The organism is Kitasatospora sp. Ki12, assembly GCF_054601375.1.
This window is the reverse complement of record NZ_BAAIHT010000005.1, coordinates 1-192,196: the sequence shown is the minus strand read 5'-3', so window position 1 is coordinate 192,196 and position 192,196 is coordinate 1. Positions and strand designations below refer to the sequence as shown.

Sequence of the window (192,196 nt, the reverse complement as noted above, 5' to 3'; positions counted from 1 at the left end):
CCCGCACGGCCGGCTCGGAGACCGCCGCCGCCTGGGCGTGCAGCTGGATCAGCATCAGGTCGTTGTCGCTGATCAGCCGGGCATAGGACTCCCCCATCGCGTGCAGCACCACCTCGGCGGAGCTGCCGGTCGCCTCGGCGGCGGCCCGCTCAGGCTGGCCCGCACCTGGACGAGCAGTGCTCGACGACGGCGACGAAGAGCGACTCCTTGCTCGGGAAGAGCCGGTAGACGTACGCCTGGGAGATCCCGGCCGCCTTGGCGACCTCGGTGGTGGTGGTCCCGAAGTAGCCGCGGGCGGCGAAGGCCCCGATCGCGGTGCGCAGCACCGTCTCCCGCGCTCCTCGGCGGTGGACAACTGTCGGCGGCGTTCCGTCTGCATGTGAGTACTCAACCACTCACACTTACGGACCGTCAGACCCCGCCGACGCGGGGGTCAGACGGGCCCGGACGACCGGGCGGGCGCGGGCATCAGAGTCGGACGTCAGAACTGGACGTCGGTGCAGGAGTAGAAGGCGTTGCCGGTGTCGGCGATCTCCCAGACGGCGACGATCACCTGGTGGCCGGTGCGCCGGTGGGCAGGGTCGCGGTGTGGGTGGTGGTCGCGGCGGGCTGGCGGCCGTTGTAGGGGACGGTCAGGAAGGGGGTCAGGTCCAGGGCGGCCCGGGTGATCGGCTGGCTCGCGTTGTAGCCGGGCTTGGTCAGGTAGTACTTGAAGTTGGTGGTGGAGTGGCGGCCTCGATCTCCCAGGTGAAGGTGAGCTGCTGGCCCGCCGTCACCTTGGTGGTGGGCCAGGCGCCGCCGCGCGGGTTGTCCAGCGGGGCCCAGCGTCCGTCCCCGCCGGCGCAGATGGTGCCGTCGGCCGGGCCGCGGCCCGGGAAGCCCTTGGGGCCCTCGACGCTCTGGGGCTCCCACTGGATGTCGCCGCAGTCCCACGGGACGGCGTCGGCGCCGCAGAGCGCGGAGCGGCTGGGGGGCTGGTTGACGAAGCCGTGCGACTGGGCCGGCAGGGCCAGCGCGATCGGCAGGACGATCGCGGCCGCGCGGGCCCCGATCAGGTGGCGTTTGCGCATGGTGCTCCTCCGTGGGGGTGGATGGAGTGTGCGCCCGGCGCGGGGCGTGCGGACGGGCGTGCGCGTGGGGGTGCGCACGGGGCCCGGCCGACGACTGGCGTGCTCGCGCCAGGCCGGTTGCCCGACACGTAGGAGCCGCCTTCCGGGCGTCAATGGTCTGAACCATTGCGGCGGCCCCCGCCCCCGCGGTGCCATCTGATGTGCCATCCGGCCCGCGAGAAAGCCCTAAGTAATTGCATGAGCGCTATACAGGCTCTAGCCGATATTTCAATCCATGGCTTATCCTGGCTGGAGCACACCCGCATCCGGAAGGAGGCCAGGCCCCATGACCGCCACGGACCCCGCGCTCACCGCCCTCGCCAGCGGTTGGGGCGCACTGTCCCTCCTGCACGGCAGGATCGAGTCGCACATCGAGCGCGCCTGCAGTCCAAGCACGACCTGAGCGTGCGGGAGTACTCGCTGCTCGACGTCCTCAGCCGCCAGCACGACGGCGAGGGGGCACCTGCAGATGAAGCAGGTCGCCGACGCCGTCGTGCTCAGCCAGAGCGCCACCACCCGCCTGGTCACCCGCCTGGAGGACCGCGGCCTGCTGGCGCGCTACCTGTGCCCGACCGACCGCCGCGGGATCTACACCAACGTGAGCGAGGACGGCCTGAAGCTCCTGGAGGAGGCCCGGCCGACCAACGACGCCGCCCTGCGGGAGGCGCTCGACGAGGCCGCCCGGAACCCCGAGCTGGTCTCGCTGGTCAAGGCGGTCGAGGCCGTGGACGCCGCCGCACCCCGCCCCTGACCCCGGGCGGCCCGCCGGCCGCTCCCCCGCCACCCCACCGGGCCCGACCCGTCCCCGCCGCCCCGCGGCACCGGACGGATCGGGCCCGTCGGCGTTTCCGGACGGCCCCGCGCCGCCCCTCCCACCACATCCTCCTGCACACGCCTCCTGTCTGCGCTTGCACTTATCACGCGTCTGCAACTATTGTGAAAGCACGCTAGACGCCCACTCAAGCACTCACGGAAGGGTTCGGGCCCATGCCCCTCGCACTCCTCGCCCTGGCCATCGGCGCGTTCGGGATCGGGACCACCGAGTTCGTGATCATGGGCCTGCTGCCCCAGATCGCCGGCGACTACGGCGTCTCCATCCCCGACGCGGGCCTGCTGGTCACCGGCTACGCCCTCGGCGTCGTCATCGGCGCCCCGCTGATGACCGCCCTCGGCACCCGGATCAGCCGCAAGACGATGCTGATGCTGCTGATGGGCCTGTTCGTGGTCGGCAACCTGCTCTCCGCGGTCGCCCCGAACTTCCCGCTGATGCTGGCCGGCCGCATCGTGACCTCACTGGCCCACGGCGCCTTCTTCGGCATCGGCTCCGTCGTCGCCGCCGAACTGGTCGCCCCCGAGAAGAAGGCCGGCGCCATCGCCACCATGTTCACCGGGCTGACCGTCGCCAACATCGTCGGCGTGCCGGCCGGCACCTTCATCGGCCAGGCCGTCGGCTGGCGCACCACCTTCGGCATCGTCGCCGTGCTCGGCGTGGCCGGCCTGCTCGGCATCGCCAGGCTGGTGCCCGCCACGCCGCGCCCGAGGGCGCCCACCTGCGCCGCGAGCTGACCGCCTTCCGCAACCCTCAGGTGCTGCTGGCGATGGCGATGACCGTCCTCGGCTTCGGCGGCGTCTTCGCCGCGATCACCTACATCGCGCCGATGATGACCAACGTCGCCGGCTACTCCGAGGGCGCGGTCACCTGGCTGCTGGTGCTGTTCGGCGTCGGGATGTTCCTCGGCAACCTGCTCGGCGGCAAGTTCGCCGACCGCAAGCTGATGCCGATGCTCTACACCACCCTCGGCGGCCTCGCGGTCGTCCTGGCGGTGTTCACCCTCACCGCGCACAGCAAGGTCCTCGCCGCCGTCACCATCCTGCTCGTCGGCGCCCTCGGCTTCGCCACCGTGCCGCCGCTGCAGAAGCGGGTGCTGGACCAGGCCCACGGCGCGCCCACCCTGGCATCGGCCGTCAACATCGGGGCGTTCAACCTCGGCAACGCGCTGGCCGCCTGGCTCGGCGGGATCGTCATCGCCGGCGGCCTCGGCTACACCGCCCCGAACTGGGTCGGCGCCGCCCTCGCCGCCGCCGCGCTCCTGCTCGCCCTCTGGTCCGCCGCCCTGGAGCGCCGCGCCCCGCGGCCTCGGCCGCCGCCGCCCCCGCACCGGCCGCCGTCCCCGTCCACCACTGACCGACCGCTCCCGCCTTCCCCCTCCCCCTTCACCCCTGGAGAAGCACCACCATGAGCACCACCACCGCCGTCGCCCCGCTGACCACCGCCGACGCCGAGACCCTCGTCTCCGCCGCCCGCGCCGCCGCCGAGGCGGCCGGGGCCACGGTCAGCGTCACCGTCCTGGACGCGGGCGGGCACCTGCTCGCCTTCCGCCGCGACGACCGCGCCGTGCTGATCTCCGGCGAGACCAGCACCCGCAAGGCCTACACCGCCCTCCAGCTGAATGCCCCGACCGCCGAGCTGGTCGACCTCGTCAAGCCGGACGGCCCGTTCCACTCCCTGCCCACCGCGCTGGACCGCCCCCTGCTGTTCATCGCCGGCGGCATCCCCGTCCACCGCGACGGCCGCCTGATCGGCGCCATCGGCATCGGCGGCGGCGCCCCCGAGCAGGACCACTCCTTCGCCACCACCGCCCTGGAGCAGCTCGCCTGACGGAGCGGCCCGCCTGACAGCGACCCCGCCCGCTCCGCCCGACGGCGGCCCCGCCCGTGACGGGCGGGGCCGCCGTTCCCCTACGCCCGGACGGAGCGAGGGCGAGGCCCGGGCCGCCTCAGGGGCGGGTGGCGGTGACCAGCCAGGCGGAGGTGCGCAGCCGTACGCCGTCGGGTCGGGCGTGGGGGGCGAGGGCGGTGGTGAGGGCGGCGCGGACGCGGTCGGCGCCGGTGGGGGTGCCGGCGGGGGCCGGGTGGGTGTGGTCGAGCAGGTCGGCCAGGTGGCGGGCGGGGCCGGAGCCGAGGAGGTGGCCGGCGGCGTCGGCGGCGTCGCGGCCGAAGTGTCCGTGGGCCTCGGCGGGTTCGGTGCGGACGTCGGTGAGGGCGGCGGCGTCGAGGACGCGGTGGATCTCGGCGGGGTCGGCGAGGGAGAACATGCCGGGTCCGGTGGGCGGGGCGGCGGCCCGCGGCGGGAGCGGGAGTGCGGCGCGCGCCTGCTCGAAGACCCGGACCCATTCGGTGCGGGCCGGGTCGGCCATGCAGACGAAGGCGAGGCGGCCGCCGGGGCGCAGGGCGCGGGCGATGTTGGCGAAGGCGGCGGCGGGGTCCTCGAAGAACATGATCCCGAAGCGGCTGATCGCGACGTCGAAGGCGGCGGTGGGCAGGGGGTGGATCTGGGCGTCGCCCTGCTCGAAGACGACGCGGTCCCGTTCGGCGGTCAGGGCGCGGGCCCGTTCCAGCATCGGGGCGGAGAGGTCGAGGCCGAGGACGGAGCCGCGGGTGGCGGCTTCGGCGGCGCGGCGGGTGGTGTGTCCGGCGCCGCAGCCGATGTCGAGGACGCGGTCGTCGGGGGTGATCGCGGCGGCGGCGAGGAGCAGCGGGTCGAAGCCTTCGTTGACGGCGTCCCAGCGGTCGTGGTGGTCGCTCCAGTGTCGGCCTTCGTCGCCGTTCCAGGCGTGGTTCTGGGCGGTGTTGACGGGTGTGCGCATGGGTTCGCTCCTGTCGGACCACTAGTATGGGCGAGTGCCCATAGCAAGGTATGGGCCAGTGCCCATACTGTGCAAGACCCTTTCCGGAGGACCTGGATGTCACCACGCGGCGTAGCGATCCCCGACGCGCGGGAGCGGCTGTTCGCGGCGGCCGAGCGCGTGCTCGCCCGGGAGGGGCCGGCCGGGCTGACCAACCGGTCCGTCACCGAGGAGGCGGACTGCGCGAAGGGGCTGCTGTACAACCACTTCGCCGACCTGGACGACTTCGTGGCCCAGCTCGTCCTGGACCGCTTCGAGCGGATCGCCGCCGAGGTCGCCCCGCTGCCGGAGCGGGCGGGCAGCGGGGACGTACGGGAGAACCTGGCCGGCGCCGCGCTCGTCCTGCTCGGCACCACCGGGCCGGTGATCGCGGCGGCGGCGGTCTCCCGGCAGGGCGCCGCGCAGCGGGTGCGGCTGGCCTGGGAGGCCGGCGCGCCGGGGCCGGACGCGGTCGAGGTCGCGCTCGCCCGCTACCTGGAGGCCGAGCAGCGGCTGGGCCGGGTCGGCGCGGACGCCGACTGCGCGATGCTGGCGCTCGCCCTCGCGGGCTCGGTCCACCACCTGCTGATGTACGGGGACCGGGCGGCCGACGGCCCCGCGCTGGTCCGGCGGCTGGTCGCCGCGCTGCTCCCCGGGGTGTGAGCCGGAAACCGGTACGGCGCCCTGAACGGTCAGGCCGTCAGGCGCAGTTCGACGGCGGCCTGGACGATGTTGGCCTGGTGCTCCGCCTGGCGGGCCACCGGGAGCCAGACGGGGCGGAAGCGGTGCTGGTAGCGGGCGCACCAGTCGTGCAGGAGGGCGTCCAGCCGGGCGGCCTCCGGGGCGGTGCGGGCCCCGGCGGGCTCGATGGCGCGGCGCAGCAGGGCGGCGGCGCGCACGGGGACGCGGTGGGCCCACAGGTCGATGCCGGCGAGTTTGGCCCTGGTCATCAGGCCCGGTCGCAGCAGGCCGCGGCCGAGGGCGCCGGGGTCCCATTCGTCGGCGAGCTGTCCGGAGGCGGTCAGCGGGCTGCGGACGGCGCGCAGCAGGGCGGTGTCGTCGGCGGGCAGGTGGGGCAGGGCGGTGTCGAGCAGTTCGGTGAGCAGGGCGCCGCGGGTGCGCAGCCGGTCGGCGGCGGCGCTCAGGCCCCGGGGGGCGTCGTCGGCGGGGCGGGTGTCGCCGAGGCGGTCGCTGGTCCAGGCGGGCACTTCGACGATGACGGTCTCGCCGCCGTGGCGCTGCGGGGCGAACCAGGTGGAGGCGCGGACGCCGCCGGTGTCGCCGGGCCGGGCGGAGGGGTGCGGGGCGAGCATGCCGGTGCTGCTCTCCTGCCGGTCGATGTGGTGGGGTTCCATCAGGAAGACGCCGGGCCGGATTCGCGCAGCCAGAAGGTGTCGTAGGTGCCGGTCTCGACGGGGATGCCGAGGGCGGCGGCGGAGGTGGCGAAGGGGGCGGCGAGGTCGGCCGGGTCGCGGGTGGCCTGGAGGAAGGTGCCGCCGACGTCCATGCTGTGCAGGGTGAACTGGAGGGCGGGGCGCAGTTCGTCGATGAGGTCGAGCAGGGCGCGGCTCTCGGGGAGCGGGGCGCCGATCGCCGGGGCCCATTCGGGCTGTTCCTCGGCGGCGGGGCGGAAGTAGCCGGCGAAGTACTCGGGCAGGGTGCGGGCGGTGACGGCGCGTCGGGCGAGGTGGGCGCCGTCGGGGTCGAGGCAGAGCAGGAAGTTCCAGGTCGCCGCGGTGCGCAGGGCGGGGCGGGCGAGGACCCGGTGGGCGAGTTCGACGGTGCTGGCGCGGCCGGCGAACTCGTCGGCGTGGGCGCCGGCCACGACCAGGACGTTGCGTTCGGCGCGGCCGACCGTCAGCAGGGTGAGGGGGCGGCCGGCGCGGGAGGTGCCGACGGTGCGCACCCGGCACAGGTCGGGCCGGGCGGCGGCCAGCCGGTGGGCGGTGTCGGCGAGTTCGGCGAGCGTGGGACAGCGGTCGTGGAGCAGGACCGCCTGGCCCGCGCCGGTCGAGGTGTCGGTGAGCATCCGGATTTCCCCCTGTGGTCGTCTCCCCCGGGCTGGGAGCGTACGACGGGCGGGGGCGTGGCGGGAGCGTCCCACACCGCCTTTGATCTGACGTATCATCCGATGATCTTGAAGGCTAGGAACGGGGATTTCGACATGGTCACGCGGATCGGCGCCGGCGCACGGGGGCTGGGCATCGGTATGGCGGCGATCGTCCTGGGAGGGGCGCTGAGCGCCTGCGGCTCCAGCGCGGTCTCGGGTGAACTGGCCGCCGGGGCACAGAAATGGGCGGACTTCACGACCGTGCTCTCCGACAAGGACGCGCTGAAGCACACCGTGCCCGACCGGGCGGCGCTGCCCGCCTGGGAGATCCAGAAGAGCGACGTCAAGGCGAAGGACGACGACGAGGACTGCCAGGGCTGCAAGCTGGAGGCCACCGCCGAGTTCGAGGACGGCAAGGTCACCGCCACTTTCGACGTCACCACCTTCGCCACCAAGGAACAGGCCGGCGCCTACCTCGCGAAGACGGCGACGTCGTTCGAGAAGAAGGCCCAGTCGCCGGCCAAGCTGGCGATGCCGACCATCGGCAACGAGACCGTGGCCTACGGCGCCACCTTCCGCAAGGGGCCGCGCAACGTCGTGCTGATGCGGGTGGGCACCACCGTCGCGGGCGTCATGCTCCAGGAGTCCTCGGACGTCAAGCAGTTGGAGAAGCTGGCGACGATGCTGGCCCGGCGCGTCGAGCAGACGGCCGCCGGTCAGACCCCCGACGCCGCCCTGGACGCCCGCTGAGCGGGCACTGAACGGGCACTGAGCGGCCCCGCCGGTCGCGGGGCACTGAGCGGGCGCTGAGCGGCCCCGCCGGTCGCGGGGGACGACCGGCGGGGCCGCGGGACCGGCGGGCGTGGCGGGGCCGGTCCCGGGACCGGTCAGGATTGGAGAAGCGCCGGGCGCCGTGCGGCCCCTAGCGTGATGGTCATGGCAACCACCGCTTCCACCGCAGCCCCCGCCTCCCTCGCGTCCGTCACCCTCGAGGTGGCCGACCCCGAGGCCGCCCGCCGCTTCTACCGCGCCTTCGGCGTGGACGCGTACGTACGCCTGCGGGCGTCCGGGGCGCACTCCGCCGGATTCCGCGGCTTCACCCTGGCGCTCACGGTGGCCGGGCCGGCCACCGTCGACGGCTTCGTCGGCGCCGCCGTGGACGCCGGCGCCACGGTGCTGAAGCCCGCCGCGAAGTCGCTGTGGGGCTACGGCGGCGTCGTCCAGGCCCCGGACGGGACGATCTGGAAGATCGCGACCTCGGCGAAGAAGGACACCGGCCCCGCCACCCGCGAGATCGACGAGGTCGTCCTGCTGATCGGCGTCGAGGACGTGAAGGCCACCAGGCAGTTCTACGTCGGCCGGGGCCTGACCGTGGCCAAGAGCTTCGGCGGCAAGTACACCGAGTTCGCCCCGGCCAGGCCGGCCCCGGTCGGCCCGGCCCCGTCAAGCTGGCGCTGTACAAGCGCCGCGCCCTCGCCAAGGACCTCGGCGTCCCCGCCGACGGCACCGGTTCGCACCGCGTCGTCCTCGGCGGCACCGCCGACGCCTTCGCCGACCCGGACGGCTTCGCCTGGGAGGCCGCCGCGCCGCCCGCCCCGGTGCCGTCCTGACGGCCGGCCCGGCCGGGCCCGACCTCAGCGTCCGGTCGGCGGTTCAGGCGCGGCGGGTCAGGTGCGACGGTTCAGGCGCGGCGGGTCAGGTGCGGGTGAGGCGGGCGGCGTCGAACTCGGCCCAGATCGTCTTGCCCCGGCCGTGCGGCTCGGCGCCCCAGCGGTCGGCCAGCCGCTCCACGATGACCAGGCCGTGGCCGCCGGGCAGGGCCGGCTCGTGCGGCAGCCGCGGGGCGGGCAGGGCCGGGCTGCGGTCGCTGACGCCGACCCGCAGCCGGGCCCCGGTGGCGTCCAGGAGCAGTTCCAGCGGGCCGTCGCCGTGCAGCATGGCGTTGGCGACGAGTTCCGCCACCAGCAGGAGGACGTCCGCGGCCACGCCCTCGCCGGTGCACGCGTACCAGTCGGCCAGGGCGCCGGCGGTGAAGGTCCGGGCGTGGGCGACCGGCTTGGGGAGCCCGGCAAGGGTCAGCCGTCTGCGCTGGCCGCCGGCGGGCAGCGTACGCCCGGCTCGGTGCGGATCACCGTCGAGGGTTCCCCGGCTCATCGTCATACGAGGGCACCCTTCGGCTCGACGGCGGTTGTCGCATGGTCGGTTTCCCGGCGCTTTCGGGATTATGCACCGCCGCGGCCCGGCCCGCGGCCCGGACGGCACACCCCGTCGACACCCGGCCACCACCCGGCCGACACGCGACCGGCACCCGACCGGCACTCCGGTCACCACCCCGACGGCACTCCGGCCGACACCCCGTCGGCGCTCCGGCCGGCACTCCGGCCGCCGCCCGTGGACGGGCGGGCCCGACCGCGCCCCGCTCAGCCCGCCAGGGCCTCCTCGACCGAGGCGTGCAGGGAGAACACCGCCTGCGCGCCGGTCAGTTCGAGGACCCGCATGACGGTGGCCGACACGGCGGCCAGGTGCAGGGCGACGCCCTCCTCCCCCGCCGCGAGCCGCGTCTTGAGCAGCAGGTTCAGGCCGGAGGAGTCGCAGAAGCCGACCCCCGAGAGGTCGATCACCACCGCGCGGGGGCGCCGCGCGACCAGGGCGGCGAGCGCCTCCGCGGCCGGCCCCAGCGTCTCGATGTCGAGGTCGCCCGCCAGGACGCACACCGCCGCGCCGCCCGTCCCGGGACGGACCTCCACCGCCCGCTCCGCCCGGGCCCGCGCGGCCGCCGGGGCGGTCTGCCGCCGGTCGTCGTCGGATGGCGTCATCGTCGTCCCCTCGATAGCCCTGCCCTCCGACCTTACGGAGGTCGCGCCCGCGGGCCAAGCAGGGGTCACGGACCGGACGGTGCCCCGCGGCACGGTCAGGCGTCCTCCAGGCCTTCGCGCAGGCGCCGCAGGGTGCGGCCGAGCAGCCGGGAGACGTGCATCTGGGACAGCCCGAGGCGCTCCCCGATCTGGGACTGCGTCAGGTCCTCGCAGAACCGCATCGACAGGATCAGCCGGTCCCGCTCGGGCAGGGCGGCGACCAGCGGCTTGAGCGCTACCAGGTCCTCCACGAGGGAGAGGTCCGGGTCGTCCTCGCCGAGGCGCTCGGCCAGCGGGCCGGGGCCGTCGTCGTCCTCCGTGCCGAGGTCCAGGGAGCCGGCGGTGTGCCCGTTCGCGGCGGTCAGGCCCTCGATCACCTCCTCGGCGGAGAGGTCGAGGTGCTCGGCGAGTTCGGCGACCGTGGGGGCGCGGTCCAGCCGCTGCGCCAGGCCCTCCTGGGCGCGGGCCAGCACGATCCGCAGCTCCTGGAGGCGGCGCGGCACGTGGACGGCCCAGGTGGTGTCCCGGAAGTGCCGGCGGATCTCGCCGAGGACGGTCGGCAGGGCGAAGGTGGTGAACTCGACGCCGAGGCCGGGGTCGAAGCGGTCGATGGCCTTGATCAGGCCGACCGCGCCGACCTGCAGCAGGTCCTCCTGCGGCTCGCGGTGCGCGGTGAAGCGGCGGATCGCGAACCGCACCAGCGACAGGTTCATCTCCACCAGGGTCGCCCGGACGTAGGAGTACTCCCGCGTCCCCTCCTCCAGCGCGGAGAGGCGCCGCAGCAGCACCCGGGTCAGCTCCCGCGCGTCGGCCGGGGCGATCTCCCGCGGGTCGTCGACGGCGGCCAGCCGCGACGGGAGCAGGTCCCGCAGCCCCCCGTCGGGCACGGCCGACGGGGACGACGGCCCACCCGTCGACGGATCGGCGGAAACGGGCAGTTCACCAGTGGGCGTGACCATCGGATTCCCTTCCTCCTGCGTCGGCGCGGTCGAAGGCCCCGGCTACCCGGTGAGGGCCGATCGATGCGCCCACCCGGGGTGGAGGTTTGGTGAAACCCGGCGACTGCCCCGGAGGCGACGGCGAAACCTCCGGACGACGGCTGACCCCAACCCATCTGTACCTACTAGTATGTACGGCACGGTGTCGAGCCCGGCACCGGCCCGGCACCCGGCCCCGGAGGGGGAGTCGCCATGCCTTTCGTCCGCATCGACGCGTCCGGAGCCGACCCCGGCCGGCTCGACGCCCTCGGACGCGCCGTCCACCAGGCCCTGACGGAGACCCTCGGCATCCCGCCCGACGACCACTTCCAGGTGCTGACCGGACACGACGGCGTCAGCAGCGCGCTGCGCTACGGCGGCTACCTCGGCGTGCACCGGGACGAGGGCATCGTCTACGTGTCCATCACGCTGCGCGCCGGGCGCCCGGACGAGCGCAAGCGCGCCCTGTACCGCAGGATCACCGAACTCGCCCACGCCCACGCGGGGACGGAGCCGCGCAACGTGTTCGTCGTCCTCACCGAGAACGCGCCGGTCGACTGGTCGCTCGGCCACGGCGAGGCCCAGTACGCCCCGGCGCCGCAGGAGGACCCCGCGCCGCAGGAGTGCCCCCCGGAGTGACCTGCGGGGGGCGAGCCGCGAAGCCGGCTAGCGCTGGTGGAGCTTGCGGGCCGCGGTGCGGATGGCGCGGGTGTAGGGGGCGTCCAGGGCGCGGGTGGGGGCGTCGAGTTCGGCGAAGGGCACCAGGGCCCGGTGGGTGTCGTCGGTGGCCTGGGTCCAGGCGGTCCAGGCGTTGTGGACGTCCTCGTCGGTGACCGCCTCGCCCTTGGCCTGGAGCAGGACGGCGTAGATGCGGAAGAGGTCGTCGGAGCCCGCGGGGGGTCTGGCCTCCGTGGGCAGGCAGTCGCGGATGAGTTCGGCGATGGGGTCGAGGTGGCTCATACGGCCAGTGTGCCGGTGACGAGGGTGCCGGTGAGCAGGATCAGGTGGGCTGCCGCGAAGACCACCGGCACGGCCCGCTCGCTGGTGCCGAGTTCGGTGTAGTGCTTGTGCCAGCGGCCCCGGCGGGAGGCGCTCCTGAGGGTGTCCCACTCGTCGGTGTAGATCCGCGCGGCGAGGTCCGCCTCCAGGGCGTTGATGACCTTGAACTTGGCGGCGTTGAGGTCGCGGTAGCTGCGCAGCTGCATCCACCAGGCGACGGAGAGGGTGATGCCGGCCAGCGCGACGGCGGTCGCCACCCACCACGGGGACTCGGAGAGCCTGGGTATGCCGAATCCGATGAGGGTGACCAGGGCGGTCTGCACGGACAGGAAGAAGGTGTTGGCGGTGCCCCGGCGGGCCGAGACGCGGTCGGCCATCTCCACGGCGAGTTTGTAGAGCTCCAGCAGTTCGTTCTGGCGGGTCGGCTCCGGCGGGACGGTCATCGCTGCTCCCTCGGGCGGGCGGGCGGCGGGGACGAACCGTTCGGGCACGGTGGCGCCCCCGCCTGCGCTGATGGAGCGTCATGTTCCCGGTGGGGGCGTGGTTCTACCGGCCGGGTGCGGAGGCGCTCGCCGTGGCGCCCGCCGAGGCCGTCGCCGTCGCGGTCGGGAGGCCCTGCAGCGCGGCCAGGGCCGCCAGGGCGCCCGCCTCGCCGTCCTCGTACTGGTGGGCGCGGGCGGTGCGCACGGCGGCGTCGAGGTGGCGGGCGGCCTCCTCCGGGTGGCCGGTGGCGGCGAGGGCGCGGCCGTAGAGGGTCTGCAGCAGGACCCGGCGGGCGGCGGGGAAGGCGGTTCGGCCAGCGCCAGGCCGCGGGCGGCGTGGTGGGCGGCCTCCTCGGGCATGCCGTCGGCGAGGCAGGCGTGGGCGAGGTGCTGGCGGGCGAGGGCGGCCAGGTCGGCGCGGTCGGCCCGCTCCGCGAGGGAGAGGGCGCGCACCAGCAGGCCGCGTACCCGCGCGTTGCGGCCGTAGCGGCCGAGGGCGACGGCCAGGTTCATCAGGCGACGGCCTGCGCGGCGCCGTCCCCGGCCCGGGCGGCGAGGTCGGGGGCGCGTTCCAGGTGGACGAGGGCCTGTTCGTGGCGGCCCTCCTCCAGCAGGACCCAGCCGAGCAGGGCGCGGGCGCGGGACTGGGCGGCGGGGTCGTGGTCGGCCTCGGCGGCGGCCAGGCCGTGTTCGAGCAGCGGCACCCAGCCGTCCCTGACCTGCCAGACGATCAGCGGCCACTGCAGCAGGACCAGGCGCCAGGCGCGGTCGTGCAGCCCGGCCGCGACCGCCGCGTCCACCGCGCCGCGCAGGGTGTCCCGTTCGGCGGCGTACCAGGCGAGGGCGCTCGCCCGGTCCGGGAAGGGGCGGACGTCGGCGGGCCGGGTGCGGGCGGCAGGGCGCAGCAGGGTTCGCTGCCGGGTTCGGCGGCGTCGCAGGCGGCGACGAGGGTGTTCAGCAGGTGGTCGAGCAGGCGCGGCAGCACCTGGTCGTCGATGTCGCCGGGCAGGCTGCGGGCGTAGAGGCGGACGAGGTCGTGCAGGGTGTAGGCGTCGCGGCCGATCTCGACGAGCAGGTGGGCGGTGGCGAGCTGGCCGAGCGCCGTGGCGGCCTCGGCGGGGCGGCAGTCGGCGAGCGCGGCGGCGGTGCGGCTGTCGAGGGTGGTGCCGGTGTGGGCGCGAGGCGGTGGAACATCCGGCGGGCGGGTTCGGACAGGTGCTGGACGGTGAGGGCGAGGGTGGCGGCGACGCTGGTGTCCTCGATCTCCAGGAGGTCCAGCCGGCTCTGTTCGTCGGCGAGTTCGTCGGCGAGCAGGGCGAGGTCGCGGGCCGGTCCGGTGGCGACCCGGGCGGCGGCCAGGCGCAGGGCGAGCGGCAGCCCGTCGCACAGGCAGGCCAGCCGGGCGGCGGCCTCGGGTTCGGCGGCGACCAGGTCGGCGCCGAGGGTGGCGGCGAGCAGGGTGACGGCCTGCGGGGGCGAGAGTTCGGCGAGCGGGACGGGGCGGGCGGCGTCGGAGGCGACCAGGCCGCCGAGCCGGTCGCGGCTGGTGACCAGGGTGACGCAGTCCTCGCCGTCGGGCAGCAGCGGGCGGACCTGGTCGGAGCGGCGGGCGTTGTCCAGGACGATGAGCATCCGGCGGTCGGCGGTCAGTTCCCGGTAGCGGGCGGCCAGCGCCTCGGGGGTGGCGGGCATCTGCTCGGCGGGCAGGCCCAGGCCGAGCAGCAGTTCGCGCAGCACGGCGGGGGTGGAACGTTCCGGCAGCGGGCTGTGGCCGCACAGGTCGACGAAGAGTCGGCCGTCGGGGAAGTCGTCCTGGCGGCGGTGGGCCCAGTACAGGGCGAGGGTGGTCTTGCCGATCCCGGCGCCGCCGGTGACCACGGCGATCGCGCCGGGTCCGGCGGCGGCGCGGTCGAGCGCGGCCAGTTCGTCCTCGCGGCCGGAGAAGCCGCGCGGGCGCCGGGGAAGGGCCAGGGCGCGGTGCGCGGCGGGCGGGCGGGCGGTACGGGTGTGGGCGGCGCGACCGGTGCGCCGGCGGCCCCAGGGACGGGGGCCGCTCCGGACGCGGGGTGCGAGTCGGGGACGGAGGACAGCCCGCCGACGGTGGCCACCCGCGGCGGCGGGACCCGGTCGGAGCGGCGCGGCGGCGCGGCGGGGGTGTGCAGCAGGAAGTCGTAGGCCTCGACGAGGTCGGGGCCCGGGTCGATGCCCAGTTCCTCGGCCAGGGCCCGGCGGGTGCGGTGGAACCAGTCCAGCGCCTCCGAGCGCCGCCCGGCCCGGCCGAGCGCCAGGACGAGCGCGGCCACCAGCGGCTCGCGCAGCGGGTTCATGGTGGCCTCGGTGGACAGCACGCCGGCCGCGGCGCCGTGGTCGCCGAGCCGGCCGTGGGCGCGGGCCAGCTCCTCCACGGCGGCGAGCCGCAGCTCCTCCAGGGCGTGCGCGGCGCACTGCAGCGGGACGCTGGGCGCGGTGCCGGCCAGCGCGGGGCCGCGCCACAGCGCGAGCGCCTCCTGGAGCGCCGTGACGGCCTCGGCGGCGTCGGGCGTCGTCCGGCGGAGCGCAGCAGGCGTTCGAAGCGGTCGGTGTCCACGGCGAGGTCGGGCACCCGCAGCAGGTAGGCGCCGCCGTCGGTGACCAGTTCGACGCCGCCGTCGGGCGCGCCGTGGGCGGCGAGCAGGGCGCGCAGGCCGGAGACGTGGTTGTGGATGACGGTGCGCGAGTGCCGGGGCGGTTCCTCGTCCCACAGGGTCTCGGTGAGCCGGTCGACGGTGACGGGTGCGCCGGGGTTGAGCAGCAGCATGGCCAGCAGGCTGCGCCGTTTGGCGGACCCTACCGGGAGTTCCCGGCCGTCCGCGGCCACCGCGGCCACCGATCCCAGCAGTCGGAAATCCAAGACCCGCCCTCATTCAACGTGACAAGCATATGACAGTAGGCGACTCGGCGATCACGGGATGTCGCCCGGGTGACGCCAAGGTGGCCACCGGATGACGGCCGGGTACCACGGCTTCGCCCACCGCACCGCCGACCGGTCCGCGGCCCTTGGCCCAGAGCTTGCGCCGTGGACCGTACCGGCCGCCAGGGATCACCGGCGATCCGGAACGGTGGAACGCCCGAGCAGGCCCTGACCAGGGCGGATGCCGGACACCTGGAACGCGCCGCCGAAACGCGGACGGATTCGGCGGAACCCGCGGCGGCCACCAGAATGGTGCGGACCGATCTTCGGAAGTACAGAAAGCAGACCCCATCATGGATCTCGGCGTGCGCTGGAAGCTGCACGGTGACGGGCGCACGCCCGAACCGGGGGCGGTCGTCCGCCCCGACGAACGGCTCTCCTGGCCCCGCACCGTAGGACTCGGCGCCCAGCACGTGGTGGCGATGTTCGGGGCGAGCTTCGTCGCGCCCGTGCTGATGGGGCTCGACCCCAACCTCGCGATCATGATGTCCGGCGTCGCCACCGTGATCTTCCTGCTGGCCACCCGCGGCCGGGTGCCCAGCTACCTGGGATGCTCGCTGTCCTTCGTGGGCGTCGCCGCGGTGATCCGGGCGCAGGGCGGCACCAGCGCCACCGTCACCGGCGCGGTGCTCGTGGTGGGCGTGGCGCTGTTCCTGGTGGGCGTCGCCGTCCAGCGGTTCGGGGCGCGGATCATCCACGCGGCGATGCCGCCGATCGTCACCGGCGCGGTCGTCATGCTGATCGGCTTCAACCTGGCCCCGGTCACCGCCTCGACGTACTGGCCGCAGGACCAGTGGACGGCGCTGCTCGTGATGTTCTTCACCGGGCTGGCCGTGGTCGGCCTGCGCGGCTTCTGGTCGCGGGTGGCGATTTTCCTGGGGCTGGTCTTCGGGTACGGGATCTCCTGGCTGTTCGACCGGGTCTTCGGGAAGATCCACTCGGTGGACGCGAGCGGGCACCTGACCGACCACTGGCGGCTGGACCTGTCCGGCGTCGGCAAGGCCGACTGGGTCGGCCTGCCCACCCTGCACGGCCCGTCCTTCCAGTGGTCCGCGATCCTGGTCGCGCTGCCCGTGGTGATCGCGCTGGTCGCCGAGAACGCCGGGCACGTCAAGGCCGTCGGCGAGATGACCGGCGCCGACCTGGACGACAAGCTCGGCACCGCGATCTCCGCGGACGGCGTCGCCTCCATCCTCTCCACCGCCGTCGGCGGCCCGCCGAACACCACGTACTCGGAGAACATCGGCGTCATGGCCGCCACCCGGGTCTACTCCACCGCCGCGTACTGGGCCGCCGCCGGCTTCGCCCTGCTCTTCGGCCTCTGCCCCAAGTTCGGCGCCATCGTGGCCGCCATCCCCGGCGGGGTGCTCGGCGGCATCACCGTCATCCTGTACGGCATGATCGGCCTGCTCGGCGCGCAGATCTGGACCAAGTCCGGGGTCGACCTGCGCAACCCGCTCAACCTGGTGCCGGCCGCGGCGGGCATCATCATCGGCATCGGCAACGTGACGCTCAAGTTCACCGACACCTTCAGCCTCAGCGGCATCGCGCTGGGCACCCTCGTCGTCATCACCGGCTACCACGCGCTGCGGGCACTGGCCCCGGCCCACCTCAAGACCCAGGAGCCGCTGCTGGACGAGGGCACCTCCTCGTACGACGAGCAGGCCGGGACCGGCACCGGGAGCTGACGGGGGCACCGGCGGAAGTGGTCGCAGGATTACTTCCGCCGGTGTTTCCGCCTGGTTTGAAAGCCCGACGGATGGTCGAATCGCTGCGTAAGCCCACGTCGCAGCCCATTTCGACCTCGGGAGAGGCATGTCCCTGCTGTCCGACCGCCGCAAGCTCACCTACGGGGGCGTGGCCACCGCCGTACTCGCCCTCTCCTGGGCCTCCGTGACCCCCAGCAGCGCGGCGGGCCAGGTCCTGTGGACCCCGAGCACGAGCAAGGGCCCGTCCTCCTTCCCCTCCGTGCAGTGCGCCTCGGGCAACTTCAAGGTCGTCAACGACGCGGCCAAGGGCAAGGTGTGGCGGGCGTACCAGGCGGCCGGCGAGGAGCGCTGCGAGACGGTCGGCCCCGACCTGAAGAACGGCGACACGTTCTACCTGGGGTGGTCGTCCAAGGTCGACATCAAGGACGACAACAGCCGGTACGTCTTCCAGCTGAAGTGCTCGCCGAGCACCGACACGGCCAACCACCCGATCGAGATCGACGCCACCAACGGCCGCATCCGGCTGCAGGAGTGGGACACCGAGCACGTGTCGCACACCCTGTGGACCGCGCCGACGACGAACGGCCAGTGGCACTCGTACGCGCTGAAGATCCGCCTGGGCCGGACCGACGGAACGATCGACTTCTGGTTCGACGGCAAGAAGCAGACCTTCACCACCGGCTCCGGCACCTTCAAGGGCACCACCTGGGACGGCGACCGGAACTACCTCAAGTGGGGCTCGTACCACGAGTCCACGGCGGACGCGACGAACACCTTCACCAGCCCGGTGATGGCGACGACCCTTGAGGCGGCCACCGCCGGCTCGTAGGCCCCCGCACCACCTCAGGCTCGGACCGCTTGTGGGGGCGGTCCGGGCCTGAGGCTTTTTCAGAGGTCGCGCCCGGGTCCTCACCCCTGCCGATAGGCCTGGACGAGCAACGTGTCGGCCGAGCGTGAACCCGAAGTAGTGGAGGGGAGCCGGTCGATACTGATCTCCGTGAACCCAGCCTCGTCCAGCAGCTTCGTCCAGACGTGCTCTTGGAGGACCCAGCGGCGCATCGTTGTCGGAGTGCCGTCCGAGGTACGGGCCGGGATGTCGGCGTGCCGGACGTCCGGCTCGGCGGGCGCTCCACCGACGTAGCACCCCAGGGTGGAGGCGACGAGAAGTCCGCCGGGACGCAGGGAACGGGCGGCGACGGAAAGCAGCCGGTGGGGGTCGGCAAAGCAGAGGCTGCCGAACACCGAGTAGAGGACGTCGTACTCGTCCGGATACGCGTCCAGGTGCTCGATCGCGTCGGCGTGCAGTGGGCGCAGGCGCGGCGCGAGACAGCCGTAGAGGCTGCATGCCATCGCGTGCTGGGCGGAGGAGGCATCGATGGCGTCGACCCGGGCCGGGGCCTGGTGGGCGACGAGGTGGGCGGCGTGTCGGGCTGCGCCCGCGCCGAGGTCGGCCACGACGAGATCGGTGAGGTCACCCAGTACCTCGGCCCCCGGTCCGCCGTCCTGGGCCCAGACCCAGGAGAAGGAGTCGGGGACGGTCCGGTCGGTGTCGGCGCGGGTGCGGCCGTAGTGGTGCCAGAGGTCTGGCTCGGCGCCTTGGGCGGGGGAGGTGGTCTTCACCCGGGCCATCCTGGTGCCCGGTGCACCCGGGCGTAGGGATTCGGGTGAACCGCACCCGTCCGTGTTGCGGTGGTCCCGGCCCAGCCGGGACCACCGCAACTAGCCGATCAGTGCGAGTCGTTGCCGGGGTGGCAGGGGCTGCAGTTGGCGGCGTCGGCCCACAGCGGAAGGTCCACGTCCCAGCCGTCGGCGGCGATGAGCCGGGCGGTGCGCAGGACGGTGCCGTCGTTCTTGAACTCGACGGCCGGCACGTGGTGCAGGAAGTGGCCCTCGTTGTGGGTCCGGCACAGCTCGGCGTAGGCGACGGTGTCCAGGATGATCGTGTGGACGCCGATGTCCACCAGCGAGCTGGGGCCGAGGCTCAGGTGTTCGCCGCGATGGGCCATCGCGGTCAGCAGGTAGGCGTAGCCCTGGCCGAGGACGCGGGTGGCCATGACGGAGTCGTAGGGGTAGTCGCGCATCAGCAGGTTGACCTGCTTGTCCCACAGATCGGTGGGGATGTGGTCGCGAACGTTCCGGAGCGGGCCGACGATCGGGTCGGTGGGTGCAACTGCGGTTGCCATGGTTCCTCCGACTGCTGTTGGGGCACCTGGTGGTGCCGGGCACTGCCCGGCGCCACTGTGAAAAACTACGGACCAACCCCTTTGCGCATCAAGGAAGTTGCGAAGAATTGCGGGCCCTTCACCCCAGCGCTTCGATCGCTGCGGTGATCAGTGCGCGAGCGGCGCCGCCGTGCACGGCCAGCTCGGCGAAACGGGCGAACGTCCGTGCGTAGAGGGCCAGATCGCTGGGCGCGGTCACGGTGACCTGGGCCGACAACAGCTCCACCCCGGCCTGCCGGTCGTCGAAGAGGTTGAAGGTCTCGGTCGGCCACATGGTGCGGGCAGCCGTGAACGGGATGACGCCCAGCGACACCGACGGCATCGACATGACCCCGAGCAGATGGCCGAGCTGCCCGGCCATCACCTCGTCGTCGCCGATCCGGTACCGCAGGACGGACTCCTCGATGACCGCGACGAACCGGCGCCCTCCTCCGAAGACGACGCCGGAACGGGCGAGCCGGGCCTCGACGGCGGCTTCCACATCGTCCGGGGTCTGGCGGACGTCGGCCACAATGCGCAGCAGGGCGCCGGCGTACTCCCTGGTCTGCAGGGCACCGGGGACTACGCGGGAAGAGTAGGCGCGGAAGTGGCGGGTTCGGGTGTAGAGCGGTACCCGGGCTTCCTGTGCCCGGCGCAGGCCCGTGCGAGTGATCCGCCGCCACTCGACGTACAGGGAGTCCGCGGCCCTGTTCGAGGCGACCAGGTCGGCCGCCTGGTCGTCGGCTCCACAGGCTCGACACCAGGCTCGGACGTCGGAGTCCGACGGGGCGACCTTGGCGTTGAGGATTCGGGAGGTCTTGGCCGGATGCCAGCCGCAGCGGGCCGACAGTTCCCCGCCCTTCAGGCCGGCGTCGCGCATCAGCTCGCCGAGGCGCGCGGCGAGGGCCAGACGGGCAGCCTGGGCGCCGGAGGACGGGGAGATCGACATCGATGCTGTTGGCCAGTGCCTACGTAATCAGACGGCGTACTTCTCGTGCGGCACGGCCCGCTCCCAGGCCGTCTCGAACGCGGTGGCGCACAGGCCGGCGACTGCGGGGTCGTCGCTGAAGGACGGCCCGGCGGACTCCCCGTCACCTGTGAAGTGGTTGAACCGCACCAACTCGCCGTCGAACAACCAGAAGTCGTTACCCGGCAAGGCGATGTCCGACGCCTGCCTCCGGGGCAGCCACCGGATCCGCTCGCCCGCGGCGATGTTGGTGAAGGTGCCGGAGTGCTCGAACCGGATGTACTCCGACACCGGCTCGGACACGATCCGGACGCGCCTGATCTCGACGCCCCGGGTGACGGTCTCCTCGATCAGTGTCAGCCACGGCCGCCACCAGGACACCCGGTCGTCAGGGTCGTGGCGGAAGCCGTCCCGCCACGCCGCGAATGCCCCGATCTCCTTGGCCACGCTGTAGGAGTCGCGCATCTCCAAATGGACTGCGCTGGATCGGGCGGCGGCCAGCTGCTCAGCGAACCTCGGCACCTTCTGCGGCATCGCACGCCTTCCTCAAGATCGGCACCATCCGCGCCGGCAGCCGGACCACATCCTCCGTGCTGGGGATGCTGCCGGTCTCCAGGCACTTGGCGCGCAGGTTCTCGGCGGCCTTCCAGCCCTGCACGACGATCTCGTCAGCTTCGTCGTCGTACCAGACGGTCGGGCACTCGTCGTCCCCCGTGTTGGGGTCTATCCCGATCAACCGTAGTGCCATGCCGACTCCCTCTCGCAAGCTGATTGCGCGGATTTGCCAGACGTTCCACGACTGAGCGACCACCGTCAAGACCCCCCATCACGGCATATCCGGCTGCAGAAGTGGGACACCGAGCACGTGTCGCACACGCTGTGGGCACGCCGACGACGAACACCTTCACCGGCCCGGTGATGGCCACCACCCTGGAAGCCGCCACCGCCGGCTCATAGGCCCCCGCACCAGCCGCAGGCCCGGACCGCATGTGGGGGCGGTCCGGGCCTGCGGCATGTCTGGGTTCAGATGTCGCCGAACTCGCCACCGCGGGCAGCCGCGACGAACGACTCCCAGGCTGCAGAGGGGAAGAGGAGAGCCGGGCCCTGGGGGTCCTTGGAGTCACGGACCGGCGCCAGACCGGGGAAGTCTGCGGTTACCTCGATGCAGTCACCACCGTTGTTGCTGTAGCTACTCCTGAACCACGCAGCGCTGGCCAGGTCCACACGATCCGCCATGACGCTCCTCTCAGACCTCGCCGAACTCGCCGCCACGGACAGCAGCGACAAACGACGCCCACTCTTCGATCGGGAAGACGAGGGCAGGCCCCTGAGGGTCCTTCGAGTCACGGACGGGGGCCAGGCCGGCGAAGTCGGCGGTGACCTCGACGCAAGTACCGCCGTTGTTGCTGTAGGAGGACTTGAACCACTGGGCGTCGGCCAGGTCTACACGGGGAATCATGACGTTCCTCTCACGCCTTGCTTGCGGATCTTCTCCAGTGACGCGGCCTTCGACAGCGCTTCCACCTGGAGCTGACGGAAGTCCCGCTCCCAAGCCTGAGCAGTCTCGGCGTCTCGCGCGAGGAAGCCACGCAACTGGCACTCCGAGTATGCCAGGAGTGTTCGATCCGTCATGGTCAACAGCGTGACAACCATGGTGAACGGCAGTTCCTCTGCCAGCGAGAACGGCGCCACCTGGATGGTGATGTTCGGACGGCTCGCAAGGTCTTCAAGATGCGCCAACTGCCGCGCCATGACCTTGGGCCCTCCCACCTTTCGCAGGAGGGCCCCCTCGTCCAGGACGAAGTGCAGGCGCGGCGCCGACTTCTGGCCAAGAAGCTTCTGGCGTGTGGCCAGGAAGTCGAGTCGATCCGCCGCCTGCTCCTCGGTGATGCTGCCGCGTCGTACGGCCGCGTGTGCAAAGGCGGCGGCGTACTCCATCGTCTGCATCAGGCCAGGCACGATGCCCAGCTCGAAGTGGGAGATCCCCTGAGCTCGTGCCTCTTGCTGCGCATACTCGGGAAACCCTTCCAGCAAGGACGAGCCGCTGAGACTCCAGTACGTCAGTTCCAGCGATCCACTGGCATCCAGGGCCCCGTCAGCGACACGGACCCAGTCGAGTGTGGGATTGCGCGTCCCTCTTTCGAGGTTCGAAATCTGACTATCACTCAGCACCGTCCGCTTGCCGAGTTGGGTCTGCGTCAGGCCCGCCGCCTTGCGCAACCTGCGCAGTTGGGCCCCAAACGCCTTGAGGGGCGAAGCCGATGGATCCAGCTGAGACTCACGCATCGTCAGGCCTCCGACGCCAAGCGAATACCACAACGGGAAACTGTCAAGTGGGAACGCCTTCCGATAGTAGGGGCAACCACGCCACCATGGCTACACCCGGTAATTCACCGGAAGCACAGTGCTACCCGTGGAGCCCCCATGCCTGACGCGCAGGACCCCTCCTTCTTCCAACTCCACGAGGTGGTACGGGACTTCAGCCGCCACGAGAGCGTCTTCGTCGACGTCGAGTTCGGCAAGGCGGTTCTCCGGCCGCTGGGGGCGAGCGGCCCCCTGCGGCGGGTCGAGCTCTCCTCGATCCGGCCGCTGGAGCCCCGGGAGTTCGCACCGGGGACCTGCGGGACGTCGCGTCGCCGGCCGTTCGACGGGTGGCCTTTGCCCTCCGACAGCAATTCCTCACATCTGGAGCAGAGTTGAGCAAGGCCCTCTTCAGCAGCAAGCCCCCCGGCCGGCGGTCGGGCCAGCAGGCCCTCGTCCTGCGAGAGGACCCCGGAGGGTCGGGCGACTTCTTCGTCCTCCTGGTCGATTCCGTCCACCACGACGGGCTGACCCTGCCCGGCGGCAGCGCCGAGCAGAACGAGCTCCCCCACCTCGCCGCCCGGCGTCACCTCGAAACGCAGACCGGGCTCGTCCTGCCCCTCCGAACCATCCTCACGGTCGACTACTCCCCCGCCGCCGAACTCCCCGAGAGCCTGGACTTCGTGTACGCCGGCGGGGTGGTCACCTCTCGGCAGGCCGGAGCCGTCCGACCGCACCAACCACCCCAGGACGTCCGCGCCCTGCACTGGGCGCCCCAGGCCAAGCTGCGCCGGGTCATGACGGACGACCAGTACCGCCGCGTCGAGGACGCCTGGGACGCCTGGGAGCACGGCGCCGGCGTCCCCCTCCTCGTCCGGGGCGTCCCGGTCCCGGTCGGCTGACCGGGACCTCAACCGGCGACGACGCCCGCGAGCCCGGACCGCGAACGGTCCGGGCCTTCAGGTCGGGCTCCGGCTCAGACTCCGCCGAACTCGCCGCTGCCCGGCCGTCGTTGCCCCGGTAGAGCTGGGTCCCGGCGACGACGATCTGTCGGGTCGGGTCGGGGTTGGCGTCGAGTTCGTCCGCGCTGCGGTAGCCGAGGACCGCGCCGGTGCGGGTTCTCACGCCGGTGTTCGGGCCGACGGTGTGGAAGACGCAGGCGTCGAAGAGCAGCACCCCGCCGACGGGGACGGGAACGGGGAGGGCCTGGTCGACGAGGTCGGCCAGTTCGGGGTGCTCGTCCATCCAGGTGCCGCCGCCACCGGGCTGTGGGACGCCGACATAGGGGGCGCGGTGGGAGCCGGGGACGATCCAGGTGCAGCCGGTCTCCACGCCGGCGTCCTCGAAGTACACGACGGCGGTGAGTAGACCGCGGGTGGGTTGGAGGATGTCGCGGTGCAGTCGGACCTCCTGGGCACCGGGGGCGTTCAGCGAGCCCTGGTTGTGGCGGTTGAGGACGTAGACCACGTTCGGGCCGAGCAGCGCGGTCAGCGGTGCGGTGAGGGCGGGGTGGGCGACGAGGCGGTGCAGCAGGGCCCGGTCGTGCTGGTAGAGCCGGTAGACCTTGGTCTGCCCGGCGGGCAGGCGGGCAGCACGGGTACGGATGACCTCGGCGACAGCGGCCAGGAGACCGCGAGGCAGGCCGGGGTCGGGCAGCCGCAGGTAGCCGAGGTCGCGGAAGTGGCGGGCCTGCTGTTCGGTCAGCGCGGGCCGGCAGGTGATGGACACAGTGGCCGGTCTCCTTCAGGCGGTGCGGCCGAACGCGGCCAGCCGGTCGGGGGTACCGAGGTCGGGGGCTGCGGTGCGGATGTCGTGGGCGCTGACGGGGTGCCCCTGGCTGATGACCCAGGGCATGAACTGCCGGTACAGGTCCGCCTCGTCCGGCTGAGTCTGGCGCTGGACGTATTCCTCGAACAGAGCCCGGAACGGGCCGGGGGTGAGGATGACGGCACCGGTACTGGTGGCCTGTCGCAAGCCCTGTCGGCTGCCGGTGGGCAGCGTGACGTCCACACCCTCCAGCGCGTGGACGACGAACCGGCAGCCGGGGTCGAGGAAGAGCCGGCCCGCGTTCTGCGCGCAGCGGCCGGGCGCGGTGGTGACGGTCCAGGTCACCACCGCCTGGCGGGAGCGGTGCGTGGCGACGGCGGCGGGCAGCAGGGCGGTGGGAAAGAGCGTGTCGGCGGGCAGGACCACAGCAATCGAGGTGTCGGGCAGGTGGGCCAGCGCGGCGTAGGCGGCTCCGGCGGTGCCGAGCGGGTGGTCCTCGCGGTGGATGGTCAGCTCCGCCTGCCGGGCCGAGTGGGTGAGGGCGTAGGTCTCGACGTCCTGGGCTCCGCTGGCGGGGTCGGTACTGGTGAGCACCGCGATGTGGCGGAAGCCCACGGCGGTGAGCTGGGTGAGGGCGTGGCCGAGCATGGGAGTGCGGCCGGTGGGGGTGTCGATCGGCACCAGGACCTTCGGGGTGCGGTGCAGCTCGGGGTCGTCGCAGGCGCGCAGGCGGCTGCCCTTGCCACCGGCCAGGACCAGGGCGACGGCCCGGGCGGGCAGGGAGACGAGGGTGCTGGTGTACCAGTCGGCGGGGCGGGTGTCGGTGGTGCTCCGTTCGGCCATGGCGTCCTCCCGGGTGGGTGAGCGTGGGGTGTCGGGCCCGGCCCGCCCGCCGTCTCCCGGGCTACAGGAGGTTCAGCATGTCCAGGGCGCGGTAGGCCGCGGCGGTGTCGGTCAGCTCGCCCCGGCGGAGCACGCGGGTGCGGAACTCGTCCAGGGTGAGGGTGACGACATCGATGAACTCGGTGCGTTCCGGCTGCGGTTCGGCGACCTCGACGCAGTCGGTGGCGAGGAATGCGAAGCGCAGGGCGTTGGAGTAGGCGTCGTGCCAGTACGGTCCGGCGGGGTGGATCCGGCCCTGGTAGCCGGTCTCTTCCAGCAGTTCCCGGGCGATGGCGTCCGCCGCCTCTTCGCCGGGTTCGAGGAAGCCGCCCGGCAGTTCGTACAGCACGCGGTCGGGGCCCGGCCGGTACTGGCGGGCGAGGATGACGCGTCGGTCGGGGGTGAGCGCGAGCACCGCGCCGGCCGGACGCTCACGCTTGAGGTAGAACTCCTCCTTCCGTCCGTCGGGCAACTCGAAGTCGACCCGGTCGACGGACCGGCCGAACTTGCTGAAGACGGTGGCGCGTTCGATCTCGCGCCACGGCGCGGTGGTGTCGGTCATGGCCAGACTGTACGGCCCTGGCCCGGCCGGTAGTTTCTGCGCCGGAGCCGGTGCCCGTCGGCAGGCGGGGCGCATCCAGGAGACCACCTGATCGGGTGATGGGGACAGGGCAGATCGGTGGGCAGTTCGCAGACCGCTCGATACGCTGGATTCTCTCCCTGCACCGAGAGTTGGGGGTGGGGTTTCATGGCGAACGCGCTGTTCAGGCACGCGCGGCTTGCGCTGGGCCTGACACAGGGCCAGGTCGCCGAACAGGTCCGGGGGCTGGTCGAGACGGTGGCCGGGCGGGAATCGCCGTTTGACGCCGGCTATGTCTCCCGCATAGAACGTGGCCTCATCACTTGGCCGCACGGGCACTACCGGCAGGCCCTCTGCCTGGTCCTGAAGGCGGGAACGGCAGCCGAACTGGGTCTGGTTCCCAAGCAGGTCCACCACCACGATCACCCCGATGAGGTGAGTCCCTCGAACCGCCGAGACGCCCTCGCCGCCGCGCTGGCCGGCCTGTTGCCGCCGGCCAGACCGCTCTCCCGCCTGCGCAGGGCAGACGTCACCACGATCGCCGAGCGCATCGGCGTGCTGGAGCGCTGGGATCGCCGATCCGGTGGGCGGGCCGTGCGCGACTTCGCACTGCGAGAGCTGCGCGCCGCCATCGACCTCACCTCGGCGTCGACCACCCCCGCCGTGCGCACCGCACTGCTCGGCGCGATCACCCGCCTGGCCAACCTGACTGCCTGGTCGAGCTTCGACGCCGGTCTGCACGACGAAGCCCGCCCACTGTTCCGGCTCGGTCTGACCGCCGGCCGTGAGCACGGCGACACCGGCCTGCTGTGACCAAGCCCTGCTCCTGGCCGGGCAGGTGGACGGTCGCCTGCCCGCCGCGGCCCGGGCGATGCTCGCCGCCGTCCGCGCCCAGGCCCACGCTCTGGGTGGGGACGAGCGGCAGGCGGCCCGGCACCTGCTGGCCGCCGAACGCGCCTACGAGCGCGTCACCGATCTCGCCTCGGGTCCACCATGGACGACCACCATCACCGTCGCCAAGCTCGGCAGCGACACCGGCTTCGCCCTCTACCTGCTCTCCGCCGCCACCGGCCGCGACAACCCCCAGGTCGTCGCCGACCTGCGTCGGGCCGCCGAGGCCGACACCTCCCAGGCCCGGGTGCGGGCGATGGCCACCACGCGCCTGGCAACTGTGCTCTATCGGCAAGGCGATCGCGCCGAAGCCGACCACCACGCCGCCCAGGCGGCCGCGCTCGCGGCCACCGTCGGCTCCACCCGGCTGGCCTCCGCTCTCGCCGACATGCGTCACGCCGCCGGTGCGCTGACGGCCCGGTGACGAATCACCGAACACGGTCAGGCCGGAAGGTTCGCGCCCTGCACTGGGCGCCGCAGGCCAAGCTGCGCACGGTCATGACGGACCACCAGTACCGCCGCGTCGAGGACGCCTGGGACGCCTGGGAGCACGGCGCCGGCGTCCCCCTCCTCGTGCGCGGGGTCCCGGTCCCGGTCGGCTGACCGGGACCAGCAAGAGCACCTACAGCCTGCTCGGGGCCGTCGTCAGGAAGTCCAGGACGAGGGGCCCGGCCTGGGCGCGGAACTCCTCGAAGTACGCGTGCCGGGCTCCGGGGATCAGGTGCAGCCGGGCGCCGGGGATGCGGTCGGCGAGCAGGGGCGCGTTGGCGGCGGGGTTGAGCAGGTCGTCGCCTCCGTGGACGACCAGGGTGGGCGCGCCGATCTGCGGCAGGAGGTCCCAGGCGTCGTGCCGGTTGCTGGCCACGAGGTGGTGGCGCCGGGCGTGGGCGGGCATGTCGGGGTCGCCGAGGGTGTGGTGCGGGCCAGGGTGGGCGTCGAGCCATCCCGGGGTGTACATCAGGTCCAGCAGGGCCTGCCGGGCGGCGCCGGGCTGGGATTGCGCCAGGGCCCGGCGGACGTCGTTGCCGCGTTCGACACCGTGCGGGCCACCGGGTGAGGTGCAGCCGAGGACCAGGGCGCCGACCCGGTGCGGGTGGCGGGCCGCGAGGTGCTGGGCGACCCGTCCGCCCATGGACGTGCCGTAGACGTCGGCCCGGTCGATGCCGAGGTCGTCGAGGACGGCGATGACGTCCTCGGCGAAGAGTCCGGTGCTGTGGGGGGTGTCGGGCTTGTCGCTGTCGCCGGTGCCGCGGTAGTCGAGCGTGAGGGTGCTGCGGGCGGGGTGGAAGTCGGCGCGGACCGCGTCCCACCAGTGGTGGTTGTTGGCCTGGCCGGCCAGCAGGACCAGCGGCGCCCCCTGGCCGTGGTGGAACTGGTAGGCGATGCGGACGCCGTCCGGTGTGATCGCGTGCGTCATGACTGCTCCGGCACCCGGTAGTCCGGCCCCGCGGCTTCGGCGTACGCGAGCCAGGCCGCCCCCGCGGAGTGGACGTGCAGGTCGACGGCGACCTCCTCGCCCTCCCAGCGGCCGCCGTCCGAGATCGCGAGGCCGATCAGCGCCAGGTTGCCGGCGTGGTCCCGCACCTCGTACTGCTCACGGGTCTCCTCGCCGAGCTCGCCGTCCGAGTCGTCCCGCTCCCAGGCGTCCACCGCGGCCTGGGCCACCGCCCGGGGCAGCCGCACCGTGACCTTCCCGACCTGGGCGTGGACGTGGTCCCCGATCTCCGCCAGTACCTTCGCTTCTTCCCGGTACAGGGCGTACCGCTCATGTTCCGTCACGGGGCGAGGCTACTGGGAGCGCCGGACCCGTCTCGACCGAATTGATCCGCGAACCTGGTCGCCGGCCGGAGATCGTCATCGGATCCAGCGCAGAACGGCGGCGGCGCCCGAAGGGGTCGCCGCCGAACATCGCCGAACGTCACTGACGGCACGCCACGGCGTTCCGGCCGTGGGTGACGCCCCATGGCACATGGACTGCCGGCAGACGACGGGCGTGGGACATCGGGCCCGGACCGCGAACGGTCCGGGCCCGCGGTGATGGGTGCCCTCGCCGGGCTCACGGGAGCCGGTGCACCGGGGTGACCTCGCGGATGTGGATGAGGACGTCGAAGGCGTCGGCCAGGGAGGCGACGGCCAGGTGTTCGGCGGCGTCGCGGTCCGGGGTGTAGACGCCGCTGATGACGCGGGCCTTCGCCGGGCCGTCCCACTGGCCGCGGACGTCGTCGTGGCGCAGGTCCAGCCAGTGGGCGGGCAGGCCGGCTTCGCCGAGCCTGGCGTCGACCAGGTCCGCGCCCGGGGCCGGGAGGACGGCGACGCCGAGGTCGCCGTGGTGGAAGCCGATCGCGGCGGAGACGTACTGCGTGCCGTAGCGCTTGCGCAGCAGGGTGCCGGCGGTGGTCTGCGGGCCGCGTTCGGGGGCCAGGCCCAGCACCGTCTCGGTCGCCGAGGTGTGGGCGATGCCGTCCCAGTACACGGTGCGCAGGCCGGTCGTGTGCTGGAAGTCTCCGACGATGTCGGCGCCCACCTCGGCGTCGCCCGCGAAGCTGCCGCGCCCGGCGACGCTGTGCTCGTGGAAGTCGACGATCAGGCGCATCCTCGCGACCACGTCCTCGGCGCCGGGACCCGCCAGGGACTCGACCAACGCGAGTGCGTCGCGGGCGTGTTCGGCGAACGGCCGTCCCGGGTGGACTCCCCGCGCCCGCTGCACGTGCTCGTCGATCTGGTGGGCGGTGCGGATGGGGTCCAGGTGGGCCGCCAGCTGCGCGAGCCGCTCCGGTGCCGACGCGCGGACGTGGGCCAGGACGGCGTCGTAGTCGTCGGGCGCGGCCTGGGCCGGCTTCACGCCGAAGATCCGGACGGGGTCGTCCGCGTGGTCGCGGTTGAACGCCCGGATCCACTCCAGGGCGCCGGCCATCTCCTCGGTGCGCCACGGCCGCCAGGCGCCGTCCAGCGCGGACGCGGCGGAGCCCCCGTCACCGCCCACGTACGCGTCGAGGGCCGCGGCGGCGCCCGCGCTGTCCTGGACGGCCAGCGCGCGGAAGCCGTGGTCGCGGACCAGCCGGCGGAACAGCTGGTCCCGTACCCCGAAGGTCTCCCGGGAGAAGCGCGTGGACTCCCCGAGGCCGATCACCGTCGCCCCGGCGGCCAGGTGTGCGGCGATCTGGTCGAGCACGGTGTCGGACAGCGGGAGGGCCAGGGTGTGGTCAGTGTTCGAAGGGGCGGGGTGGTGCAGGGGTGCGGTGTCGTTCGGCATGCCGCTCAGTCTTGTACCTCAAGCTGACTTGAGGTCAAGCGGCAACGATCGCCGGCTACTCCTGCACCCGGTAGGCCGTCCCCGCGGCTTCGGCGTAACTGAGCCAGGCCGCCCCCGCGGAGGCGACATGCAGGTCGACGACGACCTCGTCGCCCTCCCAGCGGCCGTCATCCGAGATCGCCAGGCCGATCAGCGCCAGGTTTCCGGCCTGGTCCCGTGCCTCGTACTGCTCGCGGGTCTCCTCGCCGAGTTCGCCGTCCGAGTCGTCCCGCTCCCAGGCGTCCATCGCGGCCTGGGCCACCGCCCTGGGCAGTCGCACCGTGACACGGCCGACCTGGGCGTGGACGTGATCCCCGATCTGCGCCAGCAGCTTCGCGTCTTCCCGGTACAGGGCGTACCGCTCATGTTCCGTCTGTTCCGTCTGTTCCGTCTGTTCCGTCTGTTCCGTCACAGGGCGAGGCTACTGGGGCCGCCGGCCCCGTCTCGACCGAATTGATCCGGGCCCGGCGGAACCCGTGCGGTCAGCGCGAGTCACCGCGGGTGGGTGAGGTAGCGGCCGAACGCCTCCTGCCCGTCCGGGACGAAGCGCCACCGCCGCACGGCCTCCCGCAGCTCCGCCTCCGTCAGCCAGCCGTGCCAGGCGACCTCCCCCGGGTCGGGCGTCACCTCGCCCGTGATCACGGCCTCGTGCACGCCGAGCCAGTACGGGGCGATCACACCCCGGCACAGGAACGTGAACAGGAGGCGCACCGGCACCCGGACGCCCAGCTCCTCGGTCAACTCCCGGGCCGCCGCCTGCTCATAGGACTCGCCCACGCCCACGGCCCCGCCGAACATCACCTCGTGCTGGCCGGGGAACCGGGACAGGTTCTCGGGCCGCCGGTGGACCAGCACCCGCCCCTGCCGGTCGCGGCAGACCGTCGTCGCCACCCGGTGCAGCCAGCCCCGACGGATGGCCTCGCCCCGGTCCACCACCCCCAGCACCCGGTCCTGATCGTCCACTCGCTCCACGAGTTCACCCACGGCACCAACGATCGCACGACCCGCCAGCGTTCTCGCCTCCGCCGCCGCACCGGCTTTCTGGACTTGTGGGTCCAATTTCGGCTGCCTACCGTGCTGTTCGTTCCCTCCCGAACGAGCCCGCACAGGAAGGCGGTCACCCCATGTACGCGATCCGGATCGAGGAGCACGGCGGCCCCGAGGTCATGCGGTGGACCGAGCTGCCGGACCCGGTGCCCGGCCCCGGCGAGGCGCTGGTGCGCCTGGGCGCCGCCGGGGTGAACTACATGGACGTCGGCGCCCGTTCGCAGGGCACGGGCGGTTGGGCGGCGCCGACGGTCCTGGGCGCCGAGGGGATGGGGTACGTCACCGCCCTGGGGCCGGGGGTGTGGGACCTGGCGGTCGGCGACCGGGTCGCCTGGTTCTACCACCCGGGCAGCTACGCCGAGTTGCTCGCCGTCCCGGCCGCCTCGCTGGTCAAGGTGGACGACGACGTGCCGGACGAGGTCGCGGGCGGCCTGCTGATGCAGGGCCTGACGGCGAATCACCTGAGCACCGAGACCTACCCGGTCGGCCCGGGCGACACGGCCGTGGTGCACGCGGCGGCGGGCGGGGTGGGGCTGCTGCTCACCCAGCTGGTCAAGGCCCGCGGCGGGAACGTGATCGGCCTGGTCTCCCGCCCGGAGAAGGCCGACGCCGCCCGCCGGGCCGGTGCCGACCACGTACTGGTGCACTCCGGCGCCGGTTTCGAGGAACCGGTACGGGAGTTGACCGGCGGCCGCGGGGCCGACGTCGTCTACGACGGCGGCGGCGCCGACACCTTCGCCTCCTCGCAGCTGGCCCTGCGCCCGCACGGGGTCCACGCCTACTACGGGCCGTTCATGGGCGTGCCGACCCTGCGGCCCACCGACCTGCCCAACAGCATCCTGCTCACCTACCCGGTGGTGCACCACCACGTCGCCACCCGCGAGGCCCTGGTGCGGCGCGCCGGCGAGGTGTTCGGCCTGGTCCGGGACGGGCGGCTGACCCCCCTGATCACCGGCCGCTACCCGCTCGCCGAGGCGGCCCGGGCGCACGCCGACCTGGAGTCCCGCCGTACCACCGGCAAGCTGCTCCTCCTCCCGTGACCGGACGGGGCGCAGTGCGCGAGGATCGGACCCGACCACCAGCACCGGGAGGGCACGTGCCGCTGACCCGCAAGGGCGCCGCAACCAGGCGGCGCATCGTCGAGGGCGCCGCCGGGCAGATCCACGAGGAGGGCGTGTTCGGGCTGCGCCTGGAGGACGTCATGGCCCGCACCGCGACCAGCAAGAGCCAGCTGTTCCACTACTTCCCCGGTGGCAAGGACGAACTGCTGCTGGCCGTGGCCCGCCACGAGGCGGACCGGGTCCTCGACGAGCAGCAGCCCGAACTCGGCTCCCTCACCTCCTGGGACGCCTGGCAGCGGTGGCGCGACAAGGTCGTCGCCCGCTACCGCGCGCAGGGCTCGGACTGCCCGCTGCACGTGGCCCTGTCCGAGCTGGGCTCGGCCACCGGCGCGGCCCGGACGGTGGCCGGCGAACTGCTGGCCCGCTGGCAGGACCAGCTCGCCGCCGGCATCCGCCACCTCCAGGACGCCGGCGAGGTCTCCCCCGCCCTGGACGCCGAGCAGGAGGCCGCGGCGCTGCTGGCCGGGGTCCAGGGCGGGGTGCTGATCCTGATGACCACCGGCTCGATCGCGCACCTGGAGGCCGCCCTGGACGTCTCCCTCGCCCGGCTGCGCGCGGCCCGGCCCGGGTCGGCCCGACGAGGGTCGGATCTGACGGCGAACGGCTGACGATGTGGCACGGGCCACACATAAAGGCCGGTTGAGGCCCCCGAAGTGACCAGGGTCACGCCCCCCGCGCGATCGGGCGCCCGGACGGCGACGGGCCCCGGCAGGACTGGACAAGCCGTTGATCGGCACAGGCCAAGGGCCCGTCCGCTTCGGGACCAAGGTCATGAATCCGGTCGACCTTCGGCCCGGTGGTGACGGTGGCGGACCCGGGCAACCGTGGACGGTCGCCCGGTGTGATCGGGCGGTGGCGCCGCCCGAGGTGGGCGGCGTCGTACCCCCGCCGTCTACCCGGCGCACGGGGGCGGGCCCCGCCCGCCGCCGTACGCTCCGGAGGACCCCAAGCACATGTCCCAAACGATCGACAACGCCCCGTATACCGCCTTCCACCGCAGGCTGGCCCTCGCCTGCTCGGGCGGGCCGCTGCTGGACGGCTACATCCTCAGCATCGTCGGCGTCGCCCTGATCGGGATGCGTCCCGACCTCGGGCTGTCCACCGCCGAGGTCAGCCTGATCGGCGCCGCCGCCCTGGTCGGCATGTTCGTCGGCGGCGCGCTCTTCGGCGTGCTGACCGACAGGATCGGCCGGGAGGTGATGTACACCGCCGACCTGCTGGTGATGGTCGCCTGCTCGGTGCTCTCCTTCTGGGTCGACGCGGTGTGGGCGATCACCCTGCTGCGCTTCGTGCTCGGCATGGCCGTGGCCGCCGACTACCCCATCGCCACCTCCCTGCTCGCCGAGTGGCTGCCCGCCAAGCAGCGCGGCCGCCTGCTCGGCCAGCAGATCGTGGCCTGGTACGCCGGCTCCGTGCTCGCCTACGTGGTGGGCTACCTGTTCCTGGAACTGGCCGGGCCGGGCAGCTGGCGGTGGATGCTGGCGAGCTCCACGGTGCTGTGCGCGGTCTTCCTGGTGATCCGCCGCGGCTCGCCGGAGTCGCCGCGCTGGCTCGCCGCCAACGGGCGGGTCGGCGACGCGGTGCGCGTGGTCGAGAAGCACCTCGGGGTACGGGTCGACGGCCGCGAGCTGATGCCCGACCCGGCCGAACGCGGCCGCCCCGCCGGACTGCGCCTGCTGATGACCCAGCCCTACCGGCGCCGCACCCTGTTCTGCGGCCTGTTCTTCCTCTGCCAGGTCGGCCCGCTGTTCGCGATGCTCACCTTCGGCCCGCAGATCCTCTCCTCCTTCGGCATGCCGGGCGGCACCGTGATGGAGACCCTCGGCACCGGCCTGATCAGCCTCGTCTTCCTGCTCGGCTGCTACCCGGCGCTGCGCCTGATCGACAGCCGCGGCCGGCGCCCCGTCATCATCTGGTCCTTCGCCCTGATGACCGTGCCGCTGGCCCTGCTCGGCGTGTGGCCCACCGCCCCCGCCGCGGTCGCCCTGCTGGCGCTGTGCGCGTACGCCTTCCTGTGCGGCGGGCCCAACGTCCTCGACTGGACCTACCCCAACGAGCTGTTCCCCACCGAGATCCGGGCCACCGCCGTGGGCGTGGCCACCTCGGTCAGCCGGATCGGCGCGGCCGTCGGCACCTACCTGCTGCCGCTGTCGCTGACCGGGCTCGGCACCGGCCCGACCATGCTGATCGCCGCCGGCACCACGGCCCTGGGCCTGCTGGTGTGCGTGCTGTGGGCGGAGGAGACCCGCGGCACCGCCCTGGGCGCCGCCCCGGCCGCCTCCGCCCGGACCCACACCCCCGCCGTCCCCGCCCAGCGCCTCCCCCAGCCGGTGCGCTGACGGCCACCGCATAACGCCTCGACGGCGCCGCCCGGACCTCCCGGGCGGCGCCGTGCTGACAGGTCGGTGTGGTTCCAGGGTTGCGTGATCCACTCCGTGGGCACGACGAAGAAGTCTCGGCCGCTTCACGGCTGGATATCGGGACTCGATCAAAGAGAGAAGCAGATGGCGAAGATAAAGGGCCAGGTCAAGTGGTTCAACGAGAGCAAGGGGTTCGGCTTCATCACCCCCGCGGACGGCAGTAAGGACGTGTTCGTCCACTTCTCGGCGATCCAGGGCAACGGTTTCAAGACCCTCGCCGAGGGCCAGAACGTCGAGTTCGAGATTCAAGACGGACAAAAGGGCCCGGCCGCCGTCAATGTCACCGCCGTCTGACCGGAACCGCGCCGTCCCGGCCTGAGCAGGCGGTCGCGGAAGCGGGCGGCCGGGGAGCCGACGGGTTTTCCGCCGGCCCCCGGCCGGGGAGCCGACGGGGTCAGGGGTGGAGCAGGGCCGCGGCGTTGGTACGGACGTGGTCCTGCCAGGCCGGGCGGACGTCGGGGATGCGGGACAGGGCGTGGAAGAAGAGGCTGTGGCAGACCATCACCGGGCGCCAGGGGTGGGGCGGCAGCGGGTCGTCGCGTTCGACGCCCGGGGGCAGGCGGCCGATGGCGGGGCGGGCGGGGTGCTCCCGGTGGAAGGCGAGCTGGCGCCAGAACCCGAGGTCCAGCGGGGCGGCGGCCACACCGGGGGGTACGGGCCAGGGCTCGCCGGTCTGCGGGTGGCGCGGGACCACGGCGATGTCCGGCAGGGGCTCGGGCAGGGGCAGTCCGGGCCCGGCCAGGACGGCGCGCTTGGCCGAGCGCGTCTGCGGGAGGGCGGCGAGGAACTGGCGGAAGGCGTCGGCGAGGAGCCGGTCGACGGTGACGGGCGAGCCGTCCGCGGCGGCGACCAGGTGGGCCAGCGTCACGGAGACCTCCGACTCCCAGCGCGGGTCCCACGCCCCCGTCAGGTCCAGCAGCGGGGTGCCGCACCGGTCCTCGGCGAGCTCGGCCCAGTCGGCGACCGGACGGGCGGGGCCCACGGCGACGAGGCGCACCGCGGCGGGCTCCAGCCAGGTGGCCTGCCAGAGCGAGCAGTCGTCGACCCGGGTGGCCACCTTGCGGCCGCAGCCCGCGCAGGTGACGTTGGGGCCGTTGCGGCCGTCGATGCCGCAGCAGGCGCCGTACTCGCGGCGCTGGACCAGGGCGGTGCCGTGGGCGTCACCGGGGGCGATCACGATCGAGTGGGCCTGCCAGGCGGCCGGGTCCTCGTCGACGGCGTAGGTGCCCGCCTCCATGAGCACGGGCATGGGGTGGCCGTTGCCGTAGGAGAAGCCCGCGTAGAGCGGGAAGGCGACCCGGGACAGCGGCGCGGTGAGCGCGGCGCCGCACCCCTCGCACGTGAAGACGTCCAAACCGCGTGTTCCCCCTTGTGACCCCGTCCGGTACCGGCTGGTACCGGCTGGCGAGTATCGCGGGCCGGGCGGCCGGGGGCCAACGGGTTTTCGGCCGGCCGGGGGCCGACGGACCCAAGGCCGGCCGCTCCCTCATGGGACGGGGTTCCCGCAGGTGGCGGCCGGTCGTCCGTACCCGAGGGGCGGCCGTCCACCGGAAGCACCGGACGGCTTTGTCAAGCCCGTACCGGAGCACGGGCCCGCCGCAGTACCGTCGTCCTCTCAACGACCGTTCCGACACGGTGAATTGGAGGCACAGGTGGCCGAGGCGAAGCCCGGGGACGGCAACGGGAACGGCGGGGCCGGCTCGGGAGGCGGCGGGCCGCTGCACGAGCGGGAGGCCGAGATCCGTTCGGCGGGCCGGGCGATCGAGGCGCTCACCGGGCCGGTGGGCACCGAGGTCGGCGAGCTGCTGCTGTACACGGGCGCGGCCGGGCTGGGCAAGACCGCGGTGCTGACCGAGGTGCGGCGGGCGGCGCGGCGGGCGGGCTGCACGGTGCTGTTCGCCCGGGGCGGGCAGCGGCAGTGCCACGAACCGTTCCATGTGGTGCGCCAGTTGGTGCGTCCGGTGCTGGCGGCCCTGTCGGCCGAGGAGCGGGCCCGGGTCTTCGGGCCGTGGGAGGACGTCGTCGGCCCGGCGGCCGGGCTGCTGCCGCCGGGCGGGCAGATCGATCCCCAAGGGGTGCGCGACGGGCTGGACTTCGTCCTCACCCGCCTCGTGCAGCTGCGTTCCCCGGTGGCGGTGATCGTCGACGACCTGCACTGGGCGGACCCGGAGTCGCTCGGCTGGCTGGCGGGCTTCGCGCTGCGCGTACGGGAGTTGCCGGCCCTGCTGGTGCTCGCCTGCCGCGACGAGTTCCCCGACGACGCCCTGGCGTTGCAGCGCGGCCTCGCCGAGCGGGCCGACCGCCGGCACGAACTGCGCCCGCTGCAGCCCGCCTCGGTCGCCCGGCTGGTCCGCGCGGCCCTGGGCACCGCGGCCGAGGACGCCTTCTGCCGCCACGTGTGGGCGGTCACCGGCGGGAACCCGTACGAGACCGCCGCCCTGCTGCGCGAGGTCGCCGACCAGCGGCTCGACCCGGTCGAGGAGAGCACCGGTCAGTTGCGCGAACTGGCCGCCACCGCACGGGGGATGACGCTGCGTCACTGGCTGGACCGGGTCGGCCCCACCGCGCTGTGCTTCGCCTGGGCGGCGTCCGTGCTGGACACCGACATCCGCCCCGACCTCGCCGCCGCCATCTGCGCCCAGGGCCCGGAGACCGCCGCCCGGTCGGTGCGGGAACTGCGCCACCACCGGGTGCTGACCGGCACCTCGGCGGGCCGGCTGGAGTTCGTCCACCCGCTGGTCGCCACCTCGGTGTACCAGTCGATGCCGCCCGCGGCCCGCACCGGGATGCACGGGGTCGCCGCCGTCGAGCTGGAGAACGCCGGCCTCGGCCTGCTCGCGGCCTCCCGCCACCTGCTGGAGATCCTGCCCGACGGGGACGGCGAGATCGTCGACAAGCTGCGCCGGGCGGCCCGCGAGCACCTGGCCATCGGCGCGCCCGAGGCGGCGCAGCGCTGCCTGCGGCGGGCCATCAGCGAGCCGCCGGCGGACGAGGACCGGGCGACGGTGCTGTACGAGCTGGGCTGTTCGGCGCTGCTCACCGACCCGGCGACCACGGTCAACCAGCTGCGGCTGGCGCTGGCCGACCCGTACGGGCTGGGCCCCGAGCTGCGGGTGGACGCGACGTTCCGGCTGGCGCAGGCGCTCGCGCACGGCAACCGGGTCGGTGAGGCGGCGGCGCTGTGCGCCGAGGAGGCGGCGCGGACCGGGCCGGGGCCGGGGCGGCTGCGGCTGGAGGTCGCGCACTTCATGTTCGGGGCGTTCCAGTTCGAGGACGCGGACGGGCCCGGGCGTTCGCGGCGGCTGGCGGAGTTCGACCGGATGCTGGGGACGGTCGGGCTGGCCTTCAGCGACGCCGACACCGAGGCGGGCGGAGGCACCCCGGGCGGGACGGTGTTCGAACGCGACGGCCTGGCGCACGCGGTGGCGGTACTGCGCTGCTGGGACCTGACGCTGCGCGGCGTCGACCGGGCGGAGGCGATCGCGCTGGGCGAGTCCGCGCTGCCGGGCGGGCGGCTGCCCCGCAGCCTGGGCTGGACCAACACCACCTGGGGCTTCGAGCTGCCCGGGATCCTGGGCATCAGCTACCTGTACGCCGACCGGGTCGACCGGGCGGAGGAGCTGTTCGGGGAGGCGGTGCGGGCCTACGAGGTCGCCGGGTGGAGCGGCGGTCACCTCGGTTTCGCCTATCTGCTGACCGGCATGCTGCGCTTCCGCTGCGGCGACCTCGCCGCGGCGGAGGACTACCTGCGCCGGGCGCTGCGGATCGCCGGGCGGATCGGCCGGGACATCCCGCTGCACTGGGACGCGGTCGGGGCGCTGGCGGAGACCCTGGCCGCGCGCGGGCGGCTGGCGGAGGCCCTGGAGCTGACGCGCGAGCACGCGTTCGGCCCGCCGTACCCGACGGTGATGGTGCTGCCCGACGCCCAGACGCTGTACGGGCGGCTGCTGCTGGCGCGGGGCGACGCGGCGGGGGCGGCCGCGGCGCTGGCCGCCGCCGGGAGGTGCTGGACGCGCGGGGTGGCGCAACACGGTGTGGGCGCCGTGGCTGGGCCACCTGGCCCGGGCGGTGGCCGCCGAGCAGCCGGAGCGGGCCCGGGAGCTGGCGGCGGAGGCGGTGCGCCGGGCCCGGGTGTCGGGGACGGAGTCGGCGGTCGGCAGCGCGCTGCGGCTGAGCGCGGCGGTGCACGGGCGGCCCCGGGCGGTCGGGCTGCTGGTGGAGGCGGTCGGCCTGCTGGAGCGGTCGCCGGCCCGGTACGAGCACGCGCTCGCGCTGGTGGACCTGGGTGAGGCGCTGGGCGGCGGGGCGGTGGATCCGGGGACGGCGGACGGCAGGGCGGCGCTCACCCGGGGGCTGGAGCTGGCCGTCCGGTGCGGGGCGGACGGGCTGGCGGCCCGGGCCCGGGGGCTGCTGGGAGCGGGCGGGGCAGGCTGAGACCGGGGCAGGGCCGGATGCAGACCCTTGCAGATACCTGCGCGCGCAACTATCTTTAGGTTCATAAGTTGCAGCTGCAATCAGTTGCGGGCATGCACGCCACGCGTCCTGGCGCCGCCGACCCACCGGGAGTCCGACCATGAGCACCACCCTCTTCACCCCGTACACCCTGCGGGAGCTGACCGTCCCCAACCGGATCTGGATGGCCGCGATGTGCCAGTACAGCGCGCAGCCGGACGGGGACGCGGCCGGGGTGCCGACGGACTGGCACTTCACCCACCTCGCGGCGCGCGCCGCCGGCGGCACCGGACTGATCGTCACGGAGGCCACCGCGGTCAGCCCCGAGGGCCGCATCAGCCCGTACGACCTCGGGATCTGGAACGACGAGCAGGCCGCGGCCTTCCGCCGGATCACCGGCTTCCTGAAGTCCCAGGGCACCGTCGCCGCGATCCAGCTCGCCCACGCCGGGCGCAAGGCCTCCACCGAGCGGACCTGGGTCGACCGCGGCCGCCCCCTCGGCGCCGACGAGGAGCACGGCTGGGCGCCGGTCGGCCCCGGCGCCGAGGCCTTCTCCCCCGCCCACACCGCGCCGCACGAACTGACCGGGGAGCAGATCGCCGAGATCGTCGGCCAGTTCGCCGACGCCGCCCGGCGCGCGCTCGACGCCGGCTTCCAGGTCGCCGAGATCCACGGCGCCCACGGCTACCTCGTCCACCAGTTCCTCTCCCCGCACACCAACCGCCGCACCGACGGCTACGGCGGCTCCTTCGAGGGCCGCATCCGCTTCGCGCTGGAGGTCGTCGACGCGGTGCGCTCGGTGTGGCCCGAGGAGCTGCCGGTCTTCTTCCGCGTCTCCGCCACCGACTGGCTCACCGAGAACCCCGAGGACGGCCGCGAGGGCTGGACCTCCCAGGACACCGTCCGCCTCGCCAAGGAACTGCAGGCCCACGGCGTGGACCTGCTGGACGTCTCCACCGGCGGCCTCGTCCCCGACGCCCGGATCGAGGCCGCGCCCGGCTTCCAGGTGCCCTTCGCCGAGGCCGTGCGCACCGGGACCGGCCTGCCGGTGGCCGCCGTCGGCCTGATCACCGACCCCGCCCAGGCCCAGGCCGTCCTCACCGAGGGCCGCGCCGACGCCGTCCTGCTCGGCCGCGAGCTGCTGCGCAACCCGTACTGGGCCCGCCACGCCGCCGCCGAACTCGGCGGCGAGGTCCCCACCCCGCTCCAGTACCACCGCGCCTGACGCCCCGGCACCGCTCCGGCACCGCCCCGTGTCGGACTTGAGTTGGAGTGCACTCCAAGTCCTACGGTTCTGCCGTAAGTCCGACCCGCCGACCCCGGCGGGCCGGACGAAACGGTACGGGACGTGGGCCGCCGCCCGGGCGGCCGGGAGACAGGAGCACCACGATGAGCACGAGCGCGAACGACGCACAGGCCCGCCAGGAGCGCTTCGAGCGCGGGATGGAGGTGCTGGAGCGCATCGACGGGGAGGTCGGGCGGCGGGTCGTGGAGTCGCTGGACGACATCAGCCCCGAACTCGGGCACCAGATCGTCGCCTGGGGCTTCGGGGAGATCTACAGCCGCCCCCGACTCGTGCCGCGCGACCGCCAGTTGGTCACCCTGGGCATGCTCACCGCGCTCGGCGGGTGCGAGCCGCAGCTGGAGGTCCACGTCAACGCCGCCCTGAACGTGGGCCTCACCCCCGAGGAGATCGTCGAGGCCCTGCTGCACTCCGCCGGCTACTGCGGCTTCCCCCGGGCACTGAACGCCACCTTCGTCGCCAAGAAGGTGTTCGCCGAGCGCGGCCTGCTCCCGGTCGCGGCCGACTGACACGCCGCCGCGGACAGGTCCTGACCACCGCCGACTTCCTGGACGCGTACGTACTCGAGTGGACGCTGCACCACCTCGACCTCGTCGCGCACCTGCCGCACCTGTCGGCCCCGCCGCAGGGGGGCGCGGGCTCCCCCGCCGGGGAGAGCGGGGGTGACGGCCCGGCGGGTCTGCTCCTTCTCCTATCCCCGGTCCCCGCGCCGATGGGAGTCGAACGGGTGGAAGCTGGTGTCACGGCAGTCGCCGACCGGGGGGCACAGGGACAGGGCGAGGTCCTGGTCCCCCTCGGGGATCCGGATGCCGTAGGAGACGAAGGTGACGAGCTCGCCGCTGCCGAGGTCGACGGTGCGGGTGCGGACGGGGCCGAGGACGTGGTCGGTGTCGCCGGTGACCGTCAGGTTCTCGACCCGGCCGTGGAAGGCGGTGACCGTGTACCAGTCCCCTCCCGCCCCCGAGTCGAAGGGCAGGAGACGGTCGGTGGTCAGGCCGTCGATGGAGCCGAACCCGACGCTCCGGGCGCCGTTCGCGCTGATGACCGCCCAGCAGACGTCCACGCTGTCGACCAGCCAGAAGGCCTCCGCCCGGCCCTGTCCGTCGGAGTCGAGCACGGCCAGGGTCGCCAGGGTCGGCGCCGGGCACTGCTTTGGCCTCGCGTCCGCCGGGGTCACCGTGTCCACGATCCACTGGGCCGACGCCGGGGCAGGCTCGGGCAGCACCACCCTGTGGCGGTGGGGCCCGCCACTCCCGGTCTGCGCCGCCCAGACGGCCACGACCGCGACCCCCAGCAGCGCCGCCCAGCACAGAGCCCCTTGCCCGCGGTTCATCGCCTGCCCCCCGTGGAGACCGTTGTCTCCAGGCCAGGCTCCGCCCCGACGGGACGGCCGACAAGGCCTCGGGGTGTCCCGGATTCGTCGCAAGTCACCACGGGGGCAGGACGGTTCGGCGCGTGGGAAGTCGGACGGGCCGACTTCCCACGCGCGCGGCCGTCGCCGAGGGGTCAGGCCAGGAGGTCGGACTGGAGGGTGACGACCTGGCGGAAGGGGGCGGTGGGGATGCCGTCGGGGTTGGTCATCGTGATGACGGCCAGGATGTCGGCGGCGGAGAGGTAGGCGACACGGGCGGTGGGGTTGCCCTTGGGGCCGTTCCCGGTGGACTCCAGGGTGGTCAGGTCGACGCCGTTGACGGTGTCCCAGTCCTCGTGGGAGGTGGACTTCGTGTCGGGGGCGGCCTTCGGGCGCTCTTGGCGCGCAGCGAGTTGTAGGTGCCCCAGGACTCGCCGGTGGAGCCGAAGCGCAGCAGCCGGATCTGGGTGCGGGTGCCGTCGGAGGCGGTCCACTCCCGGACGGTGGCCGCGCGGCAGGCGTTCGTCAGGAGGAGTTCGCGCAGCTTGGCCGGGTCCTGCTGCTCGGCGAGGATCGCGTCGCAGGGCACCCAGTCGGCCACGGCGGCGGGGCCGGGACTCGCTGCGGCCGTCGGCGAGGCCGTCGGGGACGCGGTCGGCGACGCCGTCGGGGAGCCGGAGGCGGCGGGGCTCGCGGTCGGGGCCGGGAAGGTCGGCGCGGTCAGCGCGCCGCCGGCCTCCTTGGGGACGGGCAGCAGCAGGTGGCGCAGGTCCGCGTAGTGGAGGGCCTTGCCCTTGCCGTCCGGCGCGGCCTTGCCGGAGGGCAGCGGCGGCAGGGCCAGCGGCGGGAAGGTGTAGCGGCCGTCGCTCGCGGTGGCCAGGCCCGGGATGTCGGTGCGCTCGGGGGCGGTGACGGCCAGCGCGGTGCCGGTGCCGGCGAGGGCGAACACCAGGGCGGCGCAGCTCCAGCGCACCGCGGCCTTGCGGCGCCGGGCCCGGCGGGCCTCCTGCGCGGCGATCGCCTCGGCGCTCTGCGCGGGATCGGTGAACTCCAGTGCCCCGATGGCCGGTCCGGCCACCGGCGGGGCGGCCATCGGCGGCACCGGCGGGGCGGCCGGAGCCGGGACCGGCGGAGCGGCCGGGGCCTCCGGGGCCGCGGCCGGGACCGGCGGGAGCGGGTCCGAGGCGGGCGGCGGCGGGGTGACGTGGTCGGTCATGCGGTCGCTCCCGGGCGGGCGAGGCGGTCGAGCTGCAGGGTGAAGAGGGCGACGATCTTGTCCTTGGGCAGCGGTGCCACGCCCTCGGCGTTCATGACGACCAGGAGGTCGCCCTCGGCGGCCGAGCACTCCAGGTAGTCGATCGGCGCGGACGGCGGCGCCGGCATCAGGTAGCAGTGCGCCTCGGGGTGGCCCGGGATCGTGGGGCCGATCCGGAACAGGCCGGTGTCGCCGGTGAAGACCGCCGTGTACTCGTTGATCCGCTGCACTTCCTGCTGGTTGAACTGGCGCAGCTTCAGGCCGATCAGCAGGTCGTCGCCGGAGGCCAGGTAGGTGCGCACGCCGGTGCCCTTGACGTGCAGGCCCTCCCAGTAGGAGCGGAGCTTGTCGCGCTTCTCCTTGGGGATCTGCTGGAGTTCGGCGTCCAGCTCGGCGGCCAGCTGCCCGCCGCTCAGCTCGGTGTCGTTGCCGTAGACGCCGTCGTCGGGGCCGAGTTCGTACCCGGCCGGGACGGGCACCAGCAGGTCGCGCAGCGCGCCGAAGTGGCTGCCGTTGGACTTGGCGCCGTACGGGGTGGCGGTCGCGGTCGGGGTGGGCGCGGCGGACGGGGCCGCGGCGGTGGCCGGGGCCGGGTCGTCGTACTGGGTCTTGATGATGCCGATGCCGATGGCCACGCCGACCAGCGCGGCCGCGACCGTCGCGGCCCCCGCCCGCAGCAGCAGCCGGGACCCGGGCACCGGGGCGGCGGGGTTCGGGACAGCGGCCTCGGGCGCGGCGGCGGTCTCGGCCGCGGGCGTCGGCTCGGAGGCCGTCTCGGGCGTCGGCTCGGGCGCGGCCGGGTGCTCGGTCACGGTGTCGTCGTTCATACGAGGCGCTCCCACTGCCGCTTGGCGAGGTCCTTGAGGACGTCGGCGCTCACCAGCTGGGTGCCGAACACCTCGATCGTCATCTGCAGCGAGCCGCGCTTGGCGACGGCTTCGCCGTAGTAGTACTGGTCGGTGCTCTCGGCCCAGCGCCGGGGGGCGGTCTCCACCTTGTAGCCGCCGGTGGCGCCGTCGGCGAACGGCAGCCAGCTGACGGACTTGGCCTGGTCGGCGCGGTCCGGGGCGAACTGGATCAGGGAGACGCGGTAGCGGACGTCGTCCTTCTTCCAGTCCACCTCGGCGGCGCGCCGGAAGCCGCGCGAGGCGAGGTCGCGGAAGGTGTAGGACGCGTTGCCGCTGTGCTCGGCGATCTCGCCGATCGAGGCCCAGGCGGGCTTGTCCGGGTAGTCGCCCCAGGGGGTGCTGCCCTCGGGGGCGGTGATCAGCAGCTTGGTCAGGTCGCCCTCGATGGCCAGCGGCGCGGGCTGCTCGGCGGCGAGGGCGGCCGGGTCGAGGACCTCGGCCGGGTAGGACGGGCGCGCCGCCTGCAACGGCGGCAGCGGCGTGGGCGGGCGCTGGGCCTGCACGGCGTAGCCGACGCCGCCGCCGGTCAGGGCGCCCAGCACCAGGGCGCAGGTGGCCAGCAGGACCGGGCGGGGGCGGCGCGGGGCACGCGGGGCCTGCTCGGGGCCGGCCTCCAGCAGCTCGCCCGGCGCGACGGTGAACGGATCGGCGGCGTACGGGTTGGCGGCGTACGGGCCGGGGGCGGGCGGCGCGGTGGGCGGTATCGCGGGCGGCGGTACGGCGGGCGCGGGCGGCGCGGTGGGCGCGGGTACCGGCTCCGGGGGTTCGGTGGTCACGGAAGTGGCTCCAGAGGAGGAAGGAAGGGGTGGCGTCGGTGGACGGACGACGGCGGCGGCGCGCACGGGCACGCGCGCGCGGGCTCAGCCGCCCGAGGCGAGCCAGTCGCGCTGGCGCTTCATCAGCTCGCCCAGCAGCGCCGGGTCCGGCGTGCCCTTCACGTCGACGTCGATCGTGTACTGGACGTCGCCCTGGCTGGCGATGCCGGTCATCGAGCCGGTGTACGCCTGCTGCTTGGGCTTCTTGAGGTAGCCGCGGGCGTCGGGGAGGCCGGGGACGTCGACCGGGTCCAGCGACTTGATCTTGTAGCCCTTGACGAACTCGGTGGCCATCGAGGCGGAGCCGAAGTGCAGGAGGGTGACGGTCACCTCGGCCTTGCCGTCGGCCGTCCGGTACATCCGGGTCGCGCCCTCCTTGTAGCCGTAGGAGGCGAGGATGTCCTTGATGCCGTCCTGCTTGCCGAAGATGGCGGCGACGTCCTCGTCGCCCATGATCATCCCGTCCGCGGGCCCGTAGGACTCGCCGCCGGCCGGGATCGGGAGCAGGAAGAAGCGCAGGTCGCCCTCGTGCTTGCCGCCGCTGACGGTGCCCTTGACGGTGCTGGCCGGGGCGGGCTCGGTCGGGACGGCGGTCGGCACCGGGACGGGCTCGGGCGTCGGCGAGGCGCTCGCGGTGGCGCTCGCGCTCGCCGTCGGGGCGGCGGTCACGGCGGGGGCGGCGGCCGGCCGGGCGTCGGGCTTGCCGACGGCGACGGTCACCGCGGCGCTGGCCGCCGTGACGGCGAGCAGGCCGGCGGTGGCCAGCGCGACGCCGACGGCGCGCGGCAGCCGGCGCGCGGACGGCGCCTGCGCGGGCTGCGGCTCCGACTGCGACTCGGGCGCGAACGGCTGCGGCTGCGGCTGCGGCTGCGACTCAGGCTCTGGCGCAACCGACTGCGACTGCGACTCGAACGGCTGGGCCGGTGCCGGCGGTTCGGCGGCGGCGCTCTCGTTCTCGGGCTCGGGCAAGGGACTCCCCCAGGGAAAGAATGCGGATTCCCACACGTGGGGCCCTCGCGGGACCCACTCCCCCAGCGGGTTCCCCGGACCGTCCGTCACGCGTGTCAGCAGGCATTATGAGAGTCCGTCGACAGCCCTGCCAACAAATTCAATCACCGCACACTCACCCATTGCTTGATGAACCGGACACGCCCGTGATGCAACCGCAATGACTCCCCGCCGGGCCCGCGCGGCCCGGGGCCGACGTCCGCCGTCACCGCTTCGCCAGGGCGTGTCAGCCACGCCCCAGCCCCCTCAGGGCCGACTCCGCCGCGTGGAAGCCGGCCATCCCGTGCACCCCGCGCCCGGCGGGGTGGCGGCGGAGCACAGGTAGGCACCGGGCACCCCGGTCGCGTACGGGTCCACCGCGAGGCGGGGGCGCAGCAGGAGCTGACGCACCGTGTTGGCTCCCCCGACGATGTCGCCGCCGACGTGGTTGGCGTTGTCCGACCGCATCCGCGCCACCGTGCGGACGGACCGGGCGCGTACCCGCGTCCGGAAGCCGGGGGCGAACCGCTCGATCTGGTCCAGGACCTGCTCGGTCGCGTCGCCCCGGTAGCCGTGCGGGACGTGGGCGTACGCGTAGACCGGGTGGAGGTCCCCGGCCGAGCGGGACGGGTCGGCCAGGTACTGCTGGCCGACGAGCACGAAGGGCCGGCGGGGCATCCTGCCGCGGTAGGTCGCCTCCTCGGCGGCGGCGACCTCCTCGAAGGTTCCGCCGAGGTGGACGGCGCCCGCGGTGCGGCAGTGCTCGCTGACCCATGGGATGCCGCCCTCGACCGCCAGGTCCACCTTGAAGGCCGCGGGGCCGTACCGGTAGCGCCGGTAGGCGCGGGCGGTCCGGTGCGGCAGGCGGTCGCCCAGGATCCGGGCGGCGGCGTGCGGGCCGGTGTCCAGCAGGACGAGGTCGGGCCGGTCGAGCTGGTCGAGTGCGAGGACCTCCACCCCGGTCTCGACGGTGCCGCCGAGCCGCTCCAGCAGCCGCGCCATCGCGGTGGTGACCGCCTGTGAGCCGCCCTCCGCCACCGGCCACCCGTGGGCGTGGCCGACGGCGATCAGCATCAGCCCGATGGCGCTGCTGAACGGGGTGCGCAGCGAGCTGAAGGCGTGGGCCGCCGCCCCGCCGAACAGGGCCCGGGCCTGCTCGCCGCTCCACCTCCTGGACGTCCACGAGGCGGGCGGCAGGGCCTGGGCGCCGAACCCGGCGAGGGCGAGCGGCGAACGGGGCAGGTGCGGTACGGGTCGGAGGACGTCGTCCGCGAGCCGGTCGAAGCGGCGCGACAGCCCGCCGAACACGCGCCGCCACGTCCTGCCGTCCGCCGCCGGCAGGTGCTCGGCCGTCCGGTCCAGGTCGCGCCACAGCACTCCCGCGGCTCCCGAGTCCAGGGGGTGGGCCAGCTCCGCCGGGGCCCGGAGCCAGCGCAGCCCGTACTCCTCCAGGCCCAGCGACCGCAGGAACGGCGAGGCGACGCCGGTGGGGTGGAAGGCGGAGCAGTCGTCGTGGATCAGCCCGGGCAGCGTCCGCTCTCCGGACCGGGTGCCGCCGCCGATCGTCTCCCGGGCCTCCAGCACCCGGACCCTGACGCCTTCCTGTGCGAGGCGGATCGCGGCGGCGAGCCCGTTCGGCCCGCTGCCGACCACCACGGCCGTCGTCATGTCGTCAGATCCACCTCTCGCCGGGTCACCGGGTCACCGGGCGGCGTACGGGCCGGCCCACCCGGCACGCGGGGCCGGCCCGGCCTCGGTCCTCCGTGGAAGGCACAGGCGGCCGGTGAGCCCGATGGCCGACGCGGACGGTCGGGTACCGGTCATGATCGCTCCCCGGACCGGGCCGTGCTGCGGTGCCGCGCGGCGGCGAGCCGGCGCGACGCCTCCGGCCGTGACCGCAGCCGTACCAGCGTCAGGTGGCCGTGCTCCGGCCGGGGCGAGCAGTTCGGGCAGCAGGTGCCGGTTGCGCTCCCGCGCCCCGGGGTCGAGGTCGAGGATGACCGGGGCGCGGCCGGGAGGAGCGGCACACCCGGCGGCGTGCGCGTCGTCGACAGTCCTCATGCCTCGTCCCTCCGGGAGACGGCAGCCGGATCACGATCCACGGATCAAGCTGTCAACCGCCGCCGAAGGTGCGGCGGTAGGCGCCCGGGGTGGTGCCGACGGCGGTGCGGAAGCGGCGGCGCAGGTTGACGGCGGAGGCGAGGCCGACGCGGGTGGCGACGGCCTCCACGGGCAGGTCGGTGCGCTCCAGCAGGGCGCGGGCGGCGTCGATGCGCCGGGCCAGCAGCCACTGGCCGGGGCTGGTGCCCAGTTGCTCGGTGAAGCGGCGGGCCAGGGTGCGCCCGGACACCCCGGCGCGGGCGGCCAGCTCGTCCACTGTCAGGCGTTCCCCCAGACGCTGTCCGGCCCATTCCAGCAGCGGGGCCAGTGACTCGTCCGCCCGGGCCGGCTCCGGGGTGGCGGCGTACTGCAGCTGGCTGCCCTCGCGGTGCGGGGGCAGCACCATGTGCCGGGCGACCTGGGCGGCGTAGGCGGCGCCGTGGTCGTGGCGCAGCAGGTGCAGGCACAGGTCGATGCCGGCGCCGGATCCGGCGCTGGTGGCGACGTCGCCGTGGTCGACGTAGAGGACGTCCCGGTCGACCCGCAACGCGGGGTATTCGGCGGCGAGTTGGGCGGTGCGGCCCCAGTGGGTGGTGGCGCTGCGGCCGTCGAGGAGTCCGGCTCGGGCGAGGACGAAGGCGCCGGTGCAGATGGAGACGATCCGGGCGCCGCGGGCGTGGGCGGCGCGCAGCGCGGCGAGGACGTCGGCCGGGACGGGGGAGCCGGGCGGCTGCCAGCCGGGGACGACGACGGTGTCGGCTTCCTCGAGTGCCGTCAGGCCGTCCTCGACCAGCAGGGGGACGCCGAGGGTGGTGGGTACCGGGCCGGGGGTGCGGGTGCACAGCCGGAAGTCGTAGTGGGCGGTGAGTCCGGGCCGTTCGGTGCCGAAGACCTCGGCGGCGCAGGCGAGTTCGAAGGGCGACTGGGGCGCGCCGAGCAGGGCCACCACCCGATGGCGGCGCGCGGCGGGCGTACGGACAAGGGCGGTTCCGGTGCTCTCCGGGGCTGCGACGCTCATGTCAGGAATGTACCCGAGGATGTCTTTTAGGACTCTGGGGCGGTGGGTGCGGGGGCGGCCACAGTGGGGGCATGGACGACAACGAGATGGAACTGAAGACGTCGCTGCTGGTGGACGAGGTGGAGCCGGTGGAGGTCGCGCCGGGGATCGTGCGGCGCCGGCTGACGGCCACCGGGTACGCGCGCGGCTGGCTGATCGACTTCGCGCCGGGCAGCCGGTGGCCGGAGGTCGACGTGCACGACGCCGAGGAGCGGTACTTCGTGCTGAGCGGGGAGGTGATCGAGGGCGAGGAGCGTCACCCGGCGGGCAGCTACGTGGTGTTCGCGCCGGGCAGCAGCCACCGGCCGCGCACGGAGACGGGCGCGCGGATGCTCGGGGTCACCGTGACGAAGGCCTGAACACCCGACCACCCCGGCACCGGGCGGCCCGTGACGATGTCGCGGCCCCGTCACCGCTCGGCACGGATCCCGGCCCTGGGGTGTGGGCGGGCCCCCGGGCGGTAGGAGGATCGGCGGGAGGGCCGGACGACGGGGGAAGGACGGCGACGTGGGCGACCTGACGTACGGGCGGCGGGGGCGGGGGTGGACGGCGCCGGCCGCGGTGGCGCTGGCGGTGCTGGCCGTCGCGGGCGGGTCGGCGGTGTGGGCGTGGTCGCAGGACCGGCCGGTGGGCGGGGCGCGGCTGTGGGTGTGCGCCGTGGCGCTGGCGGTGGCCGTCGCCGCCGGCGTCCCGCTGAGCCGCCGGGCGGCGGGCCGCGGTTTCGCGCCGGTCGCCTCCTTCGCGGTGCTGCTCCTGCTGGCGCTGTGGGGTACGGCGTTCGCGGCGGCCCAGGCCGCCGACACCGTCCGCACCCGGGTGCACGAGCCGCCGAGCGTGTGGGCGGTGGTGACGCACTGCCGGGTGACCGGCCAGGTGGCGGTGGAGGGCGGCGGGCTGGGCGACCGGACGTACGGCTGCACCTACCGGTGGAGCGTGGACGGTCGGCAGTTCAGCGAGGAGCGCCCGGTCGACAAGCCCTACCCGGACAACCACGAGGTCAAGGTCTGGTTGGAGGACGGCGGGCGGATGACCACCGGGCGGCCGAGCCTGCTGGCGATCCCGTTCTGGATCGTGCTGGCCCTGGCCTGCCTGGCCGCCGCGGTGGCCTCGGCCGTCCGGCTGGGCGGGTGGGCCGAGGACGCGGGCCTGCGCGGACCTTGACGGGCGGTCAGTCCCAATGGGCAGTCAGTCGACATATGCCGTTGGCCTGCCTATTGTGGTCGGTGCGGTGGCCGTCGTGCCGCCGCGCCCCTGACCCCTGCGCGAGAGGACCGCCGTGCCCCGACTCCCCCGTGCCACCCGCACATTCACCCTCGGCGCCACCGCCGTCGTGACGCTGGCGCTGGCCGTGCCGCCCGCCCTGGCCCTGCCGGCGGCGGGCGCCCCCGCGCCGGACGCGGACCCGGTGCCCGCCCTGGTGGCCGGCACCGACACCGCCGCCCCGCGACTGGTGACCGGCCTGTCCGACCCCGCCCCCGGCGACCCGGCGCCCGCCGCGCTCGCCCACCTCGCGGCCCATCCCGACCGCTACCGCGTCGACACCGGCGAGCTGGCCGAACTCGGCTCCACCCAGGGCCCCGACGGCCGGCGCACCGTCAGGTTCGAGCAGCGCCACGGCGGGATCCCCGTGCTCGGCGGCCAGTACCTGGTGCACCTGACCGGCCAGGGCGCCGGGCAGAAGGTGCAGTCGGCGGGCGGGCGCTACTTCACCGGGCTCACCGCCCCCACCACCCCCGCCGTCCCGGCCGGGACGCTGCGGCAGGCGGCGCTCGCCGAACTCCCCGACCCGCGCTCCCGCGACTCGGCCACCGCCGAGGACCTCGGAGCGGTGATCCTGCCCGGCGGCGGCGGCCGCCTGACCGAGCACTTCACCGTGCGCGACAAGGCCGCCGCCACCGCCCGGGAGGTGTACGTCGACGCCACCACCGGCACCGTCGCCCTCGCCCACGACGCCCGCGCACCCCGGCCCGCGACCGCCGCGACGACCACCGCCGCTCCCGCCGTGCCCGCCGACGGCCTCCAGCCCGCCACCGGCACCGCCCCCGACGTCCACGGACGCACCACCGCCGTGCACATCGCCAAACGGGCCGACGGCACCTACCAGTTCACCGACCTCACCCGCCCCGCCCCCATCACCACCTACGACGCCGACGGCCGCGACGCGGGCGACTTCGACCACGTGCCCGTCCCCGCCGACGCCGTCCCCGCCTCCTCCCCCACCCCCGCCTTCCCCGCCGCCACCGGCGAGCACGGCGCCACCGACGCCCACGTCAACGCCGGTATCGTGTACGACTTCTACCGCGACCGGCTGGGCCGCGACGGCCTGGACGGCAAGGGCGGGGCGATCGTCTCCGTGGTGAACGCGAGCGACGGCGGCAAGCCGTTCCCGAACGCGTTCTGGGACGGCTCCAAGATGGTCTACGGCTCCGGCGGCCCCGACTACTACCCGTTCTCCGTCGCCCTGGACGTGGCCGGGCACGAGATGACCCACGGCGTCGTCGAGCACACCGCCAACCTGTTCGCCCTCGGCCAGCCCGGCGCCATGAACGAGGGGATCTCCGACTACTTCGGCAACGCCATCGAGGCCACCGCCCGCGGCCTGTCCATGGACGACCCCGCCGCCGCACTGCTCGGCGAGGGCCTGTGCCGCGGCGGCACCCCGCAGGCCTGCGCCCAGCGCCGCCTGGACGACCACCGCACCACGGTGGCCGACTACCTGGGCACCCGCTACGAGATCGACCAGGGCGGAGCGCACTACAACTCCACCATCTTCAGCGGGGCGCTGTGGGACATCCGGCGCACCCTCGACCCGCTCACCGCCGACCGGGTCGTCTACCACGCGCTCGCCGACTACCTCACCCCGCTGGACGACTTCACCGCCGGCCGCGACGCGGTCCTCTCGGCCGGCCGCGACCTGGGCCTGACCAAGCGTCAACTGCGCTCCGTCGCCGCCGCGTTCGACGCGCACGGGATCACCCCCGGCTGGCAGAAGCGGCTCGGCACCGACAGCCGCACCCTGCTGCCGAACATCTCCAACGGCATGGCCACCCCGGCCGTCGCCCGCGGCCACTGGCTGATCCTCGGCGACGGTCCCGCCGGCACCGGCCTGTACACCGGCACCGTCGACGGGCACGGCACCCCGGTACGCCTCAGCCCCGAGGACGGCCGCATCCACAGCTGGGCCACCACCGACGGCACCAACGCCGTCTGGGCGGCCATGGGCGGCCCCCAGGGCGCGGGCCAGGAAGTGCTGACCGCCCCGCTCAGCGGCGCCGGCCCCGTACGCAGCGTCTTCCGCTCCACCGGCACCGCCCAGCAGCTCGGCAACGCCCGGATCTCCGGCACCGACATCGCCTTCACCCTCACCGAGAACGGCCACACCCGGCCCTACCTGAGCCACGACGGCGGCGCGCCGGTCGCCCTCCCGCTGCCCGAGGGGCACGACGCGTCCGGACTCGCCCTCAAGGACGGCACCCTCGCCTGGAACGAGACCTGGCGCGACGGCGACGGCCGGCTGGTGACCGTACCGACGCTCTACTCCGTCGCCGCCGGGAAGATCACCGCCCGCTACCCCGAACACGCCCCGGCCGGAACCGGGCCCGGCAGCGCCGCCTCCCTCACCCTGGCGGGCGGACGCCTGCTGTGGCTGGACTTCCCCGCCGACCAAACCCGGCACGCCACCATCCGCTCCGCGGCCCTGGACGGCTCGGGCATCGCCGACCTGCTGAGCGGCGACTCCCCGAACGCCCCGCGCTCCACCGTCCTCACCGCCTCCGACCAGGCCGTCACCTACCGGGTCGACAGCGACAAGCCCGCCGGCGGCTGGACCAACGCCGCCCTGCCCAAGCTGTGGCAGGTCCCGCTCACCGGCGGCACCCCGCAGCGCCTCTCCTGCGACCGCGGCGGCCAGTACGAGGCCGCCGCCGACCAGGGCACCCGGGTGATCTGGCTCGACGCCACCACCGGCCGCACCGACCTCGTCGTCCGCGACCGCCCGGCCGGCACCTGCTGACCGAAGGTCACCGGCACGACGGCGCGGCCGCGGGGCAGTTCGCCCCGCGGCCGCGCCGCCCCAATCCCCGTGGGCGCGCGGGCAACGCCCCTCTCCGCGCCCACCCCCGAACCCGCCCCTTCCGTGGGCGCGCGGGCAACGCCCCGCGCGCCCACCACCTACCCCCACACCCCACCAGGCGAGAGGGACGCGCTGCGGGAGGGGGCGGTGGAGGGGGTGGGCGCGGAGAGGGGCGTGGCGGGTGATTTTCAGACTGCCAACGGCGCCCGACCCCCCACCCTCAGAGTCGGCAGTCTGAAAATCATCCAGCCCCTCGGAGCGCCCACCCCCGGAACCGCCCCCGCACCCACCCTCCCGAGAGCCCCCCGAACACCAACACACCCCCGCCTCACAACCACCCCCGCCGAGCGGCCTGAACCCCGGCCTGGAACCGGGTGGTCGCGCCCAGGTGGGCGAGGAGGGTGGAGACGCGGCGCACCACGGTCCGCCGGCCCACGCCCAGCCGGCGGGCGATGGCGTCGTCGGTGGAACCGCCCGCCATCAGGGTGAGGATGCGCCGGTCGCGTTCGTCGATGCGCAGGTCGACGCCGACGACGGTGGCGGGCACCGCCAGGCGCCACAGGGTCTCGAAGACGGCGGTCAGGGCGTTCAGCAGGCCGGAGGGGCGGATCAGCAGGGAGACGACGCCGGGGCGGTCGTCGGCGGGCAGGGTGACGATGGCGAGGTCGTCGTCGCCGATGGCGAGCTTGAGCGGCGGCTCGTCCAGGGTGCGGGCCTGCTCCCCCGCCTCGACCATGCGCGCCATGTTCGGCCCGGCCACCGGGTCCTCGAACGCGCAGCCCTGGTAGATCGCCCGGTAGACGACGCCGGCGGCCATCCGTCGGCGCTGCAGCACTTCCTGGTCGGCGTAGTGGGCGTGGCTGCCGGAGTACGGCGGCACGTCGATGACCCGTACCTGGTGGCGGGCCGCCAGTTGCAGGCGGCGGCTGGCGGCGAGCACCTCGGCGGGGTCCTCGACCACCTCCAGCGCGCCGTAGCTGCCGGCGTCGCGCCGGGCGAAGCGGTAGAGGCGTTCGAGTTCGTCGCCGGCCCGGCGGGCGGTGGCCTGGCGCAGCGCGTCGCGTTGCAGCACCGTCTCGACGACCCGGCCCGGTGGCAGCGCCTCCCAGGCGTGGTCGCGGTCGTCGGCGCTGCCGGCGGTGTCGAAGGCGACCGCGACGCCCTCGTCGGCGAGGTCGCGCAGGACGGCCAGCACGGTGTCCTCGTCCAGGCCGGCGCCGTGCGCCAGGTCGGCGACCCGGGCCCGCGGCCGGGCGACCAGGCCGCGGTAGACGCGGCCGCGTTCGGAGTCCGGATCCAGTACGTCGTGCACGACATCCCCCCGGTCATCGTGGACTGCGCCCGGGTGTGTCGGGCGGCCGCAGGAGCCTACCCGGGCGGGTGGCCCACATGCGCCAGTGGCCCAGGTGGGCCGCCGCGGGCTCTGGCGCCGGGGCGGTCGATGTGACGAAAGTTGTCGATGTTCAGACACGCAGTGTGAGACGGTTCGTCAGGACGCCCCGTCAGCACGCCCTGTCGGAACGCGAGCCCGCCACCACCGGGCCCCCGGACCCACCGACCGTCGAAGGCCGAGGACGACCATGACCCCAGCCCGGCTCCTGCCCGCCCGGCCGCGGCGTGCCCGGACGGCCGTCGCCGCCCTGGCCGCCGGCCTGCTCCTGCTCGCCGCGCCCGCGGCCGCCGCCGTCCCCGCGCCCGCGCCCGCCGCCACCGCCCGAAACGCCGAGCCCGCGCCCGGCCCGCCGCCGCTGGCCGACGGCTTCGGGCTGACCCAGGTCGGCACCGCCACCGGCACCGCCACCAACTTCGTCATCACCGTCACCACGCCGAAGGTCGCCGGGCAGCACACCATCCGGATCCTGCTGCCCGCCGACTACGCGCAGCAGCCGGACAAGCGCTACCCCGTGCTGTACTTCCTGCACGGCGCCTCGGACAACCCGAGCGACCCGGCGCTCGCCTACCCCGCCCTGACCGCCGCCCAGTCGATGATCACCGTCATCCCGGACGGCGGCCTGCGCGGCTGGTACACCGACTGGCTCGACCAGGGCACCGCCGCCGGCGCGCAGAACTGGGAGACCTTCCACCTCACCCAGGTCCTCCCGTTCGTCGACGCCAACCTGCGCACCCGCACCGACCGCGCCCACCGGGCCGTCGGCGGCCTGTCCATGGGCGGCTTCGGCGCCCTGCACTACGCCCAGGACCGCCCCGACCTGTTCGGCCAGGTCCTCACCATGTCCGGCGCCAACGACCTGTCCGCCGACCAGATGGTCCTGCGCGGCGCGATCGTCGCCATGCTGACCAACGCCGGCACCGTGCTGTGCGGCCCCAGCGACGGCCGCCCCTGCGGCTTCGACTACGGGCCCACCGTCTCCAGCGACGCGCTCTTCGGCACCCCGTACCCGGTGTTCAACGCCGACTGGCGCTGGAACGCCGCCGACCCGGTCTCCCGGGCGGCCGCGCTCGCCCACACCGGCATCGCCGTCTACACCGGCAACGGCAAGGGCAACCCCGCCGACATGGAGTTCTGGGCCGAGGGCACCGCCAAGCGCCTCAAGGACCGCCTGGACGCCCTCCAACTGCCGTACCACTACGTCGACTACGGCGACGGCACCGGCTGGGGCGCCGACTGCCAGGGCGGCCACACCGCGGGCTGCTGGGCGCAGGACCTCGTGGACTACGTCCCGCGCCTGGAAGCGGCCTTCGCCGCCGCGCCCTGACGTCCTTCTCCTCTCCCTTCCCGCCTCCCGCTGAAAGGACACCCTCCTTGCCCACCACCACGACCTCCGGCCGTACGGCGCCCTGGCTGCGCCTGCTCGCGGCCTTCCTGGTGACCTGTTGCGCCGCCCTGGGCCTGGCCGCCGCGCCCGCCCACGCCGCCCCGGCCCCGGCGCCCGCCGCCGCTCCGGCCGCCGCGTGCGCGACCCCGCAGCAGTGCCTGACCATCAAGTCGCTCGGCAACGGCCGCCAGCTCGACGTCCAGAACGGCAACACCGGCGACGGCGTCTACGTCGTCACCAACTCCGCGCCCGGCTACCACCAGTCCTGGCGGCTGAACGTCGACACCTCCGACTACACCTTCACCATCGTCAACAACGACACCGGCAAGTGCATCGACCTGGCCTCCTGGTTCGTCCCGGTCCTGCGCCAGCAGACCTGCGCCGGGCAGGCCAGCCAGCGCTGGTTCCTGCAGCCCGCCCCCAGCGGCGGCGACGCGTTCTTCATCCGCCACGCGGGCGACAACACCTGCCTGGACCTCCTCAACGGCGCCCAGTACGACGACGCCTGGACCGACCAGTACGCCTGCAACGGCACCGCCAACCAGCAGTGGGCCACCGGCTTCCCGCAGGCCGCCCGCACCCTGGCCGTCGACCACGCCGCCAAGCAGTGCCAGAAGGACGCCTCCACCTGCTCCTGGGCCGTCCAGAGCGAGGGCCCGGCCGCACCGCTGCCCCGGATCTGCACCTCCGCGGTCTGGTTCAACAACACCAGCGGGACCGTCCAGCAGAACTTCGCGGTGACCGACATGAGCGGCTGGTCGAGCACCCTCGGCAGCACGCTGGGCAGCGACATCTCCGCCGGCACCCCGAACGTGTTCGGAGTGAAGGTCGGTACCTCCATCACCTTCACCAACGTCTGGAACGGCTCGCGCACCGTCAACAACGCCGTCACCGTCACCGTCCCGCCGCAGCAGTACGGCTGGGTGACGCTCGCCGAGGTCGCCCGCAAGGTGACCGGCTCCTGGACGTTCGACGCCCACGGCATCCCGTGGACCGCCGACGACACCATCACCATCCCGGTGACCTCCGACCCCAACGCCGGGCCGACCCTCTACATCGCCAACACCAGCCCGACGTTCACCAGCTGCAGCTGACGCATCCTGCTCTCCACGGCCGCCGCCCGCGCTACGGGCGGCGGCCGTCCGCTATCGCGTGACGCCGTCCTCCCGGGCCAGGGCCTCGCGCGCCAGGGCCTCGCGCGCCAGGGCCTCGCGCGCGGCCAGCCGTCCGGCCACCCGGAAGGAGTGCTCGCGCGAGTCGATCTCGTGCACGACGGTGAAGTGCACCACCACCGCCAGCGCCACCGCCCGTCCCGGCGCCCGCTCGGCCAGCTCCTCGCGCACCCCCTCGGCCAGCGCCGCGTGGAACAGCGCCAGGTAGTGCGGATCGGAGTCGCCGCGCACCGTGGCGTCCGGCGCCACCTCCAGGTGCACGCCCTCCTCCCACGGCTCGAAGTCCACGGTGACGATCGCCACGTCGCAGGGGCAGCCGCTCTGGCGGACGTAGCGGGCCTGCACCCCGCGGATCGGGTGCTGCGGGAAGCTCTGCGCCGGGTCGGGGGTCATCGCGATCAGGACCAGGTGATCTCGACGGACTCGACCACCACGTCCGTCACCGGGCGGTCGTCCTCGGTGGGGGCGGTGGCGATCGCGTCCACCACGGCCTTGGAGGCCGCGTCGGCGACCTGGCCGAAGATGGTGTGCTTGCGGTTGAGGTGCGCGGGCGTGCCCACCGTGACGAAGAACTGCGAACCGTTGGTGCCCGGGCCGGAGTTGGCCATCGCGAGCAGGTACGGCTTGGTGAAGAACAGCTCCGGGTGGAACTCGTCCGCGAAGGCGTAGCCCGGCCCGCCGGTGCCGGCGCCGGTCGGGTCGCCGCCCTGGATCATGAAGCCCTTGATCACCCGGTGGAAGAGCGTGCCGTCGTAGTACGGGCCGCTGCCCGGCTCACCGGTGCGCGGGTCGGTGTACTCCCGGGTGCCCTCGGCGAGTTCGACGAAGTTGCGGACCGTCTTCGGCGCGTGGAACGGGAACAGCTCCAGGCGGATCGGGCCCGCCGTGGTGTGCAGGGTGGCGAACCGGGCAGTGGCCACGGGTGACTCCTCGGGTGCGGCTGGTGCGGTGACCAGGAAGATCGGCTACGGCATCCTGGCACAGACCCGGGGTTCGCGGCCGAACCGGGTGGAAGGATCCCCACGTGGAACCTGACGTACGGACGAAGGGCGGGTGACCGCGGTGATCGGCGCGGTGCTGATCGGATTGCTGGCGCTGGTCGTCGCCGGGTGCGCCTGCGTGGTGTGGGCCGACCGGGGCGGACCGGCCTGGACCCGGGTGGTCGCGGCCCTCACGGTCCGCAGCGGCGAGGCCCTGCGCAGGTACCGGCGCGACCGTCGCAAGAACTCGGGCGACAGCGGCGGCGGTGACTGAGACATGTGGGAACCGAAGGATCCGGAACAGCTGCGGGCCGTCTTCGAGTCGGTGCTGGCCGGCACCCTGGCCGGGCGGGGCGTGCCGAGCTGCCTGGGCCTGGACACGGACACCGACGAGGCGCTGTGGGCCATCGAGATGGCCCGCCCCGACGTGCCGCCGGCCCTGGTCGAGGCGGCCCGGCGCGCCTTCGCCGGGCAGCTGGACGGCAGTAACGCGGCCCGGTGGCGCGAGCGGATGGAGCGCCGGTTCGCCGACCCCGGCGACTGACACGCCGCGTCCCCGGCCGCCGCCCGTGGTGGCGGGCGGCGGCCGGGGACGCGCGGGGAACGACTTTCCCGGCGTCAGCTCTCGGTGGCGCGGCGGCGGGAGACGGCGACCAGCGCCGCGCCCGCGGCCAGGGCCGCGGCGGCGCCGCCGGCCTCCCAGCCGATCCCGTCGGCACCGGTGGCCGCGAGCGAGCCGGAGCCGGAGCCGGAGCCGGTTCCGGTGCCCACGGTGGTGATCCCGCCGCCGGTGCCGGTGCCCGAGGTGGTCCTGGCGCCCGTGGCGGTCCCGGTGAGGCCGGCGGGCTGGACGGCCTGCGCCTGCCCGCCGCCCTGGGCAGTGGCGCCGGTGCTGGAGCCGTTCCCGGAGCCGTTGCCGTTCCCGTTGCCGGACGCCGCCGCGGCGGCCTCGTCCACGGCGCGGGCCTTGGCCCAGCCGTCCGTGAGGAAGGCCAGGACGGCCGCGTCGCCGCCGTCCAGCGCCTTGCCGGCGGCCTCGCGCACGGCCGGGCCGCCGGTGGCCATGATCTGGGAGACCTTGACCCGGTTGTCGTCGCCGCGCTGCTTGGCCAGGTCGACCTCCAGGAAGTGCCGCAGGTCGGCGGCGGTGCCCTTGAGCGCCTTCTCCGCCGCCTCGCGCACACCGGGCCCGCTGTCCTTGTCGGCGAGGATGCGCTCGACCTCGGCCCGGTCCTGGTCCTCGACCCGGGCCACGTACTGACCGGTCTTCAGGAACTCGGCCACGTCCTCGTCGGTGCCGAGGAGGGCGGCCTTGGCGGCCTTCTGCACGGCCGGGCCGCCCGTGCCGAGGATCTGGAAGACCTTCACCCGGTTGTCGGTCTTGCGCTGCTGGCCGAGCTCGACCTCCAGGAAGTGCCGCAGGTCGGCGGCGGTGCCCTTGAGCGCCTTCTCCGCCGCCTCGCGCACACCGGGCCCGCTGTCCTTGTCGGCGAGGATGCGCTCGACCTCGGCCCGGTCCTGGTCCTCGACCCGGGCCACGTACTGACCGGTCTTCAGGAAGTCGAGGATGTCCTGGTAGGTGCCGCGCAGTGCCTTGTCGGCGGCCTTGCGCACCGCCGGGCCGCCGCGGTCCGAGATCTGGACGACCAGCAGCCGGTTGTCGGTCTGGCGGGCGGCCTCGAGTCCGGTCTCCAGATAGGTCCGCAGCTCGGCGGCGGTGCCCTTGAGCGCCTTCTCGGCGGTCTCGCGCACCTTGGGCCCGCTGGCCGGGTCGGCGAGGAGGCGCTCGATCTCGGCGCGGTCCTTCTTCTCCTGGTCGGTCGGCTGACCGGCGTCCTTCGGCGTGTCCTTGCCGGCGTCCTTCGCCGTCTCCTTCACGGTGTCCGACGCCGTGTCGGGTGCCGAGCCCGAGGCGGTGTCAGGACCCGAGACGCCGGCCGGCTGCGGGGCGTCGGCGGCGGAGGCCGTCGAGGGGAAGAGGACGGCGGGGGCCAGGACGGCGGCCGCGACGACGGCGGACACCCGGGGCAGCTTCAATGCGGCGGACCTTACTTCGCGTGAGGATCATGAACCCCGACAGCATAGATCGTCTTTTACGCTTCCCATACCGAATAATCACATGCCCCCACCGCCACCCCACCACCGCCGCGTTGCCCCGCCCACGGCCTGGATAGGGTGGGGCCGGTGAGCTTCCATCTCGTCGTCGGACACGGGCCCGCCGGGGCCGCCACCGCCCGCCTGCTGGCCGAACAGGGCCACGAGGTACGGGTCGTCACCCGCACCGGAGGTCCCGCCGGACAGCAGAGCGTCGAAGGCGTCGACCACCTCGCCCTCGACGCGAGCGACCCCGCCGCGCTCTCCCGGGCCGCCCAGGGCGCCGCCGCCATCCACGGCTGCGCCGCACCGCCGCTGCCCCAGTGGGCCGACCGCTGGCCGGCCCTGGCCTCCGCCCTGTGCGCGGCCGCCGAGGACAGCGGCGCCGTCCTGGTCATGCTCGGCAACCTGTACGGCTACGGGCCGCAGGCCGACCCCAGCCGCCCGCTGACCGAGGACCTGCCGCTCGCCGCGACCGGCCCCAAGGGCCGCGTCCGCGCGGCGGCCTGGGAGCAGGCCCTGGCCCTGCACGAGGCCGGGCGGATCCGGGCCGTGGAGGTACGCGCCTCCGACTTCTTCGGCCCGGGCGTCACCGACAGCGGCCACCTGTCCGCCCGCGTCATGCCCAACCTGCTCAAGGGCCGCCCCGTCGCCACCCTCGGCGACCCGGACGCCCCGCACAGCTGGACCTACCTGCCGGACGTGGCACGGGCGTTGGCCGAGGTCGCGGGCGACGAACGCGCCTGGGGCCGGGCCTGGCACGTGCCCACCGCCCCCGCCGCCTCGGTGCGGGCGATGGTCGGCCACCTCGCCGCCGAAGCCGGCACCACCCCGGTGACGGTGCGCCGCCTGTCCCCCGTCCTCCTCGGCGCGGCCGGCCTGTTCTCCCCCCTGCTGCGCGAACTGCGCGAAACCCGCTACCAGTTCGACCACCCGTTCGTCGTGGACGCCACCGCGTACGAGAGCGCGTTCACGGCCCGGGCCACGCCACTGGAGGAGCAGGTGAAGGCCACGGTGGCCTGGTGGCGCGAACGGCTGGGCGCCTGACAGGCCTCAGTGCTTGAGCGCGTCCGCCCCGCGGTAGCCGTCACCCGGCACACCGTCGATCAGGATGATGTCGGCGACCATGTGCCGGGTGCGCAGCGGCAGGATCTCCCGGTACGCGGGCGAGTCCCACCAGGCCCGGGCCCGCTCGAAGTCGGGGAACGCGATGACGATCGTCCCGCCCGTGCCCCAACGCCCCTCGACGGTCTCGTACGCACCACCGTGGACGATGAAGCGCCCGCCGAACGGGTCGAGCGTGGCGTCGATCCGCTCCAGGTACTCGACGATGTCGGGGCCGAACTCCACCGAGTGGACCTGGGCGATGGCGTAGGCGGTCATGGCTGCTGCTCCTGGGGGGGTCGTCGCGGGCTTTTCCTGCTGACGTCCCGACAGTAGGACGGAGACGGTGGCAGCCGAATCCGTCACGCATAGGTAGGCCCTACGTACGAGACCGCAGGTGCCCCGCACGGCCACAGCCCGTGCGGGGCGACCTCGTGCGCCTCAGCCGACGGGAAACTCCCCGCCCTTGACCCCCGCGAGGAACGAGGACCACGCATCGGCAGGGAACAGCAGCACAGGACCATGCGGGTCCTTCGAGCCCCGCACCGGCACGACACCGGTCGCGCCACTGGCCATCTCCACGCATTCGCTCTGCGCACCGGAGTGGGACGACTTGCGCCAATCAAGCCCGGCGCCATGGACATGCATGAGGTCGGCCACCTCAACACAGTTGCTCTGCGCACCCGAGCGGGAGGACTTCCGCCAGTTGATCCCCGGGCCGGGGACCGGCACACAGCCGGCGATCTCGACGCAATTACCGCCCTGACCGCTGTAACTGCTCCTGTGCCACAGAACGTCGCCGAAGTCCGATGCGAGCATGCCCACCCTCCGATAGCCGACGGCGGCACAGCTACCGCCGCACCCGAACGTTCCCCGCCGAGACCCGTCTACCCGTCCGAGAGCTCGCCGGCCTTCACGCCGCCGACGAAGGCAGCCCAGGCCTCTGCGGTGAACCGAAGGGTCGGACCGCTCGGATCCTTCGAGTCCCGGACAGCCATTCCACCCGGCACCGACCGGCCGGTCTCCACACAATCGTTCGCCTGAGCGCTGTAGCTGCTCTTCTGCCACTCATCGCCAGCGACCGCCGACGGAAGCTCTGCCGCTTCGATGCAATCGCCGCCCTGCCCGCTGTAGCTGCTCTTGCGCCACAGGACGTTGCCGAAATCTGATGCGAGCATCTCCTACCCCTCTACGCGCTTAGCGGCACAGCTCGTGCCGCTCCCGAGCGATCATGTCGAGACTGTCAGCCGGGCGCCCTGCCCAGAGGTAGCAGGCAGAAGCCCCGCACAGCCAGAGCCCGTGCGGGGCAACTCTCCGTGCGCTTCAGCCCGCCGGAAACTCCCCGCCCTTGAGCCCCGCGAGGAACGAGGACCACGCATTGGCGGGGAACAGCAGAGCAGGCCCGTTCGGGTCCTTCGAATCCCGGACGGCCATCCCGCTCAACACCGACTGCCGGGCCTCTACGCACTCGTTCGCCTGGGCACTGTAGCTACTCTTGTACCAACCCCGAGCGCCACTCTCCGGCACAGTCACGTGGTCACACCTCTTCTGTTCTCATCGTCATGTCGCCGCAGCGATGGCCGCGATCATATCCAGCGACTCCTTGGGGTTCAGAGCAGCTGATCGCAAGTACTCGAAGACCAACCCATAGCCATCCAGTTCACCCTGCTGCTCCAGGTAGTGGCTGCTTGTCAGTGTCTCCAGGAACACCGCTCCGGCGGTGGGCGAGTCGGAGAAGCCGTACATCACGAAGGCGCCACACGCACCGGCAGTCGCACCCACGTCCAACGGCACCACTTGCAAGGTGACGTTGGGAAGCTGCGCCATCTCCGACAAGTGCTCCAACTGCTCCCTGTGAACCTCCGCCCCTCCCACCGGGCACCTGAGTACAGGCTCCCAGATGATCGCCCAGAACCGGGCCGGATCCGGCTTCGCGAGGACCTCCTTGCGCTCCATCCGAATCTCGACCAACTGATCGATGCGCTCCGGTCGCACCGCAGCCGGATTGGCTTCCAGGAGCGCCCTGGCGTAGCCCTTCGTCTGCAACAAGCCGGGGACGACCATGGTCTGCCACATGCGGATGTACCGGGCATCGTCTTCCAGCCCGAGAACATCGACATAGGCCGAGGGGATCGTGTCGCCGTAGTCGTGCCACCATCCGCGCTTCTTGCTGTCTCTCGCCAGCCCCTCAAGAGCATCGCGCTCCTTGCCGACCACCCCGTACAGGTCCAGCAGGATCCCGAGGTCCAGTCGGCGAACGCCGGACGCGCCGGTCTCTATGCGGCTGATCTTGGCGCGGGAACAGGCAAGGGCCTGCGCCGCATCCTCCGTCCCCTTGTTCACGGCTTCGCGGAGGCGGCGAAGCTCCGATCCGAGTCGGCGGGCACGGACGGTCGGCTTCGGTTCATCGGCCATGCGCAAGTCCTCTCACCTGACGAACCCCAGTCTGCCTTGTGACGATTCGTCAATCCAGCGTAGCCATACATGCATCGTTGCAGAAGTCCCACTTGCAGGTTGCACCAACACAGGTGCATGCTACCTGGAGTAGTGAGTACTGCCACACAGCGTGATCATGGCGGGCTCATCACCCGGGCATCCCCATGCCCTCCTCGGCCGTCTTCACCCCGCACACTCCGGAGGTGGCTCCGCCATGTCTGAAACCGACTCCCCCTCCCCCGCCCCCACCGAATCGACCTGCCGGCTGCCCCGTAGCCGAACCTCCCCCAGCCTCGCCCGGCAGCGGCTCCGCGACTTCCTCTCCCCCTTCCCCATCGGCGAACTCATCCTCCCGACCGGCGAGTTGCTCGTCAGCGAGCTGGTCACCAACGCCGTCCAGCACGCCCGATTCCCGCGCGACCGGCTGATCCACGTCCGCTTCCACCTCGCCCCGGACGGCACCCTCCGCATCGAGGTGCACGACGCCGACAGCGAGAAGCCCGTGCTCCGCGACGCGCCCGTCTGCGCCGAGACCGGCCGGGGCCTGCTCCTCGTCCACGAGTTGGCCCGCAGCTGGGGCTGCTGCCCGCGCGAGGGCGGGATCGGCAAGTTCGTCTGGTGCCACGTCAGCCCCGAGGAGAGCGCCGCGTGACCACCGTCGTCCGGGCCGAGATCACAGGCATCATGGCGCCCGCCCTCTTCCCCGGCCTCGACCACGCCCTGCCCGTCCTGTGGGAGCGGGTGCGGGAACTCCCCGTCCGGGAGGCCCACCGGGACTACATCCGGATCTGCATCGGCCCCGGCGGCGGCCAGGGCGTCGCCCGCTGCCTCGCCCGGGGCGGCAGCTGGAGCACCACCCTCTACGTCGGCGGCATGACCGACTGGACCGCCCACCCGATCACCATCACCACCCACCACCCCTGAACCCCCCGTCCCCGCCCGGCGCGAACGCCGGGCGGGGACGGAAAACCCCACCGGCGGCCGGGCGCTGGGCACCCGGCCGCCGGACGAGACGGCGTGCGTCAGCTCCTGGGCCCGCCGGTCAGGGGTCGCCAGTCGGCCCGTGCCCGCCCGGCACCGGGTCGGCCGGCTCAGTCGGACGTCCGGCCGACGTGCGCCAGGAGGCGCGCGAGATAGTCCGCACGGTCGGACAGCACCGTGATGCTGACGAGGATCCGCTCTTCGTCGAGCGGGAGGAAGACCGGGCCGGCGACAGGCAACGCGGTCACCCGCAGCCGGAATCCGCCCATTCGGACGCCGCTGGCCCGCTCATGCTCGCGCAGGGCGTCCCGCAGACGGGGAACAGCGTGAGTGGGTCGGGTGACGCGAGCGACCTCGCGTTTGCGCGCGCCACTCCAGTGGTGAAGGGCGGCGAAGTTCTCCTCGACGACCCGGCCGAGCAGGCCCTCCGGCAGCGCCGGAGCGCCCGCCTCCTCACGCCGGGTGGCGTCGAGCGCGCGGCTCCACCAGCGCTGCCAGAGCTCTTCGGAGCCGCCGTCGGCCAGCACGGCCGAGTCGACGGCCAGGGCCTGCGGCGGATCGAGCGCCGGCAGGCCCTGCGGATCGGTGATGCCGAGCGCGTCGCGGACCGCCAGCGCGAAGGCCACGTCGTGCGAGTAGTCCAAGGCCACCGACCACGGCGCGCCCGACATCGTCACCATCCGGTCATTCTCCCGTCAGAAGATCCACTCGGTGTCGCTGGGCCCACCGCTGGAACAGATCTCACCGTCCCACAGCAGCGCGTCACTGGACGGAACGACGCCTGCGGTCTCCCAGGTCGCCCCGCCGCTGCGCACGTCCCACTCACCGTGCCAGGACGTGTCCACTCCCAGGCCGCCGCCCCACGAGTGGGAGTCGGAGCCCCACGTGTCGGACCTGTTGACCTGCCAGTGGTAGGCGACCGCGCCCATGTTGAGGTCGAAGCCGGTCTCGATCTCCGAGACGTAACCGCCCACGGCGTGGACCCACAGGTAGGAGTCGCCGCAGTTGCCCTCGACCACGTTGTCGGGGCTGAACGTCGTCGTCGCCTTGGCCGTCGTCGCCTTGTACGGACTGCCGTCCGGGTTGGTGGCCGCAGCGGTCGGGACCACGTGCTGGGTGCCGTCCGGGCCGGTCACCACCTTGAAACCGTGCGATTCCGCGACCTGCCGGTCGACGCCGCGGACCGTCATCTTGGCGACCTTCGCACCGGCGGGCGGTACGTGCTTCGACGGCTGGGCCACGGAGGCGGTCCGGCCGGGCGACGGATCCGCCTGAGCGGTGCCGACGCAGACCGTGGCGAGCGCGCAGGCCGCCACCCCCATGGTGATCGCCTGGCTGAAACGTGAAAGCCTCACAGTTTCTCCCCCCTCGACTGCCACAGCTTCCCCCAGGCCCCGTGCCCGGGCCGTGTGACAGACGGAAGCGACGGTAGCCAGGGGAGTCCCACGGGTCGCCGGTGACTCGGGTTGTTGGCCCGATCGCGCCGTGGAATGACCGGGGCCGCTCCTTGCCGGAGTACGCAAGGAACGCAATTCCGCTATGTCGGGCGGCAGTTCGTCGGCCTCGTCGATCTTGGTCGACACGGTTCCGGCACCACCTCACCGGCACCGGGTGGGCCGACAGCAGCCGAGCGCCCCGCCCCCGGTGTGGTGGGGGCGGGGCGCTCTGGTGTGCTGGTGTTACTCGGCGCTCCAGTGGACGAAGCGGGGCGGCTGTTCGCCCCAGGTGACGACGGCGCCGATAGGGCTCGGGCTGATCTCGCCGGAGAGCACCCCGTGGAGGAACTCGGCCATCCCCATGTCGAAGATCAGGGGCGCGCCGCCGTTGCGGCCGAGGACCAGGACCGGCCAGGCGTCGGGGTCGTCGCCGACGGCCAGCCAGCCGAGGGTGTCGGCGGTGCAGGAGCCGCCCCAGGCGATGATCTGCTCGGCGGAGCGGACCTCGTCGGTGGGTTCGCCGTCCTCCTCGAAGAGCCAGCGCGCCTCCTCGGTCATGCCGCGCACGCCGGTCCCGGGGGCGTCCGGGGGCAGCAGCTCCTCGGGGGCGAAGACGGTGAGGGAGCGGTCGATCTCCCCCTTCCCGTACCGGGTGATGACCTCGGTGTAGTCGCGCGGGAACCGCAGTCCCCACGCCGACTCGGCCGCCGCCCAGTCACCGGATTCGCCGGCTCCGTCCGGCGGGGGCATGAGCTCCAGGAGCCTGTTGATGTCGAATTCGTGTGCCACTGATCGCTCTCATTGAAGCCCGGGGTTGTACCAGGCCTTGGATTCTGGTCCATAGAGCGAGTTCGGAACGACCTCGGCCTTCTGCAACACGGGAGCTCCGGCGGCGTCGAGGTCGCCGTATCCGATGCACGTGTAGCGGTTCCGGCCGACCCCCTGGGCCAGGCCGGGGACGCTGACAGGGATGCGGCCGGGACTGCTTCCGTCCGGCTCTACTTGGCCTTCGCCCAGGGTGCCGGGGCGCCGCAGTAGGCGGTCCACTGTTCGGCGGGGATGTTGCCGCACCACAGCAGCGGGTAGGTGTTCTCGGCCGGGCGGCCCAGGTCGTGCGGGGCGGTGCAGGTGCCGGCGGCGGCGTACGGGGAGCAGGTGCCGTCGGTGCGCTGGAGGTGGTGGGCGCGCCAGGCGTCCAGGCCCATGTTCTGGTGGGTGGGGTCGCTGGGCTGGTAGCGGTTGGCCGACCAGGAGGCGCCCACGGCGGCGAACAGGGCGGCGGCGCACAGGGATCCGGCCGCGAGGCGGCGGCCGAGCGTCGGTGACGGCGTCGGGAACGTGCGGGCCGTCAGGGCGCGGGCGGTGCGGGTGGCGAGCATCGCGGCGAGGACGGTGAGGGCGATCAGCGCGTAGAGGATCTGCCAGGTGGTGCGGGGGTAGAGCATCACCGCCTGGTCGCGTTCCATCTGCCCGGCGAACCAGAACCGCAGCAGCCACGCGCTGACCAGGCAGGACAGGGCCGCGATCACCGCCGGCCGGCGCAGGCCGAGGGCGAGCGCCACGGCCGCTCCGGCGAGCAGCAGGAGGGTGAAGGTGCCCTGGCCGGCGAGTTCGCCGGTCGGCTGCCAGGGCAGTTCGGTGAGCCGGCCGGGCCGGTCCTGGTGCCAGCCGAGGACGTAGGCGGGGTCGGTGTAGACGTCGAAGTACGCGTAGCGGTCGACCGTGCCCGAGGCGTTCTGCAGCATCCGCAGCAGCAGGGGCGATCCGACCGCGCAGAACGCGGCGGCCGCGGCGGCCAGCAGGGCCCCGGCGCGCAGCACCGCCGCCCGGCCGCCGCGCCACGGGAAGAGGGCCGCCACCGCGACCAATGCGCCGGGGCCGGTCCAGACGAACCAGCCGCAGTAGGTGAGGAAGAGCAGCCCCAGCGCCCCGCCGAGGAGTGCCCCGCGCAGTGCCGCCGAGCGCGGCGGGCGGCCGGGCGCGCGGGTGAGTTCGGTCAGCAGCCGGGCGAGGACCGGCAGGAGGACCACCATCACCAGGTGGCTGTAGGGCCGGATCGGGTCCAGGAAGACGATGGCGGCGGGCAGGGCCACGGCCAGGGCCCATCCGGGGCGCAGCAGGGTGCGCCAGGCGAGGTAGCAGGCGGGGCCGAGGAGGGCGCTGAGGAGGAGCTGGAGGTCCTGGAGGGCGTAGCCGACCTGGCCGTGGCGCAGGTACCTGGTCCATTCGGCGAGCAGCACGATGAAGCCGGGCGGGTAGATGCCGGGCAGTCCCTCGCCGCGCAGGAAGGACACGGCGTAGCCCTGGAGGCCGGCCGGGTCGCCGTCCTGGCCGCCGAGGTCCCAGGGGGTGCCGTGCAGGGCGACGGTGATGCCGCCGGCGACGATGCCGGTGCCGAGTCCGGCGACGACGGCGCAGCCGAACCGCAGGGCGTGCTGGAAGTGGCGCCGGGAGGCGCGGTGTGCGGCGTAGAGGACGGCGGCCAGGACGGGCAGGGCGATCAGGGCGGCCCGGAACTGCAGGGTGGCGAGGCCGCTGACCTGGCCGATCCGGATGAGCGGGTCGACGTCGACGGTGCGGGCCCAGAGGGTGAAGCCGAGGGCGACACCGGTGGAGACGGCGGCCTCGCCGGCGACGGCGAGGGCCCTGCGGCGGGAACGGGCGGGTAGGCGGGAACGGGTGGGCCGGCGCGGGCCTTGCGGCTGCCGCTCTTCCGGCCGCCCGTCCTCCGGCTCGGCGGGTGCCACGGCGTCGGGGGGCAGCGTCTCGGGGGCCGTCGTCGCCACGTCCGCCATGGTGTTCCGTTCCTGTCCTGTCCGGGAGTTCGGGTCCGGGGAGTTCGGGCCGCCGCCGGTCCGGGCGGGAGGGCCCTCGGGTACCTCGTGGGCGTTAACGACGTGCCGCCGGACGGGGCAACGGCCGCCGCCGGACGGGTCGTTCGGATCACCCGGTCGGAGCAAGGACGCGGCCGTGCTGACACGCCGGCGGCGGCCGGACGCGCGGTCGCGTTCCTCGCTAGGCTCGGCGGGGAACGGGGTCTGCCGGCGGGACGTCTGAAGGTGGGGAGTGGGCATGCTCGGGTACGACGCGGACGGGTTCGTACGGGACGGGGTGGCGCACCGGGTGGTGGCCGGCGCGGTGCACTACTTCCGCATCCACCCCGACCTGTGGGAGGACCGGCTGCGCCGGGTGCGGGCGCTGGGGGTGAACACGGTGGACACCTACGTGCCGTGGAACTTCCACGAACTGCCCGACGGCCGTACCGACTTCACCGGCTGGCGGGACGTGGCCCGGTTCGTGCGGCTGGCCGGCGGCCTGGGGCTGGACGTGATCCTGCGCCCCGGCCCGTACATCTGCGCCGAGTGGGAGTTCGGCGGGCTGCCGGCCCGGCTGCTGGCGGTGGACGGGCTGCGGCTGCGCTGCGCGGACCCGGCGTACCTGGCCGAGGTGGACGGCTGGTTCGACGCCGTGGTACCGCAGCTGCTGCCGCTGCTGGCGAGCCGGGGCGGGCCGGTGGTGGCGGTGCAGGTGGAGAACGAGTACGGCAGTTACGGGAACGACGGCGCCTATCTGCGCCACCTGCGCGACGGTCTGGTGCGGCGCGGCGTGGACTGCCTGCTGTTCACCACCGACGGCGCCCACGACACCAACCAGCAGGGCGGCGCCCTGCCCGGGCACCTGGCCACCGCGACCTTCGGCTCGCGCGCGCCCGAGCGGCTGGCGGTGCTGCGCCGCCACCAGGGCGAAGGGCCGCTGACGGCCATGGAGTTCTGGATCGGCTGGTTCGACCAGTGGGGCCTGCCCCACCACGTGCGCGACGCCAAGGAGACCGCCGCCTCGCTGGACGAACTGCTCGCCACCGGCGCCTCCGTCAGCCTCTACATGGCCCACGGCGGCACCAGTTTCGGCCTGTGGGCCGGCGCCAACCACTCCGGCGCCCACCCGCTGGACGCCGGGTACGAGCCGACCGTCACCAGCTACGACTACGACGCGCCGATCGGCGAGGCCGGCGAGCTGACCGAGAAGTTCCACGCGCTGCGCGAGGTCATCGGCCGCTACCTGCCGCTGCTGCAGGAGGAGTTGCCGACCGACCCGCCCCGGGTGGCGCCGCAGCGGCTGGAGCGGGCGGACGGGCGGGCGGCGCTGCCGGCGAACCTGGACGCGCTGTCGCAGCCGGTGGAGCGGGCCGCGCCGCTGCCCATGGAGCAGCTCGGGCAGTCCCTGGGCCTGATCCACTACCGCACCCGGGTGCCCGGGCCGCGCCCCGAACTGCCGCTGCGCATCGACGGGTTGGCCGACCGGGCGCAGGTGTTCGCGGACGGGCGCCCGCTGGGCACCCTCGACCGCAACTCCCCCGGCGCGACGCTGGCGCTGGCCACCGGGGAGGACGGGGTCACCCTGGACATCCTGGTCGAGGCGCTGGGGCGGGTGAACTACGGCCCGAACATGGACGACCGCAAGGGCATCACCCGCGGCGTCTCGCACGGCGGCCAGCGGCTGTTCGACTGGCAGATCCGGCCGCTGCCGCTCACCGACCTGTCGGGGCTGCGCTTCACCGACGACGCACAGATCCTCGACGGCGAGCCGGTGTTCCATCGCTTCACGACCGAACTGCCCTCCCCCGCCGACGCGTTCGTGGCCCTGCCCGGCTGGGGGCGCGGACTGCTGTGGGTCAACGGCTTCCTGCTCGGCCGCTACTGCGCCGCCGGACCCCAGCGCACCCTCTACGCCCCGGCGCCGCTGTGGCGGCCGGGCGGCAACGAGCTGGTCGTGCTGGAGCTGGAACGGCACGGAACGGCACTGGAGTTGCGGGACGAGCCGGACCTCGGGCCGACCACGGCGGCGCCGAGCTCCGAGTACTGAGCCGGACGAGCGGACGGGCCAGGCCAGGCCGGGTCAGGCCAGGCCAGGCCGGGTCGGGTCGGGTCAGTCCCACCAGAAGGACCACTGGTGGGCGCCCACCAGCCCCTCGGCGTACTCGGCGAGACTGCCGGTGCCCTGGAAGACCAGGTCCGGGCAGAGGGAGGTGTGCTCGGCGGCCAGCGGGAGCGCCTCGGCGAGCGTGGCGGGCGGCACGGGGACGCTCAACTCCAGGGTGTCGAAGCCGACTTCGACCACCTGGGCGCCGAAGCGGCGTTCCCAGTCGGCGAGCACGGCGGCAACCTTGGCGATGTCGTCCTCGTGGTTCGCCGGCCCGCTCCAGCCGCACACCGCCAGCGCCTCGGCGCCGCTGTCGGCCCGTACCAGGCCCAGGCGCACCTCCTTGACGGATTGCAGCACGTCCGCCAGCCCGCGGGCCTCGACGCCGGCCGCGCCCGCGGGCACGTCGACGGCGGGCGCCGGGCCGGGCCAGGTCAGGCCGTAGGGGGCGAGGGACTCGGCAAGCTCCTCGTCGTCCCCGCGGTCGTCCCCGTCCTCGCCGCCCGTCTCCCACCAGGTGCGCAGCAGCGCGGCCGGGTCGTACAGCCCGACGGCGCCGGCGTCGCTCGGGTACAGCTCACCGGACAGCCAGGGCCGGAAGTCGGGGCCGCCGCGGTCCAGCGGGCTGAGCAGCAGCGGCCAAAGCCCGCTGTCCGGGTGTGCGCGGTGCAGCCGCGCCCACAGCCCGCCGGGGGCGGGCGCGTCGCTGACCCACAGCAGCGGCTCGCGCCCGTCCTCGCCGCCGACGAGGCGGCCGGGCGGCAGGGCGACGGGCAGTGCGGCGAGGGCGCCGGCCAGGTCCAGGGGCTGCGTCATGCCGCCCACCGTAGGAGGCGGCACCGACAGACGGGCCGCCCAGGGCCGCCGCTCAGGCCGCCGCTCAGGCCCAGGGCAGCTGTGAGCGGGTGTGCCAGTACGCCTCCGACGGCTCGGCCATGGTGTCGAGGGTGGCCAGGTCCTGCGGGGTCAGGTGGGTGTCGGCCGCCGTCAGGTTGGAGGCGAGCTGGTCGAGGGTGGCGGCGCCGGACAGGACGATGTCGGCCCAGGGCTGGGCGGCGGCCGCGGCCAGGGCGAGGGCGTCGGGGGTGGTGCCGGTGCGGTCGGCCAGGGCGCGCAGGGGGGCGGTGTCGGGGCCGGTGGCGTTGCGTCCGGCCAGGCGGCCGTTGGCCATGCCCTCCTTGACGACGACCAGCCAGCCGGCCGCGTGTGCTTCGGCGAGGGCGGGGGCGGCGGAGGTCTCCAGCGGGTTCCAGGTGGACTGGACGGCGGTGAACAGCGGGCGGCCGGCCACGGTGACGGCCAGCGCCTCGCGGATGGTCTCGCCCTGGGCGGGGCCGCTGGTGGACAGGCCCACCCGTACGCCCTCGGCGGCGAGCGCGGCCAGCCGCTCGTGCAGGGCGGGGTCGGTGAGGGCGGGGCTGCCGGGGACGACGGAGTGCACGAGGTAGACGTCCAGGCGGTCGCCGAGCAGGGCCCGGGTCTCGCGGACCTGGCGGTCGAACACGGCCGTGGAGTGCTCCTTGACCTCGTGCGCGTCCACCCCGTCGGCCCGCCAGCCGGCCGTGTAGGTGTAGCCCCACTTGCTGCCGACCGTCACCTCGGCGGCGGCTTCGGGGTGTGCGTCCAGCCACTGGGCGAGGAACTCCTCGGCGCGGCCGTAGGAGCGGGCGGTGTCGAGGTAGCGCACCCCGGCGGCGTACGCGGCGTCCAGCAGGGTGTGGGTGCGCTCGCGCAGCGCCTCGACGGTGCGGTCGGCGGGCAGGTCCGCGTCGCGCCCGAGGGTGATGTAGCCGGGCCGGCCGACGGCCGCGGTGCCCAGCCCGAGGCGGGCGGGCTCCGACGTGGTGTCTGCTGCGGCGGGGGCGGTCGGCATGGCGTGGTCTCCTCGGGCGCGACGGTTCTCACCTGGGACTTTAGCCGGGCTTCCGCAGCCGTCGGCGATCACGGTCGCCCACTGGGCGCCGATCACGATCACTGACTCGACGCCGATGACGGTCGCTCACCCGGCGCCGATCAGGCTCGCTCACCCGGCGCCGATCACGGTCCGGATCCAGGGCGCGTACGCGGGCACGTCGCTGTACAGGCCCGGGCCGTCGGAGCAGGCCACGCCCGGGGCGCCGGGGCCGGAGGTGGCGCCGACCAGCTCCCACCGCCCGCCGCGCCCGCGCTGGACCTGCGGGCCGCCGGAGTCGCCGAAGCAGGCCATCGCCTTGGGGACCTGACTGACCGTGCACAGCCGGGTGGGCCCGGACCAGCCGGGCGCGCACTCGTCCTGGGCGCCGATCCGGGTGGGCAGTTCCTGGAGGCGGTCGGGGAAGACCATGTCGGGGTAGCTGTGGGTGTCCTTGACGGTGCCGAAGCCGAGCAGCCGGGTCGGGGTGCCGGCCGGGCCCGCGTGCTCGGCGATGCGGATGGGCCGCTGGGCGACCGGGCGGTCCAGGCGGATCAGGGCGAGGTCGTCGACGTTGGGCCGGGTGGCGCCGTCACCGAAGGCGAACCCGGGGTGGACCACGACCCGCGCGATGGTGCGCACGGTGCCGCCGCTGTCCCGGTGGGCGCTGCCGACGCGCACGGTGCCCTTGAGCTTCAGGCCGCTCTCCTCGTCCCCGACGACGCAGTGGGCGGCGGTCAGCACCCACTGCGGGTCGATCAGCGAGGCACCGCAGGAGCCGTCGGCCAGCTGCGCGGCGCTCAGCGGGACGGTCGCCATGAACGGGTAACGCTCGGTCGAGTCACGGCCGTTGACGATGGCCGAGGCGCTGCCGCTCATCGCGGTGGCGCCCAGGGCCCCGGCCAGCGCGGCGACGGCGGCGGCCTTGGCGACACGGCGGGAGGTCGTGCGGGTGGTCGTGCGGTCAGGGGTCGTACGAGTAGTGGTCGTGCTGACGGTCTTGCGGAAGTGCACGGTTGACGGCCTTTCGGGTCGGTCGGTGCGTGTGCCTCCAGCCAACCCGGGGCCGGCCCGCCGCGACACCCGGCCAGCGGGCCGCCCTGACCTGGGGTTGTCCCCCGTACGCCCCGGCGGGCTACCAGGTGGCCCGCCGCCCGCCCTGCCCCGGCACGACGGCGGGAACGGCCGGGACGGCGGCGGGAACGGCCGGAACGGCGTCGCCCGGCCACCCCGAGGAGGAGGTGCGCACGGCCTGGACGGGCGCGGCGACGGGCACCCCGGTCACCCGGGCGGCGCGCAGCTGGGTGGGGGCCGGGGCGAGGGCCTGGTCCAGGCGCAGCACGAAGTTGACGTAGTCGAGCGGTTTGCCCGGCCAGTGGCAGTCGTTGCTGGTGAGCAACTGGCTGCGGATGCCGTCGCGTTCGGTGACCGGCCCGGGTGTGGTGCGCAGGTTGGGCTGCCAGCTGCGCCCCCACAGGTGGTGTTCCAGGGAGAGCGTCCAGCTCTCCTCGTCGATCTCGAGCGCGGCGCCGACCCGTCCGGCGAGCACCCGGGAGCCGTACGGGCCGCGCACGACCGCCCGCTGGTCGAAGTCGGCGCTGCGTCCGACCACCGTGATCCGCCACGCGCCGTGGTACCTGAGCATGCCCGCCTCCTGCCGCCCTGGCGCCCGCTCCGGCAGAGGGCGCCCCTCCCCGTCTACGGCCCGGCCGCCTCCGCCGGCTCACCCCGGCGGTGCCCGTGCCCGCGCACGGCGGGATGGCGGCGGCCCGCATCACGCCGTGCGGGCCGTCGCCCGTGCACGACCTCGTCCGAGCCCGCGCGAACGGCTACCGCTTCAGAAACAGGGTCGGCGTCGCGCAGGGTCGGCGTCGCGCAGGACGTCCGGGCCGCCGAATCCGTCCGTGTCGATGGCTTCATGTCCTGGGGCAACCGGCCCGCCGGGCCCGGCGCCCCCCGATACTTACTGTTCGTCAGTTCCCTTACGGGGACGGTCTGCTGCCAGGGCGCGGAGCTGGACGTGGACGGCGGCGGGCTCGGTGCCGATGAGGGCGGCGATGTCGGCGGCGGACAGGTGGAGAACGAGGTGCAGCAGCAGGACGTCCTGCTGGGTGGCGGTGAGGTGGGCGACCGGGCCGAAGGGCCGTGGTCCGGCCAGGGCGCGGACGCGGCGGCGTACCGCCTGCCAGGCGCAGGCGGCCGGGCTGGTGGTGGCGAGGGCGTCGAGCCAGTGGCGGCTGAGGTCCTCGAAGGCGTCGCGGACGGCCAGGGGCGCGTCGGCGGGCGGCAGGAGCAGGGCGGCGTAGTCCAGGTAGTGGCGCAGGTGGAGGTCGTGCAGCGCCCGCAGGCCCAGGGCCGGGCCGGGGGCGGCCGGTTCGCGGCGTGGACGTGGCGTGGGTGACGGTGTTGTCGACGGCATCGGTGGTGTCGGCATCGGTGGTTGTCCCGGGGTGGCGCGGGTGGTTGCTGGTCCGCGGGCGGGGCGCGGCCGGCGCGCTCCGCCCGCGGACCCGGTCACACGGGCACCGACGGGTGTCGTCGGTGCCTTCGGCCCGTTCGGCGGCGAGGCTGTTGCGCAGCGCTTTCCACACCTTGAAGAGCTTCTCCGTGGAGATTCCGTTGGCCGACGCTTCCAACGCACGGCCCAACTCGCCCTGGCGGGTGCGCAAGGGACCCGATTGTTGGCGGCATAGGTTACTCGTCCGGTCCCAGGCCGCCGCCCATAGCTCGCGGCGGCCCCGAGTGACTCCGCAGGCCTCCATGTAGGTGAGGAACACCGGCTTGTGCAGCGGAGCTTCGCCCTTGAGCACCTGCGCCAGGGTGCTGGCGGGCAGGCGTCCGCCGTTGTCGCGGGCCCGGCGGTCCAGTTCCTTCAGGGAGGGCCAGTCGGCTTTACGCCGCATCTCGTGCATCGCCCGGCGCAGGTCGGCGAAGGAGTCGACCTGCTCGGGCTCGACGCGGCGGGGCGCGCGGCGGCGGTGGTCCTCCAAGGGGCGGGGGACGTGGGCCCAGTAGTTGGCCTGGGCCCACTTGCGCCGGGCCGTCCTGAGATCGCCGCCGCATTCACGGGCGATGGCCTCGACGACCTTCCAGTTCGGCACGGAACGACCGCTGGCGGCCCGCTGCAAAGTGGTGGCGTGGTAGTTGGTCCGATCAGCGAGCTGACGGTACGTCAGTCCGGACAGTTCGCGCTGCTCACGCAGCCAAACGGTCAACCGTGCCAAAGCGGGCTCGGTCGCTGCGATCGGATTCTCTCGACGCCCCATCGCTGGCAGGCATCCCCCCGGCTAGGCGTGCCCGTGTCGGCGCTTCGACCCCAGGAGCCCGATTCCCATCACCAGTTCCAGTGCTGCGCTGGTCGAGAGGCCGGCTGCCACCAAGGCGGCCGCTACGACGACCACCACGATCACGACAAGCACCTCACCCAAACCGGGCAGCACGGCTCCGCCCGGGTTCAGCGGCACACCTCCGGTGGCGCATCGGGCAGGGTTGCACTTCTTACGCTTCCTCGTCATCTGAGGAGACCTCCAAGGGACGCTGAACACTCCAACAGGCCACGGAGCTCGAGTGGTTGGCGTCACTCAGAGCCTCGCTGAGGACACTCTGCCAGGCGGTGCGGGAGATTCTGAAATCGAGTCAGAAGTTCATCGGCGAGGCCTGCATGATCTTTCATCAATTTTCTCCCACTAGCTGCTGACCTGCGTGGATCCCGTCCATGGCGCACTGAGGTGAGCTTCGGCGCCGGACGTGGGCGCATCAATCTTTTGTGGTCGACACCGCTGGATGTGACGATGGAGGCGGCGTCACCAGGACCCGCGGGTCCGGAACCCGGGGGGCGCTGTTCACTCCGACAATCTCGGGAACATCGGCAGCGGGCCGTGTTGGCGCATGGGCCCGCCCGGACAGCAGAGACCGCCCGGCCCTGGTGGCCGAGGGCGGTCTCTCTGCGTTCGGGGGCGCCGCACGGGACGTCGGCGCGGCCGACGTCCGGTGCGCGGGCGGCACCCGGTGCGGCCCGCCCCGACTTCCGGTGCGCCACCGGCCGGCGTGCGGCGCCCGCGCCGCGCCCCTCGGGCGGGGAATCCGGTGGCCCCGCGCGGCCGGGTGGCGGCAGAGTGGGTGGCGTGACGACTGGTACGGGCCCTGGTGCTGCGTTCGTGTCCGGGCTGGAGCCGGCCCGGGTGCTGTTCGAGGAGGCGGTGCACGGGGCGGGCGGGCGCGGCCGCCGATGGGGGTTCCGTCGGCGACCGCGCGGTCAGCCGTTCAGTCTCTGCCGCTCAGCCGTTCAGCACTGGGGGCGACGGCCGTGGTTGGCTCCGCGCTTGGCCCTGGCCTTCTTCTTGCGGCGGCGCTTCGACGACATGGCCACTCCTCTCGTAACCGGTCCACCCCCGGTCTTCCACCGTTCCACACCTGGCGCGCCCCGGCCCGTCGAGCGGGTGCCGGGGCGGGGAGCCGGGGAAGAGCCGGGAGCTCAGGCGCGGCTCTCCAGGGCGGCGCGCCAGGCGGGGCTGTCGACGTAGTGGTTGTCGAAGCGCTCGGAGGAGGCGGCGATCGCGGCCGGCGCGGTCTCGCCGCGCATGACGCTGCCGAGCAGGCGCAGGTAGTCGAAGCGGTCCATGCCGGGGGTGAACATGAACAGCACGTCGGCCTCGGAGCCCTTGGCGGCGGCGAAGGCGTGCGGGGTGTGCGGGGGCATGGCCAGGAAGTCGCCTTCGCCCAGGACGGTGACCTCCTCGCCGACCAGCACCTCCAGCGAGCCGCTGATCACGAAGAACAGTTCCCAGGCCCGGGTGTGGAAGTGCGAGGGGGCTCCGGCGGCGCCCTCGGCGAAGGTGGAGCGGTAGACGGTGAAGCCGCCCTGGCCCGGGTCGGTCTCGGCGAGCAGGGTCATGGTGGAGCTCGGGTCGGCGCAGGTCTCGGCCTCGGCGCGGCGGGTCAGGATGGGGGCCTGGGCGAGAGTCTGGGTGGCGGCGGTGGGGGCGGCGTTGGTGTTCTTCGTCGTCGTCATGTGATCAATCTACAGTCGGATAGACCCATGATCATGTGGCAATTCTCGGCCATTTTCATGGGTCAATTTCCTCCTCCATCCGAGCCCCCCGACATGACGAAGGAGGCCCTGAACACGGGGTTCAGGGCCTCCTCCACCGGACCGACGACCGCCCGCGATCAGCCCGGGAGGTCCCCGTTGCCGCCCAGGTTGGCCACCATGCGGCGCAGCACGTTGACGGTGGTCACGAAGTCCTCGGGGTCGATGCCCTCGTGGGTGCGCTCGTGGACGCGCAGGTTGCGCTCGCGGGCCCGCAGGCGGCCGGCCTCGCCCTCCTCGGTGAGGGTGAACCCGCCGTCGGCGTCCTCGGTCAGCCAGCCGCGGGCGATCAGGTCGTCGAAGACGGCGTCGAAGGCGGTGTCCTGGTCGTCGTACGGGGTCAGCCGCTCGGTCAGGGTGGCCCGGTTCCAGCCGCCCGGCCTGCCGGCGGTGTGGTTGAGCGTCCACCAGTGCGGCTGGGTGAGGCCTTCCACCGCCAGTTGCTCGCGCAGGCCCCCCACCACCCGGCGGTACGCCTCGCCGCTCCACGCCCCGATGGGCTGCGCGGCTATGACCTCCGGTGCGTACGTCTTGATCGTCATGTCCCGTACTCCTTCGCTTGGCCGACGACCGATCACCCGACCGTCCGGTCGCCCGACCGACTGACCGTCTGGACGCGATCGACCGTAGGACTTCAAGTCGACTTGAGGTCAAGCGATCGCCCGTCCGCCCCGACACCCCGGCCCGGGATCCGCTTCCGGAACATTCGTCAACTGCCTTCTAACCTGGGCCACATGAAGCCGATACCAGCCATCGCCGCCGCCCTCGCCCTGTCCGCGACCGCCGTCCTCACCACCGTCTCCCCCGCAGCTGCCGACCCGCTGGAGCGCTACCGCCGCCAGCCGCTCGCCTGGACCGCCTGCCAGGACCCGGAACTGGCCGCCGCCGGCGCCCGGTGCGCGACCCTGACCGTCCCGCTGGACTACCGCGAACCCGGCGGCCGCACCCTCCCCCTCGCCGTCTCCCGGATCAAGGCCGCCGACCCGGCCAAGCGCCACGGCATCCTGCAGACCAACCCCGGCGGCCCCGGCACCCGCGGACTGGCCATGCCCGCCGCGGTCCGGGCCGTGATGGCGCCCGCGACGGCCGCCGCCTTCGACATCGTCGGCATGGACACCCGCGGGGTCGGCGCCAGCGGCGGCCTCGACTGCGGTCTCACCAGGGGCAGTTGGCTGCGGTCGGTGGGCACCGACCGGGCCGGCTTCGAGCAGGCCTGGACCCTGGCCGAGGCCGACGCCGACGCCTGCTGGACCAGGTACCCCGACCTGCTGCCGCACCTGACCACCCGCAACATCGCCCGCGACACCGACCTGCTGCGCGCCGCCCTCGGCGAGCAGCGGACCTCCTTCCTCGGGCAGTCCTACGGCGCGATGCTGGGCGCGGTGTACGCGCAGCTGTACCCGGAGCGGGTCGACCGCCTCGTCCTCGACAGCGCCCCCGACCCGGCCCGCTACGGCATCCGGCTCTTCCAGGACATGGGCGTCGCCAACGAGCGCGCCCTGGACGACTTCGCCGCCTGGGCCGCCCCCCGCCACTCGCGTACGGCCTGGGCGCGACGCCCGCGGCCGTCCGGGCCACCGTCGAGGGACTGGTCCGCCGGCGGGGACGGCACCGATCGCCATCGACGGCTTCCAGCTGGACGACCGCCTGCTGCCGTTCCTGCTCGCCGTCTGCCAGGGCGACGACCGCGACAGCGCCGACTACGCCGACGTACTGCGCCGGCTCCTCGACGCCGCCGACGGAAAGCCGGTCCAGGCGGGCCCGCTCCTGCACGAGCTGCTGACCACCGTCCTCGCCCCGAGCCCCGAGGGCGGCGCCGACCTCGCCGCCGCGATCGGCATCCTGTGCGACGACGTCACCATGCCGCGCTCACCGCGCTGGTACCGCGCCGCCGTCGACCGCGCCCGCCCCACCCAGCCCGTCTTCGGCCCGGTCTACAACTCCCCCACCCCGTGCGCCTCCTGGCGCCGAACCCCACTGGAACCCCCCGTCGAGGTCCGCACCGCCGTCCCCGCCCTGCAACTCCACTCCACCGGCGACACCCACGCCCCCTACCAGGGCGCCCTCGCCCTCCACACCCGCCTCCCCGCCTCCCGCCTGCTCACCGTCCCCGGCCGCACCCACACCCTCTACCTCAACGGCTACCGCCCCTGCGCCCAACAGGCGGTCGACACCTACCTGTTGACGGGCGTGCTCCCGGCGGCGGACACCACCTGCTGAACGGCGTCCAGCTCCTTCCTGAAATGCTCCGTCCAGGAATCGCCACTGCCCTCCGGAACCACCCGAGGCTGCTTGACCACGGCCTCGCGAAGGTCACGCCCAAGGGTCGAACTTCCGTTCTCCGCACGGGCCTTGTGGATCCCGAAAAGATGCTCGACAGGAGCCGCACTCCCCCCTACCCTCCCGCCCCCGCCGCCTTCCGCAGGAAGCCCTCGAAGGCCACCACCGCCGGGGCACCCGCTGCCCCCGCCTCGTCGCGGTCCACACGCGCCGCACCGGGGTGTCGTCGGGGTGGAGGGGGATGAGGGCGAGGTCGGCGCGGGCGGCGCGGGCGGCCAGGGCGGGGATGAGGGTGGGGCCCAGGCCGGCGGCCACCAGGCCGAGTTTGGCGGTCCAGGCGGCGACGGCGTACTCGATGCGGGGCTGGAAGCCGCTGCGCAGGCAGGCGGCGAGGAGGGTGGATTCGGCGTGGTGGCGGGCGGCGATCCAGGGTTCGTCGGCGAGTTCGGCCAGGCGCAGGCGTCGTCGTCCGGCGAGGCGGTGGGTGTGTGGCAGGGCGACCAGGACGGGGTCGTCGAGCAGGGGCCGCAGGTCGAACTGGTCGCGGTCGTAGGCGTCTTCCTCGTACGAGGCGACCAGTGCGAGGTCGATCGCGCCGTCGGCCAGCAGGTCGAGCAGGTGGGCCGCGAGGCCTTCGGTGAGGCTGATGGCGACCTGCGGGTGCGCGGCGCGGAAGGCGGCGAGCGCGCCGGGGACCAGGGCCGCGTTGGCGCTGTCGAAGGCGCCCACCCGTAGGCGTCCGGCGGTGAGTTCGGTGAGCGAGGCGAGGTCGCGCCGGGTGGTGTCGAGGCGTTCCAGCATCGCCTCGGCGTGCGGCAGCAGCGCGCGGCCGTGTTCGGTCAGCCGGACGCCGCGGGCCAGGCGGTCGAACAGCGGGGTGCCCAACTCGGCTTCCAGGGTGGCGATCTGGCGGGAGATCGCGGACTGGGTGTAGCCCAGCCGTTCACCGGCGGCGGTGAAGGAGCCGAGGTGTGCGACGGTGCGGAAGACGTCCAGCCAAGCCATGTCCATTCCGCATGGCTACCATGCCGGACATTCGTTTGTCGCCTGACTCGCGGCTGCCTAGCGTGGTGGCCATGGAGAAGATCGCTTTTCTGGGACTGGGCCGGATGGGCCTGCCGATGGCCCGTCGCCTCGCCGACGCCGGCCACCCGTTGACCGTCTGGAACCGCTCCCCCGGCCGCGCCGACGGCCTGACCGAGGCCGCCCCCGGCGGAGGCCGTGCGGGGTGCGGCCGTCGTCGTCACCATGCTGTCCGGCCCTGAGGCCGTCACCGAGGTGGCCGGGCGGTTCGCGGCCGAGCTGGCGCCGGGCACGCTGTGGATCGACATGTCCTCGATCGGCCCGGCCGCGACCGCCGGGCTGCGCGCCGGGCTCCCGGACGGCGTGGCCCTGGTGGACGCCCCGGTGATGGGCAGCGTCGGCCCGGCGGCCACCGGTGGCCTGGTGGTCTTCGCGGGCGGCGAGGACGCCGACCTGGACCGCGCGCAGCCGGTCCTGGAGCGGCTGGGCCGGGTGCGGCGCTGCGGCGGCCCGGGGTCGGGGGCGGCGTTGAAGGTGGTGGTGATCGGCGCGATCGTGGCCTCGGTCACGGTGGTCGGTGAAGTGCTGGCGGTGGCCGAGGAGTTGGGCGTGCCGCAGGAGCTGGCACGGGAGGTGCTGGCGGCCGGGCCACTCGCGGGGGTGGTGGCCCGGGCGCACAGCGCGGACTCGGACTTCCCGGTCCGGCTGGCCGCCAAGGACCTCGCCCTGGCGGGCGGCGGCCGGGTCCTGTCGGCGGCCCGCGAGGTGTTGCTGGCGGACCCGTCGATCGCCGAGGAGGACCTGTCGGCGGTGGTGGGCTCCCTGCGACAGCGGTGAACGGACTCCGGTGGACGGGCTCCGGTGGGACGGACGCCTGGCCGTCAACCCGTCCGCCGCGAACTCGCCCGACCGGGGCCCGGGTTCGCGGCGCACCCCCGCCGCGACGTAGCGTCGTTCCGCGAGCGGGCGGGCCGTGGCCGGCGGCCGGCGGCCGGCGGACCCTGGAGAGAGGGGGCGCACATGCGCGGTGGACGGGTGTCGGCGGCGGTGGCGGCCGTGGTGGCACTGGTGGTGTCGTCGGGGTGCGGGGCCGGCCCGGCGGGCGGGGGCGGGAAGCCGGCGCCGGAGGACGACCGGCCGCTGGCGCTGGTATACCGGGGCCCGGCGGCCTGCGAGGGGTGTCCGGAGGCGGCGGGGCGCTGCTGGCGGGCGACGGGTTCAGGGTGCGCTACGTGGGGCCGCGGGAGCGGGTGCGGTTCGGCCCGAACGTGATGACCGGGGTGGCCGTGTACGTGCAGCCGGGCGGCACCAACGGCCAGGAGGTGGGCACCGCGTGGGACCTGCTGGGGCACGAACCCGGCTTCTCCCCGGAGCTGGTGCGGGCCTACGTGCGCCGCGGCGGGCATACCTGGGGCTGTGCATGGGCGGCTACCTGGCCGGCGACCCGGGCTTCGACCTCCTGCCGGGCGACTCCGGGCCGTACGTCCGCACCCCGGGGGCCACCGTCGCCGACGAGCGGGACACGCTCGTGGACGTGGTGTGGCGGGGCCGCCCGCAGCGGATGTACTTCCAGGACGGCCCGTACTTCGACGTCGACGGCCCGGCCGCGGAGGTCCTCGCCCGCTACTCCGACGGCCGCCCGGCCGCCGTGGTCGCCGCGTACGGCGCGGGCCGGGTCGCGGTCAGCGGCCCGCACCCGGAAGCGCCGGCCGCCTGGTACCGCGACTACGAGCTGCCCGACGAGTCGCAGACCGGCACGGCCCTGGGCCAGGACCTGCTGCACACCCTGACGGGCACCCCGGGCAGCGGAACCCCGGGCGGCGGAACCCCGGGCAGCGGGACGCCGACGCTCTAGCCACCCCGCCCGGAGTCGCCCCACCCGGAGTCGCCCCACCCGGAGTCGCCCCGCCCGGAGCCACCGCCATCGTGCCGCACTAGTGCACCCGCCGTCGCCCTCGACGCCCCCGCCACGGCCTCCCCGCTGCGGAAAAGCCGCCACCGTACGCCGCACACGGGCCCGGATCGGCCCCGAAGCGCCCTACCGTACTAGTGCACTACCGTCAAATTCCCCCAGCACAGGGCTTGTTGAGCGCAATGCGTACGGCGTACATTCATCGGTGTCGAGCACCCCGGCAGACACACCGACAGGACGGGCCCATGAACACCACCGACATCCTCATCTCCGGCGCCGGCATCGCCGGCCCCGCCCTCGCCCACTGGCTGCGCCGCCACGGCTTCCGCCCCACCGTCGTCGAACGCGCCCCCGGCCCGCGCCCCGGCGGGCAGGCCGTCGACCTGCGCGGCGCCGGCCGCACCGTGGTCGAGCGGATGGGCCTGATGGAGCGGGCCCGCGCGCTCTGCGTCGAGCAGGACGGCATGGCCCTGGTCGACCAGCGCGGGCGGGTGAGCGCCCGGATGCCCGTCGAGCTGTTCGAGGGCCAGGGCATCGTCTCCGAGATCGAGATCCTGCGCGGCGACCTCGCCGAGCTGCTCCAGGAGGCCACCGACGGCGTCGAGTACCTCTGGGACGACACCGTCACCGCGCTCGACGAGGACGCCGACGGCGTCACCGTCACCTTCGAGAACGCCCCCGCCCGCCGCTTCGCCCTGGTCATCGGCGCCGACGGCCTGCACTCCACCGTGCGCCGCCTCGCCTTCGAGACCCCCGGCCGCAGCGGCCGCAGCGACGGCGGTGACAGCCACTACCACCCCCTGGGCGGCTACCACGCCTGGTTCACCGTCCACGACACCGCGCTCGCCCGCGAGCTCGACGGCTGGTTCCTGATGTACAACGCCCCCGGCGGCCTGGTCGCCGGCGCCCGCCCCGGCCGGCTGCCCGGCGAGGTCAAGGCCTCCCTCGGCTTCCGCTCCGCGCCCCTGGCCTACGACCGCCGCGACACCGCCGCCCTCAAGCGCCTGCTCGGCGAACGCTTCGCCGGCGCCGGCTGGCAGGTGGACCGGCTGCTCGCCGGGATGCGCGGCGCCGAGGACTTCGCCTTCGACTCCTTCGGCCAGATCCGCCTCGACCGCTACAGCCGCGGCCGCGTCGCCCTGCTCGGCGACGCCGGCTACAGCCCCAGTCCGCTCACCGGCCTCGGCACCAGCCTCGCCCTCGTCGGCGCCTACCTGCTCGCCGGTGAACTCGCCGCCGCCCGGGGCGACTTCACCACCGCCTTCGCCCGCTACGAGGAGCTGATGCGCCCCTACGTCACCCAGGCCCAGGAACTCCCGCCCGGCGGGCTGCACGGCTACGCCCCCGACAGCGCCCTGATGATCCGCCTGCGCGCCGCCTCCATGCGCTGGATGGGCCGCTGGCCGCTGCGCAACCTGCTGGCCGGCCAGTTCGCCAAGGCCGACGCCATCGACCTGCCCGACTACCCGCTGCCCGTCCACTCCCTCTGACCCGTCCGCCCGGAACCGGGACCGCCCCCCGACTTGCACCTCACGCGACGTCAGGAGGAATGCTCGTGCCATGCCCACCGAACAGACCTGGAAGGTCGGCCCGCTCGCCGAGACGAGCGGGCTGACCGTACGCACCCTGCACCACTGGGACCAGATCGGCCTGCTCAGCCCCTCCCGGCGCACCGCCTCCGGCCACCGCGCCTACACCGAGCAGGACGTCGTCCGCCTCTACCAGATCCTCGCCCTGCGCCGCCTGGGCCTGGGCCTGGACACCATCGCCACCTGCCTGGACGCCGGCATCGACCCGGTCCGGCTGGTGCGCGAGCACCTCGCCGCCACCGAGGCCTCCCTCGCCGCCCTGCAGGCGCTGCGCGACCGCCTCGCCCACGTGCACACCGAACTCTCCGCCGAACGCGCCCCCGGCACCGCCGACCTGCTGCGCCTGCTGCGGGCCGTCAGCGCCACCGGCCCGACCGCCCCCGCCGCCCGGGAGGCCCTGCACCGCCACCTCGACGAGGACCGGATCCACGCCCTCGCCGACCACGCCGCCGCCCTGGGGCCCGCCGCCCACTACCTGCTGGACGTCGAATGGCCCCAGCTGTACCGCGGCGCCGAGGCCCTGCGCACCGCCGGCGTGGCCCCCACCGACCCCCGGGTGCGCCGCATCGCCGACCGCCTCGACGAGCTCAGCCGCCTCTTCAGCGGCGGCGACACCAGCCTGTCGGCGGCCGTCCGCACCGCCTGGCGCGAGGAGCCCGCCGCGATGTCCGGCGTCCCCGACGCCCCCGCCGACGAATGGGCCGACCTGCGCACCTACCTCGACCGGGCCCGGGAGGACTCGTGACCACCACCAACCCCGCCTCCGACCCCGCCTCCGACCCCGCCTCCGACCCCGCCTCCGGCCCCGCCGCCCCCGGCCCCGGCCCCGAAGGCCCCGCAGTCCCCGCCGACCTCACGAAGCCGGGGCGCCCCCGCCCGCCCCTCGGCCTGGCCAGCGCGCTGCCCGTCCTCGGCCCGGCCGGCATCGCCGCCACCGTCGGCGTGCTGCCCTGGCCGGTCCTGCCCGCCCTCACCGCCGCCCTGCTGGTACGGGCCTGCCTGCCCGCCCCCGACCCCAACAGGCCCTGACCCCGGCGAAAACCCTGCCCCCGGCAGGAACCCTGACCCCGGCGAGGCCCGGACCGGCCCCACGGGGGTGGACCGGACCGGCCCGCCGGCACCCCCGCCCGCACCCCGGGCGGGAACCGGGCGGGAGCGGGCGGGGAGCTGCCGCCCGTGGAAGGCTGGCAGCAGGGGGACCCGCCGCGAGAAGGGTGGCCGCCATGCCCCGGTTCGACGCCGGTGACGTGCCGCTGCACTACGAGCAGACCGGCACCGGCGAGCCGCTGGTGCTGGTCCACGGCTCGTGGAACGACCACCGCTCCTGGCAGCCGGCCACCGACGCCGGCCTGCGGGCGGCCTTCCGCGTGCTGGCGTACGACCGCCGGGCCACGGCCTCAGCGGGCCGGCGCCCGGCCCCGGCACCCGCCGCCAGGACGAGGACGACCTGGCCGCGCTGATCGAGGCCCTCGGCCCGGCCCCCGCCCACGTGGCCGGGAACTCCTTCGGCGCCTCGATCGCGGCGGGCCTGGCCGCGCGCCGGCCCGAGCTGTTCCGCGGGATCGTCCTGCACGAGCCGCCGCTGGCCGCCCTCGTCCTCGACGACCCGGCCGCGGCCGCGCAGCTGCGGCCGGTGACCGGGGCCGTCGCCCAGGCCCTGGACCTGCTGCGCGAGGGCGAGGACGCGGCCGGCGCGAGGCTGTTCGTCGAGCGGATCGCGCTCGGCCCCGGCTCCTGGGAGACGCTGCCCGCGCCGATGCGGGACACCTTCGTGCGCCACGCCCGGACCTGGCTCGACGAGCAGGAGGATCCCGCCTGGGACCGGCTGGACGTCGACGGGCTGCGCGCCTGCACCGCGCCGGTGCTGCTCAGCCACGGCGGCGAGAGCCCGGCGTGGTTCGCCACCGTGCTGGACCGGCTGGCCGCCGCCCTGCCCCGCGCGCACCGGCACACCTACCCCGGCGCGGGCCACATCCCGCATGTGACGCACCCGCAGGACTACGCCGCGACGGTGACCGGCTTCCTGCGCCGGTCCTGAAGCCGCGTCTGACGCTGCGCCTGGGGCGCTACGCGGTGCGCGGCTGGTTGAAGCGGAGCATGTTGCCCGACGGGTCGCGGAAGGCGCAGTCGCGCACGCCGTAGGGCTGGTCCATGGGCTCCTGGAGGACCTCGGCGCCGGCCGAGCGGATGCGTTCGAAGGTGGCGTCGCAGTCGTCGGTACGGAAGATGACGCCGCGCAGCAGGCCCTTGGCGAGGAGTTCGGCGGCGGCCTGGCGGTCGTCCTCGGAGGCGTGCGGGTCGGCGAGCGGGGGTTCCAGGACGATCTCGACGCCGGGCTGGTCGGGCGAGCCGACGGTGACCCAGCGCATGCCCTCGAAGCCGACGTCGTTGCGCACCTCGAAGCCGAGGACGTCGCGGTAGAAGGCGAGGGCCTTGTCGTGGTCGTCGACGGCGATGAAGCACTGCGCGAGTTCGATGCTCATGACCGTCACGCTACGGGAGAGCCCGGTCCGGCGCCGCTACCGGTACCGGATCCCGACCCCGACCCCGTTCCCGTTCCTGGCCCCGGGCGCCGCACCGGCCGGGTGCGGACCTTGGCGACGCAGGCCGGGATCGCGGCGCCGTCGCCGTGGTCGCGGGCCCGGTAGGCGCTGGGGCTCTCCCCGACGAGCTCGGTGAAGCGGGTACTGAAGGAGCCCAGCGAGGTACAGCCCACGGCCATGCACACGTCGGTGACGCTCAGGTCCCCGCGCCGCAGCAGCGCCTTGGCCCGTTCGATCCGGCGGGTCATGAGGTAGCTGTACGGCGTCTCCCCGTAGGCGGCGCGGAAGCTGCGCGAGAAGTGCCCGGAGGACATCAGCGCGGTACGGGCGAGCGCCGGCACGTCGAGCGGCTGCGCGTAGTCGCGGTCCATCCGGTCGCGGGCCTGCCGCAGCCGCACGAGGTCGGCGACGGGGAGGCGGGCCGGACGGGCTTCACTGGTGGACACACCTGCCACCGTACCCACCCCCTCCGACAGCCGGCCTCCCCCGGTGGTGCCCTACCATCCGGACGGCACACACGCACACCTGTTCACGGGGGAGTACCACTGTTGTTCCGGAGATCGACGGCAACGCCGACCAGAGCCGCCGCACGGGCGGCCCGCGCCGCCGTACTGACGGCGTCGGGCACCCTGGTGCTCGCCTCCTGCTCGGCCGGGTGGCCGTGGGACGGAGGGCAGGGGACGCCGGCCAAGCCCGTACGCGTCGAGTCCCGCGAGGAGGCGCTGACCCGGGCGACGCGGATCCAGGACCACGTGCGCGAGCTGACGGGCCTCGAACGGGACCTGTGGATCAAGATCGTCAGCTACGAGAAGTGCCCGGGGCGGGGCCTGGGCATCGCGGAACAGGGCGAGCCGTACCGGCTCACCTCGGTGGTCCAGCTGAAGGCCGCGGACGACCGGCACGCCGAGGTGCTCCGGGCGCTGCGGGAGAGACTCGCGGGCGAAGGCTTCACGATCACCTCGCCGGAGCCCGGTCGGGCCGCCCCGTCCACCCCGCCCTCCGAGGAGTTCGTGGCCGCCCACGGGCCGGACCCCTACACCGTCTCCCTGCTGGACGGGACGAAGCCGGGCCAGGGCGTGGGCGTCGCCGTCACCCTCCCCTGCCAGGCCCCGCCCGCCGACGCGGCCTCACCCACCCCGACGGCCACCGCCCCCACGGCCACCGCCTGACGCCGGCGCCCGGGGACGGGGTGCCCGTGGGCGGCAGGCTGTCCGGGGCGTGCGGTCCTACGTCGCGGCCGCTGCCGTGGCGGTGTGCCAGGCGGTGACGAGGCCGGCGGCCTTGGCCTCGAAGTCGGGGTCCCGCCAGGTGCCCGGGAGGCCTATCAGCACCGGCAGGGTGCGCACGCCGTGGACCCGGTGCGTGATCCGTACGACGTCCGGGGCGTTGGCGCGCTCGTTCTTCTTCACCACCTCGGCGTTCGTGACGTCCGTCCAGGCGACCCGCTTGCGGCCGCCCCACAGGGGGGTCCACCACAGTTCGTGCCCGTCGAAGCTCACGCTGGTGCGCAGGGCGAGCAGGTGGGCGGTGCCGATGACGGCCAGCAGGGGGACGAACAGGATCCCGACCAGGGCGGTCCGTTCGTTCAGCGGCCGGCTGAGGACGAGGTGCAGGAGGTAGGCCGAGCCCGCCAGGAAGAGCGGTCCGCTGATCCACTGGCGCCGCTGCTGCGCGGTGGTGAGACGGTGGGTCGTGTGTTTCACCCGCGGATTCTGGCAGTACGGGTGGACCTGAGGAAGCGTCATTCCGGCGGCCGGCGAACGCCCCGTCACCCCGCCCCGTCACCCCGCCCGTCACCGCTCCGCGTGCATGCGGGCGTTCAGGGCGTCCGGGGGGATCAGGGGGGCCGGGTAGTCGAGGGGTCCGTCGTGGGTCCAGGGCTGGTGGACGGTGCGGCCGGGAAGGTGGGCGAGTTCGGGGAGCCAGCGGCGGACGTAGGCGCCGTCGGGGTCGTAGCGCTCGGCCTGGCGCAGGGGGTTGAGGACGCGGTTGGGGCGGGTGTCGTTGCCGGTGCCGGCGATCCACTGCCAGTTGAGCTGGTTGTTCGCGAGGTCGCCGTCGACCAGGAGGTGGAGGAAGTGGGCGGCGCCGGGGCGCCAGTCGTGGCGCAGCGTCTTGGTGAGGAAGGAGGCGGTGATGAGGCGGGCGCGGTTGTGCATCCAGCCTTCGTGGGCGAGCTGTCGCATGCCGGCGTCGACGACGGGGTAGCCGGTGCGGCCTTCGCGCCAGGCCCGTAGTTCCTGTTCGTCGTGGTGCCAGCGGGTGCCGCGGGGGCGGTAGTCGGCGTGGGCGGCGTCGGGGCGGGCGGCGAGGACCTGGTGGTGGAAGTCGCGCCAGGCGAGCTGGCGGACCAGGGCGTCGGCGCCGGGTCCGCCGTGGGCGGCGGCGTGGTGGGCGAGTTCGCGGGCGGAGAGGCAGCCGAAGTGCAGGTAGGGCGAGAGGCGGGAGGTGGCGTCGGCGGCGAGGTCGTCGTGGAGGTGGTCGTAGTGGTCCGGGTCCCAGGCGCGCAGTCGTCGGCGGGCGGCGGCTTCGCCGCCGGGCGGCAGGTCCGGGGAGGTGCCGGCGGGGGCTTGCGGCAGGGGGTCGCCGGCCGGGCCGTCGGGGGTGGCGAGGGTGCGGGGGGCGGGCAGGACGGGGCGGTGCGGGGTTCGCTGCCAGGCGCGCAGGTAGGGGGTGAAGACGGCGTAGTGGTCGCGGCCGGCGGGGGTGAGGGCGCCGGCGGGAACGACGGTGAGTCCGTCGTGCAGGTGCAGCCGCTCGCCCAGGGCCCGGCGCAGGGCGGTTTCGCGGCGGGTGGCGAAGGCGGAGACCCCGGCGGCGGTGTGGACGGTGGTGGCGTCGCATTCGGCGGCGAGGCGGGCGGTCTGTTCGGCGGGGTCGCCGTGGCGCAGGACCAGGCGGGAGCCGGCGGCGCGCAGGGCCCGGTCGAGGTCGGCGAGGCTGTCGGCGAGGAAGGCCCGCCGGTTGGGCGGGGCGAAGCCGGCCCGATCGACGGCGGGGTCGAGGACGAACAGCGGGACGACCTGGTCGGCGCGGGTGCGGGCGGCGTGCAGGGCGGGGTTGTCGTGCAGGCGCAGGTCCTGGGTGAACAGGACGACGGCGGTGCTCATCGGGGGCCTCGTACGGTGCGCGGGGGTGGCGGTCTCAGTGGTCAACGGGTCTGCGGCTCTACAGGTGCTTCGCGGGGTGATTCGGGGGGGGCTTCGCGGGATGATTCGCGGGGTGATTCGTGGCCGGTCGCGGAACGGATTGCCGCCCGGGAGTGAGAGACCGGTCACCCCCGGCTGCGGGGGCCGTCCGTGGCGATCTAGGGTGCAGGCATGATCCCCACACCGATATCCGACCCGATCTCCGACCCCCGCGAGGCGCTGCGGATGCTGATGGAGGGCAACGCGCGGTTCGTCGCGAGCAACCCCGAGCACCCCAACCAGGACGCGGGGCGCCGTGCCGCGCTCGCACCGGCGCAGCGGCCCTTCGCGGTGCTGTTCGGCTGTTCGGATTCCCGGCTGGCCGCCGAGATCATCTTCGACCAGGGCCTGGGTGACCTGTTCGTGGTACGCACCGCCGGGCACGTGACCGGCGCGGAGGCGCTGGGCAGCATCGAGTACGGGTGAGCGTGCTGGAGTGCCCGCTGGTGGTGGTGCTGGGGCACGACTCGTGCGGTGCGGTGGCGGCGGCGCTGGACTCCCTGGAGCAGGGTCAGCTGCCGGGCGGTTTCGTGCGGGACGTGGTGGAGCGGGTGACCCCGAGCGTGCTGTCGGCGAAGGCGGCGGGCATCGAGGACCGGGACGCGATCGTGGACGTGCACATCCGCCAGACCGTGGACCTGCTGGTGGAGCGTTCCCAGGCGCTGGCGTCGAAGGTCGCGGAGGGCAAGGTGGCCGTGGTGGGCCTGTCCTACCGGCTGCTGGACGGCCAGGCCCGTCAGGTCGCCGCGCACGGGCCGGTGGACGGCGCGGCCTGACACACCCGGCGGGCCCGCCGGGACGGGCGGGACGGGCGGGGCAACTGGATGTCCGATCACCGCCAGCGCCCCCGTCCGGGCGGGGGCAGAGTCGGTGACCGACAGCGGTTCCCTCTCCCAAGGACGACGATTCCCGTGCACAAGGTCATCGACCTGAAGGTCCTGTACTTCGGCACCCCGGTGGTGCTGATCGGCTCGCGCAACGAGGACGGCAGCGCCAATCTCGCGCCGATGTCCTCGGCGTGGTGGCTGGGGCAGTCCTGCGTGCTGGGTCTGGGCAACACCAGCCAGACCGCCGACAACCTGCGGCGCGAGGGCGAGTGCGTGCTGAACCTGCCGTCCTCGGCGCAGGTGGACGCCGTGGACGCCCTCGCGCTGCTGACCGCCCGTCCGGACATCTCGGAGCTGAGGCGGGAGCAGGGCTACCGCCACGAGCGGCGCAAGTTCGAGGCGGCCGGGCTGACGGAGCTGGCGGGCGAGCTGGTGCGGGCGCCGCGGGCGGCGGAGTGCCCGGTGCAGCTGGAGTGCCGGGTGGAGGCGGCGACGCCGCTGGCGGGCAACGACCGGTGCACCGCGTTCGAGGTGAAGGTCGTGCGGGCGCACGTCGAGGAGGGTCTGCTCGTGCCCGGCAGCGACCACTACGTGGACCCGGTGGGCTGGGACCCGCTGATCATGAAGTTCTGCGAGTTCTTCGGGGACGGCCGGCGGCTGTCCCCCTCCCGCCTGGCCGAGGGCTGGCGGATGCCGGGGCGCCTGCCGGCGGGCGCCTCGGCCGGGTGACGGCGGCCCGCCGGCCCGCTCAGGAGGCTCCTCAGGGGACTTCTCAGGGGACTTCTCAGGGGGCGATGGTCTCCCCGCAGGAGTCGCACACCCGCGTGGCGGGCAGCTGCAGGAAGCAGTTCGGACAGATCGCCGGCGGGCGGGCCTCGGCGACGGCGGCGGCCTTGCGCTCCACCGAGGCCCGCAGGCGCGGGGCGAGGGCGGGGGTGCCGCCGTCGGCGGGCAGGTCGGCGCCGAAGTGGCGGTAGCAGGCCAGGCGGGCGGCGGCCGCGTGCTGTTCGCGGTCCATCTCCTCGGTCAGCGGGGGCTGTCCGGCCACCGCCAGTACCTCCTGGTAGCCGGGGCCGACCTTGCCGTCGACGGCGTGCACCACCAGGGCCGTCAGCGGCGGGTCGCCGCGCCGGTGGGCTTCGAGGATCACCAGGGAGAGCACCTTGCCGATCCAGTGCCGCTGGTTGATCCGGGTGCGTACCCCGGAGGCCTCCTGGACCGCTTCGGCCAGGTCCGCGTAGGTGATCACGCCGTGGTAGCGGCCTGCCACCTCCACCAGGGCCGGGTAGGCCGCCCTGGTCCACACGATGTGCGCCTGGGTGGCACTGACCGCCGAATCATCCGACACCCGCCAGTAGCCGCGCTGCTGCTCCGTCATCGACCGCCCCTGTCCGCCTCGTCCGTGCCCGTCCGCAGGCCCGCGCCGTGAGCGAGGCTACCCCGCGCCGGGGCGGCGGGGACGCGCGGGGGCGGGCCGCGGCGGGGACCGCGGCGGGCCCCGGGCTTGACTTCAAGTGCTGTTGAAGTTGTCGAATGGCACCCGACCGCAGCCGTACGGGCAATCCCGCGGTCGATGCCCCGCCCGTACGGAACCGTACCCGGGGCCGGGGCCGCCTGCTTCCCGATCGTGCCGCAGGCGGCCCCGGCCCCCGGGTCCACCCGCTCGCCCCGGCGGTCCCGGAACACGGTGCGAGAGCGCGACGCGGCGACCACCCGGAGCACGACTCGGCGACCACCGGCCCGGACGCCATGATCATCCGCCTATTCACCGCTTCGGGCGATTTCCAGCGATCCATGTATCCGGCGCCGATTATGATCCGTTTCCCGTGACGAAGAGTCAGAACACCCGAACGGCCGGGAACACGGCCGATGTTGTCATCCTCGGCGCAGGACCTGCCGGTCTCCTGCTCGCGAACCTGCTCCACCGCGAGGGGATCGACTGCGCCGTCCTGGAACGCGCCACCCCCGTACACATCCGCACCCGGGCCCGGGCGGGCTTCCTCGCCGCGAACACCGTCCGGATCCTCGACCGGCACGGCCTGTCCGGGAACCTGCACCGCGACGGCCGGCTCCACGGCAGCTGCGAATTCCGCACCGACGACGGGCACTTCCGCCTGGACTACGCCGGCCTCGGCCTGCGCGAGCAGCACACCGTCTATCCGCAGCAGGACCTGGTCGGCGACCTGCTGGACCAGTACCTGGACGCCGGCGGGCGCGTCCACTTCGAGACCGAGGCCCTGGCCGTGCACGGCATCGACGGGCCGCGGCCCACGGTCACCGTCCGCACCCCGGACGGCGGCGGCACGCGAAGCGGCGGCGGCGACACGAACGGCACCGCCGAGTGGGCGGCCCGCTACGTGGCCGGCTGCGACGGCCGCTACGGCGCGTCCCGGCGCTCCCTGCCGCCGACGGCCCGTCACCACCGCCGCGACCACGGCGTCTCCTGGCTCGGCCTGATCGCCGAGGCCCCGCCGAGCCTGGACGCCGTGGGCTACGCGCTGCACGGACGCGGTTTCGCCGGGCACATGGCCCGCACCCCGCAGGTCACCCGCTACTACCTGCAGTGCGAGCGCGGCACCCGGGCCGGCGAGCTGCCCGAGGAGCGGATATGGGACGAACTCGACACCCGGATGCGCGCTCCCGAGCACGGCCCGCTGCACCGCGGCCGCATCCTCCAGCGCGCCGTCGTCGACCTGGAATCCGATGTCGTCGAACCGCTGCGCCACGGCTCCCTGCTGCTGGCCGGCGACGCCGCCGGCCTGATCAGCCCCGCCGCCGCCAAGGGCGCCAACCTCGCCGTCCTGGAGGCCGAACTGCTCGCCCGCGCCCTGGTCGACGACCTCGCCCACGGCGACGGCCGGGCGCTGGAGCGCTACTCCGCCGAGGCCCTGGAGCGCGTCTGGCGGGCCCAGGAGTTCTCCCACTGGATGGTCCAGCTGCTGCACGCGCGGCCCGGACCGTCCGATGACGAATCGTTCTTCCACGAATCCATCCGCCGCGCCCGCATCGCCTCACTGCGCACCTCGCGCTCCCACCAGGACTGGTTCGCCGAGAACTACGTCGGCATCTGACCACCGGGCCGGTCCGCCCCCCAAGCACCGCAGCGCCGCACGCCCGGCGCCACACCGAGGACACCCTCATGACGACGACCACACCCACGACCGCCCAGGACGACGCGACCAGCCTGCGCCGCACGGCCGCGTTCGTCCGGGAACACGACACCGCCTCCCTGCTCCCCCTGCTGCTGCCCGGCCTGGCCGGCCCGGAGCTGCGGGCACTGGCCCGGCACTGCCGCTTCGCGCACGCCGCCCTCCTGGTCTTCCCGCCCGACCTGCCGACCCTGCACGCCCAACTCGCCGACTGCGGACTGGCCTTCGACGCGCCGCCGGTGCCCAGCGTCGTCGTCCGGGAGCGGCTGGCCCGGCGCCACGGGTACGACCCGGCCGGGCTCGACATCCGGATCCTGCGCCCGACCGCGCTCGGCCCCGGCCGTGAGCACCGGGAGGTCGAGGTGTTCGCGCTGACCGTCCCGCCGGGCTCCCCGCTCGCCCCCGTCGCCGCCCACGAACGGCCCACCGGCACGAGGCGCACCTCGCCTTCGAGGTCGACTCCGCGGACCCGCTGGTGCTGCGCGGCCTGTGCGCGCTCCTGGCCCGGCACGGCGCCCGCGCCGACGGCGGCGGGTACAACCCGCACGAGGACGGCACCGTCCTCTACTTCACCGTGCCCGCCGCCTCCGGGGCCGCCTACCGCCGGCTGGAGCTGCACACCCACGGCGACCACCCCGACATCCTCGCCGCGCACCTCGGCGGCCACCCCGGCCACCGCTCCGCGAACGACCGGCCCGCGACCGCGACCGCGACCGCCGAGACCCTCCTGCACCTGTTCACCGGCGCGTGGACGACCCAGGCACTGGCGGTCTGCGCCCGCCTGGCCCTGCCCGACGCCCTGGCCCCGGACACCCCCACCACCGGCGAGGCCCTGGCCGAGCGGGTCGGCGCCGACCCGGAGACCCTCACCGCGCTGCTGCGCTACCTGGCCATGCTGGACGTGGTGACGGAACACCCGGACGGCTTCCGCCTCACCGGGCTCGGCGCGCTGCTGCGCGCCGACACCCCGGGGTCGATGCGGTCGCTGGCGCTGATGTACGGCGGCCCGTTCTACGAGTCCTTCGCGGGCCTGGAGCACACCGCCCGCACCGGGCGGCCCGCCTTCGACCACCTCTTCGGCGAGAACCACTTCGACCACTTCGCCCGTGACCCCGAACTCGCCGGGCTGTTCGACCAGTCCATGGCCGCGAGCTCCCCCATGTTCGAACCGCTGCCCGCCCACCCCGTCCTGGCGGCCGCCGCGGCCCGCACCACCGCCCCCGAGAGCGCCCCCACCCCCGCCACCGTCGTCGACGTCGCCGGCGGCAACGGCGAACTGCTCGGCCGCGTCCTGGCCGCCCACCCGGGCCTGCACGGGATCCTGCTGGAGCGCCCGCACGTCGTCGACGCCGCCCGCCGCCGCCTGGACGAGGCCGGCTGCGGCACCCGCTGCGACTACCGGGCGGGCGACTTCGCGGACGTCCCGGCGGGCGCGGACGTCTACCTGCTGTCCCGGGTGCTGCACGACTGGGACGACGCGCGCTGCCGCGAGATCCTGCGCCACTGCGCCCGCGCGATGCCCGCCCACGCCGACCTGCTCATCGTCGAGCGCCTGCTGCCCGACGACGGGTCGCTCTCCCTGGCCACCGCCTGGGACCTCCACATGCGCTGCAACACCGGCGGCCGCGAGCGCCGCGCCGACCACTACGGCCGGCTGCTCGCCGACGCCGGGCTCGAACTCCTGGGCCACTCCCCCCTCCCGCTGGGCGCCGCCGTCCTGCACGCCCGCAGGGCCGCCCTCCCGGCCCCGGCCCGTCCGCCCCGCGGCACCCCCGCCCTCGCGGCGGCCTCCAGCGGCTGAGCGGGCACGCGCTCAGGCGCTCCGCTCGGCCAGGGTGTGGGCGACCAGGGCGTTGGCGTGGCCGTGGCCGAGCCCGTGCTCGGCCTTCAGCCAGGCGACCAGCTCCATGTGCTTGACCAGCGGGGAGGTGCGGATCAGGTCCTTCCACTCCTCCACGGGGCGGCCGTACTTCTTCTCGATCGACGGGAAGTACGAGGCCGGACCGCCCTTCGGGGCGGCGGTCTTCACGGCGGCGGTCTTCACGGAGTCGGTGCTCATCGGTCCGGTTCCTCTCGGTCGGGCACAGCGGAAGCGGTGCGCTCACGGGATAGGACCATGATCACACCGCCGACTCATCGCTCGAACAGAGTGATCCACATCACGCCGCCGTCACGCCGCTGCCGCCGCGGCCGGCGCCGCCTGCGCCCGGCGGGCGGGGTCGGGTCGGCGTTCCACGCGGCGACGGGGTTGCCGAGCCAGCGGGTGGCCCCGGGCACGTTCTCGCCGCGCATGACGAGGGAGGCGGGCCCGACGGTGGTGTTCGCGCCGAGGGAGGAGTTGAGCAGGACGACGGAGTGCGGGCCGGTGGTGGAGCCGGCGCCGAGGTGGACGGGGCCCAGCCGCATGACGCGGTCGTGGAAGAGGTGGGTCTGCAGGACGGTGCCGCGGTTGACGCTGGCCCCGGCCTCGACGGTGACCAGGTCGCTCTCCGGCAGCCAGTGGGTCTCGCACCACACGCCGCGCCCGATGCGGGCGCCGAGGCTGCGCAGCCACGCGTGAGGTACGGGGTGCCGGTGATGGTGGAGCCGCCGAAGGGCATGGCGAGTTCCTCGACGAAGGTGTCGTAGAGCTCGTTGCGCCACACGAAGGGGGACCAGAGCGGGTGCTCGGCGACGCGGAAGCGTCCGACCAGCAGCCACTTGGCGGCGGTGGTGACGGCGCAGGCGGTGACGGCGGCCAGGGTCAGGACGAGTCCGGCGGTGGCGCAGGCCGCGCCCAGCCCGTAGTCGTCGCGTACGACTGCAGGGCGGCCAGGACGAGGTCGCCGAGGAGGGCGGCGAGGATGACGGGCAGCAGCCGGCAGACCTCGACGCCGGCGCGGGCCACACAGGCGCCGGGGCGGGTCGTAGGTGCGGCCCTCGCCGCCGGTGCCGGCGGCGCGGGGCAGGGCGAAGGCGGGGCGGCCGAGCCAGGAGGAGCCTTCGGGGCGTGGGCGGGGGTGTCGGACAGGACGCCGACGAGGGAGTTGTCGGGCAGGTGGCGGCCGGGGCCGACGATGCCGGAGTTGCCGACGAAGGAGCGGCGTCCGACGTGGGCGGGGCCCAGGCGCAGCCAGCCGCCGCGCAGCTCGTAGGGGGCGACGAGGGTGTCGTCGGCGAGGAAGGCGCCGTCGTCGACGCGCATCAGGCCGGGCAGGGCGAGGACGGTGGAGGCTTCGACGCGGCGTCCGATGCGGGCGCCGAGCAGGCGCAGCCACACGGGGGTGAAGAGGCTGGCGTAGAAGGGGAAGAGGGTGTGCGCCGGGCGGTGTCGCCGAGGCGGCTGACGGCCCAGGCGCAGAAGGCGACGCGGCCGCCGGCGGGGTGGAAGCCGGGGCGCAGCGGGCGGGAGAGCAGGCGGACGAGGAGCGCTATGAGGGCGGCGTGGCAGAGCAGGGTGAGGGCGGCGAGGGGGACGGTGGCGGGCAGGAGCTGGAGGAGGGCGTCGGCCAGGGTGCGGTCGGTGTCGATCATCGGGTAGACGATGGCGAGGGCGGGGAGGGCGGAGATGATCGGGACGAGGCCGAGGAGGGCGAAGGCGGCGCCGTAGGCGAGGTTCCAGGCGCGTGAGGAGGATGCGGCGGCGGCGGGCCAGTCGGCGAGGGGTTCGGTGCTGGGGCGGGCCGGGGAGCCGTGCCAGTGTTCGCCGGGCGGGACGGTGCCGGTGACGCAGGTGCCGGGGGCGATCTCGGCGCGGGCGCCGATGCGGGCGCCGGGCATGAGGGTGGCGCGGTGGCCGACGCGGGCGCCTTCGCCGACGTCGATGTGGCCGAGGTGGAGGGTGTCGCCGTCGAGCCACCAGCCGGCGAGGTCAGCTTCGGGTTCGAGGGAGCTGTGGGCGCCGAGGCGGGCGAGGCCGGTGACGGGGGGCAGGGTGTGCAGGCGGACGCCGGGGCCGACGCGGCAGCCCAGGGCCCGGGCGTAGCGCACGGCCCGGGGGTGCCTGAGGGCGGCGGTGCCAGCATGGCGGTAGCGTTCGGCGGCCCACAGCCGCAGGTGGACGTGGCCGCCGCGGGGGTGGCTGCCGGGGCGGACGCGGGCGGTGAGGAGGCGGGCTCCGGTGGCGGCGAGCAGGGTGCGGCCGGGGGCGCTGTGGAGGAGGAGGAGGCCGGCGGCGACGGGCCACCAGGAGCTGTGCGGGGCCCAGGCGAGGTGGTTGCCGGTGAGGTTGTCGAGGGCGGTGAGGGCGAGGATCCAGCGCAGCCCGGCGAGGGAGAACATGCCGAGGAGCAGGAGGGTCTGCCACAGGGCGGCGGTGCGGGGGGTGCGGCGGACGGTGCGGTCGGCGGGGGCCGGGGCGGGGGCGCTCCCGGGTGTCCCGGCGAGGGAGTCGAGGTAGTCGGCCAGGTCGCTCAGGACGGGGTGGGCGTACAGGTCGGCGACGGAGACGCCGCTGTGGCGGGTGCGCAGTTCGGAGACGAGGCGGGCGGCGGTGAGGCTGGAGCCGCCGAGGGCGAAGAAGTCGTCGCCGGGGCCGGGGGCGATGCCGAGCAGGCGTTCCCAGTGTCCGGCGAGCCGTCCGGCGGTGCCGTGGAGGGTTTCGGCGCCGGCGGCGGTGCCGGTGGTGGGCAGGGGCCAGGGCAGGGCGTTGCGGTCGACCTTGCCGGAGGTGCGGGTGGGCAGGGAGTCGACGAGGGCGAGGACGGGGACCAGCGAGGCGGGCAGGCGCTCCAGCAGGTGCTGTCGGGCGGCGGTGAGGTCGGGGGTGGTGCCGGGCCGGGCGACGAGGTAGCCGACGAGCAGGTCGGCGCCGGCGGGGGTCTTGCGGACGGCGGCGGCCGCGGCGCGGACGTGGGGCAGGGCCTGGAGGGCGGCGTCGATCTCGCCGAGTTCGATGCGGCGGCCGCCGAGTTTGATCTGGTCGTCGGCGCGGCCGAGGAAGACGAGGCCTTCGGGGTCGTTGCGCACCAGGTCGCCGCTGCGGTAGACGCGGGGTGAGGCGAGGGCGGGGTGGGCGCTGAACTTCTCGGCGTCCTTGGCGGGGTCGAGGTAGCGGGCGGTGCCGACGCCGGTGATGAGCAGTTCGCCGCTCTCGTACCAGGGGACGGGGTGGCCGGCCTGGTCGACGACGGCGATCTCCCAGCCGGCCAGGGGGGCGCCGATGCGTACGGGCTGTCCGGGGAGCATGCGGGCGGCGGTGGCGACGACGGTGGTCTCGGTGGGGCCGTAGGTGTTCCAGAACTCGCGGCCGGGGGTGGCGATGCGGTCGACGAGTTCGGCGGGGCAGGCTTCGCCGCCGACGATGATCAGGCGTACGGCGTCCAGGCATTCCTGGGGCCACAGGGCGAGCAGGGTGGGGACGGTGGAGATGGCGGTGATGCGGCGGTCCACGAGCCAGGGGCCGAGGTCGGTGCCGGCTTTGACGAGGGAGCGGGGGGCGGGGACGAGGCAGGCGCCGTGGCGCCAGGCCAGCCACATCTCCTCGCAGGAGGCGTCGAAGGCCACCGAGAGGCCGGCCAGGACGCGGTCGCCGGGGCCGAGGGGGGCGTGGGGCAGGAAGAGGCGGGCCTCGGCGTCGACGAAGGCGGCGGCGCTGCGGTGGGTGACGGCGACGCCCTTGGGGCGGCCGGTGGTGCCGGAGGTGAAGATGATCCAGGCGTCGTCGGCCGGGGTGGGCCAGGCGGGGCGGCCCGAGGGCCGGGCGGCGGGTCCGGCGTACAGGTGGAGTCCGGCGCCGATGACGGCGCAGACGGCGGCGTCCTGCCAGATCATCTCGGCGCGTTCGTCGGGGTCGTCGGCGTCGACGGGCACGTAGGCGGCGCCGCAGCGCAGGACGGCGAGGATCGCGATGTAGAGGTCGGCGGTGCCGGAGGGGATGCGCACGCCGACCCGGTCGCCGGTGCCGATGCCGTGGGCGGCGAGCCGGCCGGCGAGGGTGTCGGCCTCGTGGAGCAGGGCGCGGTAGTCCAGGACGGTGTCGCCGGTGTCGAGCGCGGGTGCCTGGGGGTGGGCGTCGGCGGTGGCGGCGATGACGTCGAGCAGGCTGCGGGGGTGGGCGGGCTGGGCCACCGGCCAGCCGACCGCGGGGCCCGGGTGGGGGCGGTGCAGCGTGCCTGGGCCGGCCTGGTCGTGGCGTGCGTCCATGGGGGGTTGTTCCTCGGCTCCGTGGTTCTGGGGGCGCGGTCGGGCTGTGTCGGGGGTGGTGGGAGGTGACACTGAGGTCACCGGCGGGCGCGCCCACTCACCATGACTCCGCTGGGAGTCCGCTGGATGCAGCGAAGGTGCGGTCAAAGGAAATTCTCATCATCGTTGCCGCGCGGGGCCGGCGGCACGTGAATCGAATGTCGATTCGGAGATTTTCGAGCATTTTCGCTGGTGAAGGGTAGTCGCCCGGCAGTGGGCGGGTGTGGTGGGAGAGGGCAGATTGATGAACACCGTCGCGTCCGGCACCGTACCGGCAGTGGGGGTGGTTTTACCGAATCGGGAGGTTTTGTTCGGGCCGCCCGGGCGGGCCGTCCGGTGCGGGTGCCGGCGCGCTCGCCGGCGCGGGTGCGCGCCGGCCCGCCGCGGCGTCCCCGGTCCTGCGAGCGGGCCGTGAGCGCGGACCCGGGCGGGGAGGACCTCGTCTGGTACGTGGCGTACGGCTCGAACCTGCACGCCGCCCGCCTCGCCTGCTACCTGCGCGGCGGCCGCCCCGACGGCTCGGCGCACACCCACCCCGGCTGCCGCGACCGGCGCCCCGCCCGCCGGACGGTGGCGGCCGCGCTGCCGGGCACCCTGTACTTCGCCGGCCGGTCAGCGGCCTGGGGCGGCGGCTCGGCCTTCTACGACCCGACGGCGCACGGCGAAGTGCCGTGCCGTGCCTATCTGGTGACGGTCGGTCAGTTCAGTGACATCGCCGCGCAGGAGATGCGCCGCTCCCCCGGCGCCGACCTCGACCTCACCCGGGTGCTCGCCGACGGGCGCGCCGCGCTGGGCCCGGGCCGCTACGAGACCCTGCTGCACGTCGGCGCCCTGGACGGGCACCCCCTGCTGACCTTCACCGCCCCCCACGGCCTGGCCGGCGCCGCGCTCGACGCCCCCTCCACCCCCTACCTGCGCACGCTGGCCGCCGGACTGGCCGAGTCCCACGCCTGGGGGCCCTGGCGCACCGCCGGCTACCTCGCCACCCGCCCCGGCGCGGCGGGCCACTGGACACCAGCGGCGGTCGCGGCGCTGCTGGGCCGAGCGGCGCCGCTGGGCTGAACGGCCCCGCCGTTCACACCCGCACGGGCGCGGTGGCGGAGGCCGGGGAGCAGCGCGGGGTGGTCGCGCACACCGTCAGCCGCTGCCAGGCCCCGCCCTCGCGGGGGACCTGCACGCTCCACAGCACCGGGGAGGGCAGGCCGCAGATCGCGCAGTGCCGTGCGGGCGGCTGGGGCGCGGGGGCGGGGACGGGGACGGGGACGGGCTGCGCGTACGGGTTGACCGGCGGCGGGGTGGTCCACGGCTGGGGCGCGGAGGGCACCGTCGGGGGTGCGGGTGCCGGGTACGGGGTGGACGGGGGCCCGAACCCGGTGGCGGGCGGCACGGCGGGCGCGGGCGGGGGCGGGGCCGGGGGCGGAGTCGCTGCGGGAGGCGGCGGGGCCGCGGGCATCGGCGGGGTCGGCGGCGCGTGCGGCGTCGGTGGTGCGGGCGGGGCCACCGGCGGGGGCGGGGTCGGCGGCACGGCCGGCATCGGGGGCGCCGCCGGAACGTCCTCCCAGATGCGCGCGCCGCGCATCGGGGTGCGGAAGTCGTGCCGGCACTTGTCGCAGGTGGTGAGGACGGCCTCGGCGCGCTGGTCGCCGCACCCGGGGCAGAAGGTGACGGGGCGCTCGTCGGCCTCGGTGCTCTCGCAGCGGGTGCAGATGAAGTCGGGTTCCAGCTTGGCCTGGCGGAAGACGGTGCTGAAGACCTGGAAGGGGTTCGGGTTGTCTCGGCCGGCGGTCACGCCGAGCACGGACGCCAGCATCTTGAGGTTGCGGTTCCTGGCCCGCAGCCGCTTCAGGTCCAGGTTGACGACCTTGGGGTGCTTGCAGTCCCGGCAGACGCAGAGCGTGCGCACCGGCAGCTGGGAGCGGATCGCCGCCTGCTGCCACAGGAACTGGAAGGTCAGCCGGTGCTCGTCCGGGACGTGGACGGTCTGCGGCCCGTAGGCGCCCTGGGAGAGCCTGGTCTCGATCAGCGCGGCGAGGTCGAGCACCTTGGCGCGCAGCGCGTCCGGCAGCGAGGGCGCCCCGCCCGCGGCCACCCGCTCGGAGCCGATCAGCGCGGGGACCGCCAGCAGCGCGCCGACGGCGGGCATGCCGAGCACCGCCTGGCCCGCGTCCGAGACGAACCGGACGTGGGTGATGCCCGCCCAGCCCGCCGGGCCGCTGCTCCTCGGCGCGCCGGACAGGCGGCCGGACAGCACCGAGGAGGCCCCGTCGACGAGGCGCTGCCCGGCGGCGTGGCCGCGCTCGGCGACGTCCGAACTGCGCTGGCGCGCCCACAGGTTCGGGGCGGGGAAGGCGCCGGGGGCGGTCCCGGGGACGAGGTCGGCGAGCGCCTTGTCGAAGGCGGCGAGGGTCGACAGGAACGCCTGCTGGAAGGGTTCCTGCACCCCGACCACCACGGCGGACAGCGCCCGGTCCGAGAAGTGCACCCGCACCAGCGCCGCCTGCGGCCCGGGGCCGGACCCGGGCTCGGGCTCGATCCCGGACCCGACGGCGGGCCCGACGGCGGGCCCGGGGTCGGGCAGCACGTTGATCCGCGCCAGCACCGGCACCTGGTCCGCCACCATCATCACCGCCCGTACGGCGGAGCCGCGTTGGGCCTCGATGACGGTGGCGAGGTCCGCGGTGAGCTGGAAGCCGGAGCGCTGGAGCACCGCCACCACGGCCGCGCGGGCCCGCTCCGGCGCGGCCGCGATCCGGCGTTCGGCGTCCAGGGTGATCGAGGGGGCCACGGCACCTCCGGTGGCGGCAGGCGGGGAGGATCAGCCCACCCGGCGCCGGGCGCGGTGGGCCTGGGGCAGCGTCAGATCAGGTCCTGGCCGTCGTGCCCGGTGTCGGCGTCGTACCCCGGGTCGGTGTCGTGGGCCGCCTCGCCGCCGTAGAACGCCTCGGACTCGTGGGACTCGTAGGAGCCCACGGCGACATCGGTCTCCGTCACGGACAGGTAGCTCTCGAAGGTGACCTCCGTGACCGCCACCGCCTCCACCACGTCGACCTCCACCACCTGGACGGCCTCCACCACCTCGACCGCGTGGACCTCGACCTCGGTCTCGGCCGCGAACGCGAACTCCGCGTGCTCCTCGACCGCGACGGCCTCGGTCTCCGCGTAGGCGAACGAGGCGCCGCTCTCCGCCACGGTGTGGTCCTCCGCCAGGAATCCGTCCCACTCGCCCATGTGTCCCCCAAGCGCCGTTGCCACTCCGACCGGACCGGCCCCCGCCCAGGTCCGGGATCACCATAGGGCCCAGGTACGCCGCGCGACACCGGAGTTCGCGATTGCGTGACGAATCCGTGAAGGTCGGCCCCGGCGCCGGGCGGGCCCGCCGCCGGAGTGCGCCGCCGGGACCGGGGCCCTGAGACCTCCGCCACATGCCCTGACCTGGTGTCGGACCGGAACCGGCCGGGCGGTAGGCTCGGCCCGCAACACGACGCGGAGGGAAGCCGGATGGCGCGGGTTGCGGTGATGGGTGGCGGGATCAGCGGGCTGGGGACGGCGCTGATGCTGGGACGGCGGGGACACCAGGTCACCCTGTTCGAACAGGACGTCCGGCAGGCCGGGGAGGACCCGGAACACGACTTCTACCGCTGGCACCGCCCCCGGGTCCCCCAGGCCGTCCAGCCGCACTCCTTCCTCGCCCCCGTGCGCACCGTGCTGCACGCCGAGGCCCCCGACGTCTACGCGGACCTGCTGGCCCGCGGCGCCGAGGAGTACCACGACTTCGACTGGTTCGGCGAGCACCCGCCGCACCGGGCCGGCGACGAGGACCTGGTGACGCTGCGCACCCGCCGCATCGTGCTGGAGGCCGCCCTGACCGCCGCCGTACGGCGGGAGCCCACCGTCGAGGTGCGCCGGGGCCGGCGGGTGAGCGCCCTCGCCGTCCGGGACGGGCGGCCGCCCCGGGTCACCGGCGTACGGGTGGGCGAGGAGACGTACGGGGCGGACCTCGTCGTCGACGCCTGCGGCCGCCGCTCGCCGGTGCCCGCCTGGCTGGTGGCGGCCGGGGCCCGCCCGCCCGTGGTGGAGAGCCACCGCGCCGGGATCGCCTACCTGTGCCGCTGGTACCGGCTGCGCCCCGACGGCCCCCGCGGCCCGGGGCGGATCAGGCCCGGCTCGGCGGCACCGTTCGCGCTCGCCGGCGTCTTCCCCTCCGACAACGGCACCTTCGCGGTCAACGTGGTGCTCTCCACGGCGGACCGCACCCGCGGCGCGCTCACCGACCCGGCCGTGTTCGAGGCCGCCGCCCGCCGCTTCCCCGCCACCGCCGCCTGGCTCGACCTGGACCCCGAGCCGCGCTCCCCGGTCCTGGCGATGGCCGGGCTGGACAACCGCTGGACCTCCCTCGCCGACGACGACGGACCCGTCGTCACCGGCCTGGTCAACGCCGGGGACAGCCTCATCCACACCAACCCCACCCTGGGCCACGGCGTGGCGCTGGGCCTGCTCGCCGCCCAGCGCCTCGCCACCCACGTCGAGGAGATCGCCGCGGACCCCACCGGCTACCACGCCTGGACGAGGCGGGCCCTGCGCCGGTGGTTCGACGCGCAGGTGGCGTCCGACCGCACCGGCGCACAGCGCCTCGCCGACAGCGAACCGTCCACGGACGTACGGGCCGCCGCCCAGGCCGCCTGCGCCTTCGACGACCCCGTCGTGATGCGCGCCCGGGCCCAGGTCCGCCACCTGCTGCGCACCCCCGACGAGGCGTTCGGCAGCGAGGAGGTGCAGGAACGCGTCAGCGCCTGGCTGGCCGCCCGCCCGGACTTCACGCCCACCCACGACGGCCCGACCCGCGACCAGTGGGACGCGCTCATACCGGCGTGATCAGCCTCAGCATCAGGCGTGCGGCATCCAGAAGGCGGCCAGCCGCCCGGCGCCGTGCTCGACGCTCTTCCAACTCCCCTGGAACGTCAGCACGGCGGCGGCCGCCGTCGGGAACCCGGAGCGGTTCATCCGCGCGAGCAGGTCGCCCTCCGCCTCCCCCGCCAGGGCGTCGGCCAGCGCGTGGACGCCCGGGTTGTGGCCGACCACGACCACGTCCTGGACCTCGTCGGACACCTCGTTGAGGACCCCGAGGAGCTCACCGAGGCTCGCCTCGTACAGCCGGTCCTCGAAGACCGTCCTCGGCTTGGTCGCCAGCTCGGCGGCCGCGAGTTCCCAGGTCTCGCGGGTGCGCAGGGCGGTGGAGACCAGCGCGAGGTCGGGGGCCAGGCCCGCGCCGGCGAGCCAGCGGCCGAGCACGGGGGCGTCCTTGCGGCCCCGCTCGGCGAGCGGGCGCTCGTGGTCGTCCCCGTCGAACTCGTCGGGCTGTTCGGCCTTGGCGTGGCGGATCAGGACGATCCGGCGCGGCAGCTCCTCGGACATGGCGTCCTCCCTCACTCCCCCGCACGAACTGCGACGGCAAGGATCGTGACAGCCCCGCCCGCCCACCCGCCCCGCGCCACACCGGCTCAGTGGCTGTACATGCCGACCTCGTAGCCGCCGCCGGGCTGGCGGATCATCACATTGCCCCGGTTGAAGGCGTTGATGACCGCGATCACGCCGACCAGCGCGGCGAGCTGCTCCTCGTCGTAGTGCTTGGCGGCGTTCGCCCACACCTCGTCGCTGACCCCGCCCGCCGCGTCGGCCAGCCGGGTGCCCTCCTCGGCCAGCTCCAGGGCGGCCCGCTCGGCGTCGGTGAACACGGTCGCCTCCCGCCAGACGGCGACCAGGTTGAGGCGCACCGGGTCCTCGCCGGCGTGGACGGCCTCCTTGAAGTGCATGTCGAGGCAGGCGCCGCAGCCGTTGATCTGGCTGACGCGCAGCCGCACCAGCTCCTGGGTGGTGTACGGCAGGACGTCGTCGGTGATGGCCTTGCTGGCGGCGATGAAGTGCTTGAAGACCTTGCCGAGGACGGGGCTGGCGAAGGGGTTCAGGCGGGCTTCCATGGTGTGCTCCTCGGTACGTTGTCCGTTGCTGCCCATGAAGACAGGGCAGCCCGGCGGTCTGTGACAGGCCCCGGATGTGACGTGCGCCACCCGACGGCGGGGCGCCGGAGAGGGGGACTTCCATGACGGAACCGGCGGCGGACGCGGCGGCGGCGGCGGACGCGGCGGGGTACCGGCCGCTGCTGTTCTCCATCGCCTACGGGATGACGGGCTCGGTGGGCGACGCCGAGGACCTCGTCCAGGACACCTTCCTCGGCCTGACCCGCGCCGGCCTGGCCGGAACGACGGTCGACGACCCGAAGGCGTACCTGACCACGACCGTGACCCGCCTGGGCATCAACCACCTCAAGTCGGCGCGGGTGCGGCGCGAGAGCTACGTCGGGGAGTGGCTGCCCGAGCCGGTGGTCGCCTTCGCCGAGCGCCCGGCCGGCCCGGCCGAGCACGCCGAGGTGGCCGAGCGGCTGTCGATGGCGTTCCTGCTGATGCTGGAGGCGCTCTCCCCCGCCGAGCGGGCGGTGTTCCTGCTGCGCGAGGCCTTCGGGTACGGCTACCCGGAGGTGGCGGCGATGACCGGCAAGTCGGAGGCGAACTGCCGTCAGATCTTCGCCCGGGCCCGCAAGCACCTGGCCCCGGCGGCCCCCGCGGCCCCGGACGCCGGGCCCGCGCCGCGGCGGCGCGCGGAGGGCGAGGAGCTGGCCCGCCGCTTCTTCGCCGCCACCGAGGGCGGCGACCTGGCGGCCCTGCTGGAACTGCTGGCGCCCGACGTGGTCTTCCACGGCGACGGCGGCGGCAAGGCCCGCTCGGTCGGCCGGTCGGTGGCCGGCCTGCAGCGCGTCGCCCAGCTGCTGATGTTCGGCTTCGGCCGCAACCGCGAGCTCGGCATCTCCCGCAAGCCGGTCCTGGTCAACGGCCGCCCGGGCGCCCTCTGGCTCGACCCCCAGGGGCGCGTCGCCGGCGTCATCGCACTCGACATCGCCGACGGCGCGATCCGCGCCTTCCACGCGGTGAACAACCCCGACAAGCTCGCCCACCTCGGCCCGCTCTCCGACCTCGGCCTGCGGCCGCAGCGGTAGGGCGTGCCGCGGGGGAGCGGGAAGTCGGCCCGGCCGACTTCCCGCTCCCCCGCGGCCGTACGGCTGTCACCCGACGTCGCGGGCGGCGCTCCCCAGCGACTCCAGGTTCCACGTGATGACCCGCCGGGGGTGGACGCGGACGATGTCGCGGCTGAAGCGGTCGGGCGCCACCGGCGGCACGTCGACGGCCAGCACCTCGGCCTGCCCCCTGATCTCGACGCCGCGCCCCCACCCGGCGGCGACCGGGTCGTCGGCCGGGGCCATGTCGTCCACCAGCACGGAGACCTCGGGACGGTCCCGGGCGTTGCGGTACTTGCGGCTGTCGGCCATGGCGGGCCCGCCGATGTCGATGGTGCCGTCGGCGTTGAGCCGGAAGCCCACCGGGCGGACCTGCGGACCGCCGTCGGGGCCGGTGGTGGCCAGCCGGGCCAGCGGCTGGGCGGCGAGGTAGGCGCGTTCTGTCTCAGTGAAGATCACCCGGCCGACCCTAGGAGCTCAAGTCCACTGGAGGTCAAGGCCGGACGCCACACCCGCTACCCGCTAGCCCGGCCGAGCGCCGGTGTTCCTCCGCCCGGGTAACGGGCCACCGCGCCGTCCGGGAACACCCGAGGCAGTTCGAGTACGCATCGACTGCGGCGCGGGAACCCACCCTCCGCCGACTGAGCCGAAACCCGACGTCCCAGGAGACCACGCATGGCCCGCATGAAGCCCCTCGTCCTGACCGCCCTCGCGGCGGCCACCGTTCTGGCCGGCAGCACCGCGACGGCGGTCGCCGACAACAAGCCCGCCCCCGACGACAAGCCCGTCGCGAAGCCGACCGTCACCATGCCCAACGACCCGACCGCCGCCAACCCCTCACTGCTGGCCGCGCACACGCAGGTCTTCGGCAGTTGGAACGTCGTGCCCCCGGGCCAGAGCGCGTCCGCCGCCGTCTCCTGCCCCTCCGGCCAGGTGCCCACCGGCGGTGGCGGCCAGACCAGCGCGTACAAGATCTTCTTCACCGACTCCTACCCGAGCGGCAGCTACTGGCTCATCCGCGGTACCAACACCAACACCGTGGAGGAGTCCATCCGCGCCACCGCCGTCTGCACCACCCCCTGACGAAGGCCTGAGCGCCCCGGACCCGCATCACGGGCCCGGGGCGCTCCCCTGCGCCCGGTCAGCCCACCTCCCGTACCGGGCGGGTGCGGGTGAACCAGCAGGCCAGTAGCAGATTGGGCACCCAGCACAGCCAGGCGATCACCAGGTAGCAGGTGCGGAAGTCCAAGCCCGCCGCGAGGGCGGCGACCAGCATGAGCCGCAGGGTGACGGCGGCGAAGGTGAGGGCGAAGCTGCGGACCATCCACCGGCGGTGGTCCTCGACCCGGCCTCGCAGGATCATCCGCAGTCCGATGCCGCCGGTGATCAGCCAGGCCACGCCCAGGCAGGCGAAGCCGAGCCGGGAGACCGCGTTCCCGTAGGCGAGCGGCGCCAGGAACAGCGCCCCGATCCCGCCGACCAGGCAGCCCAGCAGGTAGAGGACGCCGATCCGGCGGTGCCAGTGCGGCCAGCGCCGGCGCAGGCGGGCGGAGAACTGCCACGGCCCCACCGCCAGCGCGACGACGGCGCCGGATATGTGGACGCCGAGCGCGAGTCGGTGGTGGAGGTAGGTGTCGCGCTGCTCGCTGAGGAAGTCGTCCGGGTCGAGGCCGGCGTACTTGGCGGAGAGCAGGACGATCAGGGTGGAGAGCACCGTCATGAGGGCCCAACCGGCCCGGGTGATGCGCATGCCCAGAGTGTCGGGGCGCGCCGAGCGGCCCGGCATCAGGGTCAACCCCGAGAAGAATCCCCCAAAGAACCCTCATTTTCGTTTCCACAAAAGGGAATTGGAGACCTTTACGCCCTTCGCGGCCGATGCCATGGGGACATCCCCCCAATCCCCCCTGAGGCAAACCCGAGCACGCCCCGCCACGGGCCGGAAATGGTTAGCGTCCAGACATGACCTCGAATCTTCGAAAGCACCTCGCCGTGGCGGCCGGTGTCGCCGTGCTGCTCGCCACCGGCACGGCCACCGCCACCGCCCGGCCCGCCCATGCCCCATCCCCCGCCCAGCAGTTGCAGCGGGACGTGGAGGCGATCCACGCCCTGGGCATCAGCGGCGTACAGGCCCGGACGGTCGGCCCGGACGGCCGCTCGTCGGCGGCCACCGCCGGCACGGCCGATCTGCGCACCGGGCGCCCGGTGTCCCCCGACGGCTACTTCCGGATGGCCAGTACGTCGAAGACGCTGATCGCCACGGTGGTCCTGCAGTTGGAGGCCGAGGGCAGGCTGTCCCTGGACGACCCGGTCGGCCGGTGGCTGCCGGACGTGCCCTGGGGCAGGGACTACGACCCCGCCCGCATCACCCTGCGCGACCTGCTCCAGCACACCGGCGGTATCTCCGACGCCGGCCTGCCCGGGTACCGCACGGCGAAGGAGTACGACGAGCAGCGATTCCTGCGCTACAGCTCCGAGGAGTTGGTCGCCCGCGCCATGAACCAGGAGCCGGCGAAGGGCTGGAGCTACTCCAACACCGGCTACGTCATGCTGAGCCTGGTCATCGAGCGGGCCACCGGCCGTCCCTCCCACCTCGAGGTCGAGGACCGCGTCCTGCGACCCCTCGGCCTGAGCCGGACCCGGTGGACGGGCACCACGCCCACCCTGCCCCAACCGCACGCCCGGGCCTACGAGTTCTACGGCCCCGGCGCCGAGAAGGACGTCACCGTGCAGGTCCCGGTCTCCTCCGAGCTGTCGTGGGTCACCACGACCCGGGACGAGAACACCTTCTTCCGCGCGCTGCTCTCCGGGCGCCTGCTGGCGCCCCGTCAGCTGGCCGCGATGAAGGACGGGGTCGACGTCTCCGGGAACCCGCAGGCCGCCGCGATGTGGCCGAAGGGCACCCGGTACGGGCTGGGCCTGGTCGGGATCCCGCTGGACTGCGGCGGGGGCAGGACGGGGACGTACTGGAGCCACGAGGGCGGGGATGGCGGCTACATCACCCTCAACGGCGTCACCGGGGACGGCCGGCGCAGCGCGGTGGTCTCGATGTCGGAGGCGCGCGGGGACTCCCTGGAGCACGCCGTCGCGCAGGAGAAGGCGGCCGAGGCCCTGATCGAGCACGCGCTGTGCGGCGCGGGCGACTGACCGCCCACCGAACGGTTCGGGCGGCCACCGTTTCGGGGTGATCTTGATCGGGTGTCGGCGCGGCGTCCGGAGGGTCGCGGCGCACCGTCCGGTATGCATGTCCGGGGTCAGGCTTCGTGGGCGAATCACCCCCCGGGCCCGCCCGTCCATTGCCGGTATTCCGAAAGGATGTCGATCACTGTGAAGCTGGTACGACGAGTCGCTTCCGTCGGCTGCGCCCTCGCCCTCGCCCTGGGCGGTGCCGTCGCGCTCGCCCCGGCCGCGAGCGCGACCCCGCAGGGCTGCTTCTACTACGTGCTGGAGCACAAGCCGGACGCCGACACCCAGGTCACGCAGGACGCCTGCGAGATCGGCGCGGCCGGCGGTCAGGCCGCCTTCCAGAGCTGTTACCACCTCCTGCGCGAGGACTACGTCCCCGCCGTCGTCGCCGGGAACGCCTGCCGCAAGGCCGCGCAGGAGTAGCCCCGGGACGGGCGGCGGAGCGCGGGAAGTCGGCCGGGTCGACTTCCCGCGCTGCGGCGTTGACCTGTCGGCCCGTCAGCCCGTGGGGGTGCCGACCCGGTCGCGTTCGAGCGCGGTCCGCAGGGTCGCGAGGGCCCGGGCGAGGGCGGTCAGCGCGGGGTCGTCGAGGGTGGCGCCGAGGAGTTCGGCGAGGCCGTCCGTGAAGGTCCGTTCGGCCTCCGTGACGAGGCGGGCGCCGTCGTCGGTGAGGGCGAGCAGGGAGGAGCGGCGGTCGGCCGGGTTCGGCCGGCGGGCGGCCCAGCCCAGCTTCTCCAGGCGGTCGACGCCCTTGCTGGTGGCGCCGACGCCGATGGCGAACTCGGCGGCGAGGTCGGCCACCCGGCAGCCGGGGTGGTCGCGCAGGTAGCTCAGGAACTCGTACTGCGAGGTGACGATCCCGTGCCGCTCACGGAGCCGGTCGCCGAGGGCGTTGTAGAGGCGCGTCTCGCACCGGACCAGGTCGGCAAAGAGCCCGGGGAAGCCGGCTGCGGCACGGTCCCCACTCAATGTATATTCCACGGCATATAGTGTACGGGAAGCTACTTGTGGCGGGAGTGTGCCCATGAGCAGGGAACAGCGCATCCAGGTCGACCGGATCCTGCGGCAGCCGGACCCGAGCCCCGACGGGCCCCGGTCGGTGGAGCAGATCCGGGCCGGATTCCGGGAGTTGATGGCCCGGATGATCGTGCCGCACGACCGCATCCGCACCACGCCGACGACGCTCGGCGGCCGGCCCGCCCTGCGCGTCGAACCGACGGCGGGGCCGGGCACCGGAGAACCGACCCCCGGCGTGATCCTGTACTTCCACGGCGGCGGCTGGGTCTTCGGCTCGCCCGAGACCGCGCTCTCGCTGACCGGGCACCTGGTGGCCAGGACCGGCCTGCCGGCCTACTCGCTGGACTACCGGCTCGCCCCCGAACACCCCTTCCCCGCCGCGATCGAGGACACCCTGGCCGCCTACCGCGCCCTCCTCGACGGCGGCACGGACCCCGCCGCCGTCGTCCTCGCCGGGGACTCCGCGGGCGGCGGCCTCGCCGTCACCACCTGCCTCGCCGCCCGGGACGCGGGCCTGCCGCTGCCCGCCGCCGTCCTGGCCTTCTCCCCGGGCACCGACGCGACCCGCACCGGCGCGAGCATGGACACCAAGGAGGACGTCGACCCGATCTTCACCCGCGCCGCCCTCGAACACACCGGCGCGATGTACCTCGCCGGAGCCGACCCGCGCCACCCGCTGCTCAGCCCGGCCCTCCACGCCGACCTGACCGGCCTGCCGCCGATGCTCATCCAGGTCGGCGCCAACGAGGTGCTGCTGGACGACTCCACCCGGCTGGCCGCGCGGGCGAGCGCGGCGGGCGTGGACGTCATCCTCGACGTCACCGCGGACGTGCCGCACGTGTTCCAGTCCTTCGCCGGCGTCCTCGACGAGGCCGACGAGGCCCTGGACCGCGCCGCGCTGTTCCTGCGCCAGCGAGTCAGCGCAGCGCGGGAAGTCGGCCGGGCCGACTTCCTACGCCGATCCGAACGGCGGGCTGGGCCGCTGTCAGTCCACGCTGCCGAGCGGGACGTCGAGGTAGGCCCCGGCACCCTCGGGGGCGGTGATGTCCAGGGTGGTCGGGGCGGAGTTGGCGTCGGAGAAGAACGGGTCGTGGGTGCCGATGACCAGCTGGAGCCGGCGGCCCGCGGCCAGGACGTAGTGGGCGGGCTGGAGGGGGAAGGTCACGGTGGTGGCCTGGCCGGCCTGCCCGTTGGTGACGGTGTAGGGGGCGTGGGTGATGATCTGGGCCTTGCCGGTGGCCGGGTCGCAGTCCAGCAGGTAGGCCACGATCGTGGCGTCCATCGCCCGCGGCGTCACGGTCACCCGCACCTGCGGGGTGCCCTGGAGGCGCATGGGCTGCGTGAACGGCGTGCTGGTCCAGAACGCCGCGAGGTCGCGGTCGACCTCGGCGGTCTTGTAGACGTGGGGCAGGCCCGCGCGCTCGGCCAGGCCGGTCTGGATCAGCTTCGGGGCGACGAAGACCCCGGTGTCCCGGCCGGTGGCCTTCAGGGAGCGGGACCAGCCCGACTGCGGCTGCCCGTCGGTCAGCTGCCCGTCGCGCTCGCCGGCGGCCTCGGCCAGGTGGAACCGCCTCGGCGGCAGGACGTAGCTCTCCCAGTCGGGGTTCCGGAGGTCGGACAGCAGGTTGTGCATGTACTCCGAGCGGACGCCGAACCGCGGCTCGCGTCCGTCGCCCGCGTGGCCGCCGAGGTGGTGGTCCATCCACCGGTAGGCCATCTCGGTGGGCTTGGAGAAGAGGCCGGCCAGGCCCGGGAGTTCACTGTTGCCGTGGTCGCCGATCTGGACGAGCAGCGACTTGGGCACCGTCAGGTCGGTGAAGAAGTCGACGACGGCGGGCACCGAGAAGATCGTCTCGTGCCAAGCGGTGGCCATCAGGATCGGCGTCGCGAAGTCGTTGTACTCGGCCAGGTAGTTCTTGGGCGAGCGCACCTCCGCGAACTCCCGGACCTCGTCGTCGATGATGTTGTTGCGGATCTTCTCGATGACGTTGCGGAACTCCTTGGAGCACTTCTCCTCGCCGAAGAGCTTCACGAGTTCCTCGAAGGCCTTCAGGTGGCGGGTGCCGTTCTCGTACAGCGAGGCGAACAGGTCGCCCCAGGCGCTGGTGCCGGCCACGGCCTTGATCCGCGGGTCCTTCGCGGCCGCCAGCAGGCTCGTCCCGGCGCCGTAGGAGGCGCCGAAGAAGCCGATCCGCTCGGAGTCGACGCCGTCCTGGGTGGTCAGCCAGTTGATGAGCGTGGTCGCGTCGGCCACGTCCTGCGGTCCGGCGACCTGGATCTCGCCCCCGGAGGCGGCCAGGCCGCGCTGGCTGTAGGCCAGGACGACGTAGCCGCCCAGCGCCCAGCGCGGGAACATGCCGAGGTAGGCCCGGTGCCCGTACTTGTTCAGCGGGGCGGGCAGGACGACCACCGGACAGGTCTGCCCGGGTGCGAGGTTGCGCGGGACGCTCAGCGACACGTCGAGCTCCGTCCCGTCGTCCATGGCGACCGAGAGCTCGCGGTACGAGGCGATCTCCGCGTACGACTCGTAGGTGTCGGCCAGGCCCCACTGGTCCAGGCTGCCGATCAGGCGCGGCGACGGGTCCAGCAGCCCGGCGCGGATCGCGTCCAGCCTGGCGATTTCGTCGGCGTTGAGCGCGAACGGGCTGTTCGAGGGACTGTCAGTCGACATGGCTGTGAAGGCCTTCCAGGGAAAAGGGGATGACGAAGTGTCAGAGACATGCTCCATCCGTCGAGATCTTCACAGGAAAGCAACTGGCGCCGATCACTCGAACGAGTGATCGGCGCCACCTTAAACCTCCAGGCACGAACAAGTTCGGACCCAACTGTCGTGTTCAGGCGGCGCGTTGGCCGTGGAGGAGGACGGGCAGGGAGCGGTTGGCCAGGGCCTCGGCCGCGCGGGCGGCTTGGGCGGGGGCCATGTGGTGGGGGAGCTCGTGGGCGGGGACGAAGCGGGCGCCGAGCAGGCCGGACTTGTGCTGCGGCGGGACGGTGAGGCGCACGTGGTCGGGGACGGTGCCGCCGTCGAAGACCAGGTTGAGGCGCTCCAGGTAGCGGTCGGCCGGGGTGAAGTCGACCGCGATCACCTCGGTGAGACGGAGGATCAGGCCGGTCTCGGCCCGCAGGTGTCGGGCGGCGGCCAGGTGCGGGGGCTCGTTGGGGCGGGCGGCGCCGCCCGGGAGGATGAGGCCGTCCATGTAGTCGGGGTCGACGAGCAGGACGTCGCCGCACTGGTTGCGGACGAGGACGAGGCAACCGAGCCGGCACACCGGCGGCTTGGCGAGGAGGCGGGGGTCACGCACCAGGGGCTCATTTCCTGAGGGCGGCGAGGAGGACGACGGCGAAGCAGGCCCACCAGAGGAGTCGGCCGAGGAGTTCAGTCGTCATGGGTGAGGCGCTCGTAGCGCAGGCCCTTGCGCAGCAGGTCGACCACGCGCAGGAGGTCGACCGGGCGGGCCGGGCCGAGGTCGATCAGGAAGTTTCCGGTGAGGCGGCCGTACTCCCAGTCGACTTCGATGGAGGGCAACTTGACACCACCGAGCGTGAGGACGGTGGTCAGGTCGTCCAGCACGGCTGCGGCCTGCCGGCGCTGCTCGGCGGTGGCCCGCGAGAGGGTGGAACTCATCGCTCCTCCCCCGGCCTCGGGTGGACCTCGAACTGCCGCCAGGCGCTGTAGGCGTCGGTGAAGAAGGTGAAGGTGGCCAGCTCACCGGAGTCCTGGAGCATCCACTCACCGGTGATCTCGTTGCGGACCCGGTAGCGCTGGGAGTCGGGGTCGAAGCGGACCCCGTAGCCGAGGAGGCGGGGCACCTTGTCGTCGGGCATGGGCATGGGCATGGAACCCTCTGCGATCGGAGTTTCACGTTCTGTGCACATGGTGGCGCAGCGTGGCCTACGATCGGAAGCGGCTTGCTACTTGCCTTCGGGCCGGGCGGGAGTTGAGGACTGCCGTGAACAAGAAGACGATCGACCCTGAATCGAGCCCCTGGGCGCCCTTCGGGATCCAACTCCGCAAGTTCCGCGAGGCCAAGGGCCTCCGCCAGGAGCAGCTGGCCCCGCGCCTGAAGTGCTCCGCCTCGCACCTGTCGTACGTCGAACTTGCGCAGCGCCCCCCGAAGCGCAGGCTTGCCGAACTGGCGGACGAAGCGCTCGACACCGACGGCACCATGCTGCTGATGTGGTTTCAGCTCAAGAACGCGGCGATCCTGGAGGGCCTCCCGGACTACGCCCGCTACGAGGCCCTCGCGGAGCAGCTCAGGATCTTCGAGGTCGATGTCATCAACGGGCTTCTCCAGACCCGGGCGTACGCAACGGCCATCGAAACGGGTTACGCCAGGCAGAACGGCACCAGCGAGAAGCTGGTTGAGGAGCGGATCGAATTCAGGCTCAACCGCCAGAAGATCCTGGAGCAGCCCTCTCCTCCCCTCCTGCACGTGGTGCTGGACGAGGCTTCACTCAGGAGGATCGTCGGTGGACGAGACGTCATGGTCGAACAACTGCTCCACCTTGAGGAGATGAGCACCCGCCGCAACGTGGTCATCCAGGTTGCGCCATTCACCTTGGGTGAGGATCGGCCGTTCACTCACATGACGGCTCTCCTTACCATGCCGAACGGCAAAGTTCTCGCTTATGGCGAGGTAGAGCAGCGCGGTTACATCGACCGCGATACCAAGTCGGTTGCCGCACTGACCAGAGGCTACGATCGACTCGCGATCGAGGCCCTTGGCCAGGCCGAGACGCGAGCCTTTATCCGTGCGGTAAGGAGGGACTTGGAGTGGATGTCGACCTGACGGGCGCTTCCTGGCGGAAGAGTTCGTACAGCGGCGGTGGCGGCGCTGCGTGCATCGAGGTCGCCGACGGCTTCGACGCCGTCACGCCCGTGCGCGACTCCAAGGACCCCTCCGGCCCGGCCCTTGTCTTCTCCTCCTCCGCCTGGCAGTCCTTCGTCACTGCTGTCCGCACCGGCGAATTCGACGCCCGCTGACCGCACTTACCGGCCCCGCCACCCCGCCCGGGGTGGCGGGGCCGTGTCGTTACGTTCGCCCTGCTGAGAAACCGACAGAGGTCAGAGCGGTGGGGTTCCGAAGGCCGTAGAGATGGGTTCGGCGTCGGGAGCGCTCTACAACAAAGTGGCGGCCCCCCGATGCCGGAACGTGCCAGGATCCTCGAATGGAGATCCGTCGTGTCACTCAGGTCGAGGCGGTCAACGCCGCTGGACATCTCTTCGACACCGTCCCAGGGCGGGAGGCCACTGAACGGTTCCTGACGGACAAGCGCCATCACCTCCTGATCGCCTATGTGGACGACGTCCCGGCGGGGATTGTCACCGGTGTCGAGATGACCCATCCGGACAAGGGAACCGAGATGTTCCTGTACGAGCTGGGCGTGGATGAGTCGTTCCGTGGGCGTGGCGTCGGCCGGGCTCTGGTGTCGGCGCTTGCGGACCTGTCACGTGAACAGGGCTGCTACGGCGTGTGGACGATCACGGACGAGGAGAATGCGGCGGCACTGGCGACGTACCGTCGCGCCGGCGGTGTCCCGGAAACGGGACAGGTGGTACTCACCTGGACATTCGATCAGCTGTAGACCGACGCAACGGATCCCCTTCCCGCACCGCATGGTTGGCGACCCGGCGTCCGGTTGACTACCTGGGATGTGCGGGTTTCCGTCGAGCTGGCCTGGTGGCGGAACGCGTGCGGGTCCGCGAGATCGATGATGACGGGGGCAGCCGGCTGCTGCGGATCGTCCGCCGGGGCACCGGGTCGGTGGTGACCTGGCGGCGGGCGCAGATGGTGCTGGGCGGGCGGCCACGGCCGTTCACCCTGCCCGAGCGCCGGGAGATCAACACTCACCCTCGACGGCACCGACCACGCCAGCCACAACGTTGCCTGATGCGGCACTGGCACCTCATGTTCGAGAAGGCGACCCGCCTGATCACCCCCGGCGACGACCGCCACCAGGCCACCACCCCGTGGGTCGAGGAGGTCGAGAACACCGACACCCACCAGGACGTCGTCCTCATCGCCGGCGACCCCGCCGACCCGACGTCGCGCCGCCTCCGTCTCGTCGACGCCTGGGCCAGCGCCAGCTACCACCTGGACGAGGACGAGGACCCCGACGCCTTCGCGATCAGCTTCGCCGACATCGCCGTCGAGAAGTAGCGACGCGTGCCAACGTGCCCGCGCCGAGCGCGGGCACGTGACGGTTCGTCCACCGCCCCGGGCGCCGACCCGCGCTTCCGCACGCCGCGCTTCGCGCTCTGCCGTGCGGCTGACGGCGCCGTCGATCATGGGCCGTCCGGGGTGGATCGACGGCGAACGACGGTGTCCGGCGCCCCGGGTTACGTAGCGCTTCTCAGAAGGCACTACCGGGAGGACCGACATGACCGTCCGACTGCGACTGCTCCACCAGGTCGTCGCCCTGGCCGCGGCCCTGCTCGCCGCCGTGGCCGCCGTCCCGTTCACAGCCACCCCCGCGAGGGCGGCGGCCCCGATCTGCCTCAGCGGCGCGTTCCAGTACGACTACCAGTCCGCCGAGGACGGAACGGCCAAGCCCACCCGTACCAAGCCGGTGCGCAACGCCAACCTCGAACTGTGGGGCGCCGAGGGCAACGACGACCCGCACTACCTCGGCGTCCGGGGGTACAGCGGGAGGGACGACGGCAGCTACAACCTCTGCTATACGCCCACCAAAACCACCTCGCTGAGTGTCGTGTGGGTGCAGGCCTGGGCGGAGAGCAGCCGGCTGTGGCGGGTCCTGGACGGCGAGAACCAGTACGTCACCATGGAGTCGGTGCCCCGGCTCGCCGTCACCGCCAGTACGAACCTCGGCACGATGAAGGCCGAGGCGTCCACGGCGCGGGCCTGGCACGCCTTCGACACCGTCAATCTCCTGTGGTGGTCCCGCAACAACCCGAAGAGCGCCTGCTGGTCCACCCTCGAACCGGACAGCGGCAAGTGCACCGAGCTCACCATCCGCGCGTACGAGTCGGACCACGACCACTCGCTGTACGAGCAAAGCTCCAACACCGTCTACCTCATCGGCGCCGACGCCGACTCCGAGCACTACATCCTGCACGAGGCCGGCCACTTCTTCATGCACCGCCTCTACAACGGGATGTGGCCGCCCGACGACAGCTTCGCGGCCCACTACATCTGGCGGATGGGCGCCGAGACCTCCGCGTGGACCGAGGGCTTCGCCGACGCGGTCGGCGCCTACCTGCTCGGTGACAACCGCTTCGTCTACGGCAACGGGAGCAGCACCGAGTACACCTATGGCAGCGGGTGGGACGTCGGCGACCGGGTGGAGGGCAACGTGGCCGGCTCGCTGCTCGACCTCTGGCGCACCACCGACGGCGGCTGGAACAGGAGCATCGACGCGCTCACCGCGCGGCGGCCGGGCAACTTCTCGGCCTACTTCAACACCGCCCGCCCGGCGGCGAATCCGCCGCTGCCCACCGACAGCACGGCGCTCGGCAAGCTGACCCCGCACGCCATCGACTACGGGCCCAGCGTCGTCGGCGACGGCACGTACCACAGCCTCAGCGACGGCGGCGCCCTGGCGCTCGAGGTCTACGGTTCGTGCATCGCCGCCGCCGGCGCGAACATCAGCCTCGGCACCTTCGACACCACCCGCGCCTGGCAGCGCTGGAGGGTCGACGCGAACGCGGACGGCACCGTGCGGATCTCCGACGCCTGCACCCAGCCGCTCACCCTCACCGCCCCCGCCGCCGTCGGCGGCGCGGTCACCGCCAAGGCCTTCGACCCGGCCAGCACGTACCAGAAGTGGACGGTCACCAAGGGCAACGGCACCCTGAGGTTCACCAACCCGCAGACCGGCCGGGTCCTCGACAGCTCGCGCATCGCCGTGGGCGCCCCCCTGACCACCACAGCGCCGGGCAGCGCGAACTCCCAGTCCTGGGTGCCCCTGGCGTGAGTGGGACGTCGGCCCCGCCGACTTCCCACTCCCTGCCCTCGATAACCGCTTGCCTGGCGGCGATCACGGCGGATGCAATGTCCGCCATGACGACCTCCGTGCAGATAGGCGCCCTTGCCCCGCTGTCCCGGCCCGGGTGGGTGGAGGCGGGCCGGCACCTGCTCGCCGGGCTGGAGTCGGCCACGCGGGAGGTCAACTCCGGTGGCGGGATCGGCGGGCGGCCGCTGGAACTCCTCGTCCGGGACACGGCGGCCGATCCGCGGCGGGCGGTGGCGGCCGTGGACGAGCTGGCCGGCCTCGGCGTGCCCGCCATCGCCGGGGAGTACCACAGCGTCGTCGCCCAGGCCGTCGCCGCCCGGGCGGACGTGCTCGGCCTGCCGTACCTCTGTTCCTCGGCGGTGCTCAGCGCGCTCACCGAGCGGCCCTCGGAGTGGGTCGCCCGCATCTGCCCGGCGCAGGCGCACGGTTGGCGCCGCTACGGGGACTTCCTCCTCGGCGCGGGGCAGCGCCGGATCGCCGTCGCGATCCAGCCGAACGTCTACTGGACCTCCGGCACCGGCATCCTGCGCGAACACCTCGCCCCCCACGGCGCCACCCTCGTCGAACTCGACCTGACCGCGCTCTCCCCCACCGCCGTCGCCGACGAACTCGCCCGCCACGGCGCGACCGCGCTCCTCCTCCTGGCCGGCGCCCCGGATACGGCGGGGGCCGTCGTCGAGGCCGTCCGCAAGGACCCGCGCCTGGCCGGGGTCCTGATCGGCGCCCCGGCGGGGCAGCCGGAGTTCGCCGAATGGGCGCAGCCGCTGGGCGACGGCGGATCGGCGGTCCCGTTCCTGCGCTACCTGCCCGAGCACCTCGGCCCGCTCGGCACCCGGGTGCGCACGGCCCTGCGCCAAGGGCTGGGCACCGAGCCCTCCTTCGTCGCCTTCGAGGGCTACGACACCGTCATCGTCCTCGCCGAGGTCCTGCGCTCGGCCGGCACCGACCGGGCGCGCATCGCCGAAGCCTGGCCGCGCGTCGACGTCGAGGGCACCCGCGGGCGGATCCGCTTCTCCCGCACCCCGGACAGCAGCACCTGGCAGTGGGCCTGGCCACCCGTCCAGGTCGCCGACCGCGACCCGGCGGCCCCCGAGCGCTTCCGCGTCCTCCACACCGGCTGAACGGGCCCCTGGCGTGGGAAGTCGGCCCGGCCGACTTCCCACGCGGCCACCACTGGGGTCTTTCGTGCCACTGCGGGCCGTGGCCGATGCGAAGGGCCTGATGTGACAAGCCCGAGCGGGCGCGGAACGTCTCGCGGAAAACCCTTCGAGGACACCACCACCGACCCGCCATCCTGGTCGGATGCTGCTCAAACTGACCGGCTCCAGCTGTTCGGGCAAGACCACGCTCGCCCACGCCGTGGGCGAGCGGCTGGAGCGGGTCGCCGTGCACGACGTCGACGAGCTCGGCGTGCCGGAAGGCGCCGACCGCCGGTGGCGCAACCGTACGACCGAGAGGTGGGTGCGTCGCGCGCTGGAGTACCAGGACCGCGGCGTCGACCTCCTGCTGACCGGGCAGTCCCCGATGGGAGAGGTCCTGGCCAGCCCTTCCGCCCCGCTGCTGGACGGAATCGCCTTGTGTCTGGTCGACGTGTCCGACGAGGTCCGGCGCGACAGGCTCACCCTGCGCGACCCGGGCCGGTGGGACGCTCCGGCGGTTGACGCCTTCCTCGGCTGGGCCGCCTGGCACCGCCGGCACGCCGAGGATCCCCGATACCGGCCCGACGTCATCGTCGACGACAGCTGGCACCGCATGGCCTGGCACCGCTGGACCGGGTGGACGGCCGACGACCGGCGATGGCGCACCCACCCGCTCGACACCACGGACCGGCCCGTCGCGGAATCCGTGGACCAGGTTGAGCAGTGGGTGACCGAACAGCGCGACGCGCTCCGATCCGGCTGTCTCCCCCTGCGGCGGGGCTGGCCAGACCGGACAGCCGCCCGAGCCGGCCACGATTCTTGATCCACTTTCGCAACAGACCCTGGTTCGGCCTCTATGCTCGGCCGGTGGATGAGATCCGGCTCGGGCTCGGGCGACGCGACCTGCTGCGCAACAGGTGGACGATCGTCGGCATGAGCGTGCTCTGGGGTGGAGCGGCCGCCGCGTGCTGGTGGCTCCCGGGAACCAGGACCGGCAACCGGCCCGATCCGGACCGCGGCGCGTTCGTGATCGGGATCGCGGTCCTCTGGCTGCTCATCGTGCTGCGGATGGTCAATCAGGCCGTCGGCACCACCCGCCTGACCCCTGACCACGTCCACCTGCGCGGCCTCGTCATGAGGCGGTCGATCCCGTGGGCGGAGATCACCCGCTTCGAGGAGCGGCGCCGAAGTACGCCTCGCGCCGGCCCGTACTGGCAGGTCCGGTTGCACCGGGCGAACGGCCGCCCGCTCACCATGCCCGGCTTCCACACCAGCGGCCGGCGCGACCACGCGTTCGCCGAGAACCTCCGCAGGCTGAACGGCTACCGGGCGTCGGTCACGGACGCCGTGCGGCCTCCCCGCTCCTGACCTCTCAGTGGTCGATGCCGAGGTACAGGATGGTGGCCCGACGGTCGGAGACCAGCAGCAGGCGGCGCCACCAGATCACCTTCGGGTACGGGCCTGGGACCGGTCCGCAGCTGCGGACCGGTCCCAGGTGCGCCTCGATGAGGTCGGCGAGGCCGTCGGCGGCCTCGCCCGTGCGCCGGATCTCCTCGGGGGTGCGCAACGGGGGCACCGCGGAGCCGAACCGCCGGGCGGGCTGCATGTATCCCTCGGTGACGTCGTGGCGCAGGATGTCCCGCCAGGCGTCGGCCTGCTCGTACGGCCGGACCGGTAGGGCGAGCCGGCATCCGCCGGGCACCGCGTCGTAGACGGCCTGGGCGATCTCCCGCAGCCCGTCCTGGCCGGGTGCCGCCCCGGCCGCCGGGACCGGGACGGGGACCACCGGGTACAGCTCGATCATGGCGACGTGGTTGCCGTCGTCGAGCAGGTCCTCGAGCCGCTCGGCGGCGGCCGTCACCGCGCCCAGGGTGTCGGTCGGGTTCGGCACGGTACGTCGGGGTCCTCTCGTGCGGGTGTGCGGGGCGGGCCTCATCGTGGCCGGTCGGGCGCGTGCGGGCAACGGGTTTCCCCGCCCGGCGGGGCCGGGCGCGGGCTCAGCCCCCGTGGGAAGTCGGCCGGTCCGACGTCCCACGCAACAGGTCTAGTCGGCGCGGCCGGACACGGCGACGGCCGTGCCCAGCCCGATCATCGCCAGCCCGCCGGTGCCGCCGATCAGGGACATCCGCCTCGGTGACCGGCCGAACCAGGTGCGCGCGGCCGAGGCCGTCAGCCCCCACAGGCCGTCGGAGATGAGGGCCAGCACCGCGCCCGCCAGTCCGAGCAGCAGCATCTGGGCGCTGACGTGGCCGGCCTCCCGGTCGACGAACTGCGGCAGCATCGCCGTGAGGAAGACGACGCTCTTCGGGTTCGTCACCCCGACGGTGAAGCCGGCCCACACCGAGCCCCCGCGACGCGACGGCGCCGAGGCGAAACTGACCGCCTGCGCGCGGTTCCTCCAGCTCGCCCGCAGGGCCTTCACGCCGAGGAGGACGAGGTAGGCGGCCCCGGCCAGCTTGACCGTCTCGAAGACCACGACCGAGCGCTCGACCACCGCGCCGACGCCCAGGGCGACCGCGACGACCAGCGCGTAGCCGCCGAGCGCGTTGCCCAGCACCGAGGCCAGCGCGGTGCGGCGCCCGTGGGCCAGGGCCCGCCCGATGACGAACAGCACGCTCGGCCCCGGGATCGCGGACAGCAGCAGGGACGTGGAGCAGAAGGCGATGAGTTGATGAGAGCTGATCACGCCCGGGATCCTCCCCCGCGCCCGCACACGGGCACCAGAGCGACTTTCGGCCTAGGACCCGGCGGTTGGACAGGGGTCGGCGGTTGGACGGGGGGTCAGTAGTAGCCCTTGGTGCCGTCGAGGAGTTCGCGGACGATGTCGGCGTGGCCCGCGTGGCGGCCGGTCTCCTCGACGAGGTGGATCAGCATCCAGCGCAGGTTGGCGCCGGCGGAGTGGAAGCCGGTGTGGCGGCCCACGTCGTCCAGGGAGGCCGCGGCGACGATCTCGTTGCTGCGGGCGCACTGGGCCTCGTACTCGGCGAGGAGTTCGGCCAGGGGGCGGCCGCCGGTGTGCCAGTCGGCGCCCTCGGTCGACTCGTCGCAGGCGGGGTTCTGCTTCTCGTCGCCGCCGAGGAAGAGCACCTCCAGCCAGATGTGCTCGGTCCAGCGCATGTGGGAGACGAGCCCGGCCATCGTCATCGCCGGCGAGGTGGGGATGACCGGGCGGTGCGCGTCCTCCTCGCTCAGCCCCTTGCACTTCCAGCGCAGGATCTGCCGTTGCAGGTCCAGCCAGCCGATGAGCGCGGTGCGTTCGTCCGCTCGGAGCGGGGGGCGTTGCAGTTCGGGTGCCATGGCGGCGCAGGATACCCCGGGCGGCCGGGCGGGGGCACGCGGTTTTCCGGGCCGCCCGTCAGAGCGCCGCCCGTCAGAGGGTGTCGAGCCAGCGGTACGGGCGCGGAAGCGGGCGCCGCCGCTCGCCGAGGGGAGGGGCGAGCGACGGCGTGTTCGGGGCCGGCCGGGTTCGACGCCGGGCCGGACAGCCCGGCTAGTAGAACAGGACGGAGAGACGGGCCGTGGTCGGGGCGACGTCGCAGAAGTAGGTGACCGCCTCCCCGCTGGTCACGTAGGCCCGGCCGGCGGCGTCGCACGCGGCGCCGCTCGGGTACATGCCGATGTAGGTGTAGCCGGTGGTCCTGGTGGTGGACGCCTGGGCGGCGGGGGCGGCCGCCAGGCCGCCGGCGACCGTCAGCAGTCCGGCCAGGGCCACGGTGGAAACCGCTCTGCGCAGTGCCATGTCGGTGTCTTCCCTCCTCGGGCGGGAACACCGGATTCCGCGTCCCGGCGTTCGGCTGCGAGCCTTCCGGAATCCGGGATTCGAGGCAATGGTAGAGACCAATTGTGGCATCAAGCTGTCGGTCGCCCGCGGCCCGCCGCGGCCCGCCCGACACCGCCCCCGTGGCACGCTCCCGGCCCCGCCGCGGCGGCGGGGCCGGGTCACCGCCGGACGGTCAGACGTAGATCTCGTTGGTGCAGTCGGTCCACCACGGGCTGGCGTGGGGAATGCCGAGCCACTTGGTGCCGCAGATCTTGATGCTGTGGACCTGCTGGTACTTGACGGCGGTGGCCTTGCCCGCGTCCGCCCGCTGTTCGCCGCGGTCGTGGCCGAAGTTGTCCGTGACGCGGACGGTGGCCGTGTAGTAGGTGCCGCTGCCCGTGTAGATCCAGACCCAGCCGTCGGAGCAGTTGTCCACCTGGACCTGGATGTTGTCGACCTTGTAGTACTTGGTGCAGCCGGCCGTGGCGGAGGTGCCCGCCGTGGCCGGGGCGGCCGATACGGCGGTCAGCGCGGCCACGGTGAGGCCGAGGACTGCGGCCGTCCTCGCCAGCTTGCCGGACGTGTTGTTCATGGGTGACGACTCCCCTGGTGCGGTTCCTGTGGGTCTGCTCTGCGAGCGCCTCCACTGTCCCGTTGCCGTCACGTGCGCGGCATCAGTCATGTGACTGCTCTGCGGCGCGCACAGGCGCGTACATGTGACGGTCAGCCGGTCGTCCCCGCGCTCAGCCGTTGCGGGTGAAGGTGCCCAGGCCGTCGTGGTCGAGCTGCTCGACGACCACCTTCGACGCCCGCCCGTCCGCACCGACGGTGAACGTCACGCCGGAGCGGCCGACCGCGTTCTCGCCCCTGGTCTGGAAGCTGAACACGTCGCCGCTGTAAGGCTGGAGCGGGAACTGGCGGTTGTCCGGGCCCAGGGTCATCACCAGGCCTCCGCCGTTGCCGGTGCCGACCGTCAACGGGCCGTAGTGGCCGTTGGCGTAGGTGCCGACGTAGGCCGCGTCGGGCTTGGCGGGGGCGGCGCCGGCCGGGGGCTTGGTGTAGTCGGTCGGGGAGACGCCGGTCAGCGCGGCGGCGGGGACGACCTTGCCGAGGAAGCCCAGCCAGTCGACGGTCTCGTGGCCCACCTCGGCGAGGTCGAAGAACTCCTCCCCCACGGCCTCCGGCAGGCCGGTCGGCTGGCCGTTGGTCAGCACGACGATGCCCAGCTGCTCGGCGGGCAGCAGGGTGACGACGGTGGAGGCGCCCAGTTCGAAGGCGCCGGAGTGGTTGAGCCGCAGCCGGCCGCCGCTGTCACGGCCGACGTTCCAGCCCAGGCCGTACTGGCCGGGATTGCCGGCGGGCGAGGACGGCGGGTTGGAGAGGCTGTGCGGGATCCAGGTCTCGCCCAGGGCGGCCTTGTCGATGACCTGCCGGCCCTCGTAGCCGCCGTTCGCGAGCTGCAGGCGCATCCAGCGGGCGAGGTCCTGCACGGTGGAGGAGACACCGCCGGCCGGGGACTGCGGGTCGGCGTCGTTGGTGGTGCTGACCTGCCAGCCGCTGCCGTCGGCGGTGCGCACGTGCGGCACGGCCTTGTTCGCGGCGCTGTCGTAGGCGGAGCGCAGGGAGCTCGTGGAGGTCATGCCGAGCGGCTTGTAGAGGGTGTCGGCGGCGAGGGCCTCCCAGGCGACGCCCTTGGCCTTGGCGACGGCCACGGCCGCCTCGGTCAGGCCGTAGTTGGTGTAGGCGTAGCTGGCGCGGAAGGGGGCGAGGGGCTGGTCGCGCAGGTGCTGGAGGATGTAGTCGCGCGGGTAGCCGAGGTCCTCCAGGAGGTCGCCGGCGTGGTCGGGCAGGCCGCTGCGGTGGGAGAAGAGGTCGGCGATCGTGACGTGGCTGCCGACCCAGGGGTCGGCGAGGGTGAAGCCGGGGTCGTGGGCGGTGACCGGGTCGTCCCATTTGACGGTCTTCTGGCCGACGGCGCCGGCGACGACCGTGGAGGCGATCGGCTTGGAGACGGAGGCGAGCTGGAAGACCGTGTCGGGGGTGACGGCGTCCGGCCTGCCGAGCTGGCGTACGCCGAAGCCCTTGGCGTGGACGACCTTGTCCTTGTAGACGACGGCCAGGGCCAGGCCGGGCACGCCGGTGGTGCGCATGGCGTCCTGGACGTAGGCGTCGATCCGGTCGACGGCGGAGTTCACCTGCTGCTCGGTGAGTTGGGGCGAGGGCTGCGGCGGCGCGGTGGCGGGGGCGGTGGAGGCGGGGCTGGTGGGCGCGGCCTCGGGACCGGTGGCGGCGGAGGTGCACCCGGCGAGCAGCGCACCGGCCAGCAGTGGTGCGGCGATGCTTCGTCCCTGCCGGGCAACGGTGCGGCGGTGCATCTGGGTCCTCCCTCGTCCGGGCGGGCGCGGCCGTCCGCCCCACCGCGCGAGTATTCGACGCGCCGCGACGCCCCGGGCGGGCGCCGCGCGCCGCCCGGGCCCGATTCCACCCGTCCGGCGGCGGCCATGGGGCGGCGCGGCGTCGGCCCGGGGGCGGGGGGCCGGGGGCCGGGGGGTCGTGGACCGCGGGGGTCGTACGGGGCACGCGCTCCGAGGGGTGATCCGGGGGCGTTTGCCCGCACCGAACGTGATCACGCTGGTACGTTCCGCCCATGGACTTCATGAGCATTGCGAACTCGTTCGTCCCGCACTACTACAACACCTTCGACGGTGGCGACGGCGTCCGCAAGAACCTGCTGAGCCTCTACCGGCCCGAGTCGATGGCGACCTGGGAGGGCCAGCAGCTCCAGGGGGCGTCGAACATCGTCGCGAAGCTGACCGGTCCCGAACTGGCCGTCGTGAAGCACCAGGTGCAGAGCATCGACGCGCAGCCCTCGCCCGGCGGCGGGGTCCTGGTGGTCGTGACCGGCGTGCTCGCCGTCGACAACGCCTTCGACAAGGCGATGCGTTTCTCGGAGACCTTCAACCTGCAGCCGATCCCCGGCCAGGCGGGCGGCTACTTCGTCTACAACCAGGTCTTCCGGCTGCTCCTCGGCTGAACCCCTCCCCCGGTGCTGCGGCTGCGCGAACTGGCCGACGGCGACGCCGAGTCGGTGCGCCGGGTGTACGGCGGCGGCGCGGCGGCGGACGTGTGGTTCGGCGCGATGACCGCCGACCAGGCCCTCGCCTACGTGCGCGAGGCCGCCCGCGACCCGGTGCTGCTGGTGCGCGGGATCGAGGTGGACGGGGAGCTGGTCGGCGTCGTGCGGCTCGACCGGGCGAGCGGGCAACTGAGCTACCTGGTACGCGAGGACGCCCGGGGCAACGGCCACGCCACCGCCGCCGTACGGGAGTTGCTCGCGCGGGTGCGGCCGGCCGAGGAGCAGAAGGTGGTCGCCGTGCAGCGGGTGGCGAACGCGGCCTCGGGCCGGGTCCTCGCCAAGGCGGGGCTGGTGCCGGTCCGTACGGCGGGCGGGTACGTGCACTGGGAGCTTCCGGTCCGGGAGGCCCGGTGAACCGGCCCGCCGGAAGGGGCCGTTGACCGGGTCGGGGCGCGGCCGCGTACCCCCGCGCCGTTCCACGACCCCGGAGGACTCCGTGTCCGCTGCCCCCCGCTCCGTCACGGCGACCGGCCTGCTGGTCGCCGCCGGGCCGCTGTCCGCCGTCGGCGAGCGCGTCAAGACCCTCGGCACCCCGGACCGCGACGACTGGACCGCCTTCTAGCCGCACTCCGAGGGGAACCGGAAGTCCGTGTCCGAAGTCATGTCCGATGTGAACTCCGACGCCACCCAGAACGAAACCCGGAACGAGACCCGGGACGAGACCCGGGGCGCCTCCGTCCCGGCCCGCCGTCAGATCGACCGCAGAAGGCTGCTGCTGAGCGCCGCCGGGGGCCTCGGCGCGCTCGCCGTCACCGGCGGGGTCGGCTGGTGGGTACGCCGGCCGCAGGCGCGCGGGCCCCGGCTGTGGAGCGCGGCCGACCTCGGCGGGCGGGTCGTCCTGCCCGCCGGGGCGCAGCGCGGCCTGTTCGCCTCGGGGTACGACGGCCGGGTGCGGGCGCTCGATCCGGGGACGGGGGCGGTGCGGTGGAGCCGGGAGGTGCGGGCGGCCGCGCCGGTGGACCAGCTGGGGGTGTGGCAGCTGGACTCCTCCGGCGGGTGGCCGGTGGCCGCGGGGGACGGCGTGGTGTGCGTGGTGTCCACGAGCCATGTGCAGGTCTTCGACGCGGCCTCGGGTGAGCCGCGGTGGGAGGTGGCGCTGCCGCAGGGGGCGGATTCGGGGTGGAAGCAGGGCCCGGTCGTCGGCGGTGGCGCGGTGTTCGCGGTCCACGGGTCGGCGCTGCGCTGCTACGACGCGGCGAGCGGCGCCCTGCGCTGGAGCGGCGAGGGTGCCGTCGGTGCCGTGGGTGATCCGGACGCCTCGGGCGTCTCGGACGTCTCGGACGCCTCGGGTGTCTCGGGCGTTCTGGCGCTGGACGGGGACACGGTGTACGCGGCCGGGCAGCGCGGCGGGCTGCTGGCCTTCGACGCGCGCGGCGGTGAACGGCGCTGGGCGCAGCGGACGGTCGGCGTCCTCGACACCCCGCCCGTGGTGGAGCGCGGTGTCGTCCACGTCCTGGAGAACGGTCCGACGCCGGGCTCGGCGCGGGTCTTCGCGCTGGACGCGGCCACCGGGCGGGTGGTGTGGCAGCGCGGGCACCTGCCGGTGGCGGGGCCGCTGTCGGTCGCGGACCGGGCGGTGTGCCTGCTCAGCGGGGGCCGGCTGATGGCGCTGGACGCGGACACCGGCGAGACGCGGTGGACGGCGGAGGTGGCCGTCGGCCTGGGGCGCGGGGTGAGTTCGATGACCGCGGCGGACGGCGCGGTGTACGTGGGGACCAACGACGACCGGCTGTTCGCGTTCGACCTCGCGTCGGGCCTGCCACGCTGGCGGGACGAGCCGGAGCGGCTGAGGGAGGACACCGAGTTCACCCGGGTGTTCCTGGCGGCCTCCGGGTCGGCGGTCTTCCGGGGCAGCCGCAGCGGTCTGCGCGCGCTGGGGGCGCCGCCGTCGGCCTGACGGGGCGGCGTCTGACGAACGGGAGTGGGAAGTCGGCCGGCCCGACTTCCCACTCCCGTTCGTCGGCCGTCCTCCGGCCCGGCGATGCGGACGGGGAATACGGAGCGTGGAAATCCGCTGGTCACGGGGGTGGCCGGCGGGTCCGCCCGGCCCGCCGGCCCTTGCTAGGATCCACCGCGCCCGACAGTGGATCAAGGAGAGCCGGCAGTGGACCAGGCACGGATGGAGCTGGCGTACGCGCCGACCGCGGAGGACTTCCGCGAGGCGATGGCCGCTCAGGCCCGGCACACCTCGCTGGGCCGGCTGTCCCGGGTGGTGGTGTGGGTGCCGGCCGTCGTCGCCGTGCTCGGCTGCGCCGCGACGGCGATGACCGGCGGGGTCGGCGCCTCGGACGCCGTGCTGGTGGCCGTCCTGGCGGCGCTGGCCCTGCTCGCGCCGCGCTACCAGGTGTCCGCGGCGAGCCGGCGGGCGCGGCGGCGCGGCGGGGAGTACCGCGCGGTGGTGGACGTCACCGGGGTGAGCGTCACCGACGCGCGCGGCACCCGGGCCCTGGGCTGGGAGCGGGTGCCGCGCTCCCTGGAGACGGAGCGCCTGTTCGTGGTGCTCGACCGCAGCGGCAACTGCTTCCTCGTGCTGCCCAAGCGCGGCACCTCCTCCCCCGACGCGCTGCGGGCCCTGATCGCCCGGCACACGACGCCCGTCGTCCCGGCCGCCGCGGCGGCCCGCGCGGGGTAGCGCGGACGCCCGCTCAGGCGGCCGCCAGGACGGAGCCGAGGGTGGCCGCGCTGAGCACGAGCATGCCGGTGGCGTTGAGGAAGAGGTTGCGTCCCAGGTCGCGGGCGCGGATGTGCATGGCGACGGCGGTGAGGAAGTAGCAGACCACGGCGGCGCAGGTCAGCACCGCCAGCGGGGTGAACCGGATGCCCGCGAGAAGTCCCGCCGCTGTCACGGTCTTCAGCGCCGGCAGCAGCGGCCACCAGCGCCGAGGGAACCCGACGTCGCTCAGGCAGTCGCGGATGAAGCCGAGCGGCTTGAGGCACATCGCGGCGTCCGCGAGGTGGATGACGGCGAGGGCGGCCAGCGGCCACCAGGGCTGGATCACAGGAGCTCCTTCGAACGGTTCGCCCCGCGTGGTCGCGACGGGGTGCGCCTGAAGGACCGGACGGCGCCGCGATCCGTGACATCGCCCCGGCGCGGCTGTCGATGCTCACCGACGGCAAGGTGCCCACCGACCGCATCGGGCCGCACACGGACCTGCTGCCCGCCTTCCCGTACCTGGGCCACCCGCACTGATCCCCGCCCGCAACGGGATCACTCCGGGCGCCCGGGGCAAGCAGGCGCGCCCCTGTCGGATGTCAGGGACCGCCGCCGGCTTCGCGTTCCTAGGCTGACGGGCACCGGAGCGGCGGACCGCCGGGTCCGCCCCGCACCAGCCAAGGGAGTACCACCCCATGCGCAGGATCACCCACGCCCTGGCCGCCCTCGGCCTCGCCACCGCCGCCCTGACCGCGATGGGCACCGGCAGCGCCGGCGCCGCCGACGGCTCCTGGGCGAACTGCCCGTCCGGCGCGGTCTGCATCTACCCGCAGAACCAGGACCCGGCCGTCTCCCCCACCGACGTGTACTACAGCTACGGCGCCCACAACCTGAGCAACCAGTACGGCAACCACTGGGTGCTCAACAACCAGACCGGCGGCGCGCACGCGCACCTGTGCCGGGGCTCGGGCGGCCGGGACTGCGTGTACGACATCCCGGCCCAGAACGGCGTCTACTACGACCTGGGGCCGATCAACTCGATCACCCTCGACCGTCCCTGACGTTCCGTCACCGGATGCCGGGGTGCCCGCCGCGCGGGGGGAGCGGCGGGCACCCCCCTTTTCGCGTCCCCCCGGGGAGTTACCGTGGCAGGCGCACCCGTCCTCCACGTGCGGTCGGTCTCCAAGTGTTTCGGGGGCCCGCGCACACCCACGAGACCCGGAGAAGCGCGTGAGCGTCGACCTGCGCCACCACACCGCCCTGACCCCGGCCGTGCGCCGGGACCTGCTGGACGTCTACACCGACGTGCGCGCCCCGCTGCTGCACCTGCCGAACTACGGCGTCGCCGCGTTCACCGAACGCCTGGAGCAGCACACCGCCGACCCCGGCTTCGAGCTCGTCCTCGGCTACCACGGCGAGGTGGCGGTCGGGTACGCCTACGGCAACAGTGTCGGCGCCGGCGACCGGTACTGGCGGCGGATGGCCGAGCCGCTGCCCGACGGGTTCACCGACGCCCCGGTCCTGGCGGTCAAGGAGATCGGCGTCCGCGCGCCCTGGCGCGGCACCGGGACCGCCCGCCGCATCCACGACGCGCTGCTGGCCCACCGCAGCGAGGAACGCGCCGTGCTGATGGTGAACCCGCTCGCCGGGGACGGGAAGGTCCGGCGGCTCTACGAGGCCTGGGGCTACCGGGAGTTCAACGCCCAGGACGCCACCGCGCAGTCCCCCCGGCTGGCCGTGATGATCCGTCCGGCCCGCTGAACCCCCGGCTCCCCCGCGTGAGAAGTCGGGCCCGTCGACTTCCCGTGCGGGCCGTCCGGGCGGACACGGCGCGGGCCGTCCGGACGGACACGGCGCGGACACGGGGCGCACGGGCCGTGCGCCGTTGACGGCCGCGCCGGGCCCGCCTACAACGGAGCACAGGCCCACCGGGGGCACCCCCGAGAGATCCCGAGGAGCAAGGCCATGGCTCCAGACGAACGCCGCTGCCCGGTACTGGACATGAGCGCCCGGACCCCGCACCAGCAGAACGCGCGGCTGCGCTCGGCCGGACCCGCCGTCCGGGTCGAACTCCCCGACGGCGTGATCGCCTGGTCCGTGACCCGCGGTTCGGTGATCCGCGCCCTGACCGGCGACCCGCGCATCTCCCGCGACCCGCGCAAGCACTGGCCCGCCCTGGCCTCCGTGCCCGAGGGCTGGCCGCTGGGCCCGATCGCCTTCCAGGAGAACTTCTTCAACCTCTACGGCGACGAACACCGCACGGCCCGGCGGCGGATGGCCCCCTCCTTCTCGCCCCGCCGGGTGAGCGCGCTGCGCCCCGGCATCGAGGCGACCACCGCCGCCCTGGTCGGCGCGTTCCGCGACCTGGGCCCCGGCGAGGCCGTGGACGTCCGCCGGGCCCTCGCCCTCCCGCTGACCATGACGGTGATCTGCGACCTCTTCGGCGTCCCCGCCGACCTGCGGCCCCGGATCGGCACCGCGATGGACGCCCTGCTGACGACGACCGCCACCACCGGGCAGATGACGCTCTGGCGGGAGCGGATCGACGCGGTGCTGGCCGAACTGCTGGACCTCAAACGGCGCGAGCCCGGGCCCGACCTCGCCAGCGACGTCGCCGCCCTCGGCACCGGCGGCGACACCGGCCGCACCGAGCAGGAGTCCCGCGACACGCTGTTCCTGATGCTCGGCGCCGGCTACGAGACCGCGGTCAACCTCATCACCAGCGCCGTCCAGGAACTCCTCACCCACCCCGGCCACCTGGCCCTGGTCCGCGCGGGCACCCTTGGCTGGGAGGACGTCGTCGAGGAGACCCTGCGCCACGAGAGCCCGGTGATGCACGTCCCGCTGCGCTACCCGCTGGAGGACATCGACCTCGGTGAGGACGTGGTCATCCGGCGCGGCGAGCCGATCCTGCTCGGCTTCGGCGCCGCCGGCCGGGACCCGGAGGTCCACCCCCGGCACCCGGACGACTTCGACCCGACCCGCCCCGACAAGGACCACCTGGCCTTCGGCCACGGCCCGCACTTCTGCCTCGGCGCGCCCCTGGCCCGCCTGGAGGCCGAGGTCGCCCTGGCCGGCCTCTTCACCGCCTGCCCCGACGCCGTCCTGGACCCCTCCAGGACGGCACCGGCCCGGCTGGAGTCCGTCATCGTCAACGGCCCCTGCGAACTCTGGATCGTCCCCACGCCCTGGTGATCCTCGTAGGGCAGTTCGGTGATGGTCGATCAGATGATCGGGATCGACCGGAACTGCCCGCTCTCACCCCTGTTGTCCATATATCGGCCCGGTCAGGCACCCCGAGCCGCCCCCAGCAGGTCGGCGAAGCGCTCCAGGGCGCGGTCGGCGCGGTCGCGGTCGCCGGTGAGGGTGAGGTCGAGCAGCAGGCCCCGCAGGACGGCCATGACCAGGGTGGGGGTGGCGGTGTCGCCCTCCCCTCGGGAGACGTCGGCGAAGGCGGCGCTCAGGGTGTCGAACCAGTCGGTGACCGCCCGGGCGCGGTCCGGGTAGTGCTCGGGGTGGGCCAGCAGGTCAGCGTGGACCTCGAAGAACAGCCGGACGAACGGGGCGCGGTCGGGTGCGCTGAGCCAGGCCCAGATGCCGCGCAGCCGCTGCGCGGGTGTGCCCGACCCCTGCGGCGGGCGGGAGGCCAGACGGGCCGCGCCGCGGCGGCGGGCCTCGGCCAGGACGGCGGCCACCAGCTCCTGCTTGCTGCCGAAGTCGTAGAGCAGCATCCGCGGGCTGGTGTCGAGGGCGGCGGCCAGCGGGCGCAGGCTCAGCCCGGCCAGTCCGTGCGCCAGCACGTGGTCGGTCGCGCGGGCCAGGGTGCGCTCGCGGCGGGCGGGGTCGGCGGGTCGTCCCACGGCGGTCGGTCCTTTCTGCGGAGTGGCCCGAGTTTATGGTACGACTGTTTCAAGAACGGCGGAGGCCGCCGCGATCAAGGGGGAAACCATGGCAGACGAGCACGCGGTGACGGACGGTCACGGACTCGGGCGGGCGCTGGTGCTCGGGCCCGGGGGCCGGCTGGGCGCCGCCTGGACGGCCGGCCTGGTCGGCGGGCTGCGCGAGGCCGGGGTGGACCTCGGCGAGGCGGACCTGACGGTCGCCACCTCGGCCGGGGCGATCGTGGCCGCCCTGCTGGCCGGCGGGCAGGACCCGGCGCGCCTGGTGGACCCGGCCCGGCGCCCCCCGGCCCCCGCCCGCCGGCCCGATCCGGCCGTCATGGGCGAGGTGTTCGCCGTCCTCGGCCGGGGCCTGGAGCCCGCCGAGGCCCGCCGCCTGGTCGGGCGCATCGCGCTCGCGAGCGCCGACGACGACGCCGAACACGACCTGCTGGCCCGCCGCGAGGCCATGGTCGGCACCCCCGCCTGGCCGGCCCGGCGCCTGCTGGTGACCGCCGTCGACGCGGTCGACGGCGCACCGCTGGTCCTCGGCGCCGACGACGGCGTGCCGTTGCTGCGCGCGGTCGCCGCCTCCAGCGCCTTCCCCGGCACGGAGGTACCCGTCACCCTGCCGGGCGGGCGCCGCGCCATCGACGGCGCGCTGCGCGCCGGCGCCAACGCCGACCTCGCCGCCGGCGCCCGCACCCTGGTCGTGGTCGAGCCGCTGGCCCACCGCCACCGGCCCACCGACCTCACCCCCTGGCCGGCCGCCCTGGCCCTCACCCCCGACACCCCGGCCCAGGCCCTCCTCGACTCCGAACGCCCGGACTGGGACGCCTGGACCGCCGCCTACGCCGAGGGCACGCGCCAAGCCGCCGACGCCGCCGCCCACGTGCGCGCCCTCTGGACGACGGCCTGACGGCCCCCGCCCCCGGGCGACGCACCCACCCGGGGCAGCGCTCAGCCCCCGAACGGCCGGACCGGGCCGCCGCGCAGGGGCACGCGCTCCGGTCGGCGGTGGCGGCCACCCGGCGCCGGGGCCCCGGCACAGGCCCTGCTCGACCCCGGGCGGCCGGACCGGAACGCCTGGACCGGCGCCCCACCGGGAGGGCGTGCGCCGGCCCGGCGGGCGCCGCTCACGTACGCCCCGGCGAACACCGGCCGACCGTGGACGGCGGCGGCATGCGTGGCGGCCGAGGCCCGCGGCGGCCGGCCGGTGGGCCCGGTCCGCTCGCCCGTGGCAGACCGGGCCGCCATGCCCGGGCGGGAGCCGTCGGCGGCGACGGCCACGGCCGCGCCCCTCCCCGTTCCGGTCGGGCCGTGCGGGTGCCGGTGCGCGGCCCGCCCTCTGACGGTATGACCGGTCGGTTATCGTGGCCGGGATCGATATCGCCCTGGCGTTATGGCGCCGTGGGCACGGGGGCCTGGGGGGGTACCGGTGGATCTGCACGCGCTGACGCAGTTCCTGGCCGTGGCGCGGGTGGAGCACCTGAGCCGGGCGGCCGAGGAGCTGCGGGTCGCCCAGCCGTCGTTGAGCCGCAGTATCGCCCGGCTGGAGGCGGAGCTGGGCACCCCGCTGTTCGACCGGGGCGGGCGGCTGCGGCTCAACGAGTCGGGGCGGGTCTTCCGCGACCACGTCGAGCGGGCGCTCGGTGAACTGGCGGCCGGGCGGCGGGCGGTGGCGGAGGCCGCCGGGCAGGGGTTCGGCACGGTCCGGCTGGCCTCGGAGACCCTGCTGGCGTTCAGCGGGCCGCTGGCCGCGTTCAAGCGGGACCATCCGGACGTGGAGATGGAGCTGCACCAGCTGTCCGTCGAGGAGATGGCCCGCCGGCTGCGGGCCCAGGAGATCGACCTGGCCGTCGCCTCCCTGCCGGTCGACGCCCCGGGGCTGGAGTCGGTGCTGCTGCTCGACGAGGAGGTCGGCCTGGCGGTCGCGCGCGGCCACCCGCTGGCCGGGCGCGGCCCGGTCGCGGTCGCGGACCTCGCCGGGGAGGCGTTCGTCGCCGGCCGTCCCGGGCACTGGCAACGGCGCCTGCTGGAGCGGCTGTTCGCCGGGCAGGGCCTGACGCCCAGGATCGTCTGCGAGGTCGACGAGGCCGGCACCATCGCCGAACTCATCAGCGCGGACCTGGGCGTCGGCCTGGTGCCCGCCATCGCCCACCGCACCGCCACCCGGCTGCCGCTGACCTGGGTCTCGATCGACCACCCCGGCTGCCGGCGCACCCTCACCCTGTCCTGGGGTACGGGCGGGCGCCTGCCCACCGCCGTCCGGCTGCTGCGCGACGCCCTGGCCGGCTGGGACTGGACGGGCGGCGGCCCCCGGAGCTGACGGCGGGCGGGGCTGACGGCGGAAGGGCAGACGGCGCCCGGGGCTCGACGGCTACGGCTTCGCCACCGAGAAGGTGTCGCACTGGGCGAGGTCGCCGCCGCGGTAGCCGGTGGTGAACCAGGCCTTGCGCTGCTCGGAGGAACCGTGCGTCCACGCCTCCGGGTTGATCCGCCCGGTGGCCTGCTGCTGGATCCGGTCGTCGCCGACGGCCGCGGCCGCGTCCAGGCCCTGGGCGATGTCCTGGTCGGTGAGCGAGGCGATCAGCGGGCGCCCGGTGGAGGGCTGCGGGGTGGTGGTGACGTGGTGCGCCCACACCCCCGCGTAGCAGTCGGCCTGCAGCTCCAGGCGCACCGAGCCGCTGTTGGCGCCCTGGCGGTCGCCGGCGGCCTTCTGCATGGCGCCGGTGAGGTTCTGGATGTGGTGGCCGTACTCGTGGGCGACGACGTAGGACTCGGCGAACGGGCCGCCCTTGGCGCCGAAGCGGGAGGACAGCTCGTTGAAGAAGCCGAGGTCGACGTACGCCTTCTTGTCGCCGGGGCAGTAGAACGGGCCGACCGCCGAGGTCGCCGGCCCGCAGGCGGTGGAGACCTGGCCGGTGAACAGCACCGTCTCGGCGCTCCGGTACGGGATGCTGGTGCGGCGCGGCAGCTCGGTGCGCCAGAAGTCCTGGAGGCTGTTGGTGACCGCCACGATCCGGCAGTCCTGGCGCTTGTTGGCGTCCGCGCCGGTCTTGCAGGCCTGCTGCGCCTCGCCTGCGGTGCGTACGCCCGGGGAGGAGGCGGAGCCGCCGCCGGAGGACAGGCCCAGCAGCTGCGGGTCGACGCCGAGGATGACCGCGAACAGCACCGCGATCAGGCCCACGGCCCCGCCGCCGATGGCGACCTTCCCGCCCGGGATGCCGCGCCGGTCGTCCACCTGCGAGGTGTCGAGGTCGCCCTGGTCGTCGAACTGCATGCCCTGCCTGCCCGTTTCTGTCGTGTTCCGCCCGGATGGTGACGGTCTGTGCCGTCGGCGGCCCGGCCCAGCCTACGGCGGGCGGCGCCCGGCGCGCCGCAGCGGGGCCCCGGGCGGGGGGGCTTTCCAGGGGCCGTCAGAGGGGGGCGCCGACCACCCGCAGCAGGTCCAGGCGGGAGGCGCACTCGCTGCCGGGCGCGGCGGTGTGCACCAGCAGCAGCTGCTCCTCGCCGGCGGTGGCCAGCACCTCGCACTCCAGGTCCAGCGGCCCCACCACCGGGTGCAGCACCCGCTTGCGGCCGCTGCGCCGCCGGGCGACCTCGTGCCGCTGCCAGCAGGCGGTGAACTCCTCGCCGGTGGCGAGGAGTTGCTCCAGCAGGTCGGCGGCGCGCCGGTCGCCGGGGCGGGCGGTACGGGCGGCGCGCAGGGAGGCGACGTGGGCGCGGGTGAGGTCCTCGTGGTCCTCGGGCGGGAACAGCGCGCGGACGTCCGGTTCGGTGAACCAGCGCAGCAGCAGGTTGCGCCGCTCGGGCGCCAGGGCGCCGACGTCGCCGAAGACGGCGGCGGCCATCGCGTTCTGGGCGAGCACGTCGCCGAGGTCGGAGACCACCTGGGCGGGCGTGTCGTGCAGCCGGTCCAGGACCAGCAGCAGGCCGGGGCGAACGTGTCCGAGCGGGCCGTGGCGGCGCGGCGGCTCGTGCCCGGCGAGGCGGAACAGGTGGTCGCGCTCGTCCTCGCTGAGCCGCAGCGCCCGGGCGAGGGAGGCCAGCAGCTGCGGCGAGGGCTGCGGGCCGCGCCGCTGCTCCAGGCGCGCGTAGTAGTCCACCGACAGCCCGGCCAGCTGCGCCACCTCCTCCCGGCGCAGCCCGGGGGTTCGCCGCCGCGCCCCGGGCGGCAGCCCCAGGTCGGCGGGGGTGAGCCGGGCCCGGGTGCGGGTGAGGAAGTCGGCCAGCGCCGCGCGGTCGATCATGCCCCCAGCATGGCCCCCGGGGGCGGGCCGTGGCCAGGGATTACCGGTCCCTGGCTGCGGGCCGCGCCGCCCCGCCGGGTGACCCTTCCCCGCCCGTCGCGTTGGACCGGGCGCACTTCCCCTCGGAGAACGGACGGTGACGAGATGTCGGACACGGCGAAGCGGCGCATCTTCGCGATGCTGGACAGCGACGGCGACGGCGTGATCACGCGGGACGAGTACCTCGCCCGGGTCGACCGGGCGGCCGCGGCCTTCGGGCGCGGCGACCGGGACCCGCTGGTCGCCGCGGCCCTCGGTGCCCACCGGGAGGTGTTCGGGCAGATGGACGGCGACGGGGACGGCGGCGTGACCTTCGAGGAGTACCGCGACTGGGCCGGCCACGAGGCCTTCGAGTCGACCTGCCGGCCCGCCCTCGGCTCGCTGTTCGACCTCGCCGACGGTGACGGCGACGGGCGCCTGACCCGCCCGGAGTTCACCCGGCTGCGCACCACCAGCGGCAACCCGGCCGAGGGGGCGGACGCCGCGTTCGACGCCCTCGACCCGGACGGGCTCGGCACGGTGGCGCGCGCCGCCTACCTGGCCGCGATCCACGACTTCCTCACCACCGGGGCCTCCCCCATGGCCGGCGCCTACGGCCAGGACCGCCCGGACCCGCGGGAACTGTCCGCCCGCTGACCGGTCGACCCGCGCCCCGGCGGCCTGGCGGTCGGCCGGCCGACCGCTTCACGCAACCGTACGGTTGCGCATGGGGTTCCGGGTGTGCAACCTTGGAGTTGCGCATCCGGATGACGACGAAGTGAGGCTGCCCGTGATCCCCGACACGATCGAACGCACCGTCATGATCAACGCCCCCAGGGAGCGGGTCTGGTCCGTCCTGACCGAACCGGCGTTCCTCGGCCGCTGGTTCGGCAGCGGCGCGCCGGTCGAGGTCGACCTGCGCCCCGGCGGCCTCCTGGTCTTCGACCACGGCGTCCACGGCACCATCCCCGCCCGCCTCCAGCGGGTCGAACCGCCGCACACCCTGTCCTGGCGGTGGTCCCAGGGCGCCGCCGGACAGGAGCCGGGCGACACCGACGCCACCCTGGTCGAGTTCACCCTGACCGCGGACGGCTCCACCGCCGGCACCCGGCTCACCATGGTCGAGAGCGGCTTCGCCCGCCTCGGCCTGCCCGCCGGCCAGGCCGCCGACCGGCACCGCGCCAACACCCTGAACTGGCCCGGCAAGCTCGACCGGCTGGCCGCGGACTGCGAACAGATTCCGGCGTGACCCGCGCCCCTGAGGGCGGCCCCGCTCCCGAACCGGTCCCCGAGGACGTCCTGGTGGCCCTCGCCGACCCGGTCCGCCGGGACGTGCTGACCGCCCTCGCCCTCGAAGGCGGCTCGACGGCGACCTCGCTGGCGGCACGGCTGCCCGTCACCCGCCAGGCGGTCGCCAAGCACCTGGCCGTCCTCGGCCGCGCCGGGCTGGTGCGCGCCCGCCGGGCCGGCCGCGAGGTCCGCTACGAGGCCGACCTGCGGCCGCTGCGGCGCACGACCCGGTGGATGGACGCCCTCGCCGCCCGGTGGGAGGAGCGCCTGGACGCGATCAAGGAGCTGTCCGAGGAGCTGTCCGAGGAGGAGGGCACTGCGCCGTGAGGCCGCGCCGGCCGTCCCGGACGCCGGCCCGGCCGCCGGCCCGAACCAGGGACCGGCGGTCCCTGGTTCGGGAGGTCTCTGCCGCGCCGAGCGCGCCGCGGGCAGGGTTGTGGGTGTCGAAGGACAGCGACTTCCCGAAGGAGACAGACCATGACGACGATCCTGGTGACGGGCGCGACCGGTTCCGTGGGCACCCGGCTGGTGCCGCGGCTGCTGCGGTGGGCCGGGGCGCAGGGCTCCTCGGTCCGGGTGCTGGTGCGCGACGAGCGGAAGGCAGCCCCCCTGGCCGCGCTCGGCGCGCAGGTGGTGGCCGGCGACCTGACCGAAGAGGCCGACCGGGCAAAGGCCCTGGAGGGGGCCGACACGGTGCTGAACGTCGCGGCGGCGCTGCGCGGGGTGCCGGACGAGGACGCGTGGGCGGTCAACCGGGACGCCGCGGTGGCGCTGGGCCGCCAGGCGGCGAAGGCGGGGGTGGCCCGGTTCGTCCACACCAGCACCAACCTGGTCTACGGGCGGGAGCTGGGACGCCCGGCCGTCGAGGACGACCGGCTGGCGCCGCACCCGGCGTGGGGCGTGTACGCGGCGTCCAAGGCGCAGGCCGAGGCCGGACTGCGCGCCCTGGGCGACGAACTGCCGCTGGTGGTCGCCCGGTTGGCGTTCGTGTACGGCGAGGGCGACCCGCACCTCGCGCAGGCGGCGCAGTGGGCGGCCACCTGGCCCGCGCACCAGCGCCTGGCCGTGGTGCACCACGCGGACGTCGCGCAGGCCCTGTGGCGGGCCCTGACCGCGCCCGGCATCGAAGGACGCACCTACAACGTCGGCGACGACGCGCCGCTGACCGCCTGGGACGTCCACGAGCTCAACGGCCGTACCCACCCGGGCACTTCGGCGCAGACGCCGTTCGACCCGTGGGAGGGGCAGATGTCGACGGCAGCGGCGCGCCGCGACCTCGGCTGGCGCCCGCTGTACCCGTCGGCCTGGTCGGCCGCGGAGGCCGGCGCGCTGTAACGGTGACGGTGACGGCGTAGCCGCGCGGCGCCCGGCCCTCCCGTCGTCCGGGAGGGCCGGGCGCCCCGGTGTCAGCCGGCGTTCACCGGCCCGCTCGCCGGCGCGGGCGCGTAGCCGGCCGGGCGGGTGGTGAAGGTGCCCCGGCCCTGGGTGCGGCCGCGCAGGCGGCCCGCGTAGCCGAACAGTTCGGCCAGCGGTACCAGCGCGCTCACCTGCGCGGTGGTGCCGTGTCCGGCCGTGGTGGCCCGGACGTGGCCGCGCCGGGCGGCGAGGTCGCCCAGGACGGTGCCCAGCGCGTCCTCGGGCACGGTGACCGTCACCTCCGCGACCGGTTCCAGCAGCCGCATCCGCCCGGCCCGCAGCGCCTCGCGCAGTCCGAGGCGGGCGGCGGTGCGGAAGGCGAGCTCGGAGGAGTCCTTGGGGTGGGTGGCCCCGTCGGTGAGGGTGACCGCGACGCCGGTGACCGGGTGCCCGCCCAGCGGCCCCTCGGTCAGCGCGTCGCGGCAGCCCGCCTCGACGGCCTGCACGTACTCGCGCGGCACCCGCCCGCCGGTGACGGTGGAGGCGAACACGAACCCCTCCCCCTCGTCCTGCGCGAGCGGCTGGACGTCCAGGACGAGGTGGGCGAACTGGCCCGCGCCGCCGTCCTGTTTGGCGTGCCGGTACACGAAGCCGCGCACGCCCTCCACCAGGGCCTCGCGCAGCGCGACCTTCGGCGCTCCGGTGACCGCCTCGACGCCGCTGTCGCGCCGCACCTTCTCCATCGCCACCTCCAGGTGCAGTTCGCCCAGCCCCGCCAGGGTGCGCTGCCCGGTCTCGGGGTCGGTGGCCAGGCGCAGCGAGGGGTCCTCCTCGGCGAGGCGGGCGAGGGCGGCGGTGAGCTTGTCGGTGTCGGTGGCGCGGCGGGCCTCGACGGCGACGGTGACGACGGGTTCGGCGCTCACGGGTGCCTCCAGGCGGATCGGGTGGTCGGGGTCGCAGAGGGTGGCGCCGACGCGGGCGGCCTTGGGGCCGATGACGGCGACGATGTCGCCGGCGCGGGCGTGGTCGGTCTCGGTGTGGCGGTCGGCCATCACCCGCAGGATGCGGGCGACGCGTTCGGTGCGGCCGGTGGTGGTGTCGAGCACGGTCGCTCCCTTGTGCAGGGTGCCGGCGTACAGGCGCAGGTAGGTGAGGCGGCCGGTGGGGGCCGCGACGACCTTGAACGCCAGGGCGGTCAGGGGCTGTCGGGGGTCGGCGGCGCGCTCCTGGGCGCGGTCGGCGGGGTCGGTCGCGTCGGCGGTGCCTGTTCCCTCGGCGGCGCGGACCGGCGGGAGGTCGAGCGGGGAGGGCAGGTAGGCGACGACGGCGTCCAGGAGGGGTTCGATGCCGCGGTTGCGGTAGGCGGAGCCGCACAGCACGACCACGGCCTCGCCGGTGCGGGTGAGTTCGCGCAGGGCGGTGGCGAGGGTGGCGGCGGTGACGCTCCCGTGGGTGCAGAACTCCTCCAGGGCCTCGGGGTTCAGTTCGGCGACGGCCTCCTCCAGGGCGCGGCGGCGCTCGGCGGCCTGCGCCGCGAGGTGGGCGGGCACCGGGCCTTCGGGGGCGGGGGTGCCGTCGTCGTGCCAGGTGAGCGCGCGCAGGCGCAGCAGGTCGACGACGCCGGTGAACGACTCCTCGGTGCCGATGGGGAGTTGGACGGCGAGCGGGCGCGGGTGCAGGCGTTCGCGGATCGAGGCGACGGCGGCGTCCAGGTCGGCGCCGGCGCGGTCGAGCTTGTTGACGAACGCGATGCGGGGCACACCGTGGCGTTCGGCCTGGCGCCAGACGGACTCGCTCTGCGGCTCGACGCCGGCGACCGCGTCGAACACCGCCACCGCGCCGTCCAGGACACGCAGGGAGCGTTCGACCTCGTCGGCGAAGTCGACGTGGCCGGGGGTGTCGATGAGGTTGATCCGGTGCCCGGCCCAGGCGCAGCTGACGGCGGCGGCGAAGATGGTGATGCCGCGGTCGCGTTCCTGGGGGTCGAAGTCGGTGACGGTGGTGCCGTCGTGGACCTCGCCGCGCTTGTGGGTGGTGCCGGTGAGGTAGAGGATCCGCTCGGTGACGGTGGTCTTGCCGGCGTCGACGTGGGCGAGGATGCCGAGGTTGCGGACCTCGGCGATGGCGGCGGTCGCGGCGGCGGTGGTCGCGGTGGCGGTGGCGGTCGTACGGGTGCTGGTGCTGGTGGTGGTGTCGGTGCGCATGGCCCGGGTGCCTTTCGAGGCGTTCTCCTGCGGGTGGGCGCGCGATCGTGCAGCGCCCGCGGACCGTCATGTGCGGTTCCCGGCAAGGCCTTTGCGGGCCGGGCGAGGGCGTGGTTCAGACGGTGGCGGCGCTGCTCCGGTGCCGGCCGCGCAGCGGGCACCGGGAGGACGGGGACACCAGGATCACCTCGTACCGGGAGGCGGGAGAGGGGGCGGCGGCGCTCTGCTTCGGCACGGCCGCTCACCCCTCTCTCTCGTCTGTCTCGTTCATCGGCACGGTGGGCCGCGCGTCGGAGCGCGGCTGCGTGGCGAGTGTAGGGAGGACGGGCCTCGCGGGGCGAGGGGTTTTACGGGGCCGGATCTTTACGGCGTAAAGACCCGGCGCCGGGTCTTTACGGCGCCCTGAAGCGCAGGACCGGTTCGGACCAGCCGTCGTCGGGCACCCCGGCGTCGAGGGCGGCGGAGATGGCCCGTTCCTCGTAGCCGAAGTGGGAGTCCATGATGGCGGCCAGTCCGTCGAGTTCACGCCCGACGGCCTCCAGGTCGGTACCCGGCGCGGCGGCGGCCTGTTCGGCGAGGTCGCGGACCCGGGTGAGGATGGCGGCGATGAATCCGTGGTCCTCGACGAGTTTGGCGACGGTCGGCGCCAAGTCGGGCCGTTCACGCAGGAGTTGGGCGAAGAGGCCGTCATCCTCGCCCTGGTGGTGGTTGGTCAGGGCGGTGCAGAAGGCCAGGCAGTGGGTGAGGAGCGTGCCGTCGTCCGGGCGTCGGCCGAGGTTGGTGCGCACGTCGGTGAGGCGGCGTCGCAAGTCCTGGTGCGCGCGGGAGAGTTGAAGACTGAGAGCGGCCGTACGGCCGTTCACGGGGGAGGCCACGGGTGGCGGTCCCTTCGGTTCCGCACCTCCATGCCTGACGCGGTCCGTCACCGGCACGCGATGCTGGCGCCAGCAGATCATGCCGTCCGGCCCCCGGGCAAGCGCGCCCCCTCGGTCTGCCCGGCCTCCTCGGTCCGCTCGACGGGTGCGGGCTCCTCGGTCCGCTCGACGGGTGCGGGCTCCGCGGCCCGGCCGCGCGGGCGTCCGAGGAGGATCCCGGCCGCGACCAGCGCCAGGCCCAGCCCCTGCCGCAGCCCGAACGGGTCGCCGTCCAGCGCGGTGCCCAGCAGCACCCCGGCCATCGGGTTGAGCAGTCCGAGCAGGCCCACCGTCCCGGCCGGCAGGTGGCGCAGTCCGGCGAACCAGCAGGTGAAGGCGAGGGCGGTGGCGATCAGGGTGCTGTAGCCGAAGGCGAGCAGGGCGGGGGTGTCCACCGCCGGGGGCGGGCCCTCGGCGGCCGCGGCGAGCGGCAGCAGCATCAGGCCGCCGGCGCTCAGCTGCCAGGCGGTGGCGGCCAGCGGGTCGGCGCCCTCGCGCCAGCGGGCGGCGAGGACGTAGCCGACGGAGGAGACCAGCATCGCCCCGGCCGAGGCGGCCAGGCCCGGCCAGCCGATCGCGCCGCCGGTGCCGAGCAGGGTCAGCGCGACCCCGGCCAGCCCGACCAGTGCCCCGGTCAGGTGGGCGCGGCGCGGGCGCCGTCCGGCCAGGGCCCAGGCGGTGAGCAGCATCGCGAGCGGGGAGGCGGCCATGACGGTGGCGGCGGCGCTGGTGGGCAGCAGCTGGGAGGCGAGGTAGAGCAGGACGAAGAAGACGGCGGTGTTGAGCAGTCCGAGCAGGGCGCTGCGCCACCACCAGGCGCCGTGCGGTCGGCGGCGGGCGAGGGCGAGCAGCAGCAGGCCGGCGGGCAGGGCGCGCAGGACGGCGCCCCAGAGCGGGCGGTCGGCGGGCAGGTAGGCGTGGGTCACGTGGTAGTTGGCGCCCCAGGCGAGCGGGGCGAGGGCGGTCGGCAGCACCCAGCGCGCATTGGCTTCCATGGAAGACAATATAGCTTCCCTGGAAGCTACCCGCGCTACACTGGACGCCATGGAGCACCCCGAGCACCCCGACCGGCGCGGTGGCCACCCCGCCCCTGTCGACCCCGTCGACCACGTCGCGCAGATCCAGGCCGAGTGGCAGCGCGAACGCCCCGACCTCGACGTCTCCCCGCAGGCCGTCATCGGCCGCCTGCACCGCCTCGCCGACCGCCTGACCGCCGAACTCACCCTCGTCTACCAGCGCTACGGCCTCGGCGAGGGCGAGTTCGACGTCCTCGCCGCGCTGCGCCGCGCCGGCGCCCCCTACGAGCGCGCCCCCGGCGAACTCGCCGCGCACACCATGGTCACCACCGGCGCGATGACCAAGCGGATCGACCGCCTGGAACGCGCCGGGCTGGTCACCCGCCGCCCCGCCGAGGACGACCGGCGCGGGCGCGTGGTCGCCCTCACCGACGCCGGCCGGCGCCTGATCGACGAGGCGTTCACCGCCCACATGCGCAACGAGCACCGCCTGCTCGCCCACCTCGCCCCCGAGGAGGCCGCCGCCCTCCAGACCCTGCTCACCGCCTGGCAGACCCGCCTGGACGGCACCGGGCAGCCGGACCGCCGCGCGGGGTGAGAAGCTGACCCATGACCAGCGCGCCGCCTCCCCCGGACTCCCCGCCGCCCGCCGCCCCGCCCCCGCCCGGCTGGGAGAACCCCGCCGTACGGGCCGACCGGCGCCTGGTGGAACTGCTGCAGGAACTGCGGGTGCTGCAGACCGGCGTACAGATCGTCTTCGCCTTCCTCCTCGGCGTCGCCTTCACCCCGCGCTTCGCCACACTCACCGACGCCCAGCAGGACGTCTACGTCGCCACCCTGCTGCTGGCCGTCGTCGCCGCGGCCGTCCTGGCCACCCCCGTCGCCCTGCACCGCGGCCTGTACCGCCACCCCGGCAAGGAACGGATCGTCACCGTCTCCGCCCGCATCGCCCAGGCCGGCCTGCTGCTGCTCGCCGCCGCCCTGAGCGGCGCCGTCCTGCTGGTCCTCGACGTCGTCCTCGGCACGGCGGTCGCGGTGCCGATCACCTGCCTCATCGCGCTGATCTTCGCCACCCTGTGGTTCGTCCTGCCCTGGGCCGTACGCCGCGCCACCACCCACGACAGCAGCTGACCGCACCCGGCCGGCCACACCCGGCCGCCGGGGGCCGTCCGTTTCCGCCGCCCGCGCGGGGAACGCGGGCGGCGGACGACGGACCGGGCCTTGGGCCGGCTGCCGACGCCGGGGGCCGGGCCGGGAAGGCCGCACCCCGTGCCGCCTCCCCCGCCCCCTAGAGCCCACCCACCCCCCGGACCGCTTACCGGCCCCCTGTCGGGCCCGTCCGTACCCCCACCGGGCCCGTCCGTACCCCCGCCGCCTACCGTGACGGTATGCACACCGACGACACCCCCTGGGACGTCCTGCTGATCGGCGGCGCCTCCGGAACCGGCAAGAGCCGCGCCGCCGCCCGCCTCGCCGCCCGGCACGGGGCGTTCACCGTGGAGTTCGACGACGTCGTCGCCGCCCTGCAGGCCGCCACCACCGCGGCCACCCACCCCGGACTCCACCACTTCACCGCCCCCGACCGGGCCCTGAGCGCCGAACGCGTCCTGGAGCTGCAGATCGCCACCGCCCACGCCCTGGACGACGCCCTGCTCGGCGTCGTACGCAACCGGCTGACCGTCGACGTGCCCGCGATCGTCGAGGGCGACTACCTCACCCCGGCCGCCGCCGCCCGCGCCGCCGCCGAGGCCGCCGCGCGGGGCCGGCGGGTGAGGGCGGTCTTCCTCCACGAGGGCGACCCGCACCGCATCGCCGCCAACTACGCCGACCGCGAGCCCGACGACGGCCCCCAGCCCGAACGCGCCGCCGTCAGCGCCCGCTACTCCGCCTGGCTCGCCGCCCAGGCCACCGCCCACGCCCTGCCCGTCGTCGACTGCCGCCCCTACCCCACCCTCCCCGAACGCCTCGCCGCCACCCTGGCCTGAGGCCCCCGGGGCACGCTCCCCACCGCCTCGCCCCGCACGCGTGTCGGCCCGCCGGCTCGTCCGCCTGCGGGCCGACGCGGCCGCGAGCAGCTGCGGGCGGTGTGCCGTGACGCCCTACGCGACGGCGCAGGACGCGGCTCACCCGCTCCCTGTCCTGCTGCCGGACGTACCGTTCGCGAACGTCCCACACGCCTCCGTCCGCCGACGGGCATCGCGCCGTCGATCACCCGAAAGCGGCCGTCCCGGCGCCACGGCTCAACCCCGCGCGCCCTGCCCGCCGTCGTAGGCGGCCCGCGCGTCCAGCACCTGCGGCATGTGGGACTCCGCCCACGCCTTGATGGCCCGCATCAGCGGCAGCAAGTCCCGTCCGAGCGCGGTGAGTTCGTAGTCCACGCGGGCCGGGACGCCGCCGGTGACGGTGCGGGTGAGCAGGCCGTCGCGTTCCAGGGCGCGCAGGGTCTGGGTGAGCATCTTCTCGCTCACCCCGGACAGGCGCCGGCGCAGGTCGCTGTAGCGGCGCGGCCCGTCGGCGAGGGCGTTGACGACCAGGCTGGTCCATTTGTCCCCGATGCGGTCCAGGAGTTGGCGGGCCGGGCACTCGGCGAGGTAGGCGTCGAAGCCGGCCGCGTCGGCGGCGCGGCGCTGGGCGGCGGTCATGGTGGGCACGGGCTCGCTCTCCTTGCCGTTCGGTACGCACCTTCGGGTGCGTGCTTCCCGTCGGAGAGTAGCTCTCCTTAGGTTGGGCGGCGTTCCCCTGGTTCCGTCTGAAGGAGTGTGGTGTGGTGCGTGCCGTGGTGGTGCGGGAGTTCGGCGGTCCGGAGGCGCTGGAGCTGGTCGAGGTGGCGCTGCCGGAGCCCGGTCGCGGGCAGGTGCGGGTGCGGGTGGCGGCGGCCGGGGTCAACCCGGTGGACGCGGTCACCCGCGCCGGGGTGCTCGCCGGGGCCGGGCTGATGGCGCCCCGGGCGGTGACGGGCATCGGCTGGGACGTGGCGGGGGTGGTGGACGCCGTCGGCCCCGGGGTCACCGGATTCGCGCCCGGACAGCGGGTGGTGGGCCTGCGCGACCGCCTGGACGTGGACCTCGGCGCCTACGCCGAGCACATCGTCCTGGACGCCGGCGCCCTCGCGCCCCTGCCGGCCTCCGTCTCCTTCGAGCGGGCCGCGACCCTGCCCCTGAACGGTCTCACCGCCCTGCAGGCCCTCGACCTCCTCGACCTGCCCGCCGGCTCCACCGTGCTGGTCACCGGCGCGGCGGGCGCGGTCGGCGGCTTCGCCGTCGAACTCGCCGCGCAACGCGGCCTGCGGGTGGCGGCACTGGCCGGGGAGGGCGACGAGACGCTGGTTCGCGCGCTCGGCGCGCAGTGGTTCGTGCCGCGCACGGCGGACGATGTGGCCGCGGCCGTACGGGAGTTGGTGCCCGGCGGGGTCGACGGCGCGGTCGACGCGGCCCTGCTGGGAGTACGGGCCCTTGGCGCGGTACGCGGCCGCGGGGCGTTCGTGGCGGTCGCGGGCGGCAGCGAACCGGTGGGGCTGCGCGGCATCCGGGTGGCCAACGTGTGGATCACCGCCGACGGCCCCGCCCTGGCCGGGCTCGCCGCCCTCGCGGGCGAGGGCCGGCTCACCCTGCGGGTAGCGGACACCCTGCCGCTGGAGCGGGCTCGCGAGGCGCACGAACGCCTGGCGGCGGGCGGACTGCGCGGGCGCCTGGTACTGACGCCCTGAGGGGTCAGGCGACTCGTCGGTTACCGCCCGCCCCCTTCGCGCCGCCGGCGGTTGCGCGCCCGTCGTCGTCGGTCCTCCTCCTTGCGCGCCCGCTCGGCCGCCGCACGCTTGCGCTCGGCATCCGCGCGGGCTCGTCGCCGACGAGCCTCCGCGTCCGGGTCCTCCGCGGCACGCGGGGCCTCGGATCGCCTCTCCTGCCTCTGCTCGTCGGGCTGCGGAGGACGCGGAGGAGGTGACGCGTCCGCCCGCCACGTGTGGCCGCCGGACGGCGGCGCGTCCTGCCAGGCATGGGTGTACGGCCCAGGCCCAGGAGGAAGCGGTGCATCCGGACTCCCGGCCCGACTGCCCGCCCGGCTGCCGGCGATCCAGCGGCGCAACGCGAGGCAGGCGACCAGCGGCCCGATGAACAGCGCGAGCAGCCACAGCGCGAGGACCGTGGACCAGAGGGCGCCGTGGGGCCGGGGGCCCGGCAGAAGCAGTCCCACCAGCACCATCAGCACGATCAGCGCCAGCCAGGTGGCGACGACCACGGCCGCCGCCCGCGCGGCAGCCACCACACCCCTCACAGTTCCCCCTCCCGGCAGCATCGCCGCGTCGACGCTCACCGTGTCCTACCCGCTCGCCGGCAGGCTATCTGCGGTTCGAGCCCCCACCTGCGGCGCGGGTCAAAGGGAAACGGTCGATCAGGCGGCGCGCTGGCCGTGCAGGAGCGCGGGCAGCGTGCGGTTGGCCAACGCCTCGGTGACGCGGGCGAATTGGGCGGGCGCCATGTGGGCGGGGAGGTCACGGACGGGGACGAAGCGGGCGCCGAGCAGCCCGGACTTGTGCTGCGGCGGGACGGTCAGGCGGGTGGCGTCGCGGACGGTGCCGCCGTCGAAGACCAGGTTCAGGCGCTCCAGGTAGCGGTCGGCGGGGGTGAAGTCGACGGCGAGGATGTCGGTCAGGCGCAGGTGCAGCCCGGTCTCGGCGTGCAGGTGCCGGGCGGCGGCGAGCTGCGGCGGCTCGTTGGGCTTCGCGGCGCCGCCGGGGAGGATGAGGCCGTCCATGTAGTCCGGGTCGACCAGGAGGACGTCCCCGCGCCGGTTGCGGACGAGGACGAGGCAGCCCAGCCGGCACACCGGCGGCTTGGCGAGGAGACGGGGGTCGCGCATCGGGGAGCTCACTTCCTGAGGGCGGCGAGGAGGATGAGGGAGAAGCCCGCCCACCAGAGCAGACGGGCGAGAAGGTCAGTCGTCATGCGTGAGGCGCTCGTACCGCAGCCCCTTACGGAGGAGGTCCACGATGCGCAGAAGGTCGAGGGGCCGGGCCGACCCGAGCTGCACCAGGTAGTTCCCCGTCCGCCGCCCGTACTCCCAATCCACGGAGACGGACGGCAACTTCACCCCACCAAGGGCGAGTACGGACACCAGGTCGTCCACGACGGAGGCAGCCCGCCTGCGCTGCTCGGCGGTGATGCGGGAGAGGATCGAGGACATCACGCCTCCCCCGGCCTCGGGTGAACCTCGAACACCTTCCAGGCGCTGTACGCCTCCCCGAAGAAGACGAAGGAGGCCAGCTCACCGGAGTCCTGGCGCAGCCACTCCCCCGTGATCTCGTTGCGCACCCGGTAGCGCTGCACCTCGGGGTCGAACCGCACCCCGTACCCGTGGAGCCGGGGAGTTTTGTGATTATCCATGGAATGACCTTCTGTGATCGAGCATTCACTTTCTGTAGGGAAAGGGTTGCGGAGAGATCCCCGCGTAGGGAAGCATCTGAAGTCGCCAGTTCAGCGTGGTTCAGTTGGGAAGCTTCATGAACCGTAAGGATCTTGACCCCACGTCATCGCCCTACGCACCCCTCGGCGTGCAGCTCCGCCGCTTCCGCGACGCGGCCGGGATGACGCAGGTCAAGTTCGGGAAAGTCATCTCCTACTCCGGCTCCTACGTCTCCAGCATCGAACGCGGAGTCCGGCGGCCGAGCCGCCGTTTCGTCGACGTCACGGACACGGAACTCAAGACCGGCGGCACGCTCTCCCTGATGCTCGACCAGCTCGAACACAGCATCTTGATAGAGGGATTCCCCGAGTACGCCGAGCAGGAAGCCGAAGCCATCGCACTCCGGCTATTCGAGGTCGGAGTCATTGCAGGACTCCTTCAGACCCCCGAGTACGCGGCCGCCTACGAGCAGGCTCCGGTCAGGCGGGGCACGGTTACTCAGCAGCAAGCCGACGAACGTATGCGGTTCCTCCTCACCCGCCAGGAACGGATCCGTCGAGCGTCTCCGCCCTTCATCCACGTTGTACTCGACGAATGGTGCCTGCGACGCCCGATCGGTGGACGAGCCGTGATGGCACGCCAGTTGGCCCACCTGGAGGATCTGGCGAGCCAGCCGAACATGACCATCCAGGTAGCGCCGATCAGCCTTGGAGAGAACCGGCCGTTCTCACACCCGGTGACGATCCTCACGATGCCGAACCGGTCGCTTCTCGGCTACTCGGAGACCCACCACCGAGGCTTTCTGGAGCGCGACGCGGAAACCCTTGCGGGCTGGGCCAGGGAGTACGATCGGCTGCAAGTTGAGGCGCTGCCACTGGCCGCGTCGCTTGAGCTGATCCGCGCGGTACGGAAGGAATTTGAAAGTGCACCTTGACCTATCCGGCGCTCACTGGCGCAAGAGCACGCACAGTGGACAGGGCGGCCAATGCGTCGAGGTGGCAGACAGCTTCACCGGCATCGTCCCGGTCCGCGACTCCAAGGACCCCAGCGGCCCGGCCCTCGTCTTCCCCTCCTCCGCCTGGCAGTCCTTCGTCACCGCTGTCCGCACCGGCGAGTTCGGCGCCAACTGAACCTTGCCTGTGCGCCGCCGCCCCGCCTCGGGGCGGCGGCGCACGGCCGTCCGACACCGCCCAGGAGGACCCGACATGGCCGATGACAAGCCGGGCGAGAGTCACTCCGGGATCTGGCTGAGCCGTTACGAGTTCTTCAGCAGCGGCCGCGACGACACGTTCACCGGGCTGCACCACGTCGTCCTCACGCAGCACGGGAACCGCATCTCAGGGCACTCGTTGCCCGACGCGTCGTCCAACCCCGGTTCCCCGCTGACCTTCGACCTGACCGTCGACCGGAACGTCGTCACCGGCACCTGGGTCGAGCAGACCGCGCCCGACGGCTACTACCAGGGCGCCCGGTACCACGGAGCCCTCCAGCTGCTGATCGACCCGACCGGGCGGCGCATGGCCGGCAAGTGGGTCGGCTTCGGAAAGGAATCCGATGTGAACACGGGGCCGTGGGATCTGCGGCTGCTCGACAAGTCCACGACGGACGACACGCTGACCCGGTACAGCTCACCGCCCGGTGAGTAACGGGTCGCGCCCTTGCCCCGCCGCCCACGCCGCGACCTCAGGGGGTGTTGAACGGTGATCCGGTCCAACATCAAAACCGGGCACGACCGCGAGGTGTTCGCCGTCTACCCGTACCGGTCGGCCTGCCCTCGGTCGGTGTGGGCGCAGCTGATCGCCGGGGCCCGGTCCGAGGTCTTCCTCGCCGGGTACACCAACTACTTCGTCTGGCTGGAGCAGCCCGCCCTCCTGCAGACCTTGCGGCGCAAGGCCGAGAGCGGCTGCCGCATCCGCTTCCTCCTCGGCGCCCCCGGCTCCGACACGACGCGCCGGCGTGAGCAGATCGAGGACGTGGCCCTCACAGTGTCCACCCGGATCGGGGTCACCCTGGAGAACCTCGCCAAGCTCTCCGACGCCCCGGGCATCGAGGCCCGTTTCAGTGCCGCCGAGGACGGACCGAACCACGTCGGCCTCTCGGTGTTCCGCTTCGACGAGCACGCGCTCGTCACCCCCCACCTCGCCCGCACCGTCGGCCACGACTCCCCGCTGATGCACCTGCGGCGCAGCGAGGAGAACGGCATGTTCGACCGCTTCGCCGAGCACATCGAGGAACTATGGTCCCGGGGAAGCGACATCCCAACGACCGCCCGCAACTGACCGGGTTTCGCCGCCCCGCCGCCCGCACCGGGCGGCGGGGCGTTCTGGCTCCCGGGTCCTCGGCTCCCTACCCTCGTTCGCACGACGGCCACCACCTCACCGCCCCCGAACATCCCGCATAGGAAGTCGACCCCGCCGACTTCCCACTCCACCGACCGACCAGGAGGCACCCGAAGTGAACGGCGACCACCCCGGCACTTGGCGCAAGAGCACCTACAGCAGCGACGGAGGCCAGTGCGTCGAGGTCGCTCCTGGCCTCCCGAACGTCATGCCCGTACGCGACTCCAAGGACCCCGACGGCCCGGCGCTCCTCTTCTCCGCCGACGCCTGGCAGTCCTTCGTCACCGCCGTCCGCGCCGGCGAATTCGGCATCAGCTGATCCCGATCACTGCCATCCGGCCCGACGGCACCGCGCGCACCCGCTGAAGCCGAGGCCCGGTTGTCTTCGCCCCGCCGCCCGGGCCGGGCGGCGGGGCGTTCTGGTTCCGGGCCCTCGGACTCCCTACCCTCATGCCATGAGCAGCCGCGCCGCGCCACCGCCCCTCCACTCCGTGTCCGTCGCGGGGGCGGTCGTGCGGGCGGACGGGCGGGTGCTGGCGATCCGCCGGGCCGACAACGGGACCTGGGAGCCGCCGGGCGGTGTGCTCGAACTCGCCGAGACCGTCGAGGACGGCCTGCGCCGCGAGATCTACGAGGAGACCGGCCTCAAGGTCGGCGTGGAGCGACTGACCGGCGTCTACAAGAACACGGCTCGTGGCGTCGTCGCCCTCGTCTTCCGCTGCCACCCCGAGGACGGCACCGAGCAGCTCTCCCCCGAGTCCACCGCCATCGCCTGGCTCACCCCCGCCGAGGTCGCCGACCGCATGGGCGAGGTCTACGCCGTCCGCGTCCTCGACGCCCTGCGCCCCGGCCCTCCCCACATCCGCGCCCACGACGGCCACCGCCTCACCGACCGTGCACAGGAAGTCGGCCCCGCCGACTTCCCACTCCACCGACCGACCAGGAGGCACCCGAAGTGAACGGCAACCGCCCCGGCACTTGGCGCAAGAGCAGCCGCAGCAACAACGACGGTGGCGCCTGCGTCGAAGTGGACGACGCGCACCCCGGCCGGGTTCGGGACAGCAAGGACCCCGACGGCCCCCGCCTCACCTTCTCGCCCTCCGCCTGGCAGTCCTTCGTCACCGCCGTCCGCACCGGCGAATTCGACGCCCGGTAGGCCTACTTCACCCCGGAGTGGGAAGTCGGTCCCGCCGACTTCCCACTCCGCTCGCGCAGCCTGCTCGGGAGGGCCTGCCGAGGTGACGTCGGACGGTCAGTGGTGGGCCTGGTCCAGCACGCTGCGGCAGTGGGCCCAGGCCGGCTCGGACAGCAGGGGCTGCCATCGGGTGAACAGGTCGAGGAGGTCCGCCCCGTGGCGGAGGCGGACCTCTGGGCTGATCGCGGCGATGTCCAGCTCGTTGGCGGCGGTGAGTTCGGCGAAGTCCCGGCGCACTTCGAGGCCTGGATGGATCGGTGTGCCGGTGAACCGGTCGACGAATGTACCTCGGGTGTCGGTCAGCCCGCGGTAGGACGACTCGCGGTCGCAGGAGGCGTAGAGGTAGACGAGTGCTTCGGCCTCGGCGCCGATCGCCTCGACCAGTTCCGCCCGGCGCCCCAGGTCCAGCAGTGCGACCGGGAACCCGTCCGTCCCGTAGAACGCGTGACACAGCCCGGCCGACACCAGCGCCGGGCGGGCGCCCCACGAGGCGAGGAGGGCGCTGACTCGCCGCAGGTGCGCCAGCAGTGTTCCGCCGGGGTGTTCGATTCCCTCGGCTCCCGCCGCCTTCAGGATCGCCAGTGCTTCCGCGGTCATCGCGACATCACCGCAGGATCCGGTTGCTCTTGTCGCGGTGGGTTGGGTTGAGCTGGGGATTCAGCAAGGTGTCTCATCGGTCTGTCCTCGGATTCGTCTCATCGTTCTGTGGCGTTCTGCGGGGCAGGGTGTGCTGGCGGGTGGCGAGGACGTGCTGGGCGGCGCGTCTGCCTTCCGAGGTGAGGCGGTAGTAGGTGCGTCTGCCGCCGGGGCCGCATCCAGGGTGGGGCCCCGGCAAGCCATTCGGCTTCTTCTTCGGGGCGTGCGGTGGACCAGCCGAGGCCTTCGAGTCCGGTCAGCACGGGGTAGAGCGTTCCGAGATCGGTGCCGGTGCTCTGGTGGACGCCGAATCCGTATTCGGGCTGTGCGAGGACCGCGAGGAGTTCGGCGCCGTGGGCGGTGGGCGTCATGGGTCGGCTGCCGGTGTGCGTGTCTCTGCGGTGAAGCAGCTGGGTTCCGATGTCGGCCTCCAGGCGTTGGAGTCGGGTCACGCGGGCGGTCGGCCTGGGCGTGAGGCGGATGGCGCTTCTACGCTAGGAGCCGATACGACGGATTCGGGGGCCAGGATGATGGGTCGTATGCTGGCGGGGCGCTACCGGCTGAGCGAGCGGATCGGTTCTGGCGGTATGGGAGTGGTCTGGCGTGCTGAGGACCTGGTGCTGCACCGTCCTGTGGCCGTCAAGACGATCGCCGCCGGCCCAGGGGTGTCGCCGGAGTCGGCGGCCCGACTGCAGCGCGAGGCACGGGCCGCGGCTGGACTGTCCGACAGTCCGCACGTCGTCACCGTGCACGACTTCGGCCAGGACGGCGACACGCTCTTCATCGTCATGGAGCTGGTCCAGGGCCGGCCCCTGGACCAGCTCCTGGCAGCCGACGGCGTGCCTTCCCCCGCGCGTGCCGTGCACTGGGCCCGACAGGTTTGCGCCGCCCTCGCCTTCGCCCATGAACGCGGAATCGTTCACCGCGACATCAAGCCCGCGAACGCGATCCTCACCCCGGACGGGACGGTCAAGGTTCTCGATTTCGGGATCGCCTGGTTCCACCCCGCCCTCGGGCTCGAGCAGTTGAGCCGGACGGACAACGTGATGGGAAGCGCGCCCTGGATGTCACCGGAACAGGCACGTGGCCGCGATATCGGCCCGGCGTCAGACTTGTACTCCCTCGGATGCCTGCTCCACCAACTTCTCACCGGCACTCCGCCCTTCGGGCAACGCGACCTGGTTTCCCAGCTGGTCGCGCACGCTTCGGAAACCCCTGAGCCACCCTCACGGACTCGGCCGGGCCTGCCCCCGGAACTCGACGCCCTGGTCTCGGACCTTCTGGCGAAGCTACCCGAACAACGGCCCGCGTCGGCGGCGGAGGTCGCCGCGAGGCTCGGCGCGATGGGCGAACTTCTCGGCTCACAGGCCACGGTGGCCGCGCCCCCACGCCCCACGCTCCCGCCCGTCCCGCAGAGCGTGCCCGTCCCGCAGAGCGTGCCCGTCCCGCAGAGCGTGCCCGTCTCGAAGAGCGTGCCCGGCGACGCCTCCACGGGCGGTGGTCGGAAGGTGAGCAGGCGGACGGTACTGATAGGAGCGGGTGTCGTCGTCACGGGTGGCGCGACCGCCGTGGTCGTGCCGAAGGTCCTGGACGACGGAGGAGGGGGGAAAGGCAGCGGCTCGTCGTCGGGTGAATCCACCGGTGCCACCGTCCAGCAGGCACGGCCCCGGTGGAGTTCTCCCGAGCGGTACGTGCTCGGTCAGGTGGGCTCCGTCCTCATGTCGGGCACCGCCGAGGGGGCCGTTCTCCGGGACGCGCAGTCGGGTGCCACGCTGTGGCAGTTCCCCGATCGCACCAAGCTGATCCGCGGCGATGCGCTCGCCCTCTCCACGGACTCCGTGCTGGCCGTCGTCGAGTCCTCCGAGGAGGTGCGGTGCCTCGACATCCGCACCGGCCAGATCCGTTGGTCGCATTCCCTGAATGTCGGGGGTGGCGAAGTGAGCGACGGTACACACGTCGCCGCCGCAGGGACCGCCCTGTACGTCGGGTTCGCCCGGCATCTCTGGCGCCTCGATCCCTCCAACGGCAAGGTGGTCTGGACATACCGGCTCCCTGGGGACCTGGACGTCTTGACGGGTCTGGAGCCAACCGCCGGCGTGCTGCTGGCACGCGACACTGAGCGCGCTTGGCTCGCCGTCGCGCCGGACACGGGCAAGGAGCTGTGGACATATCCGACCACGTCCAGCAGCGAAGACCAGACGATCGCCGGCTCCGCCGACGGCCGGATCTACTTCGAGGGACAAGACGAACTGCACATCGTCACTGCCGCCGACGGCAAGGTCCTCGCGCCGCTCAAGGCCCAAGGCAAGATCGTCCCCGAGCACGGTCTTGTCGTCGGCAGATCATCCGATGCAGACGAGGTAGCCGCCTGGAGCCTCGCCGACGGCCGCCGCCTGTGGACCGCGGCGAATGCCCGCGTGGTGCGAATGGCAGGCACCGCCCTCCAGCTGAGAACGTTTCCCCAGGGCGTCGGCAACCGTGCCATCGACATCCGCACCGGCAGCCCCCTGTGGGAGGCAGAGGACCTGCGCGACGTCATGCCCGAGACATGGGCGGCCATACCGGTGGCCGGCCCATGGTCTTTCGCCCCTCGGAACGCCGACTCCGATCTGGTGCTGATCGATCCGGCAAGCGGCCGACGAAGCAGTCCCGTGCGGTTCCCGCAACGGACCCTGCAGGTAGCCGAGGTCATCGGCGGCACCGTGTACGCCACCTGTGACGACAGCGCGACTATCGATGGACACCTTCACAACCCGACCCTCTACGCCGTTGATCGCCCGGAGTGATGTCTCAGCGCTCTGTCGCCACCGACACGGCAGTGACGAAGTGCTGAGACTCCGACAGATCTCATGCGAACCTACAATCACCCGCCCGAACGTTCGTCTTCTGATCCGAAGCACCCGTGATCGTAGAACGGAAGCGCCCCGGCTCGGACGGGCGGACCCGACGACGCGGTTGCGGCGCCTTCCCGGATGCCGTGTCGCGCCGTGTCGGGCCTGCCGCCGCCTCCCGGTGTGGCCGCCGTCACACGCGCGTGATGTCACGTCGGACGCCGCTACGCGGTCCTCATCTCGAAACAGAACCGCGAGAAGGGGATCGTGAGAAATGAAGACCGTCATCGTCTGCGCGTCCGTGTCGCACGGCAATACTCGTCGGGTCGCCGACACCATGGCCCACGTCCTGGACGGCGCGAAGGTCGTCTCCCCCGAGCAGGCCGGCCCGGCGGAGCTGGCCGGCGCCGACCTCATCGGGTTCGGCTCGGGTGTCTTCTACGGCAGGCTCCACCCTCAACTGACCGAATTCGTCAGGGCGCTTCCCGCCGGGCGGGGCCGGGCGTTCGTGTTCGCGACCAGCGGGCTCCCGGAGATGCCGTTGGCGCCGTTCACCCGCCCGCTGGCCCGGCTCCTGGAGGGCAAGGGCTTCGAGGTGGAGGGGAGTTTCCTGTGCCGGGCGTTCGACACCTGGGCACCGTTCAAGCTGGTGGGCGGCATCAACAAGCAGCGGCCGAACGGCGCGGACCTGGCCGGCGCCCGGGCGTTCGCCGAGCGGCTGCGGGACGGGCGGCCGCAGGACGGGCGAGGGTCACTGGCCTAGCCTCGCGCTCCCGCTGCCCGAGCGGCGGCGGGCTCCAGGACGAAGACGGGGATCACCCGCTCGGTCTTCTCCTGGTACTCGGCGTACGGCGGGTACGCGGCGACCGCGCGCTCCCACCACAAAGCCTTCTCGTCCCCGGTGACCTCACGGGCCGTCATGTCCTGCCGTACGGGCCCGTCCTGGAGCTCGACGTGCGGGTCGGACGTGAGGTTGAAGTACCAGAGCGGGTGGCGTGGGAAGCCGCCGTTCGAGGCCACGGCCGCGTACCGGCCCTCGTGCTCCACGCGCATCAGCGGGCTCTTGCGGATCTTGCCGCTCTTCGCGCCGCGTGTGGTGAGGATGACGACGGGCAGGCCCGTGTCCCAGAGCGTCAGTCCCCGCGTGCCGCCCGAACTCTCGTACAGCTCGACCTGCTCGCGCACCCACGGCACCGGATTCGGCGCGTACTCGCCCTCAAGAGGCATCGCGTTCATCCCGTCGTCACGTCAACCCCCGGGCGGGGAAGCCTATCGGGTGCCTGCCGGGAGCAAGCCGCAGGCGGTGCACGACACGCGGGTCCTAGGGAGTGGAATCGGCTCCCTGTTCGGCGAAGGTCCGCATCGCCTCGCCCAGGAATTCCACCATCTTCGGGTGGTAGGCGTTGTGGAATTCCCTCATGGCGTCGTCCTCGGCGTAGAAGAGCGCCATGCCGGCGTAGGCGCGCATGCTGGGGGTGTAGAAGCGGCAGGCGATGGCGAAGTGCCGGCGGACGAGGTCCTGGATGTGCGGGTCCCCGGGCCGGGAGGTGTCCAGGCGGGCCGCGATGTCCCGGTACAGCGCGTCCCAGTCCCGGTGGACCAGGGGCCTGTCGACGTGCGCCCAATTGTCGGTCTCGGCAAGGCTTTTCGCCTGTTCCTCGGCCAGCGACCGACGGCACTCGTCCTCGTACTGATTCCCCATGTCACCAATTCCGTCGGCCTGCTGTCAATCCCGCCCGAACAGTGACACGGGCCCGCCGGGTCGGCAAACCATTTACCTGAGCGGCTCAGTCGAGGCAGAACTCGTTGCCCTCGATGTCCAGCATCCCGATGCACGACTCGTTCTCGTCATCGGCGAGCAGGACCCGCTCGCACACCGCGCCGAGTGCGACCAGCCGGTCGCGTTCGGCCTTCAGCACGGCCAGGCGTTCCTCGCCGACGAGGCCGGTGCCGACCCGGACGTCGAGGTGGACGCGGTTCTTGGCGGTCTTGCCCTCGGGGACGCGCTGGAAGTACATCCGCGGGCCCTCGCCGGTGGGGTCACTGGCCACGAAGCACGCGCCCCGCTTCTCGGGCGGCAGGGAGAGGTTGTACGCGTCCCAGGTGGCGAATCCCTCCGGCGGCTGCGGGGCGACGTAGCCCAGCACCTCGCACCAGAACCGGGCGACGCGTTCGGGGTCGGCGCAGTCGAAGGTGACCTGGAACTTCTTGACCGATGGCTTGACCGATGGCATCCGGTCACCCTAACAGCGGGCCCTTTCCGGCTTCCGCCCGATTTCCGGCGGGAATCCCCGTGTTGGCGACTTCACGGCCGGGTGGCGGTGACCTGGACGGTGTCCTGTCCTGGCCGCCGTGTTCGCATCGGCGCTAGCCTGCGTCCCCATGACACGCCGTTGGCTCATACCCGCCCTGTTCCTGCTGTGCGGCTCGCTCCTCGCGGCCGGGTCGGCGTTCGGCGGTGGCCCGGGGCCGGCCGCGGGGCTGCTGGCGGTGTTCGTGCCGCTCGCCGTCCTGCACTCGCCGCTGGTCTTCCCGAGGTCGCTCGGCGTGGCGCAGGCGCGGCGGCGCAGCGCCGCCGACGGTCGGCCGGTGGTGCTGTGGCGGCCGGGCTGCAAGTACTGTCTGCGGCTGCGGTTTCGGCTGGGGCGGGACGCGCGGCGGGTGCACTGGGTGGACATCTGGCGCGACCCGGAGGCGGCGGCGGCCGCGCGGGAGGTGAACGACGGCAATGAGACGGTGCCGACGGTGTTCGTGGCGGGCGGGGCGCGTACCAATCCGCCGGTGGAGTGGGTGCGCGCGCAGCTGGCCGGGCCGGCCGGGGAAGCCTGACGGTCTGCGGGTCAGTTCCCGGCGGTGAGGAGGGCGTCGGTGGAGGTGACGGTGGCGCCCAGGTCGCGCAGGGCCCGCAGGGCGGCGGTGTGGGCGGGTGCGGACAGGGCGGTGACGGCGTCCTCGACGACGGTGGTGGGGTAGCCGAGGGCGACGGGTGGTGCCGGGCGGGCGGGTGCGGCGCCGGGTGACGGGGGTGGCGGGCTGGCAGGATGGGCGCCATGGAGCGTGTGGTGGGAATCGGCGGGTACTTCCTGCGGGCCGCGGACCCGGCGGCGCTGGGCGCCTGGTACCGGGACTGCCTGGGGCTGGACGCGGACGAGCACGGGCTGTGGCGTCAGGAGGCCGGGGCGACGGTGTTCGCGGCGTTCGAGTCGGGGACGGACTACTTCGGGTCGCGGGCGCAGCAGACGATGCTCAACTTCCGGGTCCGTGACCTGGAGGCGATGCTGGCGCAGCTGCGGGCGAAGGGGGCGCGGGTGGAGGAGCGGACACAGGAGATGGCGGGGGTGGGCCGGTTCGGCTGGGTCACCGATCCGGAGGGCAACCGGGTGGAGCTGTGGCAGCCCGCCTGAGCGCGGGGGTTCGATGACGGGCCCGGGGTCGGACGACGGGTCCGGGGCTGTCGGGTGAAAGCGGTGGCAGCGGCGGGCGGTGGGCGGCGAGACTGCTCGGATGGACACTCCCGTACCGGACCTGCGCGTCCGCGATGTCGTGCCCGGCTACGCGGGCATGCACCCCCTGGTCGCCGAACTGGTGCTGCCCGAGGGCGCGTCGATGTCGGTGATGAGCACGCTGGAGACCTCCCGTGAGCTGATCCGGCACTCCTACTACCGGTACGAGTTCGCGACCGTCGCCGTCACGCACTGCCTGCTGGCGCTGGAGGAGGTCCTCACGCAGCGGCTGGGCGACGAGGACGCCGACCTGCCGGAGCTGATCGGGCGGGCCGCCGGGGCGGGGCTCGTCTCGGCCTACCTGGCCGGGGAGTTGGGGCGCGCGGTGCGGGTGCGCGAGCGGATCGCCCGGGGCGCGGCGACCAGCGGCACCGTCAACCCGGTCCGGGCCGTCGACCTGGTGCGCGCGGTGTTCGACACCATCGCCGTGCTGCTGCGCCCGGCGGACGGCGCGGCGCAGGCCTCCGGTGAGGAGGATCCGCGCGAGCGGCTGACGCTGCTGTGGGAGGAGCACCGCCGGGCCGCGTTCCCGGAGAGCTTCCGCGGCGTGGCCGTCGACGGCGCCGACCTGATCATGCTGGACTCCGACGTCGCCGGCCTCGTCGAGCGGGAGCTGGAGCGCGGGCTCGACGGGGACGGCCTGGCCCGCCTGTGGGCGGGCATCGGCGACCTCGACCGGGCCGTGCCCCTGCTGGACGAGGAGTACTGCGCCGCGTACTTCGCCCGGCTGCGCACCGCGGCCCACCTCGCGGCGTCCCGTCACGTGCCCCCGGCGGCCTGACCCGCCCCCTAGGGCCGCCGGAGTGGCCGTTCCGCGGGGAAACCGGTTTGCCGCCCCGGGGGCGGGTGGGTAGCGTCGCCGCTCGTGACCACCCCGACCCTGCGTACCGCGCGCCTGGAGCTGAGCCCCTACGTCCCCGGGGACGAGGAGGACTTCGTGGCCCTGTTCCAGGACACCCGGGTGTCGCGGTGGATGGGTGACGGGCCCTCCTCGGAGCAGGAGGACCGGGCGCTGTTCGGGCGGATCTTCACCAAGGTCTACGCCCGGGAGCTGTTCGACGTCTGGGCCGTGCGCCGGGACGGGCTGCTGGTCGGGCACGCCGAGATCAAGCCGACCGACGCGGCCCCGGGCCAGGAGATCGTCTACGCGCTGTCCCCGGCGGCGTGGGGCTCGGGCCTGGGGACGGAGCTGGCGCGGGCCCTGGTGGCGTACGGCTTCGAGGCCCTCGGGCTGGCCGAGGTGCACGCCACCGTGGCCGCCGAGAACGGCGCCTCGCTGGCCCTGCTGGAGCGGATCGGCTTCGCGCACGTGCGGGACATCACCGAGGACGACGGCAGCACCACCCGCCTGCTGACCGTGCGTGCGACGCACGGTCAGCAGGCGGGTGGGGGGCGCTAGCCGCGGTCGGGCACCGGCCGCACGGCACCGGCCTCGGCCTCAACCTCGTCCGCGTCCGTGCCGTCCGTGCCGTCCGTGCCGTCGGCGGCCGGCTTGGTGCGCAGGACCGCGCGGGCCTGTTCGGCGGCGCGCACGATGCTCTCGCTGATGAAGTCGAGGAAGCGGGCGACGTTCTCCAGGCGGTGGGCGGCTGGGGTGTCGGCGCCGAGGACGGCGACGCCCTGGCGCGCGGTGGCGACGAGCTGGTCGTTGGCGCGGGCGCTGGCGATGGTCGCCTGGTAGAAGAGCTCGTCGTCGACGAAGTAGCGGTCGCGGCGGCGTTCGTCGCGTTCGCGGCGCACCAGGCTCTGGCTCTCCAGGAAGGCGATGGCCTTGGAGATGGAGGCCGGGCTGACGTCGAGGCGCTGGGCGAGCTGGGCGGCGGTGAGGCTGCCGGCGTCGGTGGTGAACAGGCAGGTCAGTACCCGGGCCGTCATCTTGGGCAGGCCCGAGCCCATCAGGACGGTGGTGAGGGTCTCCTCGTAGTCGGCCACGGCCTCGCTGTCGCGTCCGTGCGCCCGGGGGGCGGCCTGCGGGCCGTGGGGGGCGGCGGGCTTGCGCCGGTGGGCGCGGCGTTCGGTGGCGCGGTGGGCCAGGTCGGCGCGGTAGGAGGTGGGGCCGCCGTTGCGCATCACCTCGCGGGTGACGGTGGAGGTCGGGCGGTCCAGGCGCCGGGCGATCTCGGCGTAGGGGAGGCTGTCGGCCAGTCCCAGCGCGATCTGCTGGCGTTCCTGCTGGGTGAGTCGGCCTCCCGGCATCGGGTCTCCTCGGTGGTGCTCGTGACGGTCCTTGATCCCTGACGCGCCCACCATAGCGTTCACCTCCAAGCCATTGCAATGAGCAGACCCCCTGACGTTGCATTACCATCCAGGACCGTTGCAACAGTTTCCCGCATCTCACCTGCGAATATGGGAATCTGACGCAACGAGCATGTTGCCGCTCCCTTGAAAGCAACGTAGCGTTTCCGGTGTCAGAAACAACGTCGAGCACCGGAGAACACGATGCACACCTTCACCACCCCCGCCGCGGTCACCGCCGTCCTCGACATCCCCGCCGGACGCGTCCGGCTGATCGCCGGCGACCGCGCCGACACCACCGTCGAGGTCCGCCCCGCCGACCCCGCCAAGACCCGCGACGTGCGCAGCGCCGAGCAGATCACCGTCGACTACAGCGAGGGCCTGCTGCGGATCCGCACCACCGAGAGCGCCGGGATCTTCGGCCCCGGCTCGGTGGAGGTCACCGTCCAGCTGCCGGCCGGCTCCCGCGTCGAGGCCAAGGCCGAGGCCTGCGAACTGCGCGCCGTCGGCCGCCTGGGCGACCTCGCCTTCGACGGCGCCCACCGCCGGATCGAGATCGAGGAGGCCGACGGCGTGCGCCTGACCGCCGTCGACGGCGACGTGGAGATCGGCCGGCTCAACGGCCCCGCCGAGATCGCCACCGCCCGCGGCGACATCCGCATCTCCCAGGCCCACGGCGGCGTCCTCACCCTCGCCACCCAGTCCGGGAACATCACCGTCGACGCCGCCCCCGGCGTCTCCGCCGCGCTGGACGCCGCCACCGGCCACGGCCGCATCGTCAACGCCCTGCGCAACGACGGCACCACCGCCCTCGACATCCGCGCCACCACCCCGCACGGCGACATCACCGCCCGCAGCCTCTGACCCTCGGCCCGCCCCGTCCGTCCGTCCGTCCGTCCGTCCCGCAGGAGAGGCCCCGCCATGAGCATCAACGTCCAGCCGTCCCGGTGGAGCGGCCTGGTGCCGGTCGACGACACCGCCCTCGCCGTCACCGACACCGGCGGCCCCGGCACCCCCGTGGTGTACCTCAACGGCCAGTTCGCCACCCAGGGCTACTGGCGGCGCGTCATCGCCGAACTGGGCACCGGCTACCGGCACATCACCTACGACGAGCGCGCCCGCGGCCGCACCTCCCACCGCTCCGCCGACTACTCCTTCGAGGCCGCCGTCCGGGACGTCGACGCCGTCCTGTCCGCCCGGGGCGTCGAGCGGGCCCTGGCCGTCGGCTGGTCCTACGGGGCGTTCGTCGGCGCGCACTGGGCCCACCGCAACCCCCGGCGCGCCCTGGGCGCGGTCCTGGTCGACGGCGCCCAGCCCTACGACTGGCTCGACGAGGCCATGGAGCAGCGCATCCGCAAGCAGTTCCGCCTCTGGAGCCCGCTGCTGACGCTGCTGCGCCCCACCGGGCTGACGCCCCGGATGAACGCCGGGGAGCTGGCCGAGTGCAACATCGAGCTCGGCCGCGTCGCCCGCGAGCGCGACCTGGCGCCCGTCCTGGACGGCATCACCGTCCCGACCCGGTACGTGGTCGCCTCGGGGACCTCGCTGGGCAGCCGCGGCGACGAGCAGGAGCGGATCCGCGCGAGCCTGGGCGCGGTCGCGGCCCGCAACCCGCACATCGAGATCAGCGCGAAGGTCGCGAGCAACCACGGCGCGATCCTGAAGAAGGACTTCCGCGCCGTCGCCGCCGCCGTGCGCGAGGTCACCGCCGCCGACCGTACGGGCGCCTGACGGCCGGACGGGCCGGGGGCTACTGGGGGTTGCCGTTGGCGGCCAGGCGGGCGCCCATCTGCTCGTGGGCCCGCCGGGAGTGGGCGTTGGCCGGGTCGTGGACGAGCCGGAGGTAGTCGTAGAGGACCTGCACGCACCGGTCCCGGGTGGGGTAGGAGGCGTCGGCGGCCAGGTCCAGGCGGTCGGTGACCTCCATCAGCCGGCCGTCGTCCGCGGCGTAGACCGGGTGCCAGCGGAGCTCGACCGCCGGGTCGAGCGCCATCACCACCCGCAGCTGCGGCACCTCCTGCGCGATGAGGACGCTGTCGGGGTCGTACGCCCGCAGGAAGATGTGCACGGGGCCGCGGGCGCGGCTGACGAAGGCCTTGGACAGGACGTTCCACATCGGCGTCTTGAGCAGCCAGTCCGTGGTCAGGGTCAGCCGGTCGACCACCCCGCCGAAGGCCGTGGCCTCCAGCGGGGTGTGGCCCTTGGCGCGGGCGTAGTCGCTGACCTCCCGGCCGCCGGACCACAGGGCCAGCGTCGGCGTGTCGATCTCCAGGTGGTCGCCGACGACCTTCACCAGCTCCTGGTACCAGGTGTTGGACGCGCGGTGGTCGCGCTGTTCCTGACGCCCGGTGAACGTCGCCATGGCCTCGTCGTTGAGCCGGCCCTGCTCGGCGATGCCGCCGAGGACGAGCTGCCAGGCGACGTCCGTGACGGCGTCGGGGAAGCCCGCCCGGGCCATCAGGTCACGGAAGTCGCCCCACTCGCCGTGCGCGGTGGGATCGGCGGCGTCGCGCCGCGCCCGCTCCCTGGCCCCGGGGTCCGCCAGGCGCTGCAGCCGGCGCGTCACCGCCGCGTTGCCCACCGTCCGCTGCAGGACGGCGAGTTCGCCCGGCCCCGGCGCCCTCCCCGCGGCCGTCCGCGGCCCGGTGGCCGGGGTGGTGTGCCGTCGCGGCGCCGCCTCGGCGCCCGGTGCCACCGGGTGTGCCACGCTCCTGCGCACGTCTGCCCCTCCCCTGCCGCCGCCCGGGCTCCCCCGGCCCCCAGGCTAGGCCCCCGCCGCCGCTCCCGCGAGGCCCCACAGGGCAGCCCGAGGGCAGAACCCCGGTGCGGGCCCTGACGCGGGTGCGAAGCGGCCGCGCAGCGCAGGCGGCCGTCTGATATCACCTTTGATCTCCCAGGATGCCCCGGCCTTCAGGCCGGGGAGGAATGGGGGCTTGGCTTGGGGCCGCGTAGCGGCGGAGTGATCTCCGGGTGTTCTGGTGTGGGCCGTTGTCAGTGCCTGTCGTTAGGTTGATTTCGTGCACCTGAGGTACTCGTATCGCATCTATCCGACGGTGGGTCAGCGCGCTTCGCTGGCCCGGACGTTCGGTTGTGCACGGGTGGTGTACAACGACGCTCTCGCGGCACGGAAGGAAGCCCGCAAGGGTGGCTTTCCGTATCCCAAGTCCACGGATCTTCAGAAGCTGGTGATCACCGGGGCGAAGAAGACCGCGGAGCGGGCGTGGCTGGCCTCGGTCGGGGTGGATCCGTTGATCCAGTCCCTGCGGGATCTGGACACGGCGTACCGGAACTTCTTCGACTCGGTGTCCGGCAAACGCCAGGGGCGCCCGGTCGGTCTTCCCCGGTTCAAGTCCCGTAAGGACAGTCGGCAGTCGCTGCGGTTCACCCGCAACGGGTTCCGTGTCCGTCCCAACGGCAAGCTGTACCTGGCGAAGATCGGCGACGTGCGGGTGAAGTGGTCGCGGGCACTGCCCGCGGACCCGTCGTCCGTGACGATCGTGCTGGACCCGTCCGGCCGGTACCACGCGAGCTTCGTCGTCGATGTCGAGCCGGAGGTGCTGCCCGAGGTCGATGCCGAGGTCGGCATCGACCTCGGGCTGACCACCTACGCCGTTCTCTCGGACGGCAGCGTGATCGACAATCCGCGCTTCCTGCGCAAGGCGGAGAAGAAGCTCAAGGCCGCGCAGCGGGAGCTGTCCCGCAAGGCCAAGGGAAGCAAGAACCGGGCCAAGGCCCGGCGCAAGGTCGCCAGGGCGCACGCCAAGGTGGCCGACACCCGCATGGACTGGCTGCACAAACAGACCACCAAGATCATCCGCGAAACCCAAGCGGTGTACCTGGAGGACCTGAACGTGCGCGGCCTCGCCCGTGGCCGACTCGCCAAGCCCGTCCACGACGCCGGATGGTCCACCTTCCGGCGACTCCTCGAAGAGAAAGCGGCCCGGTACGGGCGCACGGTCGGGATCGTGTCCCGCGCGTTCCCGTCCTCTCAGCTGTGCTCGGCGTGCGGGCACCGTGACGGGCCCAAGCCCCTCGCGGTGCGCGAGTGGGCGTGCAACGAGTGCGGTGTGCGGCATGATCGTGACCTCAATGCTGCTCGGAACATCCTGGCCGCCGGGCAGGCGGACAGGCTAAACGCCCCTGGAGGGCCGGCAAGACCCGGCGTGGCGATCCCACGCCAGGCACGGCCCGTCGAACGGGGAACCCACCTCAGCGACCCGCCACGCACGGATGTCCGTGCCACGGGCGCGGGAGGAATCCCCGTCCGCTAGGACGGGGAGGATGTCAACACCGTCTCCACCTGCCTGATCGACCACCTCCCGCAGGACGGCGACCACTTCGCCACCGCCGAGAACGCCCTGGCCGCCTGCGCCGGGCTGCCCGTCCCCCGGGAGGCGAGGCTGCTGGCCGTCGAGGTACCCGCCAGCCCGGCCGCCGCCCTGGCCTCCGAGATCCACCGGGCCAGCAGCTACGAACCGGTGCTCCTGCCCCGCCTGGAACACGTCGGCCCGGCGCCGCGCCTGCCCGGCGGAGCCCACCCGCTCGGGTGGGAGGTCCTCGGCTACGACCTGGGCGCGCTGTGCGACTGGCTGTGCCACGACCTGTACCGCGACGCGGTGCGCGAACTCGGCGTCGCCACCGACGGGCACGGCCTGCTCCCGGACGCCGCCACCGCCCACCGCGTCGCCGCGTGGGCCCAGGCCCGTGACGACACCGCCCCCGCCCTCTGGTTCCCGGCCCGCCTGACCGCCTGGGACCTCCCGCCCGCCGCCGGCCCCGTCGGCGGCTGAGCACACGCGCACGGCGGGCACCCGGCAGGGCCCGCCGGCCGGGCGCCCGCCGGCCGTTCCCGAGCGGGCTTGAAGGTGGCGATGCCCGTAGCCCGGCCCACCCGGGCCGCCGCCGGGCCGTCCTCCTTGACGGCCCCGCCGCGGGCCGGATCCGGCCCTGACCGCAGCCGGCCCGCCAGCGCGTCAGCCCGCGCCCGCCCGCTGCCCCGTACCGCGCCGGGCGCCCGGGCGGCCCAGCCGGCGCACCGCCGGGCGCTCCACCACCGTGTACGTCAGCGCCCCCGCCCCCAGGGTCACCGCGAACGCCGCGAGGGTGAGCGCGACCGCGACCGGGGTGGGGTAGGTGCGGTCGCCCAGGAGCAGGGGGCGGCCGTGGAAGAGCACGACGCCCTGGCAGAGGTAGAAGCCGAAGGAGACGGCGCCGAGCCACTGCCCCAACGGGTGTGCGGGGGCGGTGCGGTGCAGGTCGCGGTGGGCGGCGGCGCACACCAGCAGGGCGAGCGGCACCAGCATCGGCAGGGTGAAGTCGTAGGGCGACGGGACGGCGAGGGTGAGCGCGTAGGCGGGCGGGAGCAGCAGGACGGCCGGGAGGAGGCCGGGGCGCGGGGCGCGGCCGGAGGCGACGGCGCGGGCGAGGAGCATGCCGAGGGCGAACTCCGGCAGCCGGGCGGGCGGGAAGAGGTATCCGAACCACAACTGGTCCAGGGACACCGGTAGTTGGGGGATCCGGGGCCGGTCGGGCAGCAGCGCGGCGTTGGCGGCGGCGACGGCCGCCGCGGCCAGCAGGGCGACGGCGGCGGCGGGCCCGACGCCCCGGTCGGGCAGGCGGCGCAGGGCGCGGTGCAGGAGCGGGAAGAGCAGGTAGAACAGCAGCTCGCAGCAGAGCGACCAACTGGGGATGTTCATCCCGGAGTTGACGTCGGGGTCGGGCGATTCGGCGTGCACGAGCAGGAGGTTGGGCAGCCAGACCCGTACGGGCGCGGCCCGGGCGAACAGCAGGAGGGCGGCCGTCCACACCACCAGGTGGGTGGGGTAGATCCGGGCCAGGCGCCGGCGCCAGAAGGTGCCCGGTGTCTCGCCGTCGCGTGCGGACCAGGTCAGGACGAAGCCGCTGAGGACGAAGAAGAAGGAGACTCCGGCGTACCCGGCCTTGGAGGTGGCGTGCGCGAGGGCGGTGGCGAGGGGCCGGTCGGCGAAGAAGGTGAGGGGGGTCCGCGGGTCCAGCGGGTCGACGGTGAGGAAGGCGTGGAAGAGGAAGACGGCGAGGGCGGCGGCGAAGCGCAGGGCGGTGAGGGTGGGCAGGGGGACCCCGGGCCTGCCGGTATGACATTGTGCACGCATGATCTGACTTTAAGTCACCGCGCGTGCGGGGCCGGTGGCGTGGGAAGTCGGCCGGTCCGACTTCCCACGCCACGGCGTGGACGGTCAGCCGCCGGCCGGCCCCGCGACCGCACCCCCGACCGGTCCCGCGACCGCGCTCGCGACCGGTGCGGCGCCCAGGGCCGCGGGCAGGTCCGCGAGGGAGTGCAGCACGCCGATCCGCTCCCCCACCGGCGTCCCGGTGGCGGCGCGGTCGAGCCAGAAGGCCCGCAGGCCGGCGTCGCGGGCGCCGAGCGCGTCCAGGTCGTACTTGTCACCCACGTAGGCGACCTCGTGCGGGGCCAGGCCCAGCCGCTCGCAGCCGGCCCGGAAGATGCCCGGGGCGGGCTTGGCCTCGCCGTGCTCGTCGGAGCAGACCAGCACCGCGTCGCCGAAGTACCCCAGCAGGCCGACGGCTTCGAGCTTGGCGCGCTGGTGGCCGGTGGAGGAGTTGGAGACGATCCCCAGCCGGTGGGTGGGCGCGAGCGCGGCCAGCACCGGCGCGGCGTCGGGGAACGCGGCCCGGACGCGGTCGCGGTGCGCCGCGTACCCGGCGAACCAGGCCCCCGCCTCCTCGTCCGACAGCAGCTCGGCGCCGCCCTCCCCCAGCCGCGCCAGGAAACGGCGGACCCGCTCGTCCTGCTGCCCCCGGAAGGTCAGCTCCCCGGCCAGGAACCGCGCGTAACTCCCCTCCATCACCTCCCGCCACACCGCCACCGCCGCCCCGGGCGACCCGAACCGCCCCAGCAGCCCCGACTCCCCCAGGTGGGCGAGGATCCCGGCCTCCTCCGATCCCGAGTAGTCGAACAACGTGTCGTCGACATCGAAGAGCACACCCCTGATGGACACGTCCCGCCCCTTTCCTCCACCGCCGCACCCGGCCCGCCCGGGGCCGCACGAAGCCGGCGTCAAGCCGTACGGACCCTACGCGAGCTCCGGGGCGGCCGGGGCGGCGGCCGCGGCGAGGAGGGCGTCGAGGAGGCCGGGGAAGCGGGTGTCGAGGTCGGCGCGGCGCAGGCGGACGAAGCGGTTGCGCCCGGCGACCCGGGTGGTGGTGACGCCGGCCTCGCGCAGCACCCGCATGTGGTGGGAGACGGTCGACTTGTGGAGGTGTTCCAGGCCCAGGCCGCGCGGGTCGCAGGAGTGCTCGGCGTCGTCCGCGTAGCTGAGCAGCAGGGTCAGGCGGACGGGGTCGCCGAGGGCGTGCAGGACGGTGACGAGGTCGATGTCGGCGGTGGCGGGCTGGGGCAGCCGCTCGTCCCCGCTCGTGGCGCCCGTGGTGGTCATGGCGTTCTGCCTCCGGGTCGGCTGGGGTGAGGGGAATGAATGGTTTGACAATCATCCACCAATCCCCGAGTGTTTGACGAGCTTCAAACTGTTGCACGTCTATCAAACAATCCATCCGACGATCAGCCCCGGGGGGCCCACCCGTGCCCGTACGTCTGCTCCTGCTCGCCCTCGGCACCTTCGCCGTGGGCACCGACTCGATGGTCGTCGCCGGCATCCTCGGCCCGGTCTCCGCCGACCTGGGGGTCTCGGTGCCCGCCGCCGGCCAGCTGGTCACCGTCTTCGCGCTCGGCTACGCGCTGCTGGCCCCGGTGCTCGCCGCGCTCACCGCCCGCTGGCCGCGCCGGCGCCTGCTGCTGACCGCGCTCGCCGTGTTCAGCGCCGCCAACGCCCTCAGCGCCCTCGCCCCCGGCTACGGCCCGCTGCTGGCCACCCGCGTGCTGGCCGCCGCCGGCGCCGCCCTCTACACCCCGACCGCCAACGCGGTGGCCACCACCCTGGTCGCCCCCGAACGGCGCGGACGGGCGCTGGCGACCGTGCTCGGCGGGATGACGGTGGCCACCGCGCTCGGCGTGCCGCTGGGCACCTGGGTGGGGCGCGGCGACTGGCGGCTGACCATGTGGCTGGTGACCGGCCTCGGCGTGGCCGCGCTGGCCGGGCTCGCGGCGCTGCTGCGCGGCCTGCCCGCCCCCACCGCCGCCCCCGCCCTCGCGGCGCGCCTGGCACCGCTGGGACAGCGCCGGGTGCTGGGCGCCGCCGCCACCACGCTGGTGTTCTTCCTCGCCTTCCAGAGCGTCTACATCTACCTGGCCACCGCCGTGTCCGGGGCCACCGGCGGCGACGGCGACCGGCTCAGCCTGATCCTGCTGACCTGCGGGGTGATGTCGGTGGCCGGCAGCTGGCTGGGCGGGCGCCTGGTGGACCGGCTGGGGGTGCGCCGGGTGCTGCTGGCCGGCTCCGCCGCGGCGGCCCTGGCCTTCGCCGCGCTGCCGTGGCTGGGGCGCACCATGGCGGGGGCGCTGGTGTACGCGGCGGTGGTGCCGCTGGCGGGGTGGGCGGTGTCGGTGGCGCTGCCGCACCGGCTGGCGTCGATCGATCCGGGGAACGCGCCGCTGCTGATCTCGCTGAACAGCAGCGCCCTGTACCTGGGGACGGCGGCCGGGGGCGTGGCGGGGTCGGCGGCGATCGGGGTGCTGGGCGGGCGGTGGTTCCCGGTGGCGGCGGCGGTGCTGGCGGTGGCGGCGTGCGTGGTCGCGGCGGCGACCACCCGCGAGGAGCGCCCCGCCTCGGCCCCTGCCGGAAGGCCGGCCGGCGCGCGGGTCTGAGCAGCCGTACGGGTGCCCCGGGCCGGGGTCAACTGGCCCGGGGCGGCGGCCGGTTCAGCTGCCGAGGACCTCGCCGACCAGGGCGCGGGCCTCGTCCTGGACCCGGGCGAGGTGCTCGGGGCCGTGGAAGGACTCGGCGTAGATCTTGTACACGTCCTCGGTGCCGGAGGGGCGGGCGGCGAACCAGGCGTTGTCGGTGCAGACCTTGATGCCGCCGATGGCGGCGCCGTTGCCGGGGGCGTTGGCGAGCACGGCGGTGATCTTCTCCCCGGCGAGTTCGCCGGCGCCGACCCGCTCGGGGGACAGCCGGGCCAGGCGGGCCTTCTGCTCGCGGTCGGCGGGGGCGTCGACGCGGGCGTAGGCGGGGGCGCCGTGGCGCTTCGTCAGGTCGCGGTAGCGGGCGCTGGGGGTTTCGCCGGTGACCGCGGTGATCTCGGAGGCGAGCAGGGCCAGCAGGATGCCGTCCTTGTCGGTGGTCCACACCCCGCCGTCGCGGCGCAGGAAGGAGGCGCCGGCGCTCTCCTCGCCGCCGAAGCCGATCGAGCCCTCCAGCAGGCCGTCGACGAACCACTTGAAGCCGACCGGGACCTCGACCAGGGTGCGGCCCAGGTCGGCGGCGACCCGGTCGAGCATCGAGGAGGAGACCAGGGTCTTGCCGACGCCGGCGTCGGCGGGCCAGTCGGCGCGGTGGCGGTAGAGGTAGTCGACGGCCACCGCCAGGTAGTGGTTGGGGTTCATCAGCCCGCCGTCGGGGGTGACGATGCCGTGCCGGTCGGCGTCGGCGTCGTTGCCGGTGGCGATGGCGTACTCGTCCTTGCGGCCGATCAGGGAGGCCATCGCGGACGGCGAGGAGCAGTCCATGCGGATCTTCCCGTCCCAGTCCAGCGTCATGAACCGCCAGGTCGGGTCGGTGAGCGGGTTGACGACCGTCAGGTCCAGGCGGTGGGCCTCGGCGATGCGCCCCCAGTAGGCCACCGACGCCCCGCCCAGCGGGTCCGCGCCGATGCGCAGGCCCGCCGCCCGCACCGCGTCCAGGTCCAGGACGGAGGGCAGGTCCTCGACGTAGGCGCCCAGGAAGTCGTGGCGGGCGGTGGTCGCCGCGGCCACGGCCCTGGCGTACGGGACCTTCTTCACCCCGCGCAGGCCCTCACGGATCAGCTCGTTGGCGCGGTCCTGGATCCACCCGGTGGCCTCCGACCCGGCCGGGCCGCCGCTGGGCGGGTTGTACTTGAAGCCGCCGTCACGCGGCGGGTTGTGCGAGGGGGTGACCACGATGCCGTCGGCGAGCGCGCGGGGGCTGCGCCGGTTGTGGGCCAGGATCGCGTGCGAGACCGCCGGGGTGGGGGTGTAGCCGTCGGCGGCGTCGATCAGCACGTGCACGCCGTTGGCCGCCAGCACCTCCAGGGCCGTCACCCTGGCCGGCTCGGAGAGGGCGTGGGTGTCCGCGCCCAGGAACAGCGGCCCGGCCACGCCCTGTTCGGCCCGGTACTCGCAGATCGCCTGCGTGGTCGCGGCGATGTGGTCCTCGTTGAACGCCGCGTCCAGCGAGGAGCCCCGGTGCCCCGAGGTCCCGAACGCCACCCGCTGGGCGGGCTCCTGCGGGTCCGGGTGCAGCGCGTAGTACGCCGTCACCAGCCGCGCCACGTCCACCAGGTCACCGGGCTGCGCCTGCTGCCCTGCCCGTGCGTGTGCCATCAGTCTTCTCCCGCCGCTTCCGACTCGTGTCCGGTTCCGCGTACCAACGCCTACTCACCGATCGTAGCCAGAACGCGACGGTGCCCCGAACCGCGACGGGCGGTCCGGGGCACGGGGGTCGAACTTTCCCGGGGTTCAGCCGGGCAGCTGCTGGCGGTAGCCGTCCAGGGCGGGCGCGGTGGTGGTCGCCAGGAACTCGGTGACCCGGTACGCGCACAGCCCGGCGACCGCGAACGGGTCGGTGGCCACCAGCGCCTCGATCGCGGCCCGGTCCTCGCCCACCGCCAGGATCACCCCGCCCTCACGCGGCACCTTGCGCCCCGAGGCGAGGAAGGTCCCGGCCGCGTAGTGCGTCTCCAGCCACGCGACGTGCTGCGGCAGCGCCGCGTCGATCCGCTCCAGCTCGGCGGTGTAGCTCAACTCCAGTACGAACATGCCGCCCAGGCTAACCGCGCCACCGCGGGGTCCTCACGCCGGTGGGCCGTTTTCCGGGGCCCGGGAGGTTGTCGACCCCCATCCTGCCAGGTCAGGCAACACTTCGGTAGGACGTAGCGCACCCTTCTTCCGCCTTGCCGCGCGGTGGGCGCGGGCCGCAGACTCGAGCAACATCCCACCCCCCCTTCCACGGTTCTGACGTGCCGGTGCCCCTGTTGCGGGCGGCCGGTGCGTGCTGCCGTCGTGCCCGGGGGCGGGGTGAGGTGAAGCGCAACGACGAAGGGGGACGCGGAAGATGAACGTGCACGGGGATCTGGTGCTGAAGGCGCGGGTTCGGCTGCTGAGCCACAACGAGCGGGTGCTGCACGGCGAGGAGGGCCTGTGGGTGTACCGGACGCTGTTCACGGTCACCCCGCACGTGTACGCGTACAAGTTGGCGCTGGTGCTGCGGGAGGCGGCCGAGGGCCCGCGGGTGGCCCACCTGCCCGGGGCGCGGGAGGCGCTGCTGGCGGAGGCGCGGGCGGCGGCGGCCCGCATCCCGGCGGGCGCGCCGCAGTACCAGGCGCGGATGTGGGAGTACTCGGTGGCGGATCTGCGGCTGACGGAGCAGCAGGTGGGGCGTACGGAGCGGTAGTGCGGGGCCGGGGCGGTGGGTGGCCGGGGGACGGCCGCGGTACGGCGGTCCCCCGGTGACGGCTGATCGGGGCGTTCCCGTGGCTCCCCGGGGGCCCGGGCCCCCGGGGAGCCACGGGACCGGCCGGGCCCCGTCAGGCGATCTCCATCTGGGCCATCATCCCCATCGCCGAGTGGTCCAGCAGGTGGCAGTGGTAGGGGTAGCGGCCGCGGTAGGAGTCGAAGGTGGCGTGCAGGCGCACGCTCTCGCCGGGCAGCAGGCGCACGGTGTCCTTGAGGCCGGACTCCTCGGGGCCGGGGGCCTTGCCGTTGCGTTCGAGGACGCGGAACTGCACCAGGTGCAGGTGGAAGTTGTGCGGGACGTCGGTGTTGGCGTTGACGACCGTCCAGATCTCCGAGGTGCCGAAGGCCACGGCGGCGTCGACGCGCGCCGGGTCGTACGCCTTGCCGTCGATCAGGCCGCGCGGGGCGGCGCCGCCGGTGCCCTCCTCGACCTTGAGGACGACGGTGCGTTCGCGGGCGGCCGGGCCGGGTGCGGGCAGGGTGCGCAGGCGGTCGGGGACGCTGCTGGGGTCGGCGGCGGAGCGGGTGATGTCGAAGCGCATGACCTGGCCGACGTGTTCGGGCGGTCCCGGCGGCAGGGAGTTGGTGAGGACGACGGTGGAGCCGACCGGGTAGCGGGAGAAGTCGATGACGACGTCGGCGCGCTCCCCGGGTGACAGGTCGACGGTGTCGGTGGTGTGGGGGCGTTCCAGCAGGCCGCCGTCGGAGCCGATCTGGGTGATCGGGCCGCCGTCCGCGAGGCGCAGGGAGAAGAAGCGCAGGTTGGAGGAGTTGAGCAGGCGCAGCCGGTAGCGGCGGGCGGCGACCTCGACCTTGGGCCAGGGGCGGCCGTTGGCGAGGATGGTGGTGCGGTTGAAGGGGTCGTCCATGCGGTAGACGAGGGTGCCGGAGGCGTCGAAGCGGGCGTCGCGCAGGGCGATGGGCAGGTCGTAGCGGCCCGAGGGCAGGGGCAGGGCGCGTTCGGTCTCGTCGGTGAGCAGGTAGGTGCCGGCCAGGCCGCGGTAGACGTGCTCGGATTCCATGTGGTGGGCGTGGTCGTGGAACCACAGGCTCGCGTGGGGCTGGTCGTTGGGGTAGGTGTAGGTGCGGGTGGCGCCGGCGCCGAGGAGGTTCATCGGGCCGCCGTCGCTGGCCACGGGCACCTTGGAGCCGTGCAGGTGGACGGAGACGGCGTCGTCCAGCAGGTTGGTCTGGCGTACGATCACCGGCCGCCCGGAGCGGGCGCGGATGACCGGGCCGGGGAAGGCGCCGTTGTAGGTGAGGACTTCGGTGCGGTGGCCGGGCACGATGCGGGCGAAGGAGCGGAGCATGGTGACGGCGTAGGTGTCGGCGCCGCCGTCGGTGGAGACGGGGCTGAGCACCGGGGGCACCGGCAGGGTGGTGGTGAACTTCTCGACCAGGGCGGGGCCGGTGTCGGGGCCCGGGTCGGGGGCGTCGGCGCCCGGGTGGGTGTGGTCGGGGGCCGTGTCCTGGACGGCGGCGGCGGGGGCGGCCGCGGGGGCGGCGGGGCGCAGGGTGGTGCGCATGAGCAGGACGCCTCCTGCGGTGGCCGCGGCGGCGCCGATCATCCTGCGTCTGCTCACCATCGCGTGTTCCTCCCGGGTGCCGCTCCCCCGGGTGCCCCGCGGGTGCGGGGCGGCCTGGTCCGGGGCCTGGTCCGGGGGTGATTGCAGCAGCGCCGCCTTGCGCGCCGCTGGGGTCCGGCTTGGGCGGGCGGCGGGGGCGGTGCGGCGGCGGTGGCGGGTGCGGGGGGCCGGCGTGGGGGCGGGTGGCGGGCCCGGTGGCGGTGAGCTGGGCGTGTTGCGGGCGCGTTGCGCGGCGCCTGGACGGTGGCTCGGGACGTAGTCGAGGAACGCTCGTGATCCGAGGCGGTCCCGGGCCCGGTGGGCTCGCGGAGGACTCGAAGGGGAGGGCCCAAGCGTGGACCTGCGGTACTGGCTGCCGAGGGCGGCCGAGGTGGCCGAGCGGTGGGGTGAGCGGTTCGGGTCGTTCGCCGCGCACCCCTCGCACCGGGTGGACGAGGCGGAGTTCGCCGCCGCGTTCGAGCGCTTCGCCAAGCGGCTGGAGCACAACTACCCGTTCTTCCACCCGCGGTACGCCGGGCAGATGGTCAAGCCGCCGCATCCGGCGGCGCTGGTGGGCTATCTGACGGCGATGCGGTTCAACCCCAACAACCACGCCTACGAGGGCGGTCCGGCGACCAACGACATGGAACGCGAGTGCGTGGCCGCGCTGGCCGCCATGTTCGGGCTGCCCGCGCACGTGGGCCATCTGACCAGCAGCGGCACCATCGCCAACCTGGAGGCGCTGTACGTGGCGCGCCAGAGCCATCCGGGCCGGGGGGTGGCCTACAGCGCGCAGGCGCACTACACCCACAGCCGGATGTGCCACGTGCTGGGTGTGGAGGGGCACGCGGTGGCGGCCGACGCCGAGGGGCGGATGGATCCGGGGGCGCTGGAGGAGCTGCTGCGCACCGGGCGGGTGGGCACGGTGGTCGTCACCTGCGGCACCACCGGGCCGGGCGCGGTGGACCCGGTGCACGAGGTGCTGGCGCTGGCGCGCCGGTACGGGGCGCGGGTGCACGTGGACGCCGCCTACGGCGGGTTCTTCGCGCTGCTGGCCGGTGACGACGGGCGGGCCGCGGAGCTGGGCATCGACCCGCTGCCGTGGCGGGCGATCGCCGGCTGCGACTCGGTGACGGTCGACCCGCACAAGCACGGCCTGCAGCCCTACGGCTGCGGGGCGGTGCTGTTCGCCGACCCGGCGATCGGCCGCCACTTCGCCCACGACTCCCCGTACACCTACTTCACCGACGCCGAACTGCACCTGGGCGAGATCAGCCTGGAGTGCTCGCGCGCCGGCGCCTCGGCGGCCGCGCTGTGGCTGACCCTGCAACTGCTGCCGCTGACCGCCGACGGGCTGGGCGCGGGACTGGCCACCGGCCGGCGCACCGCCCTGGCCTGGGCGGACCTGATCGAGGCCAGTGACGAACTGACGCTGCACCAGCGCCCCCAACTGGACATCGTCACCTACTTCCCGGCCCCCGGCGGCGGGCGGCCCGCGCTGTCGGCGGTCGACGCCGCCAGCGAGCGGGTGCTGCGCGCCGGGATGGCCGACGAGCGGGACCCGGTGTACCTGAGCGTGCTGCGCGTGGACGCCGGCGACTTCGCCCGCCGCCACCCGGGGGTACGGGTGGACGCGGACGGGGCGCGGGTGCTGCGCAGCGTGCTGATCAAGCCGGAGGCGCAGGCGTGGCTGCCGCGGCTGCACGCGCGGGTGGCGGCGCTGGCGGCGCAGGCCGTCGCGGCGCCTGCCGCACCGGCCGGGCCGTGCGCCTCGCCTTCCTCCGACGTACCGACCGCCGTACCCGCCGTACCCGCTGGACCGCTCGCCGTACCGACCGCCGTACCGACCGCCGTACCGAGCTCCCCCTCGTCCGCACCCTCGTCCGTCCCCTCGCCCGAGGAGAGTGTCCGTTGACCACCGCCACCGCCCTGACCGCCGGCCCGGGAACCGCCGTACGCGTCGCCGTACGCCGGGCCCGCCCCGACGAGGCGCCGGCCCTGGCCCGGCTGCTCGCCGACGCCTTCGCCGACGACCCGCTGATGCTCTGGGCCTTCCCCGACCCCGACCACCGCGCGCGGGTGCTGCCCGCCTTCTTCCGCGTCCACCTCGAACAGTGCCTGGCCCACGACGGCGTCGTGGTCGCCCACGAGGACACCGCGTACGGGCGGCTGCTGGGGGCGCTGCTGTTCCTGCCGCCGGGCGTGTGGGAGGACCCGGGCCGCGCCGACGGGGCCGCCACCCGCGCCCTGACGGAGGCCATCGACGCCGGCCGGCACGGCGAGTCCGCGCGCCGGCTGGCCGCCATCACCCACCTGCAGCAGCGCCGCCACCCGCGCCACCGCCCCCACCACTACCTGGCGTTCACCGGGGTGCGCCCCGACGCCCGCAGCGCCGGCGCCGCCCAGGCGATGCTGAGCGCCGTCGTCGCGGAGGTCGACGCCGCCGGGCAGGCCGCCTACGCCGAGACCAGCTCGACGGGCGGCGCCCACCTGTGCGTCACCCACGGCTTCACCCGCTTCGGCGAGACCATCGCCCTGCCCGGCGGCGGACCCCGCCTGGTCCCGATGTGGCGGGGGCCCCGATGACCGCGCCCGCACCCGCCGCCGGCGCCCTGCGCGTGTTCAGCGCCGAGCGCATCGACGCCGGCGACGCCGCCGCCCACCCCGAGGCCGTCGAGGTCCTCCACTGGGCCCGCCGCTTCCTCACCTCCGCCCACCCCGACCTGGGGCGCAGCGGACCGGTCTGCCCGTACACCCAGCCCTCGCTGCGCCGGGGCCTGTTCCACATCGCGGTGGCCGAGCGTGACGGCGGTGACGGGGACCTGCCCGCGCTGGTGGGTGAACTGCGGTCCCGCTACGACGCGTTGCTGGCCGAGCTGGCCGAGGAGTCGGACCGTGAGCTGCTGACGGTGCTGCTGGTGCTGCCCGAGCTGGACCGCGCCGACTCCACGGCGCTGGACGAGGCGCAGCGCAAGGCCAAGGACGAGTTCGTCGAACAGGGCCTGATGATCGGCCAGTTCCACCCGGTGTGCGAGGAGCCGGGGCTGTGGAACCGTTCGTTCCGTCCGCTGCGGGCGCCGGTGCCGCTGCTGGCGGTGCGCAAGCTGCTGGTCTTCGACCTGCCGTTCCTCACCGGTGACGAGACCCATCTGAACCACTACCTGGCCCGGTTCGCCCCCGAGGTCCCGGCCCGCATCCGCGACCAGCTGGTCACCAGCGTGCGCGCGCACCAGCGGGCCGCCGCCTGATCCGCCCCTCCCCCTGCGCGCGCGGAGCCCGGCCGGCGCCCGGCTCCGCGCGCGCCCCCCTGCGCCTGCCGTGTTCGGGGCTCGATGCAGGATGGGGGTCGACGGCGTGCCCCCTGGAAGAAGTTCTCGTGGTCGACCCCCGGCTCAGAGCCGCGCTGGCGCGCCTGCGCGCCGTGAGGTCGCGGCGGCCGGCCGGTGCGGATCCCGGCGACTTCGCCGACTGGCGGGACGCCATGGCCGATGCGCTGGACGGCCTTGCCGGTGTGCTCCTCTTCGAGGACGACCGGGTCAGGGCGAGAGCGGAGGCGGACGCGGCGCGGGCTCAGGCCGAGGAGATCCGACGGCGCGGCGAGGTCACTTCCCCGGATACGGCCTGACCACGTGGGCGGGAGCCGGCCATGACCGCCGGCGGGTGGCCGGGGCCGTCCGCCCCTGGTCCCGGTGGACCTGACCTGAGCTGCGGCGATCAGGATCCGTGATCGCCGCCGGAGCGTTCCAGGTCCGGGGGCGGGCGGCCCTGACCGGGTGGACTGTTCCCGCGGCCGGGGAAGCCGGCCGCGGGAGGTCCGGTAAGGAGCCGAGGATGCCGATCGTCACCGTTCAGCAGGGCCCGCGCGAGGCCGGGCCCAAGCGCGAGCTGGTCGAGAAGGTCACCGCCGACCGGTAGCCGGGCACACCCGGTCCCGCCCTGCCCCGCCCCCTGGTTCTAGCCGTCCTGGCCGGGCATGGCCATCGTCGTGGGGACGTAGCGCATGCCGTACGCGGCGCCGACCTCGTTGACCTTGGCGGTGTCCATCCGGCCGTCGGCGGTGCGCAGGGCGGGGCCGGCGGCGAAGACGTCCTCCAGGTAGCGGTCCCAGCCGCCGGGGGTGGAGACCTGGAGGCAGCGGGCCGGGGGCTGGGAGGCGTTGCGCATGGCGTGCGGGACGCCGTGCGGCAGCAGGGCGCACATGCCGGCCTCCAGGCGGTGGGTGCGGCCGTCGTAGTCGATCTCCATGGCGCCGTCGAGCACGTAGACGAACTCGTCCATCAGTTCGTGGACGTGGAGCGGGACGTCGATGTCGAGCCGGTTGACCAGGATCGCGGCCCGGCCCTCGGTGTCGGCGGTGGTCGCCTTGACGCCGAAGCCGGGCGGCAGCGGGACGCCGGTGGGCCGGTTCTCGGCGGGCCGGAGGATGAAGAACCGTTCGCTGCTCATGGAGCTGTCCCCTCGTCGGGTTCGGCCGCGGGCGCGGCGCGTCGCGGGCGGGCGCCGTGTCGCGCCCGCACCGTATACTGCTTCCGGAAACGGATTCCCTTTCCGTTTTGATGCTAGGAAGGAGCCGATGCGATGTCAACGCGATCCACCGAAGGCGGGACCCCGGGCGGTGCCGCGGGCAGCGGCGCGGGCGGCGCCCCGGGCGGTGAGCGGCGCCCGCGCGCCGACGTGGCCCGCAACCGGGCCCGGCTGCTGGCCGCGGCCCGCGCGCTGTTCGCCGAGCGCGGCGAACAGGTCGGGCTCCCGGACGTGGCGCGGGCCGCCGGGGTGGGCATGGGCACCGTCTACCGCCACTTCCCCACCCTGGCGGACCTGGTGGAGGCCGCGGCCGAGGACCGCTTCGCCGGGATCCTCGCCCACGCCCGCGCGCTGGCCGACGGCGGCGGCCAGGACCCCGTCCTGGACTACCTGCGCCACGTCGGCGAGGTCCTGGAGGCCGACCGCGGCCTGTCCGCCGCGATCGAGGCCCTGCGCGGCACCCCCGGCTCCGCCCCGCTGGGCCGCACCCGCGCCGAACTCGAGGAAGCGGTCGGGGTGCTGGTCGACCGCTCCCGCCGCCGCGGCACGCTGCGCCCGGACGCCACCGTCGCCGACGTCCACCTCCTGGCCGGCGCGATCTCGGCCACCGTCCGCACCGGCAGCGGCCCCTGGCGCCGCCTCCTCGACCTCACCGTCCAGGGCCTGCGCCCCCGCCCGGACGCCTGACGCCCGCCCGGCCGCGCGCCCGCGCCCGTACCCGAAACCCGGTGACACGCGCGCGCCGGACGGGGAGACTGGCGGCGGACACGCACGAACGGGCCGAAAGCGGAGGGACCACGCGGTGACACTGGCGAAGAAGGGCTCCCGCCGCATCGTCGTCGACGGCGTCGAGTACCGCTGGCGGGTCAGCAGGAAGCACTGGTGCTGCGACTACGACGCCGCCACCCTGGGCTACGCGGTGGAGGCCGCGGCCCGTCCCGGCACGACGCTCGTCGTGGAGACCGGCCGGCCCTCCGTCGCCGAACCGCGCGCGGCGGCGGGCGAGCTCGTCCTGCCGCGCGAGGTCGCCGCGGGCATCCGCGCCGCCCGCTCCGCCGGCTGGACGCCCGGCCGCGACGGCGCGCCGTTCAAGCTCCGCCTCTCCGCCGTCCCACCCGACGGGCCCTGACCGCGCGGCGCAGGCCCCGGCCGGCGGGCGGACCGGGCGGACCGGGCGGACCGGGCGAGGCGGTCGGCGAACGCGAGGACGGACGGCGGCGAACCCCGTCGGCACGCGCTCGACAGGATCGGGCACCCACGGCGGACGGAGGAGACGCGTGAGCGAACCGCTGCCGAGCCGGGTCGAGTGCTGGTGCTGCTCGAACGGACTGGTCCTCTTCTGCGTCGACACCGCGAGCGGCCGCCCGCTGCTGGAGTGCGAGGAGTGCATGTCCGCCCGGTGGGCACCCCCGGGCGGGGGCGAGGGAGGGCAGGAGCCCGGCTTCCTCACCATCGACATGCCGACCCGCCCGGCGACCCGGGCCGAGATCCGGGCAGCCGGCTGGGAACACCTCGTCCGCGCCCGGTGACCACGCGTCCGCAGGCAGGGCGGAGGCGGCCGCGATGCCGGCAGGACGGCGGCGGTCAGGACAGCGAAGTCAGCGGCAGGTGGCCGGGGGTGCCGATCAGCGGGCCGCGCAGCGCGTCGACCGGCGGTGCGGGAGGGGGGAAGGACCGCTGCCCGGCTCACTCTGGCGCCGCCGGACGATCTCTGACAGCATCTCAGCCGACGTGAACGAAACGTGTACCCATCGTTCACCTCTCCCGCACAAATTCCGAGTCGCCGAGAAGATCTGAGGCCTGCCATGAAGACCTTACGGACCCACACCTCGCACCTGGTGACGGTCGTGCTGCTGCTCCTGGGCATGATGACCGCCGCGAGCGCGCAGGCGCAGGCGGCCCCGCAGCGGGTCACCGGCAGCACGACCATCTGCTCCTTCTCCCCGATCCCGGCCGGCTGGGTCGTCACCAGCTCGTACAGCAGCTGGGGCTGTCCCGGCTCCGGCGTCTCGTACACGATCACCGACACGGCCGGGCAGACCAACCTCGCCATCTGCTCCTTCTCCCCCAAGCCGGCCGGGTGGGTGGTGACCAGCTCGTACAGCACCAGCAACTGCGCGGGCAGCGGCGTCGCCTACGGCTTCCACAACGTGGCCAACGACCTCAACGTCGGCGCGTGCTCGATGACCCCGATCCCGGCGGGATGGGTGATCTCCAGCTCGTACAGCAGCAGCAACTGCGCGGGCACCGGCGTCGCCTACACCCTGCACAACACCGTCAACGACACCAGCGCCGGCGCGTGCTCCATGACCCCGATCCCCACCGGGTGGGTCGTCACCAGCTCGTACAGCAGCAGCAACTGCGCCGGCACCGGCGTCGCCTACACCCTCTTCAAGATCACCACGCAGACCTCCGCCGTCGTCTGCTCCTTCTCCCCGCTGCCCGCCGGCTGGGTGGTCAGCAGCTACTACTCCAGCAGCAACTGCTACGGCAGCGGCGTCGCCTACTCCATCCGCAAGGCCTGACGCCGGACGGCGTGACGCCGGACGGCGTGACGCCGGACGGCGTGACGGCGGGGCCGCTCGGCCGCCCGGGGGCGCGTCCCCTCCCCCGGCCACCGGGCGGCCCCGCCGCACAGGCCCCGCCACACACGCCCCGCCCCGCCGCACGCGCCACGCCACGGCCGGCGCTGTCGGTGCGGCCTGCTTCGATGGCCTCCCGGAAACGACGACACCCTTCGGAGGAGACCTCGTGGGCACGTGGGGCAGCGGGAACTTCGAGAACGACACGGCCCTGGACCACCTGTCGACCGTCATCGACCGCCCCGCCGCCGTCAGGGCGTCCCCGGGCCGAAGCGGCGCCGGTAGGCGGTCGGGGTGATGCCGGTCGTGCGGCGCATCAGGGCGCGCAGGTTGGCGGCGGTGCCCAGGCCGCTGTGGCGGGCGACGGCCTCCATGCGGTTCTCGCCGCGTTCGATCAGCCGGCAGGCCAGGGCGAGGCGTTCGCCGGTGAGCCAGGCCGGCGGGGTGCATCCCAGCTGGGCGCGGAAGCGGCGGTGCAAGGTGGCGGGGCTGACGGCCGCCCGGCGGGCGAGGTCGGGGACGGTGAGGGGTGTGTCGAGCCGTTCCTGGGCCCAGGCGAGGACGGGGGCCAGGGATTCGTCGGGGGTGTCGGGCATCGGGCGTTCCACGAACTGGCGCTGGCCGCCGTCGCGGTGGGCGGCGAAGACGAGCCGGCGGCTGACGGTGTTGGCGACCTCGGCGCCGTGGTCGCGGCGCACCACGTGCAGCCCGAGGTCGAGGGCGGCGGCGCTGCCGGCGGCGGTGAGGATGTCGCCGTCGTCGACGAACAGCACGTCCGTCTCGAGGCGGACGGCGGGGAAGCGGGCGCGGAAGGAGTGCGCCCACTGCCAGTGCGCGGTGGCCCGGCGCCCGTCGAGGACGCCGGCCTCGGCCAGGGTGAAGGCCCCGCTGCAGAAGCCGATCAGGCGGGCGCCGCACGCGTGGGCGCGCCGGACCGCGTCGAGCACCTCGCGGCGCCGGGGCACCTCGGGGTCGGGCCGGTTGGGGACGATCAGGGTGTCCGCGGCCTCGGCGGCCGCCAGGCCTTCCACCCCGGTGAGGGTGAAGAAGCCGTCGCGCATCAGGGTGCGGGCCTGGGGGGCGCAGAGCCGGAAGTCGTAGAGGTCGCGGCCGATCTCGGGCCGGCGCAGGCCGAAGACCTCGGTGGCGCAGCCGAGTTCGAAGGGGTTGGAGTTCTCGTCCACGATCACGACGACCCGGTGGAGGTCCGCCGGGCGGGCGTGTGTCTGCGGGAGCCGGCCGGCGAGCGCACGGTCGTGCTGCCGCGCGGCGCGGTGTTCACCGTGCCGCGCGGCACCGAGCACAAGCCCTGCGCCCCCTCCGGCGCCGCGGTCCTCCTGTTCGAGCCCTCCGGCACGTTGAGCGTGGGCGAGCGCCACGACGAGCTCCCCGGCCACGTGGACGCCACGACCGGGCACGCCCTGGGCACCTGAGGGCCGGCCGGCCCGGTGAAGGGAGGAAGCCGCGCTACACGGCGACGAAGCGCCGGCCGCCGTCGCCGGCCAGGACGCGGCCGAAGCGCATGCCGGGGAAGTGGGCGGCGACCAGCAGGTCGCCGGTGTCGGCGGCCTCGTCCGCGATGCGGTTGCGCACCGCGGAGGCGGCCGCCGGGTCGACGTCCCAGATCACCTCCCAGTCGCGCTCGCCGAACTGCACCACCGAGTGGGCCACGTCCCCCAGCAGCAGGGCGCGGCGCCCGCCGGAGGAGAGCACGTACGCCGTGGTGCCGGGGGTGTGGCCGGGCAGGTGGAGGGCGTCCACGCCGGGGGCGAGGGTGAAGTCGGCGTCGAACAGCTCCAGTTGTCCTTCGACGGGGGTGAGTTTGGCGACGGCTTCGGGGGTGGCGCCCGCCCCGGTGACGAAGTGCTGCCAGTCGGCGCGGTGGGCGCGGTAGGTGGCGCGGGGGAAGACCGGCCGGCCCTCGACGGAGGCCCAGCCGACGTGGTCGAAGTGCAGGTGGGTGAAGACCACGTCGGTCACCTCCCCGGGCGTCACCCCGTGGGCGGCGAGCGAGTCCACCAGCGCGCCGCCGCAGTACCTGCCGTCGTCGAACGGCCCGACCCCGGCGTCGACCAGCACGGTGCGGGTGCCGCCGCGCACCAGGAAGCCGCCCAGCGGCAGGGCCAGGGTGCCGTCGGCCGCCAGGTGGTGGGCGTGGCAGGCCCACGGGTCGTCCACGCCGGGGCGGGTGAGGATCTCGGCGGCGACCTCGGTGCCGACCCCGTCCGCGACCGCCAGGACCTCGATGTCGCCGATCTTCACGCCGTACCCTCCCGGTGTCCGTCCACGTCACGGTGCCCGCGCCGCAGGAGTCCTCCGTGGGCGGGCCACCGGCTGCAACCCGTCGGCACCGCCCGGTCATTCCCGCACCACGCGAAGGCCCGGCGGGCCGTCAGGCGAGGGGCGGGCGGCGGCCGGTCCAGGGGTGGGCGAGTTCGAGGGTGCGGGAGACCTGGAGGAGGAGGTCCTCGCGCCAGGGGGCGGCGACGAGCTGGACGCCGACGGGCAGGCCGGTGGCCTCGTCGTGGTGCAGCGGCAGGGAGACCGCGGGCTGGCCGGTGACGTTGAACACCGAGGTGAACACCCCCATCGGGTAGCTGTTGCGCAGGGCCGCCGACGGGTCGTCCTCGGTGCCCGCCCGCCAGGCGCCGATCAGCGGCGGCAGGCACGCCATCGTGGGCGTGACCAGGAGGTCGAAGCCGGCGAGGAAGCCCTCGACGATGCGCCGCGACAGGTGCTGGGTGCGCTTGACCGCCTCCGCGTAGGCCCAGGAGTCGACCGCACGCGCCGCGGCGCGCAGCGCCCGGTTGTGCGGCTCGACGCGCTCGGGGTCCGCGAGCGGGACCCCGGCGGCGCCGGTGTTCCAGATCGTGGTGAACGCCGCGACCAGTTCCTCGGTGCGCGGCAGCGCCAGGGCCGTGTCGACGATGTGGTGGCCGGCCGCTTCGAGGGTGCGCAGCGTGCGGGTGACGGCCGCGGCGCAGGCAGGGTCCACGTCGACGCCGTCGACCGGGGAGCGGGTGAGCGCGCCGATGCGCAGCCCGGTGGGCGCCTGGGCGGCGAGCGCGGCGGTGAAGGGGCGGTGCGGGCCGGGCGGGGACCACCAGGCGCCGGGGTCGTGGCGGGCCAGGACGTCGAGGACGGCGGCGGTGTCGGCCACGGTGCGGGTGAGGACGCCGCTGGTGCCCAGGCCCTCCACGCTGACGGTGGCGCCGGTGATCAGGCCGCGGGTGGGTTTGAGTCCGACGAGGCCGTTGCAGGAGGCCGGGATGCGGATGGAGCCGCCGCCGTCCTCGGCGTGGGCCAGGGGGGCCATCGCGGCGGCGACGGCTGCGCCCGCTCCGCTGGAGGAGCCGCCGGGTGTGCGCTGCGGGTCCCAGGGGTTGCGGGAGATGCCCAGGGCGGGGCTCTCGGTGAAGGGCAGGGCGCCGAATTCGGAGGTGGTGGTCTTGCCGAGCAGGACGAACCCGGCGGCGGTGAAGCGGCGTACGACCGGGTCGCTGGAGGCGGCCGGGGTGCGGGAGGTGGCGAGGGAGCCGTGGGTGGTGGGCCATCCGGCGACGTCGAGGAGGTCCTTGACGGGCAGGGGGACGCCGAGGAACGGCGGCAGGCCGTCGGGCTCGTCGCAGCGTGCCAGGGTGTCGGCCGCGGCGCGGGCGGCTTCGCGCACGTCCTCGTCGGCCCGGTGGCAGAAGGCGTTCAGGGCGGGGTCGAGGTGGTCGACGCGGGTGAGGTAGAGGTCGGCGGCCTCGGCGGGGCTGAGCTCCTTGCGGCGGATGGCGGCGGCGAGGCCGACGGCGGAGGTGTACGGGTCGATCGGCGGGTGTGTCACGAACGGTCCTTCCCGGTGCCGGCGTTGGTGTGCCGTCAGCGTCGCGGCGGTGGGGGCGTCGTGTCTTGGACGAATGTCGCGTAGCCTTTGCGGTATGCGAGCCGTCGGGTCCTCTCGTGCCGCCGCCGCGCTGTGGGACATCTCGACTCCCGTGCGGCCGGGCCTTGTTCGCGGGGTCGCCATGGCCGGTTTCCGTGCCCGCGGCGCGGACCCGGTGGAGCTGGGGGTGGTCCCGTACCCGGCCGTGACCGTGGTGGTCGACCTCGGCGGCGACACGCTCGCCGTCGACGACGCCGGCGGTGTCCGGCACGGGGGCGCTGTGGTCGTCGGCCTGGCGCCCGGCGCGGTGCGCGGCGGCGGCCGTGACGTGGAGGTGCTGCAGGTGCGGCTGTCGCCGCCGGTGGCGCACGCGGTGCTCGGCGACCCGGCTCACCTGGCCGCGGCGGTGGTGCCGTTGGAGGAGCTGTGGGGGCGTGAGGCGGCGCGGACGCGGGAGCGGCTGCGGGCCTGCGGGTGCCGGCAGGAGCGGTTCGCGATCGCGGCGGCCGTGCTGGGGCGGCGGCTGGAGGCGGGCCGGCCGGTGGATCCCGAAGTGGCGTACGCGTGGCGGCGGCTGGTGCGCGGCCGGGGTGCGGTGCGGATCGAGGAACTGGCGGCGCAGACCGGGTGGAGCCGCAAGCGCCTGTGGTCCCGCTTCCACGCCCAGATCGGCCTCGGCCCCAAGCACGCGGCCCGGCTGGTGCGCTTCGACCACGCCGTCCACCGCCTCGCGGCGGGCCACAGCGCCACCCGGGTGGCGGCCGAGAGCGGCTACAGCGACCAGTCCCACCTCCACCGCGACGTCATGGCCTTCGCCGGCGTGACCCCCACGGCCGTCGCGCTCGCCCCCTGGCTGGCGGTCGACTCCGTCGCCTGGAACGCCCCCGGGCCCGGGCGGACACCGCACACCTGAGACAACCGTCGGCGCCGGGGGTGGCCGGCTGTGCGGGAACATTCGTCCAAGACGCCCGCCAGCGGCCCTGGCCACACTGCGGGCATGGACCGGACTCGACGTGACACCCCCCTGCCGCGCCCGCGCGGGCCGCGGTACGGCATCGACGCGCCCGCCTTCCCGGCGGCCACCGCCGCCGCCGGACTGGCCTGCTGCCTGGCCGCCGTACGCCGCGCTCCCCTGCGGCCCGCACGCGCCGCGCTGGCCGCCGCCGGCGCGGCGCTGCTCGCCCACAGCGGCGTCTACCTGCACACCACTCTGCGCGGCAAACTGCGCCTGTGGGCGCGGGAACTGGACCGGGCCGGCCTGGCCGGCGACGAGGACCTGCTGGACCTGGGCTGCGGGCGCGGCATGGTGCTGATCGAGGCGGCGCGGCGGCTGCCGTCGGGCCGCGCGGTCGGCGTGGACCTGTGGACCGCGGACCAGAGCGGCAACACCCGCGCCGCCGCGCTCGCCAACGCCGCCGCGGCCGGGGTGGGCGACCGGGTGCAGGTGCGCACCGGTGACATGAGGGCGCTGCCGTTCCCGGACGCCTCCTTCGACGTCGTGACGAGCGCGCTGGCGATCCACAACATCCCCTCGCCCCGGGACCGGTACCGCGCGCTGGACGAGGCGTTACGCGTCCTGCGCCCCGGCGGGCGGCTGCTGATCGCCGACCTGCGCCCGATGGCCCGCAGGTACGCCGCCCACCTGGGCCGGGGCGAGCTGCGCGATCTGGGTCCCGCCTACTGGTACGGGGGCCCGTACCTGGCCGTCACCCTGCTGGAGGCCGTCAAGGACGGGTAGGGCCCGGGGCGTGGGGCGGTGCGGGCCCGGGCCCGCACCGACGGGATCACAGGGTGGAACAGGACATCGGCCCGGGCACGCGGGCGCCCGCGTTCGAGATCGCCCCGTAGGCCCCGGGTGCGCACGGCAGGAAGGCCCCGCCGGGTGGCGGGGCCTTTCGCGCGCCCGGGGCCGGGGCGGCGGGTCAGACGGCGGCCAGCACCGGCGCCGCCGCGCCGGCCTGGGCCTGGGCCTGGGCGCCGGGGTGGGCGGCGCGGGTGCGGCAGTCGTCGGTGAAGGCGAGGGCGCGCAGGTGGTAGGGGCGGGCGGCGTGCCCGAGGGAGAGGTTGTGGCCGGCGCCGTGGGCGGTGACCAGGTGGGCCAGGCCGTCGGGGAAGGCGGCGGTCAGCGCGGTGCGGGAGGCCGGGTCCAGGCGCCACCAGTGTTCGTGTTCGGCGATCGTCAGGCGTACCGGGACGCGTACCCGGGCGGCGAGGGCGGCGTAGCGGGCGGGCCAGGTGGCGAGTTCGCGTCCTTCGAGGGCGGGGACGGGGGTGAGCAGGGCGCGGGCGGCGTGGAAGGTGCCGGGCGGGTAGAGGGAGAGGGGGCCCCAGTTGAGGCGGCCGCCGCCGGCGAGGTCGTCGGGGCGGTCCCAGGCGCCGGGGGCGTAGTGCTGGGCGAGGCCGTTGATGTCGGCGCCGAGCAGGGGCAGGCGGGGGTTGTCGGGCCAGTGGGCGGCGAGGTGGAGGGCGATCTTGCCGCCGAAGGAGTGGGCGAGGAGCTGGACGCCGGCGCCGGTGGGGTGGGCGCGGGCGTAGTCGGTGAGGGCGGCGTGCAGGGTGGCGGCCTGGTCGGCGATGAGGCGGCCGGCGGGCAGGCGGTGGGCGGAGGCGCCGTGGCCGGGGCGGTCGATCGCCAGGACGGTGTAGCCGAGGTCGGCGGCGAGGGTGAGCAGGCTGGTGTCGGGGTGGGCGGGGCCGGCGAAGTAGGCGGCGCGCATGCCGCGGCCGTGGATGGCGAGGACGACGGCCTTGGGTTCGCCGTGTTCGGGTTCGGCGACCAGGGCGGACAGGGGGATGCCGTCGGCGTCCAGGACGAGGGAGCGGGTGCGCAGCGGGTCGGTGGTCATGCGGCGACTCCGGTGCGGGCGGCGTCGAGGGTGGTGAGCCAGGTGGGGATGTCGTCGGTGCGCATGAGGGCGGTGCCGACGAGGAGTCCGGCGTAGCCGGCGTCCAGGAGGCGGGCGGCGGTGTGCGGGTCGGTGATGGCGGAGGCGGAGACGGGGGCGGGGCAGCCGGTGGCGCGGACGGCGGGCAGCAGGCGCAGGCTGCGCTCCAGGTCGCCGCTGTCGCGTTCGCGGGTGCGGATGTCCTTGTTGTTGACGGCGATGACGCAGCTGTCGGGGTGGGGCAGGTGGTCGAGTTCGCGTTCGTGGGTGATCTCGACGAAGGGGGTCAGGCCCAGGGAGAGGGCGCAGGTGACGAGGCGGGTGAGGGAGGTGGCGGGCAGGAGGGCGGCGGTGAGCAGGACGGCGGAGGCGCCCATGGCGTGGGCGGCTTCGAGCTGGGCGGGGCGGGTGAGGAAGTCCTTCTGGAGGACGGGCAGGGTGGTGGCGGCGGTGACGTCGCGCAGCAGGCGGGTGGTGCCGCCGAACCAGCGGCCGGTGACGACGGACAGGCAGGGGGCGCCGGCCTGTTCGTAGCGGGTGACGAGGTCGGTGACGGTGCGTCCGGCGAGGAGGTCGCCGCCGTGGGGGTCGCGGAGTTTGACTTCCATGACCAGGGGGCGGCGGGCGCCCAGGAGGGCGTTGGCGAAGCCGGTGGTGGTGTCGCTCATGCGGTGGCCTCCTGGAGGCGCGGGTGCCAGGCGCGGGTGAGGGCGGTGACGGCGTCGTGGGTGAAGTGGCCGGTGCGGTCGCGGGCGGCGGTGTCGATGTCGGCGCCGGCGTAGAGGGGGTGGTCGGTGACGGTGCGGTAGGTGTCGCGGTTGGCGGTGTTGAGGCCGCCGGCGAGGAGGAAGGGGGTGTTGAGGCGGGGCAGCAGGGCGTGGACGTGGGCGGGGTCCAGGCTCTGGCCGGTGGAGCCGACGCGGCCGTCGTCGGTGACGGTGTCCAGGAGGAACAGGTCGGTGCCGGCGCGTTCGAAGGCTTTGGTGAAGGCGCGTTCGAGGCAGCGTCCGCGGGAGAGGTGGAGGACTTTGACGAGGACGGCGTAGGGCAGGCGCTCGCGCAGGTCGGCGACGAGGGCGGGGCTCTGGTAGGCGTGGAGCTGGATCCAGCGGATGCCGGTGGAGCGGGCGAGGCGGGCGAGGCGGTCGGGGTCGTCGAGGAAGGTGACGAGGACGGGTTCCAGGCCCAGGCGGATGGCGGTGGCGGCGAGGTCGGCGAGGTGGTCGGCCTCGAGGTCGGCGGGGCCGTCGGGGACGCCGTGCCACAGGCCGACGAGGGTGGGGCCGGTGTCGGCGAGCAGGGCGAGGTCGGCGCGGCTGCGGGCGCCGCAGACTTTGAGGTGGCCGGGGCGTACGGGGGCGGGCGGTGTGGCGGCCAGGGTGGCGGGGGCGGTCATTTTCCCAGTCCCAGCATGGCGGCGATGCGGTTGTACTGGATCTCGTTGCTGCCGGAGTAGATGGTGCCGGCGACGGCGTTGCGCACGTCCTTCTCCAGTCCGTATTCGGACATGTAGCCGTTGCCGCCGAAGACCTGGACGGCGGCCAGGGAGGTGGCGAGGTTGGACTCGCTGGTGAGGAGTTTGGCGATGGCCATGTCGACGGTGACGTTGTCGCCGGCCTCGAGGCGCTGGGCGGTGTCGTAGAGCCACTTGCGGGCGGTCTCGAGGCGGATCTTGGTGTCGACGATCTTGTTGGCGACGGACTGGTAGGAGCCGATGGGCTTGCCGAAGGACATGCGGGTCTTGGCGTAGTCCAGGCAGCGGGCCAGGCGGTGCTGCATCTCGCCGGTGTTGACGATGAAGGAGTAGAGGATCTCGCGTTTCATGACGTGGTCGAGGACCATGAAGCCGCCGCCGACGCGGCCCAGGACGCGGTCCTTGGGGACGCGGACGCCGTCGAGGAAGAGTTCGGACAGCGGGGAGGTGCGCAGGCCCATCTTCTTGATGGGGTTGCCGGTGGTCAGGCCGGGTGTGTCGGCGTCCAGGAGGAAGGCGGTGACGCCGAGCGCGCCGCCCTGGGGGTGGGTGCGGGCGTAGACGACGATGACGTCGGCGACGGGGCCGTTGGAG

General features: G+C 74.1%; 216 protein-coding genes and 14 pseudogenes. 110 read left to right on the top strand and 120 right to left on the bottom strand.

Annotated elements, in window-relative coordinates:
• Positions 1-149: 149 nt before the first annotated feature.
• Together ACYP53_RS42265 and ACYP53_RS42260 are read right to left on the bottom strand one after the other, a co-directional pair.
• A complete protein-coding gene (locus ACYP53_RS42265; RefSeq protein ID WP_459651373.1) occupies positions 150-326 on the bottom strand; it encodes a TetR/AcrR family transcriptional regulator in 177 nt (58 codons plus the stop codon).
• 155 nt (positions 327-481) lie between these two features.
• A pseudogene (locus tag ACYP53_RS42260) lies at positions 482-1,265 on the bottom strand (lytic polysaccharide monooxygenase).
• Positions 1,266-1,395: 130 nt separating this feature from the next.
• On the opposite strand from ACYP53_RS42260, the pseudogene ACYP53_RS42255 reads away from it, so the two are divergent.
• From ACYP53_RS42255 to ACYP53_RS42245, 3 genes and pseudogenes are all read left to right on the top strand, one after another.
• Positions 1,396-1,860: pseudogene (locus tag ACYP53_RS42255) on the top strand (MarR family winged helix-turn-helix transcriptional regulator).
• A gap of 236 nt (positions 1,861-2,096) precedes the next feature.
• A pseudogene (locus tag ACYP53_RS42250) lies at positions 2,097-3,349 on the top strand (MFS transporter).
• A complete protein-coding gene (locus tag ACYP53_RS42245) occupies positions 3,346-3,768 on the top strand; it encodes a GlcG/HbpS family heme-binding protein (protein ID WP_459651372.1) in 423 nt (140 codons plus the stop codon). Before ACYP53_RS42250 ends, ACYP53_RS42245 begins: the two are co-directional and overlap by 4 nt.
• A 118-nt stretch (positions 3,769-3,886) precedes the next feature.
• Here ACYP53_RS42245 and ACYP53_RS42240 read toward each other — a convergent pair whose 3' ends face one another.
• Positions 3,887-4,756 carry a class I SAM-dependent methyltransferase gene (locus ACYP53_RS42240; protein ID WP_459651371.1) on the bottom strand — a complete coding sequence of 290 codons (870 nt, stop codon included), beginning with the start codon at positions 4,754-4,756 and terminating at the stop codon, positions 3,887-3,889.
• A 96-nt stretch (positions 4,757-4,852) separates the two neighbouring features.
• Here ACYP53_RS42240 and ACYP53_RS42235 point away from each other — a divergent pair, with 96 nt between their 5' ends.
• Positions 4,853-5,437, top strand: a complete 585-nt coding sequence (locus tag ACYP53_RS42235; RefSeq protein ID WP_189924425.1) for a TetR/AcrR family transcriptional regulator — start codon at positions 4,853-4,855, stop codon at positions 5,435-5,437.
• A gap of 29 nt (positions 5,438-5,466) precedes the next feature.
• Here the strand turns inward: ACYP53_RS42235 and ACYP53_RS42230 are convergent, their stop codons facing one another.
• Together ACYP53_RS42230 and ACYP53_RS42225 are read right to left on the bottom strand one after the other, a co-directional pair.
• Positions 5,467-6,129: a hypothetical protein gene (locus ACYP53_RS42230; RefSeq protein WP_459651370.1), complete on the bottom strand. Its 663-nt coding sequence runs from the start codon at positions 6,127-6,129 to the stop codon at positions 5,467-5,469.
• Positions 6,129-6,803, bottom strand: a complete 675-nt coding sequence (locus tag ACYP53_RS42225) for a M14 family zinc carboxypeptidase (protein ID WP_459651369.1) — start codon at positions 6,801-6,803, stop codon at positions 6,129-6,131. The genes ACYP53_RS42230 and ACYP53_RS42225 overlap by 1 nt, the downstream gene beginning before the upstream one ends.
• Before the next feature lie 135 nt (positions 6,804-6,938).
• On the opposite strand from ACYP53_RS42225, the gene ACYP53_RS42220 reads away from it, so the two are divergent.
• The gene (locus tag ACYP53_RS42220) at positions 6,939-7,574 is read left to right on the top strand and encodes a hypothetical protein (protein ID WP_459651368.1); all 636 of its coding nucleotides are present in this window, start codon (positions 6,939-6,941) and stop codon (positions 7,572-7,574) included.
• 180 nt (positions 7,575-7,754) lie between these two features.
• Positions 7,755-8,434, top strand: a pseudogene (locus tag ACYP53_RS42215) (glyoxalase).
• 85 nt (positions 8,435-8,519) lie between these two features.
• On the opposite strand, the gene ACYP53_RS42210 reads toward ACYP53_RS42215, so the two are convergent.
• The 3 genes from ACYP53_RS42210 to ACYP53_RS42200 form a co-directional block, all read right to left on the bottom strand.
• Complete coding sequence (locus ACYP53_RS42210; RefSeq protein WP_189924417.1) at positions 8,520-8,984, bottom strand: ATP-binding protein; 465 nt, start codon at positions 8,982-8,984, stop codon at positions 8,520-8,522.
• A 260-nt stretch (positions 8,985-9,244) separates the two neighbouring features.
• Entirely contained in the window at positions 9,245-9,640 is a 396-nt protein-coding gene (locus ACYP53_RS42205) for an STAS domain-containing protein (protein WP_459651367.1), read from the bottom strand.
• Between the two features lie 95 nt (positions 9,641-9,735).
• Positions 9,736-10,638: a SigB/SigF/SigG family RNA polymerase sigma factor gene (locus ACYP53_RS42200; protein WP_459651366.1), complete on the bottom strand. Its 903-nt coding sequence runs from the start codon at positions 10,636-10,638 to the stop codon at positions 9,736-9,738.
• A gap of 231 nt (positions 10,639-10,869) precedes the next feature.
• Here ACYP53_RS42200 and ACYP53_RS42195 point away from each other — a divergent pair, with 231 nt between their 5' ends.
• Positions 10,870-11,295, top strand: coding sequence for a tautomerase family protein (locus tag ACYP53_RS42195; protein WP_459651365.1), 426 nt, complete (start codon positions 10,870-10,872; stop codon positions 11,293-11,295).
• Between the two features lie 27 nt (positions 11,296-11,322).
• On the opposite strand, the gene ACYP53_RS42190 is transcribed toward ACYP53_RS42195, so the two are convergent.
• The 7 genes and pseudogenes from ACYP53_RS42190 to ACYP53_RS42160 form a co-directional block, all read right to left on the bottom strand.
• Positions 11,323-11,616, bottom strand: coding sequence for a DUF7701 domain-containing protein (locus ACYP53_RS42190; protein WP_189924408.1), 294 nt, complete (start codon positions 11,614-11,616; stop codon positions 11,323-11,325).
• Positions 11,613-12,098 (bottom strand): RipA family octameric membrane protein, encoded by a 486-nt coding sequence (locus ACYP53_RS42185; protein ID WP_189924406.1) that lies wholly within the window; start codon positions 12,096-12,098, stop codon positions 11,613-11,615. The genes ACYP53_RS42190 and ACYP53_RS42185 overlap by 4 nt, the downstream gene beginning before the upstream one ends.
• Before the next feature lie 103 nt (positions 12,099-12,201).
• Entirely contained in the window at positions 12,202-12,342 is a 141-nt protein-coding gene (locus ACYP53_RS42180) for a hypothetical protein (RefSeq protein WP_459651364.1), read from the bottom strand.
• A gap of 307 nt (positions 12,343-12,649) precedes the next feature.
• Positions 12,650-12,937 (bottom strand): hypothetical protein, encoded by a 288-nt coding sequence (locus tag ACYP53_RS42175; RefSeq protein WP_459651363.1) that lies wholly within the window; start codon positions 12,935-12,937, stop codon positions 12,650-12,652.
• 154 nt (positions 12,938-13,091) lie between these two features.
• Positions 13,092-14,015, bottom strand: a complete 924-nt coding sequence (locus ACYP53_RS42170; protein ID WP_459651362.1) for an NB-ARC domain-containing protein — start codon at positions 14,013-14,015, stop codon at positions 13,092-13,094.
• Between the two features lie 350 nt (positions 14,016-14,365).
• Positions 14,366-14,878: pseudogene (locus ACYP53_RS42165) on the bottom strand (AfsR/SARP family transcriptional regulator); the annotation flags it as partial.
• A pseudogene (locus ACYP53_RS42160) lies at positions 14,806-14,994 on the bottom strand (AfsR/SARP family transcriptional regulator); the annotation flags it as partial. The pseudogenes ACYP53_RS42165 and ACYP53_RS42160, both read right to left, overlap by 73 nt.
• Positions 14,995-15,380: 386 nt before the next feature.
• On the opposite strand from ACYP53_RS42160, the gene ACYP53_RS42155 reads away from it, so the two are divergent.
• Together ACYP53_RS42155 and ACYP53_RS42150 are read left to right on the top strand one after the other, a co-directional pair.
• On the top strand, positions 15,381-16,775 hold the full coding sequence (locus ACYP53_RS42155; protein ID WP_459651361.1) for a uracil-xanthine permease family protein: 1,395 nt from the start codon (positions 15,381-15,383) through the stop codon (positions 16,773-16,775).
• A 127-nt stretch (positions 16,776-16,902) separates the two neighbouring features.
• Positions 16,903-17,625, top strand: a complete 723-nt coding sequence (locus ACYP53_RS42150) for a heparin lyase I family protein (RefSeq protein WP_189924400.1) — start codon at positions 16,903-16,905, stop codon at positions 17,623-17,625.
• Positions 17,626-17,705: 80 nt separating this feature from the next.
• On the opposite strand, the gene ACYP53_RS42145 is transcribed toward ACYP53_RS42150, so the two are convergent.
• The 8 genes from ACYP53_RS42145 to ACYP53_RS42110 all read right to left on the bottom strand — a co-directional run bounded on the left by ACYP53_RS42145 (position 17,706) and on the right by ACYP53_RS42110 (position 22,250).
• Entirely contained in the window at positions 17,706-18,416 is a 711-nt protein-coding gene (locus ACYP53_RS42145; RefSeq protein ID WP_459651360.1) for a class I SAM-dependent methyltransferase, read from the bottom strand.
• 107 nt (positions 18,417-18,523) lie between these two features.
• On the bottom strand, positions 18,524-18,979 hold the full coding sequence (locus ACYP53_RS42140) for a glycine-rich domain-containing protein (protein WP_189924390.1): 456 nt from the start codon (positions 18,977-18,979) through the stop codon (positions 18,524-18,526).
• A 118-nt stretch (positions 18,980-19,097) separates the two neighbouring features.
• The gene (locus ACYP53_RS42135) at positions 19,098-19,946 is read right to left on the bottom strand and encodes a helix-turn-helix domain-containing protein (RefSeq protein WP_189924388.1); all 849 of its coding nucleotides are present in this window, start codon (positions 19,944-19,946) and stop codon (positions 19,098-19,100) included.
• A 27-nt stretch (positions 19,947-19,973) separates the two neighbouring features.
• Positions 19,974-20,498: a DUF6879 family protein gene (locus ACYP53_RS42130; RefSeq protein ID WP_459651359.1), complete on the bottom strand. Its 525-nt coding sequence runs from the start codon at positions 20,496-20,498 to the stop codon at positions 19,974-19,976.
• On the bottom strand, positions 20,470-20,712 hold the full coding sequence (locus ACYP53_RS42125) for a hypothetical protein (protein WP_459651358.1): 243 nt from the start codon (positions 20,710-20,712) through the stop codon (positions 20,470-20,472). Before ACYP53_RS42125 ends, ACYP53_RS42130 begins: the two co-directional genes overlap by 29 nt.
• A 275-nt stretch (positions 20,713-20,987) precedes the next feature.
• Positions 20,988-21,200, bottom strand: a complete 213-nt coding sequence (locus ACYP53_RS42120; protein WP_459651357.1) for a DUF397 domain-containing protein — start codon at positions 21,198-21,200, stop codon at positions 20,988-20,990.
• A gap of 10 nt (positions 21,201-21,210) precedes the next feature.
• On the bottom strand, positions 21,211-21,423 hold the full coding sequence (locus ACYP53_RS42115; RefSeq protein ID WP_189924380.1) for a DUF397 domain-containing protein: 213 nt from the start codon (positions 21,421-21,423) through the stop codon (positions 21,211-21,213).
• On the bottom strand, positions 21,420-22,250 hold the full coding sequence (locus tag ACYP53_RS42110; protein ID WP_189924378.1) for a helix-turn-helix domain-containing protein: 831 nt from the start codon (positions 22,248-22,250) through the stop codon (positions 21,420-21,422). The genes ACYP53_RS42115 and ACYP53_RS42110 overlap by 4 nt, the downstream gene beginning before the upstream one ends.
• 138 nt (positions 22,251-22,388) lie before the next feature.
• Here ACYP53_RS42110 and ACYP53_RS42105 point away from each other — a divergent pair, with 138 nt between their 5' ends.
• Both ACYP53_RS42105 and ACYP53_RS42100 read left to right on the top strand, forming a co-directional pair.
• Positions 22,389-22,664: a hypothetical protein gene (locus ACYP53_RS42105; protein ID WP_459651356.1), complete on the top strand. Its 276-nt coding sequence runs from the start codon at positions 22,389-22,391 to the stop codon at positions 22,662-22,664.
• Positions 22,661-23,167, top strand: a complete 507-nt coding sequence (locus ACYP53_RS42100) for an NUDIX domain-containing protein (protein WP_459651355.1) — start codon at positions 22,661-22,663, stop codon at positions 23,165-23,167. The genes ACYP53_RS42105 and ACYP53_RS42100 overlap by 4 nt, the downstream gene beginning before the upstream one ends.
• On the opposite strand, the gene ACYP53_RS42095 is transcribed toward ACYP53_RS42100, so the two are convergent.
• The 3 genes from ACYP53_RS42095 to ACYP53_RS42085 all read right to left on the bottom strand — a co-directional run bounded on the left by ACYP53_RS42095 (position 23,061) and on the right by ACYP53_RS42085 (position 25,476).
• Positions 23,061-23,993 (bottom strand): phytanoyl-CoA dioxygenase family protein, encoded by a 933-nt coding sequence (locus ACYP53_RS42095; RefSeq protein WP_459651354.1) that lies wholly within the window; start codon positions 23,991-23,993, stop codon positions 23,061-23,063. The two genes, ACYP53_RS42100 and ACYP53_RS42095, sit on opposite strands and share 107 nt — an antisense overlap.
• A gap of 15 nt (positions 23,994-24,008) precedes the next feature.
• Positions 24,009-24,875, bottom strand: coding sequence for a nucleotidyltransferase family protein (locus ACYP53_RS42090; RefSeq protein ID WP_459651353.1), 867 nt, complete (start codon positions 24,873-24,875; stop codon positions 24,009-24,011).
• 61 nt (positions 24,876-24,936) lie between these two features.
• Entirely contained in the window at positions 24,937-25,476 is a 540-nt protein-coding gene (locus ACYP53_RS42085; protein WP_189924372.1) for an NUDIX hydrolase, read from the bottom strand.
• Positions 25,477-25,662: 186 nt separating this feature from the next.
• Here ACYP53_RS42085 and ACYP53_RS42080 point away from each other — a divergent pair, with 186 nt between their 5' ends.
• Together ACYP53_RS42080 and ACYP53_RS42075 are read left to right on the top strand one after the other, a co-directional pair.
• Complete coding sequence (locus tag ACYP53_RS42080; RefSeq protein ID WP_459651352.1) at positions 25,663-26,307, top strand: helix-turn-helix domain-containing protein; 645 nt, start codon at positions 25,663-25,665, stop codon at positions 26,305-26,307.
• Positions 26,279-26,809, top strand: coding sequence for a hypothetical protein (locus ACYP53_RS42075; protein WP_459651351.1), 531 nt, complete (start codon positions 26,279-26,281; stop codon positions 26,807-26,809). Before ACYP53_RS42080 ends, ACYP53_RS42075 begins: the two co-directional genes overlap by 29 nt.
• 198 nt (positions 26,810-27,007) lie before the next feature.
• Here the strand turns inward: ACYP53_RS42075 and ACYP53_RS42070 are convergent, their stop codons facing one another.
• The 5 genes from ACYP53_RS42070 to ACYP53_RS42050 form a co-directional block, all read right to left on the bottom strand.
• On the bottom strand, positions 27,008-27,802 hold the full coding sequence (locus ACYP53_RS42070; RefSeq protein ID WP_459651350.1) for an alpha/beta fold hydrolase: 795 nt from the start codon (positions 27,800-27,802) through the stop codon (positions 27,008-27,010).
• Complete coding sequence (locus ACYP53_RS42065) at positions 27,799-28,164, bottom strand: hypothetical protein (protein ID WP_459651349.1); 366 nt, start codon at positions 28,162-28,164, stop codon at positions 27,799-27,801. Before ACYP53_RS42065 ends, ACYP53_RS42070 begins: the two co-directional genes overlap by 4 nt.
• 277 nt (positions 28,165-28,441) lie before the next feature.
• On the bottom strand, positions 28,442-29,638 hold the full coding sequence (locus ACYP53_RS42060) for an erythromycin esterase family protein (RefSeq protein WP_189924366.1): 1,197 nt from the start codon (positions 29,636-29,638) through the stop codon (positions 28,442-28,444).
• Between the two features lie 55 nt (positions 29,639-29,693).
• Positions 29,694-30,089, bottom strand: coding sequence for a hypothetical protein (locus ACYP53_RS42055; protein WP_459651348.1), 396 nt, complete (start codon positions 30,087-30,089; stop codon positions 29,694-29,696).
• Between the two features lie 80 nt (positions 30,090-30,169).
• Complete coding sequence (locus tag ACYP53_RS42050) at positions 30,170-30,661, bottom strand: NUDIX hydrolase (protein ID WP_459651347.1); 492 nt, start codon at positions 30,659-30,661, stop codon at positions 30,170-30,172.
• 140 nt (positions 30,662-30,801) lie between these two features.
• On the opposite strand from ACYP53_RS42050, the gene ACYP53_RS42045 reads away from it, so the two are divergent.
• The 4 genes from ACYP53_RS42045 (at position 30,802) to cspE (ending at position 34,559) form a co-directional block, all read left to right on the top strand.
• Positions 30,802-31,764 carry a quinone oxidoreductase family protein gene (locus tag ACYP53_RS42045; RefSeq protein WP_459651346.1) on the top strand — a complete coding sequence of 321 codons (963 nt, stop codon included), beginning with the start codon at positions 30,802-30,804 and terminating at the stop codon, positions 31,762-31,764.
• A gap of 56 nt (positions 31,765-31,820) precedes the next feature.
• A complete protein-coding gene (locus ACYP53_RS42040; protein ID WP_459651345.1) occupies positions 31,821-32,453 on the top strand; it encodes a TetR/AcrR family transcriptional regulator in 633 nt (210 codons plus the stop codon).
• A 345-nt stretch (positions 32,454-32,798) separates the two neighbouring features.
• Entirely contained in the window at positions 32,799-34,184 is a 1,386-nt protein-coding gene (locus tag ACYP53_RS42035) for an MFS transporter (protein ID WP_459651344.1), read from the top strand.
• A gap of 165 nt (positions 34,185-34,349) precedes the next feature.
• A complete protein-coding gene (gene cspE, locus ACYP53_RS42030; RefSeq protein WP_117123100.1) occupies positions 34,350-34,559 on the top strand; it encodes a transcription antiterminator/RNA stability regulator CspE in 210 nt (69 codons plus the stop codon).
• A gap of 100 nt (positions 34,560-34,659) precedes the next feature.
• Here the strand turns inward: cspE and ACYP53_RS42025 are convergent, their stop codons facing one another.
• Positions 34,660-35,619: a hypothetical protein gene (locus tag ACYP53_RS42025; protein ID WP_459651343.1), complete on the bottom strand. Its 960-nt coding sequence runs from the start codon at positions 35,617-35,619 to the stop codon at positions 34,660-34,662.
• A 298-nt stretch (positions 35,620-35,917) separates the two neighbouring features.
• Here ACYP53_RS42025 and ACYP53_RS42020 point away from each other — a divergent pair, with 298 nt between their 5' ends.
• The 4 genes from ACYP53_RS42020 (at position 35,918) to ACYP53_RS42005 (ending at position 40,529) form a co-directional block, all read left to right on the top strand.
• On the top strand, positions 35,918-38,554 hold the full coding sequence (locus ACYP53_RS42020) for an ATP-binding protein (protein WP_459651342.1): 2,637 nt from the start codon (positions 35,918-35,920) through the stop codon (positions 38,552-38,554).
• A complete protein-coding gene (locus tag ACYP53_RS42015; protein WP_459651341.1) occupies positions 38,541-38,699 on the top strand; it encodes a hypothetical protein in 159 nt (52 codons plus the stop codon). Before ACYP53_RS42020 ends, ACYP53_RS42015 begins: the two co-directional genes overlap by 14 nt.
• Positions 38,700-38,838: 139 nt before the next feature.
• Positions 38,839-39,942 carry an NADH:flavin oxidoreductase/NADH oxidase gene (locus tag ACYP53_RS42010; RefSeq protein ID WP_459651340.1) on the top strand — a complete coding sequence of 368 codons (1,104 nt, stop codon included), beginning with the start codon at positions 38,839-38,841 and terminating at the stop codon, positions 39,940-39,942.
• Positions 39,943-40,106: 164 nt separating this feature from the next.
• Positions 40,107-40,529 carry a carboxymuconolactone decarboxylase family protein gene (locus ACYP53_RS42005; RefSeq protein ID WP_189924348.1) on the top strand — a complete coding sequence of 141 codons (423 nt, stop codon included), beginning with the start codon at positions 40,107-40,109 and terminating at the stop codon, positions 40,527-40,529.
• A gap of 182 nt (positions 40,530-40,711) precedes the next feature.
• Here the strand turns inward: ACYP53_RS42005 and ACYP53_RS42000 are convergent, their stop codons facing one another.
• From ACYP53_RS42000 to ACYP53_RS41965, 8 genes are all read right to left on the bottom strand, one after another.
• Positions 40,712-41,353, bottom strand: coding sequence for a hypothetical protein (locus ACYP53_RS42000; RefSeq protein WP_459651339.1), 642 nt, complete (start codon positions 41,351-41,353; stop codon positions 40,712-40,714).
• A gap of 340 nt (positions 41,354-41,693) precedes the next feature.
• On the bottom strand, positions 41,694-42,587 hold the full coding sequence (locus ACYP53_RS41995; RefSeq protein ID WP_459651338.1) for a hypothetical protein: 894 nt from the start codon (positions 42,585-42,587) through the stop codon (positions 41,694-41,696).
• Positions 42,584-43,453: a hypothetical protein gene (locus ACYP53_RS41990; RefSeq protein WP_459651337.1), complete on the bottom strand. Its 870-nt coding sequence runs from the start codon at positions 43,451-43,453 to the stop codon at positions 42,584-42,586. The genes ACYP53_RS41995 and ACYP53_RS41990 overlap by 4 nt, the downstream gene beginning before the upstream one ends.
• Entirely contained in the window at positions 43,450-44,310 is an 861-nt protein-coding gene (locus tag ACYP53_RS41985; RefSeq protein WP_459651336.1) for a hypothetical protein, read from the bottom strand. Before ACYP53_RS41985 ends, ACYP53_RS41990 begins: the two co-directional genes overlap by 4 nt.
• Positions 44,311-44,394: 84 nt before the next feature.
• Positions 44,395-45,318 (bottom strand): hypothetical protein, encoded by a 924-nt coding sequence (locus tag ACYP53_RS41980; protein ID WP_459651335.1) that lies wholly within the window; start codon positions 45,316-45,318, stop codon positions 44,395-44,397.
• A gap of 285 nt (positions 45,319-45,603) precedes the next feature.
• Positions 45,604-47,004: a phytoene desaturase family protein gene (locus ACYP53_RS41975; RefSeq protein WP_459651334.1), complete on the bottom strand. Its 1,401-nt coding sequence runs from the start codon at positions 47,002-47,004 to the stop codon at positions 45,604-45,606.
• A gap of 33 nt (positions 47,005-47,037) precedes the next feature.
• Positions 47,038-47,397, bottom strand: coding sequence for a hypothetical protein (locus ACYP53_RS41970; protein ID WP_459651333.1), 360 nt, complete (start codon positions 47,395-47,397; stop codon positions 47,038-47,040).
• Positions 47,398-47,449: 52 nt separating this feature from the next.
• Positions 47,450-48,454, bottom strand: a complete 1,005-nt coding sequence (locus ACYP53_RS41965) for a GlxA family transcriptional regulator (protein ID WP_189924336.1) — start codon at positions 48,452-48,454, stop codon at positions 47,450-47,452.
• A gap of 71 nt (positions 48,455-48,525) precedes the next feature.
• Here ACYP53_RS41965 and ACYP53_RS41960 point away from each other — a divergent pair, with 71 nt between their 5' ends.
• The 3 genes from ACYP53_RS41960 to ACYP53_RS41950 all read left to right on the top strand — a co-directional run bounded on the left by ACYP53_RS41960 (position 48,526) and on the right by ACYP53_RS41950 (position 52,505).
• A complete protein-coding gene (locus ACYP53_RS41960; RefSeq protein WP_189924334.1) occupies positions 48,526-48,852 on the top strand; it encodes a cupin domain-containing protein in 327 nt (108 codons plus the stop codon).
• A gap of 148 nt (positions 48,853-49,000) precedes the next feature.
• Positions 49,001-49,654, top strand: a complete 654-nt coding sequence (locus tag ACYP53_RS41955) for a hypothetical protein (RefSeq protein ID WP_459651332.1) — start codon at positions 49,001-49,003, stop codon at positions 49,652-49,654.
• A 115-nt stretch (positions 49,655-49,769) separates the two neighbouring features.
• On the top strand, positions 49,770-52,505 hold the full coding sequence (locus ACYP53_RS41950; protein ID WP_459651331.1) for a M4 family metallopeptidase: 2,736 nt from the start codon (positions 49,770-49,772) through the stop codon (positions 52,503-52,505).
• Positions 52,506-52,893: 388 nt separating this feature from the next.
• Here the strand turns inward: ACYP53_RS41950 and ACYP53_RS41945 are convergent, their stop codons facing one another.
• The gene (locus ACYP53_RS41945; RefSeq protein ID WP_189926809.1) at positions 52,894-53,877 is read right to left on the bottom strand and encodes a transcriptional regulator; all 984 of its coding nucleotides are present in this window, start codon (positions 53,875-53,877) and stop codon (positions 52,894-52,896) included.
• Positions 53,878-54,145: 268 nt separating this feature from the next.
• Here ACYP53_RS41945 and ACYP53_RS41940 point away from each other — a divergent pair, with 268 nt between their 5' ends.
• On the top strand, positions 54,146-55,282 hold the full coding sequence (locus tag ACYP53_RS41940; RefSeq protein WP_459651330.1) for an alpha/beta hydrolase: 1,137 nt from the start codon (positions 54,146-54,148) through the stop codon (positions 55,280-55,282).
• A 47-nt stretch (positions 55,283-55,329) separates the two neighbouring features.
• Positions 55,330-56,436, top strand: coding sequence for an RICIN domain-containing protein (locus ACYP53_RS41935; RefSeq protein WP_459651329.1), 1,107 nt, complete (start codon positions 55,330-55,332; stop codon positions 56,434-56,436).
• A gap of 51 nt (positions 56,437-56,487) precedes the next feature.
• Here ACYP53_RS41935 and ACYP53_RS41930 read toward each other — a convergent pair whose 3' ends face one another.
• Both ACYP53_RS41930 and ACYP53_RS41925 read right to left on the bottom strand, forming a co-directional pair.
• Positions 56,488-56,907 (bottom strand): hypothetical protein, encoded by a 420-nt coding sequence (locus ACYP53_RS41930; protein WP_459651328.1) that lies wholly within the window; start codon positions 56,905-56,907, stop codon positions 56,488-56,490.
• A gap of 5 nt (positions 56,908-56,912) precedes the next feature.
• A complete protein-coding gene (locus ACYP53_RS41925) occupies positions 56,913-57,434 on the bottom strand; it encodes a peptidylprolyl isomerase (protein ID WP_459651327.1) in 522 nt (173 codons plus the stop codon).
• Positions 57,435-57,567: 133 nt separating this feature from the next.
• Between ACYP53_RS41925 and ACYP53_RS41920 the strand changes: the two genes are divergently transcribed.
• Both ACYP53_RS41920 and ACYP53_RS41915 read left to right on the top strand, forming a co-directional pair.
• Positions 57,568-57,768, top strand: coding sequence for a hypothetical protein (locus tag ACYP53_RS41920; protein WP_189926802.1), 201 nt, complete (start codon positions 57,568-57,570; stop codon positions 57,766-57,768).
• Positions 57,769-57,771: 3 nt separating this feature from the next.
• Positions 57,772-58,038: a hypothetical protein gene (locus ACYP53_RS41915; protein WP_189926800.1), complete on the top strand. Its 267-nt coding sequence runs from the start codon at positions 57,772-57,774 to the stop codon at positions 58,036-58,038.
• A 74-nt stretch (positions 58,039-58,112) separates the two neighbouring features.
• On the opposite strand, the gene ACYP53_RS41910 is transcribed toward ACYP53_RS41915, so the two are convergent.
• Positions 58,113-59,516, bottom strand: a complete 1,404-nt coding sequence (locus ACYP53_RS41910; RefSeq protein ID WP_459651326.1) for an ALF repeat-containing protein — start codon at positions 59,514-59,516, stop codon at positions 58,113-58,115.
• Between the two features lie 162 nt (positions 59,517-59,678).
• On the opposite strand from ACYP53_RS41910, the gene ACYP53_RS41905 reads away from it, so the two are divergent.
• Positions 59,679-60,635: an NAD-dependent epimerase/dehydratase family protein gene (locus tag ACYP53_RS41905; RefSeq protein ID WP_459651325.1), complete on the top strand. Its 957-nt coding sequence runs from the start codon at positions 59,679-59,681 to the stop codon at positions 60,633-60,635.
• 6 nt (positions 60,636-60,641) lie between these two features.
• On the opposite strand, the gene ACYP53_RS41900 is transcribed toward ACYP53_RS41905, so the two are convergent.
• The 5 genes from ACYP53_RS41900 to ACYP53_RS41880 form a co-directional block, all read right to left on the bottom strand.
• Entirely contained in the window at positions 60,642-60,971 is a 330-nt protein-coding gene (locus ACYP53_RS41900) for a DUF1330 domain-containing protein (protein WP_459651324.1), read from the bottom strand.
• A 162-nt stretch (positions 60,972-61,133) separates the two neighbouring features.
• Positions 61,134-61,511 carry a DUF397 domain-containing protein gene (locus ACYP53_RS41895; protein WP_459651323.1) on the bottom strand — a complete coding sequence of 126 codons (378 nt, stop codon included), beginning with the start codon at positions 61,509-61,511 and terminating at the stop codon, positions 61,134-61,136.
• 68 nt (positions 61,512-61,579) lie between these two features.
• Positions 61,580-61,870 (bottom strand): DUF397 domain-containing protein, encoded by a 291-nt coding sequence (locus ACYP53_RS41890; RefSeq protein ID WP_459651322.1) that lies wholly within the window; start codon positions 61,868-61,870, stop codon positions 61,580-61,582.
• Positions 61,871-62,015: 145 nt separating this feature from the next.
• Positions 62,016-62,219, bottom strand: a complete 204-nt coding sequence (locus ACYP53_RS41885) for a DUF397 domain-containing protein (RefSeq protein WP_459651379.1) — start codon at positions 62,217-62,219, stop codon at positions 62,016-62,018.
• Positions 62,220-62,252: 33 nt separating this feature from the next.
• Positions 62,253-63,107 carry a helix-turn-helix domain-containing protein gene (locus ACYP53_RS41880; RefSeq protein WP_459651321.1) on the bottom strand — a complete coding sequence of 285 codons (855 nt, stop codon included), beginning with the start codon at positions 63,105-63,107 and terminating at the stop codon, positions 62,253-62,255.
• Positions 63,108-63,342: 235 nt separating this feature from the next.
• On the opposite strand from ACYP53_RS41880, the gene ACYP53_RS41875 reads away from it, so the two are divergent.
• Together ACYP53_RS41875 and ACYP53_RS41870 are read left to right on the top strand one after the other, a co-directional pair.
• On the top strand, positions 63,343-63,780 hold the full coding sequence (locus ACYP53_RS41875) for an ATP-binding protein (RefSeq protein ID WP_459651320.1): 438 nt from the start codon (positions 63,343-63,345) through the stop codon (positions 63,778-63,780).
• Positions 63,777-64,052 (top strand): hypothetical protein, encoded by a 276-nt coding sequence (locus tag ACYP53_RS41870; RefSeq protein ID WP_459651319.1) that lies wholly within the window; start codon positions 63,777-63,779, stop codon positions 64,050-64,052. Before ACYP53_RS41875 ends, ACYP53_RS41870 begins: the two co-directional genes overlap by 4 nt.
• Positions 64,053-64,219: 167 nt before the next feature.
• Here ACYP53_RS41870 and ACYP53_RS41865 read toward each other — a convergent pair whose 3' ends face one another.
• The 4 genes from ACYP53_RS41865 to ACYP53_RS41850 all read right to left on the bottom strand — a co-directional run bounded on the left by ACYP53_RS41865 (position 64,220) and on the right by ACYP53_RS41850 (position 68,331).
• Positions 64,220-64,789, bottom strand: coding sequence for a hypothetical protein (locus ACYP53_RS41865; protein ID WP_459651318.1), 570 nt, complete (start codon positions 64,787-64,789; stop codon positions 64,220-64,222).
• Positions 64,790-64,804: 15 nt separating this feature from the next.
• Entirely contained in the window at positions 64,805-65,464 is a 660-nt protein-coding gene (locus ACYP53_RS41860) for a hypothetical protein (RefSeq protein WP_189924306.1), read from the bottom strand.
• 324 nt (positions 65,465-65,788) lie between these two features.
• Positions 65,789-66,334: a hypothetical protein gene (locus tag ACYP53_RS41855; protein WP_459651317.1), complete on the bottom strand. Its 546-nt coding sequence runs from the start codon at positions 66,332-66,334 to the stop codon at positions 65,789-65,791.
• Positions 66,335-66,543: 209 nt separating this feature from the next.
• Positions 66,544-68,331, bottom strand: a complete 1,788-nt coding sequence (locus tag ACYP53_RS41850) for a hypothetical protein (RefSeq protein ID WP_459651316.1) — start codon at positions 68,329-68,331, stop codon at positions 66,544-66,546.
• A gap of 286 nt (positions 68,332-68,617) precedes the next feature.
• On the opposite strand from ACYP53_RS41850, the gene ACYP53_RS41845 reads away from it, so the two are divergent.
• Complete coding sequence (locus ACYP53_RS41845; RefSeq protein ID WP_459651315.1) at positions 68,618-70,408, top strand: glycoside hydrolase family 35 protein; 1,791 nt, start codon at positions 68,618-68,620, stop codon at positions 70,406-70,408.
• 63 nt (positions 70,409-70,471) lie between these two features.
• Here ACYP53_RS41845 and ACYP53_RS41840 read toward each other — a convergent pair whose 3' ends face one another.
• The 9 genes and pseudogenes from ACYP53_RS41840 to ACYP53_RS41800 form a co-directional block, all read right to left on the bottom strand.
• Positions 70,472-71,281 (bottom strand): DUF4253 domain-containing protein, encoded by an 810-nt coding sequence (locus ACYP53_RS41840; RefSeq protein ID WP_459651314.1) that lies wholly within the window; start codon positions 71,279-71,281, stop codon positions 70,472-70,474.
• A gap of 64 nt (positions 71,282-71,345) precedes the next feature.
• On the bottom strand, positions 71,346-72,338 hold the full coding sequence (locus tag ACYP53_RS41835; protein ID WP_189924291.1) for an aldo/keto reductase: 993 nt from the start codon (positions 72,336-72,338) through the stop codon (positions 71,346-71,348).
• Between the two features lie 150 nt (positions 72,339-72,488).
• Complete coding sequence (locus tag ACYP53_RS41830; RefSeq protein ID WP_459651313.1) at positions 72,489-73,370, bottom strand: S1 family peptidase; 882 nt, start codon at positions 73,368-73,370, stop codon at positions 72,489-72,491.
• A gap of 121 nt (positions 73,371-73,491) precedes the next feature.
• Positions 73,492-74,001 carry a hypothetical protein gene (locus ACYP53_RS41825; RefSeq protein WP_189924289.1) on the bottom strand — a complete coding sequence of 170 codons (510 nt, stop codon included), beginning with the start codon at positions 73,999-74,001 and terminating at the stop codon, positions 73,492-73,494.
• Positions 74,002-74,319: 318 nt separating this feature from the next.
• The gene (locus ACYP53_RS41820; protein ID WP_459651380.1) at positions 74,320-74,790 is read right to left on the bottom strand and encodes a sigma factor-like helix-turn-helix DNA-binding protein; all 471 of its coding nucleotides are present in this window, start codon (positions 74,788-74,790) and stop codon (positions 74,320-74,322) included.
• Between the two features lie 625 nt (positions 74,791-75,415).
• Positions 75,416-75,622: pseudogene (locus ACYP53_RS41815) on the bottom strand (helix-turn-helix domain-containing protein); the annotation flags it as partial.
• Positions 75,623-75,643: 21 nt separating this feature from the next.
• Positions 75,644-75,871 carry a hypothetical protein gene (locus ACYP53_RS41810; RefSeq protein ID WP_459651312.1) on the bottom strand — a complete coding sequence of 76 codons (228 nt, stop codon included), beginning with the start codon at positions 75,869-75,871 and terminating at the stop codon, positions 75,644-75,646.
• A 959-nt stretch (positions 75,872-76,830) separates the two neighbouring features.
• A complete protein-coding gene (locus tag ACYP53_RS41805) occupies positions 76,831-77,367 on the bottom strand; it encodes a cupin domain-containing protein (RefSeq protein ID WP_189924281.1) in 537 nt (178 codons plus the stop codon).
• 158 nt (positions 77,368-77,525) lie between these two features.
• Positions 77,526-77,987 (bottom strand): MarR family winged helix-turn-helix transcriptional regulator, encoded by a 462-nt coding sequence (locus ACYP53_RS41800; RefSeq protein ID WP_459651311.1) that lies wholly within the window; start codon positions 77,985-77,987, stop codon positions 77,526-77,528.
• Between the two features lie 192 nt (positions 77,988-78,179).
• Between ACYP53_RS41800 and ACYP53_RS41795 the strand changes: the two are divergent.
• Together ACYP53_RS41795 and ACYP53_RS41790 are read left to right on the top strand one after the other, a co-directional pair.
• Positions 78,180-78,956, top strand: a pseudogene (locus ACYP53_RS41795) (alpha/beta fold hydrolase); the annotation flags it as partial.
• 349 nt (positions 78,957-79,305) lie between these two features.
• On the top strand, positions 79,306-79,665 hold the full coding sequence (locus ACYP53_RS41790) for an alpha/beta hydrolase (protein ID WP_459651310.1): 360 nt from the start codon (positions 79,306-79,308) through the stop codon (positions 79,663-79,665).
• Positions 79,666-79,758: 93 nt separating this feature from the next.
• On the opposite strand, the gene ACYP53_RS41785 is transcribed toward ACYP53_RS41790, so the two are convergent.
• Positions 79,759-80,736, bottom strand: coding sequence for a LysR family transcriptional regulator (locus tag ACYP53_RS41785; RefSeq protein ID WP_459651309.1), 978 nt, complete (start codon positions 80,734-80,736; stop codon positions 79,759-79,761).
• 65 nt (positions 80,737-80,801) lie between these two features.
• Here ACYP53_RS41785 and ACYP53_RS41780 point away from each other — a divergent pair, with 65 nt between their 5' ends.
• From ACYP53_RS41780 to ACYP53_RS41750, 7 genes are all read left to right on the top strand, one after another.
• A complete protein-coding gene (locus tag ACYP53_RS41780) occupies positions 80,802-80,990 on the top strand; it encodes an NAD(P)-binding domain-containing protein (protein WP_459651308.1) in 189 nt (62 codons plus the stop codon).
• A complete protein-coding gene (locus ACYP53_RS41775) occupies positions 80,974-81,585 on the top strand; it encodes an NAD(P)-binding domain-containing protein (RefSeq protein WP_459651307.1) in 612 nt (203 codons plus the stop codon). Before ACYP53_RS41780 ends, ACYP53_RS41775 begins: the two co-directional genes overlap by 17 nt.
• A 583-nt stretch (positions 81,586-82,168) precedes the next feature.
• Positions 82,169-82,603, top strand: a complete 435-nt coding sequence (locus ACYP53_RS41770) for a hypothetical protein (RefSeq protein ID WP_459651306.1) — start codon at positions 82,169-82,171, stop codon at positions 82,601-82,603.
• Between the two features lie 302 nt (positions 82,604-82,905).
• Positions 82,906-84,150 (top strand): FAD-dependent monooxygenase, encoded by a 1,245-nt coding sequence (locus tag ACYP53_RS41765; protein WP_459651305.1) that lies wholly within the window; start codon positions 82,906-82,908, stop codon positions 84,148-84,150.
• 70 nt (positions 84,151-84,220) lie between these two features.
• On the top strand, positions 84,221-84,994 hold the full coding sequence (locus ACYP53_RS41760) for a MerR family transcriptional regulator (RefSeq protein ID WP_459651304.1): 774 nt from the start codon (positions 84,221-84,223) through the stop codon (positions 84,992-84,994).
• Positions 84,991-85,278: a hypothetical protein gene (locus ACYP53_RS41755; protein WP_459651303.1), complete on the top strand. Its 288-nt coding sequence runs from the start codon at positions 84,991-84,993 to the stop codon at positions 85,276-85,278. The genes ACYP53_RS41760 and ACYP53_RS41755 overlap by 4 nt, the downstream gene beginning before the upstream one ends.
• Positions 85,279-85,555: 277 nt before the next feature.
• Positions 85,556-86,287: an alpha/beta fold hydrolase gene (locus tag ACYP53_RS41750; protein ID WP_459651302.1), complete on the top strand. Its 732-nt coding sequence runs from the start codon at positions 85,556-85,558 to the stop codon at positions 86,285-86,287.
• A 28-nt stretch (positions 86,288-86,315) separates the two neighbouring features.
• Here the strand turns inward: ACYP53_RS41750 and ACYP53_RS41745 are convergent, their stop codons facing one another.
• A complete protein-coding gene (locus tag ACYP53_RS41745) occupies positions 86,316-86,732 on the bottom strand; it encodes a VOC family protein (RefSeq protein WP_189924263.1) in 417 nt (138 codons plus the stop codon).
• Positions 86,733-86,737: 5 nt separating this feature from the next.
• The gene (locus tag ACYP53_RS41740) at positions 86,738-87,163 is read right to left on the bottom strand and encodes a helix-turn-helix transcriptional regulator (RefSeq protein ID WP_459651378.1); all 426 of its coding nucleotides are present in this window, start codon (positions 87,161-87,163) and stop codon (positions 86,738-86,740) included.
• A 177-nt stretch (positions 87,164-87,340) separates the two neighbouring features.
• Between ACYP53_RS41740 and ACYP53_RS41735 the strand changes: the two genes are divergently transcribed.
• Positions 87,341-87,961, top strand: coding sequence for a hypothetical protein (locus ACYP53_RS41735; protein ID WP_459651301.1), 621 nt, complete (start codon positions 87,341-87,343; stop codon positions 87,959-87,961).
• A gap of 57 nt (positions 87,962-88,018) precedes the next feature.
• Here ACYP53_RS41735 and ACYP53_RS41730 read toward each other — a convergent pair whose 3' ends face one another.
• The gene (locus ACYP53_RS41730) at positions 88,019-88,495 is read right to left on the bottom strand and encodes a hypothetical protein (RefSeq protein ID WP_459651300.1); all 477 of its coding nucleotides are present in this window, start codon (positions 88,493-88,495) and stop codon (positions 88,019-88,021) included.
• Between the two features lie 90 nt (positions 88,496-88,585).
• Positions 88,586-89,902 (bottom strand): cryptochrome/photolyase family protein, encoded by a 1,317-nt coding sequence (locus ACYP53_RS41725; RefSeq protein WP_459651299.1) that lies wholly within the window; start codon positions 89,900-89,902, stop codon positions 88,586-88,588.
• Positions 89,903-90,112: 210 nt separating this feature from the next.
• Here ACYP53_RS41725 and ACYP53_RS41720 point away from each other — a divergent pair.
• Together ACYP53_RS41720 and ACYP53_RS41715 are read left to right on the top strand one after the other, a co-directional pair.
• Positions 90,113-90,756: pseudogene (locus tag ACYP53_RS41720) on the top strand (carbonic anhydrase).
• A 135-nt stretch (positions 90,757-90,891) separates the two neighbouring features.
• Positions 90,892-91,536 (top strand): flavin reductase family protein, encoded by a 645-nt coding sequence (locus tag ACYP53_RS41715; RefSeq protein ID WP_189924254.1) that lies wholly within the window; start codon positions 90,892-90,894, stop codon positions 91,534-91,536.
• 55 nt (positions 91,537-91,591) lie between these two features.
• On the opposite strand, the gene ACYP53_RS41710 is transcribed toward ACYP53_RS41715, so the two are convergent.
• Positions 91,592-92,185 carry a hypothetical protein gene (locus ACYP53_RS41710; protein WP_459651298.1) on the bottom strand — a complete coding sequence of 198 codons (594 nt, stop codon included), beginning with the start codon at positions 92,183-92,185 and terminating at the stop codon, positions 91,592-91,594.
• Between the two features lie 448 nt (positions 92,186-92,633).
• Here ACYP53_RS41710 and ACYP53_RS41705 point away from each other — a divergent pair, with 448 nt between their 5' ends.
• Both ACYP53_RS41705 and ACYP53_RS41700 read left to right on the top strand, forming a co-directional pair.
• Positions 92,634-93,878 carry a 4-hydroxybenzoate 3-monooxygenase gene (locus ACYP53_RS41705; RefSeq protein WP_459651297.1) on the top strand — a complete coding sequence of 415 codons (1,245 nt, stop codon included), beginning with the start codon at positions 92,634-92,636 and terminating at the stop codon, positions 93,876-93,878.
• 553 nt (positions 93,879-94,431) lie between these two features.
• A complete protein-coding gene (locus tag ACYP53_RS41700) occupies positions 94,432-95,757 on the top strand; it encodes a methyltransferase (protein ID WP_459651296.1) in 1,326 nt (441 codons plus the stop codon).
• A gap of 12 nt (positions 95,758-95,769) precedes the next feature.
• On the opposite strand, the gene ACYP53_RS41695 is transcribed toward ACYP53_RS41700, so the two are convergent.
• The gene (locus ACYP53_RS41695) at positions 95,770-96,015 is read right to left on the bottom strand and encodes a DUF4287 domain-containing protein (RefSeq protein WP_459651295.1); all 246 of its coding nucleotides are present in this window, start codon (positions 96,013-96,015) and stop codon (positions 95,770-95,772) included.
• 74 nt (positions 96,016-96,089) lie between these two features.
• Positions 96,090-100,079: pseudogene (locus tag ACYP53_RS41690) on the bottom strand (Pls/PosA family non-ribosomal peptide synthetase).
• A gap of 450 nt (positions 100,080-100,529) precedes the next feature.
• On the opposite strand from ACYP53_RS41690, the gene ACYP53_RS41685 reads away from it, so the two are divergent.
• Complete coding sequence (locus ACYP53_RS41685) at positions 100,530-101,180, top strand: histone deacetylase (protein WP_459651294.1); 651 nt, start codon at positions 100,530-100,532, stop codon at positions 101,178-101,180.
• Between the two features lie 13 nt (positions 101,181-101,193).
• Here ACYP53_RS41685 and ACYP53_RS41680 read toward each other — a convergent pair whose 3' ends face one another.
• Together ACYP53_RS41680 and ACYP53_RS41675 are read right to left on the bottom strand one after the other, a co-directional pair.
• Complete coding sequence (locus ACYP53_RS41680) at positions 101,194-102,903, bottom strand: hypothetical protein (RefSeq protein WP_459651293.1); 1,710 nt, start codon at positions 102,901-102,903, stop codon at positions 101,194-101,196.
• A 71-nt stretch (positions 102,904-102,974) separates the two neighbouring features.
• Positions 102,975-103,346 carry a hypothetical protein gene (locus ACYP53_RS41675; protein WP_459651292.1) on the bottom strand — a complete coding sequence of 124 codons (372 nt, stop codon included), beginning with the start codon at positions 103,344-103,346 and terminating at the stop codon, positions 102,975-102,977.
• A 270-nt stretch (positions 103,347-103,616) separates the two neighbouring features.
• Between ACYP53_RS41675 and ACYP53_RS41670 the strand changes: the two genes are divergently transcribed.
• On the top strand, positions 103,617-104,990 hold the full coding sequence (locus tag ACYP53_RS41670; RefSeq protein ID WP_459651291.1) for an FAD-dependent oxidoreductase: 1,374 nt from the start codon (positions 103,617-103,619) through the stop codon (positions 104,988-104,990).
• A 12-nt stretch (positions 104,991-105,002) separates the two neighbouring features.
• Here the strand turns inward: ACYP53_RS41670 and ACYP53_RS41665 are convergent, their stop codons facing one another.
• Complete coding sequence (locus ACYP53_RS41665; protein WP_459651290.1) at positions 105,003-105,530, bottom strand: SixA phosphatase family protein; 528 nt, start codon at positions 105,528-105,530, stop codon at positions 105,003-105,005.
• Positions 105,531-105,616: 86 nt separating this feature from the next.
• Positions 105,617-106,093 (bottom strand): carboxymuconolactone decarboxylase family protein, encoded by a 477-nt coding sequence (locus ACYP53_RS41660; RefSeq protein WP_459651289.1) that lies wholly within the window; start codon positions 106,091-106,093, stop codon positions 105,617-105,619.
• A gap of 122 nt (positions 106,094-106,215) precedes the next feature.
• Between ACYP53_RS41660 and sigJ the strand changes: the two genes are divergently transcribed.
• Positions 106,216-107,166 (top strand): RNA polymerase sigma factor SigJ, encoded by a 951-nt coding sequence (gene sigJ / locus ACYP53_RS41655; RefSeq protein WP_459651288.1) that lies wholly within the window; start codon positions 106,216-106,218, stop codon positions 107,164-107,166.
• Between the two features lie 66 nt (positions 107,167-107,232).
• Here sigJ and ACYP53_RS41650 read toward each other — a convergent pair whose 3' ends face one another.
• Positions 107,233-107,643 carry a PPOX class F420-dependent oxidoreductase gene (locus tag ACYP53_RS41650; RefSeq protein WP_459651287.1) on the bottom strand — a complete coding sequence of 137 codons (411 nt, stop codon included), beginning with the start codon at positions 107,641-107,643 and terminating at the stop codon, positions 107,233-107,235.
• Between the two features lie 216 nt (positions 107,644-107,859).
• On the opposite strand from ACYP53_RS41650, the gene ACYP53_RS41645 reads away from it, so the two are divergent.
• A complete protein-coding gene (locus ACYP53_RS41645) occupies positions 107,860-108,267 on the top strand; it encodes a hypothetical protein (RefSeq protein ID WP_459651286.1) in 408 nt (135 codons plus the stop codon).
• 58 nt (positions 108,268-108,325) lie between these two features.
• Here ACYP53_RS41645 and ACYP53_RS41640 read toward each other — a convergent pair whose 3' ends face one another.
• Positions 108,326-108,934 (bottom strand): DUF2306 domain-containing protein, encoded by a 609-nt coding sequence (locus ACYP53_RS41640; RefSeq protein WP_459651285.1) that lies wholly within the window; start codon positions 108,932-108,934, stop codon positions 108,326-108,328.
• 209 nt (positions 108,935-109,143) lie between these two features.
• Between ACYP53_RS41640 and ACYP53_RS41635 the strand changes: the two genes are divergently transcribed.
• Together ACYP53_RS41635 and ACYP53_RS41630 are read left to right on the top strand one after the other, a co-directional pair.
• Complete coding sequence (locus ACYP53_RS41635; protein WP_459651284.1) at positions 109,144-110,328, top strand: serine hydrolase domain-containing protein; 1,185 nt, start codon at positions 109,144-109,146, stop codon at positions 110,326-110,328.
• A gap of 168 nt (positions 110,329-110,496) precedes the next feature.
• Positions 110,497-110,790, top strand: coding sequence for a hypothetical protein (locus tag ACYP53_RS41630; protein WP_459651283.1), 294 nt, complete (start codon positions 110,497-110,499; stop codon positions 110,788-110,790).
• Between the two features lie 75 nt (positions 110,791-110,865).
• On the opposite strand, the gene ACYP53_RS41625 is transcribed toward ACYP53_RS41630, so the two are convergent.
• A complete protein-coding gene (locus tag ACYP53_RS41625; protein WP_459651282.1) occupies positions 110,866-111,348 on the bottom strand; it encodes a MarR family winged helix-turn-helix transcriptional regulator in 483 nt (160 codons plus the stop codon).
• A gap of 43 nt (positions 111,349-111,391) precedes the next feature.
• Between ACYP53_RS41625 and ACYP53_RS41620 the strand changes: the two are divergent.
• Positions 111,392-112,219 (top strand): annotated as a pseudogene (locus tag ACYP53_RS41620) (alpha/beta hydrolase); the annotation flags it as partial.
• A 150-nt stretch (positions 112,220-112,369) separates the two neighbouring features.
• On the opposite strand, the gene ACYP53_RS41615 reads toward ACYP53_RS41620, so the two are convergent.
• The 4 genes from ACYP53_RS41615 to ACYP53_RS41600 form a co-directional block, all read right to left on the bottom strand.
• Complete coding sequence (locus ACYP53_RS41615; RefSeq protein WP_459651281.1) at positions 112,370-114,055, bottom strand: CocE/NonD family hydrolase; 1,686 nt, start codon at positions 114,053-114,055, stop codon at positions 112,370-112,372.
• A 163-nt stretch (positions 114,056-114,218) separates the two neighbouring features.
• A complete protein-coding gene (locus ACYP53_RS41610) occupies positions 114,219-114,686 on the bottom strand; it encodes an NUDIX domain-containing protein (protein ID WP_459651280.1) in 468 nt (155 codons plus the stop codon).
• 74 nt (positions 114,687-114,760) lie between these two features.
• Positions 114,761-115,009, bottom strand: coding sequence for a hypothetical protein (locus tag ACYP53_RS41605; RefSeq protein ID WP_189924215.1), 249 nt, complete (start codon positions 115,007-115,009; stop codon positions 114,761-114,763).
• Positions 115,006-115,215 carry a hypothetical protein gene (locus ACYP53_RS41600; RefSeq protein ID WP_189924213.1) on the bottom strand — a complete coding sequence of 70 codons (210 nt, stop codon included), beginning with the start codon at positions 115,213-115,215 and terminating at the stop codon, positions 115,006-115,008. The genes ACYP53_RS41605 and ACYP53_RS41600 overlap by 4 nt, the downstream gene beginning before the upstream one ends.
• Positions 115,216-115,334: 119 nt before the next feature.
• Between ACYP53_RS41600 and ACYP53_RS41595 the strand changes: the two genes are divergently transcribed.
• The 8 genes and pseudogenes from ACYP53_RS41595 (at position 115,335) to ACYP53_RS41560 (ending at position 121,865) form a co-directional block, all read left to right on the top strand.
• Entirely contained in the window at positions 115,335-116,174 is an 840-nt protein-coding gene (locus ACYP53_RS41595; protein ID WP_459651279.1) for a helix-turn-helix domain-containing protein, read from the top strand.
• Positions 116,159-116,368: a DUF397 domain-containing protein gene (locus ACYP53_RS41590; protein WP_459651278.1), complete on the top strand. Its 210-nt coding sequence runs from the start codon at positions 116,159-116,161 to the stop codon at positions 116,366-116,368. The genes ACYP53_RS41595 and ACYP53_RS41590 overlap by 16 nt, the downstream gene beginning before the upstream one ends.
• Before the next feature lie 185 nt (positions 116,369-116,553).
• Positions 116,554-116,970 (top strand): GNAT family N-acetyltransferase, encoded by a 417-nt coding sequence (locus ACYP53_RS41585; RefSeq protein ID WP_459651277.1) that lies wholly within the window; start codon positions 116,554-116,556, stop codon positions 116,968-116,970.
• 95 nt (positions 116,971-117,065) lie between these two features.
• A pseudogene (locus ACYP53_RS41580) lies at positions 117,066-117,227 on the top strand (IS630 family transposase); the annotation flags it as partial.
• Positions 117,228-117,765: 538 nt separating this feature from the next.
• A complete protein-coding gene (locus ACYP53_RS41575) occupies positions 117,766-119,319 on the top strand; it encodes an RICIN domain-containing protein (RefSeq protein ID WP_459651276.1) in 1,554 nt (517 codons plus the stop codon).
• Between the two features lie 86 nt (positions 119,320-119,405).
• Complete coding sequence (locus ACYP53_RS41570) at positions 119,406-120,479, top strand: ABC transporter substrate-binding protein (RefSeq protein WP_459651275.1); 1,074 nt, start codon at positions 119,406-119,408, stop codon at positions 120,477-120,479.
• A gap of 181 nt (positions 120,480-120,660) precedes the next feature.
• Positions 120,661-121,320: a DEAD/DEAH box helicase family protein gene (locus ACYP53_RS41565; RefSeq protein ID WP_459651274.1), complete on the top strand. Its 660-nt coding sequence runs from the start codon at positions 120,661-120,663 to the stop codon at positions 121,318-121,320.
• Positions 121,321-121,364: 44 nt separating this feature from the next.
• Entirely contained in the window at positions 121,365-121,865 is a 501-nt protein-coding gene (locus ACYP53_RS41560) for a PH domain-containing protein (RefSeq protein ID WP_459651273.1), read from the top strand.
• Between the two features lie 4 nt (positions 121,866-121,869).
• Here the strand turns inward: ACYP53_RS41560 and ACYP53_RS41555 are convergent, their stop codons facing one another.
• The 6 genes from ACYP53_RS41555 to ACYP53_RS41530 form a co-directional block, all read right to left on the bottom strand.
• Positions 121,870-122,388 carry a hypothetical protein gene (locus ACYP53_RS41555; protein ID WP_459651272.1) on the bottom strand — a complete coding sequence of 173 codons (519 nt, stop codon included), beginning with the start codon at positions 122,386-122,388 and terminating at the stop codon, positions 121,870-121,872.
• Between the two features lie 153 nt (positions 122,389-122,541).
• Positions 122,542-123,192: a LysE family translocator gene (locus ACYP53_RS41550; protein WP_459651377.1), complete on the bottom strand. Its 651-nt coding sequence runs from the start codon at positions 123,190-123,192 to the stop codon at positions 122,542-122,544.
• A gap of 86 nt (positions 123,193-123,278) precedes the next feature.
• Positions 123,279-123,794, bottom strand: coding sequence for a DinB family protein (locus tag ACYP53_RS41545; protein ID WP_459651271.1), 516 nt, complete (start codon positions 123,792-123,794; stop codon positions 123,279-123,281).
• 193 nt (positions 123,795-123,987) lie between these two features.
• Positions 123,988-124,236 (bottom strand): hypothetical protein, encoded by a 249-nt coding sequence (locus tag ACYP53_RS41540; RefSeq protein WP_189924186.1) that lies wholly within the window; start codon positions 124,234-124,236, stop codon positions 123,988-123,990.
• A 214-nt stretch (positions 124,237-124,450) separates the two neighbouring features.
• Positions 124,451-124,849, bottom strand: a complete 399-nt coding sequence (locus ACYP53_RS41535; RefSeq protein WP_459651270.1) for a hypothetical protein — start codon at positions 124,847-124,849, stop codon at positions 124,451-124,453.
• 151 nt (positions 124,850-125,000) lie between these two features.
• On the bottom strand, positions 125,001-126,632 hold the full coding sequence (locus tag ACYP53_RS41530) for a serine hydrolase (RefSeq protein WP_459651269.1): 1,632 nt from the start codon (positions 126,630-126,632) through the stop codon (positions 125,001-125,003).
• A 281-nt stretch (positions 126,633-126,913) separates the two neighbouring features.
• Between ACYP53_RS41530 and ACYP53_RS41525 the strand changes: the two genes are divergently transcribed.
• The 5 genes from ACYP53_RS41525 to ACYP53_RS41505 all read left to right on the top strand — a co-directional run bounded on the left by ACYP53_RS41525 (position 126,914) and on the right by ACYP53_RS41505 (position 130,025).
• Positions 126,914-127,291, top strand: coding sequence for a nuclear transport factor 2 family protein (locus ACYP53_RS41525; protein WP_459651268.1), 378 nt, complete (start codon positions 126,914-126,916; stop codon positions 127,289-127,291).
• Between the two features lie 12 nt (positions 127,292-127,303).
• Positions 127,304-127,747, top strand: coding sequence for a GNAT family N-acetyltransferase (locus ACYP53_RS41520; RefSeq protein WP_189924178.1), 444 nt, complete (start codon positions 127,304-127,306; stop codon positions 127,745-127,747).
• 82 nt (positions 127,748-127,829) lie between these two features.
• A complete protein-coding gene (locus ACYP53_RS41515; protein WP_268256659.1) occupies positions 127,830-127,955 on the top strand; it encodes a hypothetical protein in 126 nt (41 codons plus the stop codon).
• A 27-nt stretch (positions 127,956-127,982) separates the two neighbouring features.
• Positions 127,983-129,290 (top strand): outer membrane protein assembly factor BamB family protein, encoded by a 1,308-nt coding sequence (locus ACYP53_RS41510; RefSeq protein WP_459651267.1) that lies wholly within the window; start codon positions 127,983-127,985, stop codon positions 129,288-129,290.
• 207 nt (positions 129,291-129,497) lie between these two features.
• A complete protein-coding gene (locus ACYP53_RS41505; protein ID WP_459651266.1) occupies positions 129,498-130,025 on the top strand; it encodes a hypothetical protein in 528 nt (175 codons plus the stop codon).
• A gap of 13 nt (positions 130,026-130,038) precedes the next feature.
• On the opposite strand, the gene ACYP53_RS41500 is transcribed toward ACYP53_RS41505, so the two are convergent.
• A complete protein-coding gene (locus tag ACYP53_RS41500) occupies positions 130,039-130,392 on the bottom strand; it encodes a DoxX family protein (protein WP_459651265.1) in 354 nt (117 codons plus the stop codon).
• A 349-nt stretch (positions 130,393-130,741) separates the two neighbouring features.
• Between ACYP53_RS41500 and ACYP53_RS41495 the strand changes: the two genes are divergently transcribed.
• From ACYP53_RS41495 to ACYP53_RS41485, 3 genes are all read left to right on the top strand, one after another.
• Positions 130,742-131,107 carry a hypothetical protein gene (locus ACYP53_RS41495; protein ID WP_459651264.1) on the top strand — a complete coding sequence of 122 codons (366 nt, stop codon included), beginning with the start codon at positions 130,742-130,744 and terminating at the stop codon, positions 131,105-131,107.
• A gap of 169 nt (positions 131,108-131,276) precedes the next feature.
• Positions 131,277-131,807, top strand: a complete 531-nt coding sequence (locus tag ACYP53_RS41490; protein ID WP_459651263.1) for a GNAT family N-acetyltransferase — start codon at positions 131,277-131,279, stop codon at positions 131,805-131,807.
• Between the two features lie 204 nt (positions 131,808-132,011).
• Positions 132,012-133,241 carry a cytochrome P450 family protein gene (locus ACYP53_RS41485; protein ID WP_459651262.1) on the top strand — a complete coding sequence of 410 codons (1,230 nt, stop codon included), beginning with the start codon at positions 132,012-132,014 and terminating at the stop codon, positions 133,239-133,241.
• Positions 133,242-133,333: 92 nt separating this feature from the next.
• Here ACYP53_RS41485 and ACYP53_RS41480 read toward each other — a convergent pair whose 3' ends face one another.
• Positions 133,334-133,906, bottom strand: a complete 573-nt coding sequence (locus ACYP53_RS41480) for a TetR/AcrR family transcriptional regulator (protein ID WP_459651261.1) — start codon at positions 133,904-133,906, stop codon at positions 133,334-133,336.
• Between the two features lie 88 nt (positions 133,907-133,994).
• Between ACYP53_RS41480 and ACYP53_RS41475 the strand changes: the two genes are divergently transcribed.
• Both ACYP53_RS41475 and ACYP53_RS41470 read left to right on the top strand, forming a co-directional pair.
• Positions 133,995-134,843, top strand: a complete 849-nt coding sequence (locus tag ACYP53_RS41475) for a patatin-like phospholipase family protein (protein WP_459651260.1) — start codon at positions 133,995-133,997, stop codon at positions 134,841-134,843.
• A gap of 519 nt (positions 134,844-135,362) precedes the next feature.
• Positions 135,363-136,253 (top strand): LysR family transcriptional regulator, encoded by an 891-nt coding sequence (locus tag ACYP53_RS41470; RefSeq protein ID WP_189924157.1) that lies wholly within the window; start codon positions 135,363-135,365, stop codon positions 136,251-136,253.
• A 51-nt stretch (positions 136,254-136,304) separates the two neighbouring features.
• Here the strand turns inward: ACYP53_RS41470 and ypfJ are convergent, their stop codons facing one another.
• A complete protein-coding gene (gene ypfJ, locus ACYP53_RS41465; RefSeq protein WP_459651259.1) occupies positions 136,305-137,207 on the bottom strand; it encodes a KPN_02809 family neutral zinc metallopeptidase in 903 nt (300 codons plus the stop codon).
• Positions 137,208-137,343: 136 nt separating this feature from the next.
• Positions 137,344-138,174, bottom strand: a complete 831-nt coding sequence (locus ACYP53_RS41460; RefSeq protein WP_459651376.1) for a helix-turn-helix transcriptional regulator — start codon at positions 138,172-138,174, stop codon at positions 137,344-137,346.
• Positions 138,175-138,321: 147 nt separating this feature from the next.
• Between ACYP53_RS41460 and ACYP53_RS41455 the strand changes: the two genes are divergently transcribed.
• The 4 genes from ACYP53_RS41455 to ACYP53_RS41440 all read left to right on the top strand — a co-directional run bounded on the left by ACYP53_RS41455 (position 138,322) and on the right by ACYP53_RS41440 (position 140,820).
• The gene (locus ACYP53_RS41455) at positions 138,322-138,852 is read left to right on the top strand and encodes an EF-hand domain-containing protein (RefSeq protein WP_229929135.1); all 531 of its coding nucleotides are present in this window, start codon (positions 138,322-138,324) and stop codon (positions 138,850-138,852) included.
• 133 nt (positions 138,853-138,985) lie between these two features.
• On the top strand, positions 138,986-139,444 hold the full coding sequence (locus ACYP53_RS41450; protein WP_189924153.1) for an SRPBCC domain-containing protein: 459 nt from the start codon (positions 138,986-138,988) through the stop codon (positions 139,442-139,444).
• Positions 139,441-139,812 (top strand): ArsR/SmtB family transcription factor, encoded by a 372-nt coding sequence (locus ACYP53_RS41445; RefSeq protein WP_459651258.1) that lies wholly within the window; start codon positions 139,441-139,443, stop codon positions 139,810-139,812. Before ACYP53_RS41450 ends, ACYP53_RS41445 begins: the two co-directional genes overlap by 4 nt.
• Before the next feature lie 150 nt (positions 139,813-139,962).
• A complete protein-coding gene (locus ACYP53_RS41440) occupies positions 139,963-140,820 on the top strand; it encodes an NAD-dependent epimerase/dehydratase family protein (RefSeq protein ID WP_459651257.1) in 858 nt (285 codons plus the stop codon).
• 71 nt (positions 140,821-140,891) lie between these two features.
• Here the strand turns inward: ACYP53_RS41440 and fusA are convergent, their stop codons facing one another.
• From fusA to ACYP53_RS41425, 3 genes are all read right to left on the bottom strand, one after another.
• Entirely contained in the window at positions 140,892-143,045 is a 2,154-nt protein-coding gene (fusA, locus tag ACYP53_RS41435; RefSeq protein WP_459651256.1) for an elongation factor G, read from the bottom strand.
• Positions 143,046-143,437: 392 nt separating this feature from the next.
• Positions 143,438-143,920 carry a hemerythrin domain-containing protein gene (locus ACYP53_RS41430; protein WP_459651255.1) on the bottom strand — a complete coding sequence of 161 codons (483 nt, stop codon included), beginning with the start codon at positions 143,918-143,920 and terminating at the stop codon, positions 143,438-143,440.
• A gap of 77 nt (positions 143,921-143,997) precedes the next feature.
• Positions 143,998-144,954 carry a DMT family transporter gene (locus ACYP53_RS41425; protein WP_459651254.1) on the bottom strand — a complete coding sequence of 319 codons (957 nt, stop codon included), beginning with the start codon at positions 144,952-144,954 and terminating at the stop codon, positions 143,998-144,000.
• Positions 144,955-145,003: 49 nt separating this feature from the next.
• Here ACYP53_RS41425 and ACYP53_RS41420 point away from each other — a divergent pair, with 49 nt between their 5' ends.
• The 3 genes from ACYP53_RS41420 to ACYP53_RS41410 all read left to right on the top strand — a co-directional run bounded on the left by ACYP53_RS41420 (position 145,004) and on the right by ACYP53_RS41410 (position 146,960).
• The gene (locus ACYP53_RS41420) at positions 145,004-145,573 is read left to right on the top strand and encodes a MarR family winged helix-turn-helix transcriptional regulator (protein ID WP_189924136.1); all 570 of its coding nucleotides are present in this window, start codon (positions 145,004-145,006) and stop codon (positions 145,571-145,573) included.
• Between the two features lie 11 nt (positions 145,574-145,584).
• Positions 145,585-146,106: a DUF6328 family protein gene (locus tag ACYP53_RS41415; RefSeq protein ID WP_459651253.1), complete on the top strand. Its 522-nt coding sequence runs from the start codon at positions 145,585-145,587 to the stop codon at positions 146,104-146,106.
• A gap of 257 nt (positions 146,107-146,363) precedes the next feature.
• Complete coding sequence (locus tag ACYP53_RS41410) at positions 146,364-146,960, top strand: AAA family ATPase (protein WP_459651252.1); 597 nt, start codon at positions 146,364-146,366, stop codon at positions 146,958-146,960.
• A 255-nt stretch (positions 146,961-147,215) separates the two neighbouring features.
• On the opposite strand, the gene ACYP53_RS41405 is transcribed toward ACYP53_RS41410, so the two are convergent.
• Entirely contained in the window at positions 147,216-147,626 is a 411-nt protein-coding gene (locus tag ACYP53_RS41405) for a winged helix-turn-helix transcriptional regulator (protein WP_459651251.1), read from the bottom strand.
• A gap of 116 nt (positions 147,627-147,742) precedes the next feature.
• Between ACYP53_RS41405 and ACYP53_RS41400 the strand changes: the two genes are divergently transcribed.
• Positions 147,743-148,681: an NADP-dependent oxidoreductase gene (locus tag ACYP53_RS41400; protein ID WP_459651375.1), complete on the top strand. Its 939-nt coding sequence runs from the start codon at positions 147,743-147,745 to the stop codon at positions 148,679-148,681.
• A 20-nt stretch (positions 148,682-148,701) separates the two neighbouring features.
• Here ACYP53_RS41400 and ACYP53_RS41395 read toward each other — a convergent pair whose 3' ends face one another.
• From ACYP53_RS41395 to ACYP53_RS41380, 4 genes are all read right to left on the bottom strand, one after another.
• Positions 148,702-149,235, bottom strand: coding sequence for a hypothetical protein (locus tag ACYP53_RS41395; protein WP_459651250.1), 534 nt, complete (start codon positions 149,233-149,235; stop codon positions 148,702-148,704).
• Positions 149,236-149,364: 129 nt separating this feature from the next.
• On the bottom strand, positions 149,365-149,832 hold the full coding sequence (locus tag ACYP53_RS41390) for an NUDIX domain-containing protein (protein WP_189926818.1): 468 nt from the start codon (positions 149,830-149,832) through the stop codon (positions 149,365-149,367).
• A gap of 75 nt (positions 149,833-149,907) precedes the next feature.
• Positions 149,908-150,156, bottom strand: coding sequence for a hypothetical protein (locus tag ACYP53_RS41385; protein ID WP_189926820.1), 249 nt, complete (start codon positions 150,154-150,156; stop codon positions 149,908-149,910).
• Positions 150,156-150,356: a hypothetical protein gene (locus ACYP53_RS41380; protein ID WP_459651249.1), complete on the bottom strand. Its 201-nt coding sequence runs from the start codon at positions 150,354-150,356 to the stop codon at positions 150,156-150,158. Before ACYP53_RS41380 ends, ACYP53_RS41385 begins: the two co-directional genes overlap by 1 nt.
• 116 nt (positions 150,357-150,472) lie before the next feature.
• Between ACYP53_RS41380 and ACYP53_RS41375 the strand changes: the two genes are divergently transcribed.
• The 7 genes and pseudogenes from ACYP53_RS41375 (at position 150,473) to ACYP53_RS41345 (ending at position 153,870) form a co-directional block, all read left to right on the top strand.
• On the top strand, positions 150,473-151,309 hold the full coding sequence (locus ACYP53_RS41375) for a helix-turn-helix domain-containing protein (RefSeq protein WP_459651248.1): 837 nt from the start codon (positions 150,473-150,475) through the stop codon (positions 151,307-151,309).
• Positions 151,299-151,505 (top strand): DUF397 domain-containing protein, encoded by a 207-nt coding sequence (locus ACYP53_RS41370; protein WP_459651247.1) that lies wholly within the window; start codon positions 151,299-151,301, stop codon positions 151,503-151,505. The genes ACYP53_RS41375 and ACYP53_RS41370 overlap by 11 nt, the downstream gene beginning before the upstream one ends.
• Before the next feature lie 96 nt (positions 151,506-151,601).
• Positions 151,602-152,021: pseudogene (locus ACYP53_RS41365) on the top strand (XRE family transcriptional regulator); the annotation flags it as partial.
• Between the two features lie 54 nt (positions 152,022-152,075).
• On the top strand, positions 152,076-152,654 hold the full coding sequence (locus ACYP53_RS41360; RefSeq protein WP_459651246.1) for a DUF5919 domain-containing protein: 579 nt from the start codon (positions 152,076-152,078) through the stop codon (positions 152,652-152,654).
• Between the two features lie 175 nt (positions 152,655-152,829).
• Entirely contained in the window at positions 152,830-153,033 is a 204-nt protein-coding gene (locus tag ACYP53_RS41355; RefSeq protein WP_459651245.1) for a DUF397 domain-containing protein, read from the top strand.
• Between the two features lie 136 nt (positions 153,034-153,169).
• Positions 153,170-153,673: an NUDIX domain-containing protein gene (locus ACYP53_RS41350; protein ID WP_459651244.1), complete on the top strand. Its 504-nt coding sequence runs from the start codon at positions 153,170-153,172 to the stop codon at positions 153,671-153,673.
• The gene (locus ACYP53_RS41345; RefSeq protein ID WP_459651243.1) at positions 153,670-153,870 is read left to right on the top strand and encodes a DUF397 domain-containing protein; all 201 of its coding nucleotides are present in this window, start codon (positions 153,670-153,672) and stop codon (positions 153,868-153,870) included. Before ACYP53_RS41350 ends, ACYP53_RS41345 begins: the two co-directional genes overlap by 4 nt.
• Before the next feature lie 96 nt (positions 153,871-153,966).
• Here the strand turns inward: ACYP53_RS41345 and ACYP53_RS41340 are convergent, their stop codons facing one another.
• Positions 153,967-154,506 carry a DUF6817 domain-containing protein gene (locus ACYP53_RS41340; protein ID WP_459651242.1) on the bottom strand — a complete coding sequence of 180 codons (540 nt, stop codon included), beginning with the start codon at positions 154,504-154,506 and terminating at the stop codon, positions 153,967-153,969.
• Positions 154,507-155,084: 578 nt separating this feature from the next.
• Here ACYP53_RS41340 and ACYP53_RS41335 point away from each other — a divergent pair.
• On the top strand, positions 155,085-157,331 hold the full coding sequence (locus ACYP53_RS41335) for a protein kinase domain-containing protein (RefSeq protein WP_459651241.1): 2,247 nt from the start codon (positions 155,085-155,087) through the stop codon (positions 157,329-157,331).
• A 319-nt stretch (positions 157,332-157,650) separates the two neighbouring features.
• A complete protein-coding gene (locus ACYP53_RS41330; RefSeq protein WP_459651240.1) occupies positions 157,651-158,139 on the top strand; it encodes a flavodoxin family protein in 489 nt (162 codons plus the stop codon).
• On the opposite strand, the gene ACYP53_RS41325 is transcribed toward ACYP53_RS41330, so the two are convergent.
• From ACYP53_RS41325 to ACYP53_RS41315, 3 genes are all read right to left on the bottom strand, one after another.
• Entirely contained in the window at positions 158,136-158,603 is a 468-nt protein-coding gene (locus ACYP53_RS41325; RefSeq protein ID WP_459651239.1) for a nitroreductase family deazaflavin-dependent oxidoreductase, read from the bottom strand. The genes ACYP53_RS41330 and ACYP53_RS41325 overlap by 4 nt on opposite strands.
• Before the next feature lie 94 nt (positions 158,604-158,697).
• Positions 158,698-159,078 (bottom strand): TipAS antibiotic-recognition domain-containing protein, encoded by a 381-nt coding sequence (locus ACYP53_RS41320; protein WP_459651238.1) that lies wholly within the window; start codon positions 159,076-159,078, stop codon positions 158,698-158,700.
• An 85-nt stretch (positions 159,079-159,163) separates the two neighbouring features.
• A complete protein-coding gene (locus tag ACYP53_RS41315; protein ID WP_189926848.1) occupies positions 159,164-159,610 on the bottom strand; it encodes a VOC family protein in 447 nt (148 codons plus the stop codon).
• A gap of 148 nt (positions 159,611-159,758) precedes the next feature.
• Here ACYP53_RS41315 and ACYP53_RS41310 point away from each other — a divergent pair, with 148 nt between their 5' ends.
• Entirely contained in the window at positions 159,759-160,205 is a 447-nt protein-coding gene (locus ACYP53_RS41310) for a glutaredoxin domain-containing protein (RefSeq protein ID WP_189925376.1), read from the top strand.
• A gap of 11 nt (positions 160,206-160,216) precedes the next feature.
• On the opposite strand, the gene ACYP53_RS41305 is transcribed toward ACYP53_RS41310, so the two are convergent.
• On the bottom strand, positions 160,217-160,531 hold the full coding sequence (locus ACYP53_RS41305; protein ID WP_459651237.1) for an isochorismatase family protein: 315 nt from the start codon (positions 160,529-160,531) through the stop codon (positions 160,217-160,219).
• On the opposite strand from ACYP53_RS41305, the gene ACYP53_RS41300 reads away from it, so the two are divergent.
• The 3 genes from ACYP53_RS41300 (at position 160,427) to ACYP53_RS41290 (ending at position 162,278) form a co-directional block, all read left to right on the top strand.
• The gene (locus tag ACYP53_RS41300; protein WP_459651236.1) at positions 160,427-160,780 is read left to right on the top strand and encodes a VOC family protein; all 354 of its coding nucleotides are present in this window, start codon (positions 160,427-160,429) and stop codon (positions 160,778-160,780) included. The two genes, ACYP53_RS41305 and ACYP53_RS41300, sit on opposite strands and share 105 nt — an antisense overlap.
• A 100-nt stretch (positions 160,781-160,880) precedes the next feature.
• Entirely contained in the window at positions 160,881-161,660 is a 780-nt protein-coding gene (locus tag ACYP53_RS41295) for a hypothetical protein (protein WP_459651235.1), read from the top strand.
• 84 nt (positions 161,661-161,744) lie between these two features.
• A complete protein-coding gene (locus ACYP53_RS41290) occupies positions 161,745-162,278 on the top strand; it encodes a GNAT family N-acetyltransferase (protein ID WP_459651234.1) in 534 nt (177 codons plus the stop codon).
• Here ACYP53_RS41290 and ACYP53_RS41285 read toward each other — a convergent pair.
• Entirely contained in the window at positions 162,275-163,075 is an 801-nt protein-coding gene (locus ACYP53_RS41285) for a helix-turn-helix domain-containing protein (protein WP_459651233.1), read from the bottom strand. The two genes, ACYP53_RS41290 and ACYP53_RS41285, sit on opposite strands and share 4 nt — an antisense overlap.
• Positions 163,076-163,318: 243 nt before the next feature.
• Between ACYP53_RS41285 and ACYP53_RS41280 the strand changes: the two genes are divergently transcribed.
• Positions 163,319-163,978, top strand: coding sequence for a DUF4097 family beta strand repeat-containing protein (locus ACYP53_RS41280; protein WP_459651232.1), 660 nt, complete (start codon positions 163,319-163,321; stop codon positions 163,976-163,978).
• A gap of 57 nt (positions 163,979-164,035) precedes the next feature.
• The gene (locus ACYP53_RS41275) at positions 164,036-164,845 is read left to right on the top strand and encodes an alpha/beta fold hydrolase (RefSeq protein ID WP_459651231.1); all 810 of its coding nucleotides are present in this window, start codon (positions 164,036-164,038) and stop codon (positions 164,843-164,845) included.
• Positions 164,846-164,864: 19 nt separating this feature from the next.
• Here ACYP53_RS41275 and ACYP53_RS41270 read toward each other — a convergent pair whose 3' ends face one another.
• Complete coding sequence (locus tag ACYP53_RS41270; protein ID WP_459651230.1) at positions 164,865-165,833, bottom strand: hypothetical protein; 969 nt, start codon at positions 165,831-165,833, stop codon at positions 164,865-164,867.
• A 298-nt stretch (positions 165,834-166,131) separates the two neighbouring features.
• Here ACYP53_RS41270 and ACYP53_RS41265 point away from each other — a divergent pair, with 298 nt between their 5' ends.
• Positions 166,132-167,385, top strand: coding sequence for an RNA-guided endonuclease InsQ/TnpB family protein (locus tag ACYP53_RS41265; RefSeq protein ID WP_459651229.1), 1,254 nt, complete (start codon positions 166,132-166,134; stop codon positions 167,383-167,385).
• 207 nt (positions 167,386-167,592) lie between these two features.
• Positions 167,593-167,904, top strand: a complete 312-nt coding sequence (locus ACYP53_RS41260; RefSeq protein WP_189925356.1) for a hypothetical protein — start codon at positions 167,593-167,595, stop codon at positions 167,902-167,904.
• A 183-nt stretch (positions 167,905-168,087) separates the two neighbouring features.
• Here ACYP53_RS41260 and ACYP53_RS41255 read toward each other — a convergent pair whose 3' ends face one another.
• From ACYP53_RS41255 to ACYP53_RS41245, 3 genes are all read right to left on the bottom strand, one after another.
• Complete coding sequence (locus tag ACYP53_RS41255) at positions 168,088-169,245, bottom strand: acyltransferase family protein (protein ID WP_459651228.1); 1,158 nt, start codon at positions 169,243-169,245, stop codon at positions 168,088-168,090.
• Between the two features lie 84 nt (positions 169,246-169,329).
• Entirely contained in the window at positions 169,330-170,112 is a 783-nt protein-coding gene (locus ACYP53_RS41250; protein ID WP_459651227.1) for an HAD family hydrolase, read from the bottom strand.
• A 75-nt stretch (positions 170,113-170,187) separates the two neighbouring features.
• Entirely contained in the window at positions 170,188-170,550 is a 363-nt protein-coding gene (locus ACYP53_RS41245) for an ArsR/SmtB family transcription factor (protein ID WP_459651226.1), read from the bottom strand.
• A 143-nt stretch (positions 170,551-170,693) separates the two neighbouring features.
• On the opposite strand from ACYP53_RS41245, the gene ACYP53_RS41240 reads away from it, so the two are divergent.
• The gene (locus ACYP53_RS41240) at positions 170,694-171,875 is read left to right on the top strand and encodes an MFS transporter (RefSeq protein WP_459651225.1); all 1,182 of its coding nucleotides are present in this window, start codon (positions 170,694-170,696) and stop codon (positions 171,873-171,875) included.
• Positions 171,876-171,929: 54 nt separating this feature from the next.
• Here the strand turns inward: ACYP53_RS41240 and pgm are convergent, their stop codons facing one another.
• Entirely contained in the window at positions 171,930-173,570 is a 1,641-nt protein-coding gene (gene pgm, locus ACYP53_RS41235) for a phosphoglucomutase (alpha-D-glucose-1,6-bisphosphate-dependent) (protein ID WP_189925351.1), read from the bottom strand.
• A 135-nt stretch (positions 173,571-173,705) separates the two neighbouring features.
• Positions 173,706-174,005 (bottom strand): YciI family protein, encoded by a 300-nt coding sequence (locus ACYP53_RS41230; RefSeq protein WP_189925350.1) that lies wholly within the window; start codon positions 174,003-174,005, stop codon positions 173,706-173,708.
• A 295-nt stretch (positions 174,006-174,300) separates the two neighbouring features.
• Between ACYP53_RS41230 and ACYP53_RS41225 the strand changes: the two genes are divergently transcribed.
• On the top strand, positions 174,301-174,639 hold the full coding sequence (locus tag ACYP53_RS41225; RefSeq protein WP_459651224.1) for a hypothetical protein: 339 nt from the start codon (positions 174,301-174,303) through the stop codon (positions 174,637-174,639).
• 133 nt (positions 174,640-174,772) lie between these two features.
• On the opposite strand, the gene ACYP53_RS41220 is transcribed toward ACYP53_RS41225, so the two are convergent.
• The gene (locus ACYP53_RS41220) at positions 174,773-176,287 is read right to left on the bottom strand and encodes a multicopper oxidase family protein (protein WP_459651223.1); all 1,515 of its coding nucleotides are present in this window, start codon (positions 176,285-176,287) and stop codon (positions 174,773-174,775) included.
• A gap of 334 nt (positions 176,288-176,621) precedes the next feature.
• Between ACYP53_RS41220 and ACYP53_RS41215 the strand changes: the two genes are divergently transcribed.
• The 5 genes from ACYP53_RS41215 (at position 176,622) to ACYP53_RS41195 (ending at position 180,181) form a co-directional block, all read left to right on the top strand.
• Positions 176,622-178,181, top strand: a complete 1,560-nt coding sequence (locus ACYP53_RS41215; protein WP_459651222.1) for a pyridoxal phosphate-dependent decarboxylase family protein — start codon at positions 176,622-176,624, stop codon at positions 178,179-178,181.
• Positions 178,178-178,852, top strand: a complete 675-nt coding sequence (locus ACYP53_RS41210; RefSeq protein ID WP_189925346.1) for a hypothetical protein — start codon at positions 178,178-178,180, stop codon at positions 178,850-178,852. The genes ACYP53_RS41215 and ACYP53_RS41210 overlap by 4 nt, the downstream gene beginning before the upstream one ends.
• Complete coding sequence (locus ACYP53_RS41205; protein ID WP_459651221.1) at positions 178,849-179,514, top strand: DUF6875 domain-containing protein; 666 nt, start codon at positions 178,849-178,851, stop codon at positions 179,512-179,514. The genes ACYP53_RS41210 and ACYP53_RS41205 overlap by 4 nt, the downstream gene beginning before the upstream one ends.
• Positions 179,515-179,642: 128 nt before the next feature.
• Positions 179,643-179,891: a hypothetical protein gene (locus ACYP53_RS41200; protein ID WP_459651220.1), complete on the top strand. Its 249-nt coding sequence runs from the start codon at positions 179,643-179,645 to the stop codon at positions 179,889-179,891.
• Between the two features lie 98 nt (positions 179,892-179,989).
• Positions 179,990-180,181, top strand: a complete 192-nt coding sequence (locus tag ACYP53_RS41195; protein ID WP_459651219.1) for a hypothetical protein — start codon at positions 179,990-179,992, stop codon at positions 180,179-180,181.
• A 39-nt stretch (positions 180,182-180,220) separates the two neighbouring features.
• Here ACYP53_RS41195 and ACYP53_RS41190 read toward each other — a convergent pair whose 3' ends face one another.
• Positions 180,221-180,712 carry a cupin domain-containing protein gene (locus tag ACYP53_RS41190; RefSeq protein WP_459651218.1) on the bottom strand — a complete coding sequence of 164 codons (492 nt, stop codon included), beginning with the start codon at positions 180,710-180,712 and terminating at the stop codon, positions 180,221-180,223.
• A 132-nt stretch (positions 180,713-180,844) separates the two neighbouring features.
• Between ACYP53_RS41190 and ACYP53_RS41185 the strand changes: the two genes are divergently transcribed.
• The 4 genes from ACYP53_RS41185 (at position 180,845) to ACYP53_RS41170 (ending at position 183,315) form a co-directional block, all read left to right on the top strand.
• A complete protein-coding gene (locus ACYP53_RS41185; RefSeq protein ID WP_459651217.1) occupies positions 180,845-181,477 on the top strand; it encodes a TetR/AcrR family transcriptional regulator in 633 nt (210 codons plus the stop codon).
• Between the two features lie 115 nt (positions 181,478-181,592).
• A complete protein-coding gene (locus ACYP53_RS41180; protein WP_459651216.1) occupies positions 181,593-181,919 on the top strand; it encodes a hypothetical protein in 327 nt (108 codons plus the stop codon).
• A 148-nt stretch (positions 181,920-182,067) separates the two neighbouring features.
• Positions 182,068-182,319 (top strand): hypothetical protein, encoded by a 252-nt coding sequence (locus tag ACYP53_RS41175; protein WP_459651215.1) that lies wholly within the window; start codon positions 182,068-182,070, stop codon positions 182,317-182,319.
• Positions 182,320-182,595: 276 nt separating this feature from the next.
• Positions 182,596-183,315 (top strand): hypothetical protein, encoded by a 720-nt coding sequence (locus tag ACYP53_RS41170; RefSeq protein ID WP_189925336.1) that lies wholly within the window; start codon positions 182,596-182,598, stop codon positions 183,313-183,315.
• Positions 183,316-183,623: 308 nt separating this feature from the next.
• Here the strand turns inward: ACYP53_RS41170 and ACYP53_RS41165 are convergent, their stop codons facing one another.
• Positions 183,624-184,562 carry a GlxA family transcriptional regulator gene (locus ACYP53_RS41165; RefSeq protein WP_459651374.1) on the bottom strand — a complete coding sequence of 313 codons (939 nt, stop codon included), beginning with the start codon at positions 184,560-184,562 and terminating at the stop codon, positions 183,624-183,626.
• Between ACYP53_RS41165 and ACYP53_RS41160 the strand changes: the two are divergent.
• A pseudogene (locus tag ACYP53_RS41160) lies at positions 184,548-184,805 on the top strand (cupin domain-containing protein); the annotation flags it as partial. The gene ACYP53_RS41165 and the pseudogene ACYP53_RS41160 sit on opposite strands and share 15 nt — an antisense overlap.
• A gap of 34 nt (positions 184,806-184,839) precedes the next feature.
• Here ACYP53_RS41160 and ACYP53_RS41155 read toward each other — a convergent pair.
• On the bottom strand, positions 184,840-185,634 hold the full coding sequence (locus ACYP53_RS41155) for an MBL fold metallo-hydrolase (protein ID WP_189925331.1): 795 nt from the start codon (positions 185,632-185,634) through the stop codon (positions 184,840-184,842).
• 130 nt (positions 185,635-185,764) lie between these two features.
• A complete protein-coding gene (locus tag ACYP53_RS41150; protein ID WP_459651214.1) occupies positions 185,765-187,204 on the bottom strand; it encodes an amidase in 1,440 nt (479 codons plus the stop codon).
• Positions 187,205-187,385: 181 nt separating this feature from the next.
• Here ACYP53_RS41150 and ACYP53_RS41145 point away from each other — a divergent pair, with 181 nt between their 5' ends.
• Together ACYP53_RS41145 and ACYP53_RS41140 are read left to right on the top strand one after the other, a co-directional pair.
• Entirely contained in the window at positions 187,386-188,156 is a 771-nt protein-coding gene (locus ACYP53_RS41145; RefSeq protein ID WP_459651213.1) for a helix-turn-helix domain-containing protein, read from the top strand.
• An 84-nt stretch (positions 188,157-188,240) separates the two neighbouring features.
• Positions 188,241-188,981, top strand: a complete 741-nt coding sequence (locus ACYP53_RS41140; protein ID WP_189925325.1) for a class I SAM-dependent methyltransferase — start codon at positions 188,241-188,243, stop codon at positions 188,979-188,981.
• Positions 188,982-189,165: 184 nt separating this feature from the next.
• Here ACYP53_RS41140 and ACYP53_RS41135 read toward each other — a convergent pair whose 3' ends face one another.
• From ACYP53_RS41135 to ACYP53_RS41120, 4 genes are all read right to left on the bottom strand, one after another.
• Positions 189,166-190,089, bottom strand: coding sequence for an alpha/beta fold hydrolase (locus tag ACYP53_RS41135; RefSeq protein ID WP_459651212.1), 924 nt, complete (start codon positions 190,087-190,089; stop codon positions 189,166-189,168).
• Positions 190,086-190,796, bottom strand: coding sequence for an indole-3-glycerol-phosphate synthase (locus tag ACYP53_RS41130; protein ID WP_459651211.1), 711 nt, complete (start codon positions 190,794-190,796; stop codon positions 190,086-190,088). The genes ACYP53_RS41135 and ACYP53_RS41130 overlap by 4 nt, the downstream gene beginning before the upstream one ends.
• Positions 190,793-191,524, bottom strand: a complete 732-nt coding sequence (locus ACYP53_RS41125; protein WP_189925318.1) for a phosphoribosylanthranilate isomerase — start codon at positions 191,522-191,524, stop codon at positions 190,793-190,795. The genes ACYP53_RS41130 and ACYP53_RS41125 overlap by 4 nt, the downstream gene beginning before the upstream one ends.
• On the bottom strand, positions 191,521-192,196 hold a 676-nt coding region (locus tag ACYP53_RS41120; protein ID WP_459651210.1), incomplete at its 5' end, for an acyl-CoA dehydrogenase family protein. The genes ACYP53_RS41125 and ACYP53_RS41120, both read right to left, overlap by 4 nt.

What these genes read in the sequence shown, in the direction of transcription:
- ACYP53_RS41570 (WP_459651275.1), top strand. Translation starts at nt 119,406, where the DNA reads ATGACGACCTCCGTGCAGATAGGCGCCCTTGCCCCGCTGTCCCGGCCC.
- ypfJ (WP_459651259.1), bottom strand. Translation starts at nt 137,207, where the DNA reads ATGCAGTTCGACGACCAGGGCGACCTCGACACCTCGCAGGTGGACGAC.
- ACYP53_RS41585 (WP_459651277.1), top strand. Translation starts at nt 116,554, where the DNA reads ATGGAGATCCGTCGTGTCACTCAGGTCGAGGCGGTCAACGCCGCTGGA.
- ACYP53_RS41220 (WP_459651223.1), bottom strand. Translation starts at nt 176,287, where the DNA reads ATGGTGAGCAGACGCAGGATGATCGGCGCCGCCGCGGCCACCGCAGGA.
- ACYP53_RS41425 (WP_459651254.1), bottom strand. Translation starts at nt 144,954, where the DNA reads ATGGAAGCCAATGCGCGCTGGGTGCTGCCGACCGCCCTCGCCCCGCTC.
- ACYP53_RS42130 (WP_459651359.1), bottom strand. Translation starts at nt 20,498, where the DNA reads ATGCCGCAGAAGGTGCCGAGGTTCGCTGAGCAGCTGGCCGCCGCCCGA.
- ACYP53_RS41135 (WP_459651212.1), bottom strand. Translation starts at nt 190,089, where the DNA reads ATGACCACCGACCCGCTGCGCACCCGCTCCCTCGTCCTGGACGCCGAC.
- ACYP53_RS41965 (WP_189924336.1), bottom strand. Translation starts at nt 48,454, where the DNA reads ATGAGCGTCGCAGCCCCGGAGAGCACCGGAACCGCCCTTGTCCGTACG.
- ACYP53_RS41575 (WP_459651276.1), top strand. Translation starts at nt 117,766, where the DNA reads ATGACCGTCCGACTGCGACTGCTCCACCAGGTCGTCGCCCTGGCCGCG.
- ACYP53_RS41455 (WP_229929135.1), top strand. Translation starts at nt 138,322, where the DNA reads ATGTCGGACACGGCGAAGCGGCGCATCTTCGCGATGCTGGACAGCGAC.
- ACYP53_RS42005 (WP_189924348.1), top strand. Translation starts at nt 40,107, where the DNA reads ATGAGCACGAGCGCGAACGACGCACAGGCCCGCCAGGAGCGCTTCGAG.
- ACYP53_RS41820 (WP_459651380.1), bottom strand. Translation starts at nt 74,790, where the DNA reads ATGCCGACACCACCGATGCCGTCGACAACACCGTCACCCACGCCACGT.
- ACYP53_RS41960 (WP_189924334.1), top strand. Translation starts at nt 48,526, where the DNA reads ATGGACGACAACGAGATGGAACTGAAGACGTCGCTGCTGGTGGACGAG.
- ACYP53_RS41330 (WP_459651240.1), top strand. Translation starts at nt 157,651, where the DNA reads ATGAAGACCGTCATCGTCTGCGCGTCCGTGTCGCACGGCAATACTCGT.
- ACYP53_RS41350 (WP_459651244.1), top strand. Translation starts at nt 153,170, where the DNA reads ATGAGCAGCCGCGCCGCGCCACCGCCCCTCCACTCCGTGTCCGTCGCG.
- ACYP53_RS41640 (WP_459651285.1), bottom strand. Translation starts at nt 108,934, where the DNA reads ATGCGCATCACCCGGGCCGGTTGGGCCCTCATGACGGTGCTCTCCACC.
- ACYP53_RS41665 (WP_459651290.1), bottom strand. Translation starts at nt 105,530, where the DNA reads ATGTCCGAGGAGCTGCCGCGCCGGATCGTCCTGATCCGCCACGCCAAG.
- ACYP53_RS41295 (WP_459651235.1), top strand. Translation starts at nt 160,881, where the DNA reads ATGGACACTCCCGTACCGGACCTGCGCGTCCGCGATGTCGTGCCCGGC.
- ACYP53_RS41670 (WP_459651291.1), top strand. Translation starts at nt 103,617, where the DNA reads ATGGCGCGGGTTGCGGTGATGGGTGGCGGGATCAGCGGGCTGGGGACG.
- ACYP53_RS42210 (WP_189924417.1), bottom strand. Translation starts at nt 8,984, where the DNA reads ATGACGATGAGCCGGGGAACCCTCGACGGTGATCCGCACCGAGCCGGG.
- ACYP53_RS41875 (WP_459651320.1), top strand. Translation starts at nt 63,343, where the DNA reads ATGTCTGAAACCGACTCCCCCTCCCCCGCCCCCACCGAATCGACCTGC.
- ACYP53_RS42190 (WP_189924408.1), bottom strand. Translation starts at nt 11,616, where the DNA reads ATGAGCCACCTCGACCCCATCGCCGAACTCATCCGCGACTGCCTGCCC.
- ACYP53_RS41940 (WP_459651330.1), top strand. Translation starts at nt 54,146, where the DNA reads ATGACCCCAGCCCGGCTCCTGCCCGCCCGGCCGCGGCGTGCCCGGACG.
- ACYP53_RS41615 (WP_459651281.1), bottom strand. Translation starts at nt 114,055, where the DNA reads ATGTCGACTGACAGTCCCTCGAACAGCCCGTTCGCGCTCAACGCCGAC.
- ACYP53_RS41225 (WP_459651224.1), top strand. Translation starts at nt 174,301, where the DNA reads ATGAACGTGCACGGGGATCTGGTGCTGAAGGCGCGGGTTCGGCTGCTG.
- ACYP53_RS41660 (WP_459651289.1), bottom strand. Translation starts at nt 106,093, where the DNA reads ATGGAAGCCCGCCTGAACCCCTTCGCCAGCCCCGTCCTCGGCAAGGTC.
- ACYP53_RS41390 (WP_189926818.1), bottom strand. Translation starts at nt 149,832, where the DNA reads ATGCGCGACCCCCGTCTCCTCGCCAAGCCGCCGGTGTGCCGGCTGGGC.
- ACYP53_RS41525 (WP_459651268.1), top strand. Translation starts at nt 126,914, where the DNA reads ATGAGCATTGCGAACTCGTTCGTCCCGCACTACTACAACACCTTCGAC.
- ACYP53_RS41630 (WP_459651283.1), top strand. Translation starts at nt 110,497, where the DNA reads ATGTCGATCACTGTGAAGCTGGTACGACGAGTCGCTTCCGTCGGCTGC.
- fusA (WP_459651256.1), bottom strand. Translation starts at nt 143,045, where the DNA reads ATGCGCACCGACACCACCACCAGCACCAGCACCCGTACGACCGCCACC.
- ACYP53_RS41190 (WP_459651218.1), bottom strand. Translation starts at nt 180,712, where the DNA reads ATGAGCAGCGAACGGTTCTTCATCCTCCGGCCCGCCGAGAACCGGCCC.
- ACYP53_RS41645 (WP_459651286.1), top strand. Translation starts at nt 107,860, where the DNA reads ATGGCCCGCATGAAGCCCCTCGTCCTGACCGCCCTCGCGGCGGCCACC.
- ACYP53_RS41930 (WP_459651328.1), bottom strand. Translation starts at nt 56,907, where the DNA reads ATGACCCCCGACCCGGCGCAGAGCTTCCCGCAGCACCCGATCCGCGGG.
- ACYP53_RS41745 (WP_189924263.1), bottom strand. Translation starts at nt 86,732, where the DNA reads ATGAGCATCGAACTCGCGCAGTGCTTCATCGCCGTCGACGACCACGAC.
- ACYP53_RS42200 (WP_459651366.1), bottom strand. Translation starts at nt 10,638, where the DNA reads ATGGTCACGCCCACTGGTGAACTGCCCGTTTCCGCCGATCCGTCGACG.
- ACYP53_RS42155 (WP_459651361.1), top strand. Translation starts at nt 15,381, where the DNA reads ATGGATCTCGGCGTGCGCTGGAAGCTGCACGGTGACGGGCGCACGCCC.
- ACYP53_RS41145 (WP_459651213.1), top strand. Translation starts at nt 187,386, where the DNA reads ATGGCCGGTTTCCGTGCCCGCGGCGCGGACCCGGTGGAGCTGGGGGTG.
- ACYP53_RS41890 (WP_459651322.1), bottom strand. Translation starts at nt 61,870, where the DNA reads ATGCTCGCATCAGATTTCGGCAACGTCCTGTGGCGCAAGAGCAGCTAC.
- ACYP53_RS42090 (WP_459651353.1), bottom strand. Translation starts at nt 24,875, where the DNA reads ATGGCCGAACGGAGCACCACCGACACCCGCCCCGCCGACTGGTACACC.
- ACYP53_RS42220 (WP_459651368.1), top strand. Translation starts at nt 6,939, where the DNA reads ATGGTCACGCGGATCGGCGCCGGCGCACGGGGGCTGGGCATCGGTATG.
- ACYP53_RS41970 (WP_459651333.1), bottom strand. Translation starts at nt 47,397, where the DNA reads ATGAGGACTGTCGACGACGCGCACGCCGCCGGGTGTGCCGCTCCTCCC.
- ACYP53_RS41880 (WP_459651321.1), bottom strand. Translation starts at nt 63,107, where the DNA reads ATGGCCGATGAACCGAAGCCGACCGTCCGTGCCCGCCGACTCGGATCG.
- cspE (WP_117123100.1), top strand. Translation starts at nt 34,350, where the DNA reads ATGGCGAAGATAAAGGGCCAGGTCAAGTGGTTCAACGAGAGCAAGGGG.
- ACYP53_RS41485 (WP_459651262.1), top strand. Translation starts at nt 132,012, where the DNA reads ATGGCTCCAGACGAACGCCGCTGCCCGGTACTGGACATGAGCGCCCGG.
- ACYP53_RS41695 (WP_459651295.1), bottom strand. Translation starts at nt 96,015, where the DNA reads ATGAGCACCGACTCCGTGAAGACCGCCGCCGTGAAGACCGCCGCCCCG.
- ACYP53_RS41545 (WP_459651271.1), bottom strand. Translation starts at nt 123,794, where the DNA reads ATGGCACCCGAACTGCAACGCCCCCCGCTCCGAGCGGACGAACGCACC.
- ACYP53_RS42195 (WP_459651365.1), top strand. Translation starts at nt 10,870, where the DNA reads ATGCCTTTCGTCCGCATCGACGCGTCCGGAGCCGACCCCGGCCGGCTC.
- ACYP53_RS41410 (WP_459651252.1), top strand. Translation starts at nt 146,364, where the DNA reads ATGCACACCGACGACACCCCCTGGGACGTCCTGCTGATCGGCGGCGCC.
- ACYP53_RS41205 (WP_459651221.1), top strand. Translation starts at nt 178,849, where the DNA reads ATGACCGCGCCCGCACCCGCCGCCGGCGCCCTGCGCGTGTTCAGCGCC.
- ACYP53_RS41280 (WP_459651232.1), top strand. Translation starts at nt 163,319, where the DNA reads ATGCACACCTTCACCACCCCCGCCGCGGTCACCGCCGTCCTCGACATC.
- ACYP53_RS41340 (WP_459651242.1), bottom strand. Translation starts at nt 154,506, where the DNA reads ATGACCGCGGAAGCACTGGCGATCCTGAAGGCGGCGGGAGCCGAGGGA.
- ACYP53_RS41835 (WP_189924291.1), bottom strand. Translation starts at nt 72,338, where the DNA reads ATGCCGACCGCCCCCGCCGCAGCAGACACCACGTCGGAGCCCGCCCGC.
- ACYP53_RS42105 (WP_459651356.1), top strand. Translation starts at nt 22,389, where the DNA reads ATGCCTGACGCGCAGGACCCCTCCTTCTTCCAACTCCACGAGGTGGTA.
- ACYP53_RS41840 (WP_459651314.1), bottom strand. Translation starts at nt 71,281, where the DNA reads ATGACGCAGCCCCTGGACCTGGCCGGCGCCCTCGCCGCACTGCCCGTC.
- ACYP53_RS41475 (WP_459651260.1), top strand. Translation starts at nt 133,995, where the DNA reads ATGGCAGACGAGCACGCGGTGACGGACGGTCACGGACTCGGGCGGGCG.
- ACYP53_RS41285 (WP_459651233.1), bottom strand. Translation starts at nt 163,075, where the DNA reads ATGCCGGGAGGCCGACTCACCCAGCAGGAACGCCAGCAGATCGCGCTG.
- ACYP53_RS42060 (WP_189924366.1), bottom strand. Translation starts at nt 29,638, where the DNA reads ATGCCGAACGACACCGCACCCCTGCACCACCCCGCCCCTTCGAACACT.
- ACYP53_RS41780 (WP_459651308.1), top strand. Translation starts at nt 80,802, where the DNA reads ATGGAGAAGATCGCTTTTCTGGGACTGGGCCGGATGGGCCTGCCGATG.
- ACYP53_RS41995 (WP_459651338.1), bottom strand. Translation starts at nt 42,587, where the DNA reads ATGACCGACCACGTCACCCCGCCGCCGCCCGCCTCGGACCCGCTCCCG.
- ACYP53_RS42230 (WP_459651370.1), bottom strand. Translation starts at nt 6,129, where the DNA reads ATGGAACCCCACCACATCGACCGGCAGGAGAGCAGCACCGGCATGCTC.
- ACYP53_RS42185 (WP_189924406.1), bottom strand. Translation starts at nt 12,098, where the DNA reads ATGACCGTCCCGCCGGAGCCGACCCGCCAGAACGAACTGCTGGAGCTC.
- ACYP53_RS42150 (WP_189924400.1), top strand. Translation starts at nt 16,903, where the DNA reads ATGTCCCTGCTGTCCGACCGCCGCAAGCTCACCTACGGGGGCGTGGCC.
- ACYP53_RS42070 (WP_459651350.1), bottom strand. Translation starts at nt 27,802, where the DNA reads ATGACGCACGCGATCACACCGGACGGCGTCCGCATCGCCTACCAGTTC.
- ACYP53_RS41710 (WP_459651298.1), bottom strand. Translation starts at nt 92,185, where the DNA reads ATGACGGAGCAGCAGCGCGGCTACTGGCGGGTGTCGGATGATTCGGCG.
- ACYP53_RS41310 (WP_189925376.1), top strand. Translation starts at nt 159,759, where the DNA reads ATGACACGCCGTTGGCTCATACCCGCCCTGTTCCTGCTGTGCGGCTCG.
- ACYP53_RS41380 (WP_459651249.1), bottom strand. Translation starts at nt 150,356, where the DNA reads ATGGATAATCACAAAACTCCCCGGCTCCACGGGTACGGGGTGCGGTTC.
- ACYP53_RS41825 (WP_189924289.1), bottom strand. Translation starts at nt 74,001, where the DNA reads ATGCTCAGGTACCACGGCGCGTGGCGGATCACGGTGGTCGGACGCAGC.
- ACYP53_RS42045 (WP_459651346.1), top strand. Translation starts at nt 30,802, where the DNA reads ATGTACGCGATCCGGATCGAGGAGCACGGCGGCCCCGAGGTCATGCGG.
- ACYP53_RS41385 (WP_189926820.1), bottom strand. Translation starts at nt 150,156, where the DNA reads ATGTCCTCGATCCTCTCCCGCATCACCGCCGAGCAGCGCAGGCGGGCT.
- ACYP53_RS41740 (WP_459651378.1), bottom strand. Translation starts at nt 87,163, where the DNA reads ATGGACCGCGACTACGCGCAGCCGCTCGACGTGCCGGCGCTCGCCCGT.
- ACYP53_RS41790 (WP_459651310.1), top strand. Translation starts at nt 79,306, where the DNA reads ATGCCGCGCTCACCGCGCTGGTACCGCGCCGCCGTCGACCGCGCCCGC.
- ACYP53_RS41895 (WP_459651323.1), bottom strand. Translation starts at nt 61,511, where the DNA reads ATGCTCGCATCGGACTTCGGCGACGTTCTGTGGCACAGGAGCAGTTAC.
- ACYP53_RS42035 (WP_459651344.1), top strand. Translation starts at nt 32,799, where the DNA reads ATGTCCCAAACGATCGACAACGCCCCGTATACCGCCTTCCACCGCAGG.
- ACYP53_RS41765 (WP_459651305.1), top strand. Translation starts at nt 82,906, where the DNA reads ATGAACACCACCGACATCCTCATCTCCGGCGCCGGCATCGCCGGCCCC.
- ACYP53_RS42140 (WP_189924390.1), bottom strand. Translation starts at nt 18,979, where the DNA reads ATGGCAACCGCAGTTGCACCCACCGACCCGATCGTCGGCCCGCTCCGG.
- ACYP53_RS41605 (WP_189924215.1), bottom strand. Translation starts at nt 115,009, where the DNA reads ATGAGTTCCACCCTCTCGCGGGCCACCGCCGAGCAGCGCCGGCAGGCC.
- pgm (WP_189925351.1), bottom strand. Translation starts at nt 173,570, where the DNA reads ATGGCACACGCACGGGCAGGGCAGCAGGCGCAGCCCGGTGACCTGGTG.
- ACYP53_RS41760 (WP_459651304.1), top strand. Translation starts at nt 84,221, where the DNA reads ATGCCCACCGAACAGACCTGGAAGGTCGGCCCGCTCGCCGAGACGAGC.
- ACYP53_RS41675 (WP_459651292.1), bottom strand. Translation starts at nt 103,346, where the DNA reads ATGGGCGAGTGGGACGGATTCCTGGCGGAGGACCACACCGTGGCGGAG.
- ACYP53_RS42135 (WP_189924388.1), bottom strand. Translation starts at nt 19,946, where the DNA reads ATGTCGATCTCCCCGTCCTCCGGCGCCCAGGCTGCCCGTCTGGCCCTC.
- ACYP53_RS41325 (WP_459651239.1), bottom strand. Translation starts at nt 158,603, where the DNA reads ATGCCTCTTGAGGGCGAGTACGCGCCGAATCCGGTGCCGTGGGTGCGC.
- ACYP53_RS41495 (WP_459651264.1), top strand. Translation starts at nt 130,742, where the DNA reads ATGCGCAGGATCACCCACGCCCTGGCCGCCCTCGGCCTCGCCACCGCC.
- ACYP53_RS41785 (WP_459651309.1), bottom strand. Translation starts at nt 80,736, where the DNA reads ATGGACATGGCTTGGCTGGACGTCTTCCGCACCGTCGCACACCTCGGC.
- ACYP53_RS41535 (WP_459651270.1), bottom strand. Translation starts at nt 124,849, where the DNA reads ATGAACAACACGTCCGGCAAGCTGGCGAGGACGGCCGCAGTCCTCGGC.
- ACYP53_RS41990 (WP_459651337.1), bottom strand. Translation starts at nt 43,453, where the DNA reads ATGAACGACGACACCGTGACCGAGCACCCGGCCGCGCCCGAGCCGACG.
- ACYP53_RS41415 (WP_459651253.1), top strand. Translation starts at nt 145,585, where the DNA reads ATGACCAGCGCGCCGCCTCCCCCGGACTCCCCGCCGCCCGCCGCCCCG.
- ACYP53_RS41600 (WP_189924213.1), bottom strand. Translation starts at nt 115,215, where the DNA reads ATGCCCATGCCCGACGACAAGGTGCCCCGCCTCCTCGGCTACGGGGTC.
- ACYP53_RS42120 (WP_459651357.1), bottom strand. Translation starts at nt 21,200, where the DNA reads ATGGCGGATCGTGTGGACCTGGCCAGCGCTGCGTGGTTCAGGAGTAGC.
- ACYP53_RS42085 (WP_189924372.1), bottom strand. Translation starts at nt 25,476, where the DNA reads ATGACCGACACCACCGCGCCGTGGCGCGAGATCGAACGCGCCACCGTC.
- ACYP53_RS41255 (WP_459651228.1), bottom strand. Translation starts at nt 169,245, where the DNA reads ATGCGTGCACAATGTCATACCGGCAGGCCCGGGGTCCCCCTGCCCACC.
- ACYP53_RS41865 (WP_459651318.1), bottom strand. Translation starts at nt 64,789, where the DNA reads ATGGTGACGATGTCGGGCGCGCCGTGGTCGGTGGCCTTGGACTACTCG.
- ACYP53_RS41845 (WP_459651315.1), top strand. Translation starts at nt 68,618, where the DNA reads ATGCTCGGGTACGACGCGGACGGGTTCGTACGGGACGGGGTGGCGCAC.
- ACYP53_RS41800 (WP_459651311.1), bottom strand. Translation starts at nt 77,987, where the DNA reads ATGACGATCAAGACGTACGCACCGGAGGTCATAGCCGCGCAGCCCATC.
- ACYP53_RS42205 (WP_459651367.1), bottom strand. Translation starts at nt 9,640, where the DNA reads ATGACGCCATCCGACGACGACCGGCGGCAGACCGCCCCGGCGGCCGCG.
- ACYP53_RS41320 (WP_459651238.1), bottom strand. Translation starts at nt 159,078, where the DNA reads ATGGGGAATCAGTACGAGGACGAGTGCCGTCGGTCGCTGGCCGAGGAA.
- ACYP53_RS41335 (WP_459651241.1), top strand. Translation starts at nt 155,085, where the DNA reads ATGCTGGCGGGGCGCTACCGGCTGAGCGAGCGGATCGGTTCTGGCGGT.
- ACYP53_RS42125 (WP_459651358.1), bottom strand. Translation starts at nt 20,712, where the DNA reads ATGGCACTACGGTTGATCGGGATAGACCCCAACACGGGGGACGACGAG.
- ACYP53_RS41300 (WP_459651236.1), top strand. Translation starts at nt 160,427, where the DNA reads ATGGAGCGTGTGGTGGGAATCGGCGGGTACTTCCTGCGGGCCGCGGAC.
- ACYP53_RS41440 (WP_459651257.1), top strand. Translation starts at nt 139,963, where the DNA reads ATGACGACGATCCTGGTGACGGGCGCGACCGGTTCCGTGGGCACCCGG.
- ACYP53_RS41125 (WP_189925318.1), bottom strand. Translation starts at nt 191,524, where the DNA reads ATGACCGCCCCCGCCACCCTGGCCGCCACACCGCCCGCCCCCGTACGC.
- ACYP53_RS42225 (WP_459651369.1), bottom strand. Translation starts at nt 6,803, where the DNA reads ATGCTCACCGACACCTCGACCGGCGCGGGCCAGGCGGTCCTGCTCCAC.
- ACYP53_RS41170 (WP_189925336.1), top strand. Translation starts at nt 182,596, where the DNA reads ATGAAGACCTTACGGACCCACACCTCGCACCTGGTGACGGTCGTGCTG.
- ACYP53_RS41230 (WP_189925350.1), bottom strand. Translation starts at nt 174,005, where the DNA reads ATGTTCGTACTGGAGTTGAGCTACACCGCCGAGCTGGAGCGGATCGAC.
- ACYP53_RS41565 (WP_459651274.1), top strand. Translation starts at nt 120,661, where the DNA reads ATGCTGCTCAAACTGACCGGCTCCAGCTGTTCGGGCAAGACCACGCTC.
- ACYP53_RS41530 (WP_459651269.1), bottom strand. Translation starts at nt 126,632, where the DNA reads ATGCACCGCCGCACCGTTGCCCGGCAGGGACGAAGCATCGCCGCACCA.
- ACYP53_RS41275 (WP_459651231.1), top strand. Translation starts at nt 164,036, where the DNA reads ATGAGCATCAACGTCCAGCCGTCCCGGTGGAGCGGCCTGGTGCCGGTC.
- ACYP53_RS41810 (WP_459651312.1), bottom strand. Translation starts at nt 75,871, where the DNA reads ATGACGAGGAAGCGTAAGAAGTGCAACCCTGCCCGATGCGCCACCGGA.
- ACYP53_RS42080 (WP_459651352.1), top strand. Translation starts at nt 25,663, where the DNA reads ATGGCGAACGCGCTGTTCAGGCACGCGCGGCTTGCGCTGGGCCTGACA.
- ACYP53_RS41375 (WP_459651248.1), top strand. Translation starts at nt 150,473, where the DNA reads ATGAACCGTAAGGATCTTGACCCCACGTCATCGCCCTACGCACCCCTC.
- ACYP53_RS41805 (WP_189924281.1), bottom strand. Translation starts at nt 77,367, where the DNA reads ATGACGACGACGAAGAACACCAACGCCGCCCCCACCGCCGCCACCCAG.
- ACYP53_RS41315 (WP_189926848.1), bottom strand. Translation starts at nt 159,610, where the DNA reads ATGCCATCGGTCAAGCCATCGGTCAAGAAGTTCCAGGTCACCTTCGAC.
- ACYP53_RS41900 (WP_459651324.1), bottom strand. Translation starts at nt 60,971, where the DNA reads ATGACCGCCTACGCCATCGCCCAGGTCCACTCGGTGGAGTTCGGCCCC.
- ACYP53_RS41185 (WP_459651217.1), top strand. Translation starts at nt 180,845, where the DNA reads ATGTCAACGCGATCCACCGAAGGCGGGACCCCGGGCGGTGCCGCGGGC.
- ACYP53_RS42115 (WP_189924380.1), bottom strand. Translation starts at nt 21,423, where the DNA reads ATGATTCCCCGTGTAGACCTGGCCGACGCCCAGTGGTTCAAGTCCTCC.
- ACYP53_RS41140 (WP_189925325.1), top strand. Translation starts at nt 188,241, where the DNA reads ATGGACCGGACTCGACGTGACACCCCCCTGCCGCGCCCGCGCGGGCCG.
- ACYP53_RS41770 (WP_459651306.1), top strand. Translation starts at nt 82,169, where the DNA reads ATGGGCGGCTACCTGGCCGGCGACCCGGGCTTCGACCTCCTGCCGGGC.
- ACYP53_RS41245 (WP_459651226.1), bottom strand. Translation starts at nt 170,550, where the DNA reads ATGACCACCACGGGCGCCACGAGCGGGGACGAGCGGCTGCCCCAGCCC.
- ACYP53_RS41420 (WP_189924136.1), top strand. Translation starts at nt 145,004, where the DNA reads ATGGAGCACCCCGAGCACCCCGACCGGCGCGGTGGCCACCCCGCCCCT.
- ACYP53_RS42000 (WP_459651339.1), bottom strand. Translation starts at nt 41,353, where the DNA reads ATGAACCGCGGGCAAGGGGCTCTGTGCTGGGCGGCGCTGCTGGGGGTC.
- ACYP53_RS41130 (WP_459651211.1), bottom strand. Translation starts at nt 190,796, where the DNA reads ATGAGCGACACCACCACCGGCTTCGCCAACGCCCTCCTGGGCGCCCGC.
- ACYP53_RS42110 (WP_189924378.1), bottom strand. Translation starts at nt 22,250, where the DNA reads ATGCGTGAGTCTCAGCTGGATCCATCGGCTTCGCCCCTCAAGGCGTTT.
- ACYP53_RS42010 (WP_459651340.1), top strand. Translation starts at nt 38,839, where the DNA reads ATGAGCACCACCCTCTTCACCCCGTACACCCTGCGGGAGCTGACCGTC.
- ACYP53_RS41725 (WP_459651299.1), bottom strand. Translation starts at nt 89,902, where the DNA reads ATGAGCACCGCCGTCGTCCTGTTCACCCAGGACCTGCGCCTGCACGAC.
- ACYP53_RS41775 (WP_459651307.1), top strand. Translation starts at nt 80,974, where the DNA reads ATGCTGTCCGGCCCTGAGGCCGTCACCGAGGTGGCCGGGCGGTTCGCG.
- ACYP53_RS41540 (WP_189924186.1), bottom strand. Translation starts at nt 124,236, where the DNA reads ATGGCACTGCGCAGAGCGGTTTCCACCGTGGCCCTGGCCGGACTGCTG.
- ACYP53_RS41915 (WP_189926800.1), top strand. Translation starts at nt 57,772, where the DNA reads ATGTGGGAACCGAAGGATCCGGAACAGCTGCGGGCCGTCTTCGAGTCG.
- ACYP53_RS41635 (WP_459651284.1), top strand. Translation starts at nt 109,144, where the DNA reads ATGACCTCGAATCTTCGAAAGCACCTCGCCGTGGCGGCCGGTGTCGCC.
- ACYP53_RS42240 (WP_459651371.1), bottom strand. Translation starts at nt 4,756, where the DNA reads ATGCGCACACCCGTCAACACCGCCCAGAACCACGCCTGGAACGGCGAC.
- ACYP53_RS42245 (WP_459651372.1), top strand. Translation starts at nt 3,346, where the DNA reads ATGAGCACCACCACCGCCGTCGCCCCGCTGACCACCGCCGACGCCGAG.
- ACYP53_RS41975 (WP_459651334.1), bottom strand. Translation starts at nt 47,004, where the DNA reads ATGACGACGGCCGTGGTGGTCGGCAGCGGGCCGAACGGGCTCGCCGCC.
- ACYP53_RS42235 (WP_189924425.1), top strand. Translation starts at nt 4,853, where the DNA reads ATGTCACCACGCGGCGTAGCGATCCCCGACGCGCGGGAGCGGCTGTTC.
- sigJ (WP_459651288.1), top strand. Translation starts at nt 106,216, where the DNA reads ATGACGGAACCGGCGGCGGACGCGGCGGCGGCGGCGGACGCGGCGGGG.